Annotated in this window: 140 protein-coding genes, 3 tRNA genes and 2 pseudogenes (2 of these 145 cut by a window edge); 52 read left to right on the top strand and 93 right to left on the bottom strand. The window is 74.5% G+C overall.

What is annotated here, in order from left to right:
- Positions 1-661, top strand: the 3' portion of a protein-coding gene (locus AC0HI0_RS09620) for an S-(hydroxymethyl)mycothiol dehydrogenase (RefSeq protein WP_480931942.1). The gene continues 425 nt to the left of window position 1, outside the view; 661 of the gene's 1,086 nt are visible here — the last part of the coding sequence; the start codon falls outside the window, past its left edge; its stop codon occupies positions 659-661.
- Positions 661-1,287, top strand: a complete 627-nt coding sequence (locus tag AC0HI0_RS09615; RefSeq protein ID WP_480931941.1) for an MBL fold metallo-hydrolase — start codon at positions 661-663, stop codon at positions 1,285-1,287. The genes AC0HI0_RS09620 and AC0HI0_RS09615 overlap by 1 nt, the downstream gene beginning before the upstream one ends.
- A gap of 49 nt (positions 1,288-1,336) precedes the next feature.
- On the opposite strand, the gene AC0HI0_RS09610 is transcribed toward AC0HI0_RS09615, so the two are convergent.
- The 11 genes from AC0HI0_RS09610 to AC0HI0_RS09560 form a co-directional block, all read right to left on the bottom strand.
- Positions 1,337-2,779 (bottom strand): FAD-dependent monooxygenase, encoded by a 1,443-nt coding sequence (locus tag AC0HI0_RS09610; protein ID WP_480931940.1) that lies wholly within the window; start codon positions 2,777-2,779, stop codon positions 1,337-1,339.
- Positions 2,764-4,266 (bottom strand): FAD-dependent monooxygenase, encoded by a 1,503-nt coding sequence (locus AC0HI0_RS09605; RefSeq protein ID WP_480931939.1) that lies wholly within the window; start codon positions 4,264-4,266, stop codon positions 2,764-2,766. Before AC0HI0_RS09605 ends, AC0HI0_RS09610 begins: the two co-directional genes overlap by 16 nt.
- Before the next feature lie 2 nt (positions 4,267-4,268).
- Positions 4,269-5,210 carry an aromatase/cyclase gene (locus tag AC0HI0_RS09600; protein WP_480931938.1) on the bottom strand — a complete coding sequence of 314 codons (942 nt, stop codon included), beginning with the start codon at positions 5,208-5,210 and terminating at the stop codon, positions 4,269-4,271.
- A gap of 31 nt (positions 5,211-5,241) precedes the next feature.
- Positions 5,242-6,024, bottom strand: coding sequence for a 3-oxoacyl-ACP reductase FabG (gene fabG / locus AC0HI0_RS09595; protein ID WP_480931937.1), 783 nt, complete (start codon positions 6,022-6,024; stop codon positions 5,242-5,244).
- 17 nt (positions 6,025-6,041) lie between these two features.
- On the bottom strand, positions 6,042-6,293 hold the full coding sequence (locus AC0HI0_RS09590) for an acyl carrier protein (protein WP_480931936.1): 252 nt from the start codon (positions 6,291-6,293) through the stop codon (positions 6,042-6,044).
- Complete coding sequence (locus tag AC0HI0_RS09585; RefSeq protein WP_480931935.1) at positions 6,290-7,537, bottom strand: ketosynthase chain-length factor; 1,248 nt, start codon at positions 7,535-7,537, stop codon at positions 6,290-6,292. Before AC0HI0_RS09585 ends, AC0HI0_RS09590 begins: the two co-directional genes overlap by 4 nt.
- Positions 7,534-8,805: a beta-ketoacyl-[acyl-carrier-protein] synthase family protein gene (locus tag AC0HI0_RS09580; protein ID WP_480931934.1), complete on the bottom strand. Its 1,272-nt coding sequence runs from the start codon at positions 8,803-8,805 to the stop codon at positions 7,534-7,536. The genes AC0HI0_RS09585 and AC0HI0_RS09580 overlap by 4 nt, the downstream gene beginning before the upstream one ends.
- Complete coding sequence (locus tag AC0HI0_RS09575) at positions 8,802-9,146, bottom strand: TcmI family type II polyketide cyclase (RefSeq protein WP_480931933.1); 345 nt, start codon at positions 9,144-9,146, stop codon at positions 8,802-8,804. Before AC0HI0_RS09575 ends, AC0HI0_RS09580 begins: the two co-directional genes overlap by 4 nt.
- A gap of 405 nt (positions 9,147-9,551) precedes the next feature.
- Positions 9,552-10,277 (bottom strand): response regulator transcription factor, encoded by a 726-nt coding sequence (locus AC0HI0_RS09570; RefSeq protein ID WP_480931932.1) that lies wholly within the window; start codon positions 10,275-10,277, stop codon positions 9,552-9,554.
- 301 nt (positions 10,278-10,578) lie between these two features.
- A complete protein-coding gene (locus tag AC0HI0_RS09565) occupies positions 10,579-10,980 on the bottom strand; it encodes a pyridoxamine 5'-phosphate oxidase family protein (RefSeq protein WP_480931931.1) in 402 nt (133 codons plus the stop codon).
- Complete coding sequence (locus AC0HI0_RS09560; RefSeq protein ID WP_480931930.1) at positions 10,981-12,444, bottom strand: MFS transporter; 1,464 nt, start codon at positions 12,442-12,444, stop codon at positions 10,981-10,983.
- Positions 12,445-12,590: 146 nt separating this feature from the next.
- Between AC0HI0_RS09560 and AC0HI0_RS09555 the strand changes: the two genes are divergently transcribed.
- The gene (locus AC0HI0_RS09555) at positions 12,591-13,001 is read left to right on the top strand and encodes a winged helix-turn-helix transcriptional regulator (RefSeq protein WP_480931929.1); all 411 of its coding nucleotides are present in this window, start codon (positions 12,591-12,593) and stop codon (positions 12,999-13,001) included.
- Between the two features lie 9 nt (positions 13,002-13,010).
- Here AC0HI0_RS09555 and AC0HI0_RS09550 read toward each other — a convergent pair whose 3' ends face one another.
- Both AC0HI0_RS09550 and AC0HI0_RS09545 read right to left on the bottom strand, forming a co-directional pair.
- Entirely contained in the window at positions 13,011-14,879 is a 1,869-nt protein-coding gene (locus tag AC0HI0_RS09550) for a cation:proton antiporter domain-containing protein (protein ID WP_480931928.1), read from the bottom strand.
- Positions 14,876-15,307 (bottom strand): nuclear transport factor 2 family protein, encoded by a 432-nt coding sequence (locus tag AC0HI0_RS09545; protein WP_480931927.1) that lies wholly within the window; start codon positions 15,305-15,307, stop codon positions 14,876-14,878. Before AC0HI0_RS09545 ends, AC0HI0_RS09550 begins: the two co-directional genes overlap by 4 nt.
- 245 nt (positions 15,308-15,552) lie before the next feature.
- Between AC0HI0_RS09545 and AC0HI0_RS09540 the strand changes: the two genes are divergently transcribed.
- The 5 genes and pseudogenes from AC0HI0_RS09540 to AC0HI0_RS09520 form a co-directional block, all read left to right on the top strand.
- Complete coding sequence (locus tag AC0HI0_RS09540) at positions 15,553-17,055, top strand: FAD-dependent monooxygenase (protein WP_480931926.1); 1,503 nt, start codon at positions 15,553-15,555, stop codon at positions 17,053-17,055.
- Positions 17,052-18,743 (top strand): NAD(P)/FAD-dependent oxidoreductase, encoded by a 1,692-nt coding sequence (locus tag AC0HI0_RS09535; RefSeq protein ID WP_480931925.1) that lies wholly within the window; start codon positions 17,052-17,054, stop codon positions 18,741-18,743. The genes AC0HI0_RS09540 and AC0HI0_RS09535 overlap by 4 nt, the downstream gene beginning before the upstream one ends.
- Positions 18,744-18,836: 93 nt before the next feature.
- The gene (locus tag AC0HI0_RS09530) at positions 18,837-19,532 is read left to right on the top strand and encodes an antibiotic biosynthesis monooxygenase family protein (protein ID WP_480931924.1); all 696 of its coding nucleotides are present in this window, start codon (positions 18,837-18,839) and stop codon (positions 19,530-19,532) included.
- Between the two features lie 4 nt (positions 19,533-19,536).
- The gene (locus tag AC0HI0_RS09525; protein WP_480931923.1) at positions 19,537-19,854 is read left to right on the top strand and encodes an antibiotic biosynthesis monooxygenase family protein; all 318 of its coding nucleotides are present in this window, start codon (positions 19,537-19,539) and stop codon (positions 19,852-19,854) included.
- A 171-nt stretch (positions 19,855-20,025) separates the two neighbouring features.
- Positions 20,026-20,306, top strand: a pseudogene (locus AC0HI0_RS09520) (hypothetical protein); the annotation flags it as partial.
- Between the two features lie 35 nt (positions 20,307-20,341).
- Here AC0HI0_RS09520 and ligA read toward each other — a convergent pair.
- Together ligA and AC0HI0_RS09510 are read right to left on the bottom strand one after the other, a co-directional pair.
- Complete coding sequence (ligA, locus tag AC0HI0_RS09515; protein ID WP_480931922.1) at positions 20,342-22,333, bottom strand: NAD-dependent DNA ligase LigA; 1,992 nt, start codon at positions 22,331-22,333, stop codon at positions 20,342-20,344.
- A 111-nt stretch (positions 22,334-22,444) separates the two neighbouring features.
- A pseudogene (locus tag AC0HI0_RS09510) lies at positions 22,445-22,891 on the bottom strand (acetoacetate decarboxylase family protein); the annotation flags it as partial.
- A gap of 57 nt (positions 22,892-22,948) precedes the next feature.
- Between AC0HI0_RS09510 and AC0HI0_RS09505 the strand changes: the two are divergent.
- Together AC0HI0_RS09505 and AC0HI0_RS09500 are read left to right on the top strand one after the other, a co-directional pair.
- Entirely contained in the window at positions 22,949-23,674 is a 726-nt protein-coding gene (locus AC0HI0_RS09505) for a 3-hydroxyacyl-CoA dehydrogenase family protein (protein ID WP_480931921.1), read from the top strand.
- 11 nt (positions 23,675-23,685) lie between these two features.
- Positions 23,686-24,285 (top strand): TetR/AcrR family transcriptional regulator, encoded by a 600-nt coding sequence (locus AC0HI0_RS09500; RefSeq protein WP_480931920.1) that lies wholly within the window; start codon positions 23,686-23,688, stop codon positions 24,283-24,285.
- Positions 24,286-24,407: 122 nt separating this feature from the next.
- Here AC0HI0_RS09500 and AC0HI0_RS09495 read toward each other — a convergent pair whose 3' ends face one another.
- Positions 24,408-25,430, bottom strand: coding sequence for a GNAT family N-acetyltransferase (locus AC0HI0_RS09495; protein ID WP_480931919.1), 1,023 nt, complete (start codon positions 25,428-25,430; stop codon positions 24,408-24,410).
- A 189-nt stretch (positions 25,431-25,619) separates the two neighbouring features.
- Complete coding sequence (locus AC0HI0_RS09490) at positions 25,620-26,237, bottom strand: hypothetical protein (protein WP_480931918.1); 618 nt, start codon at positions 26,235-26,237, stop codon at positions 25,620-25,622.
- A gap of 313 nt (positions 26,238-26,550) precedes the next feature.
- On the opposite strand from AC0HI0_RS09490, the gene AC0HI0_RS09485 reads away from it, so the two are divergent.
- The 3 genes from AC0HI0_RS09485 (at position 26,551) to katG (ending at position 32,528) form a co-directional block, all read left to right on the top strand.
- Positions 26,551-29,643 carry an ATP-binding protein gene (locus AC0HI0_RS09485; RefSeq protein WP_480931917.1) on the top strand — a complete coding sequence of 1,031 codons (3,093 nt, stop codon included), beginning with the start codon at positions 26,551-26,553 and terminating at the stop codon, positions 29,641-29,643.
- A gap of 193 nt (positions 29,644-29,836) precedes the next feature.
- Positions 29,837-30,265, top strand: a complete 429-nt coding sequence (locus AC0HI0_RS09480) for a Fur family transcriptional regulator (protein WP_480931916.1) — start codon at positions 29,837-29,839, stop codon at positions 30,263-30,265.
- A gap of 28 nt (positions 30,266-30,293) precedes the next feature.
- A complete protein-coding gene (gene katG / locus AC0HI0_RS09475; RefSeq protein ID WP_480931915.1) occupies positions 30,294-32,528 on the top strand; it encodes a catalase/peroxidase HPI in 2,235 nt (744 codons plus the stop codon).
- On the opposite strand, the gene AC0HI0_RS09470 is transcribed toward katG, so the two are convergent.
- From AC0HI0_RS09470 to AC0HI0_RS09410, 13 genes are all read right to left on the bottom strand, one after another.
- Positions 32,497-33,612 (bottom strand): DUF2330 domain-containing protein, encoded by a 1,116-nt coding sequence (locus AC0HI0_RS09470; RefSeq protein ID WP_480931914.1) that lies wholly within the window; start codon positions 33,610-33,612, stop codon positions 32,497-32,499. The two genes, katG and AC0HI0_RS09470, sit on opposite strands and share 32 nt — an antisense overlap.
- Positions 33,613-33,697: 85 nt before the next feature.
- Complete coding sequence (locus tag AC0HI0_RS09465) at positions 33,698-34,198, bottom strand: hypothetical protein (protein WP_480931913.1); 501 nt, start codon at positions 34,196-34,198, stop codon at positions 33,698-33,700.
- A gap of 98 nt (positions 34,199-34,296) precedes the next feature.
- On the bottom strand, positions 34,297-35,304 hold the full coding sequence (locus tag AC0HI0_RS09460; protein WP_480931912.1) for an ABC transporter substrate-binding protein: 1,008 nt from the start codon (positions 35,302-35,304) through the stop codon (positions 34,297-34,299).
- A 73-nt stretch (positions 35,305-35,377) separates the two neighbouring features.
- Positions 35,378-44,182 (bottom strand): amino acid adenylation domain-containing protein, encoded by an 8,805-nt coding sequence (locus tag AC0HI0_RS09455; RefSeq protein ID WP_480931911.1) that lies wholly within the window; start codon positions 44,180-44,182, stop codon positions 35,378-35,380.
- On the bottom strand, positions 44,179-57,483 hold the full coding sequence (locus AC0HI0_RS09450) for a non-ribosomal peptide synthetase (protein WP_480931910.1): 13,305 nt from the start codon (positions 57,481-57,483) through the stop codon (positions 44,179-44,181). Before AC0HI0_RS09450 ends, AC0HI0_RS09455 begins: the two co-directional genes overlap by 4 nt.
- Entirely contained in the window at positions 57,480-73,337 is a 15,858-nt protein-coding gene (locus AC0HI0_RS09445) for an amino acid adenylation domain-containing protein (RefSeq protein ID WP_480931909.1), read from the bottom strand. Before AC0HI0_RS09445 ends, AC0HI0_RS09450 begins: the two co-directional genes overlap by 4 nt.
- A 102-nt stretch (positions 73,338-73,439) precedes the next feature.
- On the bottom strand, positions 73,440-75,419 hold the full coding sequence (locus AC0HI0_RS09440) for a multicopper oxidase family protein (RefSeq protein ID WP_480931908.1): 1,980 nt from the start codon (positions 75,417-75,419) through the stop codon (positions 73,440-73,442).
- A gap of 113 nt (positions 75,420-75,532) precedes the next feature.
- On the bottom strand, positions 75,533-75,757 hold the full coding sequence (locus AC0HI0_RS09435) for an MbtH family protein (protein ID WP_480931907.1): 225 nt from the start codon (positions 75,755-75,757) through the stop codon (positions 75,533-75,535).
- 89 nt (positions 75,758-75,846) lie between these two features.
- Positions 75,847-76,881 carry a FecCD family ABC transporter permease gene (locus AC0HI0_RS09430; RefSeq protein ID WP_480931906.1) on the bottom strand — a complete coding sequence of 345 codons (1,035 nt, stop codon included), beginning with the start codon at positions 76,879-76,881 and terminating at the stop codon, positions 75,847-75,849.
- Between the two features lie 20 nt (positions 76,882-76,901).
- A complete protein-coding gene (locus AC0HI0_RS09425; RefSeq protein WP_480931905.1) occupies positions 76,902-77,924 on the bottom strand; it encodes a FecCD family ABC transporter permease in 1,023 nt (340 codons plus the stop codon).
- Positions 77,924-79,606, bottom strand: coding sequence for an ABC transporter ATP-binding protein (locus AC0HI0_RS09420; protein WP_480931904.1), 1,683 nt, complete (start codon positions 79,604-79,606; stop codon positions 77,924-77,926). The genes AC0HI0_RS09425 and AC0HI0_RS09420 overlap by 1 nt, the downstream gene beginning before the upstream one ends.
- The gene (locus tag AC0HI0_RS09415) at positions 79,599-81,212 is read right to left on the bottom strand and encodes an ABC transporter ATP-binding protein (RefSeq protein ID WP_480931903.1); all 1,614 of its coding nucleotides are present in this window, start codon (positions 81,210-81,212) and stop codon (positions 79,599-79,601) included. Before AC0HI0_RS09415 ends, AC0HI0_RS09420 begins: the two co-directional genes overlap by 8 nt.
- Positions 81,213-81,326: 114 nt before the next feature.
- On the bottom strand, positions 81,327-82,175 hold the full coding sequence (locus tag AC0HI0_RS09410) for a siderophore-interacting protein (protein WP_480931902.1): 849 nt from the start codon (positions 82,173-82,175) through the stop codon (positions 81,327-81,329).
- 301 nt (positions 82,176-82,476) lie between these two features.
- On the opposite strand from AC0HI0_RS09410, the gene AC0HI0_RS09405 reads away from it, so the two are divergent.
- Positions 82,477-83,844 carry an oxygenase MpaB family protein gene (locus tag AC0HI0_RS09405; protein WP_480931901.1) on the top strand — a complete coding sequence of 456 codons (1,368 nt, stop codon included), beginning with the start codon at positions 82,477-82,479 and terminating at the stop codon, positions 83,842-83,844.
- A 61-nt stretch (positions 83,845-83,905) separates the two neighbouring features.
- Here AC0HI0_RS09405 and AC0HI0_RS09400 read toward each other — a convergent pair whose 3' ends face one another.
- Positions 83,906-85,186 carry a SufS family cysteine desulfurase gene (locus AC0HI0_RS09400; protein ID WP_480931900.1) on the bottom strand — a complete coding sequence of 427 codons (1,281 nt, stop codon included), beginning with the start codon at positions 85,184-85,186 and terminating at the stop codon, positions 83,906-83,908.
- Positions 85,173-86,552: a family 2B encapsulin nanocompartment shell protein gene (locus AC0HI0_RS09395; RefSeq protein WP_480931899.1), complete on the bottom strand. Its 1,380-nt coding sequence runs from the start codon at positions 86,550-86,552 to the stop codon at positions 85,173-85,175. The genes AC0HI0_RS09400 and AC0HI0_RS09395 overlap by 14 nt, the downstream gene beginning before the upstream one ends.
- Positions 86,553-86,962: 410 nt before the next feature.
- Here AC0HI0_RS09395 and AC0HI0_RS09390 point away from each other — a divergent pair, with 410 nt between their 5' ends.
- The gene (locus AC0HI0_RS09390; RefSeq protein WP_480931898.1) at positions 86,963-88,117 is read left to right on the top strand and encodes a hypothetical protein; all 1,155 of its coding nucleotides are present in this window, start codon (positions 86,963-86,965) and stop codon (positions 88,115-88,117) included.
- A gap of 6 nt (positions 88,118-88,123) precedes the next feature.
- On the opposite strand, the gene AC0HI0_RS09385 is transcribed toward AC0HI0_RS09390, so the two are convergent.
- Positions 88,124-88,516 (bottom strand): hypothetical protein, encoded by a 393-nt coding sequence (locus tag AC0HI0_RS09385; protein WP_480931897.1) that lies wholly within the window; start codon positions 88,514-88,516, stop codon positions 88,124-88,126.
- A gap of 149 nt (positions 88,517-88,665) precedes the next feature.
- Between AC0HI0_RS09385 and AC0HI0_RS09380 the strand changes: the two genes are divergently transcribed.
- Together AC0HI0_RS09380 and AC0HI0_RS09375 are read left to right on the top strand one after the other, a co-directional pair.
- Positions 88,666-91,392, top strand: a complete 2,727-nt coding sequence (locus tag AC0HI0_RS09380; protein WP_480931896.1) for a tetratricopeptide repeat protein — start codon at positions 88,666-88,668, stop codon at positions 91,390-91,392.
- Positions 91,393-91,401: 9 nt separating this feature from the next.
- On the top strand, positions 91,402-91,791 hold the full coding sequence (locus tag AC0HI0_RS09375; RefSeq protein ID WP_480931895.1) for a hypothetical protein: 390 nt from the start codon (positions 91,402-91,404) through the stop codon (positions 91,789-91,791).
- A 27-nt stretch (positions 91,792-91,818) separates the two neighbouring features.
- Here the strand turns inward: AC0HI0_RS09375 and AC0HI0_RS09370 are convergent, their stop codons facing one another.
- From AC0HI0_RS09370 to AC0HI0_RS09360, 3 genes are all read right to left on the bottom strand, one after another.
- On the bottom strand, positions 91,819-92,811 hold the full coding sequence (locus AC0HI0_RS09370; RefSeq protein ID WP_480934273.1) for a glutathione S-transferase family protein: 993 nt from the start codon (positions 92,809-92,811) through the stop codon (positions 91,819-91,821).
- A 174-nt stretch (positions 92,812-92,985) separates the two neighbouring features.
- The gene (locus AC0HI0_RS09365; protein WP_480931894.1) at positions 92,986-93,366 is read right to left on the bottom strand and encodes a hypothetical protein; all 381 of its coding nucleotides are present in this window, start codon (positions 93,364-93,366) and stop codon (positions 92,986-92,988) included.
- An 86-nt stretch (positions 93,367-93,452) separates the two neighbouring features.
- Positions 93,453-93,827, bottom strand: a complete 375-nt coding sequence (locus AC0HI0_RS09360) for a hypothetical protein (RefSeq protein ID WP_480931893.1) — start codon at positions 93,825-93,827, stop codon at positions 93,453-93,455.
- A gap of 889 nt (positions 93,828-94,716) precedes the next feature.
- On the opposite strand from AC0HI0_RS09360, the gene AC0HI0_RS09355 reads away from it, so the two are divergent.
- Both AC0HI0_RS09355 and AC0HI0_RS09350 read left to right on the top strand, forming a co-directional pair.
- On the top strand, positions 94,717-95,106 hold the full coding sequence (locus AC0HI0_RS09355) for a tyrosinase family oxidase copper chaperone (protein ID WP_480931892.1): 390 nt from the start codon (positions 94,717-94,719) through the stop codon (positions 95,104-95,106).
- Positions 95,107-95,131: 25 nt separating this feature from the next.
- Entirely contained in the window at positions 95,132-95,950 is an 819-nt protein-coding gene (locus AC0HI0_RS09350) for a tyrosinase family protein (protein ID WP_480931891.1), read from the top strand.
- An 85-nt stretch (positions 95,951-96,035) separates the two neighbouring features.
- Here AC0HI0_RS09350 and AC0HI0_RS09345 read toward each other — a convergent pair whose 3' ends face one another.
- Together AC0HI0_RS09345 and AC0HI0_RS09340 are read right to left on the bottom strand one after the other, a co-directional pair.
- A complete protein-coding gene (locus tag AC0HI0_RS09345) occupies positions 96,036-97,646 on the bottom strand; it encodes a S8 family serine peptidase (RefSeq protein WP_480931890.1) in 1,611 nt (536 codons plus the stop codon).
- A 297-nt stretch (positions 97,647-97,943) separates the two neighbouring features.
- Positions 97,944-99,212, bottom strand: a complete 1,269-nt coding sequence (locus AC0HI0_RS09340; protein WP_480931889.1) for a cytochrome P450 — start codon at positions 99,210-99,212, stop codon at positions 97,944-97,946.
- A 165-nt stretch (positions 99,213-99,377) separates the two neighbouring features.
- On the opposite strand from AC0HI0_RS09340, the gene AC0HI0_RS09335 reads away from it, so the two are divergent.
- Positions 99,378-100,031: a DUF3800 domain-containing protein gene (locus tag AC0HI0_RS09335; RefSeq protein WP_480931888.1), complete on the top strand. Its 654-nt coding sequence runs from the start codon at positions 99,378-99,380 to the stop codon at positions 100,029-100,031.
- A 28-nt stretch (positions 100,032-100,059) separates the two neighbouring features.
- Here AC0HI0_RS09335 and AC0HI0_RS09330 read toward each other — a convergent pair whose 3' ends face one another.
- The 7 genes from AC0HI0_RS09330 to AC0HI0_RS09300 all read right to left on the bottom strand — a co-directional run bounded on the left by AC0HI0_RS09330 (position 100,060) and on the right by AC0HI0_RS09300 (position 107,108).
- Positions 100,060-100,716, bottom strand: a complete 657-nt coding sequence (locus AC0HI0_RS09330) for a hypothetical protein (protein ID WP_480931887.1) — start codon at positions 100,714-100,716, stop codon at positions 100,060-100,062.
- A gap of 31 nt (positions 100,717-100,747) precedes the next feature.
- Complete coding sequence (locus AC0HI0_RS09325) at positions 100,748-102,121, bottom strand: permease prefix domain 1-containing protein (RefSeq protein WP_480931886.1); 1,374 nt, start codon at positions 102,119-102,121, stop codon at positions 100,748-100,750.
- Positions 102,118-102,492, bottom strand: a complete 375-nt coding sequence (locus AC0HI0_RS09320) for a PadR family transcriptional regulator (RefSeq protein WP_480931885.1) — start codon at positions 102,490-102,492, stop codon at positions 102,118-102,120. The genes AC0HI0_RS09325 and AC0HI0_RS09320 overlap by 4 nt, the downstream gene beginning before the upstream one ends.
- Before the next feature lie 193 nt (positions 102,493-102,685).
- Complete coding sequence (locus AC0HI0_RS09315) at positions 102,686-104,278, bottom strand: hypothetical protein (protein WP_480931884.1); 1,593 nt, start codon at positions 104,276-104,278, stop codon at positions 102,686-102,688.
- Positions 104,279-104,438: 160 nt separating this feature from the next.
- Positions 104,439-105,314, bottom strand: a complete 876-nt coding sequence (locus tag AC0HI0_RS09310; protein WP_480931883.1) for an XRE family transcriptional regulator — start codon at positions 105,312-105,314, stop codon at positions 104,439-104,441.
- A 98-nt stretch (positions 105,315-105,412) separates the two neighbouring features.
- Positions 105,413-106,279, bottom strand: coding sequence for a Vgb family protein (locus tag AC0HI0_RS09305; protein WP_480931882.1), 867 nt, complete (start codon positions 106,277-106,279; stop codon positions 105,413-105,415).
- Positions 106,280-106,367: 88 nt separating this feature from the next.
- Positions 106,368-107,108 carry an SDR family oxidoreductase gene (locus tag AC0HI0_RS09300; RefSeq protein ID WP_480931881.1) on the bottom strand — a complete coding sequence of 247 codons (741 nt, stop codon included), beginning with the start codon at positions 107,106-107,108 and terminating at the stop codon, positions 106,368-106,370.
- Positions 107,109-107,255: 147 nt separating this feature from the next.
- On the opposite strand from AC0HI0_RS09300, the gene AC0HI0_RS09295 reads away from it, so the two are divergent.
- Positions 107,256-107,687 (top strand): cupin domain-containing protein, encoded by a 432-nt coding sequence (locus AC0HI0_RS09295; protein WP_480931880.1) that lies wholly within the window; start codon positions 107,256-107,258, stop codon positions 107,685-107,687.
- A gap of 58 nt (positions 107,688-107,745) precedes the next feature.
- Positions 107,746-108,666: an RNA polymerase sigma-70 factor gene (locus tag AC0HI0_RS09290; protein WP_480931879.1), complete on the top strand. Its 921-nt coding sequence runs from the start codon at positions 107,746-107,748 to the stop codon at positions 108,664-108,666.
- On the opposite strand, the gene AC0HI0_RS09285 is transcribed toward AC0HI0_RS09290, so the two are convergent.
- Positions 108,581-109,237 (bottom strand): ABC transporter substrate-binding protein, encoded by a 657-nt coding sequence (locus AC0HI0_RS09285; protein WP_480931878.1) that lies wholly within the window; start codon positions 109,235-109,237, stop codon positions 108,581-108,583. The two genes, AC0HI0_RS09290 and AC0HI0_RS09285, sit on opposite strands and share 86 nt — an antisense overlap.
- 114 nt (positions 109,238-109,351) lie before the next feature.
- Here AC0HI0_RS09285 and AC0HI0_RS09280 point away from each other — a divergent pair, with 114 nt between their 5' ends.
- On the top strand, positions 109,352-109,816 hold the full coding sequence (locus AC0HI0_RS09280) for a cupin domain-containing protein (RefSeq protein WP_480931877.1): 465 nt from the start codon (positions 109,352-109,354) through the stop codon (positions 109,814-109,816).
- Positions 109,817-109,870: 54 nt separating this feature from the next.
- Here AC0HI0_RS09280 and AC0HI0_RS09275 read toward each other — a convergent pair whose 3' ends face one another.
- From AC0HI0_RS09275 to AC0HI0_RS09260, 4 genes are all read right to left on the bottom strand, one after another.
- Positions 109,871-110,881: a LacI family DNA-binding transcriptional regulator gene (locus AC0HI0_RS09275; protein ID WP_480931876.1), complete on the bottom strand. Its 1,011-nt coding sequence runs from the start codon at positions 110,879-110,881 to the stop codon at positions 109,871-109,873.
- Positions 110,882-110,996: 115 nt separating this feature from the next.
- The gene (locus tag AC0HI0_RS09270; protein WP_480931875.1) at positions 110,997-111,581 is read right to left on the bottom strand and encodes an isochorismatase family protein; all 585 of its coding nucleotides are present in this window, start codon (positions 111,579-111,581) and stop codon (positions 110,997-110,999) included.
- A gap of 328 nt (positions 111,582-111,909) precedes the next feature.
- Positions 111,910-112,179 (bottom strand): hypothetical protein, encoded by a 270-nt coding sequence (locus AC0HI0_RS09265; RefSeq protein ID WP_480931874.1) that lies wholly within the window; start codon positions 112,177-112,179, stop codon positions 111,910-111,912.
- A 264-nt stretch (positions 112,180-112,443) separates the two neighbouring features.
- Complete coding sequence (locus AC0HI0_RS09260; protein ID WP_480931873.1) at positions 112,444-113,094, bottom strand: HAD hydrolase-like protein; 651 nt, start codon at positions 113,092-113,094, stop codon at positions 112,444-112,446.
- A 501-nt stretch (positions 113,095-113,595) separates the two neighbouring features.
- Here AC0HI0_RS09260 and AC0HI0_RS09255 point away from each other — a divergent pair.
- Complete coding sequence (locus AC0HI0_RS09255) at positions 113,596-115,452, top strand: M6 family metalloprotease domain-containing protein (RefSeq protein ID WP_480934272.1); 1,857 nt, start codon at positions 113,596-113,598, stop codon at positions 115,450-115,452.
- Between the two features lie 302 nt (positions 115,453-115,754).
- Here AC0HI0_RS09255 and AC0HI0_RS09250 read toward each other — a convergent pair whose 3' ends face one another.
- The 4 genes from AC0HI0_RS09250 to AC0HI0_RS09235 form a co-directional block, all read right to left on the bottom strand.
- A complete protein-coding gene (locus AC0HI0_RS09250; RefSeq protein WP_480931872.1) occupies positions 115,755-117,401 on the bottom strand; it encodes an amidohydrolase in 1,647 nt (548 codons plus the stop codon).
- A gap of 133 nt (positions 117,402-117,534) precedes the next feature.
- Positions 117,535-117,607, bottom strand: a tRNA-Arg gene (locus AC0HI0_RS09245).
- Between the two features lie 18 nt (positions 117,608-117,625).
- Positions 117,626-117,697 (bottom strand) — tRNA-Gln (locus AC0HI0_RS09240).
- 168 nt (positions 117,698-117,865) lie between these two features.
- Positions 117,866-117,941, bottom strand: a tRNA-Gly gene (locus tag AC0HI0_RS09235).
- A 598-nt stretch (positions 117,942-118,539) separates the two neighbouring features.
- Here AC0HI0_RS09235 and AC0HI0_RS09230 point away from each other — a divergent pair.
- A complete protein-coding gene (locus AC0HI0_RS09230) occupies positions 118,540-119,214 on the top strand; it encodes a DUF2306 domain-containing protein (RefSeq protein WP_480931871.1) in 675 nt (224 codons plus the stop codon).
- 197 nt (positions 119,215-119,411) lie between these two features.
- Positions 119,412-120,938 (top strand): spherulation-specific family 4 protein, encoded by a 1,527-nt coding sequence (locus tag AC0HI0_RS09225; protein WP_480931870.1) that lies wholly within the window; start codon positions 119,412-119,414, stop codon positions 120,936-120,938.
- A gap of 23 nt (positions 120,939-120,961) precedes the next feature.
- Here the strand turns inward: AC0HI0_RS09225 and AC0HI0_RS09220 are convergent, their stop codons facing one another.
- The 5 genes from AC0HI0_RS09220 to AC0HI0_RS09200 are packed head-to-tail and all read right to left on the bottom strand — an operon-like array spanning position 120,962 to position 125,695.
- Positions 120,962-121,738: an ABC transporter ATP-binding protein gene (locus AC0HI0_RS09220; RefSeq protein WP_480931869.1), complete on the bottom strand. Its 777-nt coding sequence runs from the start codon at positions 121,736-121,738 to the stop codon at positions 120,962-120,964.
- Complete coding sequence (locus AC0HI0_RS09215) at positions 121,735-122,721, bottom strand: FecCD family ABC transporter permease (RefSeq protein WP_480934271.1); 987 nt, start codon at positions 122,719-122,721, stop codon at positions 121,735-121,737. The genes AC0HI0_RS09220 and AC0HI0_RS09215 overlap by 4 nt, the downstream gene beginning before the upstream one ends.
- A gap of 59 nt (positions 122,722-122,780) precedes the next feature.
- Positions 122,781-123,779: a FecCD family ABC transporter permease gene (locus tag AC0HI0_RS09210; RefSeq protein WP_480931868.1), complete on the bottom strand. Its 999-nt coding sequence runs from the start codon at positions 123,777-123,779 to the stop codon at positions 122,781-122,783.
- A complete protein-coding gene (locus tag AC0HI0_RS09205; protein WP_480931867.1) occupies positions 123,776-124,777 on the bottom strand; it encodes an ABC transporter substrate-binding protein in 1,002 nt (333 codons plus the stop codon). Before AC0HI0_RS09205 ends, AC0HI0_RS09210 begins: the two co-directional genes overlap by 4 nt.
- Positions 124,778-124,813: 36 nt before the next feature.
- Entirely contained in the window at positions 124,814-125,695 is an 882-nt protein-coding gene (locus AC0HI0_RS09200; RefSeq protein ID WP_480931866.1) for a siderophore-interacting protein, read from the bottom strand.
- Positions 125,696-126,316: 621 nt separating this feature from the next.
- On the opposite strand from AC0HI0_RS09200, the gene AC0HI0_RS09195 reads away from it, so the two are divergent.
- Both AC0HI0_RS09195 and AC0HI0_RS09190 read left to right on the top strand, forming a co-directional pair.
- Complete coding sequence (locus tag AC0HI0_RS09195; protein WP_480931865.1) at positions 126,317-126,952, top strand: DsbA family oxidoreductase; 636 nt, start codon at positions 126,317-126,319, stop codon at positions 126,950-126,952.
- Between the two features lie 151 nt (positions 126,953-127,103).
- On the top strand, positions 127,104-127,970 hold the full coding sequence (locus AC0HI0_RS09190; protein WP_480931864.1) for a phytanoyl-CoA dioxygenase family protein: 867 nt from the start codon (positions 127,104-127,106) through the stop codon (positions 127,968-127,970).
- A 21-nt stretch (positions 127,971-127,991) separates the two neighbouring features.
- Here the strand turns inward: AC0HI0_RS09190 and AC0HI0_RS09185 are convergent, their stop codons facing one another.
- Genes AC0HI0_RS09185 through AC0HI0_RS09170 form a run of 4 tightly spaced genes read right to left on the bottom strand, consistent with a single transcriptional unit; the run spans position 127,992 to position 131,885 of the window.
- Entirely contained in the window at positions 127,992-128,666 is a 675-nt protein-coding gene (locus AC0HI0_RS09185; RefSeq protein WP_480931863.1) for a maleylpyruvate isomerase N-terminal domain-containing protein, read from the bottom strand.
- Positions 128,663-129,496, bottom strand: a complete 834-nt coding sequence (locus tag AC0HI0_RS09180) for a fumarylacetoacetate hydrolase family protein (protein WP_480931862.1) — start codon at positions 129,494-129,496, stop codon at positions 128,663-128,665. Before AC0HI0_RS09180 ends, AC0HI0_RS09185 begins: the two co-directional genes overlap by 4 nt.
- Positions 129,493-130,599, bottom strand: a complete 1,107-nt coding sequence (locus tag AC0HI0_RS09175; protein ID WP_480931861.1) for a cupin domain-containing protein — start codon at positions 130,597-130,599, stop codon at positions 129,493-129,495. Before AC0HI0_RS09175 ends, AC0HI0_RS09180 begins: the two co-directional genes overlap by 4 nt.
- Complete coding sequence (locus tag AC0HI0_RS09170; RefSeq protein ID WP_480931860.1) at positions 130,596-131,885, bottom strand: MFS transporter; 1,290 nt, start codon at positions 131,883-131,885, stop codon at positions 130,596-130,598. The genes AC0HI0_RS09175 and AC0HI0_RS09170 overlap by 4 nt, the downstream gene beginning before the upstream one ends.
- 48 nt (positions 131,886-131,933) lie before the next feature.
- Between AC0HI0_RS09170 and AC0HI0_RS09165 the strand changes: the two genes are divergently transcribed.
- Together AC0HI0_RS09165 and AC0HI0_RS09160 are read left to right on the top strand one after the other, a co-directional pair.
- Entirely contained in the window at positions 131,934-132,710 is a 777-nt protein-coding gene (locus tag AC0HI0_RS09165; RefSeq protein WP_480931859.1) for an IclR family transcriptional regulator, read from the top strand.
- A gap of 24 nt (positions 132,711-132,734) precedes the next feature.
- A complete protein-coding gene (locus tag AC0HI0_RS09160; protein WP_480931858.1) occupies positions 132,735-133,286 on the top strand; it encodes an isochorismatase family protein in 552 nt (183 codons plus the stop codon).
- A 6-nt stretch (positions 133,287-133,292) separates the two neighbouring features.
- Here the strand turns inward: AC0HI0_RS09160 and AC0HI0_RS09155 are convergent, their stop codons facing one another.
- The 5 genes from AC0HI0_RS09155 to AC0HI0_RS09135 all read right to left on the bottom strand — a co-directional run bounded on the left by AC0HI0_RS09155 (position 133,293) and on the right by AC0HI0_RS09135 (position 137,826).
- A complete protein-coding gene (locus AC0HI0_RS09155) occupies positions 133,293-133,895 on the bottom strand; it encodes a hypothetical protein (protein ID WP_480931857.1) in 603 nt (200 codons plus the stop codon).
- Positions 133,892-134,632 (bottom strand): hypothetical protein, encoded by a 741-nt coding sequence (locus AC0HI0_RS09150; protein ID WP_480931856.1) that lies wholly within the window; start codon positions 134,630-134,632, stop codon positions 133,892-133,894. Before AC0HI0_RS09150 ends, AC0HI0_RS09155 begins: the two co-directional genes overlap by 4 nt.
- A 3-nt stretch (positions 134,633-134,635) precedes the next feature.
- Positions 134,636-136,144, bottom strand: coding sequence for a WXG100 family type VII secretion target (locus AC0HI0_RS09145; protein ID WP_480931855.1), 1,509 nt, complete (start codon positions 136,142-136,144; stop codon positions 134,636-134,638).
- Positions 136,145-136,154: 10 nt separating this feature from the next.
- Positions 136,155-136,730 carry a YbaB/EbfC family nucleoid-associated protein gene (locus tag AC0HI0_RS09140; protein ID WP_480931854.1) on the bottom strand — a complete coding sequence of 192 codons (576 nt, stop codon included), beginning with the start codon at positions 136,728-136,730 and terminating at the stop codon, positions 136,155-136,157.
- A 199-nt stretch (positions 136,731-136,929) separates the two neighbouring features.
- The gene (locus AC0HI0_RS09135; protein ID WP_480931853.1) at positions 136,930-137,826 is read right to left on the bottom strand and encodes a LysR family transcriptional regulator; all 897 of its coding nucleotides are present in this window, start codon (positions 137,824-137,826) and stop codon (positions 136,930-136,932) included.
- A 159-nt stretch (positions 137,827-137,985) separates the two neighbouring features.
- Between AC0HI0_RS09135 and AC0HI0_RS09130 the strand changes: the two genes are divergently transcribed.
- On the top strand, positions 137,986-139,419 hold the full coding sequence (locus AC0HI0_RS09130) for an MFS transporter (RefSeq protein WP_480934270.1): 1,434 nt from the start codon (positions 137,986-137,988) through the stop codon (positions 139,417-139,419).
- Positions 139,420-139,683: 264 nt separating this feature from the next.
- Positions 139,684-141,861: an NACHT domain-containing protein gene (locus tag AC0HI0_RS09125; RefSeq protein ID WP_480931852.1), complete on the top strand. Its 2,178-nt coding sequence runs from the start codon at positions 139,684-139,686 to the stop codon at positions 141,859-141,861.
- Here AC0HI0_RS09125 and AC0HI0_RS09120 read toward each other — a convergent pair.
- A complete protein-coding gene (locus AC0HI0_RS09120; protein WP_480931851.1) occupies positions 141,846-143,084 on the bottom strand; it encodes an MFS transporter in 1,239 nt (412 codons plus the stop codon). The two genes, AC0HI0_RS09125 and AC0HI0_RS09120, sit on opposite strands and share 16 nt — an antisense overlap.
- Positions 143,081-143,434: a ClpX C4-type zinc finger protein gene (locus tag AC0HI0_RS09115; protein WP_480931850.1), complete on the bottom strand. Its 354-nt coding sequence runs from the start codon at positions 143,432-143,434 to the stop codon at positions 143,081-143,083. Before AC0HI0_RS09115 ends, AC0HI0_RS09120 begins: the two co-directional genes overlap by 4 nt.
- Before the next feature lie 1,030 nt (positions 143,435-144,464).
- On the opposite strand from AC0HI0_RS09115, the gene AC0HI0_RS09110 reads away from it, so the two are divergent.
- From AC0HI0_RS09110 to AC0HI0_RS09085, 6 genes are read left to right on the top strand one after another with little or no spacing between them, the layout of a single operon-like run.
- A complete protein-coding gene (locus AC0HI0_RS09110; RefSeq protein ID WP_480931849.1) occupies positions 144,465-151,133 on the top strand; it encodes an SDR family NAD(P)-dependent oxidoreductase in 6,669 nt (2,222 codons plus the stop codon).
- A complete protein-coding gene (locus AC0HI0_RS09105; protein WP_480931848.1) occupies positions 151,130-155,302 on the top strand; it encodes a beta-ketoacyl synthase N-terminal-like domain-containing protein in 4,173 nt (1,390 codons plus the stop codon). The genes AC0HI0_RS09110 and AC0HI0_RS09105 overlap by 4 nt, the downstream gene beginning before the upstream one ends.
- Complete coding sequence (locus AC0HI0_RS09100) at positions 155,299-155,601, top strand: acyl carrier protein (RefSeq protein ID WP_480931847.1); 303 nt, start codon at positions 155,299-155,301, stop codon at positions 155,599-155,601. The genes AC0HI0_RS09105 and AC0HI0_RS09100 overlap by 4 nt, the downstream gene beginning before the upstream one ends.
- A complete protein-coding gene (locus tag AC0HI0_RS09095; protein WP_480931846.1) occupies positions 155,601-156,398 on the top strand; it encodes an alpha/beta fold hydrolase in 798 nt (265 codons plus the stop codon). Before AC0HI0_RS09100 ends, AC0HI0_RS09095 begins: the two co-directional genes overlap by 1 nt.
- The gene (locus AC0HI0_RS09090; protein ID WP_480931845.1) at positions 156,395-157,564 is read left to right on the top strand and encodes a glycosyltransferase; all 1,170 of its coding nucleotides are present in this window, start codon (positions 156,395-156,397) and stop codon (positions 157,562-157,564) included. The genes AC0HI0_RS09095 and AC0HI0_RS09090 overlap by 4 nt, the downstream gene beginning before the upstream one ends.
- A gap of 25 nt (positions 157,565-157,589) precedes the next feature.
- Entirely contained in the window at positions 157,590-159,332 is a 1,743-nt protein-coding gene (locus tag AC0HI0_RS09085) for an ABC transporter ATP-binding protein (protein WP_480931844.1), read from the top strand.
- Between the two features lie 64 nt (positions 159,333-159,396).
- Here AC0HI0_RS09085 and AC0HI0_RS09080 read toward each other — a convergent pair whose 3' ends face one another.
- The 14 genes from AC0HI0_RS09080 to fabD (AC0HI0_RS09015) all read right to left on the bottom strand — a co-directional run bounded on the left by AC0HI0_RS09080 (position 159,397) and on the right by fabD (AC0HI0_RS09015) (position 177,443).
- Positions 159,397-160,215 carry an SGNH/GDSL hydrolase family protein gene (locus AC0HI0_RS09080; RefSeq protein ID WP_480931843.1) on the bottom strand — a complete coding sequence of 273 codons (819 nt, stop codon included), beginning with the start codon at positions 160,213-160,215 and terminating at the stop codon, positions 159,397-159,399.
- 609 nt (positions 160,216-160,824) lie between these two features.
- The gene (locus tag AC0HI0_RS09075; RefSeq protein ID WP_480931842.1) at positions 160,825-162,753 is read right to left on the bottom strand and encodes a KedN5 family methylcobalamin-dependent radical SAM C-methyltransferase; all 1,929 of its coding nucleotides are present in this window, start codon (positions 162,751-162,753) and stop codon (positions 160,825-160,827) included.
- 24 nt (positions 162,754-162,777) lie between these two features.
- The gene (locus tag AC0HI0_RS09070) at positions 162,778-163,518 is read right to left on the bottom strand and encodes a class I SAM-dependent DNA methyltransferase (RefSeq protein WP_480931841.1); all 741 of its coding nucleotides are present in this window, start codon (positions 163,516-163,518) and stop codon (positions 162,778-162,780) included.
- Between the two features lie 235 nt (positions 163,519-163,753).
- Positions 163,754-165,304: an ABC transporter ATP-binding protein gene (locus AC0HI0_RS09065; protein WP_480931840.1), complete on the bottom strand. Its 1,551-nt coding sequence runs from the start codon at positions 165,302-165,304 to the stop codon at positions 163,754-163,756.
- Complete coding sequence (locus tag AC0HI0_RS09060; protein WP_480931839.1) at positions 165,301-166,092, bottom strand: ABC transporter permease; 792 nt, start codon at positions 166,090-166,092, stop codon at positions 165,301-165,303. Before AC0HI0_RS09060 ends, AC0HI0_RS09065 begins: the two co-directional genes overlap by 4 nt.
- Positions 166,089-167,045 (bottom strand): ABC transporter permease, encoded by a 957-nt coding sequence (locus AC0HI0_RS09055; RefSeq protein WP_480931838.1) that lies wholly within the window; start codon positions 167,043-167,045, stop codon positions 166,089-166,091. The genes AC0HI0_RS09060 and AC0HI0_RS09055 overlap by 4 nt, the downstream gene beginning before the upstream one ends.
- Complete coding sequence (locus AC0HI0_RS09050) at positions 167,042-168,532, bottom strand: ABC transporter substrate-binding protein (RefSeq protein ID WP_480931837.1); 1,491 nt, start codon at positions 168,530-168,532, stop codon at positions 167,042-167,044. Before AC0HI0_RS09050 ends, AC0HI0_RS09055 begins: the two co-directional genes overlap by 4 nt.
- Before the next feature lie 168 nt (positions 168,533-168,700).
- A complete protein-coding gene (locus tag AC0HI0_RS09045) occupies positions 168,701-169,900 on the bottom strand; it encodes an NAD(P)/FAD-dependent oxidoreductase (RefSeq protein ID WP_480931836.1) in 1,200 nt (399 codons plus the stop codon).
- 6 nt (positions 169,901-169,906) lie between these two features.
- Positions 169,907-171,136: a beta-ketoacyl synthase N-terminal-like domain-containing protein gene (locus tag AC0HI0_RS09040; protein WP_480931835.1), complete on the bottom strand. Its 1,230-nt coding sequence runs from the start codon at positions 171,134-171,136 to the stop codon at positions 169,907-169,909.
- The gene (locus tag AC0HI0_RS09035; RefSeq protein WP_480931834.1) at positions 171,133-171,363 is read right to left on the bottom strand and encodes a phosphopantetheine-binding protein; all 231 of its coding nucleotides are present in this window, start codon (positions 171,361-171,363) and stop codon (positions 171,133-171,135) included. The genes AC0HI0_RS09040 and AC0HI0_RS09035 overlap by 4 nt, the downstream gene beginning before the upstream one ends.
- Complete coding sequence (locus AC0HI0_RS09030) at positions 171,360-172,301, bottom strand: chlorinating enzyme (protein ID WP_480931833.1); 942 nt, start codon at positions 172,299-172,301, stop codon at positions 171,360-171,362. The genes AC0HI0_RS09035 and AC0HI0_RS09030 overlap by 4 nt, the downstream gene beginning before the upstream one ends.
- 1 nt (position 172,302) lies before the next feature.
- Positions 172,303-174,147, bottom strand: a complete 1,845-nt coding sequence (locus AC0HI0_RS09025) for a non-ribosomal peptide synthetase (protein WP_480931832.1) — start codon at positions 174,145-174,147, stop codon at positions 172,303-172,305.
- A 3-nt stretch (positions 174,148-174,150) separates the two neighbouring features.
- The gene (locus AC0HI0_RS09020) at positions 174,151-175,092 is read right to left on the bottom strand and encodes a DUF6039 family protein (protein ID WP_480931831.1); all 942 of its coding nucleotides are present in this window, start codon (positions 175,090-175,092) and stop codon (positions 174,151-174,153) included.
- Positions 175,093-175,139: 47 nt separating this feature from the next.
- On the bottom strand, positions 175,140-177,443 hold the full coding sequence (fabD, locus tag AC0HI0_RS09015) for an ACP S-malonyltransferase (RefSeq protein WP_480931830.1): 2,304 nt from the start codon (positions 177,441-177,443) through the stop codon (positions 175,140-175,142).
- Positions 177,444-177,557: 114 nt separating this feature from the next.
- On the opposite strand from fabD (AC0HI0_RS09015), the gene AC0HI0_RS09010 reads away from it, so the two are divergent.
- Positions 177,558-184,142, top strand: coding sequence for an amino acid adenylation domain-containing protein (locus AC0HI0_RS09010; protein WP_480931829.1), 6,585 nt, complete (start codon positions 177,558-177,560; stop codon positions 184,140-184,142).
- Positions 184,139-184,870 (top strand): thioesterase II family protein, encoded by a 732-nt coding sequence (locus AC0HI0_RS09005; RefSeq protein WP_480931828.1) that lies wholly within the window; start codon positions 184,139-184,141, stop codon positions 184,868-184,870. Before AC0HI0_RS09010 ends, AC0HI0_RS09005 begins: the two co-directional genes overlap by 4 nt.
- A gap of 122 nt (positions 184,871-184,992) precedes the next feature.
- On the opposite strand, the gene bioA is transcribed toward AC0HI0_RS09005, so the two are convergent.
- Positions 184,993-186,345, bottom strand: a complete 1,353-nt coding sequence (gene bioA / locus AC0HI0_RS09000) for an adenosylmethionine--8-amino-7-oxononanoate transaminase (RefSeq protein WP_480931827.1) — start codon at positions 186,343-186,345, stop codon at positions 184,993-184,995.
- A 307-nt stretch (positions 186,346-186,652) separates the two neighbouring features.
- Here bioA and AC0HI0_RS08995 point away from each other — a divergent pair, with 307 nt between their 5' ends.
- The 4 genes from AC0HI0_RS08995 (at position 186,653) to AC0HI0_RS08980 (ending at position 190,588) form a co-directional block, all read left to right on the top strand.
- Positions 186,653-187,891, top strand: coding sequence for a cytochrome P450 family protein (locus AC0HI0_RS08995; RefSeq protein WP_480931826.1), 1,239 nt, complete (start codon positions 186,653-186,655; stop codon positions 187,889-187,891).
- 91 nt (positions 187,892-187,982) lie between these two features.
- Entirely contained in the window at positions 187,983-188,933 is a 951-nt protein-coding gene (locus tag AC0HI0_RS08990; protein ID WP_480931825.1) for an ATP-binding cassette domain-containing protein, read from the top strand.
- On the top strand, positions 188,930-189,733 hold the full coding sequence (locus AC0HI0_RS08985; RefSeq protein ID WP_480931824.1) for an ABC transporter permease: 804 nt from the start codon (positions 188,930-188,932) through the stop codon (positions 189,731-189,733). The genes AC0HI0_RS08990 and AC0HI0_RS08985 overlap by 4 nt, the downstream gene beginning before the upstream one ends.
- Before the next feature lie 267 nt (positions 189,734-190,000).
- Positions 190,001-190,588, top strand: coding sequence for a hypothetical protein (locus AC0HI0_RS08980; RefSeq protein WP_480931823.1), 588 nt, complete (start codon positions 190,001-190,003; stop codon positions 190,586-190,588).
- Positions 190,589-190,597: 9 nt separating this feature from the next.
- Here AC0HI0_RS08980 and AC0HI0_RS08975 read toward each other — a convergent pair whose 3' ends face one another.
- The 7 genes from AC0HI0_RS08975 to AC0HI0_RS08945 form a co-directional block, all read right to left on the bottom strand.
- Positions 190,598-191,848 carry a hypothetical protein gene (locus AC0HI0_RS08975; protein WP_480931822.1) on the bottom strand — a complete coding sequence of 417 codons (1,251 nt, stop codon included), beginning with the start codon at positions 191,846-191,848 and terminating at the stop codon, positions 190,598-190,600.
- A 165-nt stretch (positions 191,849-192,013) separates the two neighbouring features.
- Positions 192,014-193,192 carry an alpha/beta fold hydrolase gene (locus AC0HI0_RS08970; RefSeq protein WP_480931821.1) on the bottom strand — a complete coding sequence of 393 codons (1,179 nt, stop codon included), beginning with the start codon at positions 193,190-193,192 and terminating at the stop codon, positions 192,014-192,016.
- Positions 193,189-194,427: a hydroxymethylglutaryl-CoA synthase family protein gene (locus tag AC0HI0_RS08965; protein ID WP_480931820.1), complete on the bottom strand. Its 1,239-nt coding sequence runs from the start codon at positions 194,425-194,427 to the stop codon at positions 193,189-193,191. The genes AC0HI0_RS08970 and AC0HI0_RS08965 overlap by 4 nt, the downstream gene beginning before the upstream one ends.
- Positions 194,424-194,672 carry a phosphopantetheine-binding protein gene (locus AC0HI0_RS08960; RefSeq protein ID WP_480931819.1) on the bottom strand — a complete coding sequence of 83 codons (249 nt, stop codon included), beginning with the start codon at positions 194,670-194,672 and terminating at the stop codon, positions 194,424-194,426. The genes AC0HI0_RS08965 and AC0HI0_RS08960 overlap by 4 nt, the downstream gene beginning before the upstream one ends.
- A 23-nt stretch (positions 194,673-194,695) precedes the next feature.
- Entirely contained in the window at positions 194,696-195,634 is a 939-nt protein-coding gene (locus AC0HI0_RS08955) for an LnmK family bifunctional acyltransferase/decarboxylase (protein WP_480931818.1), read from the bottom strand.
- The gene (locus tag AC0HI0_RS08950) at positions 195,631-215,637 is read right to left on the bottom strand and encodes an SDR family NAD(P)-dependent oxidoreductase (RefSeq protein WP_480931817.1); all 20,007 of its coding nucleotides are present in this window, start codon (positions 215,635-215,637) and stop codon (positions 195,631-195,633) included. Before AC0HI0_RS08950 ends, AC0HI0_RS08955 begins: the two co-directional genes overlap by 4 nt.
- 28 nt (positions 215,638-215,665) lie before the next feature.
- Positions 215,666-221,407, bottom strand: a complete 5,742-nt coding sequence (locus AC0HI0_RS08945) for an SDR family NAD(P)-dependent oxidoreductase (protein WP_480931816.1) — start codon at positions 221,405-221,407, stop codon at positions 215,666-215,668.
- A 199-nt stretch (positions 221,408-221,606) separates the two neighbouring features.
- On the opposite strand from AC0HI0_RS08945, the gene AC0HI0_RS08940 reads away from it, so the two are divergent.
- From AC0HI0_RS08940 to fabD (AC0HI0_RS08925), 4 genes are read left to right on the top strand one after another with little or no spacing between them, the layout of a single operon-like run.
- Positions 221,607-222,494 carry a DUF6039 family protein gene (locus tag AC0HI0_RS08940; RefSeq protein WP_480931815.1) on the top strand — a complete coding sequence of 296 codons (888 nt, stop codon included), beginning with the start codon at positions 221,607-221,609 and terminating at the stop codon, positions 222,492-222,494.
- A complete protein-coding gene (locus tag AC0HI0_RS08935; protein WP_480931814.1) occupies positions 222,487-223,725 on the top strand; it encodes a hydroxymethylglutaryl-CoA synthase family protein in 1,239 nt (412 codons plus the stop codon). The genes AC0HI0_RS08940 and AC0HI0_RS08935 overlap by 8 nt, the downstream gene beginning before the upstream one ends.
- On the top strand, positions 223,725-224,480 hold the full coding sequence (locus tag AC0HI0_RS08930; protein ID WP_480931813.1) for an enoyl-CoA hydratase-related protein: 756 nt from the start codon (positions 223,725-223,727) through the stop codon (positions 224,478-224,480). The genes AC0HI0_RS08935 and AC0HI0_RS08930 overlap by 1 nt, the downstream gene beginning before the upstream one ends.
- A 1-nt stretch (position 224,481) precedes the next feature.
- Entirely contained in the window at positions 224,482-226,680 is a 2,199-nt protein-coding gene (gene fabD / locus AC0HI0_RS08925) for an ACP S-malonyltransferase (protein ID WP_480931812.1), read from the top strand.
- On the opposite strand, the gene AC0HI0_RS08920 is transcribed toward fabD (AC0HI0_RS08925), so the two are convergent.
- Complete coding sequence (locus tag AC0HI0_RS08920) at positions 226,677-227,216, bottom strand: DUF1697 domain-containing protein (RefSeq protein WP_480931811.1); 540 nt, start codon at positions 227,214-227,216, stop codon at positions 226,677-226,679. The two genes, fabD (AC0HI0_RS08925) and AC0HI0_RS08920, sit on opposite strands and share 4 nt — an antisense overlap.
- Before the next feature lie 236 nt (positions 227,217-227,452).
- Here AC0HI0_RS08920 and AC0HI0_RS08915 point away from each other — a divergent pair, with 236 nt between their 5' ends.
- The 4 genes from AC0HI0_RS08915 to AC0HI0_RS08900 all read left to right on the top strand — a co-directional run.
- Positions 227,453-228,955, top strand: a complete 1,503-nt coding sequence (locus AC0HI0_RS08915; protein WP_480931810.1) for a class I adenylate-forming enzyme family protein — start codon at positions 227,453-227,455, stop codon at positions 228,953-228,955.
- Positions 228,956-229,088: 133 nt separating this feature from the next.
- Positions 229,089-229,901, top strand: coding sequence for a Crp/Fnr family transcriptional regulator (locus AC0HI0_RS08910; protein WP_480931809.1), 813 nt, complete (start codon positions 229,089-229,091; stop codon positions 229,899-229,901).
- 73 nt (positions 229,902-229,974) lie between these two features.
- Positions 229,975-230,340 (top strand): VOC family protein, encoded by a 366-nt coding sequence (locus AC0HI0_RS08905; protein ID WP_480931808.1) that lies wholly within the window; start codon positions 229,975-229,977, stop codon positions 230,338-230,340.
- Positions 230,341-230,377: 37 nt separating this feature from the next.
- On the top strand, positions 230,378-230,686 hold the 5' portion of the coding sequence (locus AC0HI0_RS08900; RefSeq protein ID WP_480931807.1) for a DUF3224 domain-containing protein. 102 nt of this gene lie beyond the right edge of the window; the window shows 309 of its 411 coding nt (coding positions 1-309); its start codon is at positions 230,378-230,380; its stop codon lies off the right edge, out of view.

The raw sequence follows: 230,686 nt of genomic DNA, 5'->3' as shown, positions 1-230,686 counted from the left end.
CGGGCAGTGCACGAAGGTCGACCCGAAGGCGTCGCCGACGGTGGCCGGGCTGCTCGGCTGCGGCGTGATGGCCGGGTTCGGCGCGGCGGTCAACACCGGCAACGTCGGGCGCGGCGACAGCGTCGCGGTGATCGGCTGCGGCGGGGTCGGCAACGCGGCGGTGGCCGGTGCGCGGCTCGCCGGTGCCACCACGGTCGTCGCGGTGGACATCGACCCGCGCAAGCTGGAGTGGGCGCGCGGCCTGGGCGCGACGCACACCGTGGACGCCTCGTCCGAGGACGCCGTGGCCCGGGTCCAGGAGCTGACCGGCGGGTTCGGCGCGGACGTGGTGATCGACGCGGTGGGCCGGCCGGAGACCTGGCGGCAGGCGTTCTACGCCCGCGACCTGGCCGGGACGGTGGTCCTGGTGGGCGTGCCGACGCCGGACATGCGGATCGACCTGCCGCTGATCGACTTCTTCTCGCGCGGCGGGTCGCTCAAGTCGTCCTGGTACGGAGACTGCCTGCCCTCGCGCGACTTCCCGTACATGATCGACCTGTACCTCCAGGGCCGGCTCGACCTCGACGCGTTCGTCAGCGAGACGATCGCGCTGGACCAGGTCGAGGCGGCGTTCACCAAGATGCACCACGGCGACGTGCTGCGCTCGGTGGTGGTGTTCTGATGACCCGCGTCGACCACGGCGTCACGCGCGGCACGTTCAGCCTCGACGGCCAGACCTTCGACGTGGACAACAACGTGTGGGTGATCGGCGACGACCGGGAGTGCGTGGTCGTCGACGCGCCGCACGACGTGGACAAGATCCTCCACGTCGTGGGCGGTCGCGAGGTCAAGGCGATCCTGGCCACCCACGCCCACGACGACCACGTCCGGGTCGCGCCGGCCCTCGCCGCGGCGACCGGCGCGCCGGTCCTGCTGCACCCGGCCGACCGGGTGCTCTGGGACCTGGTGCACCCGGGCACCACCCCGGACGGCGACCTCGCCGACGGTCAGGTGGTGGAGGTCGCGGGCACCGCCCTGCGCGTACTGCACACCCCGGGCCACGCGCCCGGCGCGTGCTGCTTCCACGCCCCGGAGCTGGGTGCGGTGTTCACCGGCGACACCCTGTTCCACGGCGGTCCGGGCGCGACCGGCCGGTCCTACTCGGACTTCGACACGATCATCGAGTCGATCACCAAGCGGCTGCTGGTGCTCCCGGAGGACACCGTCGTGCACACCGGGCACGGCGACGACACCACGATCGGCGCCGAGGCCCCGCACCTCGGCGACTGGATCACCCGCGCCGGCTGACCCGGCGGTGTTCCCGGCGGTGCGGTCGCCCGCGCCGCCGGGAACACCGTCACGGAGCGCCGAACCAGCGGTGCAGGGCGGCCGTCAGGTCGGCCGGGTCGCCGTCGACCCACGCGACGTAGCCGTCCGGCCGCACCAGCACCGCCGACGACGCGCCCAGCGCCTCGGGGTCGAGCGCCGCCGCGGTCGTGGTGACCACCCGGTCGTGCCAGTCGGCCGCCGCCGCGCGGGTGCGCGGGTCGTCCGCGAGGTCGAGCAGCACGCCCTTTCCCCGGTGCAGCAGGCACATCGTGTCGATCCCGCCGTGCAGCGGGCGGGGTGGGAGCCTGCGGCCGAGCAGCGGGTGGTCGCCGGGGCCGACGTCGTAGCGCACGTCCAAGCCGCTGACGATCCCGGCCAGGTGGCGTTTGACGTCGTCGTGCGCGATCAGCTCGGCGAACAGCTCGCGCAGCGGCTCGGCCTCGTCGCCGCCGAGGAACACCGCGCCCTGCGCCCTGGTGTTCATCAGCAGGCGCGCGCCGACCGGGTGCCGTTCGCCGTGGTAGGTGTCCAGCAGGTCGGTGCCCGCGCTGCCGCGCACGACGGCGGCGAGCTTCCAGCCCAGGTTCGCCGCGTCCTGCACCCCGGTGCTCAGGCCCTGGCCCGCCGCCGGGAGGTGGATGTGCGCGGCGTCCCCGGCCAGCAGCACCCGGCCGCGCCGGTACTCGCTCGCCTGCCGGGTGGCGTCGGTGAACGAGCTGACCCAGTCCGCGCCGCCGCCGTGGATCGACTCGCCGGTGAGCCGCTGCCACGCGTCGGCCACCTCGGCGAAGGTGGTCGGCCCGCCGCGCCCGGCGGGCGTGCCGTGCTCGCAGATGATGACCCGGTCGACGCCGGGGCCGAGCGGGGCGGCCATCACCATGCCGCCGGGCAGCCGCTCCCCCAGCGGCCGGGGCCGCAGGTCGCAGCCGACCACGTCGGCCAGGTACATCCCCCGGGTCGCCGACGTGCCCGGGAAGTCGAACCCGCCCAGACCACGCACCACGCTGCGCCCACCGTCACAACCGACCAGGTACGCCGCACGCAGCCGACGCACCCCTTCCGGAGCAGCGGCGGTGACCGTCACCCCGTCCCCGTCGTCCGCGAAGTCCACCACTTCCCAACCCCGACGCACGTCCGCGCCGAGTTCCCCGGCCCACTTCGCCAGCACGGCCTCGGTCCGCGACTGCGGAATGCCCCGCGCGCCGAAATGCCCGTCGGGCAACACGCCGTAGTCGAACTGCACACCGCCGAAGTGGCCCAGCCGGCTGGTCTCCACCTCGCCGAACCACGGCAGCAGCCCGCGCTGCCCGAAGGTCTCCACCGCCCGCGCGGTGAAACCGAGCCCCCGCGACTGCCCGGTGGGCTGAGCCAGCTGTTCCAGCAGCACCACCCGGGCACCGCCCAGGCACAGCTCACCCGCCAGCATCAGCCCGGTCGGCCCCGCGCCGACGACGATCACGTCCGTGTCCACGACACTCCCCTCCAGTCCCTAGTCGGTGCCGGGTGCGGCGGGCCGAACCAGCGCCGCAGCGCGGCGACCGCGCCCGCCTGGTCGCCGCCGGTCCACGCCAGGTGGCCGTCCGGCCGGACCAGCGCCGCCGCAACGCCCGCGAGCGGGCCGGTGCGCGGGCGGTCGGCCGGCACGACCGCGATCCGGTCCGCCCACGGCAGCGCGGCCCACGACAGCGGCGCGGCCCGGTCGCCGGTGCAGTCCACGAACAGGCCGCGCCCGGCGCGCAGCAGGACCGCCGTCGTGGTCGGTCCGTCCGAAGTGGACAGCTCGGTCGCCGGCAGCCGCGCGCCGAGCAGCGGGTGGTCGCCGGGGCCGACGTCGTAGCGCACGTCCAGGCCGCTGATCGCCCCGGCCAGCCGGGCCCGGACCGGTTCGGTGCCGATCAGCTCGCCGAGCAGCGCGCGGACCGGTTCGACCTCCGGGCCGCCGAACAGCAGGGCGGCCTGCGCCCGGATGCCGCCCAGGGTCCGGGCCCCGGCCGCGTGCCGTTCGTCGTGGTAGCTGTCGAGCAACCCCGGCACCGGCTCGCGCACCGCCAGGGCCAGCTTCCAGCCCAGGTTGGCGGCGTCCTGGAGCCCGAGGTTGAGCGCCTGGCCGCCGATCGGCGGCTGCCGGTGCGCGGCGTCGCCGGCGAACAGCACCCGGCCCCGCCGGTACCGGTCGACCTGCCGGCAGGCGTCGCCGAAAGCGTTGACCCACAACGGTTCCCCGCCGCCGATGTCATCACCGGCGACCCGCTTCCAGGCGTCGACCACCCGGGCGAAGTCCGGTTCGCCGGCGGCCGGCGCGGTGCCGGACTCGTGCACCATCACCCGGGTCACGCCGTCCGGGCCGCGCCGCGCGATCGCCAGGCCGTGCGGCAGGCGTTCGAAGCGGCGGTCCCGGATCGCGATGCCCGCCACGTCCGCGCGCAGCATCTCGCGGCGGGCGTCGTGGCCGGGGAACGGCACCCCGGTCAGCGCCCGCACCGTGCTGTCCTCGCCGTCGCAGCCGACCAGGTACGCGGCGCGCAGCCGCCGGGTGCCCTGCGGTGTCGCCGCCACGACCCGCACGCCGTCCTCGTCCTCGGCGAGGTCGAGCAGCTCCCAGCCGCGCCGGACGTCCGCGCCGAGCCCCACCGCCCACCGTTCGAGCACGTCCGAGGTCGTGGCCTGGGGCACCTTCCACTGGCCCGGGTAGGGGCCGGACGTGGCCAGGTCCAGCGGGATGCCCGCGAAGTGGCCGCGCGGCTCGCACGGCGGGCCGCCGAGCACGTCGAGCAGGCCGCGCTGGTCGAGGACCTCCATCGTGCGCGCGTGCAGGGTGGAGGCCCGCGACTCGGTCGTGCGGGAGGTCAGCCGTTCCAGCACGACCACGTCCGCCCCGCCCAGCCGCAGCTCGCCGGCCAGCAGCAGCCCGACCGGCCCGGCCCCGACGACCACGACCTCGGTGGTGTCCCCGGCCACGGTCAGCCGGCCTTCTCGGCGTAGTCCTTGGCGTGCGCCAAGGTGGCCCGGCTGTTGGCGCTCAACGCCTTCTCGACGTAGGCGCGGGCGTCGGCCACCGAGGCGTCCGCGCCCAGCACCGCCGCGATGTTCGCGGTGTTGAGCATGACGGCGTGCTGCGACGACGCCGCCACCCCGCGCTCGTTCTCGACCAGCGTCCAGCACCCGGTGTGGACGGTCATCAGCGCGGGCAGGGTGACCTGCTTGTAGGCGATCCGGTGGTGCGGGAAGGTCACCCGGTAGGACTTGGTGACGTGCGTGGAGCCGTCCGTCGCGCGGGTCTGCATCTCCAGCGACTGCAGGCCCGGCGCGGGTTCGGCGAGGTCGACCGCGGCCACGTGCGGCAGCCGCCGCGACCACAGGTGCGCGTCGTTGAGGAAGTCGTAGACGTCCCGCGCCGACCCGTCGACCTGGACGGTGTCCTCGAAGGTGAAGGCGAGCCCCTCGGCGGAGTGCGCGAGTTCGGCGTTGGCCTTCAACGCGGCCAGTTCGGACCGCGAGTTGCGGTCGACCGCCTCGGCGATCCAGTCCAGGGCGCCCGGTTCGTCGTCGACGGCCCGGTAGTCGTGCAGCAGGCGCACCCTGGACCGGCCGCTGGGCAGCGGTTCCACCACCCACGTGCCGCCCATCGAGGCGACGGGCGCGGCGGAGACCTCCTGGCGGAACCCGATCCGGAGGTGCTCGGGGTCCAGCACGCGGCGCGAGGTCCAGCTCTTGGGTTCGCCGTTGGCGGTGGCCCAGATCCGGATGCGCTCCTCGTTGCCCCGTCTCTCCAGCACGTCGACGTAGATCGTGGGCGGGAAGACCCTCGGCCAGTTCTCCACCTCGGAGATCAGCCGGTAGAGCCCGGCGGCCGGTGCCGAGACCACGATCTCGTGCTCGACGGACCGCTGCGGGTGCGTCATGTCACCACTTCCTCGGGTTGGGTGGGGCGGGTCAGAAGTTGCCCAGGCCGCCGCAGACGTTGAGCGCCTGCGCGGTGATCGAACCGGCGACGTCGGAGACCAGGTAGCCGACCAGGCCGGCGACCTCGTCGGGCGTGGAGTAGCGGCCGAGCGGGATCTTCGCCTGGAACTTCTCCAGGATCGCGTCCTCGGTGGTGTCGTAGGCCGCCGCGTACCCCTGCCGGACCCGCTGCGCCATCGGCGTTTCCACATAACCCGGGCACACCGCGTTCACCGTGATCCCGGTCGGCGCCAGCTCGTTGCCCAACGCCTTGGTGAACCCCACGACACCGTGCTTCGACGCCGAGTACGGCGCACCCAGCACCACACCCTGCTTGCCCGCCGTCGACGCGATGTTGACGATCCGGCCCCACTTCCGGTCACGCAGGCCGCCTGCGGTCAGGACTTCACGGGTGGTGCGGAAGACGCTGGTGAGGTTGGTGTCCATGACGTCCTGCCACAGGTCGTCGGCGATGTCGGCGGTGACCCCGCCACCGCTGCGGCCCGCGTTGTTGACCAGCACGTCCACCCGGCCGAACCGGTCCACGGCGGCCCGCACGAAGTCCCGGGTGGACTCCCCGGACCGCACGTCGAGCGCTGCGCCGGCGACGTCGAACCCGTCCTCGCGCAACCGCGCGACCGTCGAGTCCACGTTCGCGGCGGTGCGCGCGCCGATGAACACCCGGTGGCCCTGCCCGGCCAGCGTCCGGGCGACGGCCAGGCCGATCCCGCTGGTGGCCCCGGTGACCAGGGCGACCCGTTGTTGGTGCGACATTCGTCCCCCAGGGGTGGTCAGGTGGTGAGGTGGGCGTTGACCGCGTCGATCAGCTCGCGCGGGGTCTCCGCGTCGGCCAGCGAGTCGTCCAGGGAAGTGCTGTACTCGCGCTCGATGCGGCCCAGCGCCTCCAGCAGGGCCAGCGACTCGTAGCCGAGGTCCTCGAAGCGCTTGTCCAGCGCGTTGCCGTCGAAGTCGACGTCCTCCGCGGCCCCGGCGCAGTCCAGCAGGATGCGGGCCAGGTCGTCCAAGGTGAACGAGTCGGTCATGTCAGGTCGTCCTTCCGCAGTCGGGGCGCGGACTCGCAGCGGCGGACGAGCATCGCGGAGTTGAACCCGCCCTCGCCCCTCGCGAGCACCAGCGCGGTGCACAGCTGGGCGGCCCGGGGTGCCGAGCCGACCAGGTCCAATTCGTAGGCCGCGGACACCTCGACGTTCACCGTCGGCGGGATCAGGCCCTCGGCCATGGCCAGGAACGCGGCGGCCAGGTCGAGGGGTGCCGCGCCGGAGCACAGCCGGCCGGTCATGGTCTTGGGCGCGGTGACCGGGACGCCGCCGGGCCCGAACACGTCGGTGATCGCCCGGGCCTCCGCCCGGTCGAGGTCGGGCACGGCCGCCGCGTCGGCGAACACCACGTCCACCTGATCGGCGGTCAGCCCGGCGTCCGCGATGGCGATCTCCATCGCCTTGCGCAGCCCCGGCCCCCGGTCGCGGCCGGGTTCCGGGTCGAACGTCGCGCCGTAGCCCGCGATCTCGCCGTACACCTCGGCCCCGCGCGCCTCGGCCGCCTCGGCGGACTCCACGACCATGATCGCGCCGCCCTCGCCCGGCACGTGGCCGCGCGCGGCCCGGTCGAACGGCAGGTAGGCGCGGGCCGGGTCGTCGGACGTGCTCAGCCGCCCGCTCGCGAGCTGCGCGACCCAGCCCCACGGGCAGATCGACGCGTCGACCGCGCCGGACACCACCAGGTTCGTGCCCTTGCGGACCAGCCGGCGGGCCTGCGCCACCGCGTCGAGCCCGCCCGCCTGGTCGCTGACCACGACCCCGCTGGGCCCCTTCATCCCGTTGCGGATGGAGATCTGCCCGCTGTTGACCGCGTAGAACCAGGCGAAGGACTGGTAGGCGCTGACGTGCTTGCTGCCCTGGCTCCACAGCTTGCGCAGCTCGCCCTGGCCGAACTCGAACCCGCCCGACGAACTCGCCGTCACCACGCCCATGTCGAACGCGCCGACCTCCTCCGGCCGCACGTCCGCGTCGCCCAGCGCCCACTCGGCGGCCACCAGCGCCAGCCTGGTCATCCGGTCGGTCTGCGGCAGCAGCCGGCCCGGCAGGTGGTCCTCGGCCACGAACCCGCTCACCTCGCCGGCCAGCCGCGCCGGGTACCCGGACGGGTCGAAGCGGGTGATCCGGCCGATGCCGCTGTGGCCGACGCGGGTGGCCCGCCAGTAGTCGCCGACGCCCAGGCCGTTCGGCGAGACCACGCCGAGCCCGGTCACCACCACCCGGCCGGTCACGGTTCCCGCCGATCCGGCCGGGCCAGCACCATCGCGCTCTGGAACCCGCCGAACCCGCTGCCGACGGTGAGCACGGCGTCGGTCCGGTGGTCGCGGGCCTCCAGCGGCACGTAGTCCAGGTCGCACTCCGGGTCGGGGGTGTGCAGGTTGGCCGTCGGCGGCACCACGTCGTGCTCCATGGCCAGCGCGGACGCGGCGATCTCGATGGAGCCGATGGCACCGAGCGAGTGGCCGACCATGGACTTGATCGAGCTGACCGGCACGCGGTAGGCGTGCTCGCCCAGTGCGCGCTTGAACGCGGCGGTCTCGTGGCGGTCGTTCTGCTTGGTGCCCGAGCCGTGCGCGTTGACGTAGTCGACCTGGTCCGGGTTGAGCCGGGCCTCGGCCAGCGCCAGCCGGATCGCCTCGGCCATCTCCAGGCCGTCCGGGCGCAGGCCGGTCATGTGGTAGGCGTTGCTGCGCGTCGCGTAGCCCGCGATCTCGGCGTAGACGTGCGCGCCGCGCCGGCGGGCGCTCTCCAGCTCCTCCAGCACGAACACCGCCGCGCCCTCGCCGAGCACGAACCCGTTGCGGGTCCCGTCGAACGGGCGGGACGCGCTCGCCGGGTCGTCGTGGCGCGGGGTGGTGGCCTTGATGGCGTCGAAGCAGGCCAGCGTGATCGGCGAGATCGGGGCGTCGGACGACCCGGCGACCATCACGTCGGCCGAGCCCTCGCGGATCAGCTCGGCGGCGTAGCCCACCGAGTCGATGCCGGAGGTGCACCCGGTGGAGACCAGGGTGGCCGGACCGCGCGCGCCGACCGCCGTCGCCACCTCGGCGACGAACGAGCTGGGCACCAGGTAGCCGTAGAGGTGCGGCACCGCGTACTCGTGGTCGACCAGGTGCAGCCGGCCGCCGTCGCTGACCACCCGGTACTCCTGGTCGAGCCCCATGGTCGCGCCGACCGCGCTGCCGATCGTGACCCCGAACCGGTAGGGGTCCAGGCCCGCCGGCTCCACGCCGCTGTCCGCGACCGCGCCGCGCGCGGTGACCACCGCGAACTGGGCGGCCCGGTCCATCCGCCGGATCTCCTGCGGGGTCAGGCCGTGCGCCTCGGCGTCGAAGTCGACCTCCGCCGCGACCCGGGACCGGAACGGCGACGGGTCGAAGGTGCTGATCATCCGGGTGGCGGTGCGCCCCTCGTCGAGCAGGCTCCAGAACTCCTTGGTGCCCACGCCGCCCGGCGCCAGCACCTCGATGCCGGTGATGACCACGCGTCGCCCGGTCATTCGGCCGCGTCCCAGTGGTAGAACCGGGTCGCCATCGCGTCGGCGGGCGAGCGCCAGGTCCGCGGGTCGTAGGCGTCGATGAACGGCTTGAGGTCCTGGCTGATCGCGACGAACCGCGGATCGGTCTTGGCCTCCTCGATCAGCTCGCCGCCGTTGTCCCCGTCGAAGTCCTGCAGGTGGAAGTACAGGCCCCGGTAGGAGAAGAGCTGCCGCCGGCGGGTGCCCATCCGGTGCGGCATCGGGGTGGCGTCGAAGTCGCCGAAGATCCCGGCGACCGAGGCGCCGGACGCGGCGTCCATCCGCGCCACGATCAACGTGCTGTGCGTGCGTCCCACTGTCACTGTCCACTCCTGATCTCGCCGAGCGCGGTCGCCGGAGGCGTCCACTCGGAACTGGGTGAGCGCGCGGGTGCCGGGCCGGGCGGGCCGGTGGGCCGCCGTCGAGGTGGCGCGATCGGTGATCGGCTTTGTCCGCACGTACCCGTCCCCCGACTCCTCCGGCGACGCGCGGGAATGTCCTCCGAACGCGTCTGCGATCCCGAATCCATGATTGGCGAGCCGGCCGGGGGTATTCAATACGACCGGTTGCAGGGTTCGGTCACGTTTTCCAGGCGACCGGCACCGGATGCGCGGGACTGCCACGGATACGTCAGATCCCGGTCAAATACCCGGGCCCGCCCGGGGGGTGCGGACACGCAAAAGGGCGGCCCCCGAAACGGGGACCGCCCGGTGCCGGACGTGTTCTCCTCACCCACCGCCCAGGCGGAAACCGACGCCGCGCACGGTGATGATCCAGTCGCTGCCGCCGAGTTTGTTGCGGAGACTGCTGACGTGGGTGTCGACGGTGCGCCGGGACCACGAGTCGCCCCAGATCTGGCGCATTATCCGCTGCCGCGACACCACCGTGCCGGGGTGCGAGGCGAGCAGGAACAGGAGGTCGAACTCCTTGCGCGTGACGTCGACCGGCCTGCCGTGCAGGCGCACCTCGCGGGAGCCGGGGTCGACGCACAGCGGCCCGCAGGACACGATCCGGGCCTCCGGCGGACGCGGTCGGGCCCGCCGCATGATCGCGTCCATGCGCGCCATGAGTTCCCGGAAGCCGTAGGGTTTGACCACGTAGTCGTCGGCGCCGGCCTGCAGGCCGAGCACCCGTTCCAGCTCCGCGCCGCGCGCGGCGACCGCGATCACCGGCACGTCGCAGCTCGACCGGATCTCGCGGCAGACCTCCAGCCCGTCCAGGTCCGCCAGCTCCAGGTCGAGCAGGACGATGTCCGCGTCGCCGTAGCACCGCAACGCCTCGCCGCCGGTCTCCGCGCCGCGCACCTCGTGGCCGTGCCGGCGCAGCCCTTTGGCGAGGACTTCCAGCGCCTGCGCGTTGTGCTCCACCACGAGCACCCGCCACGCGGTCGACGACGTGGCCGCCACCGCTCCGGCTAATCGCGTCTCCGGCGAATTGATCAAAGGCTGGCTCATCGGCTTCCCCCCGGATGCCACGTGAGATACGTGCATAACCCCGAGGTGGACAGTACAGAGCCTCACACAATCTGTCAAAGATTAGTGCCGTGCACCACTTGTCCGGATTCGTGCAAACCAATCCATATCAGACCGTAATCAACTGTGCGCGATGCGGCACGGGCACCGCGCGGAATCCTTCAATAGACGAAGTATTTAGCCCCGCCGGTATCCCCGGACCCGCCCGGTGCGGCACCGCGCCGAACAACGCCCGGCACCGGGCGGAGGTGTCGGAATGCGCCCGACACCTCCGCACCCGTGCTCAGAGCACGCCCAGCGCGCGGTCCACCCGGACTTCGACCACCACGAGACCCGGCGGGTTCGGCGGGGCCTGGCCGTAGCGGTGGAAGTAGCGGCGGACCCCCTCGGCCACCCGGGCCGGGTCGTCCGACACCACCGCCGTGCCCTCCAGCGTCACCCAGCGGTAGCCGACCATCTGGCACAGCGACGCGCGCGCCGCCGGGTCGGCCACGATGTTGCGCACCTTGCGACGGGTGACCACCGTCATCACCCTGGCCAGCCCCGACTCCGGGTCCCAGGTGAACCGGACCGGGGCCACGTGGGGCGACCCGTCGGGCCGGCAGGTGGTCAGCGCGCACAGGGCGTCCTGGGCGAGGAACTGCTCGGCGGCCTCGGACAACTTCAACGACACGCTGCCGCTCATCTAGGCCACCGGCGTCGGCTGGTGCTCCGACGCCCTCATCATCGGCAGCGTCAGCGCGACCAGCACGGCCGCGACCGCGAAGCCCGCCCCGACCAGGAACGCCTCGTGGAACACCGTGGCCCGGCCCTCGTCGAGCCGCGCGGGGTCGTCGCCCGCCCACGCGGTCAGCTCCGGGATCAGCGCGAAGGCGAGGTTGGCCGCGACCGCCACGCCCAGCGCGCCGCCCGCCTCCTGGCTGGTGTTGATCAGGCCCGCGGCCAGGCCCGAGTCCTTCTTCTCGACCCTGGCGAACGCCGCGACCTGGAGCGGCACGAACGCCAGCCCCATGCCGAACCCGGTGATCAGGAACGCGGGCAGGATGTGCACGACGTAGGTCGCGTCCACCGGCAGCCGCCACAGCAGCACCATCCCGGTGAACGCCATGAGCAGCCCGGCCAGCAGGACCGGCTTGGCCGCGACCTTGCTGACCAGGCCCTGCGACACCCCCGCGCCGACCGACACGATGGCGGCGATCGGGATGTAGGCCAGGCCGGTGGTCATCGGCGAGTAGTCCAGCACCTGCTGCATGAACAGGCTGGCGAAGAAGAACAGCGTCACCAGCGTGCCCATCATGAACACGGCGGTGATGTTCGCGGTGGTCATCACCCGGTTGCGGAAGATCGACAGCGGGATCAGCGGTTCGGCGGACCGGCGCTCGATCACCAGGAAGGCGAGCAGCAGGACGGCCGAGGCGGTCAGGCAGCCGATGGTCTTGATCGACCCCCACGTCCAGTCCACGGTCTGGCCCAGCGTGTAGATGAACAGCACCAGACCCGCGGTGAGCGTGACGGCACCGGCCACGTCGAACTTGCGCCGCCGCTCCGAACCACGGCTCTCGGACACGATCATCGGCGCGACCACGGCCGCCGCGATGCCGATGGGCACGTTGATGAAGAAGATCCACCGCCAGCCCGGCCCCTCGGTCAACACGCCGCCCAGGACGACGCCGACCACGGAGGCGATACCGCTGACGCCGCCCCACACGCCGAGCGCGCGGGCACGGGCGGGGCCTTCGGCGAACGTGCTGGTGAGCAGGCTCAGCGCGGCCGGGGCGATGAGCGCCGACCCGAGCCCCTGCAGCCCTCGGGCGGAGATCAGCATGAACGGCCCCTGCGCGACGCCCGCGATCAGCGACGCGACCGCGAACACGACCAGGCCGGTCTGGAGCAGCCGGCGGCGGCCGAAGGTGTCCGCCAGCCGCCCGCCGAGCAGCAGGAACCCGCCGAGCACGGTGCCGTAGGCGGTGACGACGTACTGGAGGAAGGTCTCCTCGATGTGCAGTTCGTGCTCGATCGTCGGCAGGGAGACGTTGACGATCGACACGTCGAGGAAGGTCATGAACCCGGCGATGCACAGGAACGCCAGGACCAATCCGGGACTCCGGACCCGACCGGGGTCGCTGGTGGTCGATTCTGAAACGGACATGCGGCTGCGCTCCTCAGAGCTCGGGTGGGCCACCGCGAAGTGGCGGGTTCGGTCCATCGGTGTGCGTTGTCGCCGCGACCGGGCCACGCTAACAGCGCGGGTATAGTAGGTACCTAGAGGAAAGTGACTTCCCGGAGGAGGACACCGTGGTGGAGACCGCGAGCGCGGCGGCCGGGGCGCCGGTGAGCCCCGACCACGCCTGCCCGATCGGCCCGGTGGTGGACCTGGTCTTCAGCCGGTGGACCACGCCGATCCTGTGGTCGCTCAACGAGTTCGGGAAGCTCCGGTTCGTGGAGCTGGAGCGGGCGATCGGCACGATCACGCCCAAGGTGCTCACCCAGCGGCTGCGCCAACTGGAGCGCGACGGGCTCGTGGTGCGCACCTACCACCCGGAGGTCCCGCCCCGGGTGGAGTACGAGATCAGCGAACTCGGCCGCAGCCTCGCGCCGCTGTTCGCCACCCTGGCCACGTGGACCTCGCACAACATGCCCAAGGTCGAGCAGGCGCGCGGCGACTTCGACGCCGCGGCCGAGCGGCAGGCCGCCCGCCGGTCCTGACCGGTCGGCTCAGTGCGGGAACGGCTCGACCAGCGCGTGGTCCAGCGACCGCATCGCGCCCCGGTAGAAGATCAGCGGGTCCTCCTGCAGGTGCGCCGAGCCCAGTTCCACCACCTCGCCGAGGAAGATCCGGTGGTCGCCGCCGTCGTACTCGGCGATCAGCCGGCACGCCAGGAACGCCAGCGCGCCGCCGATGACCGGCAGCCCGGCCGCCGTCCGGCGGTGCGCCACGTCCTCGACCTGCGCCGAGTCGCGCCCGGCGAACGCGGTGGCCAGCGGTTCCTGGCGGCGGGTCAGGAAGTTGACCACGAACCCGCCCGACGCCCGCACCACCGGCCGCAGCCGGGACTCGCGGTGCAGGCAGAACAGCACCTGCGGCGGGTCGAGCGAGACCGACGTGAACGAGTTGACGGTGGTGCCCGCCGACGTGCCCGGCGTGCCGGCGGTGACCACCGTGACGCCGGTCGCGAAGTGCGCGCACACCCGGCGCAACGCGGTCGCGTCCACCGGTTCGGCGTGCTGTCCTGCGGCGTGCTGCGGCTCGGTCATCGGAGTCCTTTCCAGGTGGGGTCCGACCTCGCCCGGTCGGTCCGGAACGGCCGGGCGCGCCCCGTCGGGAGGCGCGGCCGGGACGGGTTCGGCCGGGACCGGTGCCCGGCGGGACAGCAGCGGGCCGGCCAGGGCGGTCGTGACCAGCGCCATGACCACCAACATGGTGAACATCCGGCCGTCCAGCACGCCCAGGCCCACGGCGGCGTTGAGGATGATCAGCTCGGTCAGGCCCCGGGTGTTCATCAGCAGCCCGAGGTCCCGCGACTCGCGCCAGGACAGGCCGGACAGCCGCGCGGGCACGATCGCGCCCACCAGCTTCCCGGTGCAGGCGACCGCGATGATCAGCACCAGCGCGACGTAGTCGCCGCCGGACAGCGCGCCCAGGTCGACGCCCAGGCCGGTGACGATGAAGAACACCGGCAGCAGCACGAGGGTGATCCGCTCCAGCGGTTCGCGCACGTGCGCGACCAGGTCGCGGGTGTGCTCGCGCGGCATGACGAAGCCGAACAGGAACGCGCCGAAGATCGCGTGGATGCCGATCACCGAGGTCAGGAACGACGACAGGAACACCCCCGCGCACAGCACGACCAGCAGCGAGGACCACCGCCCGGCGGCCACCCAGCGCCGGACCAGGCGGGCCAGCAGCGGCCGGACCACGCCGAACATCACCGCCACGTACCCGGCGCCGGCCACGCCGATCAGCACCAGGTCGGTGTAGTCGCCGTCCGCGCGGACCATCGCGGACACGCAGGCCAGCAGGCTCCACGCGATCACGTCGTCCACGGCGGCGGCGGCCAGCGCCAGCGCGCCCACCCGCGTGCCGGCCAGCTTGTTGTCGGAGATGATCCGGGCCAGCACCGGGAACGCGGTGACCGCCATGGCCACGCCCAGGAACAGCGCGAACGCCGGGAACGGGATCTCCCGGCCGGCGACCACCAGGTGGTGCGGGTGCAGCACGGTCGCCAGCAGCACGCCCAACCCGAAGGCCAGCACCACCGACCCGAGCGACACCCCGGCGGCCAGCCGCGCGTGCGGCCGGATCAGCCGCCGCTCGAACTCCCACCCCACGACGAACATGAACAGCACCAGCCCGACCTGGGAGACCGCCGAGAGCAGCGGCCGGGCCTCGGTCGGGAACAGCACGTGCGGCAGGTCGCCGGGCAGCCGGCCGAGCACGCTGGGCCCGAGCAGGATCCCGGCGGTGATCTCGCCGATCACCGCGGGCTGGCGCAGCCGGGGCGCGACCCGGCCGAGCAGCGCACCGGTGAGCAGCACGACCGCGATCCCGGCCAGGACCATGGCCAGTGGCCACTCGCCCGCGGTCACCGCGCGGCCCCGGGCGGGCGGCCGGTCGTCCAGACGACGCGGAAGGCCAGCGCGGTCAGCCGCCAGCCGTCCGGGGTCCGGCGGGCCCGCCCGGTGACCAGCGTGCCGCTGGTGAACAGCGGTTCGCCGGCGGTGTGGTGGGCCTGCGTGGAGATCAGGTTGGCGCGCAGCACGGCCTCGTCCTCGCCGACCGGGTCGACCACCGCGGGCGAGTTCAGGTGCTGGGTGCGGGCGAACTTCGCGAGCGCCGCGCGGTGGTGTTCGGCGAGCCCGTCCAGACCGGCGTGCCGACTCATCGGGAATTCGACGACGGCGTCCTCGGTGAACAGCCGGGCGGCCCATTCGTCGTCGAGTTCCTCATCGTCCAGGGTGATCAGGTAGCGGTCCAGGAGCGCGCCCGCATCGGCGGATGAATGGCGTGTGCACATCGCCCGAGCATGAGCCGCCGACCGGCCCGCACCCAGCCACTTGGCACAAATTTGACCTGGCCGGGAACAACCCGGACACCCCTCTCCACCAGGCCGTGGACCTGCGACGACCAGCCGTTACGCGCTGCCGGGAGGTATTCCCTGTCGGAGATTTGACGTAGTTGTCGCAGCCCTGTAGCAGCAGCCGTTTACGTCGATAGGGGCCCTCTGGATACTCGGTGGAAACGCCCGTCGAAAGAGGATGCATGAATGACTTCGATTCGGATGTGATCGTGGTGGGGGCGGGTCCGACCGGACTCATGCTGGCCGCCGAACTGCACCTGGCCGGGGTGTCCGCGATCGTCCTGGACCGGCTCGCCGAACCCATTCGGCAGTCCCGGGCGCTGGGCTTCTCGGCCCGGACCATCGAGGAATTCGGCCAGCGCGGCCTGCTGCCGCGCTTCGGCCGGATGGACACCATCCCGATCGGCCACTTCGGCGGGATGACCATGGACTTCACCCTGGTCGACGGCGGCCACTTCGGCGTGCGCGGGATTCCCCAGTCCTACACCGAATCGGTCCTCGCCGACTGGGCGGGCGGGCTGGGCGCGCGGATCCTGCGGGGCCACGACGTCATCGGGCTGGCCACCACCGAGGACGCCGCCGAGGTGGCGGTGACCGACGCCGACGGCACCCGGCGGCTGCGCGCCCGCTACGTGGTGGGCTGCGACGGCAGCCGCAGCACCGTCCGCCGGCTGACCGGCATCGACTTCCCCGGCAGCGACGCGACCATCGAGATGATGACCGCGGACTTCGCCGGACTGCCGCTGCGGCTGCGCCCGGTGGGCGAGGTCGGCCCGGCGGGCATGGCGATGGTCCTGCCGCTCGGGCCGGAGGCGGTCCGCATCGCCGTGTACGAGCGCGGCACGCCGGTCCGCCGGCGGGCCGAGCCGCCCGCGTTCGAGGAGGTCGCGGCGGCGTTCCAGCGGGTCACCGGCGAGGACGTGACCGCCGGGAAACCGTTGTGGACCAGCTACTTCACCGACTCCAGCCGGCAGGCCGCGCAGTACCGACGGGGCCGGGTGTTCCTGGCCGGCGACGCCGCGCACGTGCACCTGCCGATCGGCGCGCAGGGCATCAGCGCGGGCCTGGGCGACGCGGTGAACCTGGGCTGGAAGCTCGCCGCGGTGCTCAAGGGCCAGGCGTCGGACGACCTGCTCGACACCTACCACTCCGAGCGGCACCCGGTCGCCACCCGGATCATCGCCAACACGCTGGCGCAGCGCTCGCTCTACCTCGGCGGCGCGGACGTGCAGCCGATGCGCGACGTGTTCGCCGAACTGCTCACGCACGAGGAGGTCCGGCGGCACCTGATCGGCATGTGCACCGGCCTGGACATCCGCTACGACGTCGGCGGCGGCCACCCGCTGCTCGGCCGCCGCCTGCCCGACCAGGACCTGCTCGTCGGCGACGAGAAGACCAGCACCTACGCGCTGCTGCACGCGGGCCGGGGCGTGCTGCTCGACCTGCACGACTCGGCCGGCCTGCGCGACACCGCCGGGCCGTGGGCCGACCGCGTCACCGCGGTCACCGCGACCCGGCCCGATCCCGACGCGCCGGCCGCGAGCGTGCTCGTGCGCCCGGACGGCTACATCGCGTGGCTGTCGCCCGGCGGCTCGGCCGACGGGCTCGCCGACGCCCTGACCCGCTGGTTCGGCGCGCCCGCGCACCCCGGACAGCACACCCACCAGGAAGGAGTGCGGTCGTGACCTCCAAGGACGCACCGGCACCGACGCCCACCGCCGCCGGCCAGGCGCACAACTGCGACGTGATGATCCTGGGCTCCGGCCTGGGCGGCTCGATCACCGCGTCGTGCCTGGCGCGGCAGGGCGCGAAGGTCGTGCTCGTCGACGCCGGCCAGCACCCGCGCTTCGCGGTCGGCGAGTCGATGATCCCCAACCTGATCGAGTGGCTGCACGTGCTGTCGCTGCGCTACGACGTGCCCGAGATCCGGCACCTGCTCGACATCAAGGCCATCACCAAGCACATCGGCCCGCACCACGGCCGCAAGCGGCACTTCGGCTTCATCAGGCACGGCGTCGGCCAGGAGCCGGACCCCGACGAGGCCGCCATCTTCGCCTCGCCCAAGTCGCTGACCGAGGCCGGCCACCTGTTCCGCCAGGACACCGACTCGTACTACTTCAACGTCGCCGCCAAGTACGGCTGCACGCTGCGGCAGAACTGGCGCGCGACGGGCATCGACTTCGACGACGACGGCGTGACCGTCACCGGCCACAACGGCGAGGTGTTCCGGGCCCGGTTCCTCATCGACGCGAGCGGCTACCGCTCGCCGCTGGCGGAGAAGTTCGACCTGCGGGAGAACCCGCCGCGCTTCAAGCACCACGCGCGTTCGCTGTTCACCCACTTCATCGGGATCAAGCCCTACGACGACGTGTGCTTCTACCCCCAGGAGAGCCGCCCGCCGGTGCCCTACCACAACGGGACGCTGCACCACATGATCGACCGGGGCTGGTTCTGGATCATCCCGTTCGACAACTACGAGGACTCCAAGAACCCGGTCGTCAGCGTCGGCCTGACCATCGACGAGCGGATGTACCCGAAGCCGAAGGACCTGACGCCCGAGGAGGAGTTCCAGTCCTTCCTGGACCGCTACCCGGCGGTGAAGCGGCAGTTCGCCGGCGCGCGGCGGGTGCGCGAGTGGGTGTCGACCGACCGGTTGCAGTACTCCTCCAAGCAGACCGTCGGGCACCGCTGGGCGTTGATGTCGCACGCGGCCGGGTTCATCGACCCGCTGTACTCGCGCGGCCTGGCCAACACCTTCGAGGTGGTCGACGCGCTGGTCTGCCGGGTCCTGGACTCGTTGCGGGACGACGATTTCTCGGTCGAGCGCTACGAGTACGTCGAGCGGCTGGAGCGCGGTCTGCTCAGCTACAACGACGACATCGTCAACTGCTCCTACATCGCCTTCTCGCACTTCCGGTTGTGGAGCGGGGTGTTCCGGGTCTGGGCGAGCTTCACCACGCCCTCGTCGATGCGGCTGGTGCGCGCCCGGCAGCACTTCCTGGACGACGGGAACCTCCAGCACTTCAAGGACCTGGAGAAGTCGCCCTACACCGGCCTGTGGTGGCCGGACAGCACGAGCTTCAAGCGCCTGTTCGACACCATGGTCGAGCTGTGCGAGAAGTACGAGGTCGGCGAACTCACCGGCGACCAGGCCGCGGACCAGCTGTTCCAGGCGATCGCGGACTGCGACGTCGTCAACACCCCGTTCGGCTGGAAGGAGGAGGCCAACCGCTTCTTCCTGCCCACCTCGCGGCAGATGATGAACTTCATGTACTGGGCCAACGTCCAGGCCCCGCCGGAGATCAAGGTGCTGGGGCGGGCGATGCTCTCGGCGATGGTCAAGTCCGCGGTGCGCGGCCGCAAGGTCAGCTAGCACCCCGTGCCCGGTCCGGCCGGCCCCGCGACGCCCGGCGAGGGGCCGCCGGACCGGGACCCGACACCCACGCACTTCGACAGGAGCACCGCAATGCCCAGAATCTCCGTGGAAGACCAGCACCTGACCGTCCTCAACGTGTTCACCACCGACGCGTCCGAGCGCCAGGACCGACTGCTCGGCGCGATGCGCGGGATCGTGGACACCGCGGCGTTCCAGGGGTGGATCTCCAGCACCGTCCACAGCGGGGTGAAGCGGTTCGGCACCGCGAACCTCATCCAGTGGCGCAGGGGCGAGGACCTCGAACTGCGGTACGCGGGCGAGGAGTTCCGGCACCGCACCATGCCGCTGTTCACCGAGATCACCACGTCGATCCGGCTGTTGCAGTTGCGGCCGGAGTTCGCCCGGCACCGCCCCGACCAGGACGACGCCGTCCAGGTCTCCCCGGACCGCGACGACTACACGGTCATCGACATCTACACGGTGGCCGAGCAGGCGCTGGACGACCTGGTCGACGCGCTCGGCGAGGGCCGGGACTGGCTGCTCGACGTGCCGGGCTACCGCTCGCACGTGGTGCTGCGCGGGCTGGCCGCGCGCGGTCTCGACGCGTCGTTCGCGGTCTGCTACTCGCAGTGGGACGACGAGGCGTCGCACGCGGCGTTCGACGCGCTGCCCGCCGCCGACCGGCCGGCGGCCCGGCAGAAGTCGGACCTCCGGTTGGAATCGCTGGTGCTTTCGCATGACTGGAACGCGTACCGCGTCGTGCACACGCGATCGGCGGGACAGTAGCCGCATGGCAGCCGACGAACCGATCACGTTGATCAACATCTTCGAGGTGCCCGCGGCGGGGGCCGACGACTTCGTCGAGTCGTGGCGGCAGCGGGCGGAGATCATGAGCCGGGCACCGGGGTTCCGCGACACCCGGCTGCACCGGGCACTGTCGTCGGACACGCGGTTCCAGTTCGTCAACGTCGCCCACTGGGACAGCCACGCGGCGTGGCAGGCGGCCACGTCGCGGCCCGAGTTCCTGGCCCACGTCCGCGCGCTCGACCCCGACGTGCGTGCCGGCGCGAACCCGGCGGCCTACCAGGTCGTCGTCGAATTCGGGTAGTGGAGGAAAGCGGCCGTGGGCGTACCGCAACCCCCACGCCCACGGCCGCCTCTCCACCAACCGTCGCGGGTGCCTGCGGCATCGTGGGCGCACCAAGTCCGCCCGGCCCACGCCCTACCGCAGCGAAACCGGGCGACGAGCCACGATCGCCGCTCGGCTGGGAGGATCCGGTCGATCGCCGACGGGCGGCCCGGTCGGCAGTCGCGACTCGACCTGGCCGACCGCACCGCGTGCACCAGGTCGCGACCGTTGACCGCACCCTCGTACCGACCCGCGACTCCGGCATCGCCGACGCACCCGGCGGCCGCCCGGCCATGCCAGACGGCAGCCACCAAGGCAACCGCGCCGTGATCCCGCCCCACCGCGAACCCCGCGACGGCCCCACGTCGACCGACTCGCAGGACGACCTCGACACCACCCACCGCCGCATCCGCGCCTGCCCGGAACAGACCCGCCACAATCCACTGGATCAGCTACGGGACAACCCTCAGGCGATGCCGGCCGCGATGAGCAGCGGCCAGATCTCGCCCTGGTCCACGACCGCGACTTCGAGCTTCTCGGCCTTGGTGAGCTTGCTCGCGCCGACGTCCGCGCCGGTGATCAGCATGTCGGTGTTCGCCGACACCGAGGACGCGGTGGTGGCGCCGGCCTTCTCGCACATCCGCTGGAACGTCGGGCGCGGGATCTTCTCGCCCGAGCGCGGGTCGCTGATCGAGCCGGTGATCACCACCGTCTTGCCGGCCAGCGGCGCGTCGGAGGCGACGACCGGCGGCAGGTCCTCCTCGCGCACGTCGAGCGAGACGCCGTGCTCCCGCAACCGCTCCAGCTCCGGCCGCAGCCGGGTCAGGTGCTCGGTCAGCGAGGCGGCGACCTTCGGGCCGATGTCCTCGACCGCCACCAGGCGCTCCTCGCCGGCGTCGGCGACCTCCTCCAGCGAGCCGAAGCCCGCGCGGCACAGCCGGGCCGCGGTGCCCTCGGACGCCATCGGGATCGCCAGGCCGATCAGCGCGCGGCGCAGGCCTACGGCGCGGCTGGTCGCGATGGAGTCGACCATGCGCTGGGCGGAGGTCTCGCCGATCCGGTCGAACTCCAGCAGCTGCTCCTTGGTCAGCGTGTAGAAGTCCGACGGGCGCTCCAGGATCCCGGCCTCGGCCAGCCGCTCGATCCACACCGGACCGACCGCCTCGATGTCCGCCGCCGGGCGCGACGCCCAGTGGATCAGCCTGCGCACGGTCTGCGCCGGGCAGGCCACGTTGGTGCAGAACAGCTCCCGGCTATTGCCCTGCTCGACCACCGCCTGCCCGCACGACGGGCACGCGACCGGCGGCACGATCTCCTGCTCCGCGCCGGTGCGCGCGGCCGGGTCGAGCACGCCCGCGACGAACGGGATCACGTCGCCCGCGCGGCGGATGAGCACCGTGTCGCCGATCATCACGTCCCGGGCGCGGATCACCTCCTGGTTGGCCAAGGTCGCCTTGGTCACCGTCGTGCCGCCGACGAACACCGGCTCCAGGTGCGCGACCGGGACGATCTTGCCGGTCTTGCCGACGTCCCAGACGACGTCGGCCAGCAGGGTCGTCTTCTCCTCGGCGGCGAACTTGAACGCCAGCGCGCCGCGCGGCGAGTTCGACCGGGTGCCGGCGGCGGCGAACGCGTCCCGGTCGGCCAGCCGCAGCACCGCGCCGTCCAGGTCGTAGTCGAGGTCGTTGCGGCGGGCCTCGATCTCGCCGATCACGGCCTGCGCGGACGCCGCGTCGTCGCAGTGGCGCATGTCGGCCACGTCGAACCCGAGCGCCCGCAGCCCGTGCTCCAGGTCGGCCGCCGCGCCGCCCTCGGAGGTGTCGAGGTCGAACGCGAAGTACTGCATGCGCCGCCCGGCCACCGTCGCCGGGTCCTTCGCGCGCAGCGTGCCGGCGGCGGCGTTGCGCGGGTTGATCAGGGGCTTGTCGACGTGGGCGGCGTTGTACGCGGCGAACGTCGAGCGCAGCATGACCGCCTCGCCCCGCACCTCGACCCGGCCGGGCAGCTCCACCCGGTCGGGCACGCCGTCGACCATGGCGCGCACCAGCGGTGTCACGTCGTCGCCGGTGGTCCCGTCACCCCGGGTGACCGCGCGGGCCAGCCGGCCGTTCTCGTAGACCACGGCCAGCGACAGCCCGTCCAGCTTGGGCATGACCACCACGGACTGGCCGGGGAAGCGGTCGAAGAAGGCGGCGACCTGCTCGGGTTTGGTCGCCTTCTCCAGCGACAGCATCGGCCGCGAGTGCCGGACCGGCGCGTGCAGCACGGCGGGCGCGCCCACCTGCTCCAGCGGGTTCGGATCGGGCACGAGTTCCGGGTTGGCCTCGACCAGCCCCCGCAACTCGTCCTCGATGACGTCGTACTCGGCGTCCGCGACCAGCGGCGCGCCCTGGTAGTACGCCTCGCGCAGCGCCACGATCCGGTCGGCGAGTTCTTGGATCCGTTCCCGAGCGTTCACGGCGTACAAGTTACCCGCGACCACCGACAATCCACCGCGCAACACCCGGGTGAAGCCACCGAACGCGCAGGTCCGAGCCCCGCCCGAGCGGTACCCGAGGGTCGTTCGTGATCATCCGCGCAGGTAGTCGTGGACCGACGCGGCGGGGGCCGGGGTGAGGTCGGTGAGCACGTGAGAGGCGGACACGACCTCCAGCACCGGCAGGTCGGCCGGCGGTGCCATGACGTGGGCGAGCAGTTGCAGGCGCGCCGGGCCGCGCCACGCCTGCTTGACGGTGACGTCGGTGATCCGGGTGCGGACCAGGTCGCACACCCGCAGGCCGCCGGAGTAGTCGGGGACGGTCTTGACCGCGAACGTCGGCACCGCGATCCGGGCGCGCGCCTCGTCGTGGTCCATCGGCTGGTGCTTGTAGGCCATGGTGGCGGTCGCGATCCGCCGGCTGCCGTGGTCGAGCGTGCCGTCCTCGCCGGCGAAGCGGACCGCGATGGCCTGACCGGCCTCGGTGTACGGGCCGTAGCCGTCGACGTCACCCATCCGCATGACCTCGAACCGGACCACCGAGCAGCTGGTCGGGGCGCATGCCGACTCCAAAAGAGTACAGTATGTATCGGATACATGTCGTACTCGTTCCGGGGCGCGCCGCGCCGCGACGTGGCCGCCCGCATCCCGGACGGCAGACCCGGCGCGGTGACCGCCACCGGCGACCTCGCCGAGGCGGTCGCGGACGCGTGGCTCGTCGTGGAGGCCGTGCCCGAGCGGCTGGAGCTGAAGACGGAGGTCTTCGGGCAGCTCGACGAACTCGCCCCGGCCGACGCGGTGCCGGCCGGCAACTCCTCGTCCTACGCCGGCCGGTTGTTCCTGGACCGCGTCCGGCACCCCGAGCGGGTGCTCAACGTGCACTTCTACATGCCGCCCACGCAGAACGCGGTCGACGTGATGTCCAGCGGGCGCACCGACCGGGACGTGCTCGACTTCGTGATGGCGACGCTGCCGGAGTACGGCGTGCGGCCCTTCGAGGCGCGCGTGGAGAGCACCGGGTTCATCTTCAACCGGGTGTGGGCGGCCATCAAGCGGGAGTGCCTCGAACTCGTCGCCGAGGGCGTGTCCACGCCGGCGGACGTCGACGGCATGTTCCAGGTCAACACCGGCATGAAAGGCGGTCCGTTCCGGATGATGGACCAGGTCGGGCCGGACGTGGTGCTCGACATCGAGGAGCACTACGCCGCCGAGCACCCGGAGTACCCGGAAGGCCCCAGGGTGCTGCTGCGCGACTACATTGAGCGCGGACGCCTCGGTGTCAAGAGCGGCGCCGGGTTCTACGACGACTACCCCACGCCCTGACAGGAAGCCGGATGCCGAAGTCCCCCACCAAGACCCGCCCGAAGACCGTGACGGCGTTGATGAACAGCGCCCGCGCGCTGTTCGTGGAACACGGCTTCCACGCCACCTCGATCAGCGACATCTGCGGGCACGCGGGCCTGACCCGGGGTGCCTTCTACTCCAACTACCGCAGCAAGGAACAGCTCTTCCTGGCCCTGTACGACGTCGAGGCCGACCGGGTGCTGGCCGACGTCGCACAGGCCGTGGACACCGTCGCCCCCGGCACCGACCCGGTGCGCCACATCGTCGACCGCGTCGGCGCGCACCGCCGGGAGAACCAGCGCTGGTTCCTGGTGTCCATGGAGTTCACCCTGCACGCCGCCCGCACGCCCGACCTGGCCGCCGAACTCGCGCCGCACGAGGACCGGCTGACCACCGGCATGGCGGACCTCCTGGTGCGCTCGCTGCCCGCGCTGACCCACGACCGCGCCGAGGACGTCGCCCGCCTGCTGACCGCGTTGCACGAGGGCACCACGGCGCAGGAGCTGATCCACGGCACCACCGCGACCGGGTTCCGCGACCGGCTGCTGTCCGAACTCGTGGAGACGCTGGTCTCCGGCGACACGACCTGACGCCGCCGTGCCGGGCGTCCGCGCCCGACCGCCGACAGTGTCCACAATGGACTGGAAGGTCGTGGTGCGCGGCCGGTCCGTGCCGACCACGTGGACGGAGAACGTGTCCCGTCAGCGTCGGTTCAGGGCCGGTTCAGGGCCGATTCGAGCGCCGCGACGTCGCGGTTGACCACGAGCATGGTCCGGACCGTGGTGAACCCGAGCGCGTGGTTGACCCGGCTCATGTGCACGTTCTCGCTGCCGGTCGCGGTGTCGATGCCCGCGAACGCCGGGAGGTCGGCCACCAGCCAGCGGATCATGTGGGCCTTGATCCACCGCCCGATGCCCCGGCCGCGGTGGGCGGCCAGCACCGCCGTGTCGCGCTGGAACGGCATGGTGCGGCGGTGCGGGTGGATTTCGAGTTCGCTCACGCCCACGACCGCGCCCGTCTCCTCGTGGACCGCCAGCACGCCGCGCAGCTCGATGTCCTTGCTGCGCAACGACTCCTCGTGCTGCCGCACCCGGCGGGCGGTCCAGCGCGGCGGGAGGATGCCCAGGTCGCCCACCGGGGCGTCGTGGATCGCCGCCCGCGCCTCGACGTAGGAGGGCAGGAGGTCCTCCGGGGACGCACCGGTCCACTGCTCCAGCCGGTAGCCCTCGGGCCGCTCGACCTCCCAGCGGGCCGGGTCGACGTCGGCGACGACCAGCGACTGCCACAGCACCTCCTGCGCGGTCCGGAAGCCCAGCGCCCCGGCCCACCGGTCGCCGTCGCCGCCCCGCACCACCTGCCAGCCCTCGACCAGGGTCCGGTGCTCGGCCCGGAGATCGGGCAGCAGGGTCCGCAGGATCGCGGTGCCGACGCCCCGGCGGCGCGCTCGCGGGTGCACCGCGATGTCGGTCAGCGCGATGTGGCTGTTCTCCGCTTCGGTGAGGTACACGGTGGCCAGCCCGACCAGTTCGCCGTCGAGGCGCGCGACCCAGTGCCGCACCGGCCCGAACCCCGGCACCGGGGTCTTCAGCCGGCCCACGCAACTCTCGTAGGTCAACGGGGGTTCGTCCGGGCGGTCGGTCCGCTGACGTGCGCGCATCACCCGGTGGAAGCCCCGGAGGTCGGCCTCGCCGGCCCCGGCCACCTCGAACCTGGTGATCTCCGCCCGTGCGGTCATCCTGCCCCCTCCGGCAAAGCGCGACGTCCCCGACGCCATGGTGCCCGACGGTCCGCCCGCACGCCCGCGGTATTCGTCCGGGTCGCCACGATCGGCCCCACCCCGGCCGGGCACGGACGTGGCCCGTCCCGGGGCGGGACGGGCCACGTCCGTGCGGGTGCGTCCGCGCAGACGCCCCGCAGGTCCGGCTCAGCCCGGGATGATCCGCTGCTGCGACAACTCGGTGTACGCCTCCTCGAACCGGGCCTCGGCGCGGGCCCGGAGCACCGGCGAGCCGCCGTACGCGCCGCCGAAGGACTGCTTCATCAGCGCGATCCCGTCGGCCAGGTCCGCGCCCGCCGCGACGGCCCACGTCAGGTCCGCGCGAGGCGTGAACGAGCCCTGGACGGGGTTGCCCGCCCCGACCGACCGCAACGACGTCCGGGCGCCGCCGCCGGCGCGCGCGGCGTTGGCGAAGGTCTCCATGGCCTGGGCCCGGTACCCGTTGCGGACGGCGGGATCGGTGGCCTTCGCGGCGTTGCCGAGCAGTCTCAGGCCGCCGATCACCAGTTCGTTGACGCGGTTGCCGGCCTCCTCGCGGATCGCCGGGTCGTGCCGCCACAGGAAGGCGAGGCCGCACGGCGGGCAGCCCAGGTCCGGGAATCTGATCGCCAACTGGAGGTCGACGCACTCCACCAGCGGCCGGGTGGGTTGCAGCCGCTCCCAGCACCCCCGGCCGTCGGGCCCCGCGCTCGCCGGCAGCGGCGCGGCCGACAGCACGAGCGCCAGCGCGGCGACCACCGACAACCACCATTTCTTACCGGACATGGCTTTCCCGCCTCCATTCGCAGTGGAACCCGGACACCCCTCGGACCCTGGTCGGGACACCCCTCCCGCAGCGCCCCTCCTGCGGCGCTGCTCGGCGGACACCGCCCGGCGGGCGGCGCGGTCGTCCCGGTCGCCGGAGCCCTGCACTCCGCGCCGGGCCGACCGCGCTCCCCCCTCGCGCCGGCCTCGGGTCCGTGAGGTAGTGCCGAAGCGTGATCGGTGCGCGGCGGGGTGCGCCGGCGGCGTCGAAGAACCGAACGGATTGCGCGTCGCGCTAGCCTGATCGGGCGGCTGGTCCGGTGCGGAGGCGGGCGTGTCCCAGGCAGATCCCGACGACCACGTCCGGCGGCAGTTGCGCACCCTCCAACGGGTCGTGGGCGCTCCGTCGGACGGCGTACTGGCGCGCCGCAGCGGGGTCTCCCCCGCGACGTTCTCCGAGGTGATGTCGGGCAAACGGCGGCCGAGGGAGGAGTTCGTCGCCAAGGTCGTCGGCGGGTGCCTGGTGTCGGCGCGGGCGAGCGGGCACGCGCCGCTGGACGTGCGCCGCGTCCTGCACGCCCTGCGGCTGCCCGGCCACACCGCCGCCGATGCGGGCATCCTGGAGCGCGACGACGACCTGAGCCGCTGTTCGGCGGTGCTGGACGCGGTGCGGGCACGGGCCGGCGCGACCGTCGTGGTCGAGGGGCCGGCGGGGATCGGCAAGTCCGAGCTGGTGGCGCAGGTATGCGCGGAGGCCGCCGTGCGCGGGCTGGTGCCGTTGGCGGTGCGCGGCAACCAGCGGGACCAGACGTTGGCGTTCGGCGCGGCCCGGACCTTGTTGACCCGCTGGGTGACCGGGCGGACCGCGCGGGAGCGGCAGGCGCTGTTCGCCGGGGCCGCCGAGTTCGCCCGCGTGCCGCTGGGCGTGCCGCGCCCGGGGCGGCACGGGCCCGACTGGATGATCGGGCTCACCGAGGCGCTGTACTGGCTGGTGGTCAACGCGACGGCGCTGGTCGGCGTCGACCGGGCCGAGCAGGGACTGCTGCTGGCGGTCGACGACGCGCACTGGATCGACGAGGAATCGCTGGCGTGGCTGGAATTCCTCGGCGACCGGCTGACCGGGCTGCCGGTCGTGCTGCTGCTGGCCTGCCGGCCACACGAGCGGCAGGCGGCGGCCCTGGAACGGATCGCGCTGCGCGCCGACGAGGTGGTGCGCCCGCGTCCGCTCGGGCCCGACGCGGTGCGGACGATCATCGGCCGCGGCCTGCCCTCGCGGCACGCGCCGGACGAGCGGTTCTGCGCGGCGTTCCTGGAACGCAGCGGCGGCAACCCGTTCTACCTGCGGTGGATGTTGGACGTGGCGCGGGAACGCGGCCTGACCCCCACCGCGTCCGACGTCGAGGCGGTCGCCACGCTCACGCCGCGCAACGTCGTGCTGCACCTGAAGGAGCGGCTCGGCGGCCTCGGCCCGGACGCCCGCCGGCTCGCCCAGGCCATCGCCGTGCTCGGCCCCGGCAGCCCGCTCGGGCACGCGGCCGGGCTCGCGCGGCTGACCGCCGAGCAGGCCAAGACCCGGTACGACCGGCTGTGCGACGCGGCGATCCTCGCGCCCGGCCCGACGTTGGACTTCCGGCACCCGATCATCCGCAGCGCGGTCTACGACGACATGGACCCGTCGCGGCGCGGCGACGTCCACCGGGAAGCCGCCCGGCTGCTGCACGGCCAGGACGCCGCGTCCGACACCGTCGCCGCGCACCTGCTCGACGTCCACGCCTCCGGCGACCCGTGGGTCGTCGAGCGGTTGGAGGTGGCCGCGACCGAGGCGTGGGCGTCCGGCCTGTCCACCACGGCGGCCCGCTACCTCAAGCGCGCGGTGGACGAACCGCCCCCGCCCGACCGGCGGTGCCGCGTCCGGCTGCGCTACGGCCAGGCCCTGGCGCTCGGGCAGCTCGCCGCCGCGCTGCCCGAACTGCTGGCCGCCTACCACCAGGCCCCCGACGACGGCCTGCGCACCGAGGCCGCCATCGCGCTGGCCAAGACGCACGGGTACGCCGACCAGCTCGGCCAGAGCGTCCGGCTGCTCGACACCGCGATCGCGGTGTGCGGGGACGAGGGGTTGCGCCGGCAGGCGTTGGCCGAACAGCTCCTGTGGGCCGCGTGGTGGGCCGACGACCCGCTGCGGGCCGACCGGGTGCGGCAGCTCGACCGGATCGCGCCGGCGCTGGCCGGTGACAGCGTCGTGGAACGGCTGCTGATCACCCTGCACGCGTGGAGTCTCGTGCTGCGCGGCCGGCCACGCGCCGAGGCGCTGGCGGCCGGCCGGCGCGTCGTGCGGCGCGGGGTCGTGTTCGCCGACGTCGACGCGGGCATGGAGATCGCCACCATCACCGCGTTCACGCACCTGTACGCGGGGGAGGCCGACGTGGCAGATTCCCTGCTGGGGCAGGCGATCGAGGAGTTCGAGCGCGACGGCTGGCGTGGCACCCACCTCGCGTTCGCCTACGCCAACCGGGGACGCGCGGCGCTGCGGCACGGCCGGATCCCCGATGCCGCGGCGGACGCCGACATCGCGCTGCGGCTGGCCCGGCGCAGCGGCGAGGGCACCCCCGCCGAGTGGTTCGCCACCGGCACCATGGTCGAGGCGCTGCTGGCGCGCGGCGAGGTCGGCCGGGCGGCGGCCGTGGCGGGCCCCGGCTACCGCGAACACCGGCCGGACGCGGTGGTCCTGCCGGTGCCCGGGATCGTGCTCGGCACGTTGCTGTCCGCGCGAGGCCACCACGGCCAGGCCGCGGCGGTGCTGCGCGAGGCGGGCCGCCGGCTCGACGCCGCGCCGCTGACCAACCCGGCGGTGTTCCCGTGGCGGTTCGAACTCGCCCACGTCCTGCGCCACTCGGCACCGGGCGAGGCTCGTGGGATCGCGGCCGAGGCGCAGGCCCGGGCCGACCGGTTCGGGGACCCGTCCACCCGCGGGCGGGCGCTGCGGGTGATGGCCGGTTTCGGTACGGGGGTTGAACAACTGGAGGAATCCGCGCGTCTGCTCCGCGACGCGCCGGACCGCTTGCAGTACCTGCGCACGCTGGCCGACCTCGGCCGGGCGCTGGTCAAGGCCGGGCACGCGGCCGACGCGCGCGCCGCGCTGGTCGAAGCGCTCGCGGTGGCCGACGAGTGCGGTGCGCTCTCGGCGCGGGAGGAGATCGCCCGCCAGGTGGCCGCGCTCGGGGTGGTGCCCGAGCGCGCGCGTCGGGTCAACGCCTTGTCGCCCAGGGCGAAGCGGGTCGCCGACCTGGCCGCCGACGGGCTCTCCGAGGCCGAGATCGCGCACAAGGTCCTGTTGAGCCTGGAAGTCGTGCGGTCCCTGGTCCACGAGGCCCACACCGCGATGGGCACCTCGTCGCGTGCCGAACTCCGCCGGGCGCTGGGTCGGTGATCCGCCGCGACCCGGCGTGGCACGTTGTCCCGCAACGTGAAAGGGTGGTCACGCAGCGGCACCGGCCGATCCGGACAGTCGGTCGTGACGAAGCCCGACAGCTTCGCGGCCCGGGATCGGCCGCGTCAACTGTGTCCTTCGTCTAACCCGCAAAGACTTGATTGACTCCATAATTTGAACCACACTGCCCCGCGTGCCCACGGCCTCCGACTTCGAGCAGATGTTGCGCGGAGCCTCGCTGCGCGTGACAAGCCCTCGAATGGCCGTGCTCGCCGCGGTCCACGACCACCCGCACGCCGACACCGACTCGATCACCGTTGTCGTGCGCGAAAAACTCGGCGCGGTGTCCCACCAGGCCGTGTACGACGTGCTGCGCGCGCTGACCGCGGCGAAGCTCCTGCGGCGCATCGAACCCCCGGGTTCGGTCGCGCGCTACGAGGCACGTGTCGGGGACAACCACCACCACGTCGTCTGCCGGTCCTGCGGCGCCATCGCCGACGTCGACTGCGCGGTCGGATCCGCTCCGTGCCTGACCGCCTCCGACCACCACGGCTTCACGATCGACGAAGCCGAAGTCGTGTACCGGGGCCTGTGCCCCGAATGCTCCGCAGCAACCAGTTGACGAGCATCCCTCATCCGGAAGGATTCCCGTGTCCGACAGTCCGAACGCCGTCGTTGGAGAGATGAACGAGGAGGCCGCGGGCGGCTGCCCGGTCTCGACAGGGCGCATCAGCCACCCCACCGAGGGCGGCGGCAACCGCGACTGGTGGCCGAACCAGCTCAACCTGAAGATCCTGCGCAAGCACCCCGCCGTGGCCAACCCCATGGGCGAGGAGTTCGACTACGCGGCCGAGTTCCGGACGGTCGACCTCGACGAGCTGGCCGCGGACGTGGACGCGGTGCTGACCACGTCCCAGGACTGGTGGCCCGCCGACTTCGGCCACTACGGCCCGCTGATGATCCGGATGGCGTGGCACAGCGCCGGCACCTACCGGATCCAGGACGGCCGCGGTGGCGCGGGTGCCGGGATGCAGCGCTTCGCGCCGCTCAACAGCTGGCCGGACAACGGCAACCTGGACAAGGCGCGGCGTCTGCTGTGGCCGGTCAAGAAGAAGTACGGCCGCAAGGTCTCCTGGGCCGACCTGATGATCTTCACCGGCAACCGCGCGCTGGAGACCATGGGCTTCAAGACCTTCGGCTTCGCCGGCGGTCGCGCCGACGTGTGGGAGCCCGACGAGGACGTCTACTGGGGCCCGGAGCGCACCTGGCTGGGCGACGAGCGCTACAGCGGCGATCGCGACCTGGCCAACCCGCTGGCCGCCGTCCAGATGGGCCTCATCTACGTCAACCCCGAGGGCCCCAACGGCAACCCGGACCCGCTGGCCTCCGCCCGCGACATCCGCGACACGTTCGGCCGGATGGCGATGAACGACGAGGAGACCGTCGCGCTCATCGCGGGCGGCCACACCTTCGGCAAGGCGCACGGCGCGGCCGACCCCGACGGCCACGTGGGCGCGGAGCCCGAGGGCGCGCCGCTGGAGGAGCAGGGCCTGGGCTGGCGCAACAGCTTCGGCAGCGGCAAGGGCCGGGACGCGATCACCAGCGGCCTGGAGGTCACCTGGACCTCCACCCCGGCGCAGTGGAGCCACAGCTTCTTCCAGAACCTGTTCGGCTACGAGTGGGAGCTGACCAAGAGCCCGGCCGGCGCGCACCAGTGGCAGCCCAAGGACGGCGCGGGCGCCAACACCGTGCCGGACCCGGAGGACGGCTCGCTGTCGCGCCCGCCGACGATGCTGACCACCGACCTGGCGCTGCGGTTCGACCCGGTCTACGAGCCGATCTCGCGGCGCTTCCTGGAGAACCCGGACCAGTTCGCGGACGCGTTCGCCCGCGCCTGGTTCAAGCTCACCCACCGCGACATGGGCCCGATCCAGCGCTACCTCGGCCCGCTGGTGCCGCAGGAGGAGCTGCTCTGGCAGGACCGCGTGCCCGCCGTCGACCACGAGCTGGTCGACGCCGAGGACGTCGCCGCCCTCAAGCGCGACATCCTCGACTCCGGCCTGACGGTCGCGCAGCTGGTGTCCACGGCGTGGGCGTCGGCCTCGACGTTCCGCGGCAGTGACAAGCGCGGCGGTGCCAACGGCGCGCGCATCCGCCTGGAGCCGCAGCGCAACTGGGAGATCAACGAGCCCGAGGTGCTGGCGCAGGTGCTGCGCGCGCTGGAAGGCGTGCAGGAGCGCTTCAACAGCGCGCAGACCGGCGGCAAGAAGGTGTCGCTGGCCGACCTCGTCGTGCTCGGCGGCGTCGCCGCGGTCGAGCAGGCCGCCAAGAACGCGGGCCACGAGGTCGCGGTGCCGTTCACGCCCGGCCGCACGGACGCCTCCCAGGAGCAGACCGACGCGGAGTCGTTCGCGCCGCTGGAGCCGACCGCCGACGGGTTCCGCAACCACCTGGGCAAGGGCCACCGCCTGCCGGCCGAGTTCCTTCTGGTCGACCGGGCGAACCTGCTCACGCTCAGCGCGCCGGAGCTGACCGTGCTGATCGGCGGCCTGCGGGTGCTGGGCGCGAACCACCGGCAGTCGCCGCTGGGCGTCCTCACCACCACGCCGGGGTCGCTGACCAACGACTTCTTCGTCAACCTGCTCGACCTGGACGTCGAGTGGAAGCCGACGTCGCGGGAGGCGGAGACCTTCGAGGGCCGCGACCGCGCCACCGGCGAGGTCAAGTGGACCGGCAGCCGCGCCGACCTGGTCTTCGGCTCGAACTCCGAGCTGCGGGCGGTCGCCGAGGTCTACGCGAGCGACGACTCGCGCGCGAAGTTCGTCCAGGACTTCGTGGCCGCGTGGGACAAGGTCATGAACCTCGACCGGTTCGACGTCGCGTGATCACCGCCGCCCGGGTCGGCCGCCCCTCGGCCGACCCGGGCGGCTTTTCGTCCGCCGTGGACCGTCGGGTCCCGTTCGCGGTGGACGTCCGGGCGGCCTTACCGCTCCGCCACCGCAGCAACAGCACCGCCCCGACCAGCAGCGCGGCACCGGCGGCGACCAGCACGACCGGTGCCGGCCACCGCGACCGCACGTACTCGGTGACCACGACGACCGCGCGGTAGGGCTCGTCGGTCGACGCGCGGGTGATGCGGACGTCGTCGGTGATGTGCTCCGGCCGGAACTGCCCGTCGTAGCGGGTGAGGAAGCGCGGGGTGGTCAGCAGCGCGGACAGCTCCGGGTACTCGGCGTCGGGCTTCACCTCGCCCGCGAACGTGAGTTCCGGCGGGTCGCCCCGCGGCGCGGGGTTGCCGACGTCGACGCGGTGGTCGGCCAGGACGTACAGGCGCAGCGGCTGGACGTGCTCGGCCGTCTTCGACAGCCGCATCGGGTAGACCGGGGTGTCCGCCTCGAACGTCAGCCGCATCGGCGGCAGACCGCCGGCGAGGCTGCCGGACGCGGGTGACAACCGCACGGCGACCACCAACCAGCCCTCCGCCAGGTACGGCCCGAGCGCACCGCCCAGCGCGTCGGGGAGGGTGAAGCCGTTGTCCCCCAACCACTCCGTGACGGCGGACACGTCGGTCCCGCTGAGCTGGGCCACGTCGTAGGGGCCGACGTCGACCCGGTCCACGACCGTCGCGCCACGCCCCGGCGGCGCGCCGCCGACGCCGTCACCGCGCACGACGACCTCGCGCACCTCGACCCGGGGGCGGCTGACCCGGTCCAGTTCCGCGAACAGGTCGCCGTCCGCGACCTCGAACCGGGCGCGCGCGGGCACCGGCATCAGGAACGCGGCCCGCTCGGCCGCCGACCGGGCCCGCACCGACAGGGTGATCGACTCCGTGCGCCCGTCCAGCTCGACCAGCGCGGTCTCCTGCTGGGTGCGCAGCTTGTCGTTCGCGACGAACGCGCCGCACGCGCACGCCCCGGACACGGCCGGGTCGAACACCACCAACGCGGCGGCGACCGCCACCACCGCCACGAGCCGAGCCGCTGTCCGACCTTGAGCCACGCGACGTCGGACGCCGCGCACCGCCTCCGGGTTCCGGGTCCGGGCGCGGGTGCGGCTATCGCGGGACCAGGAACGGGTGCGCCGCCCCGTTGAGCAGGTCGACGGTGGGGGCCAACTGGTCGTCGCGCGGGACGAGCGGGTAGGACCCGCCCTTCGGCTCGTCGGCTCCCCTGGGCCGCCTGATCGGTGTTTTGTGCAGGTCGCCGGACTGCCGCACGAGGAAGACGGTCACGTGCTCCACCATGTTGTCCCGGTTCCACACCGCGCGGGTCTCGAATCGCGCGACTTCGTCCCACGGCACGACCTCGGCGGCCCGGTGCAAGCGGTAGATCCGCACACCGCGCGGGCCCATGTAGATCCCCGCCTTCGCCCAACGCCACGCCACGAACCCGAGGAACCCCAGGAACAGGAAGGCGATCACCATGCCGCTGATCGCCGTTTTCCGCGTGATGACGAAGTACCCGGCCAATCCCGATGCGAACAGTCCGACCGCGGGCAGGGCTATCGTGCTCAGCGAACGCCGCCCGTCCGGTACGACCCGGAGCCATTCCCCCATCCCGGCAGCATCTGCCACCGGTCCGATCGGGGCAATAGGCCGAAAGTGCGGTGTGCGACGACGGTCGCGCACCGCACCCGGGCCCGTGGACGGGGTGGTCAGAAGCCCTGGAGGATCTTCTCGACCTCGTCCTGGAACGCCATGGCCGCCTTGTAGTGCAGGGCGTAGAAGTTGCCGGTGCCGATGGACTTCCCGGCCTTCACCGCCGGCAGGTCCCGGTACGCGGGCAGGTCGAGGATCTGCTGCGTGTCCGGACCGGCCTTGCCCTGGTAGTCGGACTGGAAGAGGATCACGCTCGCCTCGGCGAGCTTGTCGAGGTTCTCGATGGAGAACTCCGGGGTGTTGTTCTTCGGGTCGGTCACCCCGCCCCGCACGAACTGCACGCCCATGTCCTTGAGGATGGTCCCGCCCCACGACTCGTCGAGGTTGAGGAACCACTTGCCGCCGTAGCCGTTGATGAGCGCGAACTTCAGGGTGCCGAGCTTGTCGGCGTACTTGGTGCGGATCTCCTGGGCGCGATCGTCGTAGCGCTTCTTCAACGCCTCCGCGTCGCCCTTCCGGCCCACCGCGTCCGCCGCCTGGACGACCCACTGCGGCCACGCCACGCCGGGTTCACCCGGTGCGCCGCCGAGGATCACCGTGGGGCCGATCTTCTGGTAGTCCTCCAGCTTGTGCTTCTCCAGGCTGAGGAACTTGTTGCCCAGCACCAGGTCCGGGGCCTGCACGCCGACCTGCTCGATGTCGATCTCCAGCGCGCCGCCGACCTTGGCGGCCTTCTCGTACGCGGCGGCGTACTCGGGGAAGATCGCGAAGCTGTCGGTGTAGCCGGACGCGGTGGCCTTCGGCGTCACGCCGACGTCGAGCAGGCCGAAGTAGCTGTACTGGTCGAGGGCCACGATCGACTTCGGGTCGGTCGGGATCCGCACCTGACCGCTGGGGGTGTCGAACGCGCGGGTGCCCTCGCCGGTGTTCGCCTCCTCGCCGGTCGACCCGCAGCCGGCCGCGGTCAGCGCCAGCGCCGCGACGGACAGGACCGCCGTCACGCGACGGCGGAGACCACCACGACCACCCGGGACCCGGCGGGACCGCTGGAACTGCGTCGACACGACGCGCCCTCCTCGGTTTTCGTTCGTTCGGGGGAAGTACATCGGTCGCCTATTCAGGCAAGGCTATCCTAACTCACCGGTTCTCCCGGTTCGTCACCAGTCGATCAAGATTGCGCACCCATTCGCGCGCCACCCGCCGCACCACCGAGGTCGGCAGCAGTTCGGGCTGGTAGGACCACTGAGCGGTGAGCACGTCCCCGCTCACCGACGCGTTGATCGTGAGCGCGTGCGTCGCGGGCGCGTCCGGGTCGACGTCGCCGCCGAACGCGTTGTCACCCTGGACGGGCAGCCAGTCCCCGTCCCGGCCGGCCGGCTGCCGGGCGTCGCCGACGTCGACCCGCCCGACGTAGTTGACCAGCACCTCCCCCGACGGCAGCGGCTCGCCCGCCCGGTACCGCAACAGCCCGTAGCCGATGCCGTTGTCCGGCAACGACTTCCGGGCCGCGCCGACCCGGCGGGCGGTCCGCGCGACCCCGCCGGCGACCTCGACCCTGGTCGGGTGCAGCGACGTGAACCACCCGACCGTGCGGGACAGGTCCAGCCCGTCCACCAGGCGCTCCTCGCGGCCGTGGCCCTCCACGTCGACCAGCAACACCCGCCCGCCGCGCGCCCGCGCGACCGCCGACGCCAGCGCGGCGACCAGCACGTCCTGCACGCCGCACCCCAGCGCCGCCGGGATCTCGCCGAGCAGCGCGGCCGTCGTCGCCGGCCCGACCGCGACGGTGTCGTTGCGGCCCCGGCGGATCGTGTCGCGCGACGGGTCCAGCGGCCGGTCCGCGAGGCGGATGTCCGCGTCGCGCACCACGTCCCGCCAGTAGGGCAGTTCGGCGCGCTTGTCCGCCACCGCCGCGTCGAGCCGCAGCGCCCACTCCCGGAACGACACCTCGACCTCCGGGGTCTCCGGCGCGCGCCCCTCGGCCACGCACCGCCCGGCCAGCGCGAGGTCTTCGGCCAACGGCCGCCACGACACCGCGTCGACCACCAGGTGGTGCACCATCAGCAGCAGCCGGCCCGGCCGCTCCGGGCCGGCGTCGAACCAGACCGCGCGCAGCACGTCACCGGTGAACGGGTCGAGTTCCCGCACGGTCCGCTCGAACTCGGCGAACTCGGTGGTGAACAGGTCGGCGAAGTGCCCGTCCGGGCGGGCGGACAGGTCCACCCGGCGCACCAGCCGGCCGACGTCCACCGCGCCGCGCGCGGCCACCACGACCGACCAGTCCGCGTCGAGCCGGGCGCGCAGCACGTCGTGCCGGTCCAGCACCGCCGACAGCACGGCCACCAGCCGCCGCTCCCCCACCGCCGGCGGCACCCGCAGCACCGCGAACTGGCTGAGCCGGCCCAGCGGACCGCCGCGCTCGCGCTGGGCGAGCATGATCGGCGTGGCCGGGAACCGCCCGGTCGCCGGCACCTCGGCCCGGACCCGGCCGGCGTCCGGCGCGGCGACTGCCGCCAGGGCCGCCACCGTGCGCCCCTCGAACACCTGGCGCGGGGTCAGCCGCAGGCCGGCCTTCCGGGCCCGGCCGACCACCTGCATCGACAGGATGCTGTCGCCGCCCAGGGCGAAGAAGTCGTCCTCCACGCCCACGGACGGCAGACCCAGCACCTCGGCGACGATCGCGGCCAGCGCCGCCTCGTCGGGGGTGCGCGGCCCGACGCCGCCGGCGAGCCCGGCGAAGTCCGGCGCGGCCCACCGCGCCGCCGCCAGCGCCGCCCGGTCGACCTTGCCGTTCGGCGTCACCGGCAACGCGTCCAGCACGACGACCGCCGCCGGCACCAGGTAGTCCGGCAGGGTCAGCGCGACGTGCGCGCGCAGCGCCGGGCCGTCCACCCGGTCCGGGTCGGCCACCACGTACCCGACCAACCGCACCGGGCCGTCGTCCGCGCGGGGCAGCACCACCGCGTCGGTCACGTCCGGGTGCGCGGTCAGCCGGGCCTCGACCTCGCCCGGCTCGACCCGGTGGCCGCGCACCTTCACCTGGTCGTCCACCCGGCCCAGGAACTCCACGTGCCCGTCCGGCGTGCGGCGCGCCAGGTCGCCGGTGCGGTACATGCGGGTGCCGGGCGGGCCGAACGGGTCGGCCACGAACCGGGACGCGGTGAGGCCGGGCGCGCCGAGGTAGCCGCGCGCCAGTTGCGGCCCGGCCAGGTACAGCTCGCCCGCGACCCCGTCCGCGACCGGCATCAGCGCGTCGTCCAGCACGCGGGTCGAGGTGTTCGCGACCGGCCGGCCGATCACCGGGTGTTCGGCGTCGGCCATCCGCGCCACCAGCGCGTCCACGGTCCCCTCGGTGGGGCCGTAGAAGTTGAACCCCTCGACGTCCGGCGAGTCCCGGAACCCCGCCCACAGCGCGGGCGGCACGGCCTCGCCGCCCACCCCGAGCACGCCCGGCGGGCGGCGGTCGCCGGCGGTCAGCCCGGCGGCGACCAGCTGCCGCAGGTGCGACGGGGTCAGCTCGACGAAGTCGATCCCCCGGTCGAGCAGGAACGCCACCAGCGCGTCGGCGTCCACCCGCTCGTCGTCCTCGGTGACGTGCAGCTCGTGCCCGCCGAGCAGGGCGAGGGTCGGCTGCCAGGACGCGTCGAAGGCGAACGACCAGTTGTGCCCGACCCGCAACGGCCGGCCCGCCCGCGCCGCGGCGGGCCGCAGCACGTCCCGGTCGTGGTTGTGGAACAGGTTCACCACGCCCCGGTGCGGCACGACCACGCCCTTCGGCCGGCCGGTCGACCCCGAGGTGTAGATGACGTGCACCGGGTGGTCGGGCCGCAGCGGCGCGATCCGGTCCGCGTCGGTCGGCGGGGTGTCCGGGAACGCCTCGGACTCCGCGAACTCCGGGCACCCCTCGGTCAGCACGACGACGGGCCGGGCGTCGGCGAGCATCTCGGCGGTCCGGCCGTCCGGCTGGTCCGGGTCCAGCGGCAGGTAGGCGGCACCGGACTTGAGCACCGCGAGCAGCGCGACGAAGAACCGCTCCGAGCGGCGCAACCGCAGTGCCACAACGCGTTCCGGGCCCGCGCCGCGCGACACCAGCAGGCGGGCCAGGCGGTTCGCGCGGGCGTCGAGCGCCCGGTAGCGCAGGACGCGGTCGCCGCACGCCACGGCCACGGCGTCGGGCGTGCGGCGGACGTGCCGCTCGAACAGGCCGACGACGGTGGTCTCCGGTACCTCCAGCGGCACGCCGTCCCAGCCGTCGCGGGACGCGGGTTCGACGTCCACCCGGCCGGCCGGGGTGTCGGCCACGTCCGGCACCGACGCGAGCAGGTCGGCGAACGCGCGGGCCAGCGCCTCGGCCTGCGGCCCGGTGAACACGTCGGTCCGGTACTCGACGATCAGCTCCAGCGTCGGACCGGGCGAGACGACCAGCGTCATCGGGTAGTGGGTGGCGTCCTCGCCGCTCACACCGGTGATCCGGACGCCCGCGCCCCGCTGGCTCTCGCCCAGCGCCCGCGCGTCGACCGGGTAGCTCTGGAACACCACGAGCGTGTCGAACAGCTCGCCGTGCCCGGCCTGCCGCTGCACCTCCGCCAGGCTCACGTGCTGGTGGTCGAGCAGTTCGGCCTGCTCGCCCTGCACGCGGGCGAGCAGCGCGCGCAGCGGCTCGGCGGCCCGCACCCGGACGCGCACCGGCAGGGTGTTGATGAACAGCCCGATCATCCGGTCCGCGCCGGGCAGGTCGGCGGGTCGGCCGGACACGGTCGCGCCGAACACCACGTCCCGGCGTCCGGTCCGCCTGCCCAGCAGCAGCGCCCACGCGCCCTGCACGACGGTGTTCAGGGTGAGCCCGGCCGAGCGCGCCCACGCGGTGAGCCGCCGGGTGTCGGGTTCGGACAGCCCGGCGGTGCTCTTGCCGGGCAGCGACCGGGGCGCGCCGATCCCCGGCGGCGCGAGCAGCGTCGGGCCGTCGAGCCCGGCGAACGCGGTCCCCCACGCCCGCGCCGACGCCGTCCGGTCGCGGTCGCGCAGCCAGCGCAGGTAGTCGCGGTAGGGCCGGGCGGGCGGCGGGGCGGCGGACCGGTAGAGGTCCAGCAGTTCCTGCGCGAGCAGGGGCGCGGACCAGCCGTCCAGCACGACGTGGTGGCTGGTGATCAGCAGCCGGCACCCCGACGGGCCGACCCCCAGCACGAACCGGACCAGGGGCGGCTCGGCGAGGTCGAACGGCGTCGACCGCTCGACCGCGACGGCCCGCTCCACCTGGTCGCCGGGCACCACCCGCCAGGACAGCCCGACCGCGCGCGGCACGACCTGCACCGGGCGGCCGGTGGACAGGTAGCGGAAACCCGCGCGCAGGTTCGGGTGGCGTTCCAGCAGGGCGTGGGCCGCCGCGCGCAGCCGGTCCGGGTCGACCTCGCTCAGGTCGAGCACCTGCTGGGTGGTGTAGACGTCGAGGGCGTCGCCGTCGAACGACGCCAGGAACAGCATGCCCTCCTGCAACGGCGAGAGCGGCCACAGGTCGGCCACCTCGGGACCGGCGACCTCGTCCACGTCGTCCTGGGTGAGGTCGAGCAGCGGGAAGTCGGCGGCGGACGGGCCGCCGACGCCGGGCCGCGCGAGGTGCGCGGCCAGGCCGACGAGCGCGCGGACCCACTCCGCGCCGATCGCCCGGACCTGTTCGGCGGTGAACGCGCCGGGCGCGTGGTGCAGCGACGCGCGCAGCCCGTCCGGGCCGATCGAGCAGTTCACCTCCAGGGCGTGCGAGACGCGGGCCGCCGGGTCGAGGTCGCCGCCCAGCCCGGCGTGCCGGGGACCGGGTTTCCAGTCCGCCTCCGCGCCGCCGGCGTCCACGCCGAACCGGCCGAGGTAGTTGAACAGCACCTCGGGGTGGCCGGTGCCGGCGAGGTCGTCGGTGAGGTGGCGCAGCAGCGGGTAGCCGGCGGGTGCGCGCAGCCGGGTGTCCTTGACGTGCTTGAGCAGGCGGCCCGGGTCGGCGTGCGGGGTGATCCGCATCGGGGTCGTGGTGGTCAGCCAGCCGACCGTGCGGGACAGGTCCAGGACGTCGTCGCGGCCGTGCCCCTCGGTCTCGACCAGGACCGACTCGACGCCGCGCACCGCGCCGAACGCGGCGGTGAACGTGCCGAGCAGGGCGTCCTGGGCGTTGGCGCGCAACAGCGCGGGGACCGCCGCCAGCACCGGGTCGGTGACGGCGGCGGGCACCGAGACCGAGGTCTCGACCGCGTCGGCGACGGTGTCGGTCGGCCGTCCGGTCGGCGGGCCGAGCACGGCGCGCCAGTGCGGCAGTTCGGCGCGGTGCGCGGCGACCCGTTCGGCCAGGCTCGCCGCCCAGGCGCGCAACGACGTCGGCACGGCGGGGATGCCGCCGCCGGCCGCGTGCGCCAGGTCCTCGAAGATCACCCGCCAGGACACGCCGTCGACCACCAGGTGGTGCACCACCAGCAGCAGCCGGCCCGGCTCGGCCGGCACGTCGAACCACACCGCGCGCAGCACCACGCCGGCGGCGGGGTCGAGTTCGCGCTCGGCGCGGGTCGCCTCCCGGCCGATCGCGGTGTCGTCCGGGTCGACCGGCACCGCGACCCGGCGCAGCGCGGTCGACGCGGCGACCGCGCCGGCGGGCGGGATGCGCAGCGCGGTGTCGAAGGTGGCGCGCAGCGCGTCGTGCCGGTCCAGCAACGCCTGCAGCACGGCGGTGAGCCCGGCCTCGTCCAGCCCGGCGGGGGTGCGCACCACGGCGGACTGGCTGAACCGCCGGGGCACGCCGCCCCGGTCGAGCAGCGCGGCGATCATCGGGGTCGGCGCGACCTCGCCGACGGCCGCGACCACGGGCCGGCCGCCGGCCTCGACCGGCACCGCGACCTCGGCCAGGGCGGCGACCGTGCGCGCCTCGAACACCTGGCGGGGCGTGATCCGCAGCCCGGCGGCCCGCGCGCGGGCGACCACCTGGAGCGACAGGATGCTGTCGCCGCCGAACCCGAAGAAATCGTCCTCCACGCCGGTCGACGCCAGCCCGAGCACCGCCGCGAACGCGTCGGCGAGCACCTGCTCGGCCGGGGTGCGCGGGGTGGTGCGGCCGGTCAGCCCGCTCAGGTCGGGCGCGAACCGCGAGGACGTGGCGAGCGCGCCCCGGTCGACTTTCGCGTTGACCGTCAGCGGGAGCCGGTCGAGCACCACGACGGCGGAGGGCACCGAGTAGTCCGGCAGCACGGCGGCCAGCGCCGCGCGCAGGGCGACCGGCGACGGCTCCGCGCCGGGTCCGGCCGTCACGAAGGCGACCATGCGCCGCACGCCCGGCTGGTCCTCGCGGATCACCGCGACCGCCTCGGCCACGCCCGCGCGCCCGGTCAGGTTCGCCTCGACCTCGCCGAGTTCGACCCGGAACCCGCGGATCTTGACCTGGTGGTCGGCCCGGCCCAGGAAGTCGATCTCGCCGTCCGCCGTCCACCGCACCAGGTCGCCGGTGCGGTACATCCGCCCGCCCGGCGGGCCGAACGGGTCGGCGACGAACCGGGTCGAGGTCAGGCCGGGCAGCCGGTGGTAGCCGCGGGCCAGGCCGCCCGCGACGTACAGCTCGCCCGCCACGCCCGGCGGCACCGGCCGCAGGTCGGCGTCGAGCACGTAGCCGCGCTTGTTCGGGTCGGGCGCTCCGATGACCACCGGCCGGTCCGGCCGGCAGCGCCACAGCGTCGAGTTGACCGTGGCCTCGGTGGGGCCGTAGGCGTTGAACATCCGGTGTTCGCGGCTCCACCGGTCGACCAGCTCGGCGGTGAGCGCGTCGGTGCCCGCGATGATCGTGCGGCCCGGCGGCAGGCCGCCGGCGGACAGCGTGGCCAGCGCGGAGGGCGGCAGGAACAGGTGGGTGAGCCGCTGTTCGGCGACGAACGCGGCCAGCGGGTCGCCGAGGCGCTGGTCCTCGGGCACCACCACGGCCGTCGCGCCGACCAGCAGCTGCGTGGACAGCTCGGCCAGCGACACGTCGAAGCTGGGCGAGGCGAACAGCAGCACGCGGCTGCCGGGGCCGCTGCGCACCGCGTCGGCGAACATCGCCACCAGGTCCGGCACGCCCCGGTGCGGCACCAGCACGCCCTTGGGGCGCCCGGTGGACCCGGAGGTGTAGATCAGGTACGCGGCGCTGTCCGGGTGCGGCGGCGGCAACTCCCCCGCCTCGTCCGGGACGTCGTCGGCGAGGTCGGCGGCGAGGTCGGCGGCGAGCAGCAGGGGCACGTCGTGACCGCGCAGGCGCTCGGCGCTCGCGGCGTCGGTGACGACCAGGACCGGGGACGCGTCGGAGAGCATGTGGGCCAGGCGTTCGGCCGGGTACTCGGGGTCCAGCGGGAGGTGCGCGCCGCCCGCCAGGTGCACGCCCAGCATCGCGGTCAGGAAATCCAGGCCGCGCCGGAGCGCGACGCCGACCACCCGTTCCGGTCCGACCCCGCGCGCGATCAGCGCCCGCGCCAGCCGGGTCGCCCGCGCGTGCACCTGCGCGTAGGTGACGACCTGGTCGCCGTCCTCGACCGCGACGGCGTCCGGGCGGGCCTCGACCTGCGCGGTGAACAGCTCCACCAGGGACTCGCCCGCGCGCGGCAGGGTGGCGGCGTTCCACTTCTCCAGCACGGTCTCGCGCTCGGCGGCGGTGGTCAGGTCGACCGCGCCGATCCGCCGGTCCGGCCGCTCCGGCAGGGTGCCGAGCAGGTCGGCGAGCAGCTCGCCGAGCCGGCGCACCAGGTCGGCGGGCACCAGGTCGGGGCGGTGCACCAGGACCAGCGACAGCTCCGCGCCGGGCACGGCCACCAGGGTCAGCGGGTAGTGGGTGACGCTGCGGACGGCGACCGGTTCGACCGCGAGCCCGGCGGCCTCGTCGGCGCGGCGCAGCGCGGCCTCGTCGGCGGGCGCGCTCTGGAACACCACCAGCGTGTCGAACAGCTCGTCGTGGCCGCTGTCGCGCTGGATCGCGGCCAGCCCCACGTGGTGGTGGTCCATCATCGCCGCCTGCCCGGCCTGCACGTCGACCGCGAGCGCGGCCAGGGTCCGCGCCGGGTCGAGCCGGACGCGCACCGGCAGGGTGTTGATGAACAGGCCGACCATCCGGTCCGCGCCGGGCACCTCGGCGGGCCGGCCGGACACCGTCGTGCCGAACACCACGTCCCGGCGGGCGGTGAGCTTGCCCAGCACCACCGCCCACGCGCCCTGCACGACGCTGTTGAGCGTCACGCGGTTGGCCCGCGCCCAATGCGCCAGCCGCGCGGTCGGCCCGGCGGGCAGCGTGAACACCTTCTCGTGCGGGAATCCCGCTGCGGCACGGGTTCCGGGCGCGAGCAGCGTCGGCTCCGCCAGGTCGGCCAGGTGGTCGCGCCACGCCGCGCGCGCCGCGTCCTGGTCCCGTCCACGCAGCCACGCCAGGTAGTCGCGGTAGGCGGGCGCGGGCGGCAGCACGGCCGGGTCGCCGCCGGAGCCGTAGAGGGTGAACAGCTCCTCGCCCAGCAGCGGCCCGGACCACCCGTCGACCAGCAGGTGGTGCGCGGTGATCACCAGCCGGTGCCGCTGCGGGCCCAGGCGCAGCAGCCGGAACCGGATCAGCGGCGGGGACGCCGGGTCGAACCGGCGGGCGCGGTCGGCCTCCAGCACGGCGGGCAGGTCGGCCTCGGCCACGTCGTCGACCTCGAACGGCACGGTCACCGAGCGCGGCACGACCTGCACCGTCTCGCCGCTGCGCCGGGCCCGGAACGCGGCCCGCAGGTTCGGGTGCCGCTCCAGCAGCGCCCGCGCCGCCGCGCGCACCCGGTCGGCGTCGACCGGGCCGCGCAGGTCGTACTCCTGCTGGACGGTGTAGACGTCGGTGGCCTCGTCGTCCCAGGTGGACAGCAGGAGCAGCCCTTCCTGGAGGGGCGTGAGGGGCAGGACGTCCTGGACGCCGTGCGCGGCGGTGCTCAAGAAACGCTCCAATCACCGGAGAACTCGGCGAACTCGTCGTCGGTCAGGTCGACCAGGGGTGCGTCGTCGGCGGGCGCGGGCTCGGTCCCCGCGCCCAGCGGTGCGGCGACTTCGGCCAACGCGGCGACCGTGCGCAGGTCGAACACCTGGCGCGGGGTGAGCAGCCAGCCCTCGGTGCGGGCGCGGCCGACCAGGTGCAGCGACCGGATGCTGTCGCCGCCCAGCTCGAAGAAGTCGTCCAGCACGCCGACCCGGGGCAGGTCCAGCACGTCCGCCGCGCACGCGGCGAGCACCCGTTCCCGGTCGGTGCGCGGCTCGACGCGGCCGGTCTCCCGGTCCGGGACGGGCAGGGCGGCGCGGTCGAGCTTGCCGTTGGCGGTGAGCGGGAACTCCGCCAGCCAGCCGAACGCGGCGGGCACCAGCGCCTCGGGCAGGGTCTCGCGCAGCGCGGCCCGGAGGTCGGCGGCCGGGCGCGGTTGGCCGGTCAGGTAGCCGATCAGGCCGACCTCGCCCGCCACGACCTCCGCGCCGGTCACCCCGGGCAGCGCGGCCAGCGCGGCGGCCACCTCGCCCGGCTCCACCCGGACGCCGCGGACCTTGACCTGCTGGTCGGTGCGGCCCAGGTACTCCAGCACGCCGTCGGCGCGACGCCGGCCCAGGTCGCCGGTGCGGTAGCGGCGGGTGCCGTCGGGTCCGGCCACGAACCGGGCCGCGGTCAGGCCGGGCCGGCGGTGGTAGCCGTGCGCGAGCTGGACGCCGGACAGGTACAGCTCGCCGACCGCGCCGGGCGGCACCGGCCGCAGCGCCGCGTCCAGCACGTGCACGCCGGTGTTCCAGACCGGCCGGCCCAGCGGGGTGGGCCGGTCCGGGTCGTCGCCGGTCGTGTCGTGGAAGGTCACGTCCACGGTCGCCTCGGTGGGGCCGTAGAGGTTGTGCACCACGGCGTCCGGCAGGACGTCGCGGGCCTTGGCCACCAGGTCGCCGGTCAGCGCCTCGCCGCTGCACACGACCGTGCGCAGGCCGAGGCCGGCGGCGCTCGGCTCGGCCAGGAACGGGCGCAGCAGCGACGGCACGAAGTGCGCGGTGTCCACCCGCTGCGCCCGGATCAGCTCCGCCAGGTACGCCGGGTCGCGGTGCCCGTCCGGAGCCGCGACGACGAGCGTGCCGCCGGTGGTCAACGGCAGGAACAGCTCCCACACCGAGACGTCGAACGACACCGGGGTCTTGAGCAGGGTGCGCCGGCCGGGGCCGAACCCGTACTCGGCGGCCATCCACGACAGCCGGTTCACCACCGCGCCGTGCGGCACCACCACGCCCTTGGGCAGCCCGGTCGACCCGGACGTGTAGAGCACGTACGCGGGCGCGTCGGGCGACACGCCGACCGGTGCGAGGGCAACGTCCGCGACGGTCAGCGACTCCGGTGTGACGACCAGCGCGGGCGAGGCGTCGGCGGCCAGGTACTCGCGGCGCGCGGCGGGGTGGTCCGGGTCGATCGGCACGTACGCCGCGCCCCTGCGGTGCACCGCGTACAGCACCGCGACCAGTTCGGCCGAGCGCGGCAGCGACACCCCGACCAGGTCGCCGGGCCGCACCGGGAGACCGGCGGCGAGCCGGCCCACCAGGTCGTCGAACTGCGCGTAGGTCCACGTCCGGTCGCCGTCGACCACCGCCGGCGCGTCGGGCGTGGCCCGCACCTGCGCGGCGAACAGCTCCGGCAGGGTCGCGGCGGGCACCTCGACGGTGTCCCCGAACGGCTCCTCGGGCACGTGGGCCGGGATCCGCCCGACCGGCACGCCCGGGTCCTCGGCGACGGTCCCGAGCAGGTCCGCCAGGCGCTCCAGCACGGCGTGCGGGTCGGTCACGCCGGGCCGGTGGTCCAGCCCCAGCGACAGCCGCTCGCCCGGCACGACCACCAGCGTCAGCGGGTAGTGCGTGGCGTCCGAGCCGGTCACCGCGTCGACGGTCAGGCCCGCCGCGGCTTCCGCGCCGGCCAGCGCGGCGCGGTCGACCGGGTAGCTCTCGAACACCACGAGGGTGTCGAACAGCGGCCCGGTGCCCGCCCAGCGCAGGATGTCGGCCGGCCCGGCGTGCTGGTGGTCCAGCAGCGCGATCCGCTCCCGCTCGACCCGGCGCGCCAGGTCGGCGAACGACTCGCCGTGGTCGATCCGGACCCGCACCGGCACGGTGTTGATGAACAGGCCGATCATCCGGTCCGCGCCGTCGAGGTCGGCGGGCCGGCCGTGCACGGTGACGCCGAAGACGACGTCCGTGCGGCCGGTCAGCGGGCCGAGCACCAGCGCCCACGCGACGTTCACCAGCGTGCTGGTGGTCACGCCGAGCCGGGTGGCGAGGGCTTCGACGCGGGTGCCGTCCAGCTCGACGGCCGCGCGTTCGGGGCGCACGGCGTCGCGTAGGTCCGGGGCGACCAGCGTCGGTCCGTCCACATCGGACAGCGCGGCGCGCCAGGCGGTCGCGGCGGCGTCGCGGTCGCGGCCCGCCAGCCACGCCAGGTGGTCGGCGAAGGGCCGGGCGGGCGGCGGTGGGGTGCCCGCGTACCGGGCGAACAGCTCCTCCGCGATCAGCGGGCCGGACCAGCCGTCGGCCAGCACGTGGTGGTGCGCCACCAGCAGCCGGGACCGGTCGGGGCCGGTGCGGACCAGCGCCACCCGCAGCGCCGGGCCGTGTTCCAGGTCGAACCCGCGGGTGGTGAACCCGGCGGTGAACGCGTCCGGGTCGCCGACCTCGACCTCCTGCCACGGCAGGGTCGCGGACGTCGGCACGACCTGCACCGGAGCGCCGGAGCGCAACCGCCGGAACGACGCGCGCAGGTTGCCGTGCCGGTCCAGCAGGGCCTGCCCCGCCGCGCGCAGCCGGTCCGCGTCCACCGGGCCGGACAGGTCGTAGGCGTAGCCCACGGTGTACACGTCGTGGGTGTCGAACTCGGCCTGGAAGAGGATCCCCTCCTGCAACGGCGAGAGCGGCAGCACGTCGGCCACCTCGCCCAGACCGTCCACATCGGACTGGTCCAGCGCGACCAGCGGGAAGTCCGAGGGCGTGTGGAACGGTGCGCGCACCGCGTCCGCGAGGTCGGCGAGCGCGGCCCGCCAGTGCTCGGCGAGGTCGCGGACGTCGTCGCCGGACAGCACGTCGCGGACGTGCGCGAACTCGCCGTGCAGCCGCAGCCCGTCGTCGTGCCGCACGGCGACCGCGTTGATCTCCAGCGGGTGGCTGACCGGGGTCGTGGTGTCGACCGAGCCGTCGAGCAGCCGGCCTTCCGGCGCGGGCGACCAGTCGGCCGCGCCGGCGGGCCCGCCGAGCCTGCCCAGGTAGTTGAACAGCACCGTCCGCCGGACACCCGCCGGGCGGAACCCGGTGGGCTCGGGCAGGCCGCGCAACTGCTCCTTCACCGCCTTGAGCCAGGCGACCGGGTCGCCGTGCACCCCGCCGATCCGGACCGGGTAGACGGTGGTGAACCAGCCGACCGTGCGGGACAGGTCCGCGCCGGGCACCAGGTGCTCGTCGCGGCCGTGGCCCTCCAAGTCGAGCACCAGCCCGTCGTCGGGCAGGCCGCGCGCGGCGCGCCACCGGGCCACGGCCAGGGCCAGGGCGGCGAGCAGCACGTCCTGGGCGTTGGCGTGGGCGGCGGCGGGCAGGTCGGTGAGCACCCGGTCGCCGGCCAGGTCCACGGTGACGGTGTCCACGGCGGACCTCGGGTGGGTGGTGGCGTCCGGTTCGCCGCCCAGGCGCGGGTTGCCCGCCGACACCCGCGCCCAGCGCTCGTCGTCGGCGCGGTCGAGGTCGCCCAGCGCCCGCGCCCAGTCGATGACGGAGGTGGCGGCGGGCGCGAGCACCGGGCGGCGGCCGGCGCGCAGGTCGGCCCAGCCGTGCGCGAGGTCGTCCAGCAGGATCCGCCACGAGACGCCGTCGACCACGAGGTGGTGCGCCACCAGCAGAAGCCGGCCGGGTTCGGCGCCGGCGTCGAACCACACCGCGCGCAGCACGTGGCCGCGTTCGGGGTCGAGTCCGGCGACGGCGTCGGCGAACGCCTCGCGGACCAGGGGTTCGGTGACGCCGTCGACGCGACGCAGTACGTCGGCGGCGGTCACCTCACCCACCGGGAGCACGCGGTGCGTCCACCCGGGGTCCAGTCGGGACCTCAGCACGTCGTGGGCGGCCAGCACGGCGTCCAGGATCGCGGCGAGGTCGGGCGGGGTCAGGCCGGCGGGGGTCGTGACGATCATCGACTGGCTGAACCGCCGGGTGTCGCCGCCCAGCCCGCGCAGCGCCGCCACCACCGGCAGCGGCGGCACGACGCCGACCCGGACGCCCGTGCCGGTCGCCCCGGTCGGCTGGGCGACGCGGGCCAGCGCGGCGGGCGTGCGGTGCTCGAACACCTCGCGCGGCGTGACCCGGTGGCCGGCGCGGCGCAGCCGGGCGATGAGCTGTAGCGACGAGATGCTGTCGCCGCCGAGCCGGAAGAAGTCCGCGTGCGCCCCGACGTCCGCGACGCCGAGCACCGCGGCGAAGGCGTCCGCCGCGGCCGTCTCGACCGGGCCGTCCGGCCGCTGCCCGACCTCGGTCCGGTCGGGGGCCGGCAGCGCCCTGCGGTCCAGCTTGCCGCTGGGGGTGGCGGGCAGCGCGGCCAGCACCACCACGTCGGCGGGCACGATCCCGGCGGGCAGGTGCCCGGCGACCTCGCGCAGCACCCGCACCGGGTCGACCTCGCCGGTCACGTACCCGACGAGGTGCGTGCCGCCGTGCACGGCCGCCGCCGACGCGGTGACGCCCGCGACCTGCCGCAGCGCGTGCTCCACCTCGCCCAGCTCGACGCGTTGGCCGCGCAGCTTCACCTGGAGGTCGGCCCGGCCCAGGTAGACCAGCTCGCCGCCGTCCCGGCGCACCAGGTCCCCGGTGCGGTAGAGGCGCTGCCCGGCGGCGAACGGGTCGGCGACGAACCGGGCGGCGGTCAGGCCGGGCCGCCGCAGGTAGCCGCGCGCGACCTGGACGCCCGCGAGGTACAGCTCGCCCGTGACACCGGGCGGGACCGGCCGCAGCGCGGCGTCCAGCACGTAGGCGCGGGTGTTCCACACCGGGCGGCCGATCGGCACCGGACGGGTGCCGTCCTCCGCCGAGGTGTCCCACGCGGTGACGTCGACCGTCGCCTCCGTGGGGCCGTACAGGTTGTGCACGACGGCGTCCGGCAGCACCTCGCGGGCGCGGAGCACGAGCCCGGCGGGCAGCTCCTCGCCGCTGCACACCACGCGGCGCAGGCCGAGGCCGGCGACGGCGGGTTCGGCGAGGAAGGCCGCCAACATCGACGGGACGAAGTGCACCGTGTCGACCTGGTGGGACCGCAGGAGTTCCGCCAGGTGGGCCGGGTCGCGGTGGCCGTCCGGCGAGGCGACCACGAGCGTGCCGCCGGTGACGAACGGCAGGAACAGCTCCCAGACCGACACGTCGAACGACGCCGGGGTCTTGAGCGCGACCCGGTCGCCGGGGCCGAACCCGTACTCGTCGGCCATCCACCACAACCGGTTCACCACCGCGCCGTGCGGCACCACCACGCCCTTGGGCAGGCCCGTCGACCCGGACGTGTAGAGCACGTAGGCCGCGCCCGCCGGGTCGAGCGGGCGCGCGTCGAGGTGGCCGGAGGTGTCCGCGCCGGCGAGCCACTGCCCCGTCACGACCAGGACCGGCCGGGCGTCCTCGACCAGGTACCCGATCCGGCCGGCCGGCAGGTCGGGGTCGATCGGCAGGTACGCCCCGCCGCACCGCTGCACGGCGTGCAGCACCGCCACCAGGTCGGCCGACCGGGGCAGCGCCACGCCGACCACGTCCTCCGCGCCGACGCCGGCGGCCCGCAACGCGAACGCCAGCCGGCCCACCCGGTCCTCGAACTCGCGGTAGGTCCACCGCACGTCCCCCGCGACCAGCGCGATCGCGTCCGGGGTGCGCGCGGCCTGCGCGGCGACCAGCTCGGGCACGGTCGTGGCGGGCAGGTCGTGGGCGGTGTCGTTGCCCGCCCGCACGGCCGCGTCGCGTTCGGCGGCGGTGAGCAGGTCGAGCCGGCCGACCGGGGTGGCCGGGGCCTCGACCAGCAGGCGGGCCACCGCGCGCACCCGGTCGGCGAGCCGGCCGGCGTCGCGCCGGGCCCGCAGGGTGAGCCGCCCGCCCGGCGCGACCAGGACGGTCACCGGGTAGTGCGTCTCGTCCCGCTCGACCAGGCCGGTGACCGCGAGCCCGGCCCGGCGTTCCGCCTCGGCCAGCGCCTCGGTGTCGACCGGGTAGCTCTCCACCACCAGCAGGGTGTCGAACAGCTCGCCCGCGCCCGCCCAGCGCTGGACGTCGGCCAAACCCACGTGCTGGTGGTCCAGCAGGCGGTTCTGCTCGGACCGGACGCGGGCCAGCAGGTCGGCGGCGGTCTCCTCGGGGCGCAGCCGGACCCGCACCGGCACGGTGTTGACGAACAGGCCGATCATCCGCTCCGCGCCGGGCAGCTCGCCCGGCCGGCCGTGCACGGTCGCCCCGAACACCACGTCCGAGCGGCCGGTCTCGGCCGCCAGGACCAGCGCCCACAGCACCTGCAGGGCGGTGTTCTCCGTGACGCCGTGCGCGCGGGCCACGTCGGCGAAGCCCGCCGGCAGGTCCACCACGTGCTCGCGCACCGGCCCGTCGCCGCCCAGCGCCGTCGCACCGTCCACATCGGACAGCGCGGCGCGCCAGACCCGTTCGCCCTCGGCCGGGTCGCGGTCGGCCAGCCACCGCAGGTAGTCGCGGTAGTCGGCGGCCGGCGGCAGCGCGCCCGGGTCGCCGCCCGCGCCGTACAGCTCGAACAGCTCCCGGCCGAACAGCGGGCCGGACCAGCCGTCCATCAGGATGTGGTGGTGGGTGAGCAGGAGCCGGTGCGAACCGTCGGCCACCCGCACGGCGGTGGCCCGCAGCAGCGGCGGCGCGGCGAGGTCGAAGCCCTCCGCGCGGTCCTGCTCGACCAGGCGCGCGAACGCGTCCTCGGTCAGTTCCAGCTCGCGCCACGGCAGCACGGCGGTGTCCGGCACGAACTGCACCGGCCGGGTGTCCGCGCCGTCCCGGAACCCGGCGCGCAGGTTCGGGTGCCGGTGCAGCAGGGCCTGCAGGCAGCGGCGCAGCAGGGCCGCGTCGAGGTCGCCGGCGAGGGTGAACACCTGCTGCACCAGGTAGCCGCGCGGGTCGAGGCCGTGCAGGTACAGCAGACCTTCCTGGAGCGGGGCCAGCGGCCACCGCGCGCCGTCCGGGTCGGCCGCGCGCACGGCCGGGGCCGGTGCGGCGGGCGTCAGCACGGCGGCGAGTTCGGCGACGGTCTGGTGCTCGAACACCTGGCGGGCGCTCGCCCGCCAGCCGGCCGCGCGCAGCCGGGACACGACCTGGATGGAGGAGATGCTGTCACCGCCGAGCGCGAAGAACCCGGCGTCCGCGTCGATCCCGTCGAGGCCGAGCACCCCGCCGAACACCTCGGCGACGGCCCGTTCGGCGGCGGTCCGCGGCGCGCGGCCGGGCGTGCCGGGCGCGGCCCACGGCGCGGCGGCCAGCGCGCGGCGGTCGAGCTTGCCGCTGTTGTCCACCGGCAGGGCGGTCAGCGCCACCACCGCCGAGGGCACCAGGTAGTCCGGCAGCACCGCGCCCAGCCGGCGGCGCAGCGCACCGCCGTCGACGGTCCGGCCCTCCGCCGCGACGACGTACCCGACCAGCCGCAGCGGCCCGTCGTCCGCGCGGGCCACCACGGCGGCCAGCGCCACCTCCGGGAACGCGGTGAGCGCGGCCTCCACCTCGGCGGGCTCCACCCGGAAGCCCCGGATCTGCACCTGCGCGTCCACCCGGCCCAGGAACTCCAGCCCGTCGGCGGTCCGGCGGACCCGGTCGCCGGTCCGGTACAGCCGCCCGCCGCCGAACGGGTCCGCCACGAACCGCTCGGCGGTGGCGGCGGGCGCGTCCCAGTAGCCCAGCGCCAGGGTGTGGCCGCCGACGTACAGCTCGCCGGGCACCCCGACCGGGCACGGCCGCAGCCGGTCGTCCAGCACGTGCAGCGTCCGGCCGGTGTCCGGGCCGCCGATCAGCACCCGGCCGTCGAACACCGGCGGGACCCGCCACAGCGACGCGTTGACCGTGGTCTCGGTGGGGCCGTACGCGTTGACCAGCAGCCGGCCCGGCGACCAGCGGGCGACCAGGTCGGCGGGCACCCGGTCGGAGCCGACCACCACCGAGGTGCCGGCGGGCAGGCTCCCGGCGGGCAGCGACTCCAGCGCGGCGGGCGGCAGGTCGACGTGCGTCAGGTCGTGCGCGCGGGCGAACGCGGCCAGCGGCGCGCCGAGCCGTTCGCCCTCGCCCGGCACGTGCAGCGTGCCGCCGGAGAACACGGACATCGCCAGCTCTTCCAGGTAGACGTCGAACGCGGGCGAGGTGAACTGGAGCACCCGCGCGCCCGGACCCGCGCCGTAGACCCGCACGGCGGTGTCCACGAGCGCCTCCACGCCCGCGTCGGACACCAGCACGCCCTTGGGTTTCCCGGTCGAGCCCGAGGTGTGGATCAGGTACGCGGCCACCGGCCCGTCCGCCGGGTCGTCCAGGCCCGCCACGCCCCGCGCGGTCACCTCGGCGCACGGGCGGGTGGCGGCGACGATCTCCGCCCGCCGGACGGCGGGCGCGGCGGGCGAGAGCGGCAGGTAGGTCGCGCCCGTGGCGGCCACCGCGAGGAACGCGGTCACCGCGTCCGCGCCCCGTGCCAGGCTCACCAGCACGCTCCGGCCGGGTGCCGCGCCGTGCTCGCGCAATCGGCCGGCGAGGACGTCCACGGCGGCCGAGAGTTCCTGGTAGGTGAGGGATCGAGGCCCGTCGACCACCGCGAGCGCGGCCGGGTCGCGGGCCAGCGCCGCCGCGAACAGCCCGGAAATGCCGCGCCGGCCCGATTCCGGCGCCCCGGTGGCGGCCGGGGCGGGCTCCTCGGTGACCATCAGGTCCACCGCGTCGACCGGGAGGTCCGGGTTCGCGGCCAGTTCGGTGAGCACGAGCACCAGCCACCGGGCGAGTCGTTCGGCGGTCTGCGGGGTGAACAGGTCGGTGCGGTGCACGACCGCGCCGTGCAGCGCGTCGCCCACCTCGGCGAACTCGAAGTCGAGGTCGAACTTGGCGACCGGCAGGTGCGCGCGGTGCGGCCGCACGGTCAGGCCGCCGAACGGCTCGGGCGCGAGGTCCACGTGCTGGTAGGCGATCCCGACCTGGAACAGCGGGTGGTGCGCGCGGGAGCGGTGCGGCCGGACCCGGTCCACCACGCGGTCGAACGGCACGTCCTGGTGCGCGAACGCGGCCAGGTCGGCGGCCCGCACCCGCTCCGCCAGGGCGCGGAACGTCGGCCGGCCGGCGAGGTCTGCGCGCAGCACGACGGTGTTGGCGAAGAACCCGACGACCTCGTCCAGCACCGGGTCGACGCGGCCGGTGACCTGCGTGCCCAGCGGGATGTCGGGGCCCGCGCCCAGCCGGTGCAGCAGCGCCGCGACGGCGACCTGGGCGAGCATGAACCGGGTGACGCCGAGCCCGGCGGCCAGGTCCCGCAGCCGGGCCACGACGTGTGGCGGCACCTCGAAGCCGACCGTGCCGCCGGCCCCGCCCGCGACCGGCGGCCGAGGCCGGTCGGCGGGCAGCTCCAGCAGCTCGGGCAGGCCCGCCAGGTGCCGCGCCCAGTAGTCGTCGGCGACCGGGTTCTCCTCCTGCCACAGCGCGAAGTCCGCGTACTGCACGGGCAGCGCCGGCAGGTCCGGTTCCGCACCGCGCGACCGGGCGTCGTAGGCGGTGAACAGGTCGCGGCGCAGCGGTCCCGCCGACCACTCGTCGCCCGCGATGTGGTGCAGCAGCAGGAGGAGTACGTGGTCGTCCTCGGAGAGGCGGAACACCGTGGCGCGCAGCGGGGGTTCGTCCTCCAGCGCGAACAGGTGCCCGCACGCGGCCGTGACGGCGGCGTCCAGCGCCTGCCCCTCGACGTCCACCACCGGGCAGTCGACCGCTGACGGCGGCCCGACGTGCTGGTGCGGCACGCCGTCGTGCTCGGGGAACGTGGTGCGCAGGACCTCGTGGCGGGCGGTCACGTCGGCGAGCGCCGCGCGCAGGGTGGCCGGGTCGAGCGGCCCGCGCACCCGCCACACCAGCGGCAGGTTGTAGGTGGCGTTCGGCCCGTCCAGGCGGTGCAGGAACCACAACTGGCGCTGCGCGGCGGACAGCGGCACGAACTCCGGCCGCGGGCGCGGCGCGGGCGCGGGCCGGGGCGGCGGGGCGTCCGCCGCGACGACGGCGAGCGCCGCCGGGGTCGGGTGGTCGAAGACCTCGCGCGGCGAGAGGTCCGCGCCCAGGGCCGTGCGCAGCGCGTTGACCAGTTTGACCACCAGCAGCGAATGCCCGCCCAGCGCGAAGAAGTCGTCGTCGGCGAAGACCTCCGGCAGGCCCAGGGTGGTCGCGAACAGCTCCGCCACCAGGTGCTCCACGCCCGCGCGCGGCACCCGGCCGGCGGCGGCCCGGCCCGGTGCGGGCAGCGCGGACCGGTCGAGCTTGCCGTTGGGCGTCGACGGGAGTCCGTCCAGCGCGACCAGCGCGGAGGGCACCAGGTGCGCGGGCAGCACGGCGGCGACGGCCCGCCGGACGGCGGCCACGTCCACGCCGGCGGGCGCGAGGTAGCCGATCAGCGCGTCGTCGCGGGCGATCACGGCGGCGGCGTCGACCCCCGGCACGGCGAGCAGGGCGTGCTCCACCTCGCCCGGCTCGACCCGCACGCCGCGCACCTTGACCTGCTGGTCGGTGCGGCCCAGGTAGGTGAGCGCGCCGTCGTCCCACCGGGCGAGGTCGCCGGTGCGGTACAGCCGCGCGCCGGGCGGGCCGGCCGGGTCGGCCACGAACCGGGCCGAGGTCAGGCCGGGCCGGCGCAGGTAGCCGTCCGCGAGCTGGCCGCCGGACAGGTACAGCTCCCCCGGTTCGCCGGGGGCGACCGGGCGCAGCGCGGCGTCGAGCACGTGCGCGCGGGTGTTCCACACCGGGCGGCCGATCGGCACCGCGCGGGTCCCGTCCTCGCCGGAGGTGTCCCACCAGGTCACGTCGACCGCGGCCTCGGTCGGGCCGTAGAGGTTCCACAGCCGGGCGGTGGGCAGCACCTCGCGCAGCCGGGTGACGTGCCCGGCGGGCAGCGCCTCGCCGCTGCACAGCACGGTGCGCAGGGTCCGGGCCCGGCCGGCGGTCGGCTCGGCGAGGAACGCACCGAGCACGGACGGCACGAAGTGCAGCACCGTCACCGCCTCCCGCTCGACCAGGGCGGCCAGCGCGGCGGGGTCGCGGTGGTCGTCCGGCTCGGCCACCACGAGCGGCAGACCGGTGTAGGCGGGCCAGAACAGCTCCGGCACGGACACGTCGAACGAGATCGGGGTCTTGAGCGCGAACCGGTCGTCGGCGGCCGGGTCGAGGGTGTCGCGGAACCACCGCAGCCGGTTGGCGATCGCGCCGTGCGACACGACGACGCCCTTGGGCGTGCCGGTCGAACCGGAGGTGTAGATCACGTAGGCGGGGTGGCCGGGCCCGACGTCCACCGGTCCGGGCAGCGCGGGAGCGTCGGCGGCGAGCAGTTCGGCCAGCACCTCCCCGGTGACCACCAGGGCGGGCCGGGCGTCCTCGATCACCAGGGCGACGCGGGCCGCCGGGTAGTCCGGGTCGACCGGCAGGTAGGCCGCGCCCGCCCGGTGCACCGCGTACAGCACGGCGACCAGCCACGCCGAGCGCGGCAGCGCGACCGCGACCAGGTCGCCGGGCACGACCCCGCGAGCGACCAGCGCACCGGCCAGGCGGGCGATGCGCCCGGCCAGGTCGGCGAACGTCCACCGCTCGCCGGCTGCGAGCACGGCCGGCGCGTCCGGGGTGCGCCGGGCCTGCTCGGCGAACAGCGCGGGCAGGGTCGCGGCGGGCACCTCGCGGGCGGTGTCGTTGCGGCCGAGCGCCGGGTCCTCGGCGGGGGCCAGCGGCAGCCGGCCCACCGGGAGGTCGCCGGTCAACGCGGCCAGCGCCCGCGCGACGCCGTCCAGCAGGCGTCCGGCGACCGCGCCCGGCACGAGTTCGGGCCGGTGCGCGACGGTCAGCTCCAGGCGCGGGCCGGGCGCGACGACCAGGCTCACCGGGTAGTGCACGGCGTCGCGGGTGGTCACCGACCGCACGTCCAGGCCGGCTTCGCGCTGCCCCCGGGCCAGCGCCTCCCGGTCCACCGGGTAGCTCTCGACCACGACGAGCGTGTCGAACAGCTCGCCGCCGGCCAGGCGCTGGATCTCGGCCAGGCCGAGGTGCTGGTGGTCCAGCAGCCGGGCCTGCTCGTCCTGCACCCGGCGCAGCAGCCCCTCGGCGGACTCCGCCGGCCGGAGCCCGACCCGCACCGGGACGGTGTTGATGAACAGGCCGAGCATCTCGTGCGCGCCGCGCAGGTCGGCGGGCCGGCCGTGCACGGTCGAGCCGAACACCACGTCGCTGCGGCCGGTCGCCCGGCCCAGGACCAGCGCCCACGCGGCCTGCACCAGCGTGTTGAGCGTGACGCCGCGCGCGCGGGCGGACGCGACCAGCCGCGCGGTGTCCTCTTCGGACAGTTCCCGGCGCAGCCGCACGCCCGCGCCCGGACTCGCGCCCACGCCGTCCGGCGCGATCAGCGTCGGACCGTCCACATCGGACAGTGCGGCCCGCCACGCGGTCGCGGCGGCCCCGGTGTCCCGGGCCCGCAGCCACGCCAGGAACTCCCGGTACGGGCGCACGCGCGGCAGCCCCGAGGTCTCGCCCCGGCTGCCGTAGAGCGCGAACAGGTCGCGGCCCAGCAGCGGGCCCGACCAGCCGTCCATCAGCAGGTGGTGGTGCGTCACCAGCAGGTGGTGCACGTCGTCGCCGACGTGCACCAGGGCGAACCGGATCAGCGGCGGCGTGGCCAGGTCGAACCGGGTGCGCCGGTCCTCGTCGGCGATCCGGTCCGCGTCCGCCGCGTCGACCGCGTCGACCTCGGTGAACGGCACCTCGACGTGCCGCAGCACGAGCTGCACGGGCCGTTCCAGGCCCTCCGAGGTGACGCCGACGCGCAGGTTGGCGTGCCGGTCCAGCAGCGCCTGCGCGGCGGCCCGCAACGCCACCGCGTCCACCCGTCCGGCCAGTTCGAAGCGCAACTGGACGGTGTAGACGTCCGGTGCCGCGCGGTCGAACGAGGACAGGTAGTACATGCCCTCCTGCAACGGCGTGAGCGGGAGGACGTCCTCCAGCCCGGTGCGAGTCATGCCCTGCCCCATTTCGCTTCCAGCGCATCGATCTGTTGTTGGCTCAACGACACGAGGTCGAGGTCGGACGGCGTGTGGCCGCCCGCGCCCGGACCGGCGGCGTGCTCGGTGACGGCGTCCAGCGCGTCCAGCCACGCGTCGGCCAGCGCCGCCACGTCCCGCTCGGCGACCGCGCCCGGCGCGTAGGTCCAGTCCGCCGTCAGCACCGGTTCACCGTCCCGGTCGCCGACCGCGACGGTGATCTCCACCGGGTGCGCCATCGGCAGGTCCGGTTCGGTCGCCCCGTCCACGCCCACCCACTCCGCGGCGGGCCGCCACGGGCCCTCCCCGGCGGTGAACCGGCCCAGGTAGTTGAACGCGAGCGCGGGCGTGCCGAGCGCGGCCAGTTCCGGCCCGGCGGCGGGGTCGAGGTAGCGCAGCACCCCGTACCCGATGCCCTGCTCGCCAGGTGTGGCGCGGATCTGCTCCTTGACGGCCTTGACCGCGCGCCCCACCGCGTCGCCGCCGCGCAGCGCCTCGGCCACGTCCACGCCCGCCAGCCGCAGCCGCACCGGGTAGGCGCTGGTGAACCAGCCGACCGTGGTGGACAGGTCCGCGCCGGGCACCAGGTCGGTACGGCCGTGCCCCTCGACCTGGACGAGCAGGTCGCGCGGTCCGCGCCGGGCCACCGCCAGGGCGAGCGCGGCGAGCAGCACGTCCTGGGTGTTCGCGCCGAACGCGGTGGGCACGTCGGCCAGCAGCGGCGCGGTGTCGGCCGGCGAGAGCACCCGGCGCAGCCGGCGGGCCGCGCCGACCAGGTCCCGCGCCGGGTCGAGCCCGCCGACGCCCGGCAGCGCCGCCGGCCGGTCCAGCACGGCCCGCCAGTGCGGCAGCTCGGCGGCGAACTCACCGGCGTCGCCGGCTCGCGCGAGCCGCAGCGCCCACGCCCGGAACGGCAGCCCGCCCGCGCGTCCGACGCCCGCCAGCTCGTCGGAGATCACCCGCCAGCTGACCCCGTCGACCACCAGGTGGTGGGCCACGACCAGCAGCCGCCGGCTGTCCTCGTGCCAGGCGAACCGGAGCTGGACGCCGGCGTCCGGGTCGAGCGCGGCGGCCACCGCCGCCACGTCCACCGGCCACGTCCCGACGACCTCCACCAGGTCCTCGGCGGCCACCGAGCCCGGCGGCGGCACCCGCAGCACCCACGGCCCGGTCCGGTCCAGCCGGGCGCGCAGCAGGTCGTGCCGGTCCAGCAGGCCGCGCACGGCGGCGACCAGCCCGTCCCGGGTCAGCTCCGGCGGGGTGACGAGCACCTGCGCCTGGCTGAACCGGTCGATCGGGCCGCCCAGCGCGCGCAGCCACCGCATCACCGGGGTGGTCGGCACGTCGCCGACCGCGTCCACCACGTCGACCGGGGCGACCGCCGGCGCGCGGGACGCGACCAGCGCGGCGAGCCCGGCCACGGTCTTGCGCTCGAAGATGTCGCGCGGCGCGAGGTCGAGGCCCGCCGCACGGGCCCGGCCGGCGACCTGGATGGCCTGGATGCTGTCCCCGCCCAGCGCGAAGTAGTCGTCGTCGAGCCCCACCCCGGGCACGCCCAGCGCGTCGGCGACGATCGCGGCCAGCGCCCGTTCGCCGTCGGTCGCCCCGGTCAGGTCGCCGGACGCGGCCGCGGCGGGCGGCGCGGGCAGGTTGCGGCGGTCGACCTTGCCCTGCGCGGTCAGCGGCAACGCGTCGAGCACCACGAACACCGCCGGGACCATGTGGTCGGGCAACGTCCGGGAGGCCGCCGCGCGCAGCGCCTCCACCTCCGGCGGGCCGTCCCGGCCGACCACGTAGGCGACCAGCCGGTTGCCGCCCCGCCCGTCCGGCGCGGCGACCACGGTCACCGCGGCCACGTCCGGGTGCGCCGCCACGACGGACTCCACCTCGCCGGGCTCGATCCGGAACCCGCGCACCTTCACCTGGTGGTCGGCGCGGCCGACGTAGACCAGCGCGCCGTCCGGGCGGCGGCGGGCCAGGTCGCCGGTCCGGTAGAGCCGCCCGCCGGGCGGCCCGAACGGGTCGGCCACGAACCGGGACGCGGTCAGGCCGGGCAGCCCGAGGTAGCCCCGGGCCAGACCGCTGCCGGCCGCGTACAGCTCGCCGACCGCGCCCGGCGGCACCGGGCGCAGGCGGTGGTCGAGGAGGTGCACCGCCGTGTTGTGCACCGGCCCGCCGATCGGCACGGCGGTCAGGCCCGGTTCGGCGGCGCACTCCCACAGCGTGATGTCCACGGTGGTCTCGGTCGGCCCGTAGGAGTTGAACATCCGCCGCACCGGGGCCCACCGGGCGACCAGGGCGGGGGTGCACGCCTCGCCCGCGGCGATCACCACGAGGTCCTCGGGCGTCTGCTCCGGGCCGATCGACGCGAGCGCGGCGGGCGGCAACGTGACGTGGGTGATCCGCTGCTCCCGCAGGAACTCCGCGAGCGGGTCGCCCGCGCGCCGGTCGTCCGGGACGATCACCAGCGCCGCCCCGGTCAGCACGCCCATGCACAGCTCCCACACCGAGGTGTCGAAGCTGATCGACGCGAACTGGGCGACCCGGCTGCCCGGACCCACCCCGAACGCGGTCACCAGCGTGTGCACCAGGCTCGGCACGCCCCGGTGGGTGAGCAGCGTGCCCTTGGGACGCCCGGTCGAGCCGGAGGTGTGGATCACGTACGCGCCGCCGGCGGTCGACCCGGGCGGGCGCGGCTCGGCGCCCCTCGGGCCGGGTTCGGCGTCGGTGAGGGTGAGCACCGGGCGCGCGGTGTCGAGCATCGCCGCGATCCGCTCGGCCGGGTAGTCCGGGTCGACCGGCAGGTAGACCCCGCCCGCCCGCTGCACCGCGAGCAGCGCCACGACCAGGTCGGCCGAGCGCGGCATGGCCACCGCGACGACGTCCTCCGGCCCGACGCCCCGGGCCGCCAGGTCGCGGGCCAGCGCGGCGGAGCGCCGGTCGAGTTCGGCGTAGCCGAGCACGGTGTCCCCGTCCACCACGGCCGGCTCGTCCGGGTGCGCCCGCGCGACCCGGTCGAACAGCCCGGCGATGGTCAGGTCCGGCACCGGGTGGGCGGTGTCGACGGCCGACAGGGCGCGCCGCTCGGCCGGGGAGAGCACGTCCACGCCGCCGGCGGTCACGCCCGGCTGCCCGACCAGCGCGCGGCAGACCCGCTCGAACCGCTCGCCGAGCGCCGCGACGGTGCCGGCGTCGAGCAGGTCGGCCGCGTACTTCCAGGTGATCCGCAGTTCCTCGCCCGGCTCGACCACCAGCGCCAGCGGGTAGTGCGTGTCGTCGGAGGCGGACACCGCGCGCAGGTCGAGGTCCCCGGCGGCGGCCCGCACGGCGGCTCCGTCGAGCGGGTAGTTCTGCACCACGACCAGCGTGTCGAACAGCTCGCCCAGGCCGGTGCCGCGCTGGATCTCGGCCAGGCCGACGTGCTGGTGCTCCAGCAGGTCCGCGCGGGCGGCCCGCAGCCGGACCGCCACCTCGCCCAGCGGTTCGTCGTGGCCCGGGGTCACCCGGACCGGGACGGTGTTGGCGAACATGCCGACGATGCCGTCCGCGCCGTCCAGGTCGGCGGGCCGACCGGACACCACGGACCCGAACACGACGTCCTCGCGGCCGGTGAGCCTGCCCAGCAGCACGCCCCACACGGCGTGCACCGCGTTGGTGAGGGTCACGCCTCGGTCGTGCAGCCACCGGGTCAGCGCGGCGGTCAGCGGCGCGGGCAGCGAACTCACGTGCCGCGCGGCGATCCGCCCGCCGCCCGGCGCGCCCGGTGCCAGCAGGGTGGGTTCGGCGACCCCGTCGAGCGCCGCGCGCCACGCCCGGTCGGCCGCCGCGCGGTCCCGGCCGGCCAGCCACACCAGGTGGTCGCGGAACGGGCGCGACTCCCGGGCCGGCGGGCCGGCGCGGTGGTAGGCGCCGAGCAGGTCGCCGACCACGAGCGGGCCGGACCACCCGTCGTAGAGCAGGTGGTGCGCGGTGACCAGGAGCGTGTCGCCCCCGTGCCGCCCGGGTCCGGGGTGCACGAGGGTGAGCCGCAGCAGCGGCGGGTCGGCCGGGTCGAACCGGTCGGCGAGGTCGGCGGCGGCCACCGCGTCGACGTCGTCGGTGGTGCGCTCGGCCCAGCGGGGTTCGAGCGCGTGCGGCACGAACGCCACCGGCGCGCCGGCCGCCGTGTGCCGGAAACCCGACCGCAGCACGGGATGGCGGGCGAGCAGCGCGGCGGCGGCCCGGCGCATCCGGTCGCCGGCCACCCGCCCGCCGAACTCCAGCCGCAGCTGCATCAGGTACGGGTCCGGCCCGTCGCCGAACCCGCTCAGGAACAGCAGGCCGTTCTGCAACGGGGTGGCGGGCAGCACGTCCGCCACGTCGCCCAGTCCGTCCACGTCGGACTGCTCCAGGCGGGCGAGCGGGAAGTCCGACGGGGTGCGCAGCGGCCCGGTCACCCGGTCCACCAGCTCGGCCAGCGCGTCGCGCCAGCGGTCGGCGAGCGCCCGCACCCGGTCGGTCGGCAGGAGGTCGGTGGCGTAGGCCCACGACACCCGCACGGTGTCGCCGTCCACCGCAGCGGTCACGTCCAGCGCGCACGCGACCGCCGTGCGCGGGTCCGCGCCGCCGCCCATCGTGCCGACCGGCGTCCAGTCGCCGTCGCCGCCGGTGAACCGGCCCAGGTAGTTGAACCCGATCTCGGCCTCGGGCAGGCCCGGCACCCGGTCGAGGTGGCGCAGCCGGCCGTACTGGAGGCCCGCGAGGTCGCCGCCGGGCAGGCCGCGCACCGCCTCCTTGACCAGCCGCAGCGTGGTCGCCGGGTGCCCGCCCGGTTCGAGCGGCACCGGGTGGCGGGTGGTGAACCAGCCGACCGTGCGCGAGACGTCCAGCCCGAGGTCGACCCGGCCGTGCCCTTCCACCGCGACCAGCGCGGGCTGCCCGATCGCGGTGGCCAGCGCGGCCAGCAGCACGTCCTGGACGGTCCCGTTGACGTGGGCGGCGACCTCGGACAGGCCCGCCCACGGCACCTCGGAGCCGATCCGGGCGGCGGTGGACACCGCGTCCCGGGCCGGGTCGACGGGCCGGCGGGCGAACGCCGGGCGCGGCCGGTCCAGCACCGCCCGCCACGCGTCCACGTCCGCCTCGACCCGCGCGGCGGCGGTGGCGAACCGGGCGAAGCCGACGCTCGGCGCGGCGGGCCGGTCGGCCAGGTCGTCCAGCAGGACGCGCCACGAGACTCCGTCCACCACCAGGTGGTTGGCGACCAGCAGCAGTCGGGCGTCCTGCCGGTGCCACACCGCCCGCAGCATGGTGCCGGCGTGGACGTCCAGTTCGGCGACGGCCCGTTCGCGTTCGCCGGACAGGTCGGCCACGACCCGCACGTCCGGCGGTCCGGCGTGGCCGGGTTCCAGCGTGCCGGCGGCGGTCAGCCGGGCCCCGAGTTCCGGGTGCCGCTCGTAGAGCACCGCGAGCCGGTGGCGCAGGCCGTCCTCGGTGAGGCCCGCCGGGGTCCGCACGGTCAGCCACTGCGCGAACCGGTTCACGTCGCCGCCGCGCTCGGCCAGCCACGCCATGATCGGCGTGCGCGGGATCCCGACGGGCTCCGCCGTAGCCTCGGTGCCGTCGTCCCCGGCCGGGCGCGCGGCGCGGGCCAGCCGCTCGGCCAGCGCGCGCGGCGTGCCCAGTTCGACCACGTCCCGGGCGCGCAGGTCGAGGCCGGCGGCGCGGGCGCGGCCGACCACCCGCAGCGACAGGATGCTGTCGCCGCCCAGCCGGAAGAAGTCGTCCCGCTCCCCCGCCGAGGCCAGGTCGAGCACCTCGGCGAAGATCCCGGCGAGCAGCGCGGCCACCGGGTCGTCCCCGGCGGGCCCACCGGCGGTGGTCGAGGTGTCCGGCGCGGGCAGCGCGGCGCGGTCGAGCTTGCCGCTGGGCGTGCTCGGGAACGCGTCGAGCCGCACGACGGCGACCGGGACCATGTAGTCCGGCAGGTGGTCGCGGCAGTGCGCCAGCACGGCGTCGCGGTCGAACCCGTCGGCCAGCACGTAGCCGACCAGCCCGCCGCCGTGCGCGGCGACGGCGGCCGAGGTGACGCCGGGCGCGCCGGCCAGCACGTGCTCGACCTCGCCCAGCTCGATCCGGAACCCGCGCACCTTGACCTGCTGGTCGACCCGGCCCAGGTAGTCCAGCTCGCCCCCCGGCGTCCACCGGGCCAGGTCGCCGGTCCGGTACAGCCGGTCCCCGCCCGCGCCGAACGGGTCGGCGACGAACCGCTGCGCGGTCAGGCCCGGCCGCCCCAGGTAGCCCAGGGCCAGGCCGCCCGCCAGGTACAGCTCGCCCACCACGCCCGGCGGCACCGGGTTGAGGTGGGCGTCGAGCACGTGGCAGCGGCGGCCCGGCAGCGGCGCGCCGATCAGCACCCGGTCCCGGTCGGCGACCGGCCACGCGGTGGCGTAGACGGTGGCCTCGGTCGGGCCGTAGACGTTGAGCAGCCGGGCGCCGGGCGCGGCGGCCCGGATGCGGGCCGCGAGCGCGGGCGAGAGCGCCTCGCCGGCCAGCGCGAACGCGCCGACGTCCCACCCCCGCGGGACCGCCTCGACCACGCCCGCGACCGCCGAGGGCACCGCGCACACCAGGGTCGGCGGCGCGCCGTCGCGCGGGTCGGCCAGCGCGAGCACGTCGTCCACCACGTCCAGCCGGCCGCCGCAGGACAGCGGCGCGAAGATCTCGAACACCGACACGTCGAAGGTCAGCGGTGTCGCGGCGGTGACCCGGGCCAGCCCCTCGGTGCCGAAGGTGGCGTGGCCCCACGCGAGCAGCTCCACCACGCTGCGGTGCGCGACGACGACCCCCTTCGGGCGGCCGGTGGAGCCCGAGGTGTGGATGACGTAGGCCGGGTCGTCCGGCCGCACCGGCACCTCGGGTCCGTCGTCCACCGGGTCGTCCGGGGTGGTCACCAGGTGGTCGACCCCGGCGACCCCGCCGCCGGCGAACTCTCCGCCTCCGGTGAGGACCAGCACGGGCCGCGCGTCGGCCAGCACCGCCGCCGTGCGCGCGGGCGGGTGGCCCGGGTCGAGCGGCACGTACGCGGCCCCCGCCTTGTGCACCGCGAGCACCGCCGTGATCAGGTGCGCCGTCCGGGGCAGCGCGATCGCCACCAGCGAGCCCGGTCGGACGCCCCGGCGGACCAGCCGGCCGGCCAGCGACCGCGCGGCGGCGTCCAGCTCGGCGTAGGTCAGGGCGGTGTCGCGGTCGGTGACCGCGATCGCGTCGGGGGTGCGGCGGACCTGCGCGCGCAACGCGTCGGCGAGCGTCGGCCACGGCGCGGCGACCGGTTCGGGGCGCGGCACGTCGACGTCGTCGCCGATGCCCAGCGCGCCGACCGGGGTGTCCGGCGCGAGCGCGACCCGGAGCAGCAGCCCGGCGAACCGGTCCAGCAGGTCGCGGGCGCGGTCCGCGCCGAAGTCCGGGTGGAACTTGACGCCCAGGTGCAGGCGCTCGCCCGGCGCGACCACGGCGGTGACCGGGTAGTGGGTGGCGTCGACCGGCGGGCCGCCGGTGACGGTGACGCCGGGGCCCGCGTCCCAGCCGTCGTCGGCCGGGTAGTTCTCCACCACCAGCAACGTGTCGAACAGCTCGGCCAACCCGGTGTCGCGGCGGACGTCGGCCAGGCCGACGTGGTGGTGGTCCAGCAGCGCGGCCTGCTCGGCCAGCACGCGGCGGAACAGGGCAGCGGCGGTCTCGCCGGGCCGCAGCACGACCCGCACCGGCACGGTGTTGACGAACAGCCCGGCCATGTCGGCGACCCCGTCGAGGTCGGCCGGGCGGCCGGACACGGTGGTGCCGAACAGGACGTCCGTGCGGCCGGTGAGCCGGCCCAGCAGCAGCCCCCACACCGCCTGCGCGACCACGCCCACCGTCACGCCGGCCGCGCGCGCCGCGCGGGCCAGCCGGGCGGTCTGCGCGCGCCCGAGTTCGCGCGCGACCTCGCCGGGCCAGCGGGCGTCGGTGAGGTCGGGGGCGAGCAGGGTCGGCTCGTCCACGCCCGCCAGCGCCGCGCGCCACGCCGCCCGGCCGCCGGCGCGGTCCGCACCGGCCAGCTCGCGCAGGTGGTCGCGGTAGGGCCGGCGCACCGGGAGCCGGTCGCCCCGGTAGTCGGCGAACAGCTCGTGCGCCAGGGACAGCGACGACCAGCCGTCCAGCAGGACGTGGTGGTGGCAGACCAGCAGCCGCCGGCGGCCGTCGTCGCCGCGCAGCAGCGCGAACCGGATCAGCGGCGGGACGGCCAGGTCGAACCGGGCGCGCCGGAACTCCTCGACCGCCTGCCCGGTCAGCTCTCCTTCCTGCCACAGGGGTCGCGGGTCGTGCGCCACGACCTGGACCGGGTCGCCGGCGGCCCGCAGCCGCAGCGACGCGCGCAGCACCGGGTGCCGGCGCACCAGCCGCAGCGCGCACTCCCGCAGCCGGGGCACGTCGACCTCGCCGGTCAGGTCGAACGCGAGCTGCACCGTGTAGACGTCGGTGGCCGCTTCCGCCGCGACGTTCTGGAACAGCAGTCCCGCCTGGAGCGGGGCCAGCGGCAGCACGTCGTCGACCTCGCCCAGCTCGTCCACCTCGGACTGGGTGAGCGTGACGAGCGGGAAGTCCGAGGGGGTGTGCCCGCCCTCGGCGGCGGTCAGCTCGGCGAGCGCGGCCCGCCACGCGTCGACCAGGGCGTCGAGGTCGACCCCGGGCAGCGCGGACCAGCGGGCCTTGAGCACGCCGTCGGCCACGGCGGTGACCACTTCCACGGCGTGCGACGCGGTGAGCCCGTCGTCCGCGCCGCCGGGCAGGAAGCCCAGCCCGGCCACCGGCGCGAAGTCCGCGCCGTCGTCGGGCGCGAGCCGGCCCAGGTGGTTGAACAGGATCGGGCGGGCCGCGCCGGGCACGTCGGGCAGCAGCCCGAAACCGGTGCCGTCGCCGGGTACCGCGCGCAGGGTTTCCTTGACCTGCTTGAGGATCCCGGCCGGGTCGCCGGACAGCCCCACGCGCACCGGGTGCAGGCCGGTGAACCAGCCGACGGCGGTGTCCGCGTCGGGCACCGCGTCCCGGCCGTGGCCTTCCAGGTCGACGCGCAGTTCGGGGTCGCCCCACGCGGCGCGCACGGCCAGGCCCAGCGCGGCCAGCAGCACCTCGCGGGTCCCGGTGTGGAACGCGCGGGGTGCGTCCCCGGTGACCAGCCGGGTCAGGCCGGCGGACAGCTGGACGGTGCGGTGCCGCAGCTCGCCCACGGTCCCGGTGCGGACGGGCGGCCCGTCACCGCCCGCCATGAGCTGCCAGAACCCCCGCTCGTCTTCGTCCGCCGCAAGGGATTCGGCCCACGCGTGCGCCCGGAACCCGGACGGCCGGGCGGACCCGGCCCAGTCGGCGGCGAGGTCGGAGCCGATGACGCCCCACGACACCGCGTCCACGACGAGGTGGTGGGCGACCAGCAGCAGCCGCCCGCCCGCGCCGCCGGACGCCGGCAGGTGCACGGCCCGCAGCACCACGCCGGCCCGGGGGTCGAGCGCGTCGAGTTCGCGGTCCAGCTCGACGCGCGGGTCGGCGTCCGGCCGGGCCACCCGCACCGACGGGCCGGTGCCCGGTGCGTCGACGTGCAGCAGGTCGCCGACCAGCCGGGCGCGCAGGAAGTCGTGCCGGGCCACCAGGCCGGCCACCAGCCGCCCCAGGTCGGCCGACGTCGCGGCGGCGGGCACGCGCAGCAGCGCGGCCTGGCCGAACCGGTCGACCGGACCGCCGCGCGCCAGCAGCCAGCGCTGCATCGGGGTCGGGGCGACCGGTCCGGTGCGCCGGGCCGCGGGCGGCGCGGTCCCCTGCTCCCGCCGGGCGCGTTCGGCGAGCGCGGCGACCGTGCCCGCCTCCAGCACGTCGCGCGGCGTGACCCGCAGCCCGGACCGGCGCAGCGCCGCGACCAGGTGGATGGCCAGGATGCTGTCGCCGCCGCGGGCCAGGAACGCGGAGTCCGCGCCGACCTCGGCCAGGCCGAGCACCTCGGCGAACGCCGCCGCCACGGCCTCCTCGCGGACACCGCGCGGCGCGATCCGCGCGGCCACCTCGGCGGACGGCTCGGGCAGCGCGTCGCGGTCCAGCTTCCCGTTGCGCCCCACCGGGAACGCGGGCAGCGCGACCAGCGCCGACGGCACCATCACGGCGGGCAGCACGGCCGCCAGCCGCAGCAGCGCGGCGGCCGTGTCGGCGGTCTCCGGCACGCAGTAGGCGACCAGCCGGTCACCCCGTCGCACGACCACCGCCCGGTCCACGTCCGGCGCTTCGACCAGCCGCGCCTCGATCTCGCCCGGCTCGATCCGCTGGCCCCGGATCTTCACCTGGTGGTCGACCCGCCCCAGGAACTCCAGCTCGCCGCCACGCCGCCGGCGCACCAGGTCGCCGGTCCGGTAGAGCCGCTGCCCGACCGCGAACGGGTCGGCCACGAACCGCTGCGCGGTCAACCCGGGCCGGTCCCGGTAGCCCCGGGCGAGCTGCGCGCCCGCCAGGTACAGCTCACCGGCCACGCCCGGCGGCACCGGCCGCAGACCGGCGTCCAGCACGTGCAGCCGGGTGTTCCACACCGGCACGCCGATCGGCACCGACCCGCGTCGGTCCTGCCCGGCGGTGTCCCACTCGGTGACGTCGACCGCCGCCTCCGTGGGCCCGTAGAGGTTCTGCGGCGCGACGCCGAAGAACTCCCGCCCGGCCACCGCCAGGTCGGCCGGCAGCGCCTCGCCGCTGCACACCAGCAGCCGCACCGACCCGAGGTCGTGCTCCGGCGCGGCGGCCACGAACGCGGCCAGCATCGACGGCACGAAGTGCAGCGCGGTCACCCGCCGCGCGGCGACCAGCGCGGCCAGTCGGTCGGGCTCCCGGTGGTCGCCGGGCTCGGCCACCACCAGCGTCGCGCCGCTGATCAGCGGCAGGAAGAACTCCCACACCGAGACGTCGAAGGTGGCCGGGGTCTTCTGCAGCACCCGGTCGGCGGGCCCGATCCGGTACCGCTCGCGCATCCACAGCAGCCGGTTGACGATCGCCGCGTGCTCCACCAGCACGCCCTTGGGCCGCCCGGTCGAACCGGAGGTGTAGATCAGGTAGGCCGCGTCGCGCGGCCCCACCCCGGCGGCCGGCGGCTCGCCGACCTCGGCCACGGTCTCCCGGGTCAGCACGGTGGCGGGACGCGCGTCGGCCAGCACGGCGTCGATCCGCTCGGCCGGGTGCTCGGGGTCGACGGGCAGGTACGCGCCGCCCGCGCGGAGCACCGCGACCAGCGCCACCACCAGTTCCACCGAGCGCGGCAGCACGACGGCCACCACCGACCCCGGCCCGACGCCCCGCGCGCGCAGCGCCCCGGCCAGCCGCGCGGTGCGCTCGCCCAGTTCGCGGTAGGTCAGCGTGGTGTCGCGGAAGACGACCGCCTCGGCGTCCGGGTGGGCGGCCAGGGCCTGCTCGATCAACGCGACCAGGGTGGTGTCGGGCACCGGGTGCGCCGTGTCCGGCGCGGTCCGCTCCTCGGGGAGCAGGACGTCCAGCGCCGCCACGGGTTCGTCCGGCCCGGCGAGCGCCGCGCCGAGGAACGCGGTGAACCGGCGGGCGAGAGCGGCCGCCTCCTCGTCGTCGAACAGGTCCCGGGCGAACTCCAGGAACCCGTCCAGCCCGGTGTCGGACTCGGTGGCGTTGAGGGTGAGGTCGAACTTCGCGGTGCCGGTGGTGACCAGGTCGACGTGCGCCCGCAGCCCGGCGAACCCGGTCCGGTCGCCGGTGGTGTTGCGGTAGGCCAGCAGCACCTGGAACAGCGGGTTGCGGTTGCGCGCGCGGGGCGGGTCGACCCGGTCCACGACCTGCTCGAACGGCACCCCGTCGTGCGCCAGGGCGGCCAGGTCGGCCCGCCGGACGCGGCCGAGCAGCTCGCGGAACGTGGGGCGGCCCGCGAACCCGACCCGGGTCACCACGGTGTTGACGAAGAACCCGACGAGCCGCTCCAGGTCCTGGTCGGGCCGGCCCGCGACCGGCACGCCGATCGGCACGTCGGGCCCCGCGCCGCAGCGCGACAGGACGGCCGCGAAAGCCGCGTGCAGCACCATGAACACGCTGGTGCCGGTCTCGGCGGCGAGCGCCCGGACCCGGTCGTGCACCTCGCCCGCGAGGTCGAGCGGCACCACGAGCCCCTCCCCGCTCGGCGTCGCCGGACGGGTGCGGCCGGTCGGCGGCACCAGGTCGTCGGGCAGCCCGGCCAGTTCGCCCGCCCAGAAGTCCAGGTCGTCGCCGAAGGCCAGTTCTCGTTGCCACAGCGCGTAATCGGCGTACTGGACGGGCAGCGGGGCCCAGTCCGGCGCGGTGCCGGCGGCCCGGGCCAGGTAGGCGGTCTCCAGGTCGGCGAGCAGCGGGCGCAGCGACCACTCGTCGGTGGCGATGTGGTGCGTGGTGAGCAGCAGGACGTGCCGGTCGGGCGCGAGCACGAACAGCGTGGCGCGGACCGGCGGTTCCACCGAGGTGTCGAACGGCCGCCGCGCGGCCGCCCGCACCAGGTCGGGGAGTTCGTCGTCGGTGGCGGGCACGACCTCGCGCGGCACGGACGCGTCCGGCAGCACGTGCTGCCACGGCTCGCCGCCGTCGTGCGGGTAGGTGGTGCGCAGGACTTCGTGCCGGGCGGCCACGTCGTCCAGGGCGGCGAGCAGCGCGTCCCGGTCGAGCGCGCCGGTCAGCCGCAGGCCCAGCGGCAGGTTGTAGGTGGCGGACGGGCCGGCCACGGCCTCCAGCAGCCACAGCCGGCGCTGGCCCGCCGACAGCGGCACCCGGTGCGGGCGCGGCGCGGGCGCGACGGCCGGCCGGGGCGGGGCGAGCCCGTCGAGGCGGGCGGCCAGGGCGCGCGGGGTCGGCGCGTCGAAGATCGCCCCGACCGGCGGTTCGACGCCGAGTTCCGCGCCGATCCGGGCGCTGAGCCGCACCGCGCGCAGCGAGTGGCCGCCGAACCGGAAGAAGTCGTCCTGCGGGCCGAACCCGGGCACCCCGAGCACGTCGCCGAACAGCGCGCACAGCCGGGCTTCGCGCGGGTCGCGGACCTCGCCGCCGGAGCCGGTGTGCGTCCGGGCGGCCAGCGCGGCGCGGTCGACCTTGCCGTTCGGCGTGGTCGGCAGCGCGGGCAGCGGCACGAGCAGCGCGGGCACCATGTAGTCGGGCAGCACGCGGGCGAGGTGCCCGCGCGGGTCCACCGGCTCCCCGGTGGGCACGTAGTAGCCGGCCAGCCCCGCGCCGACCGGGACGACCGCGCACGCACCGACCCCGGGCACCCGGCCGAGGGCGGTCTCCACCTCGCCGAGTTCGACCCGGAACCCGCGCACCTTCACCTGGTGGTCGGTGCGGCCCAGGCAGTCCAGCTCCCCCGACGCGGTCCACCGCGCCAGGTCGCCGGTCCGGTACATCCGCGTCCCCGGCGCGCCGAACGGGTCGGCCACGAACCGGGACGCGGTCAGCCCGCCCTGCCCGAGGTAGCCGAGCGTGACGCCCGCCCCGGCCAGGTACAGCTCGCCGACCGCGCCCGGCGGCACCGGCCGCAGCGCGGCGTCGAGCACGTGCGCGGCGGTGTTGTGCAGCGGACGCCCGATCAGCGGCCGGGTGCCGGCGGTGATCCGGTGCGCGGTCGACCAGATCGTGGTCTCGGTGGGGCCGTAGAGGTTGTGCACCTCCGGGCTCGCGGCGGTCAGCGCGCGGGCCAGCGACGCGGGCAGCGCCTCGCCGCCGACCAGCACCCGCACGCCGGCGAGCGCGGCGGCGTCGGTCTCGACCAGGGCGCGCCACAGCGACGGGGTGGCCTGCGCGGCGGTGATCCGCTCGGCGCGGAGCAGACCGGCCAGCCTGGCCGGGTCGCGGACGTCGTCCGCCCCGGCCAGGACGACCGTCGCGCCGTCGAGCAGCGGCAGGAACAGCTCCAGCGCGGCGATGTCGAAGGCGACCGTGGTCACCGCGAGGAACCGGTCGCGCGGCCCGAACGCGAACCGCTCGCGCAGCGACGCCAGCAGGTTCGCCAGGTTGCGCCGGGTCACCACGACGCCCTTGGGGCGACCGGTCGACCCGGAGGTGTGCAGCACGTAGGCGGGCGCGTCGGCCGGGACGTCGACGGCCGGGACCGGCGCGGTCGACGCGGCCAGCTCCGCGAGCAGCGCTGCGTCCAGCACGACGGCGGGCCGCGCGTCGGCGAGCACCTGGGCGACGCGCCCGGCCGGGAAACCCGGGTCGACCGGCACGTACCCGGCCCCGGTCTTCAGCACGGCGACCAGCGCGGCCACCAGGTCGACCGAGCGCGGCAGCACGACGGCGACCAGCGCGCCCGGCCCCGCGCCCAGCGCGGCGAGCCCGGCGGCGATCCGGTCCGACCGCTCGGCCAGGCCCGCGTAGGTGAGGGTGGCGTCCCCGCGCAGCGCGACCGCGTCCGGTGCGCCGGCGGCGATCGCGGCGAGCACGTCGAGCCGGTCGTGGCCGGTCGGCGTGCTCGCGCCGAACCGGGCCACCTCGGCGCGTTCGGCGGCGGTGGCCACGTCGAAGCGCCCGATCGGCCGGGCCGGGTCGTCCAGTTCGCGCAGCAGGGCCACGAACCGCGCGGTGTGCGCCCGCAGCGCGGTGCGGTCGTACGCGGCCGGGTTGGCGTCCACGTCCAGCACCAGACCGGTGTCGGACGGCCCGCCCTGCACGGTGAAGGTCAGGTCGTCCACCGGCCCGGCGGCCAGGTACCGGGTGACGCCGGGCAGCCCGGCGAAGTCCAGCGCGGGGTCGAACGGCTTGAGGTTGACCCACGGTCCGACCAGCCGCCGGCCCGCGCCGAGCAGGCCGAGGTCGCGGCGCAGATCCTCGCCCCGGTAGCGGTGGTGCGGCCGGGTGGCCTTGATCTCCGAGGCGACGGCGGCGGCGAGGTCCGCGACGGTCGCGGCGGGGTCGACCCGCAGCCGCAGCGGCACCACGTTGACCGCGACGGTCGGGATGCGCACGGCGGCCGAGCCCAGCCGGCCCATCACCGGCAGGCCCAGCACGACCTCCGCCGCGCCGGTGGCCCGCCCCAGGTACAGGGCGACCGCGGTGGTGACGGTCTCCGCCCAGCCCAGGCCGGTGCGCGCGCCGAACGCGCGCAACGCCGCCACGGTGTCCGGGCCGGGTTCGACGTGCTCGCGCAGCGAGGTGTGCGCGGCGGGCTTCGGGTCGGCGAGCGACACCACGTCGGGCAGCCCGGCCAGCCGGTCGCGCCAGAACGCGCGGTCGCGCTCGTGCTTCGGCGACGCGAGGTAGGCGTCCTGCTCGGCGAGCAGGCGCTCGACCGGGTGGAACGGGTTGTCCGGCACCGGCTGCCCGGCGACCAGCGCGGTGTAGACCTCGGCGACCCGGCGGGCCACCAGGGCGTAGCCGTAGGCGTCGAGCAGGATGTGGTGGCACAGCCGGAACCACAGGTGCCGGTCCTCGGCCACCCGGTACAGCGCCTGGTGCGCCAGGGGTCCGGTGGCCAGGTCGCGCGGCACGGCGAGTTCGGCGCGCATCGCGGCCAGCGCCGCCGCGTCCGGGTCGGGTTCGCCGGTCAGGTCGACGTGCACCAGGTCCGCCGGGGCGCCGGGGCGCTGCCAGGTGCCGGACTCGTCGTGTCCGAAAAGGACGGTCAGCGCCGGCGCGTCGGCCCCCGTCCGGCGCACCGCCGCGGTGAACGCGGCGACGTCGAGCGGTCCGGAGATCTCGACGTACTCGGCGGTGTTGTAGGCCGGGCTGGTCTCGTCCAGGCGCTGCCCGAACCAGATCCCCTGCTGCGCGGTCGACAGCGGCAGGCGGTCGCCCCCATGCGACACCGGTGACACGGCTGTTCCTCTCCCCGACTGGCTGGTGGTCGTGACGGCGCGCTCCCCGCGCGCCGCCCCCGGCGTTCGCGGACCCCGGACCCGGGGCCCGCGAACGGTCTTTCAGTGGCCGCCGTGCGGCAGGTCGTGCTCCATCGCCGCCGCGATCGCGGTGACCTGGTCGGGCTGCACGAGGAACGGGCGCATCATCGTCATGTCCTCGTGCTCCAGCATGTGGCAGTGGTAGACGAACTTGCCGGTGACCTTGGCGAACCGGGCGACCACGTCGACCGACTCGCCCGCCGCCACGTCGACCACGTCCTTCCAGCCCTGCTGCGCCGGGGCGACCGGCTCGGCTCTGTCGAAGAACACCGGGGTGCGGGTGCCACCGCCGATGCCGCCGCCGGGCAGGTCGAAGAACTCGAAGCCGTCGACGTTGTAGAACCCGCGCCGCACCACCTGGAACGCGCACACGTGGATGTGCGTGGGGTGCGGCCAGCCCGACCAGTCGAGGTTGACGAACCGCCAGCGCTCCCAGCTGTCCGGGGCGACCACGAACCCCGCCGGGTCGGTCCACCGGTAGGCGGTGCGCTGCCAGGTGGTCACCGCCCCGTCCGCCTCGCGGATCTGCACGATCCCGTCGATCGGCAGCGGTCCGGGCGGCGCGTCGACCTTGCGCATCTCCCACTGCCGCGAGTGCGAGACGCCGACCGGGGTCAGCAGCACCATCCGCTCGGCGGACACCCGTTCGGCCCCGGTGACCCGGGTGAACGACTTCGCGAGCTTGGCGGGCAGCCGGAACCCGGAGCGCCCGCCGTGCCGGGACACGTGGAACCGGAGGAAGTCCGGCCACGGCCCCGGGTCGTAGTCCACGTTGCGCAGCAACACCTTCCGCCCGGCCAGCTTGGAGAAGTCGATCAGCACGTCGGCCCGCTCGGAGGCGGAGAGCCCGAACCCGTCGCGCACGTCGACCGGCGCGTCGAGCAGGCCGCCGTCGGTGCCGATCTGGAAGATCGTGCCGGCGGGCAGCGGCTCGCCCTTCTCGTCCACCAGCCGCACCCGGTAGGGCCGGGTGTTCGAGGCGTTGGCGAACCGGAACCGGTACCAGTCGGGCTCGACCTCGCGGTGCGGCCAGATGACGCCGTTGACCAGGGTGTAGGGCCCGGCGAACGAGCGGACCTGCCGGTAGGGCTGGTCGCGCATCACGGTCGTCTTGTGCAGCATCGCGCCGGTGAGCCGCTCCTGGCCGTCGGTGTCCAGGTTGCGGTCGCAGATGATCAGCGGGATCTCGCGGTCGCCGGACGGCAGCCGCAGCGCCTGCTCCTCGTCGTCGCGCAGCAGGTACACGCCGAGCAGGCCGGACATCACGTTCCAGCGGGTGATGTGCATGGCGTGGTCGTGGTACCAGAGCGCGGTGGCGGGCTGGTCGTTGCGGTACTCCACGAGCTGGCTGTGGCCGGCGAGCACCGCGTCCTCCGCCCAGCCGTCCGCGATCCCGTCGCTGAACTGGCCGTGCAGGTGCACCGAGGTCCAGCCGGGCAGGGCGGCGACGTCCGCGCGCGGCGCGACGCCCTCGCGTCCGGGCACGTCCCACTGGTAGGGCGAGGCGTTCTCGTCGAACGGGACCTCGACCACGGGCAGCGGGTACGGGCCGGTCAGCTCGTTGGTCCAGGTGATCCGCAGCGGCCGGCCGCGCCGGGCCTCGATCACCGGGCCGGGGAACGTCCCGTCGTAGCCCCAGATCCGGGTCGGCGGCAGCTGCGAGTGCAGGCGCACCGTGCCGGGCCTCATCCGGACGGTCAACTGCCGCACACCGTCCACAGTGGACCCGCGCAGGGTGCGCGGCACGGGCAGCGGGTCGCGGAACGGCTCCAGCTCGGTGACCGTGCCGCGACCGGGCCGGGCGGGGCCGGGCGCGCGCGCCGCCGCCGCCACGACCCGGTCGCCCTGGGCGCGCGGGCCGCTGCGGTAGAGCGCGGCCAGACCGCGCGGCCCGGCGGCGACCTGCTCGTCGGCGGCGGAGTCGAGCAGCACGAACGCGGGGGTGGCCGCCGTGCCGACGCCCACGGCCAGCATCCCGGTCGCGGCGGCCCCGCGCAGCACGGTCCGCCGGTCGGGCCCCAGTCGGTCGGGCCCCAGTCGGTCGGGCCCCAGTCGGTCGGGCCCCAGTCGATCGGGCCCCAGTCGATCGGGCCCCGGGCGGTTCTCCTGACCGCTCAACGGTTGTCGGCCTGGTCCGCGCCCGCCCGCAGCAGGCTCGCCGGCCGCAGGTCGGTCCAGTTCTGCTCGATGTAGTCCAGGCACTCCCGCCGGGAGGACTCGGTCTTCACGACGGTCCAGCCGGCGGGCACCTCGGCGAAGGCCGGCCACAGGGAGTGCTGGTTCTCGTCGTTCACCAGCACCAGGAAAGTGCCGTTCTCGTCGTCGAACGGGTTGGTCATCAGGGCCCCTCCGTAGCTCTTAGGCGAGGCTAACCTAACCAACCGGTTGAGCCTATGGACCGAACAAGTGACGGAGGACGCACTACCAACTACGCCGGGTTACCCCGTCGGGCCTCGCCCACCAGCAGCCACCCCAGGTAGAGCCCGCCGATCACCAACGTCGTCACGCCCACCGGCACCTGCGTGCCCGGGATCAGCCGCTGCGCCACCAGGTCCGCCGCGACCAGCAGGCACCCGCCGGTCAGCGCCGAGACGACCAGCGACGGCCCGGCCGAGCCCGCCAGCCGCTTCGCGATCTGCGGCGCGGCCAGCGCCACGAACGAGATCGGGCCCGCCGTCACGATCGCCACCGCGCTGAGCAGCACCGCCAGCACGATCGCCCAGCGGCGCACCGCGTCCACCGGGACGCCCAGCGCGGACGCCGTCTCCGGACCCAGCTCCAAGGTCAGCAGCGGCCCGCTCAGGGCGAACGACGCGGGCAGCACGAGGGCCAGCACCACGACCAGCGTCCAGACGTGCTCCCAGTCCCGGCCGTTGAGGCTGCCCACCATCCACACCTGGGCGTTCTGCGAATCGGTCAGCTCGGCCCGGCTGAGCAGGTAGGCGATGCCCGCGCCGAGCAGCGCGTTGACCCCCACCCCCACCAGGATCAGCCGGTAGCCGCGCACGCCGTCCTTGTACGCCAGCACGTAGACCAGCACCGCCACCAGCGCGCCGCCGCCGACCGCGCCGGTCGCCGTCGCCACCAGGCCGCTGTCCTTGAGCAGCAGCATGAACACCAGCGCGCCGGCCGCCGCGCCCGAGTTGAACCCGATGATGTCCGGGCTGCCCAACGGGTTGCCGGTCAGGCTCTGGAAGATCGCGCCGCCGACCCCCAGTGCCGCGCCCACCAGCAGCGCCACCAGCACCCGGGGCAACCGCACGTCGTTGACGAAGTACCGCTGCTGCAACGTCCCGCTGCCGCCGAGCGCGCGGAAGACCTCCCCCACCGAGATCGGGAACTGGCCGGCGAGCAGGCCCAGCAGCGCGACCCCCAGGCACAGCAGCACGAGCGCCGCCACCACGAGCAGGGTCCGCCGGCGCACCCGCAGGGCGATCCGCCCGCCGCCGGCCCTCAGGTTCACCGTCGACGCGGTCCGTGGTGTCACAGCTTCGCCAATCGCTTTCCGCGCACGAGGTGGATGAACAGCGGAGCGCCGACGACGGCGGTCACCACGCCGGCCTCCAGCTCGCCGGTCGGCAGCACCACCCGGCCGAGCACGTCGGAGCCCAGCAGCAGCACCGGTGCCACCAGCATCGAGTACGGGGCCACCCAGCGGTAGTCGACGCCGATCAGCGCGCGCACCGCGTGCGGCACGGCCAGCCCGACGAACGCGATCGGCCCGGCCGCCGCCGTCGCGCCGCCGCACAGCAGCACGATCGCCAGCGCGGTGGTCAGCCGGACCCGGTTGGCGTTCGCGCCCAGCGCCCGGCCCACCTCGTCGCCCAGGGTCAGCGCGTTGAGCGCGCCGGTCACCGACAGCGCGAGCAGCACGCCGATGGTCAGGAACGGCAGCACCTCCCACACGACGTCGTAGCCGCGGTTGACCAGCGAGCCGATCGTCCAGAACCGCATGAGCTGCCAGGTCTTGGCGTTGGTGGTGGTGAACGCGGTGATCACGCCGGTCAGCACGGCGGTCACCACCGTGCCCGCCAGGGCCAGCCGGATCGGGGTCGCCTCGCTGCGCCCGGCCGAGCCCAGCGCGTAGACGATGAAGCTCGCCCCCGCCGCCCCGATCAGCGCGAACCACACGTAGCCGTAGAGGGAGGTGATGCCGAACGCCGCCACGGCCACCACGACCGCGACCGACGCGCCCGCGTTCACGCCGAGCAACCCGGGGTCGGCCAACGGGTTGCGGGTCAACGCCTGCATCAGGGTGCCCGCCAGGCCGAGCCCGGCGCCCACCACCACACCCAGCAGGGTGCGCGGCATCCGCTGGTCCCACACCAGGTTCGCGTCGTAGGAGCCGTCGTAGCCGAACAGCGCGTCCCACACCACGTCGATCGGCACGTGCTTGGAGCCGACCGCGACGCTGAGCAGCACCGTGCCCAGCAGCACCGCGAGCACGGCCACCAGACCGCCGGCCCGCGCCGGGAGCCTCGTCCGCACCGGGGCGACCTCGGCCATCACACCCCCTCGGCGACGCGACCGGCGGACAGCCGGACCACGCGCGGCAACCGGTCGATGGTCGACCGGCGGTGCGCGATCACGATCAGCGTCCGGCCTTCGTGCAGGCGGTCCAGCGCGCGTTCCACCCGGTCGCCGGTCACCGGGTCGACGTCGGCGGTCACCTCGTCGAGCACCAGCACCGCCGGGTCCACCAGCGCCGCCCGGACCAGGCCGACCAGCTGCCGGCCGCCGGCCGACAGCGTGTCCCGGCCGTCGCCGACCTCGGTGTCCAGGCCGGCGGGCAGGCCGCGCACCCAGTCCCGCAGGCCCAGGTCGGACAGCGCCCGGTCGATCCGCTCGTCGTCGGGCGGGTCCGGCACCAGCCGCAGGTTGTCCCGCAGCGTGCCGGTCACCAGGTGGACCCGTTGCGGGATCAGCACGATCCGCGCGCGCAGGTCGTCCGGGTGGAGCCGCGCGAGCGGCACCCCGGCGAACCGGACCGCGCCCCGGTCGACCGGGTAGAGCCCGCACAGCACCTTCGCGAGGGTCGTCTTGCCGGACCCGGTCGGGCCGACCAGCCCGGTCCGCGAGCCCGGCGGGAACGCGCACGACACGTCCGAGAGCACGGGAACCCCGTCCACGTAGGAGAAGCCGACCCCGGAGACCTCCAGGCCGCCGTGCCGGGGCACCGCGACCCGCCCCGGCGGCACGGCCGGCGGCGCGCTGCGGTCCAGCAGGTCCAGCAGCCGGGCCAGGCCCACCCGCGAGGTCTGCAGGCCGCTGATCAGCGTGGTCAGCTGGTTGGTCGACTCGAACAGCTGGCGCATCGCCAGCACGAACACCGCCACCGTGCTCAGCGGGAGGTCCAGGGCGAACAGCACGCCGCCGCCCAGCACCAGGACCGTCGCGTCGGCCACGCCCTGCGCCAACGTCACGCCGCTGGTCCGCAGCACCACGAACTCCGAGCGCAGCGTGGTCCGGCGCAGCCGCGCGGCGTCCCGGTCGAACCGCGCCCGCCACTCGGCTTCCGCGCCACGCGCGGCGATCAGCTCACGGGCCTGCACGCCTTCCTTGTACAGCGCGGCGATCGCCGACTTGGCCGCCGCCTCGTCCGCGAACGCCACCCGCGCACCGCGCTGGAACCAGCGCATCACCAGCACGGCCAGCGGCAGGAACACCAGCACCAGCACCAGGGTGAGCTGCCACGAGTAGTACAGCAGCACGGCCGTGGCGAACACGAGGTAGGCGGAGACCGCGAGCAGGTCGGGCAGGTCGGCGCGGACGAACGTGGCCAGCTCGGCGATCTCGGTGGTGCTGCGCCGCAGCAGGTCGCCGGACCGCTGGGCCTCCAGGAACCGCAACGGCGCGACGGCGATCCGGTGCGCGGCCAGGTCGCGCAACGACGCGATCACCCGCTCCCCCGCGCGGGCCAACCGGACCTCGGCGGTCCGCAGCAGCACCACGCGGGCGACGACCAGCAGCGCGAACACACCCGCCGCCCGGTAGAGCCCCTCGGCGTCGCGGGCCACGACCCGCTCCACGGCCCACCCGACGACCGGCGGGAACGCCGTCACCACCAGGGTCGCCGCGAACGACAGCAGCACGGCCGCCGCGAGCTGCCGGCGGTGCGGTCGCAGGTGGGGCCACGCGCGGCGCAGCACCCGCGACTGCGCCGGGCGGTCGGCCAGCGGCTCAGCCACCGGACACCACCGTCCGGTCGGCCGCGCCGAGCGGGGCGGGCAGTTCCACGACCCGGTCCGCCGCGTCGGCGACCGCCGCGCGGTGCCCGGCGAACACGATCGACCGCGTGCCGCCGCCGGCCGCCAGCCAGGCGCGCAGCCCGGCCACCACACGGCGTTCGGTGTCCTGGTCCATCGCCGAGGTCACGTCGTCCAGCGCGAGCACGTCCGCGCCGTGCAGCAGGGCGCGGGCCAGCGCGAGCCGCTGCACCTGGCCGCCGGACAGCGTCGCGCCGCCCTCGCCGACCGGGGTCCGGTAGCCCTCCGGCAGTCCCGCGACGTGCTCGTCCAGCGCGACCGCCGCGCACGCCGCGCGCAGGTCGTCGGCGGTCAGCTCCGGCCGGCCCAGGCGCAGGTTGTCGGCGATCGTGCCGGAGAGCAGGTCGGGCCGCTGCGGCACGAGCACCAGCCGGCGGCGCACGACGGCCGTCGCGGCGTGCCGCAGGTCGACCCCGCCGAGCCGCACCGCGCCCACGTCCGGGTCGTCCTGGCGGGTCAGCAGGCGGAGCAGGGTCGACTTGCCCGAGCCCAGCGGCCCGGTCACCGCGACGAACTCGCCGGGCGCCACCACCAGGTCGACCGGGCCGACCGCGCCGCGCACCTCGACGCCCACGGCGGTCAGCTCGGCCCGCTCGGGCGGCACGACCGGGTGCGCGGGTTCGGGCAGGGCGGGCTCGGCGGCCAGCACCTCGTCGATCCGGCGGGCCGCCACCAGCGCCTCGCCGAGCTGGGAGAACCGCTGGGTGATCACGCCCACCCAGGTGCCCAGCATGGTCATCCAGCCGGTGAACGCGACCAGCCCGCCGACCGTCAGCGACCCGGCGATCACCGCCTGGCCGCCCGCGAACAGGCCCACCGCGGTCGCCGCGCCGGGCACGAACGGCCCGCTCGCCGCCCAGGTGGCGGCCACCTTCGCGGTGGCGGCGGTCTCGCCGGTCACCGCCGCGCTGTGCCCGGCGTGCCGGTCCAGCAGCGGCCCGGCCGCGCCGACGCCCCGGATCGCGAGCCCGGAGCCGATCAGCTCCTCGACGGTGTCCGCGCGGCGGCCGTGCGCGGCGGACAGCCGGCCGTTGGCGCGGGCGAACCGCACCGGGAGCACCAGGTTGAGCACCACCAGCAGCGGCACGGTGGCCAGGCCGATCACCGCCAGCAGGCCGTCCTGCACGCCGACCAGCACCAGGATCACCACGAACCCGACCACGCCGGTCGCCATCGAGGAGACGCCGGCCAGCCAGTCGTGCACGAACTCGACGTCCCGCGTGCCGCGCGCGGCCAGGTCGCCCCGGCCGAAGCGGTCCAGGGTGCGGCGGTCCAGCCGGGCGGTCCGGTCGACCAGCGCGCCGCGCAGGTCGTTCGCGGCGGTCACCGCGGCGAGCGTGATCTGCCACTGCATCAGGGCGAGGCCGGCGACCAGCACGGCCGAGGTGACCACGACGACCAGCGCCCACGTCGCCGTCGCCGCGTGGTCGCCGGGGACGATGCCCCGGTCGATGGTGAGCTGCACCCACCAGGGGAAGGCGACCGACGCGAGCTGGAACACCAGCCCGCCCGCCGTCGCGGCGGCCACCCGCCTCCACTGCCCGCATAAGCAGGCGGCCAACAGCCCCGTCGCCCCGCGACCGCGTCGAGTCCACGGCTGCGCCATCGTCCCCCCTGTACTCGGTCGTGCCGTACCCGGCGGTCAGTCCTCGACCGGCTCGTCCGGGGCGTCCTCGGACTTGCCCCGCCGCCAGTAGCCGCCGAAGTAGACCCGCTTGCGGTCCAGCCCCCGGTCGCCGACGAAGTGCCGGCGCAGGTCGCGGACCAGGCTCGACTCGCCGGCCAGCCAGGCGTAGCCGGGACCGTCCGGGAGCACCGCCGCGCGCACGGCCTCGGCGAGCGCGGGCACGCCGGCCGCGCCGCGCACCAGCCAGGTCACCGAGACCCCGGCGGGCAGCGCCCAGTCCACCCGGTCGCCCTCGGCGGGCACCTCCAGGAACACCTGCGCGAAGGCGTCGGCGGGCAGCGCCTCGACGATGCCCGAGATCGCCGGCAGCGCGGTCTCGTCACCGACGACGACCTGCCACCGCGCGTCGGCCGGCGGCGCGTAGTCCGCGCCGATCCGCTCGCCGTCCCGGTAGCCGGCGTAGCGCCGGTCGGGGGCCAGCAGGATCGCCCGGTCGCCCGGGGTCACGACGCCGGCCCAGCGCGTGGCGGGCCCGACGTCGCCGTGCCGGACGAAGTCCACGTCCACCTCGCCGTCGCGGGCCGCGCGGATCGTGTAGGTCCGCATGACCGGCCGCTCGGCCTGGGACAGCTCGCGGTAGCGGGCGTACCAGTCCGGGCCGGTGGGCACGTCCGGGACGACCTCGCCCGCGCGCGGCAGGAACACCTTGATCCGCTGGTCGGGGCCGCTGGTCGTGATGTCGCGCAGCCCCTCCCCGCCGAACGTGACCCGCACCAGGCTGGCGCCGACCGGCCGGACCGCCAGCACTTCGGCGTCGAAGTGCCGGAACGGTTCGACCTCCGCCTCGGTCGTGGTGACAGACATCCGCACTACCCGCCTCTCCTCGGTCACGGGCGTCGCACGACGCGTCACACCCGATCATGAAGGGTAGCCTAACCTTCATGTCCCGTTTCGCGGCACACCGAAGTGGCCGCGACCACCCCCCGGACCACCCGGACGACCACCGCCGGCCTCCGCGCACCGTCCGTCCACTGTGGACGAGCGCCGGCCGGAGTCGCTGTGCGTGACGGTGGTGTACGCGGTCGGGGCCTTGCCGCTCACTCCGGCCGGCCCCGATCATGCGCACAGCCCGATCCCCGACCGGCCCTTCCGGAGGTACCCCCGCATGACCGCCCAGGACGTGCTCGGACCGGGCTCCGCCACCTGGGACCGCCTCGGCCAGTGGCGGTTCCTGCTGGTGACCCACCGCACGCTGGTGCTCCAGGCCGCGCACCCGCAGATCGGCGCGGCGGTGAGCCAGTTCTCGGTCTACGCGGCCCGGCCGTGGCGGCGCTACCTGCGCACGCTGGAGAGCCTCCAGACCTACGTCTACGGCACCGCCGCGGAGCGCCGCCGCGAACTCGCCCGGCTGGAGCGGCTGCACCGCCGGATGCGCGGCTCGGACCCGCACGGCCGCCCGTTCACCGCGACCGACACCGCCGCCCGCGCGTGGGTGCACCTGACCTTGTTCGAGGCCGTGCTCACCCTGCACGAACTGGGCGGCGACGCGCTCGACGCGCAGGAGAGCCGGCGGTTCTACGCCGAGTGGTGCGCGCTGGGCCGGCTGTTCGGGCTGTCCGAGACCGACCAGCCCGCCACGCTGGAGGAGTTCCGCGGCTACTTCGACCGGATGGTCGCCGAGGTGCTGGAGGACAACGGCACCGTGCGGGACCTGCTGTCGGGCAGCATCTTCCGGATCCCCGTCCCGGGCGGGCTGCCGCTGCCGGACCTGGTGTGGCACCCGCTGCGCCACCTCGTGGTCTCCGCCGCCGTCCAGGCCACCCAGGCGACGCTGCCCGAGGTGTACCGGCACCGGCTGCGGTTGACGACGCCGCCCGGCGCCGGTCTGGTCGTCTCCGGCGTGCACCGCGCCGTCCGGACGGTGATGGACCTGGTGCCCAAGCCGTGGCGCTACCTGCCCTACGCGTCGGCCGCGATCCGGGCCACCGGCGAGGTCCGCGCCCGCCCGGAGACCTCGCCCGAGGAGTTCTTCACCACCATCCTCGACCAGAGCGGCGACGGCGTGCTGCGGTGGCCGGACCTGCTCGGCATGGCCCGCGAGCTGAGCACCCACCTCGACCTCGACGAGCACGACGAGGACGCCGTGCACGACGCCTTCGGGTCGTGGTGGGGCCAACTGCTCGCGGCCACCGGCACCCCGGAGGACGGCTCGGTGTCCGCCACCGCCTACCGCGCCGCGCTGGCCGACGGCCGCTACCCCGGCCCGCCGGACCCGGCCACCGGCTACGGCCGGGTCGCCGACGTCGTCTGCCTGCTGATCGACCGCAACGGGGACGGCCAGGTCGGCGCGGCCGAGTACGCCCGCCTGCTCGCCGAGAGCCCGCGCCGGCACGAACTCGTCGCCGCCCTCGGCGAACTCGACCGCGACGGCGACGGCACGCTGCGCACCGAGGAGTTCCGCGCCGCCCTCGCCGACTTCCTGACCGGCCGCGACGACCTGCCCGCCGCCCGCCTGCTGTTCGGCCGCGTCTGACCCGGCCGGCCCGTCCGGGCGGCCGGGCCGAACACGATCACCACCGCCCGGACCCGGGCGCTCAGGTCCCGGCCACGAACTCCTCGATGGCCGCGACCAGCGCGTCCACCTCGTCGGTGGTGTTGTAGAAGGCCAGGGACGCGCGCAAGGTCACCGCCTCCCCCAGCGCGGCCAGCGTGGGCTGGGCGCAGTGGTGGCCCACCCGGACCGCGATCCCACGCCCGTCCAGGTGCCTGGCCAGGGCCGCCGGGTCGGTGCCGTCGACCAGGAACGAGTGCACCGCGATCCGGTCCGGCGCACCGCCGAACCGGCGCAGCCCCGGCACCCGCGCGAGCGCCCGGTCCGCGTACCAGGCCAGGTGCCGCTCGTAGTCCTCGACCCGCGCGCGGCCGAGCCCGCCCAGGTAGTCCACGGCCGCCCCGAGGCCCACCGCCCCGGCGATGTCGGCGGTGCCGGCCTCCATCCGGTGGGGCTGGCCGGCGAAGGTCGACCGGTCGAACGTGACGCGGTCGATCATGTTCCCCCCGGTCTGCCACGGCCGCATGGACGCCAGGACGTCCCGCTTGGCGTACAACACCCCGATCCCGGTGGGCGCGAACACCTTGTGCCCGGACAGCACGTAGAAGTCGGCGTCGAGGTCCCGGACGTCCACCGGGAAGTGCCCGACCGCCTGCGCGCCGTCCACCAGCACGCGCGCGCCGTGCCGGTGGGCCAGCGCGGTCATCTCCCGCACCGGCGGGACGGTGCCCAGCACGTTGGACGCGTGGGTCACCGCCACGAGCGCGGTGCGCTGGCTGAGCAGCGCGCGGTACGCGTCGAGGTCCAGCGCGCCGGTCGCGTCGATCGGCACCACCTTCAGCGTCGCCCGCCGGCGCTTCGCGAGTTGTTGCCACGGCACGATGTTCGCGTGGTGCTCCAGCTCGGTGAGGACGATCTCGTCGCCCGCCCGGACCTCCGCCTCGCCCCAGCTCCCGGCGACGAGGTTGACCGCCTCCGTCGTGCCGCGCACGAACACGATCTCCTCCGGGCCGCCCGCGCCGAGGAACGACGCGACCTTCGCCCGCGCGTCCTCGTAGCGCCCGGTCGCCCGGCGGGCCAGCGCGTGCGCGCCCCGGTGCACGTTGGAGTTGTGGTTGAGGTAGTAGTCCACAAGGGACTCCACGACCGCGAGCGGCTTCTGGGTGGTGGCCGCGTTGTCCAACCACACCAGCGGTTTCCCGTCGACCTCCCGGTGCAGGATCGGGAAGTCCCGCCGGGTGGCCGTGACCGGGAAGTCCGGGGTGCCCCGGGCGGGCGGCGCGCCGGCCGCCGGCCGCGCCAGCCAGTACCTAGCGGTAGTCATGGTAGTTGCCGACCTCGACGTTCTCCAGCACGGCGATCGCGTCGTCCACCAGGACCGCCGCGGAGAAGTAGGACGACACCAGGAACGACTTGATGCCCCGCCCGTCCACCCCCATCGGCTCGACCGTGACGCCGGGCTCGCGCTCGTTGTCCAGGTGCGCGGGCCGCAGGCCCACCACCCCCTGGTGCTCCTCGCCGACGCGCATCAGCAGGATGCTGGTCGTGCCGCCCGCCGTGCCGCCGAGCGGGATCTTGTCGGTGGGCAGCAGCGGGACGCCGCGCCAGGTGATCATGGGGCAGCCGAACAGGTCCAGCACGGGCGGCGGGACCCCGCGCCGGGTGCACTCGCGGCCGAACGCGGCGATCGCCGCCGGGTGCGCCAGGAAGAACGCGGGTTTCTTCCAGACCAGCTTGAGCAGCTCGTCCAGGTCGTCGGGGGTCGGCGGGCCGCCGCGGGTGTGCACGCGCTGCGCGGGCGTGACGTTGTGCAGCAGGCCGAAGTCCCGGTTGGTCAGCATCTCGGCTTCCTGGGCCTCGCGCGCGGCCTCGACGGTCAACCGGATCTGCTGCTCGTACTGGTTCATCGGGGCGTTGTAGAGGTCGCCCACCCGGCTGTGCACCTGGAGCACGGTCTGCGCCACGCTCAACTCGTACTCGCGCGGGTCGTCGGTGTACTGGACGAAGGTGCGCGGCAGCAGCGGTTGCCCGTCGTGGCCCGCCGCCAGGTCCACCTTCGCCTCGCCGGGCTGCTCGGGTTCCCCGGGCCCGGACCGCAGTCGCGCGTCGAGCCGGGCGTCCCGGGAGGCGAACTCCGCCAGCCGGGAGCGTTCCAGCACCAGCAGGTGGCACGGCGTCGCGGTGCGGGCCTCGACGGTCCACGGGCCGCACACCGCGAAGGCGTCGGCGTCGAAGAAGTCCCCGGTGCCGGCCACGCCGGTCAGCGCGTCCTGCCCGGACGCCGAGGTCCCGTGGTACTCGACCCGGCCGCTGACCACGACGTGCAGCCGGGAGGCCGCGGTTCCGCCGGTGAGCACCGTGCCCGGCGGGACCGTCTCGGAGGTGAACGCCGCAGCGAGGGCTTCCAGTTGCGCGGGCGGGCAGTCCCGCAGGAACCACAGCTCCCGCAGGTCTTCGGGGACCGGGCGCGGGCGGTCGCCGGGTGTGGTGCTGATCCGGCCGTCACCGATGCGGTAGTTGACGAGTTGGTTGACCCGGTAGGCACCGGCTTCGAGATCGACCCACGGCAGCGCCCGCAGCAGGTAGCGCGGCGAGATGGCGCGCATCTGCGGGACGCTCTTGGTCGTTGTGGCGAGTGTCCGCGCCGCGCGGGTCGACAGGCTCAACCGCGGTTCGACCGTACTCGTCAAGGGATGCTCCGTCTTTCGTGCGTCCGGGTACCGTTTCCGACCAGTGGTCGGGGCGGCACACAGCATCGGGCCGATCCACCGCCGCAGCAACTCGTCCGCCGGCCCCGACCGTCCACAAGCGACAGATGCTCGGAGAATCCGGTGCCCGGTGGGCGTCCCCGGGCGGACCGCGACCCGACCCGCGCGCCCGGACTCATCCGATAGGCGGTGGCCCAGCTCGCACATCTCACCCGTCGTGGGAGAGTCCGGGCCGCGCCCACCCGCCCGGGTGAACAATCGCCGCGGGCCGATCCCGTCCCACTGGCCGGAACAACCCGTCCACCGCCACCGGGCGTGTCCGGGGCGCGACACCGGGCCACCGGTCCGCGCCGGATTACCCCTCGCGGGCGCGCGCGTTGGATGATCGGCCCATGCCGTCGACCTCGAACCGCACCCGGACCCGCGCCGCCGAGCACTGGTTCGTGCGCGCCGGCACGCCGACGATGATCGAGGGCTACGGCTTCGACAGCCACGTGCTGCCCCGGATGCTGCCCGCCCTCGGCCTGGTGACGCTGGCGAGCCTCGCGTGGCTGGTGCCGCTCAAGTCGGCCGGTGCCCAGCGCTGGTACCTGCTGGCCGTCGTGCTCGCGGCGACCGTGGCCACGTGGGTCGCGCTGCGCCTGTTCGTCCGCCGGCTGCCCCGGTTCTCCCGGCCCGCGCGGGTGGCGGTCCTCGTGGGCTACGCGGTGATGCCGGTCGCCGTCCCGCTGCTGCAACTCGTCGTGGACGACACGGTGACGCCGCCGGTCGGCAGCGCGGTGGGCCTGCTCGGGTTCGTGATCTTCTTCGCCGCGGTCTTCGCGGGCACCCTGCTCGCCACCACCTACGGGCTGGGCCGGCTGCTGCGCCGCGCGGTCCGGCACACCGCGTACGACCTGCGCAACAGCGTGCAGCTGCTGGGCCGCGCGCTGCCCGCGATGCTGTTCGTCACCCTCTTCCTGTTCTTCACCGGCGAGCTGTGGCAGGCCATGAACAACTTCGCCTGGTGGCGGCTCACCCTCGTGGTGGTGCTGTTCGGCGCGATCACCGTGCTGGCCGCCGCCGCGCGGCTGCGCGACGAGATCGGCCGGGTGGAGCAGGACCTGAGCCCCGACCGGCTCGGCGCCGCCTGCGCGGGCACCCCGCTGGCGGGCGTCGCGATCGCCGGACCGCTGCGCGCCACCCCGCTCAACGGCCGGCAGAACCGCAACCTGCTGCTCATGCTCGCCACCCGGCAACTCGTGCAGGCGGCCCTGGTCGGGCTCGCGCTGTTCGCGTTCTTCCTGGTGCTGGGCCTGCTGGTGGTGACGCCGGAGACCGCGGAGCAGTGGATCGGCGCGCCGCCGAACTACTCGACCCTGCTCCCGGCCATCCCGACCGCCATGCTGCGCAACGCGACGCTGTTCGCCGCGTTCGGCAGCATGTACTTCGCGATCACCTCGATGAGCGACGCCGACCACCGGCAGCAGTTCTTCGCCCCGATCATCGACGAGGTGGAGCGCACCCTGGCCGTCCGCGCGGTCTACCTGTCGGTCCGCCAGGGGTGACCCCGGTCAGAACCGGTGGATCGGCAGGTTGCCCTCGCCGAGCAGCGCCACCGCCAGCCCGTGCTTCTCGCCCAGCGCCAGCCACAGGTCGACGGCCTGCTTCTCCTGGCCGTGCGAGTGCTCGCCGTAGACGATCCGGGGGCTGAAGGTGAAGATCGCCTCCATCGGGTCGGTGTCCACCAGCTCGTCGAACTCCTCGCTGGTGTCGCCGTCCTCCGGCCGGTCGGCGGCGGCGACGGTCACCGCCAGCTCCCGGTAGAACGCCTGGAGCCGGGGCGAGGTCACCGAGCTGTCGGCCTCGGGGTGCTCGTCGAAGTAGTCGTGCTGGTCGGCGTACCAGGCGTCCCACCCGTCGTCGTCGGTGTCGGCCGACTCGAACACGGCGATGTCGTAGGTCATGGACCTCGGACCCCGGCCGCGCCGGACCCGTTCCCGGCATCCGGGGGATTCCGGCGGGCTCCCCCGGGCCCTCACCGCCGCAGCGGATGGTCAGCGCCCTCCCGGGCGCGGTACGGTGACGCGAATCACCCCTGTCGCGGGAGATCCCGATGGCGTTCGAGACGGGGAACCCGGTGCCCGCCGCGGCCGTGCACCGCACCGTGCTCGTCGTGGACGTGGAGGGGTTCTCCCGGCGGTCCCGCACCACGCCGCACCAGGTCGCCGTCCGCGACGGGCTGTACCGGGCGTTGCGCGGCGCGCTGGAGCGGACCGGAGTGGTGTGGTCCGAGTGCCACCACGAGGACCGGGGCGACGGTGTCGTCGTGCTGCTGCCCGCGTCGGTCGCGAAAGCCCCGCTGGTGGCGCGCCTGCCGCTGCTGCTGGTCGACGCGATCCGCGAGCACAACCGGGGTCGGGTCGCGCCCGAGCGGTTCCGGCTACGGCTGGCGCTGCACGCGGGCGAGGTCGCCTTCGACCGGCACGGCGTGACGTCGGCGGCGGTCACCTCGACGTTCCGCCTGGTCGACGCGCCGGCGCTGCGGGAGGCCCTCGCCGCGTCGCCGGGCGTGCTCGCCCTGATCACCTCCGACTGGTTCTTCGAGGAGGTGGTCCGGCACAGCCCGGACGCCCGCCCGGCGACCTTCCGGCCGACCCGCGTGTCGGTCAAGGAGACCTCGGCGGTCGGCTGGCTCGCCCTGCCCGACCACCCGTACCCGCCCGACACCGCACCGCCCGACACCGCACCCCCCGACACCGGGCGGCGGACCGGAGTGCCGGTGCCGCACCAACTCCCCGGCGACCCGCGCTGGTTCACCGGCCGGACGCGCGAACTCGACCTGCTCACCGCCGAGGTGGACCGCGCGGCTGCCGACCCCGCCCCGGTCACCACCGTCGTGCACGGCACCGGCGGGATCGGCAAGACCTGGCTGGTCCTGCGCTGGTGCCACCGCCACCTCGACCGGTTCCCGGACGGCCGGCTGTTCGTGGACCTGCGCGGCTTCTCGCCGACCGGGGACGAGCTGACCGCGGTGGGCGTGCTCCGGTGCTTCCTCGACGCGCTGGGCGTGCCGCCGCAGTCGATCCCGGTCGCGTTCGAGGCGCAGCAGGGGCTGTACCGGACGCTGGTCGCGGGCCGGCGGATGGTGATCGTGCTGGACAACGTGCGCGACACCGACCAGGTCGCCCCGGTGCTGCCCGGCACGCCCACCTGCGTGGTGCTGGTGACCAGCCGCAACCGGCTGGACGGCCTGGTCACCGGCCACGGCGCCACCCTCGTGCCGCTGGACGTGCTCGCCGACCCGGAGGACCGCGCCCTGCTCACCGCCCGGCTCGGCGGGCCGCGCCTGGCGGCCGAACCCGCCGCCACCGCCGAACTCCTGGCCCGCTGCGGCGGGTTCCCGCTCGCGCTGAGCATCGTCGGGGCGCGGGCGGCGGCCCACCCGGGGTTCCCGCTCGCCGACCTGGCCGGCGAACTGCGCGACACCACCACCCGGCTGGGCGTGCTGGACGACGACGAGCCGGTGTCCAGCCTGCCCGCCGTGCTGTCCTGGTCGTGCCGCGCGCTGACCGACGAGCAGGTGACCGCGTTCCGGCTGATCGCCGTCGCGCCCGGCGAGGACGTCGGCGTGGCCACCGCCGCCGCGCTGCTGGGCGTGCCGGTCGGGCGCGCGGCGGCGGCCCTGCGCGCGCTGGAGCGGATCTCCCTGGTGCAGCAGCACGTTCCGCGCCGCTGGCGGATGCACGACCTGGTGCGCCTCTACGCGGCGGACCAGGAGCGGCGGTCCGTCCGCGCCGAGGCCGCGCTGCGCCGCGTCGTCGACTTCTTCCGGCACACCGCCCGGCACGCCGACCGCGTGCTGTTCCCGTCCGGCCCGTCCTACCCGGTCGAGCCGCCGGGACCGGACTGGCACCCCGTCCGGCCCGCCGACCGCTCCGCCGCGATGGCCTGGTTCGGCGCCGAGCACGAGTGCCTGATCGCGGCGCAGCAGGCGGCGGTCGACCGGGAGTGGCACCCGGCGGTCTGGCAGCTCGCCTGGTCGATGCACACCTTCCACTGGTGGCAGGGCCACTTCCGGGACCACGTGGCGGTGTGGCGGGCGGGGCTGGCCGCCGCCGACCGGGTGGCCGGGCGATCGGTCCGGGCGACCGCGAACCTCATGTACGGCGACGCGCTGACCAAGGTCGGCCGGGTGGCCGAGGCGCTGGACCACCTCGACCGCGGCCTGGCGCTCGCGGTGGGCGCGGGCGACGTGGCGGGTCAGGCCCGCGCGCACTTCGTGCTGGTCTGGACCTGGGAGCACCTCGACCGCCGGCGGGCGCTGGAGCACGCGCGCCGGTCCCTGGCCCAGTTCCGCACCGCCGGCGAACCGGTCTGGACGGCGCTGGCGCTCAACGCCGTGGGCTGGTTCGAGACCCTCCTGGACGATCACGCCGCCGCCCGCGCGCACTGCGTGCAGGCGCTGGAACTGTTCCGCGAGCACCACGACCGCAACGGCGAGGCCACCGCGCTGCACAGCCTCGGCTGCATCGCGCAGCGCACCGGCCTCCTCGCCGACGCGGCGGCGCACTACGCGACGGCCTTGCGGCTCTACCAGGAACTGGACAACGCCTACTGCGAGGCGTCCACCCTGGAACGCCTGGCCGAAACTCACCTCGCGGGCGGAGACGTGGAACTGGCGGCCGTCACCTGGCACCGTGCCCACGACCTCTACCGGACCCAGCACCGCACCGCCGACCACGACCGGCTCAGCGCCGTGCTGCGCGCGCTCGCCTCCGGGCGCGACCCGGCGGCGGTCCCGGCCGGGGCACCGGGACGGCCCGGCGAGATCGTCTTTTAGGCTGACCGCATGATTTTCTACACCGATGCCGAGAGCCGGACCCTGCGCAAGGCCGTGTTCGGCGTGATGGTGCTGGTGTCGCACGCCGACCCCGGCCCCGTGATCGAGGAGCGCTACGCGGGCCTGCGCGCCCTGACGAACCTCTCGCCGGAGTTGCGCGGCACGCTGCACGCGGCCCGCCCGGACCTCTCGGCGGTCTCCGACGCCGAGCTGGAGGAGCAGGTCCTGGAGGCGCTGCCGGCGGCGCTGAAGATCCTGACCGCGAAGTCGCCCGCCGACGCCGCCGGCTTCCCCGGCGCCGTCGAGGCGATCTGCCACGAGGTGGCCGCGGCGGACGGTCAGGTGGCCGAGGTCGAGGCCGAGGTGATCGCGAAGGTGCGCGCGGCGCTCAACGGCTGACCCGCCACCGCGCCCCCGCCCTTCCGGTCAGCGCGGCCCGTGGGCGGGGTCCACGCGCTCGCCCTCGCGGACCGGTCCCGGCGGGGTGCCGTCGCCGAAGGGCCGCCCGCCCAGCGCCTCGCGGCCGTGCGGCGTCACCCACCCCGACAGGTCCGGGCCCTTGGGCACGATCCGGGTCGGGTTGATGTCGGTGTGCACCACGTAGTAGTGCTCCTTGATCTGGGCGAAGTCGACCGTGTCGCCGAAGCCCGGGGTCTGGAACAGGTCGCGGGCGTAGGCCCACAGGTTCGGCAGCTCGGTCAGCTTGTTCCGGTTGCACTTGAAGTGCCCGTGGTAGACCGGGTCGAAGCGGACCAGCGTGGTGAACAGCCGGACGTCCGCCTCGGTGATCGTGTCGCCGACCAGGTAGCGGCGGTCGGCCAGGCGCTCCTCCAGCCAGTCCAGGGCGGTCCACAGCCGGTCGTACGCCTCGTCGTAGGACTCCTGGCTGCCCGCGAAGCCGCACCGGTAGACGCCGTTGTTGACCTCGGTGAAGACCCGGCGGTTCACCTCGTCGATCTCGTCGCGGTGCGCGGCGGGCAGCAGGTCCGGCGCACCCTCGCGGTGCCACGCCCGCCACTGGGTGGACAGGTCGAGGGTGATCTGCGCGAAGTCGTTGGTGACCACCGCGCCGGTCGTGGTGTCCACGATCGCGGGCACGGTGATGCCGCGCGGGTACTCCGGGTCGCGCTTGAAGTACGCCTCCTGGAGCCGCTCGATGCCCAGCACCGGGTCGCGGCCGCCCGGGTCGAGGTCGAAGGTCCACGACCGCGCGTCGTGCGTCGGGCCCGGCAGGCCGAGCGACAGCGCGTCCTCCAGGCCCAGCAGCCTGCGCACGATGATCGCCCGGTTCGCCCACGGGCACGCCCGCGCCGCGACCAGCCGGTACCGGCCGGGCTCGACCGGGAAGCCGTCCCGCCCGTCCTCGGTGATCCTGGTGGTGATGTAGCGGGAGTCGCGGGTGAACTCCTTGCCCTTCACCGAATACGTGCCGCCTGTGTTGTGCTCCGGGTGCTCGCTCACACCCCGAGCCTACGAGGTTCCGCGCGGGCCGCAGTCCGACCGGGCGGTCCGGTGCACGCGGGAGCCGCCCGCGACCGACGTGGTCGGGCGGGCGGCCGGTGCCGGCGGCGGATCGCCGCGGCGGTCAGCAGGTCAGTTGCTGACCAGCAGCAGGTAGCCGCTGAACGTGCCGACGACGCACTGGTAATCGCTCCAGACGCCGCCGGTCACCCCGTTGTCGCCCGCGGCCTCGCACTTCGGCTCGTCGGCGAACGTGGCGATGTACACGTTGTCGAACGAGCCGTAGGTGGGCTCCACGAACAGGCCGTAGTCGACGAAGAGGGGGTTGCACGCGTAGTCGGCGAACACCCCGCCGGTCACGCCGTTGCCGCCGGCGGTCTCGCAGGGGCCCTGCGGGGCGGAGAACAGGAAGGTGTCCGGGTCGGGGGTGGCCTGGGCGGTTCCGACGGAGACCGTGAAAACGGCCGCGAACGCCGCGAGCAGGGTCGCGAGAAGGCGCACTCGTCTGTTCATGTCAATTCCTCCGGAAGTTGTTCGGGGTTCGGCCTGGGATGGCGGCGGGAGGGGTGGCGATCCGGGCACGCGGACCGCCACCGGTCTCACCAGCGGTCGACCAGCAGGGTCCAGCCGACGATGCCCAACTGGCACCCGTAGGCGCTCCACGCGCCGTTGTTCTTGCCGTTGAGCCCGACCGTCTCGCAGACGGCCTCGGCGTCGGTGAACACGGGCTGCCCGATCAGCATGCTGTTGCTCGGGTCGACCAGCGTGCTGTAGCCGCCGAAGCCGCTCTTGCACTCGTAGGTGTCGAACACGCCGTTGGCCACGCCGCCGTCGCCGATTTTCTGGCAGAGCGCCTCGGTGCCGGTGTAGAGGTGGACCGTGTTGGGGGTGGCCTGCGCGACACCCCCGGAGAGCGCGAGGGTGGCCGCACTCGCGGTCACCACCGCGCCCAGCACGCGCGCGAGCTTTGTCATGTCGACTCTCCCAAATGTCGGATTCGACCGGACCGGTACCGCGGGGCGGCACCTGAACCGACGTTAACAGCGGATTACCGGAGTTAGGCGGACCATTTCCGTCGACTGTGAAAGAAGCGCTGCGGAATTAACTGCGAAACCATCGGAAAGCGCTGGCCACAGTCCCCGCGATGGGGCATATGTGAGCTGCGTCACGCACGGCGGTAACAGTTTAGCCGGGCACAACCGGAGTATTTCCGAAAAGCTTTCGCAGTACTCGTTGCGCCCTTCGTCGCACCGACCACGCTCGGCCGGACGGCCGCCACGCCGCAGCAGTTGCGATAACCGCAGTTCAGAGGCCCGAGAACCGGCCCGATCGCACCACCGGCCGGGGTCCGCACGGCCGGCCGCCCCGGTCTGGACCACGCCCGTGCGACACCGGTTCGACACCGCCGGAAAGCGCCGCGCGGCACCGGGCGAGAACCGGCTCGGCCCGATGCCGCTAGCCGAAAGGACAGGGTTTCGGAAAACCTTCAAACGGTCCGTGCGCGTTTCCGAACTCACCGGTTCCGCAGCCGTCGGACAGCGGTGGGCATTCTACCGGAGCCCACGCGCGGACGTCGGCGGACGCGAACCCGATACCGGCAGAAAACACGCTCGTCAGCCGTGCGGAACTGCCGGTGAATAACGATTCGGGCCGACCCGCCGGGCTTTACCCGCAGGTCCCGACGACGGCAAGGTGACGGCTGCCACCTGTTTCACACTTTACCGTTGGCAGGTCGCCTGTTTGGCGGCTCTTTCACAGAAATGTCCGCTGATAACGTCGGCACCGCGGCGCTTCCGGGGGGAGGTGAAGGCCGCCCTTCGGATTGTTCGCGCCGCGTTCACCACACAGACAGGTGGTACGGACATGCATGTCGAAAAAGACCGGGCCGAACCGGTCGTCGGCCGGCGGAGATTCATCGTCGGCGGGCTGGTCGGCGGTGGCGTCGCGGTGGCCGCGGGTGCCGGGCTGATCGGGTTCGGTTCCAGCGCGCAGGCCGTGGCCCTGGAGGAGTTCGACGAGGTCTACCAGGGACGACGGATCAAGGGGTGGGCCGTCAAGAACGCGGAGGACCCGCGCAGCGAGGCCTCCGTGGACGGCGACGCGCTGCACGTGATGCGCAACGGCGACGGCACGTTCACGTCGTCGGTGAACCACTACGAGTCATTCGATTCCCTCCGGGCCGCCACCCGGCGCGCCGTGGACACCCTCGGCGACCTGCGGCCGGAATCCCAACTGGCCCACCACGGCCGTTGATCCGGGAATCGAACAGGGGGACATCATGGGTATCCGGAAGAACCAGCAGAACCTGACCGCGACCGAGCGGTCGAATTTCGTCAACGCGTTGCTCGCGCTCAAGCAGAGCGGGCGCTACGACCTTTTCGTGCGGCTGCACATCGACCGGGCCAACGGGGACAGCGACTGGGCGTTGCGGATCGGGCACCGGTCGCCGTCGTTCCTGCCGTGGCACCGCCGGTACCTGATCGAGTTCGAGCAGGCGCTCCAGGAGGTCGACCCGACGGTCACCATCCCGTACTGGGACTGGACGACCGCCGGCAGCACCTCCACCCTGTGGGCCAACGACTTCATGGGCCCGAACGGGACCTCCGCCGGCAACTGGCGGGTCAACGCCGGCCCGTTCGCCCAGTCGACCGGCCAGTGGACGCTGACCGTGCGCAGCGACTCGGCCAACTACCTGCGCCGCAACTTCGGCTCCGGCGGGCTGCAACTGCCCTCGGCGAGTGAGGTGACGTCCGTCCTGGGGCTCGCGACCTACGACACCTCGCCGTGGAACAGCACGTCGACCAACAGCTTCCGGAACTACCTGGAGGGCTTCCGCGGCCCGAACCTGCACAACCGGGTGCACAACTGGGTCAGCGGCACGATGGCCGGCTTCGGCTCGCCGAACGACCCGGTGTTCTGGCTGCACCACTGCAACGTCGACCGCCTGTGGTCGCAGTGGCAGGCCCAGCACCCCGGCGGCACCTACCTGCCCGGCTCGGGGACGGCCAACGTGGTGGACCTCAACGAGGCGATGGACCCGTGGACCACCACGCCGAACGACATGCTCAACCACAGCGCCGTCTACCAGTACCAGTGACCGCCGCGCTCCCGCCCGGGAGCGGCCGCCGCTGAACCCGATGACCTCGCGGTCGCCACGACCGCGAGGTCATCGGGCCGACCGGCTAGGAGACGGTCCAGGTGAACGTCGTCGAACCCGGCACGGTGTAGCCGTCGCTGGCGTACACGGTGGCCGTGTAGGTGCCGGCGGTGGTCGGGGTGCCCGACACCACGCCGGTCGCCGGCGCGATGGCCAGCCCCGGCGGCAGGCCGGTCGCCCAGTAGGTCAGCGGGTCGTCGTCGCCGTCCCACGCCTGGATCGCGAAGCTGGTCGGCACGCCCCGGGTGGCCTGGCGCGGACCCGGGTAGGCGACCCGCTCCGGGAAGTTCACGTTCGCCAGGTAGTTGCCGACGGCGGTCAGCAGGTTCGGCAGCGGCCCGATGTGCTGGGTGCCGCTCTGCGCGGTGCCGGTGGCGATCAGGATCTCCCGGGCCTCGGCGGGCGAGAGCGTCTCGCCGTTCGCCTCGGCCACGCTGAGCAGCGACGCCAGCGCGGACGCCACGACCGGCGAGGCGCTGGACGTGCCCGAGAAGTACGCCGTGTACTTGTCGTTCGCGCCGGTCCCGTGCAGGTCGCCGTAGCCGGTGGTGGTGACGCACTCGCCCCAGCCCTGGAGGTCGACCCTGGTGCCGTAGTTGGAGAAGCCCAGCTTCGAACGCGGCGTGCCGGTGCAGCCCGGGGCCGCGCCCGCGCCGACGATGATCGCGCCCGAGTCCGGCTTGTCGGCCGGGAACCGCGCGCCGAAGCACGGGTCGTTCAGGTTCTGGTTGCCGTTGCCGCCGGCCTCCACGACGTGCCGCCCGGACTGGACCACGGTGACGATCGCGTCGTACACCGAGTCCCACACCTCCATCGGCGCCCAGTCCGCGCAGTAGGTCACGTGCTGCTCGATCAGCAGGACGTCGCCCACGCCGACGGTCGCGCCGGCGGTGAGGATCGCGTTGGCGAGGTCGTAGCCGTTCTCCTGGCTGACCACGTTGGTGTAGTGCAGGCCCGCCTCGGGGACCAGCCCGCTGACGCCGAACCCGTTGGCGTCCGCGCCGATCACGCCGGTCACCGCCGAGCCGTGGTCGATGCTCGACGGGGTGAAGTCCGGCGTGCCGTTGGCGATCAGCGCCCCCGGCAGGCGCAGCTTGGACAGGTCTTCGTGCTGGGTGTTCCAGTTCCGCTCCAGGTCGACGACCTTGACGTTGCCGCCCTTGCCGCCGGTGACGGTGTGGGCGTAGTCGGCGTCGATGCCGCCGCTGCCCACCGGGTCGGCGTAGACCTGCTGCGCGGAGAAGTTCGGCGTGACGGTGTCGCTGCCCTCCGGCTGCGGGTAGGCGACCTCGACGCCACCGGACCGGGTCAGCTCCCGCGCGGCGGCCGTGGCGTCCACGCCGGGCGCGAGCCGCACGCGCTGCCAGCGCTCCAGGCCCGGTGCCGCCTGGGCACCGACCTGCCGCAGCGCGGCCAGGCGTTCGCCGAGCCGGGTGAACAGCGGCTGCACCGACGCGATCCGCCGGTCGGCCAGCACCTGGCGCACGGTGGCGACACCGGCCCCGGCGGCCAGTTTCACCTCCAGCACCGCGCCCGGCCCGGCCGGTGCCGCGACGGCGGCGGGCGCGGACAGCGCCGCGCTCCCGGCGCCCAGCACGAGCGCGACGGTCAACAGCGACAACGACTTCTTCCTCACAGAGCTGCCCCCTCCTCGATCACCACTGGTGAGGACGGGGGAACCGCTCGGGAGACCGGCGCGGACGCGCGCCGAACCACACCGCCCGGCGAGCGGTGCGCGAACCTCGTCCCCCGTGGTAATCCCCCGGTAAAGCCCCAGTGCTCCCACTTCAGCGCAGATCGGCTTCGATGTCCAGCACCAGGTGTCCACGACGTCGTGCGCAGCGGGAATCCGGGCTGCGCGTTACCGAACTCCGGGGGTCGGTGTCGCGGTTTTCGTTGCGGTGGCGGGCAACCGCGCCGGCGGCGGGACCGCTCAGGTGGTGATCGTGGCGGTGATCGGGCCGTCCGGGCGCACCGTGACGCCGAACGCCGGCGCGGGTGCGGTGCGCGGGACGACGGTGAAGGCGGGCAGGAGGGTTTCCAGCAGCAGGGTCATCTCGCGCAGGCCGAACTGGATGCCCAGGCACGTCCGGGGGCCCAGGCCGAACGGGTAGAACGCGCCGGGCGCCGGGCGGGGCGCGTTCTCGGCGAAGCGCTCCGGGCGGAAGCGGTCCGGCTCGGGCCACGCGCCGGCGTCCCGGTGGGTCAGGTACGGGCTGGTGAGGATCGCGGTGTCGGCGTCGATCCGGTGCCCGGCCAGGACGTCGTCCTCGACGGCGTAGCGCGGCATGATCCACGCCGCCGGGTAGAGCCGCAGCGTCTCGTTGACCAGCGCGCGGATCGCGGCGGTGCGCTCCGCCGAGCCGGGCGGGCGGGCCAGGACCCGGTCGCGTTCGGCGGGGTGCCCGTGCAGCAGCAGGAACAGCCAGCTCAACGTCGTGGCGGTGGTCTCGTAGCCGGCCGCGAGCAGGGTGACCAGTTCGTCGCGGACCAGGCGCCCGGTGTACTCGGGGTGCTCCTCGGCCGCCGCGAGCAGGACGTGCAGCAGGCTCGGGCCGGGCCACCGGCGCGCGGCGGCGATCGCCCGGGCGGCCACCGCGTCGACCTGGGCGAGTTCGGCGGTGAGGTCGGGCGCGGCCTCGCCGGTGGCGGGCGCGAACGCGGGCAGCGCCGCGACGATCCGCCCGGCGGCCAGGAACTCCCGGTGGGTGGTCTCGTCCAGCGGCCGGCCGGTCATCGACCGCCAGATCACGTCGAGCGAGAAGTGCCGCATGTCGGCGGCGACGTCGCGGGGCTCGCCGGTCCGCGCGGCCCGCGCCCACCGCGCGGCGATCTCCGCGACGGCCTCGCGCATCAGCCCGTCGTACCGGCGCACGCCCTGGCCGGTGAACTGGGCCTGCATCACCCGCCGCTGGGTGCGCCACCGCTCGCCGCTCGCCGCGATCATCCCGTCGCCGAGCACGGCCTTGAGCCGGTGTGACCGCTTGACGTACCGGTCCGGGTGCAGGGCGAGCACGTGGTGCACCGCCTCGGGCGCGGTGACCAGGACCATCCGCCGGCCGCCCAGCCGGAACCCGCTGACCCCGCCGAGCCCGCGCGCGGCGGTCAGCAGGTCGACCAGGCCGCCGCCGCTCTCCTGCCAGCGCGCGACGACCGCGGGGTCGAGTTCGGGGACGGCGGTGCCGGGCGGTGCGGTGTCCAAGGCGGTCTCCAGCTTCGGTCCGGGACACCGGACTATAACGCACGGTAGTCAGCCGATCACACCTGCCCCGCGCGGGCCCGACGCGCCGCCGGAGGCGTTCCACTGGGGACGGTGGGCCGGGAATCGCCTGGCCACACCGGTCCGCGCGGGCTAGCTTGACCGGGGATGACGGTGGAGATCGCGTGCGACGAGTCCGGCTCCGAAGGCGAGAAGCTCGTCGGCGGCGTCACGACCGTGTTCGCCCACGCGTCGGTCCGCATCGACCGCGCCGCCGCCGAGGCGTGCGTGGCCGAGCTGCGCGACCGGATCCGCTCGCCGGCGCTGGAGTACAAGGCCAACCACCTGCTGCGGCCCAAGCACCGGTCGACCCTGCTGTGGCTGCTCGGCCCGGACGGTCCGGTGCTCGGCCACGCCTACGTGCAGCTGGTCGACAAGCGCGCGTTCCTGTTGCGCCGCCTGGGCCACACGCCGTCCGGCCCGTTGGAGCCCTACAACGACGCGCTGCGCGCACGCGGCCCGCACGGGAGCCTCGACCCGCTGTTCCCGGCGATCGTGCGGGCCGTGCACCACTGGGGCGACGACGTGACGGTCCGCCACGACTTCCACCCGACGTTGACGACCTCGCGCATCGCCGGGCTGCGCCGCGCGGCACCGGGGCTGCGCGAGCTGACCCTGGTCGACTCGCGCACCGACCACCGCGTGCAGGTGGCGGACTTCGTCGCGGGCGTCGCCCGCCGGGTCGCGGAGGACGAGTCCCGCGGCCGCCCGGACCCCGAGGTCGCCCGCCTGCTGCGCCCGTACGTGCTGGGCGTGCGGTGAGCGCGTTCTCCGGGCGCCGCAACGAGAACTACGCGTACTCCAGGACGAGCGCCGCGCCGGCCGCGAGGGCCGCCTCCGAGGCGGCCAGGAGTGCGCGCACGCCGGGGGCGCGGTCGTCGTCCGGGCCGATGTCGAGCACCTCGGCGAGGTGGCGCACCTCGGCGACCAGCCGGGGCAGCGAGGGCACGAGCCCGCCGGGCGCGCGGTTGTCCTCGACCACCGGGGCGAAGTCGGCGGGCGAGTAGACCACCGGTTCCCCGGTGTGGTGCAGGAAGTGGTCGAACGCGCCGAGCCGCGCGGTGCCGGCGAGCCTCGGCGGGGCGCCGAGCCGGCCGCGCGCGGCGGTGTGCTCGGGACCGCGCTCCCAGACCGCGCCGATCACCGGGTCGGTGAACAGCCGGTCCACGTCGGCCAGGGCGTCGCCCGGGGCCTCGCCGCCGGCCAGGCGCGCGGCGGCCAGGCGCAGGCCGGCGATCACCGGTCCGTCCACGCGCCCGACGTGCGCGGGTGCGTCGTCGGGTTCCACCCAGGCCGCGAACGGGAAGTCCGCCGCCACCGCGTGACTGCCCGCCACGACGTCCTCGTAGTGCTCGGCCGCCTCGGCGGAGTCCGGGAAGCCGTCGTCGGGCCACGTCGTGACGCCGTCCCGCAGCCGCGCGGGCCCGACCAGCAGCCGCAGGTGCATGGTCGGAGCCTACGCGGCGGGCGGGACCCGGTCAGAGGTAACCGAAGACCGGCGGGAAGACCAGCACCACGACCCACGCCCAGACCGAGAACACCGGCAGGTAGTTGACCTGCCACCGCTCCAGCGTCGCGAACGGCGCGCGCCTGCGGACCAGGCGCACCAGCAACCAGGCCGACCAGGCCAGGTTGGCCAGCAGCAGGACGTTCTCCCCCAGCGCCGCCGCCTTGTTCGGCGTGGTGCCGAACTCGGTGATCCGGCCCAGGATCTCCAGCAGCACCAGCACGTCGATGGCCAGCGCGCTGACCACCAGGGCGAGTTGCAGCTTGTCGAACAGCACGGGCGGGCCGAGCGGGTCGCGCGCGGACAGCGAGTAGAGCAGCAGCGCCAGCACCACGACCAGCAGCACGTCGAACAGGATCAACGCCTCCCGCTCGACGTCGATGCCGCCGCCGGCCAGGCCGAAGGTGACCAGGAAGGCCAGCAGCACGGCGGTGAACAGCGGCGTGAACAGCCGGGTGAGCACCGGGGCGATGTTCTCCACCACGCTCTGCTTGGCCTCCACCAGCCACCCGGCGACCACCGCGGCCGCCGCGCCCCCGCAGGGGACCAGCCACTGCGACGCCAACGTCTCCGGCGAGATCCCGATCGCCGTGAACGTCCCGAAGGTGAGGGCGACCAGCACACCGCCACCGAGCGCGATCAGCACGTAGTAGACGAACCACTCGCCGGTGAAGCGGACGAAGTCCATGCGGCGGCGCGGAGAGCGCAGGTCGTCGGACACGTAGGCCAGCCCCACCGCGAACCACAGCGCGATGGGCAGGTGGATGCCGGTCAGCACGACCGATTGCGAGCCGCTCGCGAGCGGGTAGGCGTTGGCCGCCACCGCCCCGACCGCGAACAGCGCGACCAGCGCGCCGACCACCGCGCGCGGCGCGCGCCGTCGCCAGGCCAGGAACCCCGCCAGCCACGGCAGCACGAACAGGGCGATGTTGGGCCCGTAGAACGACGGGTCGTCGTGGAGGGTCAGGCCGAACAGCTGCGGCACCTTGATCGACACCGCCGCGCCCGCCGCGCAGCCCACCATCGTGACCAGGTTGCGGCGCGACCGGGAGGCCGCCGCCGGGTTGTCGGTGTCGCCGGTCAGCACCAGCTGCTTCCACAGCCGTTCGGAGTGCTCGCGGGCGAACTCGCGGGACAGCTCGTCCAGGCTGCCCATCCGCTTGACCGCCACCAGGAACGCCTCGTCGGCGTGCAGGCCGGCGGCGACGAGTTCGTCCACCGAGCCGCGCAGGTGGTCTTCGAGCTCGTCGGCGTCGGAGCCGGTCAGCTCCGGCCGGCGCTTGACGTAGAGCCGCCACTGGGCGAACTGGTCCTCCAGCCCGTCGTGCCCGTCCCGCGCGGTCATGCCAGACCTCCCCAGGGGAACGCGGTCAGCGGCCGGACGTCGCCGGAGCCGGGCCAGATCTCCTTGAGCGCGCCGATGACGGTCTCCCACTGGCGGCGCTGCTCGGCCAGCTCGGCCAGGCCGTCGGGGGTGATCCGGTAGTACTTGCGCCGCCGCTCGCCGGCCGCGGACCGCCAGCTCGACTCGACGTGCCCGAGGCGTTCGAGCCGGTGCAGCAACGGGTACAGCAACCCCTCGGTCCAGTCCAGCTCGCCGCCGGACAGCTCGTTGATCCGCCTGAGGATGGCGTAGCCGTAGCTGTCGCCCTCGGTCAGGATGCCCAGCACCATCGGCGTCGCCGAGGCGGCCACCAGATCTTTCGTGACCTTCACTGCCTCCCTCTCCACTTGATACCTAGAAGCGTGAGGCATAGTAGTTCTAGGTATCTCCGCGGAGCAAGCAGCCCCCTCCGGCACCGCGGGCCGACCACGCCCGCCGGCCGACCGCGCGGGGCCCGGTCCGCACCGCCACGGCGGGCAGCCCGGTGGACGGACCGCGCGGTCCGTCCACCGGGCTGCCGTGCGGTCAGCGGTAGTCGATCGTGTGGACGCGGACGAGGTCGCGAGTCTTCGCGGACACGTCCAGCCCGGCCGCCGGGCGGGCGACGGTGAACCACTCGCGGAAGGTGTTCGAGCGCGTCCGGGCCATGCTGTCGAAACTCGGCCGCGCGCCGCCGTCGACCTTGCGCCACAACGTGATCAGCGCACCCGCCACCCGGGCCTCGACCTGGTCGCCGTCCTGGAGGTTGGTGCCCGAGTTCGGCAGGCCCGGGTCGAACGGCCTGGTGTTCATCAGGTCCACGGTGGTGCCGTCGACGAACACGTAGTTGCCGTCGCCCATCGCGTAGCCCGCCACGGCGTTCGCGAAGCCCTCGGTCCACGCGCAGGTCACGCCGGTCCGGCGGTTGATCAGGTGCGGGCTGGGGCAGTCGCTGTCCGGCCACTCGCCCTGGTGGAGCATGTCCATCAGGCCGTGCGCGGACTCGTGGATCACCAGGTGCTCCGAGTTCGGGTCGGCGTCGGCGAGTTCGACGTGCCGGTCCGGGATCGCGACCTGGTTGTCCCAGTGCGCGCCGACGTCGTGGCCGGCTTCCCACCAGAGGGAGAGCTTGCGGCAGCCTGCGGTCTGGTTCGACGTCCAGCACGCGCCGGACCCCTTCACGCCCCACATCCGGGTGACGGTGTCGAACGCGTGCCAGCCGCGCATGTGGATGTCGGCCGGGGCGACGTACCCGAAGTCGACCGTGGAGCCGGACGCCACCGACGTCCGCACGCCCGTCGTGGTGGTGTACGCGCCCGTGGTGCGGAACGGCCGGACCTGCCACAGGCCCGAGTCGGCGGTGAAGCGGACCCAGACCTGGGCCGTGGTCGTGGGGCGGTCGAAGCACAGCGCGTAGGAGCCGTCGGCGGCACTGGTCAGGCCCGTGGCGAAGGTGGCCACCGCGCTGGTGGCGGTGGCGCGGCCCTGGAGGTCGACCCGCGCGTTGCGGACCGCCGACCAGGTGCCGTTCTCGTCGGTGTGCGTGAACACGCCCTTCGCGCAGACCCGGCCGGCGGCGGCCCCCGCCACGGCCGGCTGCCCGGTCCGCGCGACGGCGGCGGAGTCCTCCCCCGCCACGCCGGACCGCGTGCTGCCGGGCCGGTCGCCCACGGTCAGGGTCCCGGCGGCCCGCGCGGGGCGTCCGTCGTGGACCGAGGGGGTGACCGTGGCCTCGATCTGGGCGGGGCCGGCCGCGACCGCGGTGACCCCGAAGGTGAACGTGCGGCCCGCCACGGGCAGCGCGAACCGCCGCCCGGCCTGCTCGGCCAGGCCCACGCGGCGCGGCGCGGACAGGCCGTTGCGGTCGGTGAGCCGCAAGCCGGGCGGGACCCGGACGGCCAGGTCCGCGGCGGCCACGGCGACCCGGGAGCGCACGGTGACGGTGACCGTGGCGGATTCGCCCACGGCCGGGAGGTGGTCGAGGGCGACGGTCGTGTCGACGCACGACGGGCGGTCGGCCCGCGGTTCGGCGGAGCCGAGGGCGCAGTCCGGGGCGGCCGAGGCCGGGGAGTGCGCGGACAGGACCGTCGCGGACGCGACGGCGGCGGCGAAGACGGTCGATTTCCAGCGGGGAATCATGCAGGGAGGCCTTTCGCGGAAGTGCCACGGCGCTGTGGCGACGAAAGGATGAACCGCGCGGACGGCCCGGCACAACATGCCCGGCGGGCGTCGGTCCATTGTGTGAAAACGGTCCGCGTGCTCCGGCCGGGCCGGGTCCAATCCTGTGAAAAACCCGGTCTCACCAGCGCCAGCGGGTGCCGACGACACCGGGCCGCTCGTCGAACGCGACCAGGCAGGTGGTGCCCGACGGGCCGACGTCGACCGGTGCCAGGTCGTGCTCGGGCGCGGCGAAATCGGTTTTCCGGAATGTGCCGCACCACTTCGGCGGCGGGCCTTCGAAGCGCACGATCTGGCTGTACTCGGCGAGCGTGCCGGACAGCCGCCGGTAGTACACGTCCACCGCCGGCCCGGCCGGTGCGCTCATCTCGTACTCGACCACCGTGTGCCGCCCGGCCGTCAGCGGCCGGTCGAACAGCAGTTCCGCGACGACGAGCCCGCTGTCCCGGTCGCCCACCACCCGGCCGACCCGGCAGAAGTGCGCGGCGAGCAGCGCGGGCACGGTGCCCGGGTCGTCCGCCTGGTAGCGCACCAGGTACCGGCCGACCCGCCCGCGCAGGCCGCGCAGCACCAACCGCGACCGCACCCCGCGCTCGCTGCGGTCGGCGGCGACGGTGAACACGTCGTGCGCCGACACCACCGCGCACCGGCCCTCGTCCGGGTCGTCCAGCAGCCGCGCGAGTTCCGCGACCTGCGGGGTCTCCGGGCGGACCAGCCACCGCCCGCGCGGCCGGGGCGGGCCCAGCAGCGTGATCAGCGAGGCCGGCGGCAGCCTGAGCACCCGTTCCAGCGCCTGGACCGCCCGCAGCGAGGCCGGGCCCTCCGGTCGGCGCAGGTCGCGCCGCCAGTAGCTGAGCGTGGCGTTGCTGACGTCCACGCCCTGCTCGGCCAGTCGGTGCCGGACCCGGTCCAAGGTCAGGCCGCGGGCGGCGATCGCCCCGTCCAGGGCCTCGGCGAACCCGCCGCGCCCGCGCCGCCCGGACACGTCGTCCGCCATCGCCGCCCTCCGCCCCACGTCGGTCCCGGGGATCGTGCCCCGCCGCGCGCCGCGCGGGCCACCGACGAGTTGCGGGTGAACGGTGGTGAACCCGCCGGTCAGCCGGTGACGCGGGCGACCGCGCCGGACTCCAGCGCGACCCACACGACCCCGTCCGGGCCGACCGCGACCCCGTGCGGCTCCGCGCCGGGCAGGGCGTGGGTCTCGACCGCCCCGTCCGGGGTGATCCGGCCGAGCCGGCCCGCCGCCCACTCGGTGAACCAGCACGAGCCGTCGGGCGCGGCGGCGATCGCGTGCGGGCGGGCGGCCCGGTCCGGGAGGGGGAACTCGGTGATCCGGCCGTCCGGCGTGACGCGGCCGACCTGCCCCGCGCCGATCTCCACGAACCACACCGCGTCGGCCGTCGCGGCGACGCCCACCGGGGCCGCGCCGGCGGTCGGCAGCGGGTGGGTGGTGACCTCGCCGGAGGTCGTGACCCGGCCGATCGCGTCCGCCTGGTTGAGCGCGAACCACAGCGCGCCGTCCGGCCCGGCGGTGATCATGGCCGGGAACCCGCCGCCGGGCACGTCGAACCGCGCCACCTCGCCGGAGGTGGTGACCCGGCCGACCCGGCCGGTGTTCATCGCGGTGAACCACAGCGCGCCGTCCGGCCCGGCGGTCAGCCCGAACGGCCCCGCGCCCGGCACCTCGACGGACGTGATCGCGCCGTCGGCGTCCACCCGCCCGATCCGGTCCCCAGCGGTCTCGGTGAACCACACCGCCCCGTCCGGCCCGACGACCGGCACCGACGGCCGCCCCGCCGGGTCCGGCAGGGCGAACGCGGTGTAGTCGCCCTCCGGCGACAGCCGCCCGATCCGCCCGTGGTGCACCTCGGTGACCCACACCGCGCCATCAGTCGCGACCACGACCCCGTAAGGCCCCGCACCCGGCTCGCCCACCCGGAACTCCACAACGGACAGAGCCACCGCTTCCCCCGATCCCGACGATCTTCGTCCGGAGCCTACGGGACGCGCCGCTCCCGCTACCGGGTCCGGGCGGGTCGGCCGGGCCGGGTCACCCGGCCAGCCAGTCCGCCAGCCGGGTCTCGCCGATCAGCGCGTCGGGGCCCGGCACCAGGGTCCGGGCGTCCAGCCGGGTGCCGAAGTAGCGGGCGTCCGGGTCGGTGACGACCTCGCGCCGGTCGTCGCGCGCCGCCAGCACCGTGCGGATCCAGCCGTCCATGCCGAACACCTCGGGGCCGCCGATCTCCACCACGCCGTCGAGCGGCGTGCCGACCGACGTCCGGGCCACGGTCGCGGCCACGTCGGCGGCGGCCACCGGCTGCACGCCGCCGTCCGGCAGGGTCACCACGCCGTCGACCGTGGCCGAGTCGGCGATCCCGCCCGCGAACTCGAAGAACTGCGTGGCGTGCACCAGCGAGTAGCGCAGCCCGGACGCGCGGATCAGCTCCTCCTGGGCGACCTTCGCCCGCAGGTAACCCGACTCCGGCGCGCGGTCGGCACCGACCACGGACAGCGCGACGTAGTGGCCGACCCCGGCGCCGCGCGCCGCCCCGACCAGGTTGGTGGTGGCGGTGCGGAAGAACGCCAGCACGTCGGCGTCCGCGAACGACGGCGAGTTCGACACGTCGATCAGCACGTCCGCGCCCGTCACGACCTCCTTCAGCCCCTCCCCGGTGATGGTGTCCACCCCGGTCGAGGGGGCCGCCGCCACCGCCTCGTGCCCGTGTTCACCTAGCCGGGTGACGACGTTCGACCCGATCAGGCCGGTTCCGCCGATCACGACGACCTTCATGGTGACTCCTCTCCACCGGCGCCCGGCCGTTCCGGACGCCCCTTCGCCAACGAGGACAAGGCGGCGGTCCGGTTCGTGACAGCGGCCGGTGCGTCACAAACCGCGCCGCCGCCTTGTCCTCGTTGGAGGACCGACCGAGGAGGAACCTTGAGCAGCGAACACCTGCTGGACGACCCCGACGCACCCGACTCCGCCCCGCGGTTCGAGGTGGTGGCGACGGTGCCCGACGCGCCGCGCAACCCGGACGGGGCCGAGGCGATGACGATCCAGGTCACCCTGCCGCCGGGCTCCCCCGGCACGCCGCCGCACCGGCACTCCGGCCCCGCCTACGGCTACGTCGTGCAGGGCGCGATCGTCTTCGAGCTGGAGGGCGAGGCGCCCCGGGTGGTGCGGGCCGGCGAGGCGTTCTGGGAGCCCGGCGGCGACGTCATCCACTACCAGGACGGCAACCACCTGGCCGACGCCGAGTCCCGGTTCGTGGTGACCATGTTCTGCGCGCCCGGCCGGCCGATGCTCACCGAGGTCGACGCCGAGGAGCTGCTCGAACGGCGGCACCTGAGGGTGCGCCCGACCCGGTGACCAGCGGCCGGGTGATCACCGGCCCGGCCGCGTCCGCCGCTACTGTCGGAGGGGGATCGTGACGAGTCGGGCGGCGCTGGAGGACTTCGCGAGCATGGTGGGCACCGCGGACGAGGATCTCGACCGGGCCGGCGCGGTGTTCGCCGAGGTCCGGCCCCGGCTGTTCGGCATCGCCTACCGGATGCTGGGCAGCGTCGCGGACGCCGAGGACCTCGTGCAGGACGTGTGGCTGCGCTGGCAGGCCGCCGACCGGTCCGCCGTGCACAACCCGCCGGCCTACCTGGCCACCGCCACCACCCGGCTGGCCATCAACGCGGGCCGGACCGCGCGGGCGCGGCACGAGGTGTACGTCGGCCCGTGGCTGCCCGAACCGGTCGACACCTCGGCCGACCCGCAGCTGGGCGCCGAGCGGGAGGCCGCGCTGGAGGTGGCCGTGCTGGTGCTGCTGGAGCGGCTCACCCCGACCCAGCGGGCGGCCTACGTGCTGCGCGAGGCGTTCGACTACTCCTACGCCGAGATCGCCGAGATCGTCCAGGCGAGCGAGGCTTCGGCGCGGCAGCTGGTCAGCCGGGCGCGGCGGCAGCTCGCCGAGGGCAGGCGCGCCCCGGTCAACGGTCCCGAGCAGCGCCGGCTGCTGACCGCGTTCGTGGCGGCGGCGCGGGAGGGCGACCTGGCCGCGCTGGAGGAACTGCTGGCCGCCGACGTGGTGAGCTACTCCGACGGCGGCGGGGTGGTGCGGGCCTCGCGCATCCCGGTGGCCGGCGCGGGCACCGTGGCGAAGTACGTCCGCGCGTTCGCCGGCCACTTCTGGACGGGCGTGGAGATCTCCTGGGCGACCGTCAACGGCGACACCGCCGCGCTGCTGCGCCGGGACGGCGTCGTGTTCACCGTGCTCACGGTGGCGGTGTCGGACAACGGCATCGACCGGATCTTCTGGATGATGAACCCGGACAAGCTGACGGCGGTCGGCCGCGCCTGACGGGCGCGGCCGGCCGCCGTCGACTCCGCGAAGGACAGCCCGCAGCGGCTCGCTGCCCGCGAGCAGTTTCCTGGCCTGCTCGACGTCCTGCGCGCGCTGGGGGATCTCCGGCGCGGGGCACTGCGGCGTGCCGGCCTCGTGGCGCACGTCGTCGAACGACGCGACGGTCGTGTTCAGACCGATCCGCAGGGTGTGGTCGCCCTTGCTGTCGAGCAGTTCGATGCCGTCCTTGTCCCCCACCGACTTCGCGATGGTCGGGGTGGCGCCCGAGGCGATGTCGACCTGGTCGGACAGCAGGGCGTTCGCCCAGATCTCCTTGAACGGCCCGAAGGTGCTCGCTCAACCTGACCCGGACGGTCAGCGGGTCGACGGCGGTCACGGCGGCCGGGTCGATCCGCTCAATGAACGTCAGGCCCTGGCGGCGTGCCCAGGGTCGCGCAGGTACCCCGATGCTCGCCACCACGTCGGCGGCGGTGAAGTCGGTCCCGTCGGTGAACTTGACGCCCCGGCGGAGTTCGACCGTCCACTCGGTATCGAGTTCCGTCGACCGACCCTGGAAGAGCTGGGCCACGCAGTACGTCCGCCGTCGATGCCAGGGAAGGGGAGTTGAGTGACTTTTCTAATCGATTAGAGCCTTGCTAGCGTCGAACTCGACCGCTGCACACCACCCCGGAGGACGAGCGACATGACCAGCCCGTACGAGCGCCTGTTCGTCAGGAAGATGCCGAACTGCCTCGCCGACCTCGTCAACGAGGGGTCCGACAACGGCGTCCCGGATCCGGACAACGTGGGCGAGGCGCTCGCCCTCATGCGGTCCCAGGAGGTCCCGGAGAGCAAGGTCCACCTGACCTACACGTGGATCAACCCGAGCGACGAGCCCGCGCTGTGGGTCAAGGAGCACGTGCACGACTACGACGAAGTCCTGATCTGGCACGGGAACGACCCCGAGAACGTGGACGACCTCGGCGCGGAGATCTACTTCGACATCGAGGGCATCCGGCACACCGTCACCACCAGCGGCTCGGTGTACATCCCGGCGGGCGTCCGCCACTGCCCGCTCGGCTTCACCCGCGTCGACCGCCCGTTCCGGTTCAGCGCGCTGTCGCTGAGCCCGAACTACGGCTCCGAGGTGGACGCGCCCAAGCCGTAAGGCCCGCCCGGCACGCCTCAGCCCCGCCGTCCGCCCTCGGCGGGGCTCACCGCGTCACGCGGTCGGGTCGCACCCGCACGTCACGCCGATGCTCAGCGCGCCGTCCAGCACCACCGGCACGGCGTTCCCGCCTTCGTACGCCGTCTCGTCCAGGGCGTCGAACGCGCGGACCGCGAACCGCTCGAACGGCAGGCTGACGGTGGTGAGCGGGAAGCTGCCCAGCCGCGCCTCGCGGACGCCGTCGAACCCCACGACCGCCAGGTCCTCGGGCACCCGCAAGCCCAGGCTCGTCGCCGTGCGGATGGTGACGAGGGCCTGCTCGTCGGTCGTGGCGTAGATGGCCCGGGGCCGGTCCGGGCTCTCGATGACCCGCCGCACCACCCGCCCCGCCTCGACCCGGTCGAACGGGGCCCGCACCAGCCGGCCCCCGGTGGGCAGCCCGGCGTCCCGCATCGCCTGCCGCCAGCCGCCCTCGCGGCCCCGCGCCGGTCCGGCCTCGATCTCGCCGGCGATGCACACGACGTCGTCGTAGCCGTGCCCCAGCAGGTGCTCCACGACCAGCTTCGCGCCCTGGAAGTCGTTGAACGTGACGCTGGGCGAGGTGGTGTCGGGGGCGGCCCACTGGAGGTAGACGCGCGGGGTCTCGTCGTTGTGGCGCGGCGGTTCTCCGGTGGTCACGAAGATCCCGCGCGGGCGCAGCTCCGAGAACGCCTCGCCGTACTCGTCGCCGAGCGAGGACCCGTAGCCGGTGTTGCCGAGCAGCGTCAGCAGCCCCCGGCGACGCCCCTCCGCCTCGACGCAGCGGGAGAGTTCGCCGTAGAAGGCGTTCGCGGTGTCCGGCACGAGCAGGCCGATGAGGTTGGACCGGCCGCCGCTCAACGCGCCGGCCAGCGGGTTGCGCCGGTAGCCGAGCATCCGGATGGCTTCCTCGACCTTGATCCGGGTCTTGTCCGAGACCGGCCGGGGCCCGCCGTTGAGCACGTAGCTCACGACGGCGGTCGACGTCCCGGCCAGGCGTCCGACGTCGAGGAGGGTGGGCCTGCGCGACGACTTCCTGCCTCCCACGCTCCGCTCCCCGTCCCGGCCGCCTGCGACGTGGCCACGCCGCTACTTTAGAGCAACCGCACCGGGCCGCGAGACGATCGCGGGACGGGGGCGGAGGGTCGCGACCCGACGGGCGTCAGGTCGGGATGAGGTCGGCCACGATCGGCTGGAGCTTGCGGCCCGCCGGCGACGTCCAGTGGCGGGCCAGGGTCGTCAGGATCAGGTTGGTGGTGGTGATCGCCGCCCCCGCCGCCGCCATCCGGCGCAGGGCGATGTCGTCGGCCTGCGCGGTGGTCGAGCCGCCCGCGTCCGCGACGACCTCCACCCGGTAGCCGGCGTCGAGCGCCGTCAGCGTCGGGTGGACGGTGCACACGTCGTTGGTGACCCCCGCGACGATCAGGTCACGTCGACCCGTCGCCGCCACGGCCGCCGCGAACTCCGGGTCCTCCATGGCGTCGACCGCTCCCGAACGCCGGATCCGGGCGGCGTACTCCTCCGGCGCGACCGCCTCGAACTCCGCCGCCAACGGTCCCTGGACCTGGTCCTCCAGCGACGTGGTCAGCACCAGCGGCAGGTCGAGCGCCTTGGCCGCCTTCGCGAGCGCCAGCGCGTTCGCCTTGAGCAGCGCCAGGTCCGTCGAGCCGACCCAGCCCATCGTGCCGACCTGGTGGTCGATGAGCACGACGGCACTGCTCCCGGGCGTGAACAACCGGACAGCCACGACTCCCCCTTCGTTAGGCGACGTCCCCGACGCTACGAGCACGGCGGCACGGGCGCATCGGCCCGATTGCCGTGAACGTGTCCCTTTTCCGCGCCCACCCCTGTCGGACCCGGAACGCGCTGGACGCGACCCCGGTCTCCCCGGCGAACGCCGTCGAGAACTGCGCGGCGCGGCCGCACGCCGGTCGAGGTGTCCGACATGAACTCGATCGCCTGCCGCACACGGAAGTCCTCCGCGCCGACGCGCTCCGGGACCACGCCGCCGCCGTAGTGGCTGAGCAGTAGTGGCTGAGCAGGTGCGCCGACAGGAACGCGGTGGAACTCTGCGCCTACAACTCGTCCACGCCCGTCGCCGGCGCGTGGACCAACCCGTCGAGAACGACCCGCACCACCCGGTCCTCGCACAGCACCGGCTCGCTCCACGTGACCGGCCGGCGGCGGCGCAACTCGTCGGCCACCCGCCCGAACTCGGCCGCAGGCAGGGCCACCAGCACCATCTCCCGGATCCCGTGGCCGGCTCCGGCCCAGTCGTGGCCCAGCGACGCGCCCGCCGGCACCGGCCACACCTCCCCCGGCGCGAGCTGCGCGGACCGCCGCACCGGACCGCCGCACCGGGCCGTCGGGCCGGCGCACCGCGAGGTTTCCCCGCGACACCAGCATGATGCGGGGGTGCGGCACGGCGTCGAGGTCCACCCGGCCGGCCGGGTCACGCCGCCGGCCGACCCGGACCAGCACCGATTCCCAGCCCGCGTCCCGGGCGCTGCACCGCCGGGGCGCGCACCGCCCGTCGCGGTCGGCACGGCGGTCCGGCTCCGCCGCGACGAAGGGCTGCGGCCCCGAGGTCGGCCGATCGGACATCGGGCTCAGTTCCTCGCGGGTGCGGACAGCGCGGCGAACCACGGGTTCCGCGCGGTGGCCGGGTCGGCTTCCGGGGCGACCGGCACCGGGCGGTGGCGGAGGACCTCGATCCCGGCGGCGCGTGCGGCGGCGAGGTCGGCGTCCGTGCCGCCGACGAACGCGCACGACGACGCCGGCACGGCCCGCTCGTGCACCGCCAGGGTGATCAGGTCCGGGGCAGGCGGCAGACCGGCCGGGTCCGGCCCGGCCCGGCCGACCACGTGGTGGATCTGGTCGACCAACCCGTGCAGCACCAGGAACGCCCGGACGGCCTCGGCGTCCAGCGACGTCACCGCGGTCACCCGGGTCCCCGCCGCGACGATCGCGGTCAGCGCCCGCGCGACGCCGGGCGCGACCCGGGCGAAGGCCACCTGCCCGTACTCGATCCGGCACAGCTGCGCGTACACCGCGCGGGCCGTCGCCGGGCCGATCGTCGCCGCGTGGGCCAGCACCACGAACGGGTCGTCGGTCCGGGCGACCGCGCGCGGTAACGCACCGTCCTCCACCATCACCCGCAGCCGTCGGCCGACCCCCTCCGCCGACGGCAGTACCGCGATCGGCCCGTCGAACCCCACCAGCACGTGATCCCGTTCCACCAGCAGCTTCTCGGCTCGCACAACGCCACCTCCCGGTTGTCGCCACCACCCAGGATGCCCGTGCGCCGCGCGCCCCGTCGTCACCCGGTGTCGCGAGCCCGCCGGGCCGGCGCGCCACCCCGTGACCGGCCCTCGACCATCCGGCGGAACCGGTCCCGAGGGCTCGGCGCGGGCGGCCGACACAGCCGTCAACTGACAACGGGTTCGCAAGCCGTGCTGGGCGTTTGACGGCAGTTAGCGTGTGTGGATCAACACTTCGGAGGTGGCATGTATCACACACGGGTTCGTCGTAGGCACAGGCGCACTGTGCTCGTGGTGGCCGCGCTGTTCTCGGTCACCGCGCTGACCGCGGGCAACGCGGGCGCGCTCGCCGCCCCTCCGGACACGCCGGAGCACCCCTGGCAGTACGACCACTGGCCCCAGCAGCAGCCGTGGCAGCAGACCCGGGACACCGCGCGCGTGGCGGCGCAGGCCGGGTTCCCGGGCCCGATCGACCCGCAGGACTGGGTCAACCCCGACCACATGACGTGGGAGCGGGACTACAAGAAGATCCCCGGCACCAACTGGGCGGACCCGTCGGCCAAGGGATCGGTCCGCACGTTCAAGGGCGCGCTGGTGCTGTTGGACTACCCGAACCAGCCGTTCGTGGTGACGCAGCCCCGGGCGTCGACCGTGTTCGGCAACCCCAGCGCCGAAGCCCACGACATCCCGCGCGACCAGGTGGCGTCGTTCTACCGGGACTTCCTCAACAAGCCGGGCACGCTCAACCACGGGCACACCGTGCACGAGTACTGGATGGAGGACTCCGGCGGGCGCTACGGCGTCGACCTGGCCTCGTTCGGCCCGTACACCATGCCGGGCAAGGACCACGAGTACGCGATGGAGTTCCAGGGGCCGGCGGACTGCCCGTCCGGCGACCGGTGCGACCGCGACATCCGCACCGACGGCCGGGCGGCGTGGGTCGCCGACGTCGGCGCGCAGGTCCCCGCCGGGTTCGACTTCGTCTACTTCCTGTCCGCCGGCCAGGACGAGTCGGGCACGTGGCAGGAGTTCGGGATGATGAAGTTCCCGACCAAGGAGGACGTGCCCGACGCGTTCGGCCCGCCCGACCCGAACCTGCCGAACTGGTCGCGCACCCGGTACGTCGACTGGACGTCGTGGGCGGCGGGCTCCAGCATCTGGCCCAACGCCGGCGGCGGGTCGTCGACCCAGGCGGAGAGTTCCGGCCAGGGCGTGTACGCGCACGAACTGAGCCACCTGCTGGGCATCGGCGACAACTACAACAACCCGTACTCCAACCCGCCGCGCCGCGACTACAGCGGGATCTGGGACATGCTCTCGCGCGGTTCGTTCAACGGCCCCGGCGGGCCGCACTCGCGCTGGACGATCCCGGCCACGGCGGGCGCGTCGATGGGCGCGCAGCACGTGCTGCGCAACAAGATCAAGCTCGGCATCGTCGACGAGCGCAACGTGCTGCGGCTGTCCCGCGAAGCGCTGGACGACTCCGGCCTGGTCGTCGCCAAGGTGACCGCGCGGACCGTCCAACCCGGACCCAAGGGGCTCACCGGCGTCAACGTCGCGCTCGGCACCGGCGACCTGGCCCCCGCGTGCGACATCCGCACGAACCCGTTCTGCGACGGGGGCGGCTACCAGAACTACACGGTCGAGGTCGTGGACCGGATGGGCGTGGACTCGTTCACGCCGGACGCGGGCGTGCTGCTGTCCAAGACCAAGAACGAGGACCGCGCGCCGTTCGTGTGGGTGGTCGACGCCAACCCGCAGGACATCGGGATGACCGACTACGTCCTGCCGGACGGCCGCAAGGTGCCCATCACGGTCGGCGACTACCGGCAGCTGTCGGACGCCCTGTTCCACGCCGGCACGAACTCGGGCAGCGAGTACGAGTACGTCGACCAGGCCAACCGGCTGCACTTCTACGTGCTGGACGTGAAGCGCGACGGCCAGGGCGTCCTGTCCTACACGGTCGCGATCCGGTCGCTGGACGGCGCGGGCCCGCAGCGGCGTGGCGTGCAGGTGCTGCCCACCGCCGGGCGCACCGGCCGCGACGGCGTGGCGACGTGCGAGTTCCCGCTGTTCAACACCGGACGCGGGAAGGCCCCGGCCGGGCAGCACCCGGAGGACGTCGCCCAGTACCTCGACAGCGACGTCTACCGGCTCTCCGCTGCGGCGGAGGGCGCGGGCTGGTCGGTCTCGGTGCCCAACGCGCTGGCCACGGCCAAGTTCGGCCGCCAGGTGCAGGTGCCGGTGCACGCCAAGCGGGACGGCGGGCCGCTGCTGACCAAGGTGACCCTCAAGGCCACCTCGGAAAGCGACCCGTCCAAGACGGCGACCGGCACCTGCGTGGTGCTCGGCCGCTGACCGTCGTTCGAGCAGAACGCTGTCCGAGGGGCCCGACCGGTGTTGTGCGGTCGGGCCCCTCGCCCGTTCGAAGGACGCCACGGCGGAACCGACGTGCCCCGGGAGGGCCGGGGCGACCCCGCCCAGGTACGGCCGTCCGCACCCGAGCGGGCTGGGATCGAAGTCGGACGACAGGAGTCGTCGCCCACCCACTCGGCGTGGCCGTTGCCGGACAACGACGACACCGGGACGGACGGCGCGCTCAAGGTCGGGATCGCCGGCTGTTCCGGTGGTCGGGACGGTGCCATGGTCGTTCCACGAGGTCAGCGCGCGGACCAGACTTGTTCGCCGCCTACCCAGGTGGCCAGGACGGGGATGGCGGCGATGGTGTGCGGGTCGACGGTGAGCGGGTCGTTGCCGAGCACGGTGAAGTCGGCCAGGTAGCCGGGTGCCAGCCGGCCCTTCACCGCGGCTTCGTCGGCTGCTTCGGCGGCGCCGACCGTGTAGAGGTGTAGTGCTTCGCGTGCGGAGATCCGCTGGTTCGCGCCGAGCACCTCTCCCTCGGTGGTGGTCCGGGTGACGCAGCTCTGGATGCCGAGCAGCGGATCGGGTGGGGCGCACGGGTAGTCCGACGACCCCGCCACGGTGATGCCGGCGTCGAGCAGCCAGCGGTGGGCGAACATGCGGTCCAGCCGGTGTTCGCCGTACCAGCCGGGGAGCTTGTCGCCGTGGAACGCGATGTAGCTGCCGAACGGCACCACGATGGCGTCCGCTCGTTTGATGCGCCGGACGATGTCCTCGGTCACGACCGTGCAGTGCTCGATGCGGTGCCGCAGGTGTGGTCGCGGGTCTTCGGCCTGGGCCTGCTCGAAGGCGTCCAGCAGCAGGGAGATGGCCCGGTCGCCGTTGGCGTGGACGGCGATGCGGGTGTCGGCCGCGTGCACGGCGCGGACCGCCTCGGTCAGCTCCGGGGCGCTGACGACCTGCTGGCCGTGGTCGTGCGGGCGGCCTTCGTAGGGGTGGTCCAGCAGGGCCGTGCCACCGCCGATCGCACCGTCCACGAACGCCTTCACGCCGTTGATCCGCAGCCGGGTGCCGCCGAACCCGCTGCGCACCCCGAGGTTGCGCAGCGCGTCGAAGTGGGGGTGGGCGACCATCAGGTTGATCCGCACCGGCAACGGCCCGGACTCCTCGGCCCGCTGGTAGAGCCGGATGTCGTCCGGGCCGGCGAGCAGGTCGCCCGCCGAGGTGATTCCGACGGCGTTGAGCGAGGTCAGCACGTGGTCGAGCGAGCGCTGTCGCTCGTCGGGGCTGCCCGGCGGGATGATGGACTGCCCCCCACGTGCCATCGACGCGACGGCGTAGTCGAACAGCACCTGCTCGTACAGGATCCCGTTGAGGTGTCCGGCGGCATCACGGCCCAGGCCGCCACCGGGCGGGTCGACGGAGTCGTCGGTGAGGCCACCGGCGGCCAGGGCCGCCGAGTTGGCCACCGCCCAGTGGGCGGCGATGTGGATGACCAGCACCGGGTGGTCGGGGCAGATCCGGTCCAGGTCGTGGCGGTCGAGGACGTGCCCGCCGGTGGTCTTGGCGTGGTCGTAGCGGGACGCGCGGATCCAGCCGCCTGCGGGCGTGCGGGCCGCCTGCGCGCGCAGCGCGGCGGTCAGCGCTTCACTCGTGGCGACCTTGTCCGGCGACAGGTCGAGGTGCAGGGCGTCCTCGGCGACCATGGACGGGTGCATGTGGGCGTCGTGGAGGCCGGGGACGACCACCGCGTCGCCGAGGTCGACGTGGACGGCGTCGGGGAACCGCGCGGCCAACTCGTCCCGCCCGCCCACGGCGACGATCCGGTCGCCCAGGCACACCAGGGCCTGCGTCCGGTCGCCGGGGTGGTCGGCGGCGGTCATCGTGACCAGCCGGCGGGCGGTGATCAGCCGAAGCGGGTGCTCGATGTGCGCTTCCTGAGCCATGAGGGCCTTCCGTCGGGGTTCGCGGGTCGGCGTTGCGTTCCCCTCGGATCCTGCCTCGACCCGGCCGGTCCTGCCGCGATCTCGCCCGGCACCACCGGAATTGCCGCTTCGTGCGCCGCCGGTGCGGCGTGCGTGCCCTCGGCGGGAGTCGAACCCGCATCTCCGCCTTCGGAGGACGGTGTCGTGTTCCGTTGGACCACGAGGGCTCGGCCGGTGTCGTGCTGCTCCCGGTCCAGGGCTCGAACCTGGCCGAACGGATCCAAAGTCCGCCGTGCTGCCGACTACACCAACCGGGATCGTGCGCGTCGTGGATCGACGTGCGGGCTGCCGGACCTGCCCGGTGCCCCTGTCGGATGCCCGCGAGTCGAACGCGGTGACTCCTGATCCCGAATCAGGTGGGGTCGCCATGCCCCTCGCACCCGGAACCGCCCGCGTGGGGCGGACCGTGCCCGCGAAGGGCACGGTGGAGCGGCCGGCGGGCATCGAACCCGCTTCTCCGGTGTGGCACACCGACGTGTCCGCCCAGTTCACCACGGCCGCACAACGCCGCCGCCCGCAGCCGGGCGGTCGGCGGGTGCCCGGCGGTCAGCCGACCGGCCGGGCACAGCACGAAAAATCTGTTCCGCTGTGGAGTTGTCGAAAAGCACGCCGGCACCGCCGGGCCTGGCCGACGCCGGAACGGAATACCGGTGAACAATTCCCGGGTGCGTTCCGGAAATACGAGAAGCCGCCCGGGTCGGGTGTTCCGACGGGCGGCTCCGGATCGTTGCGACCTGACCTGGATCAGGGCGAGGCAACCACCTGGAGCAGCGGGTTCGCGGGCCGGAACGCCGCCGGCGCGGGCCGGGTACCGAGCGGACCGGCGGTCGCGTGTTGCCGCGATTGCCGTGCGCCTCGCCTACCTTCGACCGCCATGACCCGCACCTTTCGTTCCGCGTTGTGATTGAAGTATGCGCACCACCCGCGCGGCCCGCAATCCTTTATCGAACCGTCTTCACCGGTCGGGGCGGACGTCCCCCGGATAGGCGACTTGTGCCGACGCGAGCGTCGGCCGCGCACCTCGACGATCGGTCCGTGCGGGCCTCGCGTCGACGCGGGGCGGGCTCCACCGCCGACGTCGCAGAGAGGACCCGTCACCATGACGTCCCCCGCCACCGGCCGGCCACGACCGCGCCCGCGACTCCTCTGGGCGCTGATGGCGCTGCCCGCTGCGGCCGTCGCCGTCGTCGTGGCGATCCCCTACCTGACCGGTGACACGGCGGGCAGCCGGATTCCGCTCGACCCGGACATCGCGTTGCACTACCTGGTCGTCGCGAGCCACGCGGTCCCCGGTTGCGCGGTGCTGCTGATCGGCCCGTTCCAGTTCGCCGCCCGGCTGCGGGCGCGCCGTCCGGACCTGCACCGCCTGTTCGGCCGCATCTACCTGGTCGGCGTGCTGTTCGCCGCGGTGACGGCGGTACTGGCTGCGACGTTCTCGGTCAGCGGCTTCTCGGCGCGGGTCGGGTTCTACGTGATCTCCGCCGCCTGGGTGTACACGCTGGTCAAGGCGTACCTGGCGATCCGCCGGCACGAGGTCGGGCTGCACCGGCTCTGGATGGTCCGGAACTTCGCGCTCACGTTCGGGGCGGTCGCGCTGCGGGTGCTGCTGGCACTCGGACTGCTGTTGCGGCAGCAGTTCCCGTCGATCTCGTTCGAGGCCGTGTACGACACGAGCGTGTGGGGCGGGGTGCTGTTGTGCACCCTCGTGGCGGAGTACTTCATCAGCCACCGGATCGTCGAGAAGGCCGTGGCCCGGCGCGGGTCGGCGACGTGAACGCGGCGCACGCTCCACAGTGGACGTGAAAGTCGCACGGGTTCTTGGCCGTACATCACCGGATCGTGCGATGGCGGCTGCGCCGGTCGAGTGACAGTTGGGCTCGCTGCCCGCACCGGGTGCCCTCGACCGGCCCAGCGGCACCCCCGGCTTCCGCGTGATTGCCCGCCGGGGGGCGGTGGCCAACACTGGCCACCATGGCTTGCCCGAGTTCCGCTCTGGCCCGAGTCGGCGTCGTGGTCGCGACGATGTCCCTGCTGACCCCCGTCCCCGCTTCGGCGGCGACTCCCCAGCAGGCCGCGGTCCCCGCCTACTGGAGCCCCGCCGACCCCGACGGACTGACCACGTTCCGCCGCCTGGCGCAGAACCGGCCCACCACCGGCCTGGTGGTCCTCAACGGCAGCCTGAGCAGACCGCAGGCGCCGTTCTCGCCGGAGTGGGCCGAGGCGATCGAGGCGGTGCACGACTCGGGCGCGCGGGTGCTGGTCTACGTCGACACCGGGTACTTCGGCTTCGACCTGGGCCAGGGCGCGCACCCGACCCGCGGCGGCGAGACCTCGGCCGAGGCGTGGGACGCGCAGATCCGGCGCGACATCGACGAGTGGTACGCGCTCTACGCCGGGTACGGTGTGGACGGCGTTTTCCTCGACCAGGTCCTGCACGTCTGCGGCCCGGACGACGAGTACGTCGCCCGCTACGCCGCGATCCGCGACCACCTCCACGCCACGCACCCGCACGCCCGCGTCGCGATCAACCCCGGCACGGGCACCGACCAGTGCTACGACGCGGTGGCCGACACCATCCTGTCGTTCGAGGGCGACCAGGCGTCGTACCTGGCGTACGTGCCACCCGCGTGGGAATCGGCGCACCCCGGCCGGGAGAAGTTCTGGCACCTGGTCTACAACGTGCCCACCGCCTCGGACATGGCCACCGTCGTGGCCCGCAGCAAGGCCGGCGGCGCGGACTACGTCTACGTCACCGACCGCCCGTTCAGTCCGTCCACCTGGGACTTCCTCACCTCCTACTGGGACGAAGAACTCGGCGCGATCGCCGGTGTGGTGGACACGACGCCGCCGGCCGCCCCGCGCGGGCTCACCGCCGCGGCCACCTCCGGCCAGGTCGTGCTGCGCTGGCGGCCCGCGTCGGACAACGTGGCGGTGGCCGACTACGAGGTGCTGCGCGACGGCGAGCCGGCGGGCACCACCTACGACAACGCCTTCACCGCCGCCGACCTCCAGCCGGGCACCACCTACTCGTTCACCGTCCGCGCGCGTGACGTGGCCGGGAACGCGTCCGCGCCCAGCGCACCGGTCACCGCCACCACGCCGGCGGCGGCCGTGCTGGAGCCGAGCGCGTGCCTGGGGCCGACGACCGCGCGGTACCGGGCGAGCTTCACCCGGGACTTCCCGCACCGCCGGGTGTTCATCGACGCCGACGACGACCCGTCGACCGGCTGGGCGCTGCCGCCGGGGCTGCCCTCCGGGGCGGATCACCTGATCGAGAACGACGTGCTGTTCCGCTACACCGGTCCGGGCTGGGCGTGGGAGCCGGTCGCCGACGTCGTGCCGGAGCAGGACGGGTCGGTGGTCACCTGGCGGGTGCCCACCGCCGCGTTCGGCGTTTCGCCGGCGAGCACGCAGGTCCTGGTGTTCAACGGCAACGACGGGCAGGACGAGTTCAGCGCCGTGGTCACCGCGCACCTCGGTGCGGAGGAGTGCGCCTGAGCCGCCGGTCCCGGCGGTGCGGCTCAGAGCGTCGGCACCACCATGGGCGTGCCGGTGACGGGGTCGGGGACGACGAGGCTGGGCAGGTCGAAGACCTCCTTCATCAGCCCGCTGTCCACGACCTCGGACGGCGCGCCCTCGGCGACGACCCGGCCGTCCTTCATCGCGACCAGGTGGTCGGCGTAGCGGGACGCCTGGTTGATGTCGTGCAGCACGGCGACCACCGTGCGCCCCTCGTCGCGCAGCCCGGCCAGCAGCGACAGCAGCTGGTACTGGTGGGTGATGTCGAGGAACGACGTCGGCTCGTCCAGCAGCAGGTGGGAGGTGTCCTGGGCGAGCACCATGGCCACCCACACCCGCTGCCGCTGTCCCCCGGACAGCTCCCGCACCGGCCGGTCGGCCAGGTCGGCGACGCCCGCGACGCGCATCGCCCCGGACACCGCCGCCGCGTCCTCGGGCGACCACGACGACAGCAGCGACTGGTGCGGGAACCGGCCGCGCGCCACCAGCTGCCGCACCCGGATGTCCTCGGGCGCGACGGGTTCCTGCGGCAGGAAGCCCAGCCGGCGGGCGAGCGCCTTGCTCAGGTAGGAACCGATTTCGCGGTCGTCGAAGACCACCGAGCCCGCGGTGGGGCGCAGCAGCCGGACGAACGCGCGCAGCAGCGTCGACTTGCCGCAGGCGTTCGGGCCGACGATGGCGGTGAAGGCACCGTCCGGGATGTCGACGGCGAGCCGCGTGGACACCACGCGGTCGCCGTAGCGCAACGTCACGTCCCGGGCGGACAAGAGCGCGGTCACCTGCGTCGGACCTCCTTGGCGAGCAGCCACATCAGGTAGCAGCCGCCGATCGCGGTGCTGATCACACCGACCGGGAGCGCGACCGGCGCGAGCAGCACCTGCGCGACCAGGTCGGCGCCCGGCAACAGGACCGCGCCGGTGAGCGCGGCGGGGAGCAGGGGGGTGCCGGGCGCGCCGGCGAGCCGGCGGCCGATCTGCGGCGCGGCGAGCGCGATGAACGCGATCGGCCCGGCCACGGCGGTCACCGTCGCCGTGCAGCCGACGCCGATGAGCACCAGCCGCAGCCGCAGGGGTTCCAGCCGGACGCCGGTGGTCACCGCGACGTCCGGGCCGAGCGCCGCCTGCTGCCCGGCCCGCGACTGGACGGCCAGCAGCGCCAGCAGCACGGCGATGATCGCGAACGGGATGGTCACGTCCGCCCAGTCCACGCCGTTGAGCGAGCCCGCGCTCCACCCGACGGCCGCGATCGCGACCTCCAGTTCGGCGCGCAGCACGATCCACGAGTTGAGGGCGGTGAGCGTGGCGTTGACGGCGATGCCGATCACCACCAGTCGCAACCCGGACACCCCGCCGCCCAGCGACAGCAGGTACACCGCGGCTGCGGTGAGCACGCCGCCCAGCACGGAGCTGAACGCGAGTTGCGCGGGCGAGCCGGACAGCACCGTGATCGCGATCAGCGCGCCGGTGTAGGCGCCCGCGTCGAGCCCGATCACGTCGGGGCTGCCCATCGGGTTGCGGGTGATGTTCTGGAAGACCGCGCCCGCCGCGCCGAGGGCCGCGCCGAACACCACGGCGGCGGCGACGCGCGGCAGCCGCCACTCGCGGATCACCACGTTCGAGCCGCCGCGCGCGCCGGTCAGCGCGTCGAACACCTTCGCCGGGCTCGCCCACGTCGGGCCGTAGCACAGCCCGACCAGCCCGAGGCCGACGACCACCAGCGCCAGCACCGCCACCAGGACCAGCGTCCGGCGCTCGACCAGCATCGACACCCGGCCCGCGCGCAAGACCAGCGCGGCCGGCCCGGAGGCTCGCTCGGAAGTCTTCACAGGGCCGCCGCCCCGTACCGCCGCACGGCCCACACCAGCACCGGGCCGCCCAGGAACGCGGTCACGATCGCCACCGGCACCTCGCCGGTCGGCAGCAGGACCCGCGACCCGATGTCGGACACCAGCAGCAGCACCGGCCCGAGCACGACGGCGAACGCCATCGCCCACGGCACGGACGCCCCGGCCAGCCGCCGCGCCACGTGCGGCACCATCAGGCCGACGAACAGGATGGGCCCGGCGATCGCCGTCGCGGTGCCGGCCAGCACGGTGATCAGCACCAGCGCGGCGACCCGCACCCGGTCGACGTTCGCGCCGAGCCCGTGCGCGGTGCTCTCGCCCAGCGCGATCACGTCCAACTGCCGGCTCAGCAGCAACGCGCCGAGCACCGCGCCGGCGATCACCAGCAGCGGCAGCGCGTCGAGCGACTGCTCGCGGCCGGCCAGCGAACCGACCGCCCAGAAACGGTACTTGTCGAACACCTCGGGGATCATCAGGCGCAGCCCCAGGGCCACGCCCGCCAGCACCGAGCTGAGCGCCACGCCGGTCAGCACCAGGCGCAGCGGGGAACCCCGGCCGACCGAGTACACCAGCAGCGTCGCGACGACCGCGCCGAGCACGGCCACCACCAGCTCGGCCGGCGCCGACGCGGTCACGCCCAGCGCCGAGCCGAGGGTGATCGCGAAGCCCGAGCCCGCCGTCACGCCCAGCACGCCCGGCTCGGCCAGCGGGTTGCGGGACAGCACCTGCACCAGCACGCCCGCCGCGGCGAGCGCGGCGCCCGCGCCGAGGGCCAGGACGGCACGCGGCACCCGGATGTCGCGGACCACGACGTGGTCGCTCGACCCGTCGAAGGCGAACAGCGCCCGGACGACGTCGGCGGGTGGGATCGCGTGCGCGCCGACGCCGACGCTGACCACCGCCACGACGGCCAGCACGGCCAGGGCGGTGATCAGCACGGCGGTCAGCGCGCCCGGTCCTCGGCGCGCGGCCGTCACTTCGCCAGCAACGGCGCGAACGCCACGTCCGCCGCGTCGAGGGTCTTCATCGCCGACCGGTAGGTGGCGGCCTCGGTGTAGCGCAGCGGGAACACCTTGCCCGCCTTCACCGCCGGCAGGTCCTTCCACAGCGGCGAGTCGAGCACGTACTGGACCGGCGGCGGCACCGAGCCGTCCGGCTTGACCGAGTAGGTGATCGCGGTCGCCTCGGCGAAGGCGGTCGGCAGTTCCTCGATCGACGGGTACTCGCTGACCGCGGCCGAGCCGTTGCCCTTGACCTTCACCTGGCCGTAGTACTCCGCGCCCAGGTCCTCGGCGATGTTGGTGCCCCAGGAGCCGTTGAACTCGCGCTGGAAGTTGCCCTTGGCGACCTCGCCGTACGCGCCCACGTGGGCCAGCTTCAGGCCGGGCAGCACGGCGGCGTACTTCTCGGTCAGCTTGGCGGACTTGGCCTGGTACTCGTCGCGGACGGCGTCGAACTGCTTGAGCGTCCCGGCGGCGTCGGCCTGCTTGCGCGACAGCTCGCGCCACATCGACGGCACCGACGGGCCGATCGCCACCACCGGGGCGATGTCCTGCAACCGCTTGAGGTCGATGTCGGCCAGCACCGGCTTGGGCACGCCGATGATGATCAGGTCGGGGTCGGCCTGCGCGATCGCCTCGTAGTTCGTCTCGGCGGCGGTCTCGCCCGCGATCTTCGGCGTCTCGTCGTAGCGCTTGCGGTCCTCGTCGCTCATCAGGGGGACGCCGCGCTGCCAGGTCGAGATCCCGACCAGCGGCGCGTCCGCCTCCAGCATCGCGGGCACGGCGTAGCCGGTGGCCACGACGCGCTTGGGCGAGACCGGGATGGTGACCTCGCCGTTGTCGGCGGCGAACACCCGGGTCTGCGCCTCGGCCGCGGGGGCGCTGTCGGTGCCGGCGGAGGAGCCGCAGCCGGTCGCGACGGCGAGGGAGAGCACGAGCGCGCCGACGAGTCGGGGGGATCTGGCGATGGACATGCGTGTTTCCTTGCTGTTGCGGTGCTTTCGGGGGGTCTAGTGGTCGGCGTGGTCGTGGTCGCCGTGGTCGTCGTCGTCGAAGTCCTCGACACCGCGCTTCCAGTAGCCGGTGATGTCGTGGTCCTTCCTGCCCAGACCGAGGTCGTCGCGGACCCAGCGGCGCAGCGGCTTGATCGAGCCCGCCTCGCCCGCGACCCAGACGTAGAGCCGGATCCCCTCGGGGACGGCCACCTCGCGCACGGCGTCGGCCAGGGCGGTGGTCGTGCCGGGCGGGACGTCGCCCCGGTGCAGCCAGCGCACCTCGACGTGCTCCGGCGCGTCCAGCGGGATCTCCTCGTCGGGGCCCGCGACCTCGATGAACGCCCACCCGGCCGCGTCGCGCGGCAGCTCCTCCAGCCACCGGGCGAGCGCGGGCAGCGCGGTGATGTCGCCCGCGAGCAGGTAGCGGTCGTAGTTGTGCGGCACGATCAGCCCGCCGGGCGGGCCCGCGACGTGCACGGTGTCGCCGGGCCGGGCGGCGTTCGCCCACTCCGAGCCGAGGCCGCCGGCGTGCAGCGCGACGTCGATGTCCAGTTCGCCGGTCGCCGGGTCGTAGCGGCGCACGGTGTACTCGCGGGAGACCGGCAGGGGCTTGGGCCAGCGCAGCATCAGGCCGTCGCGCTCGGGCAGGCGCAGCACGCCTTCCTCGTCCGGGAACAGGAGCTTCACGTGCTCGTCGGGCGCGTGGGCCTGGAAGTCCTCGGTGCCGGGGCGGCCGAGCGTGACGCGCAGCAGCCCGGAGCCGACCGTCGCGGTGCGCACGACGGTGGCTTCGCGCACGTGGATCGGGTAGCCGACCTTCTCCGCGACGTCCCCGGCGCGCACCTCGGCGATGCGCTCCAGGTGCCGGTCGCGGTGGTCGGTGCGCGGGGCCGTCACGCCGACTCCCGGGCGGTCCGGGCGCGGTCGGTGGTGGACATGCTCAACTCGGTGCTCCTGTGCGCATCGGGGAGGGCGTGGTGGTGACTTCGCCGCGCCACGGCACGACACCCGCCGACCCGAGGTCGGCACCGGTGATCAGCACTGGCCGGAACAACCCGAAGTTCCCTTTCCACACCAAGGAAAACGCTGCCACGCGGTCGACGGGCACCCGCGGGTGCGACAACGCGACACCCGGACGCCGACGACCGAATACTTAGCTGAAGCTAACCTAAGTGTCCGGTTCGGGTCCAGCACCACGCTGCCCGATTTCGTGACATAACCCACCCGTCGGCGGTGATCAACCGGAAGCGGGCCGTGACGGCACGGACCTCGCCGTCCACTTCGGACTCCCCCGCCGCCCGGCGACCGACCGGCGACCGCACCCCGGACCCCGGCGGGGTGCGCCGCCGCCGGCCCGCGATCGCGTTCGCCGAACCCGTTCGGCGGAGCAGCGCCGAATTGTCCGCCCGGAATGGGGCCGGACGGGCGGGCTACGCTGGCGGGGCGGCCCATTTTGCCTCCTTTTCGGCGGCAGCCGGCCATTTCCGGTTCACGGCCGCACGGCGACGGGAAAACGCCATGAAAAACCTCGGCCCGACACGTTCGGTCTCGATCGTCCTCGACCCGGCCTGCGGGTGGTCGTTCATCGGCTACACCCGGTTCGCCCGCGCCGCCGCCCGCCGCCGCAGCGAGGGCGGCGCGGTGGCGGTGACCTTCCGCCCCTACCAGATCGACCCCGACGCGCCGGCGGTGGGCGAGCCGCTGCTCGACGTGCTGCGGCGCCGGTTCGGGCCGGGCGCGGCCCTGGACACGAAGGAGTTCACCGCCCTCGCGGCACGGGAAGGCGTGGTCCTGGACTACGCCCGCGCGGTGCACAGCAACACGTTCGAGGCGCACCGGCTCATCGCCACGGCCGCGCGCCAGGGCCTCGCCGAACGCGTGGTCGACCGGCTGTTCCACGCGCACTACAGCCACGGGCTGGACATCGGCGACCCCGGCACGCTGGCCGACCTCGCCGCCGGCTGCGGGGTCGGCACCGGCAACCAGGCCACCGCCTCGGAAATCCGCACGGCGCTCACCCACGTCCGGGCCAGCGGCGTGCGCAGCGTCCCGGTGTTCCGCTTCGAGGGCGGCCCGGAACTCGTCGGCGCGCAGCAGCAGGGGACGCTGCTCACCGCGTTGCGCGCGCAGACCCGACCGGTCGGCCGCCCGTGAGCGGGCCCGCCGGGCGGCGCGGGGAACGCCCCGCCGGAGGAAATCCCGGTGCTTTTCGCGGCGGATTCGACCGGGCGTCCGCGAACTCCTCCCGGAGTTTACCGCAATGGCCCAGTGGTTCGCCCGGTCGCGGCACTACGCTCGAATTCTGATGAGCGAGCTGAACCAGGCGGTCCCGGCGCGTTTTCCGCGACCGTACGACATCGCCGGAATCGACGAGACCGTCCACACCCGGGGTGCCGCGATCCTGGTGGACGCCTTCCCCGAGGATCTGCGCGCCCGCGCGGACGCGGAGATCGAGCGGTGGCTGGCCGAGCGCACCGACCCCGGCGCCGGGATCTCCCGGGGTCCCGGCGCGCTGCGCCTGCAGGCGCTGGTCAGCAAGCTCGGCTGCGCGCCGGAGTTGATCACCCAGCCGGACGTGCTGGCGTGGGCCCGGCGGATGCTGGCACCGCGCTGCACGCGGGTGCTGCTCAACTCCGCGGAGTACCTCGAACGCGAGCCCGAGCCGCCCAACGACCAGGAGATGTGGGGCAGCCACCGGGGCACCGACATGTGGCCGCCGGCCGCGCCTGCGCCGCACCCCGTGGCGGTGCACGCGATCGTCGCGCTGGTCCCGTTCACCAGGGGCAACGGCGGCGTCTGGTTCGCCGCGGACAGCCACCGGCTGCCCGTGGGCGAACGCCCCGACCCGCGTTCGCTGGTGCGCGCGGTCATGGGCGCGGGCGACGTGCTCCTGCTCCGGTCCGACGTGATCCACGGCGCGGGCACCAACGGCAGCACGCTGCGCCGGCGCGCGTTGTCCATCGGCTACCAGGTCGACTGGCTGCGCCCGGCGGAGAACAACACCCTCAACGTGCCGCCCGCGTACGCCGCCGGCCTGCCGGACGAGGTCCAGGAACTGCTCGGCTACGGCAACGACCCCGTGCTGGGCCGCTACGAGGAGGGGCCCGCGCGGACCGCGTTCGCCGGGATCCACGCGGACGCCCGGCCCGACGTCGGGGTGCCGGCCGGGTAGTCGGTGCGGCGGGGCGGGTCGCTACAGCCAGGCGGGCAGGGTCGGCAGGTCGGGGCGGTCGGCCCGGCCGGTCAGCCAGGCGGCGGCGACGTCCACCGGCAGGTCGACCCGGCGGGGCGTGCCGCGCCCCGCGATCTCGTGGGCGCCCTCGGGCGTCGCCACGACCAGGGCCGGGCCGTCGGCGCGGCCACCGCGCAGACCGGCGGCGTCCTCGACCAGCGCCCGGCAGAACGCGACGGGCAGGTCCGCGAACGTCACGCCGGTCCCCAGGTCGACGGCGTGCACGCACACCTCGCGGGCCCGCAGCCACGGCACCTCCCGCGCCCGCACCCCCCGACCGGTCGCGGTGACCACCGGTACCGCCCACGCCGCCTCGGGCAGCGCCGCCACGGCCGCCGCGAACTCCCGCGCGGTGCGCCGGACCCGGCCGCGCAACTCCGCCGCCGGACGGGCCGCGCCGGCGTCGATGTCCCCGGCGCGCTGCCCCGGCGAGGCGTACATCCGGCACTCGACCCCGGTGCGGGCCCAGGAGAGCAGCCTGCCCAGCGCCTCGGCGTTGGACGCCACGTGCGCGAGCAGGTGCCGCCTGGTCCAGCCGGGCAGGCCGCAGCGCTCGTCGAGTTCCGCGTCGGCCAGCCCGTCCACTGCGTCGAGCAGCAGCCCGGTGCCCTCCTCGACCCACGTCCCGGCGGTCACCCGGCGACCCGGCGGGCGGTGTTGGTCAGCCGGCCCAGCCCGTCGATCTCGGTCACCAGCACCGAGCCGTCCGCCAGGTAGCGCGGTGGCGTGCGGGCGTGGCCGACGCCGCCGGGCGTGCCGGTGGCGATCAGGTCGCCGGGGTTGAGCGTGATGATCCGGCTCAGGTAGCCGACCAGCGCGACCGGGTCGAAGACGAGGTCGGCGGTGTTCGCGGCCTGGACGGTCTCGCCGTCGACCGCGCAGCGCAGGTCCAGCGCCGGGCGCACCCCGCCGGGCAGCTCCTCCGGGGTGACCAGGTCCGGGCCCAGCGGTGTGGTGGCCTCGAAGGTCTTGCCCTGCAACCACTGCGGGGAGCGGTACTGCCAGTCCCGCATGGTCACGTCGTTGAGCACGGTGAACCCGGCGATCGCCGCCTCGGCGTCGGCCGGGCCGGCGCGGCGCGCGGTCGTGCCGATCACCACGGCGAGTTCGGCCTCCCAGTCGACCGCGCCGGACCCCTGGTCCAGGTCGATCGGGTCGGTCGGGCCGACCAGCGCCTCCGGGAACTTGGCGAACAGCGTCGGGTGCTCGGGCGGTTCGCGGCCCATCTCCAGGATGTGGCTGCGGTAGTTGAGGCCGACGCAGAAGATCTTGCCGGGGCGCGGCACCAGCGGCGCGCGGTCGGCGGTGGCCGCGTCGTGCCGGGGGCCGTCGGCCCGCGCGCGGTCGCGCCACCGGGGATCGGCGAGCAGCGCGCCGACGTCCGGCGCGTCGAGTTCGACGGCGGCGCCGTCCTCGACGCGGGCGGCGCGGGTGCCGTCCGGGGTGCGCAGGGTCGTGAGCCTCATGCGGGGTTCCCTTCCACCGCGACGCGGTCGGCGTGCAGCAGTTCGAAGATGGGGGTGTCGGCGAAGCGGAACAGGTCCAGCGCGGACTCGGCGGTGAAGCTCAGCGGGGCCCAGGAGGGCACCGCGACGAGGTCGCCCCGGCCCACCGGCCAACTCCGGTCGCCGACCCGGACCACCCCGGTGCCGTCGAAGACCTGCCACACCGCCGAACCGACCTCGCGGCGGGGCGCGGTGCGGGTGCCGGGCACCAGCCGGTGCACCTCGGCCCGGATGGTGGGCAGCACGTCGCCGCCGGTCGTCGGGTTGGTGAAGCGGACCGCGGCGTGCCCGGGTTCGACCACGCCGGGGTGCCCCTCCCGTTCCAGGGCGAGCTGGTCGGCCAGCGCGGCGTCGGTGTGCTCCCACCGGTAGGCCGCGATCGGCGAGCTGACCGCCGGGCCGGGCCGCGAGACGGGGCGCAGGCCGGGGTGCGCCCAGAGGCGTTCGGCGCGCGAGGTGGCCGGGGTGGCGCGGTCGGCCACCGTGTCCGGGCCGAACTCGAAGAACGCCGACCCGGTGTGGTGGACGAACGGGATGTCCAGGCCGTCCAGCCACGCCATCGGAGTGTCGCTGCGGTTGTGGTGGCCGTGGAAGTGCCAGCCGGGGGTGAGCAGGAAGTCCCCTCGGCGCATGGCGACCGGGTCGCCGTCGACCACGGTCCACACCCCCTCCCCCTCCACCACGAACCGGAACGCGTGCTGGGTGTGCCGGTGCACGGGCGCGTCCTCGCCGGGGTTGAGGTACTGGATCGCGGCCCACAGCGTCGGCGTCGCGTAGGGCGCGCCGCCCAGACCGGGATTGGCCAGCGCGATCGCGCGGCGCTCGCCGCCGCGACCGACCGGCACGAGCGCGCCGGAGCGCTCGGCGAGGGCGAACAGGTCCGGCCAGCGCCAGACGTGCCCGGTCGCGGCCGGGGTGGGGGTCGCCGGCATCAGGTCGCCGATCTCGGTCCACAGCGGGACCAGCGATTCCCGCTCGAACCCCCGGTACAGCTCGGCGAGTTCCGGTGACGGGGTCGGTTGGCCGGGGCCGTCGACGGCCTCGACGCGGACGGGGGTGGTCATGCGGTGGCTCCTTCGTGGTGGGCGGGGGCGGGTCCGCCGCGCGCGACGGCGAGCAGCACCAGGCCGGCGATCGCGGCGGCGATCGCGAAGACGAGGAAGTTCGCGTCGACGCCGCGGCCCGCGCCGAGCAGCAGCCCGCCGACCTGCGGTGCGGCCACCGCGCCGATCCGGCCGACGCCCAGCGCGGTGCCCAGGGCGCGACCGCGCAGCGCGGCCGGGAAGTGCGTGGTGACGGCGGCGATGATCAGGCACTGGGTGCCGTGCGTGCCGGCGCCCGCGAGCACCATGACCAGGTAGGCCACCCCCGTGCTCGGACCGGTGAGCAGCAGCAGGAGGGCTGCGGCTGCGGTGGCGCAGGCGCACACGGCGGTGCGCACGGGTCCGAAGTGGACACCGGCCCACGCGCCCGTCAGCGAGCCGAGCACGGCACCGAGGTTCAACGCCAGCAGGAAGGCCAGCGCGGGACCGAGGTCGAACCCGGCGGTCCGCATCAGTTGCGGGAGCCAGGTGCCCAGGCCGTACCAGGCGAACAGCGTGGCCAGGGTGGCGAGCGTGAACAGGAGCACCGGGCGCAGGTGGGGCGGCCGGAACGCGGAGGCGGTGCCCGCCGGTCCGTCGTCGACGCCCCGGGCGAGCCCGAACCTCCGCTCGACCCGCTCCGCCTCGGCGTGCCTGCCGCGCGAGCGCAGCCAGGACGCCGACTCCGGCAGCCGGACCAGGCACACCGGCAGCACCACGACCAGGGCGGGCACCGCGAACAGGAACATCGTCCGCCACCCGTGGCCGGGCAGCACGGCGGTGCCGATCAGCGCCGCGAGCACGCCGCCGATCGGCACGCCGGACATCATCAGGGTGGCGACCACCGACCGGTGCCGGGCGGCCACGAACTCGGCCCCGAGCGCACTCGCCGCGGGCACCAGCCCGCCCAGGCCGATCCCGGCGAGCAGCCGGAACCCGCCCAGCGCGGCCGGTCCGCCGGCGAGCGCGCACAGCGCGGTGAACACCGAGAACCAGGCCGTGCACAGCAGCACGGTGCGCCGCCGGCCGAGCCGGTCGGACAGGTGCCCGGCGAGCAGCGCGCCGAGCAGCATCCCGACGAACGCGAGACTGCCCAGCAGCCCGGCGGTCGCGGGGGTGAGCCCCCAGCCGGGCTCGGCCAGCAGCGCGGGCAGCACCGTGCCGTAGACGATCAGGTCGTACCCGTCGAACACGACGAGCACCCAGCACAACGCGGTGACCGCGATCGCGGCCCTGCGGCCCGCCGTCGGCGTCCTTGCTCCGGTCATGGCCGGAACGCTACGAGCGTTCTGCTCAGCGGACGTTAGTATTCTGTTGTGAAGAACAAGCCCGCGTACGGCATCGACTCCGTCGACCACGCGCTGCACCTGGCAGTCCTGTTGCAGCAGGAAGGTCCGCTGCGGGTGACCGACGCGGCCGAGCGGCTGGGCGTGGCCCGGTCCACCGCGCACCGGTTGCTCGCCATGCTGGTCTACCGCGACTTCGCCGAGCGGGACGCGGACCGCCGCTACGTCGCCGGGCCGGTGCTGCGCCGTCCGGCGGCGGCCGAGCCGTCGGTGGACCTGCGCCGCACCGCGCTGCCCCACCTGCACGCGCTGGTCCAGCGGGTCGGCGAGACGGTGAACGTGCAGACCGTGGTCGGCGACCAGGCGCGCTTCGTGGTGTCCGTGGAGTGCGACCAGGTGCTGCGGGTCGGCAACCGCGAAGGGCGGATGGTCGCCGCGCACCTGGCCTCCGGCGGGCGCGCCGTGCTGGCCACCTGGTCCGACGAGGAGGTCACCGCGCGGTACTCGACGCCCGGCGCCCCGGTGGCGGACCTGCCCGCGCTGCTGCGCGACCTGTGCCGGATCCGCCGGCAGGGCTTCGCCGTCAACGACCAGGCGACCGAGACCGGCGTGACGGCGGTGGGCCGCGCGGTGCGCGGGGCCGACGGCGTCGCGGTGGCGGCGGTCGCGATCGCCATGCCCACCGTGCGCTACCGCAAGGACCGCCTGGCCGAGTGGGTGCGGACCCTGACCGCCACCACGAACCGCATCGAGCACGACCTCGCCTCGGCCGGGGAAGGCGGTCCCGCGACCGAACGCGCGCGGTAGCCGCTGTGGATAGGCTGTGGCGGTATGACTGCCGCGCTGGTGATCGTCGACATGCAGGAACTGCTGATCCCGTTGGTCTGGCGGGGCGGGGAACTGGTCGAGCGGATCGCCGGGCTGGCCCGCGCGGCCCGGCGGAGCGGTGCGTCGGTGGTCGCGATGCAGCAGATCGGGGCCCCGGGCACGACCTTCGACCCCGGCTCACCCGGCACCAGGCTGAGCCCGCGCCTGGGCCTGGACCAGCTCGACGCGGTGATCCGCAAGACCGCGACGGACGCGTTCTACCGCACGGACCTCGGGCCGTGGCTGGCCCGGCGGAACGTGGACACGATCGTGCTGACCGGCGTCGCCACTGATTACTGCGTGGACGCGACCGCGCGGGCCGCCCTGAGCCACGGCCTGGACGTCGTGCTGGTGGCCGACGGCCACGCCCCGGCCGCCGGCGGGGACCCCGAGGCGGGCCTGACCGCCGAGCAGGTCATCGCCCACCACAACCGGGTCCTCGGCCAAGCCGTCCACCCGGGCGGCACGCTCGGCGTGCGCCCGGCGGCGGAGGTCGCGTTCCCCCGTCGGGGCTGACCGCCCTCAGCGACCCGCCGCGCGGTCGTGGGCGCGCTGGACCCGTTGCGCGGCCAGCGAATCCCGCAGGTGCAGGACGGAGGCGTCGGCGAAGGTCAGCCGCACGACCGGCGGCACGCCCAGGCTGTGGCCGACGTAGACCGCCGCCAGCGCGGTCAGCCGGTCCGCGGGCAGTTCGGCGTGCGTGGTGAACACCGAGCGCGGTTCCTTCTCCCACAGCGCGGTCGGGTAGACCACGGCCACCCGGCGGTCGCTCACCACCAGGCGGGCCCGCCCCCGGCTGTGCGCGAAGTGGTCGGCCAGCCGGATCGCGTCGTCCGAGGGCTGCCGCGCCACCGCGAAGTACCCCAGCGTCCGGTCGTCGGTCCAGTCGACGTCCGGGTCGGCCGTGACGTGCCCGGTCGGCAGCGGCCAGTGCTCCTTGCCCAGGTCGAGCGCCGGCACGTCGCCCAGCGGGCGGTGCGGCACGTGCACGTCCGGGCCGATCCGGGCCGCCGCGTACGCCTCGATCGGCGGCAGGCCCAGCAGCAGGCGTTCGCCGGGGGCCAGCCAGAACCGGGCCAGCTCCCGCTCGACGGTCTGGTCCTCCGCGTCCAGCGGCTTGCTCATCGCGCACCGTTCGTCAGGTCGAGCGCCCGGCGGGCCGTTGGCTCGTCCGGGAACAGGAAGTCCACGCCCGAACCGTCCACGAAGGACACCCGCAGGCACGGGCGGGACTCGCGGGCGAACGGCGTGATGGACCCGATCAGCTCACGCGGGAACTCGTGCCGCACGGAGACCTCCGGCAGCGGCACCGGTTGCCCGGAGGTGTTGCGGCCGTAGTCGTGGTAGCTGCCCGCGATGATCTTCGCGGCGTCCACGCCGAAGTCCACCACGCCCTTGCCGAAGCTCATCGCCTTGCCCAGCAACGACTTCTCCGGCTCGGCCGGTGGCTCGGGGTCCGCCGCGCGGGCGACCAGCAGCCGCTGCGCGGTCAGCACCCACAGCGCGACCCCGCGCTTGCCCGGCGCGACCGGGATCGCCGGGACGGCCTGGTGCGCCAGGCACCCCGGCCCCGGGCCGAACACCAGGTGGTCGGGGGCCGGGGGTTTGTCCGACCCGCCCGCGTCGGCCCCGCCGAGCAGGGCCGCGCCGACGAAGTCGAGCGTGAACCCGCCCACGCCCCGCCCCACCGCGCGGACCCCGCGCCCGAGCAGGCTCTTGCGCGGGTTGCCGACCGCGTCCAGACCGTCCACGTCGAGGTAGAACGTCGCCCGGTTGGTCGCCCACAGCAGCTGCTCGCCGGGGCGGCAGACGCGGAGCCGGGCGACCAGCCCCGGCCCGGGTGGCGAGTCGAAGTTGCCCATGGCCTACTCGTACTCGAAACCGCGGTTCATGGCGTCCTTCCGCTCCTCGTCCGAGGACGGGTCCTGCCCCTTGTTGTAGCCGTACTTGATGCCCTGCTCGACGGCCAGGCCGGGCGCGTTCTCCATGATGCCGTTGGTGACCGCGGTCGGCACGTGCGAGGTGCCGCTGAGCCCGGCCGCGCGCAGGCCCGCCTCGGCCAGGTTGGTGGTCAGCGCGTTGGCGCCCTCGCCGTCGACGCCGTAGCGCGCCGCGAACCGGTTGCCGGTCTTGGACGCCATGGTCGCGGCCTCCTCGACACCGTTGACCACCCGGCGCTCCGCGTTGGCCTTGGTGACGATCTTGGCCAGCGGGCTGCCGTCGATCTGGCGGGCCACCCACTTCTGCGCCATGTTGCCGTCGCGCAGGCCCTCGGCCCGTTCCACCAGGTTCTTCAGCGGGCCCTTGCGCAGCTTCTGGAGCATCTCCTCCAGCCGCTTGATCAGCGGCATCAGCTTGCGCAGCAGCTGGCTGGCCTTCAGGCCCAGCCGACCACCCGCGATGGAGACCTGCGCGGTCGTCGCGGCACCGGCCGCGCCGAGCGAGCCGCCGGCGGTGATCCACGACGCCGCGATGGCCGCCAGCCACTCGATGATGAGGCCCATCACGAGTTCCTGGAGGATGTCGATGCAGATCTCCACGAACGCGTCGAACAGGTCCGCCGCCATCTCCAGGATCTGCTGCAGGCCGCGGACCTCGTCGGCGAACGCCTTCGAGCCGTCCGCGAACTCGCCCATCTGCTGCCGGAACTTGTCGCCGGCCGCGCCCTGCCACGCCTCGGCGGTGGCCTGCGCCCGGTTGTTCTCGTGGTCGCCCGCCTGGTCCAGCCACTCCGCGACCTTCGACCAGCCCTGCGCGGTGCTGCGCATCTGCTCCGGGTCGCCGATCACCGGTTCCAGCACGAACTCCACGATCGGGCTGACCACGATCCCGATCAGGAAGCCCAGGCCGTTGTCGATGAACGACTGGCCGGGGCTCATCACCAGCTGGAGCTGCTCCATCCGGGCGTTCACCGCGGCGATCGCCACGTCCGGCGGGCTGCTCGCGCGGGCCACGTCGCCCGACGTGCTGACCCACGAGCTGCCGTAGCCGGCGTGCTGCTCCAGGAAGCTCTTGCGCTGACCGTCGCCCGCGCCGTTGAGGTCGCCGAGCCCGCCGGGACCGCCCAGGCCGTTGCCCAGGTCGGTGAACGCCGACCGGATCAGGTCCTCGGCCTCCAGGTAGGTCTGCGCGGTCTGGTCGGCGCGCTCGGAGACGCCCTCCATGAAGGACTTGGCCTTGTCGGCCATGTCCTGGCACTCCTGGAGGCTGTCGAAGTACGCGAACGCCATCAGCTCGCCCAGCGGGCCGAAGCAGTCGTCGGACACCCGCGCCTGCTCCAGCAGCGTGGCCAGCCGGCCGAAGTTGCCCGCCGCCTCCCGCGAGCCCTTGCTGTGCGCGAGCAGCGCGGCGCTGTCCACGTCGTAGCCGGTCACTGGTCCCCCATCACCTCAGGATCGAGCCGAAGCCCTCGTCGTCGTCTCCGACCAGCGGAGCGGCCGGGCGGTTCCGCGTGACCGGCGGCACACCCGGCCGGTTCTGCTGCCACGCGGGCTGCGGCGGCCCGGCCGGCGGCGCGGCGGGCGGGGTCGCGGGACCCGGCCGGCCGGGCTGCGGACCGCCCTGCTGGGGGCCGCCGGGCGGCGGGGTGCCGGGCACCGGCTCCGGGCCGAGCGGCTGGATCGGCGAGTGCGCGTTGAACGCCTCGCTGAACTGCGCGGCCCGGTCGCCGAGCACCGGGCCGACGGTGTCCTGCAACGCCTGCGCGGCGTGCTGCGTGGCCTGCCTGATGGTCGACAGGATCTCCTGCTGGAGCTGCGTGTGGCTCTGCCGCATGGCGTTGGGCCCCAGTTGCAGCCCGAGCACCGCGCCGGACGGCGCGACGGTCACCACGACCGACCCGTCCGCGTTGCGCGCCTGCCCCCGCAGGTCCGCGAGTTTGTCCTTGATCTGGGCGACCTTGCCCGCCTGCTCCTGGAACGAGCGGATGGCGTCGTCCAGCCGTGCCCTGCGATCCGGCACCTGTCTTTCCCCCTAGTCACCACAGGCGCTTACTCCATCGGGGCCAACCGTAGCAATCCCGGCCGCGCGAGGAAGCGGAACGGGGGTTGTTCGCCACCACCGGTCCGCGGAATCGGCTGTTTCGGACACACCGCCCGGGTCGGCCGCGCGATGACGATCACCGGGCCGCCGGGATCGGCGACGGCGGCACGGGCGGTGCTCAGCGGTGCGCTTCGCGGATGGTGTCGCGCAGCCAGCGCTGGGCCGGGTCGGCGTCGAGGCGGGCGTGCCAGAGCAGGCGGACCTCCAGCGCCGGCAGGTCCACCGGGAGCGGGAACCAGCGGATGCCGAGCGCGGCACCGTGCTGTTCGGCCAGCCGTTCGGGGACCAGGCCGACGTACGGGCTCGACGCCACCAGCAGCGCGGCCACGGCGAAGGTCGGCACGACGGCGGCCACCTGCCGCCGGCGGCCCTCGGCGGCGAGCGCGTGGTCCAGCGGCCCGTGGGCGCGGCCGCGACGCGACGTCGAGACGTGGGGGTGGCGGCACAGCTGCGCCGAGGTCGGCCGGCGGGTGCGGCCCAGCGGGCTGTCCGCGCGGACGACGCCGACCATGCGATCGCGGTAGAGCAGGGCGGTGCGGATGTCGGGCGCCACGTCGTCGCCCACGCCGATGTCGAGGTCGACCGAGCCGTCCCGCAGGGCTTCGGCGCTCTCGCTGCCCTCCGCCACGAAGCGCAGGACCACGCCCGGCGCGACCGCCGCCGTGGCCTCGACCGCCGAGGTCACCAGGGTCGCCGCGACGCCGTCGTTGATCCGGATCGTGAAGGTGCGTTCCAGCTCCCCGATCGACAGCTCGCGGTCGGCGTCGACCAGGGCCGACGCCTCCTCCAGCAGGGATCGCACGCGGGGCGCGACGCGGAGCGCGAACGGCGTGGGGGCCATCCCCCGGCCCGCGCGGACCAGGATCGGGTCGCCCATCGCCCGCCGCAGCCGGCCCAGCGCCCGGCTGGTGGCCGGGATGGACAGGTGGAGGCGTTCGGACGCCGCCGTGACGCCGCCGTCCTGGAGCAGCGCGTCGAACACGCGCAGGAGGTTCAGGTCGAGCAGGTCGGTCATAGTTGCATCCTACGCAAGTCTGTTTGACCGAAGTTGCGTGGCGAGGCGTGGTCCGATCGCCCTAGCGTCGTGGCCATGGAATCGAAAGTCCTGATCCCCGGCCGTTCCCCGACACCGCGCCGACCGGCCCCGGTCTCGCAGCGCGGCCTGCTGGTCGCCATGTGCGCCTGCGTGGTGCTCGTCGTCGGCGTGGTCGCCGCGATCAACCTCGCCGTCCCGATGCTCGCCGCGAGCGCGCTGCACCCCTCCGCGTCCGCGCTGGTCTGGATCGTGGACGTCTACGTGATCTTCTTCGCCTGCCTGGTGATCCCCGGCGGTGCGGCGGGCGACCGGTTCGGGCGCAAGGGGGTCGTGCTGGCCGGTCTGGGGCTGTTCGCGGCGGGCTCGCTGATCTCGGCGGCGGCGCCGGACGTGGTCGTGCTGCTCGTCGGCCGGGCCGTCACCGGCGTCGGGGCCGCCGCCGTGCTGCCCAACACGCTCGCGGTGCTGCTGCACGCCGTTCCCGTCGGGCGCAGGGGCGCGACCATCGCGACGTGGGCGTCGATGACCGGGATCGGCGGGGTCGTCGGCAACGTGGGCGGCGGGGCGGTCCTGTCGGGCGGCTCGTGGCGCTGGCTGTTCATCGCCGCCGTGCCGGTCTCGCTGGCCCTGCTCGCGGCGGTGGCGCGGTTCGCGCCCGTCTCGGCGCGGCACGACCGCCGCCTGGACCCGCTGGGGACGGTGCTGCTCGTCGGCGCGTCGGTGGCGTTGCTGGTGGGCATCGTGCAAGGTCCGGAGGCGGGGTGGGGCAGTCCGCTCGTCGTCGGCGGGTTCGCCTGCGCCGCGCTGCTGTTCGTGGTGTGGACGGTGGTCGAGCTGAAGGTCGAGCACCCGCTGTTCGATCCCCGGCTGTTCCGGCTCACCGGCCTGCGCAGCGCGTGCCTCGGCATGACGACGGTCTTCTTCGGCATGTTCGCCCTGTTCTACGTCAACGCGTCGTTCCTCCAGTACGGCAAGGGGTTCAGCGTCCTGCTGACCGGCCTGGGGATCATCCCGCTGACGGTCCCGATCGTCCTGGGCGGACGCCACGTCGGCCGCCTGTCGCACCGCATCGGCGTCGACACCACCACCGCGCTCGCGTTCGTGTTCGTCGGCGGCGGGCTGCTCGGGCTGTCCACCAGCGACGCCGACACCCCGTACGCCGGTTACGCGGCGTGGCTCGTGGCGACCGGGATCGGCGTGACGCTGGCACTTCCGACCCTCTCCGGGGTCATCGCGGGCTCGCTGCCACCGGACCGCGCGGGGGTCGGCACCGGGTTGCAGGCCACCACCCGCGAGTTCGGCAGCGCCCTCGGGGTCGCCGTCATCGGCACGGTGCTCACCGCGCGGTTCGTCGCCGCGCTGCCCCCGGACGTCCGCGCCGACCACGACCCGCGGACCGTGGCCCAGGCACTGGCCGCGACCTCCGCCGACCGCCACCACGAGATCGTCACGGCGTTCGTCTCCGCCGCCGGCAGCGGACTGCGGGTGGTCGGGGTCGCCGTGCTCGTGCTCGGCGCGCTCGTGGTGCTCCAGTCGCTGCTGTCCCGGCCTCGCCATCGACTGTCGCGTTAGGACGATCGACCGGAGACCGCAGTTCTCGGGCCCGCGTCGGACGTCCGGCGCGGCGGTGCCGACAAACGGGTGACAACGGGGCACCTGGCGAAACACCTGCGGTATCACTGTCGATGACCCGGGTGGCACCGGTGGGCGGATGGTGGCGGATGGGCGGCGGGGCGGCCAGCACGGACGACGCGGCGGTGCCGTGCGCCGGCGCGCTCCCGCTCCCCGCCGGATCGCCTTCGGTTCGTCCGGGACACGGTGGTGGAGGCACAGCGGGTGCGCGATTCCGTCCGGTCGGTGCGCAGGTTCGGCGTCGTCACCCTGCTGGTGACCGGCGGGTCGATCGTGCTCGCCTGGCCCGTGGCGGAATACCTGGGGCTGGGCGCGGCGACCACCGTGACAGTCGGCCTCGCGGCCCCCATGCTCTACCTGACGTGGCAGCGGTTCGCTGACAGCCGGACGGACGCACAGGAGACCGACTTGGCCACCATCGCCGACCACCTCGCGGTCGCCGTCCAGCACCAGTTGGACACCGAGGGCACGCGCTACCGGCGCAACGACCGCCTGCCGATGCGCCTGTCGTGGCGCGCGGCCCCGGCGGACCTGGTGAGCGACTGGTCGTCGACCACGGCGATGGCCGTGCGGACCTCGGGCGGCCGCTCGGCCGGGTGGGCGGCCGGCGCGAGCGGGCTGGCCGGCGGGCACGGCGACCTCGCCCGGACCTTCGCCGCGGTGCCGACCGGCCGGCTGGTCGTGCTGGGCAAGGAGGGCTCGGGCAAGTCGACGCTGCTCGCCGAGCTGCACTGGACGCTGCTGCACCGCAGGCCGCGCGGCACGGCGGTCCCGGTGATGTTCTCGCTGACCACGTGGAAGCCGGCCGAGACCGACCTGCGGTCGTGGCTGCTGGCGCGGCTCACGTTCGAGTACCCGATGCTGCGCGAGCAGGCCCCCAGCTCGTCCGGCCGGGCGGCGGTCAGCCGCGCCGAATCGCTGCTGGCGGCGGAACTGGTGCTGCCGATCCTCGACGGCTTCGACGAGATCCCGGAGACCCACCGGCCGGCCGCGCTGGAGCGGATCGACGCCTTCCTGCACCGCGGCGGGCGCCTCGTGCTCGCCTCCCGCACCGAGGACTACCGGCGGGCGGTGCGCCCACCGGACCGCACGCCCGCGGTCCTCACCGGCACCCCCGGGATCGAGCTGCTGGACCTGCCGCGCGCGGTGGCCGAGGACTACCTGCTCACCACCGCCCACGACGGTCCCGCGCAGCGGCCCTGGACCCGGGTGTTCGCCGCGCTGGACGAGAACCCCCAGGTCGCCGAGGTGATGCGGACGCCGCTGATGGTCGACCTGGCGCGGGCGGTCTACAACCCGCGCCCCAGCGAGGACCAGGACGCCCCGCGCAGCCCCGACGAGCTGCTGCGGACGGGTGACTACCCGACCGCCGCCCGGATCAGGCGGCACCTGTTCACCCGCTTCCTGCGGGCGTGCTACCCGCCGCGCGACCGGGGGTGGTCGGAGGAGGCGGCGACCCGGTACCTGCGCAGCCTCGCCCGCTACCTGGACGAGCACCAGGAGGGCAGCACGGGGTTCGCGTGGTGGCAGTTGGGCGGCTGGCACGCGCTGCCCACCCGACGACCGCACTGGTCGTTCGCCAAGGCGTCCGAGCGGCTGCCCGACGTGCTGGTCTTCGGGCTGGTCGCCGGGCTCGGCTTCGGGGTGGCGTTCGGCCTGCTGTTCGGTGCCGGGTTCGGGGTGCTGATGGGGGTGCTCAGCGGGGTGCTGTGCGGCATCGGCGCCGGGCTCGTCACCGCGCTGGTGCCGATGTCGGCCGACCTGCACCGGGTCACCGACCCGCACGACCTGCTCACCCGGGACCGGGCCGCGTTCCTGAGCTACGCCCTGGCCGTCGGGCCGCTGTCCGGTGTCGCGCTCGGCCTGGTGTTCCGCCTGGTCATCCAGCCCGACGTGCAGATGATCCAGGCCCCGGCCCAGGGGTGGCTCGCCCCGGCGGGCGCGATGGGCCTGGTGATCGCGCTGGTGTTCAAGTTCGGCACCGGGATCGTGCGGCGGGCGCTGATCGGCGGGTGCTCCGCGATCGTCATCTGGGTGGCGGGCGTGGTGCTCAACCCGGTGCTGCTCGGGTTCTACGACCGGGTGGTCGCCCTCGCTACCGGGCAGCCGCACCTGGGCGTCGCCACCGGGTTGACCGTGGGCACGGTGCTCGGCACGGCGGCGGGCGTCGCGCTGGCGTGGTCGCGTTCGGCGTGGGGTTCGTTCGCCGCCACCCGGCTCGTGCTCGCCGTGCGCAAGAAGTTCCCGTTGCGGCTGATGGCGTTCCTCAAGGACGCGCACCGGCGCGGCGTGCTGCGCCGGGTCGGCGCGTACTACCACTTCCGCAACCTGGAACTCCAGCAGGCGCTGGTCGCGGAGCCGCCCGGTCAACCGACCGGCTGACCGTCCACATCGGACCGACCGAGCGCGCGCAGGCGACCGGTCCACGTCGCCGCGACGGCCAGCGCCACCACCCAGGCCGCGAAGACCAGCGACGTCGCGCGCGGCGGGCAGAGGTCCAGCAGCACGCCGACCGCCGCGCCGCCGACCGGGGTGGCGGCCCAGATCAGCAGCCGCAGCGCGGTGCCGACCCGGCCTTGCAGCCCGTCCGGGGTGACCTCCAGCTGGAAGCTGAGCGCGGCGATCCCGAAGCACGGCATGGACAGCGAGAACAACGCCAGCACCACCCCGACCACGACCGTCTCGGTGGCGAACGCCATCAGCACCCACAGCGCGCCTTGCAGCCACAGCACCGACAACAGCAGCCCGCCGAGCCCGAGCCGTTGCTTGAGCCGGGGTGCGAGCAGCGCGCCGACCACACCGCCGATCCCGAGCGCGGAGAACAGGACGCCGATCGTGGCCGACGACGCGCCCGCGTCGCGCACCACCACGATCGCCACCAGCGCGATGCCGGAGATGGCCACCTGGAGCCCGGCGGCGACCAGCGCGATCAGCCGCAGCGCCGGGTGGTTCCACAGCCACCGCAACCCTTCCACGACCTCGGAGCGCAGCGATCCGCGCGTTTTCGGCTCCTCGCTCCGGAAATCGCCGCGCACGAACACCAGGCAGAGCGCGGAAGCGAGGAACGACAACGCGTCCACCACGAACGGCAGGCCGCGCGAGAGCTGGAGCAGCGCGCCGCCGATCGGCCCGGCCACCACCCCGCACGCCGACTGCGCGGTCCCCTGCGCCGAGACGGCGGCCGTCAACTGGTCCCGGCGCACGACGTTCGGCAGGCACGCGCCTTCGGCCGCGCTGAAGAACACGTAGAGCACTCCCCCGACGAAACCCGCGACGAACACGTGCGCCGGGGTAAGCGCGTCGAGCGCCAGCGCCACCGGGATGCCCGCCATGTTCACCGCCCGCAGCAGGTCGCAGACGATCATGGTGCGCTTGCGGTTCCAGCGATCCGCCAACGCGCCGGCGACCAGCCCGAACACCAGGTAGGGCAACGCGCGCACGGCGGCGAGCGCGCCGGCCGCCGTCGGCGACCCGGTGATCGCGAGCATCAGCAACGGGTAGGCCAGTTGCGAGACGCCGTTGCCGAACTCCGAGAACGCCTGCCCCGTCCACACCAACCGGAAATCCCGGTTGCGCCACAGCGACCCGGTCGCATCCGTCGTCACCGCGCGAACCTCTCCCACGCCGACTGCCGGGTCATGCCCAGCGCCGTGCCGATGTCCGCCCACGTCACGCCGCGCGCCCGCAGCTCGGCGACCCGTTCCCGCAGCCCCACCTCGATCCGGGACGCGGTCGCGGCGATCTTCGGCAGGTGGGCGAGCAGTTGTTCGTCGGTCATCACCGACCACTCGGGCACGCCCGCCTCGACCTCCCGCCGGTCGGTGTCGAGGATCTCGACGCATTTGGCCACGCATTCGTCGCAGATGTAGATGCCGGGCCCGGCGATCATCCGCCGGACCTCCGGCGCGGGTTTGCCGCAGAACGAACACCACGGCGTGAACACCGCTTCGGCCATGTCGATCCCTTCGATTGGGTCCGCTGTTCTCCGGACAGGCGAAGCCCGGTTCGGCGGTCGGGTGCTAAAACGATCGCGGGCGCGGCCGGAACAGGAACCGGACGAGTCGGCCGCCGTGGAAGACGGATATCGAGGAAGAGCCCCGCCTTCACGTCACGGGCGCGCACGGCGACCACCGATTCGTCCTCCAGCAGCCACTCCGCGAGCAGGCTCGGCAACGAGAAGCAAGGGGGCCAGCACCTCTTCGAGCACGTGACCGCGCTGTGCCTCGAACCCCACCACTGGACCACTCCCCCGGGACATCGCCGACGACGGTTCGCACCCTCGGCCCTTCGACCACGACCCGGCCGCGATCGGACGAGCCGTTGTCAGGCGCTCCCTGACAACGGCGGATAGTAGGGCCGGCGGTCCACCCTCCACAACCCCGGCTGATCCGGAGACTGCGCGATCGCACCCACTACCGAACAGGACCGGCGAGGTCGGGCGGCGGAGGGGACCACGTGCCCGCCCGGTCCGCTCCCCGCACCGCCCACGACGGCCTCCACCCTGGTCGCCGAGCCGAGGCGCGAGGGCTCAACTTCGTTACAGGGAACGGCGTCGTAGGTTCGGTAGGGGCCCGGCATGGGAACCGTGACGAAGACCGCCGGCGAGGGGCCACGACGGGCGGGGCGTCTCGCCGGATACCGGCGGGCGCGAGGCGTGTCCACCCCCCGAAGGCAGCGGGCCCGTCCGGGGGGTGCGGAGAACGGGCGAACGGGGCAACGGTCCGACCGCCGATCGTGTGTGCCCTCCGTCATAGTTCCGGAGTTCCGCGTGATAGTTCGATGTCGGGGCTGTGAAGCGGTTGTGACCGCCCGGCGGCGAGCGCGCGTGCCATCCGGCAAATGCGCTGCTGGGCGCGGTCACGTGGAAACTCCGCGGGCCGCTTTCACACCCCGCGCCACGAAGGTTCGGGGCGTTGACGCGACGCACCGCGCTGCCTTGACTACCCGATGTCATCGGCCGGCTCGTGTCGATTTGGGAGTGGCGGATGCGGACGAACCCCGGCGAGCTGGTCATCGCGGTCAACCCGGTGCACCACCCGGCACCGCGACTGACCGCTGCCGCAACGCGTGCGGGCGGGCTCGGCGTTGTGGAGCTGCCCACGGCCGACCCGCGCGCCGCCGCCGACGCGCTGGACCGCGCCGCGCGCTGGACCACCGGCCGCTTCGGCGTGCGGGTGCGGCCCGGCTGCGCGGTGCCCGACCTGCCCGACGCGGCCGACACCGTGCTGCTCGCGGACCCGGCGCGCACCGCCGCCGACTTCCCCGGCCGGCGGGTGCTGGTGGAGGTGGTCGACCTCGCCGAGGCGCGCGCCGCCGTGCGCTCCGGCGCGGCGGGGCTGGTCGTGCGCGGTCGGGAGGCCGGCGGCCGGGTCGGCGAGCTGAGCACGTTCGTGCTGCTGCAACAGGTTCTCGCCGCCGTGTCCGTCCCGGTGTGGGCGGCGGGCGGCATCGGACCGCACACCGCGGCGGCGGCGGTCGCGGGCGGCGCCGCCGGGGTCGTGCTGGACACCCAGCTCGCGCTGTTCCCCGACGCCGGGCTGCCGGCCGGGCTGACCGCCGCGCTGGAGGGGCTGGACGGCTCGGAAACCGCAGTGCACCAAGGGTATCGCGTGCTGCGACGGCGTGGGCCGGGCGTGCCGGCGCTGCCCGCCGACGGGATCGCCGACCGGCTCGGGCCCGACCTGCGCACCCAGTTCCCGCCGGTCGGCCAGGACGTGGCGCTCGCCTCCGCGTTCGCCCGGCGCTGGCGCGACGCGGGCGCGGCCGTGCGAGGCGTGCGGGACGCGGTGCTCGCCGCGCTCTCCGACGACACGGCCGTGCGCGTGCTGGGCGCGGGTTCGACCGGCGCGCGCCACCTGGGCACGGAGCTGCCCGTCGTGCAGGGACCGATGACCAGGGTCAGCGACCGGCCCGAGTTCGCCGCGGCGGTCGCCGACGGTGGCGCGCTGCCGTTCCTCGCGCTGGCGCTGTCCGGGCCGGAGCAGACCCGCGAACTGCTGACCCGCACCCGTGACGTGCTGGGCGACCGGCCGTGGGGCGTGGGTGTGCTCGGGTTCGCCGCCGAGGACGTGCGCGCCGCCCAGCTCGCCGTGGTCAAGCAGGTGCGGCCCAGCCACGCGATCATCGCGGGCGGGCGGCCCGCGCAGGCCGCCGAGCTGGAGGCGGCGGGCGTGGCGGCGTTCCTGCACGTGCCCTCGCCCGGTCTGCTGCGCCAGTTCCTCGCGGCGGGCGCGCGCAAGTTCGTGTTCGAGGGCGCGGAGTGCGGCGGCCACGTCGGGCCTCGGCACAGCTTCCCGCTGTGGGAGTCCCAGGTCGACGTGCTGCTCGACCACCTCGCCGGCGGCTCGGCCGGCGAGGTGACCGTGCTGTTCGCCGGCGGCGTGCACGACGAGCGGTCGGCCGCGATGGTCGCCGCGCTCGCCGCGCCGCTGGCGCGTGCCGGGGTGGGTGTCGGCGTGCTGATGGGCACCGCCTACCTGTTCACCGACGAGGCGGTGCGCACGGGGGCGATCGGCCCGGTGTTCCAGCGCCACGTCGTCGCCGCCGACCGCACCGACCTGCTGGAGACCGCGCCCGGCCACGCGACCCGGTGCGTGCGCAGCGGGTTCACCGAGGACTTCACCGCGCTGCGCGACGACCTGCGCGGCGCGGGCGTGCCCGAGCGTGACGCGTGGGACCGGCTGGAACGCTTCAACGTCGGCCGGTTGCGCGTGGCCAGCAAGGGCGTCGAGCGCGTCGGCGACGAGCTGCGGCCGGTGTCGGAGGACCGGCAGGCCGCCGAAGGCATGTTCATGGCCGGTGACGTGAGCGTGCTGCGCGACGCCGTCACCACGATCGCCGGGCTGCACGACTCGGTGGGCGCGGCGGCGGGGCGGTGGCTGGCCGACCGGTTCGCCGCGTTGCGCGCCGACCTGGTCGAGCCCGCGCCCGAGCCGGAGCCCGCGCCGCTGCGGGTCGCGGTCATCGGGATGGCGTGCGCGTTCCCCGGTGCGAGCGGTGTGGATTCGTTCTGGGCCAACGTCTTGTCCGGGACCGACAGCGTCACCGAGGTCCCGGCGGAGCGCTGGGACGCGGCGCTGTACTACGACCCGGACGGCACCGGCGAGCGCACCCCGTCGCGCTGGGGCGGTTTCCTGCCGCGCATCCCGTTCGACCCGCTCGCCTACGGCATCCCGCCCGCGTCCCTGGGCGCGATCGAACCCGTGCAGCTGCTGGCGTTGGAGATCTCCCGCCGTGCGCTGGAGGACGCGGGCTACCCGCACACGGCCGCCGACCACCGCCGCACGTCGGTGGTGTTCGGCGCGGAGGCGGGCAGCGACCTGTCCAACGCGACCACGCTGCGCACCGTGCTGCCCTCCTACACCGGCGCGCTCCCGCCGGCGCTGGACGCCCAGCTCCCCCGGCTCACCGAGGACTCGTTCCCCGGGATGCTGGCCAACGTCATCGCGGGCCGGGTCGCCAACCGGCTCGACCTCGGCGGCGCGAACTACACCGTCGACGCGGCCTGCGCGTCGTCGTTGACCGCCGTGGACGTGGCGTGCAAGGAACTGGTCACCGGGACCAGCGACCTGGTGGTGTGCGGCGGGGCGGACCTGCACAACGGGATCAACGACTACCTGCTCTTCTCGTCCGTGCACGCGCTGTCGCCCAGCGGGCGCTCGGCGACGTTCGACCGCTCGGCCGACGGCATCGCGCTCGGCGAGGGCGTGGCGTGCGTGGTGCTCAAGCGGCTGGACGACGCGGTGCGCGACGGCGACCGGGTGTACGCGGTGATCGACGGTGTGGGCAGCGCGAGCGACGGCCGCGCGCTCGGCCTGACCGCGCCCCGTCCCGAGGGCCAGCGCGCGGCGCTCGACCGCGCCTACGCGATGGCCGGCGTGTCGCCCGCGCGGGTGGGCCTGGTCGAGGCGCACGGCACCGGCACGGTGGTCGGCGACCGGACCGAGCTGCGCACGCTGACCGAGGTGTTCACCGAGGCGGGCGCGGAGGTCGGGTCGTGCGCGCTGGGCTCGGTGAAGTCCCAGATCGGGCACACCAAGTGCGCGGCGGGGCTGGCCGGGCTGATCAAGGCGGCGCTGGCCGTGCACCACGGCGTGCGCCCGCCGACGCTGCACCTGCGCGAGCCCAACCCGGAGTGGGCGCCCGAGCGCAGCCCGTTCGGCTTCCACACCGCCGCCCGGCCGTGGGCCGCGCCGCCCGCCGAGCGGATCGCCGGGGTGAGCGCGTTCGGGTTCGGCGGCACCAACTTCCACGTGGTGCTGCGCGCCCACGACCAGGCACCCGCCGCGCACGCGCTGGACGAGTGGCCCGCCGAGCTGTTCCTGTTCCGGGGCACCGATCCGGCCGCCGCCGCACGGGCCGCCGCCGCGCTGCTCGACCAGGTCGAGGCCACGCCCGCCGCCCGGCTGCGGGACTTCGCGCGCGGCGCGGCGACCAAGGCCGACGTGGCCGCGCTGCGCGGCGACCGGGTGTGGCTCGCGGTGGTCGCCGCCGACGTGGCCCAACTGCGGGAGCGGTTGCGGCTCGCCGCATCCGGCGTCGGCGAGGGCGTGTTCGCCGCCGACGTCGAGGAGACCGGTCCGGTCGCGTTCCTCTACCCCGGCCAGGGCAGCCAGCGGCCCGGGATGCTGGCCGAGCTGCTGGTGGCCTTCCCGGAACTGCACCGCTACCTGGAGCTGGGCCGGCCGTGGGCCGACGCGCTCTACCCGCCCGCCGCGTTCGACCAGGCCGCCGAAGCCGCGCAGCGGGCCCGGCTCACCGACACGGCCGTGGCCCAGCCCGCGCTCGGCGTGGTCGAACTGGCCGCCACGGACCTGCTCGCGTCGGTCGGCGTGCGGCCGGACGCGGTGGCCGGGCACAGCTACGGCGAACTCGTCGCGCTGGCCGCCGCCGGCGTGTTCGACCCGGCCGACCTGCTCGCCGCCAGCGCCGCCCGCGCCCAGGCGATCCTCGGCGAGGTGCGCGACGGCGACCCCGGCGCGATGGCGGCGGTGTCCGCGCCGGCCGAGCAGGTGGAAGCGGTCCTGCGGGAGGCGGACCTGCCCGTCGTGGCGGCCAACCGGAACTCGCCCGCGCAGACCGTGGTGTCCGGCGCGACGGTCGCGGTGGCCTCGGCGGTCGAGGTGCTGCGCGCCGCCGGGTGGTCGGTCAAGCACATCCCGGTGGCGTGCGCGTTCCACAGCCCGCTGGTGGCGGGCGCGGGCGAGGTGTTCCGGCGGGTGCTCGACGGGCTGCCGCTGCGCGCGCCGGAACTGCCGGTGTGGGCCAACCACACCGGCGCGCCCTACCCGGCCTCCGCCGACGCGGTGCGCGACGGGCTCGCCGCCCAGATCGGCGCGCCGGTCCGGTTCGCCGAGCAGGTCGAGGCCATGCACGCGGCCGGCGCGCGGGTGTTCGTCGAGGTCGGGCCCGGCCGCGTGCTCAGCGGCCTGGTGTCGGCGGTGCTCGGCGACCGGCCGCACCGGGTGGTGCACCTCGGCGCGGGCCTGCCCGGTTTTCTCACCGCCCTGGCCCGGCTCGCGGTCGCCGGGGTGGACGTGCGGACCGGGCCGCTGGTGCGCGGCCGGGACGCCGCGGACCCGTCCGCCGTGCCGGCGCCGCCCGGGTGGACCGTCGACGGCCACCTGGTGCGGCGCGCGGACGGTGCCATCCAGCCCGGCGCGCTGCGCCCCGCCCAACGGATCACGGAGCCGATCGTGCCCGAACACCAGCCCACCCCCGTGTCCTCCGATGCGCTGGTCGCCGATTTCCTGCGGACCAGCCGCGAGATGATCGCCGCGCAGCGCGACGTGCTGATGACCTACTTCGGGGCGACCGGCGTGCCGGCCGCACCCGCCGTGCGGGCGCTCGAACCGGTGACGGTCGCGCACGCGGTCGCGCACACCGTCGTCGAGGCCGTCGCCCCGGTGGCGGCTCCCGGGCCCGCGTCGCCGGCGGCGGGTCCGGTGGACGTGCTGCGGACCGTGGTGGAGGTGGTGGCCGAGCGCACCGGCTACCCGGTGGAGATGGTCGAGCCCGGCCTGGACCTGGAGGCCGACCTCAGCGTCGACTCGATCAAGCGGGCCGAGATCGCCGGCGAGATCGCCACCCGGCTGGGGCTCGACGCGGGCGCGGGCGAAGCGCTCGAAGCGCTCAGCGCCGCCCGGACCGCCGCCGCCATCGCCGACCTGATCGAGCAGCGCCGCGCCGACGCCTCACCCGCTCCGGCGGGTCCCGACGTGGCCGGTGCGCTGCCGGCGGGCACGACCGGGGGTGCCGCCGGGCCGCTGGTGATCGCGCCGCAGCGACTGGTGTTCGAGGAGCACGAACTCGCGGTGTCCGCGCCCGACGTGCGTGGCGCGCGGGTCGTGGTGGTCGGCGCGCGGGACGACTCCGTGGCCGAAGCGCTGCGGGCGGCCGGCGTCGAGACCGGCGGTGAGGTGGCGGGCGCGGTCGTGGTGCACCTGGGCGCGCTCGACGCCGACGAATCGCTGCTGCCCGAGGAGTTCCCGCGCCTGCAGGCGCTGCTGGCGGCCGGGCCGCGCGGGCTGCTGGCGGTGGACCGGCGCGAGGTCGGTGCCGCGACCGGGCTGCGCGGGTTCTTCCGCACGGTGGCCCGCGAGTACCCGGACCTGACCGCCACCCTGGTCGAGGTGCCGGCGCAGGCCGGGCCGGACGCGGTGGCCGCCGCGCTGCTCGCCGAACTGGCCGCCGACGACCGCGAACCCGTGGTGCTCGCCGGACCCGGCACGCGGCGCGGCCTGCGGCTGACGGTGACCGACCTCGGTCCGGTGGCCGCCGCCGGGGCCGGTCCGGCGGGTGACGGCGCGGCCGAGGCCGAGGCGGCCGGGCTGGACCGCGACGCCGTGGTGCTGCTGGCGGGCGGTGCGCGCGGGATCACCGCGCGGTTCGCCCGGACGCTGGCGGCGGCCGGCCGGTGCCGGCTGGAGCTGCTCGGCCGCACGCCCGCGCCGACCGGCCCGGAGGACGCCGACCTCGCCGGCGCGGCCGACCGGGCCGCGCTGCGCGCCGCGTTCCTGGGCCGGGGCCTGGCCTCGCCGGCCGAGGTCGAGCGGGCGGTGGCCGGCGCGGTGGCCGAGCGGGAGGTCCGCGCCACCCTCGCCGACCTGGGCGAGCGGGCCCGCTACCACTCGGTGGACGTGCTGGACGCCGAAGCGGTGCGCGCCACCGTCAAGCGGCTGCACGACGAGCACGGCCGGCTGGACGCGGTGGTCTACGCGGCGGGCGTGATCGAGGACAAGCTGGTCGCGGACAAGTCCGTCGAGTCGTTCCGGCGGGTGTTCCAGACCAAGGTGGACGGGGCGCGCACGCTGCTCGACGCGGTCGACGCGCTGCCCGACGGCCCCCGGTACGCGGTGCTGTTCGGCAGCATCGCCGCCGCGCTGGGCAACCGGGGCCAGTGCGACTACGCCGCGGCCAACGACGCGCTGGAGGAGCTGGGCCGGCGCTGGTCGCGACCCGGCCGCCGGGGCTTGACCGTCCACTGGGGACCGTGGGCGGGCGGCGGCATGGTCTCGCCGGAGCTGGCCCGCTCCTACGCCGCGCGCGGCGTCGCCCTGATCGACCCCGAGGAGGGGCCGCTGAGCCTGCTGCGGGAACTGGCCTGGGGCCCGGCCGACGTGCACGCCGTCGTCAGCTCCGCGTCCGGCTGGTGACCTCGGTGACCCCGGTCGCGATAGTCGGGATGGCCGTCCTGTTCCCGGGCGCGCCCGACCTGGACTCCTACTGGCGCAACATCTCCGGCGGGGTGGACGCGATCACCGACGTGCCCGCCGACCGCTGGGACGCGGGTTTCCACGACCCGGCCGAGCGGCGCGCGGACCGCGTCTACACCCGTCGCGGCGGGTTCGTCGAGGCCGTGGTGGACGTGGCCGCGTTCGGCGTGATGCCCGCCTCGGTGCCCGGCACCGAACCCGACCAGCTGATCGCGTTGCAGGTGGCGGCGGACGCGGTGGCCGACGCGGGCGGCGAGCGCGCGCTGCCCGGCGACCGGCGGCGGGTCGGGGTGATCCTCGGCCGGGGCGGCTACCTCACGCCCGGCCTGGTGCGCTTGGACCAGCGGGTGCGCAGCGCCAACCAGGTGGTGCGCACGCTGCGCGAACTCGTGCCCGAGCTGGACGAGCAGCGGCTGGCGCGGGTGCGGGCGGCGTTCGCCGAGCAGCTCGGCCCCGAGGCCCCGGAGTCGGCCATCGGCCTGGTGCCCAACCTCGCCGCGTCCCGGGTCGCCAACCGGCTCGACCTGCGCGGCCCCGCGTACACGGTGGACGCGGCGTGCGCGTCGTCGCTGGTGGCCGTGGACCACGCGGTGCGCGAGCTGGACAGCGGCCGGTGCGACGTGGTGCTGGCCGGCGGCGTGCACCACTGCCACGACATCACGCTGTGGAGCGTGTTCAGCCAGCTCGGGGCGTTGTCCCGGAGCGGGCGGATCCGGCCGTTCCACCGGGACGCGGACGGCGTGCTGATCGGCGAGGGCAGCGGGATCGTGGTGCTCAAGCGGCTGGCCGACGCCGAGCGCGACGGCGACCGGGTCTACGCGGTCGTCGCCGGGACCGGCGTGGCCTCCGACGGCCGCTCGGCGAGCCTGCTCAACCCCGACCCCGGCGGCCAGGCGCGCGCGGTGCGGCAGGCGTGGGAGGCGGCGGGGCTGGACCCGCGCGCCCCCGACGCGCTGGGCCTGCTGGAGGCCCACGGCACCGCGACACCGGCCGGCGACGCGGCCGAGCTGCGGACGCTGGCCGACGTGTTCGGCCCGGCGACCGGCGAGCGCGCCGCGCTGGGCTCGGTGAAGTCGATGATCGGCCACACCATGCCGGCCGCCGGCGTGGCCGGGCTGGTCAAGGCGGCGCTCGCGCTGCACCACGGCGTCCTGCCGCCGACCCTGCACTGCGACGACCCGCACCCGGCGCTCGCCGGCACCCGCTTCGCCACGCCGGACCGCGCCCGGCCGTGGGAGCGGCCGGCGGGCGGCGGGCCCCGGCGGGCCGGGGTCAACGCGTTCGGGTTCGGCGGCATCAACGCCCACGTCGTGCTGCACGAACCGGCCACCCGCAGCGCGCCCGTCGCGGTGCGCGAGCCGACCTCGGTGCTGCGGCTGGCCGCGCGCACGCCGGAGGAGCTGCTCGCGGCGCTGGCCGACGACCGGCCCGCCGGGCTGGACGAGCGGGACGACGCGGCCGGGCCGGCGCGGCTGGGGATCGTCGACCCGACACCGCGCAAGCTCGCCCTGGCGCGCAAGGCCGTGGCCAAGGGCGTGCCGTGGCGCGGGCGCGGGGACGTGTGGTTCAGCCCGGCCCCGCTGGGCGGGCGCACCGCGTTCCTGTTCCCCGGGCTGGAGGCCGAGTTCGAGCCCGAGGTGGCCGACGTCGCGCGCCGGTTCGGGCTGTCCTGGACCGGCGGCGGGGTGCGGGTCGGCGACGTCGGGCGGCACGGCGCGGCGGTGTTCCAGGTCGGGCGGCTGCTGGACGCGGCGCTGCGCCGGCTGGGCGTGGTGCCGGACGCGGTCGCCGGGCACAGCGTCGGCGAGTGGACCGCGATGGCGGCGGGCGGCATCCACGCCGCCGACGAGGTGGACGCGTTCCTCGCCGCGTTCGACCCCGAGGCCCTGCGCGTCCCCGGGCTGGCGTTCGCGGTGATCGGCGCGTCCGCGCGACGGGTGGTCGCGGTGCTCGCCGACCACCCGGAAGTCGTGCTGTCCCACGACAACGCGCCCAACCAGGCGATGGTGTGCGGGCCCGAGGCGGACGTGGACGCCGTGGTGCGCCGGTTCCGGGCGGACGCGGTGCTCGGCCGCGTGCTGCCGTTCCGGTCCGGGTTCCACACGCCGATGCTCGCGCCCTACCTGGAACCGATCCGCGACGCCGCCCAGCGCTACCGCCTCAACCCGCCGACCACGCCGGTGTGGTCGGCGACCACCGCCGCGCCGTTCCCGGACGACCCGGCGGGCGTGCGCGAGCTGTTCGTGCGGCACCTGCTGGAACCGGTCCGGTTCCGGCCGCTGGTGCTGGCCCTGCACGCGGCCGGGTTCCGCACGTTCGTGCAGCTCGGCGCGGGCCAGCTGGGGTCGCTGGTGGGCGACACCCTGGCCGCCGAGGAGCACCTGGTGATCTCCGCGCACGGCGGCCTGGCGCAACTGCGCCGGGTGGTGACCGCCCTGTGGGTGCACGGCCGCCCCGCCGACGCCGGTCCCCTGCTGCCGCCCCGCCGCGGCGCCCGCACCCGCCTGGACCTCGGCAGCGCCCTGGTGTCGCTGCCCGCCGCCGAGCGGATCGTGCTCGCCCCGGCACCGGACGCGCCGGCCGGACCGGCCGACCCGGTCGCGGCGGAGCTGTCGGCCCTGCTGCGCGACACGGCGGGCCTGGCCGCCGACCTCGTCGCCGTCCGGGCCGCGCCCGCCCGCCCGCGACCGCCGGGACCCGCTCCCCGCGACGAACGCCCCGTGCTGCGGGTCGGCCTGGCGGAGATGCCGTACCTGCGGGACCACTGCTTCTTCCGGCAGCGCCCCGGTTGGCCGGACGAGGCGGACCGGTGGCCGGTGGTCCCCGCCACGACCGTCATCACGCACCTGACCGCGATCGCCGAACGCACGTCGCCCGGCACGCACGCCACCGCCGTGCACGACGTCCGCCTGTCCAAGTGGATCACCGCGACGCCCGGCGCGGACCTCCCGGTCACCACGAACCGCCGCTCCCCCACCGAGGTCGAGGTCGGCCTGACCGGCTACTCGCAGGCCGTGGTCACGCTCGCCGGGCACTACCCGCCGGCACCGCCCGCCTGGCCCGTCGACGCGCCCGAGCGCACCCCGGACCTGCTCGCCCGGCAGCTCTACGACCAGCGGTGGATGTTCCACGGGCCGCTGTTCCAGGGCGTCACCGAGCTGATCGCGATCGGCGACCGGCACGTCCGGGGCACCCTGGCCGCCCTGCCCACCCCGGGCGCGCTGCTGGACAACGTCGGCCAGCTGCTGGGCTACTGGGTGATGGCCGTCCTGCCGGACCGCACCACCGTGTTCCCGGTCCGGCTGGACCGGATCACCTTCCACGGTCCGCAGCCGGCGCCGCGGCACGAACTGCACTGCCACGTGCGGATCACCGCCGTCACCGGCACGACGGTCACCGCCGACGTCCAGCTCCGGCAGGGCGACCGGGTGTGGGCGGAGATCACCGGCTGGACCGACCGCCGCTTCGACACCGACGCCGGCATCCGGGCCGTGGACCGCTTCCCGGGCGCGAACACCCTGTCCACGCCCCACGAGGAGGGCTGGGCCGTGGTGCACGAGCGCTGGCCCGACCTGGCGACCCGCGAACTGGTCATGCGCAACGTCCTGGGCGGCGCCGAGCGCACCGCCTACGAGACCAGCCCGCCGAACGTGAAGCGCCGCTGGCTGCTCGGCCGCATCGCCGCCAAGGACGCCGCCCGCGCGTTGCTGTGGCGCGAGGGCGTGGGCGAGGTCTACCCGGCGGAGATCGCCGTGGAGGACGACCCGCCGCGCCTGCGCGGGGTGCACGGGCGGGACGTGTCCGGCATCCACGTCGACCTCGCGCACTGCGCCGAGGTCGGCGTCGCCGTCGCCCGCCGCGAGCGGTGCGCGGTCGACGTGCGCGAGGCCGCGCCGCACGCCAGGCACGAGGCCGCCCTGGCGGCGGTCGCCAAGCTCGCCGGCGCGCCCGGCCGGGTGGTGGCCGACGACGGCGACCGGGTGCGCGTCGCGGCCGGCGGCCGGGAGCACACCGCGGGCGTGCGCGCGCTCGCCAACCCGCCCGGCCTGCCCGCCCGGGAGTACGTGGTCGCGTGGGCACCAGCGGAGGAACCAGGAGAGGGATCATGAGCACCGACACGACCGCAGCCGACCAGGCCACCGTGCTGTCCGACATCACGGGGATGCTCCGCGACCTGCTGGAGGAGCACGGTCTGCCGGACGCCGACATCACCCGCGACTCCACCTTCCACGGCGACCTGGAGCTGGAGAGCATCGACCTGGTGACGCTGTCGGCGTCGCTGCGCGAGCACTACGGCGACCGGGTCAACTTCGCCGAGTTCGTCGCGGACCTGGAGCTGGACGAGATCATCGGCCTCACCGTCGGCGAGCTGGTCGACCACGTGGTCACCTCGTTGCGGGGCGCGTGATGGCCAAGGTCCGCACCGGCGAGATCACCACGCACGTGCAGCAGTTGCGCGCGGCGGGCGGCGACCCCTCGGCGCCGCTGGTGGTGTTCGTGCACGGGCTGCTCACCGACAGCCTCGCCAGCTACTACTTCACCATCGGCCCGCAGATCGCGGCGGCCGGCGTGGACGTGCTGATGTACGACCTGCGCGGGCACGGCCGCAGCGAGCGCCCGGCCACCGGCTACCGGCTGGAGCACTTCGTCGCGGACCTGGCGAACCTGCTCGACGCGCTCGGCGAGACCCGGCCCGTGCACGTGGTGGGCAACTCGTTCGGCGGCACGGTCGCGACCGGCCTGGCCGCCTGGCACCCCGAGCTGGTCGCCACGGTCACCATGATCGAGGGCGAACCCCCGGTGACGGGCTGGACCGAGCGCATGGCCGATGCCCTCACCAGGGCCAAGGACCGCATGGTGCGCGACGAGGTGCTGGACTGGATCGAGGACACCTACGGGTGGCACACCGCGAAGCTGGCCCGGGGCGCGAGCCGCATCCTCAAGAGCACCACCGTCGCCGAGGACGTGCCGCGCAGCCGGGTGATCGACGACGACCTGAGCGCGCTGACCCGCCCGCTGCTCGCGCTGTTCGGCGACGTGTCCGGGCTGTGCGAGCAGGTCCCGGGGCTGGAGGCGGCGCTCGACGACTGCCGCACCGTGGTGCTGCGCGACCAGGACCACTCGGTGCTGGTGGAACGGCCGCACGAGACGCGCGACCTGCTGCTGGACTGGGTGCGCGCGCACCACGTGGTGGCCTCGCGGTGAGCCGGTTCCTGTTCGTGGTGCCGCCGCTGGTCGGCCACGTCAACCCGCTCGCGGCGGTGGCGGCGGAGCTGGCCGGGCGCGGCCACGAGGTGGCCTGGGCCGGGCACGCCGACCTGCTGCGCCGCCTGGTCGGGCCGGACGCCGCCGTGCACGACTGCGCGCTGCCCGACACCGACCTGCTGCACCGGCCGCCGGAGCTGACCGGCCCGGCCGCGTTCCGGTTCCTGTGGCGGGACTTCTTCGTGCCGCTGGCCGACGCGATGGCGCCCGGCGTGGCCGCCGCGATCGGGCGGGTGCGGCCGGACCTCGTGGTGGCCGACCAGCACGCGGTGGCCGGGTCGCTGGTGGCCGAACGGCTGGGCGTGCCGTGCGCCACGTCGGCCAGCACCTCCGCCGAGCTGGTCGACCCGCTGGCCGGGCTGCCCAAGGTCGCCGCGTGGCTGGCGGACCTGCTGGCCGACCTGCGCCGCCGGGTGGGCGACCCGGCCGCGGTGCACGACCCGCGCCGGCCGCCCGCCGGCGTGGTCGCGTTCACCACCGCCGACCTGCTGGGCGACGGGCCGCTGCCGGTCGGGGTGCGGCTGGTCGGCCCGGCGATCGCCGCCCGGCCCGCGTCCGGGTTCCCGTGGGAGCGCCTCGACCCGGACCGGCGGACGGTGCTGGTCAGCCTCGGCACCGCGAACGTGGACGCGGGCGAGCGGTTCCTGCGGGTGGCGCTGACGACGTTGGCCGCGCGCCCGCACGTGCAAGGTGTCGTGGTGGACCCCGGTGGCGTGCTGGGCGACGTGCCGGACGCGGTCGTGGTGCCGCACGTGCCGCAGGTCGAGTTGCTGGCCCGGTGCGCGGCGGTGGTGTGCCACGCCGGGCACAACACCGTGTGCGAATCGCTGTGGCACGGCGTGCCGCTCGTGCTCGCGCCGATCCGCGACGACCAGCCCGTGGTCGCGGCCCAGGTGGTCGCGGCGGGCGCGGGGGTGCGGGTGCGGTTCGGCCGCGCCACCGCCGAGGCGCTGGGCACCGCGCTGGACACCGTGCTGTCGCCCGCGTCCGGTCACCGCGACGCGGCCCGCGCGATCGGCCGGTCGTTCCGCGCGGCCGGCGGCGCACCCGCCGCCGCCGAGCACCTGGCCGCGCTCGCGGCGCGCTCTCCCGTCCGCTCCGCCTGAGCCACCCCGTACCCGGGAGAACACGATGACGAGTCCGTTCCGCGTGCTGCTCGGCCACACCCGCCCGCACCGCGCCGTGCTGGCGGGCAGTCTGCTGCTGGTGCTCGCGGCGGGCGCCTCCGGGCTGGTGCAACCCCTGGTGGCGCGGGACGTGCTGGAGGCCCTGGCGACCGGCGGGTCGGTGCTGGAGCCGGTGCTGCTGCTGGCCGGGCTGGTGGTGCTGGGCGCGGCGCTGACCGGCGTGCAGTCGTGGTGGCAGCAGCGCACCGCCGAGCACGTGGTCCGGCAGGTCCGGCGCGACCTGGTGTTCCGGCTGGTCCGGCTGCGGGTGCCGGAGCTGGACAGCCGCGCGCCCGGCGACCTGACCGCCCGCGTGACCTCGGACAGCACCCTGTTGCAGAACGCCGCCACCGAGGGGCTGGTGCTGGTCGCCAACGGCCTGCTGACCACGCTCGGCGCGGTGGTGATGATGGGCGTGGTGCACGTCGGCCTGCTCGGCGTCACCGCCGGGGTGATCGTCGCGGTCGCGCTCCTGCTGCTGGTCGTGCTGCCGCGCATCCGGCTCGCGGTGGCGCGGGCGCAGGAGTCGCTGGGCGCGGTCGGCGCGGCGCTGGACCGGGCGCTGGGCGCGTCCCGCACGGTGAAGGCCAACGGGGCCGAGGCGCGGGAGACCGCGCTGGCCGGGGCCGCCGTGGACGCCGCGCACGCCGCCGGGCTGGTCGGCGCGCGGTACGTGGCGGTGGTCAAGGTGCTGACCGGGGTGGCGATCCAGGGCGCGTTCCTGGCCGTGCTCGGGGTCGGCGGCGCGCTGGTCGCGGCCGGGTCGATGACCGCGCCGGAGCTGATCGCGTTCCTGCTCTACGTGTTCTACCTGGCGTCGCCGATCGGGTCGCTCGCGGCCGGGCTCGGGATGCTCCAGCAGGGGCTGGGCGCGGTCGGCCGGATCGAGGAGGTGCGGCGGATGCCCGTGGAGGAGGACGTCGACCTCGACGTGCCCGCGCCGCAGGGCCCGCCGCCCGCCGTCGAGTTCGACGACGTCGAGTTCGCCTACCCCGGGCGGGGTCCGGCGCTGCGCGGCGTCTCGTGGACCGCCCGGCCCGGCGCGCGCACCGCCCTGGTGGGCCTGTCCGGCGCGGGCAAGACGACGATGTTCGCGCTCCTGCAACGGTTCTACGAGCCGACCGGGGGCGTGGTCCGGGTCGGCGGGGTCGACATCGCCACCATGCCGCGCGCGCAACTGCGCCGGCTCATCGCGTACGTGGAGCAGGATTCGCCGGTCATGGCGGGCACCCTGCGCGAGAACCTGCTCTACGCCAACCCGGCCGCGACCGCCGCCGAGATCACCGAGGCGTTGCGGGTGACCCGGCTGATCGGGTTCGTGGAGCGGCTGGAGGCGGGCCTGGACACCGAGGTCGGCACGCGCGGCGTGACGCTGTCGGGCGGGGAGCGCCAGCGGTTGGCCATCGCGCGGGCCCTGCTGCGCAAGCCCCGCGTGCTGCTGCTGGACGAGGCCACCGCCCAGCTCGACGCCCGCAACGAGAACGCGCTGCGCGAGGCGGTCGACCAGGTGGCGCGGGACTGCACGGTCATCCTGATCGCGCACCGGCTGTCCACGGTGACCGACGCGGACCGGATCGTCGTGCTGGAGCACGGCGCGGTGCGGGCGCAGGGCACCCACGCCGAACTGGTGCGGCGCGACGAGCTGTACCGGGAACTGGCCGCGACCCAACTGCTCGTCCCGGCCGAGGCCACGGCGCACGGTGGCTGAGCACCGGGCTTGCGAGGACATGGCGGAGCGGGGCGCCCGCGAGGTGCGGACGCCCCGCCCGGGGTCACGCCCGCTTGCTCGTGGCGAGCGAGTTGAGCGCGGCGTAGTAGCCGTCGCGGTGGCCCGCCGCGTTCGGGTGGTAGGACTCGTTGATCTTGTCCCACTCCAGGCTGGTCACCCACTTGGTGCCGCTGGTGCACAGGGCGTGCGGGTCGAAGATCGGCCGGGCGTCGAGGAAGGTGAAGCCCGCCTCGACCGCGCGCTGCTGCATGATCGAGGCCAGGGTGTCGGCGGCCGAGTTCAGCGCGCTGCGCTCGGTGTCGCTGAGCCCGAAGATGCCGCAGTTGCCGCCGATCTTGTACAGGCGCGGGTAGCCGACCACGATCACCCGGGCCGACGGGGCCTTGGCCCGCACCAGTCCGTACACCTGGGCCAGGCCCGGCGAGAGGTAGGCGACCGCGGCCTGCTTGGCCAGTTCCACGCCCTTGATGCAGTCCTTGTCGTCGATGGTCAGGATGCAGTTGGTGAGCACGTCGACGAAGCGGACGTCGTTGCCGCCGACCTGGATGGTGACCAGGGTGGTGTCCGGGGTCAGCAGCGGGATCTGGTTGTTGACGACCTCGGTCGTGGTGGCGCCGGAGCAGGCGGCTTCCACGAACTGCACCGAGGGGTGCGACGCGGCCCACAGGCGCGGGTAGGTCAGCGGCCCGCGCCGGCAGGGGTCGTTGGGGTTGTCGTAGGTGCGGGTGCCGGGGGCGGTGGTGTACGAGTCGCCGATCGCGACGTACTTGCCCGCCAGGGGCGCGGCCTGGGCCGGGGTGGCCAGGACCGCCGTGGCGATCAGTGCCAGCAGGGCGGGGATCAGGGCCCGTGGTGCTCGCATGGGGATCTCGTCTCCGTGGAGTCGGGGTTGGAGCGGACTCCCTCATGCGTAACAGTTGATATTGTGGGATAATACCCCACAATTGCTACTAATTAGTGAATTCTTCACACTACTTCGGACTTCGGCCCCGGAAGGCTCACCGGCCGCTCACCTCAGTGGCCCAACCGCCGGGCCGGACGCGCTTTTCCACCGCACACCGCCGAATGCGCGCCACTGGCGCGAAGCCGATCCACTGCCGCTTCCGCCCGGCGGTGGTGTCAGCGCGGTGACGGGACCGTGGCGGCGCACCGGTCGACCGTGGCCGTCGTGAACGATTCATCGATCGCGGCCCGGAGTCGCACGGCAAGCGCGCGAACAGCGGTAACGGCGGGATCCGGATGTCGCGGAACCCCCGGCGGGCCTGTGGCGCGGACGCGCGCGGATTCGGCGTCCTGCGGCGGACAGGCCGTGCACTGAGACGTGCCCGGTGGGGAAAACGTGCCGGACCGGGCGGGGGACGATGCCCGCCCGGTCCGGACGTACCGGGTCGGCCACGCCATTCCTACCGCCGACCCGGCGGTCGTGCACCGCGCGGAAACCCGCACGGCAGGTCCACTGCGGACCGAGGAGTCAGGACGCCTCGGCGCACAGGTCGAACGGCGCGCCGGCCGGGCGCGGTTCGCCCATGAAGTGCATGATCTCCTCGTGGTTGGTCGACATCACCGCGTTCAACGCGCTGGTGCGGTAGTAGATGTCGAGGTTCGTCGGGCACGGCGAGAGGTCCGGCCGCCCGTCGGTGCGCAGCAGCGCCAGCGCGGCCGGCACGTTGTGGTCGAACCCGACGGACTCGCGCACGTAGTACCCCACCCCGTCGATCTCCACCATCGGCAGGTCGGTCGGCTCGCACACCGGGTGGGTCATCAGGTCGTAGCGGTAGACCGAGGACAGGAACGGGCGCAGCTCGGCCGGCAGGTTCGGCAGCACCGCCTGCTCCCACCAGAGTTCCAGCGCCCGCAGGCCCTCCGCCGTGGTGAACAGGTAGCCGATCGCCTTGGCGTACGCGGGCGCGCCGCCGCCGTGGCCACGCGCCGCCGCCTCGCGCAGCGGCAGCGCCTCCGGGCAGGACGTGCTGTCCGCCCAGTCCGCCAGGCTGTTGAGCACCTGCGACTGCTTCCAGCCGGCCAGCTCGCGCAGCGGCAGCCAGCAGTGCCGCAGCACCGCGTTCTCCGCGATCACCCTGGCCCAGAACAGGAAGCGCTGCATCCGGGCGTTGTCCGCGAAGGTCATCGTCCGGTGGGCCAGCACGTACTCGAAGTCGTCGTGGTCGCCGCGCAGCGCGATGATCCCGTGCAGCTCCTTGTTGGAGGAGTACTCCGTGTTCGGCAGCAGCATGATCGGGTACACCGCGATCCGCGACACGTGCCGGGCCAGTTCGTCGTAGCCCTCCAGGAACGACTCGACGGTCTCGCCGGGTGCGCCCCAGATCAGCTCGGCGTAGCAGTCCATGCCCTCCTGGTTGAGCCACTCCACCAGGTCGCGCCAGTCGTTGACCTTCATGTTGCGCCGCCGCATGGCGGTCAGCGCGTCGGCGTTGAGCGACTGGAGCGCCAGGGTGAACGAGCTGCGCAGCCCGGCCTCCTTCATCCGCCGCACGATGTCGTAGAACACCTTGGACTTGTTCTTGGCCCACGAACTCTCGAACGCGCGCGGGAAGCCGTGCTGCCGCTTGATCTCGATGAGGTCGTCGACGAGTTCGACGTCGATGGGCAGCATCCCGAAGTTGGCGTCGCACGCGACGATCGTGTGCACGCCGAGCTTCGCGAACAGCTCCAGCTCCGCCTTGAGCCGTTCCCGGGAGAACGCCCGCACCCGCTGCCCGACCGCGCCGCCCCAGTAGCAGAACGAGCACTTGTAGGGGCAGCCCCGGTTGGTCTCGATCAGCGCCACGTCGTAGAGGAACTCGCCGTTGGCGTCGACCAGGTCGATCGCCCCGGTGAGGAACGGCGACGGGATCGTGTCGAGGTCGTCGATGCGGGGCCGTTCGGCGTTGGTCACGACCTCGCCCGCCGGGCCCCGCCACGACACGCCGAGCACGTCGGACAGGTCGGCGGTGCCGGCCAGGCGGGCGCGCAGCAGGTCGACGAACGTCAGCTCGCCCTCGCCGTTGACCACCACGTCCACGCCCGGGAACAACCGGAACACCCGGTCGGCCTGGTCGCTGACGTGCGTGCCGCCGAACAGCACCCACCCGTCCGGGTTGAGCTGCTTGAAGGTGGCGGCCAGCGCGCCGAACGCCCGCTGGTTCCAGCCGAACACCGAGAACGCGAGCACGTCCGGCGGGTCCTGCGCGAACAGCCGGTTGGCCATCTCGCCGTGGGTGACCTGGCCCCGGAAGTTGCAGATCTCGATGGACACCCGGTCGCGCAGCACCGGGTCGGCGAGGGCGATCGCCTTGAGGTAGCCCGATGCCAGCGGCATCGACTCCAGGGGCATGTCCCAGACGCCTTGTTGGACCAGGACAACCCTGAGCTGAGGAGCGGACACGCCCACCTCCGGCATTGGGGGAAGCGTCGGGATCGGGGGTCAGGCCTTGCGGTAGATCGAGATGTGGCGCTCGTGCGAGTCCCGCAGCGGCGCACCGGACCAGTCCGACCACCGCGACTCCAGGGTCATCCCGGCCAGCCGCGCCATCAGGTCCTGTTCGGACGGCATGATGGTGCGGATGTGCATGGGGAAGAACCGCACGCCCTGCTCGCCGAGGATCGCGAACTGGATGGACGAGCGCTGCGTCATCCGCTCGCGCCGGGTGAAGGTGAGGACCACGTGGTCCTTCTCCACCCGCACGGTCTGGGTGCGCTGGTTGCGGTCGTAGCGCGAGGGGTCCGGGATCGAGCACTGCGTGACGAACCGGCCGCCGGGCTTGAGCACCGAGGCGACCCGCTCGAAGCAGCGGATCTGGTGCTCCTGGTCGGTGATGAACGGCAGGGTGTCGAACACCGCGTAGGCCAGGGAGTAGGTGTGCGGCACGTCGAAGTCGGTGAAGTCCTGGACGAACAGCTTGACCTTGTCGCCGCCGGGCTTGGCCCGAAGCTGGTCGAGCATGCCCTCCGACATGTCGATGCCGTGGACCTCGATCCCCTTCTGCGCCAAGGGGACCGCGACCCGCCCGGTACCGACGCCCAGCTCCAGCAGGGGTCCTTCGCCCGCGTTGTCGGCGAGCCACTGGATGGTCTCGTCGGTGTCGCCCGGGTCGCCGGCCCAGCCGGTCTCGTCGAACAGCCCGGCGATCGCGTCGCCGTAGGTCGAGAGGTCGAAGCCTTCCACGGTGTTTCTCCTTCCCCCGTCCGGAAACGGGTTGTCGCTCGGAATCCTCGGGGACGGAGGCGGTCCGGTACTGCCCCGTTGTGAGCACCGGCGGTGCGGAACTGCGGTACCGCCGGCCGCGAGGTCGCGGTCGAAACGGGCATCGCGCCCGAAGACGCCCGAGCCGAGCACGCCCGGCCCGCCGCGACCGGACCCGCCGCCGGCCGATCTCGTCGCCCTGCCCGGAGGACGGGGCCTACCGCGCCGGTGACGCGATCGCGCCGGCCGCGTCGACCAGCGCCCGGGTGGCGGCGTGCACGGGGTGGCCGAGCACTTCGGCGACCGGGCCCTCCTCCACCACGCGCCCCTGGTCCAGCACGAGCACGCGGTCCGCGTTGCGGGCGATCACGCCCAGGTCGTGCGTCACGGTCAGCACGGCCAGGCCCAGCTCCACGCGCAGCGAGTCCAGCAGTTCCAACACCGACGCGGCGACGTGCACGTCCAGGTTGGACGTCACCTCGTCGCAGATCAGCACGTCCGCGCCGGCCGCCAGCGCGCGGGCGATGGCGACCCGCTGCCGCTGCCCGCCGGAGAGCTGCCGGGGCAGCCGGTCGGCCAGGTCGGCGGACAGCCCGACCAGGTCCAGCAGCCGCACGGTCTCCGCGCGCACCGCGTCGGCGGGCCGCGCCCGGTCCAGCCGGACCACCCGGCCGATCGCCGCGCCGACCGTGCGGCGCGGGTTGAGCGAGCCGGTGGCGTCCTGCGGGATGAGCTGGATGCGCCGGCGCTGGCCGACGGGTCGGCCGCGCAGCACGGGTTTGAGGACCTCGCCAGCCAACGACACCGCGCCCGCCTGGGGTTTGAGGATGCCGGCGACGCACTGGGCCAGCGTCGTCTTGCCGCAGCCCGAGGAACCCAGCAGCGCCAGCGATTCGCCCCGGTGCAGGGTCAGCGACACACCGTCCAGCACGACCTTGCGGCCGCGCGCGGCGACCAGGCCGGAGACCTCCAGCACCGCCGGGCCCGGTTCCCGGGCCGGTGGCCGGCGCGCGACCTCCACCCTCGGGTCCGGCACCGCGGCGAGCAGTTCCCTGGTGTACGGCGCGGAAGGCCGGCCGAGCACGTCCTGCGTGGCGGCGTGCTCGACCACCTCGCCGCCGCGCAGCACCACCAGCCGGTCGGTCATCCGGGCGGCGGCGGCCAAGTCGTGGGTGATGAACACGATCGCCAGCCCGCGCCGCCGCGCGAGGTCGGCGAGCTGGTCCAGCACGAGCTTGCGCATCGGCCCGTCCAGGCCGGTGGTGGGTTCGTCCAGGATCAGGCCGCGCGGGTCGCCGGCGGTGAACCGGGCGAGCGCCAGTCGCTGCTGCTGGCCGCCGGAGAGCTGGTGCGGGTAGCGGCGCAGGAACTCGACGTCGCCGGGCAGCCCGACCTCGACCAGCCGCCGGGAGACCGCCGCCGCCGAGCGGTCGGCGGCGGGTTCGCGCAGCTGCCGGGCGATCCGCATGGTCGGGGTGAGCGCGGACGGCGGGTCCTGCGGCAGGTAGGACAGCACGCGGCGGCGCAGCTCGCGGCGTTGGGCAGGGGTCGCGGTGAGCACGTCGCGGCCGTCCACCCGGACCTCGCCGCGCACCACGCGCAGCCCCGGCCGGACCGCGCCCACCAGCGCCAGCGCGAGGGTCGTCTTGCCCGCGCCGGACTCGCCGACGATGCCGACCCGCTCCCCCGCGCCCACCGCGAGGGTGAGCCCGGCCAGCACCGGGTGGCCCTCGGCGTTCTCCACCCGCAGGTCGTCGATCTCGATCACCGCAGCACCTTCCCGACCAGGCGGTCCAGCCCGAGGTTCGCGGCGACCGTCAGCACGCCCAAGAGCACGGCGGGCACCGCGACGCCCCACGGCGTCAACCGGATGCCCTCGACGTTCTCGCTGATCATGGCCCCCCAGTTCGGGCCGCCCGAGCCGAAGCCGAGGAAGCCGACGGCGGCGGTCAGGGTGACCGCGATGGCCAGCCGGGTGCCGAAGTCGGCCAGCACCGGGCGGGCGATGTTCGGCAGGATCTCGCGCACGATCACCGAGAAGTGCGAGTCCCCGGTGGCGTACGCGGCCACGACGTAGCCGTCCTCCACGGCGTGCAGCGTCTCGGCCCTGGTCACCCGGGAGACGAACGGCGTGCCGGTCAGCACGACGGCCGCGGTGATCGTCGTCGCGCTGTAGCCCCAGCCGTTGAGCAGCACCAGCAGGATCAGCACCGGCGGCAGCCCCAGCAGCAGGTGGTCCAGCCGGGACACCACCGCGTCGACCACCCCGCCGAAGTAGCCCCCGGCCAGGCCCAGCACCAGCCCGAGGGCGGTCGCCAGCACGGTCGCCACCACCGGCACGGTCACCAGCGCCTGCCCGCCCGCCAGCACGCGCGCCAGGACGTCGCGGCCGGTGCTGTCGGTGCCCAGCGGGCTGTCGGCCGTCGGGGCCGTGTAGGGCAGGCCGATGATCCGCTCCGGGTCGTCCGCCAGCGCGGGCCCGAACACCGCGATCCCCAGCACCAGCGCGACGCCCAGCACCGCGAGCACGGCGAGCGCCCACCGCACGGCCCTCACCGGGCCGCCACCCTCAGCCGGGGGTCGGCCAGCAGCACCAGCAGGTCGGCCAGCACGAACGACACGATGATGATCGCCGCGAGCAGCAGCCCGACGCCCTCCAGCACGGCCGTGTCGTGGTTGCGCACCGCGGCCACCAGGGTCTGCGACAGACCGGGGTAGTTGAACACGATCTCGACCACGGCCGTGCCGCCGAACAGCCCGCTGAGCAGCCACGCGAACGCGTGCGCGCACGGCGGCACGGTCGCGGGCAGCAGGTGCCGCCACACCACGACCCGTTCCGGCAGGCCCGCCAGCCGGGCCGCTTCCACGTGCGGCAGCCCGTCCGCGTCGATCACCGCCGCCCGCACGATCCGGCCCGCCCAGGCCGCGCCGAACAGCGTCAGCGCCACCACCGGCAGCACCAGGATGTCCGGCTTGTCCAGCGGTGAGCCGCCCAGCGGCGGCAGCGAGATCGCGGGCAGCACCGGCACCAGGTCGGCCAGCAGCAGCACCAGCAGCCCGGCGGTGACGAACTGCGGGATCGACACCGCGACCACCGACACCGCGGACAGCGCCCGGTCGGCCCGCCCGCCCCGGCGCAGGCCGGACACCAGGCCGATCGCCATGGCCAGCGGGACGGTCACCGCCGCGGTGATGCCCACCAGCAGCCCGGTCGCGCCCAGCGGTTCGGCGACGATCCTGGTGACCGGCTCGCCGGACATCACGCTGCTGCCCAGGTCCAGCCGGACCGCGCCGGCCAGCCAGTCCAGGAACCGGACCGGCCACGGCCGGTCCAGCCCCAGTTCCAGCCGGCGCGCGACGACGTCCTCCGCCGTGGCGTCGAGCCCGAGCGACGACGCGGCGGCGTCGCCGGGCAGCACCTCCGAGGCCGCGAACAGCACCACCGCGACGGCGAGGAGCGTCGCGGTGGTGGCCGCCACCCTGCGGGCGAGGAAGAGCAGCGCGGTCACGCCGGTCCGGTCGCCCGGTCGAACAGCTGGACCGACTGCTCGATCCGCACGCCGCCGATGCCCGCGCGGCTCGCGTCCAACTGCTCCTGGAAGCCCCACAGGACGTCGCCGCCCTCTTCGTAGAACTCCTTCTGGAGGTCGGCGAACGCCTTGCCGCGCGCGGCGTCGTCCGGTGTCGCCTGGGCCTTGGCGAGCTTGGCCTGGTAGTCCGCCGACGTGCCGGTGACGTTGAACGGCGCCTTGCCGTGCGTCACCGCGGACAGGTGCACCGCGGCGGGCCGGTTGACGTAGTAGAACGCCTGGAACGGGTGCGTCGCCAGGGTGGTGATGTCGGCGTAGAACGCGTCCACCGACAGCTCCTCCAAGGTCAGCTCGACACCGGCCTCCTTGAGCTGCTGGACGAGCAGCTTGCTGGCGTTCATCATGCCCGGCACCAGTTCGCCGGTGCGCAGCGCCAGCTTCGTGACACCGGCTTCGGCGAACAGCTTGCGGGCCTGGTCGACGTCGCGCTTGCGCTCGGCCAGGTCGGCGTAACCGGGCAGGTTCTTGCCCACCACGTCGTCGGCGGTGGAACCCTGGCCGAGCAACGCGTTGTCCACCAGCGCCTTGCGGTCCACGGCCAGCCGCACGGCCTTGCGCACCTTGGGGTTGTCGAACGGCGCGAGCTTCTGGTTCATCGCGAACGACAGCGCGTTCGAGTTCGCCGCACCACCCCGGATGACGGTGACCGCCGTGTTGGTCGCCTCGGTCTTCGCGCCGGTCGCGCTGACGCCGATCGCGTAGTCCACCTGGCCCGCCTTGAGCGCGGACAGCCGCGCGGCGGCGTCCGCGACGCCGACGATCCGCAGCTCGCCCACGGTCGGCTTGCCGCCCCAGTACTGGTCGTTGGCGACCAGCTTGGTGGTGGTCCCGTTGCGCTCGGCCAGCTTGTACGGGCCGGAGCCGATCGGCTTGGAGAACTCGGTCATGCCCTCCGGGAACACCGGGGAGAACACGATCAGCACCGATTCCTTGAAGTCGCCGCGCGGCACCAGCAGCGGCACCTTGACCGTCAGCTCGTCCACGGCGGTGACCCCGGGCAGGTTCACCATGGCGTACACCGAGGCGCGGTTGCTCGGCTTGGTGCCCACGGTGCGCAGGCTGTGCACCACGTCGGCGGCCCGCACCGGCTTGCCGTCGTGGAACTTCACCCCCGAACGGATCTTGATCGTCCACTCCGAAGCGTCCGCGTTGGGCGTCACCGACTCGGCGAGCTGGTACTTGTACTCGCCCTTGTCCAGCACCATCAGCGAGTCGTAGACGTGCCGCATCACGATCAGCGTCGCACCGATGCTGGTGGCGAGCGGGTTGCCCGCCTCGCTGTCGGTCACCGCGTGCGGCGCGCTGACCGAGAGCGTGGCGAGCGGCTTGCCCGCCTGGGTGGACTGCCCGGCGGCGGGCGTCTGCGCACCGCCGTCGCCGCAGGCGGACAGCAGTGGCGCACCCACTGCGGTCGCTCCGGCGAGAAGGCTCAGGCGGAGCAGCGCACGACGGTCGAATCCCTGGCCTTGAACCACTGTTCCTCCAAGTTCACGAGCACGCGGCGCGGTAGGGGGCGCCACGCCCCGAACGCTCGCTGAACGCGACCCCGGTGTCTGCTCAAAAAGCGGCAGTGGTCAGCTCGACGCCCCGGCGCCGGCCATGAGCGCCATCAACTCCGGCGTGTACAGCTCGCGCACCGAAACGATTCCCGCCACCGCGTCGAAGTACCGGGTGGTGAACTCGGGGCTGGTGCCGATCGCGCCGAGCAGCGCGCGCCGCTTGGGCCGCGCCTCCTCCTGGGCGATCAGCAGGGTGGCCGCGTAGTTCTCCGACAGCCGCTCCACGCGCAGCCGGTCGTACTCGGCGGTCGCCGCGTCCTGGCGCGCCCGGTCGCCCAGCGCGTCGCCGACGGTGTCCACGAGCAGTTCGGCCTGCATCAGGGCGTCGGCGATGCCCCGGGCGGTCAGCGAGTCCTTGTGGTGCCCGGCGTCGCCGACCAGCGCCCAGCCGGGGCCGTGCGCGACCCGGAAGAAGTTCTGCTGGTCGCCGGTGCCGTGCAGCTTGCCGACCTGCTCGGCGTCCTCGACCTGTGCCCAGAGCTTGGGCGCGTTGACCCGGACCAGCTCCCGGTAGGACGCGAAGGCGTCCCGCCGGATCTCGTCGAACCGGTGCTGCGGCGCGTAGGCGGCGACCAGGACTGCGTCGTCGTTGGTGGGCACGGCCGACACCCAGCCGGTGTCGCCCTCGTACATCTCGAAGTGCGTCTTGGGCCCGCGCCAGAACGTGTAGTAGGCGCACGTGAGCGGCGGGTGTTCGGTGGTCTTCGGCGCGCCGACCAGCTCGGCCACCGCCGAGCGCATCCCGTCCGCGCCGACGACCAGCGCGGCGTCCTCGCGGGACGAGCCGCGCGCGCTCTCGCACCGCACGCCCACCACGCGGTCGCCGTCGCGGTACAGCTCGGTGACCCGGCAGTCGTCGCGGAACTCCACGCCCGCCGCCACGGCCGCGTCGACCAGGATCCGGTCCAGGACGTCCCGGCGCGGTGCGTAGGCGGCCCGCTGGCCGTCCACGCCGCTGCAACAGCCCTCCACGCGGGCGTCGCCGAGTTCGTAGACGACGTGGTCCAGCGGCGGGCAGCCGGACGCCTTGACCGCGTCCAGGACACCCCACTTGGCCAGCCGCGCCACGCCCGGCTGCTGGATGTAGAGGGTCGACAGCTTGTCGGACGGGAACTTGGCGCGGTCCACCAGCAGGACCCGCCGGCCCGCGCGGGCGAACAGCAATGCGGTCGGCGCGCCCGCGCAGCGCGCGCCGACCACGATCACGTCGTACATGGGTCCTCAGCCTCCATCGGGGACACCGGCGAAGACCACGGCGGAGTTGATGCCGCCGAAGCCGAAGCCGTTGGACAGCGCCCACCCGAGCCGGGCGGGTTCGGCGTCGCCGCCGACGAACCGGACGCGGTCGTCCAGCGGTCGGCTCAGGTTCGCGTTGGGGTGGACGAACCCGCCGGTGAGCTGGGCGACCGTCGCCACCGCCTCCACCACGCCCGCCGAGGCGAGGCAGTGGCCGGTCAACCCCTTGGTGGAGTTGACCCACGGCCGGGCGACCGCGTCGCCCAGGGCCGCGTGCAGCGCGGCGATCTCGGTCTCGTCGCCGAGCCGCGACGCCGTGCCGTGGGCGTTGACGTAGTCCAACTCCCCCGGCCCGATGCCGGCCGCGCGCAGTGCGGCGCGGATGACCCGCGCCTCGCCGGCCGCGTCCGGGTCGGCCAGCCGGTTGCCGTCGAGCCCGAGCGCGACGCCCGCCACCAGCGCCCGCGCGGGCACCCCGCGCCGGGCCGCCGACGCCGCGGACTCCAGCACCAGCGCCGCCGCGGCCTCGCCGGGCACGAAACCGCGCCGGTCGGCGTCGAACGGCCGGCACGCCCGGTCCGCGTCGCCGTCCGCCGCGAGCGCGCCGAGCGTGGCGAAACCCCTGCGGTGCAAGGGGGTCAGCTCGACCAGCGGGCCGACCACCACGCAGCAGTCCACCACGCCGGCGGAGACCAGCCGCGCGCCGTGCACGATCCCGACGTTGCCGCTGGCCGACGCGCCGCCCACGGTGTAGCCCTCGCCGGTGGCGGCGAGCACCTCGCTGACCGTGCCGACGTGGTCGGTGTCCAGCGAGTGCAGCGCGAACCGCGCGGGCAGGTAGTCGAGCCGGTCCGCGTAGGACTCGCGCACGTCGTAGGTGTAGCGGTCGGTCAGGTTGTGCCCGGCCACGACCACGCCGACCCGGTCGCCCGGCACGTCCGGCAGCCCGGCCGACACCCACGCCTGCACCACCGCCGCGACCGCCGCGGCCACCGGCCGGGGCGACCGGCCCGCCGCGCGCAACGCCCTGCCGCGCAGCGGTTCCGGCACCCCGTCCAGCGCGTCCCGGAACGACCAGTCGACCAGCGGCGCGCACAGCCCGTGCCCGCTGTCGGTGATCCCGCCGCGCCCCTCGCGCAGCGCGGCGGTGAACCCCGGGACGTCCGCGGCGGTGGAGCAGACGATCCCGGTGCCCACCACCGCGGGTGGGCTCACAGATGCTTCCCCAGCAGCGCGACGATCGTGTCGATGTCGTTGACGTCCTGGAACTCCGCGATCGGCACGACCACGCCGAGCCGCTCCATGGCCAGCGTCACCACCTCGGCCCGGTCGATGCTGGTGCAGCCGAGGTCGAGCAGCGTCCGGCCGGGCCGGACCGCCGCCGGGTCGGTCTCCGGCACGACCTCCAGCAGGCTGTCGCGGACCGCCTCGAAGACGGTCACGCCCGGACCCGCGTGGTGAACGGGTGCCCCTGCGTGGTCTCGGTGGCGACCCGGTTGTGCGGGTTGTCGTTGTCGCCGGCCACGATCACCGTGCCCCAGCGCTCCAGCGACACCGAGCCGCCGTACTCCTCGATCTCGTCGGTGTCCGGGTAGACGTTGACCGACGTCGGCACGTACCGGCCGGCGAAGCCCAGCCGCATCTCCTCGGTGCGCCCGGCGTGCGGCAGCGAGGCGTGCATCAGGGTGGACCAGAACATGATGGCCTGGCCCGGCCGCATCACCATCGAGACGGCCTGGTCCTCGGCGGGCTTCCAGTCCGGGTCGATCTGGAGTTCGCGGTAGTCGTAGCCGAAGAAGCCCCGGCGGACGCCCTCCTTCTCCATCGAGTTGATGTTGTCCGGGTCGTAGTGCATCTTCTTGGTCTCGTCGTAGAACATCGTCTGGTGCGTGCCGGGGATGAACTGGAGGCAGCCGGTCTCCTCGTTCGCCTCGGTGAACGCGGTCCACACGGTGAGCGTGCCGCCGAAGTCCTCCGCGTCGCCGGGCCAGACGATCTGCGGCTTGCCCGAGGCGTTGGCGAAGGTGTCCGCCTGGTGCCAGTCGGTGCCCTCGTCGCCGGGGTACTTGGGGAAGAACTCCGAGCGCCAGCACTGCACCTTCGGGCCGAGCACGCTGGCCACCCGGTCGACGATGCGCGGGTTGCAGATGTGGTCGGCCAGGAACGCGTTGTCCAGGTGCCGGTCGTAGTTGGAGATGTTGGTGTTGCCCGACTCGGCCGCACCGTCCCGGTAGGCCGCGTGCGCGCGGTCCAGCAGCCGCAGGCGTTCCCGCCGCCACCGGGCCTTCATCTCCTCGATCTCGTAGACGTCGAACGGGCCGAAGTACCCGTTGCGGTGGAAGTCCTTCAGCTCCTGCTCACTGAGCGAGAAGTCACCCATGTCAGCCTCCCACTTCCTGTAGTGCGCCCGGACGGCGCGTTGACCCGACCACGTCGGCAAGGCAGGCGATGGTGGGCTCCTCCAGCTCCGCGCCGGTCAGCGCGATGTCGAACCTGTTGTTGACCATCGCGATGACGCGCGCCAGCGACAGCGAGGTGGCCCCGTGGTCGAACAGGTCCCCGTCCTCGGGCACGTCCCGCACGAGCACCTCGTCCACGATCGCCTTGACCGCCGCGGTGGTCGGGTCGCCACCGGCCTGGTCGGCACCGGTCTGGTCGGCATTGGTCTGGTCGGCATTGGTCTGGTCTGGGACGGTCGGCTGCGGCTCGGTGAGCGCCACCAGCGCGGCCAGGTCGGCCTTGCCCTGCGCGGTGACCGGGATGTCGTCCACCACGTGGTAGCGCGACGGCCGCAGGTAGCCGGGCAGGTCGGCGACCGTCGCGGCCAGCTCCGCCTCGGTCGGCGCGACCGGGTCGGCGGCCGGCGGCGGCGCGACGTAGGCGACCAGGCGGACGTCGCCGTCGCCGAAGTCGCGGGCGGTGACCAGCGCGGTGCCGACCCGGTCGCAGGCCAGCAGCCGCGCCTCGACCTCGCCGGGCTCGACGCGGTAGCCGCGCACCTTGAGCTGGCGGTCGACCCGGCCGAGGTAGACCAGCTCGCCGGCCACCAGCGCGGCGCTGTCGCCGGAGCGGTACCAGCGCTCGCCGTCGAGCACCACGAACCGCTCGGCGGTCAGCTCCGGCCGGTTGAGGTAGCCGCGCGCCACCCCGGTGCCGGACACGAACAGCTCGCCGGGCTCGCCGTCGGGCACGGGCAGGCCGTCGGCGGTGCGCGGCTCGACCCGCAGGCCGGGCAGCGCCACGCCGATCGGGCTGACCGACGGGTTGGCCAGGTCGGCGGCGGTGATCCGGCGGTGCGTGGCGTGCACCGTGATCTCGGTGATGCCGTACATGTTGACCAGCACGGGCGAGGAGTCGCCGCGCCGGCCGATCCACGGCGCGAGCGCGGCCACGTCCAGCCGCTCGCCGCCGAAGACCACCAGCCGCAACGACAGCTCGGCGGGCGGGCCGGCCGCCGCGTCGGCCGCGACCAGGCCGCGGAACGCCGACGGGGTCTGGCTGAGCACGGTCACGCGCTCGCGGCGCAGCAGGTCGAGCATCAGCGCGGGCGTGCGGGTCACCTGCGCCGGCACCACGACGAGCTTGCAGCCGAACAGCAGCGCGCCCCACATCTCCCACACCGAGAAGTCGAAGCCGACCGAGTGGAACATGGTCCACACGTCGAGTTCGTCGAACTCGTACAGCTCGCCGGCGCGCTCCAGCAGCGCGACGGCCGAGCGGTGCTCGACCTCGACGCCCTTGGGCGTGCCGGTGGAGCCGGAGGTGTAGATGACGTAGGCGACGTCGGAGGGCTCGGCGGCCTCGGAGGGCGCTTCCGCCGCGGTCGGGTCGTCGCTCTCGTCGGCGTCGCTCCACAGCACCGGGCCCGGCCAGTCGGCCAGCGCGTCGGCGGTCCGGATCGCCGCGACGGTGAGCGCCACCTCGCTGTCGGACAGCACGAACGCCACCCGGCCCGCCGGGTGGTCCGGGTCGACCGGGACGTACGCGGCACCGGCCTTGACCACCGCCAGCACCGTGACGACCAGGCAGATGGACCGGTCGACGCACACGCCGACCCGGCTGCCCCGGCCCACGCCGCACCGCCGCAGCCGCTCGGCCAGCACGGTCGAGCGCGCGTCCAGCTCGGCGTAGGTGATCTGCTCGGTCCCGCAGCTCACCGCGACCCGCCGGGGCGAGTGCGCCGCGCGGCGGGCGAATGCCTCGTGCAGGCAGTCCGTGGAGGCCATCGGTCACTCCTCCGTCTTGGTGGCGTACATGCCCCAGTGCTGGGGGGTGAGCGCCAGGTCGGTCAGGCTGCTCTGGACGAACATCCGGTCCCAGCCGCCGCCGCCCTTCTCCTCCGCGATCCACTGGCGGGTGAAGACCTCGCGGGTCTCCGGGTCGCTCATCGCCCGCACGCCCATCAGCGTGTAGTAGGAGCTGAGCGACTTGAGGTGGATGAAGTGGTGGATGCGGTCGGACTGGCCGAACGCCTCCTCGTACAGGTAGATCGTGGCGTGGCCGGCCAGGACCTTGTTCCAGCTCTCGCACAGCGCGCGGGAGAACGCCCGGCCCTCCGCGCGGTACTCGTACTTGAGTTCGCCGACGCGGTGCATGATGATGCCGCAGTTGCCGGAGTTGAGCTGCTCCTCGAACGGCACCGAGGTCTGCGACCGGGCGACCGGGACCACGAAGGTGGCCGCGCCGTCGGCGTCGCTGGACACCGAGTCCGGAGTGGACTCCGAAGTGCCGTACATGCCGAACGCGGACGGGATGAGCACGGTCTCCTGGAGCGGGCCGTCGAACAGGCGGTCCCACCCGCCGCCGCCGCGCTCGTCCGGGACCCGTTGGCGCATCACGATGTCGCGCCAGCCGACGTCCTGGGTGCCCATCTGGACCAGGGTTTCGTAGGCGTAGAGCGACTTGATGTGCAGCAGCCAGTGCAGCCGGTCCTTGGTGCCGAAGGTCTCCTCGTAGACGAAGACCGTGACGATCCCGGCGTAGTTGGTGTTCAGGTACTCCGACAGCTCCCGGGCGAACAGCCGGCCCTCGGAGCGGAACTCCGGCCGCAGCTGGCCGACGCGCTCGACGACGACACCGGCGTTGCCCGAGTGCAGGATCGCGTCACGGGCGATCGACGTCTGGTCCTGTGCCGTCGGCAGGACGAACGGCGGGCTCGATGTTGTCGTCATCGAAGGCTCCTCGGCTGGTGTTGGGTGCGGCTGACGCCTCAGCCACGCTAATCACGGGGTCCCGCCGGGCTCTGCTCACTACTGGTCACCGGCCCACCGGTCACCGCCCCGGCGGTCGCCACGCGGCCCAGGACCTCCGCCGCGCCGCGCATCAACAGCCCGGCGACCGCGTCCACGTGCCGGTTGCGCCAGTCCGCCAGCCCGGTGCCCCGCACCAGCCGGTTGAACGCGCCGATCGCCGGTCCGGTGTGGACCTGGAAGCCCGCGCGCTCCTCGACGTCGCCGCGCAGCGCGGCGGCGGAGGTGTGCGCGAAGTACCAGCGGAACGCGAGCGCCGTGCGGCGGCGGGGGTCGGCGGTGGCCACCACGTCGGCGCGGCCGGTGTCCCGGTAGTGCCGTTCGGTCTCCCGCCAGACCTCGGCGAAGGTGCGGCGGAACGTGGTGCGCTCGACGCTGTCGCGGATCCGCTGCGGGATCTCGTCCCAGCACCCGTGCCGTTGGTAGAGCTGGAAGAGCTGGTTCGCCCGGGCGGCGAACATCGTGCCCCGGCGCAGCACCTGCACGCGCGCGCCCGTCTCGAACATGTCGCCGGCGGGCGCGTACGCGGTGTCCTGCACACCGGCCGCCGCGAGCAGGTCCTTGACCAGGTCGGACGTCCCGGCTTCGGGCGTCGCCTGGTTGACCGACCCGGTGACGACGAAATCCGCGCCGAGCACGAACGCGGCGGCCACGGCAGTGGGCGTGCCCAGTCCCCCGGCGGCCCCGACCCGGACGCGTTTGGCGTAGCCGCGGTCGACCATCGCGCGGTCGCGCAACAGGACCAGGTCGGGCACGACGGTGAGCGCGGGCCGGGCGTCGGTGTGCCCGGCGGAGTCGGCTTCGGCGCACAGGTCCCCGGCGACCGGGAGCCGTTGCGCGGCGTGCGCCTCCTCACGGGTGAGCGCGCCGGAGCGGACCAGGGCGTCGAGCACGGCGGGCGGCGGCGGGTCCAGGAACGCTTCGGCCACTTCGGGGCGGGACACCTTGGCCAGCAGGGTGCGCACCGCGACGGGCGTGCCGTCCGGGGTGGTGTGCGCGCCCGCGAACCGGAAGCGCACCAGCGGCGCGGTGACGCCGGTGAACCCGGCCGCCTCGACGTGCCGCACGTCCTCGCGCACGTACAGGTCGGCCAGCCGCCGTTCCAGCGCCGGGTTGTCGGGCATCGCCAACAGGTTCATCCCGAACCGGCCGGGTCCGGGCGACGCGGTCAGCTCGCGCAGCGCGTGCGCCACCTCGTCGTGGTCGAGCCCGCCCGCGCCGAAGAAGCCGAGCAGGCCCGCCTCGCCCATCCGCCGCACCAGCCCGACCGAGGCGATGCCCCGGAACATCGAGCCGGACAGGTAGGACCAGCGGACGCCGTAGTCGGCGCGGAATGCGGCGTCGCCCAGGGTTTCCGGGCCGGGCGGCAACGCCTCGGTGGGCGTGGTCGGCGGCAACGCCTCGGTGGGCGTGGTCGGCGGCAACGCCTCGGCTACGCCCCGCCAGAGGTCGGTGAGCACCCGGCCGGGCCCGAGTTCGCGGACCGCCCGAACCCCGGCGGCAGCCAGGCGGTCCATGGTCTCGCGCCACCGGACCGGGCTGCGCACCTGGAGCGCAAGCAGGTCGCCGATCAACGTCGGGTCGTGCGGCCGGGCGGTCACGTTGGAGAACACCGGCACCGACGGCGGCGCGAACCGCACACCCGCCAGCACCTCCTCGAACTCCCGGGCGGCGGCACGCATGTAGCGCGAGTGGAACGCGGCGGTGACGGCCAACGGCACGCAACGCCCGGCCTTCGCGGCACGGACCGCTGCCGTCGCGGCGGCCAGCGACTCGGCCGGGCCGGACAGCACCACCTGCGTGGCGGAGTTGTCGTTGGCCACGTCCACGTCGTCCACGCCCGCGTCGGCGAGCAGCCCGCGCAGCCGGTCCGGGCTCGCGCCCACCACGGCCACCATGCCGCCCCCGGACGCCCGCGACATCACCTCGCCACGCCGGCGCACCAGGGTCAGCGCGGTCTCGAAGTCCAGGCAGCCGGCGGCGAACAGCGCGTTGTACTCGCCGAGGCTGTGCCCGGCCAGGAAGTCCGGCGGCCCCTCGTCGCGCACGGCGAGGTAGCTCAGGGCGTTCACCACGAACAGCGCGGGCTGCGCGTACCGCGTGTCCCGCAGGAGGTTGTCGGGGTCCTCCAGGCACAGGCGCGCGACCGGCGTGCCGAGGACCCGGTCGGCGGTGGCGCGGTGCTCGGGGAAGCGGTCGAACAGCTCGCCGCCCATCCCCTTGCGCTGCGCGCCCTGCCCCGGGAACACCCAGGCGGACTTCGGCGTGGACACGCTTGGACTGTCCAGGCTCGTCACGCGCGCCGGCTGCCCAAGGTTGAGCAGCACCGGCGCGCGGGGCGCGCTTAGCGTGGGTCGACACCGTCCGACGTCGGAGCGGGGAGCCACATGGACGACCAGGCCGGCGTCGCCGACGCCACCACGACCATCCTCGGGGTGCTCGCGCGCGTGCTGCCGCCGGGGACCCCGGTCGAGGCCGACACCCCGCTGGTGACGCTCGGGCTCGGCTCGCTCGCCGCCGCGCGGGTGCTGCTGGAGGCGGGCTCCGCACTGGGCGCGGAGCTGCCGATGGACGCCACCCGCACGTGCCGCGACGCGCGTGAGCTGGCCGCGCTCGCGGTCGGCTCGCGCAACCACGGCGGGCTGCGCCCGCAGGTGCGGGCCACGCCGTCCGAGCGCGGGCAGCCGTTCCCGCTGACCCCGTTGCAGGAGGCCTACCTGCTGGGCAAGAGCCTGGGCGCGGACGGCGTCGGCTGCCACGTCTACCGCGAGTTCCCGGTGCCGGACCTCGACGTCGAGCGGCTGCGCGCGGCGTGGGGCCGGCTGGTCGGGCACCACGACGCGCTGCGCCTGGCGATGACCCCGGACGGCCGCCAGCGGGTCGAGCCGGACTCGCCGCCGTGGTCGATGCCGGTGCACGACGACGTCCTGGCCGTGCGGAACCGGCTGTCACACCGGGCGTACCGCGCCGACGAGAGTCCACTGTGGAGCGTCGAGGTCAGCCGCGCCCCGGACGGCTCGGGCGTGCTGCACCTGAGCGTGGACGCGCTCGTCACCGACGGCGCGGGCCTGGAACTGCTCGTCGACCAGCTGCGCGCGTGCTACGACGACCCGGCGTACGTGCTGCCCGGCGGTGGTTTCGGGGTTCGGGACCTCGTAGTCGCGCTCGACGCGCACCAGTCCGGCGACACGTGCCGGGCGAGCCTGGGCTACTGGATGGACCGGCTGCGCGACCTGCCGCCCGGACCCGCGCTGCCCGCCGCCACGACACCGCCGGACGACACCCGCGTGCCGCACACCGCCGAGCTGACCCCGCGCGAGTGGGCGGCGGTGCGGGACCTGGCGGCCGAGGCCGGCGTCTCGGCGACCTCGTTGGTGCTGACCGTGTTCACCGAGGCGCTGCAACGGGTGTGCGACGAACCGGCGTTCTCCCTCGTGCTCACCACCAGCAGCAGGCTCGTGCTGCCCGCCGCGGCGGACACCGTCGTCGGACCGTTCACCTCGACCGCGATCTTCGTCGCCGAGCCCACGACCGGGCTGCCGCTGACCGAGGCCGCGAAGCGCGTGCACGCCAGGCTGCGCCGCGACCTGGACCACGCGGCCGTGCCGGGCGTCGCCGTGCTGCGGGCGATGCGCGCGCAGCGGCTGCCGGTACCCGACGCCCTGCCGGTGGTGTTCACCAGCCTGATCGGTGTCGGCGGCGGTGGCGCGGAAGGCTCCTACGCGGTCAGCCAGACCACCGGGGTCACGCTGGACGCGCAGGTGTCGGAGCGCGACGGCGGGCTCGTGATCCGCTGGGACGTGGTGGACAGCGCGTTCCGGCCCGGCGTGGTCGAGGGTGTGTTCGGGTGGTTCGTGAACGCGCTGCGCTGGCCGTGGCCCGGCACGGCGACCGCGCCCCGACCGCTCAACGACCTGCAGCAGGCGTACTTCGTGGCCCGGTCGACCGAGGGCGTCGGCCCGTGGTCGGGATGCCAGGTGTGCCACGGCTTCCGCGTCGAGGGGCTCGACCTGCCCCGGCTGGAGGCCGCCTGGCTGGGCCTGCTGGCCGATCACGAGGTGCTGCGGACGGTCGTCACGCACGACGGGGCCCTGACCGTGCACGACACCGTGCCGGACCGCTGGCACATCCCGGTGTCGGCCGGCGAAGTGCAGCAGGACATGGTGAGCCGCGCCTACCCGCTGGGCCGCCTGCCGCAGGGCGAACTGCGGGTCACCCACGACGACGACGGCACGACCGTCCACCTGGCACTGGACCTCCTGGTGGCCGACGGCCGCAGCATCCACCTGCTGATGCGCGAGCTGATGCGGCGCTACTGCGATCCCACGACACCGGTGCTGCGGGCCGCGCCCCACGACGAATTCGTCGCTGTGCAGAAAGAACTCCGGTCCGGGCCGGCGCACGAACCCGCCAAGCGGCACTGGCGCGACCGGCTCGCCGCACTCCCGCCCGGCCCCCCGCTGGCCGCGCTGTCCGGCCCGCGCACCAGGCTGACCGCGACCGTGCCCGGCTGGTCGCGCTGCCGGGAACGCGCGCGGGCCCGGGGGCTGAGCCTGGACGCCGTCGTGATCACCGCCCTCACCGAGGCGTTGGCCACCCACTTCACCGCCGACTTCGCCGTGCCGCTGGTGCGCTGGGCGCAGGCCGTGGAACGGTTCCGGCCCGCCGAGGTGACCGCGCTGAGCTGGGTGCCGCGCGCCGAACCCGGCCTGCCGTTCGAGCGGGCCGCGCGGCTGGCCGACGAGCTGATCACCGCCGACACCGCCGCCGACGCGGCGTCCGGGCTGGCCGCGCTGCGCACCGTCGTGCTGCGCCGGCGGCGGACGGAGGAGTTCGGCTACCCCGTGGTGTGCACGGGACTGCTCGAACTGGCCGACGCGCCGCTGCCGTCGGGCATCGAGCCCGGCCCGTGGCTGACCTGCACGCCGGACGTCGGGTTGGACTGCATCGCCGTGGACGAGGGCGGCGACGAGCTGAAGCTGTTCTGGGACGCCGTGCGCGGCGCGCTGCCCGACGACGTGCTGGCCGCGATCTTCGCCGCCTACCAGGAGATCCTGCGCCGGCTGGGCGCGGACGACGACGCGTGGACGGCGGACCGCGGCCTCGGCGCGGAACAGGAACTCGTGCTGCGCACCTGGAACGACACCGCGCGGGACTTCCCGCACGACGGCCCGGTGCACCTGCTGTTCGAGGAGCAGGCCCGGATCCGCCCGGACGCGGTGGCCGTCCGCTGGCGCGGCGGCACGACCACCTACGGGGAGCTGAACGCCACCGCCAACCGGATCGCGGCCCGCCTGCGCCCGGCCGGCATCGGCCCGGAGTCGGTGGTCGGCATCTGCCTGGCCCGGGGCCCGCTCATGGTCGCGGCGGTGTTCGGCGTGCTCAAGGCGGGCGGCGCGTACCTGCCGGTGGAACCGTCGCTGCCGGCCGCCCGCGCGGCGACCATGCTGTCCGACGCGGGCGCGGTCGCCCTGGTCACGACCTCCGACCTGGACGCGCCCGACGGCTCGGCGGCACAGGCCCGGCCCGTCGTGCACGCGGACCGGCTCGGCGACGCCGTCGAACCCGATCCCGCGCCGGTCGCGGACGAGAACGCGACCGCGTACGTCATCTTCACCTCGGGCAGCACCGGGCGGCCCAAGGGCGTCGCGGTGAACCACCGGGCCGTGCACAACCTGCTGCACTGGACGCGGCGCACGTTCGGCTTCGGCCCCGCCGACGTCGGCCTGTGCGTGACCTCGCTCGGCTTCGACCTCTCGGTGTTCGACCTGCTGGGGCTGCTCGGGTTCGGCGCGTCGGTGTACGTCGCCGACGCCGAGCAGCAGCGCGACCCGGCGCTGCTGCTGGACGTGCTGCTCGACGAGCCGATCACCTTCTGGAACTCCGCGCCCACCACGCTCGCCCACGTCGCACCGCTGATGGCCGCGCACCGGGGCGACCCGCGAACCCGCGACCTGCGGCTGGTGTACCTCAGCGGCGACCACACCCCGCTCGGCCTGCCCGCCGAGCTGCGCGCGTGCTTCACCGGCGCGGACGTGATCAGCCTGGGCGGCGCGACCGAGGCCACGGTGTGGTCCAACTGGTTCCGGATCGGCGAGATCGACCCGGAGTGGCGCTCCATCCCGTACGGCAGGCCGATCGACAACGCCCGCTACTACGTCCTGGACGCGGAACTGCGGCCGTGCCGGATCGGCGAGGAGGGCGACCTGTACATCGCGGGCGAGGTGCTCAGCCTCGGCTACCGCAACCGGCCGGAGCTGACCCGGGAGCGGTTCGTGCCGTGCCCGTTCGAACCGGCCGGCGCGCTGATGTACCGGACCGGGGACCGGGCGAGCTTCTTCCCCGACGGCAACATCCGGTTCCTGGGCCGGGCCGACCACCAGGTGAAGATCCGGGGTTTCCGGGTCGAGCCGGGCGAGATCGAACACCGCCTGCGCACGCACGCGGGCGTGAAGGACGCGGTGGTCGTGCCCCGGGACGAGAACGGCGAGCGCAAGCTGGTCGCCTACGTCGTGCCGATGCCCGGCACCACCCCGGCCGCGAAGGAGCTGCGCGCCCACACGGCCGAAACCCTGCCGGACTACATGGTCCCCAACCACATCGCCCTGCTGGACCGCCTCCCCGCCACGGCGAACGGCAAGCTCGACCGCGACGCCCTCCCGTGGCCCCTGCTCCCCGCGGCGCCCTCCCCGGAACCCGCGACGCCGGAGCCGGCGGGCGAGGCCCTGCGGCAGATGCTCATCGGGCTCATCGGCGAACTGGTCGGGGAGGCGGTGGACCCGGCGGCGGACCTGTGGGACCAGGGCGCGACCTCGTTCACCATGGTCCAGGTGTCCACCCGCCTCCAGGAGCGGTTCGGCACCCGCGTGCCGGTCGCGGTGCTGCTGGACAACCCCACGGTCGACGGCATCGCGGCCCACGTCGCCGCCGTCGTCGACCCGCCGGCGCCCCCGACCGCCCCGCAACCCGCTCCCCCACCGGCACTCGCGCCCGCTGCCCGGACCGCACCCGACCAAGCGCCCGAACCGGCACCCGAGCCACCGCCCGGACCGACCACCGAGCCCGTGGTGGACGTCCTGTCCCCCACCGACCGGGCCGCGTTCGCGACGGCGCGCTGGGACCTGCGGGACGAGGGCACCTCGCTGCCGCTGCCCGACGACCGCCCCGACGAGCACCTCTACCGGTGGCGGGCGAGCCGGCGCGACTTCCGGCCCGGACCGGTGCCCTTCGCCGCGCTGGTGTCGCTGCTGGCCCTGCTGCGCCCGCTGCCCGACGGCGACCGGCGTCGACGCCTCTACCCCTCCGCCGGCGACACCTACGGCGTCCAGGTCTACGTGCGGGTGCTCGACGGCCGAGTGTCCGATGTGGAGGGTGGGGTGTACTACTACCACCCCGACGAGCACGCGCTCCGCCGGATCTCCGACGGCTCCGAACTCGACCGGTCCGCGCACTTCGTCTACAACCGCCCGGTGTACGACCTGGCCGCGTTCGAGATCTTCCTGGTGGGCCAGGCGAAGGCCGTGCGCCCCCTGTACGGCGAGGAGTCCGACCGGTTCCTGGCGCTCGAAGCGGGCTACCTGGGCCAGTTGCTGATGGCCGGGCAGGCCGCGAACGGGCTGGGGCTGTGCCCGGTCGGCGCGGTGGCCGTCGCGCCGGTGCGCCGGGCGCTGCGGCTGGACCCGGACCACGTGTTCCTCCAGTCGTTCCTCGGCGGCGCGGTCGACCACGTCGCCGAACCGGCGGGCACCGGCTCCGCCGAGGTGGCGGTGGTCGGTGTGGCGGGCCGGTACCCGGGCGCCGACGACCTCGACGCGCTGTGGCGCAACCTGCTCGACGGCCGGTGCTCGATCGCCGCGCCCCCCGCCGCGCGCGGCGACGGTCCGGCCGGCGGCTACCTGCGGGACGTGGAGTCGTTCGACAGCGCGGTGTTCGGCATCGCGCCGGCCGAGGCCGCGACGCTCGACCCCCAGTCGCGGCTGCTGCTGGAGGTGGTGTGGGCGTGCCTGGAGGACGCGGGCCACACGTCCGCCTCGCTGGGCCAGGTCGGCGTGTTCGTCGGCCTGATGTGGCACGACCACCGGCTGGTCGGCAACGACCGGTGGCGGGCGGACGGGTCGGCGCGGATCTCCGGCACCGGGTCGGAGGTGGCCAACCGGGTGTCGCACGTGTTCGACTTCCGCGGTCCGAGCCTGGCCGTGGACACCTCGTGCTCGTCGTCGCTCACCGCGCTCCAACTGGCCGTGGAGAGCCTGCGGCGCGGCGACTGCGACGCGGCGGTGGTCGGCGCGGCGAACCTGCTGCTGCACCCGTACCACGCGTCGGTGTTGCGCGGGCTGGACCTGGTCGCCGAGACCCCGGGCCGGGCGCTGGACGCCGAGGCGGCCGGCTGGTCGCCCGGTGAGGCGGTCGGCGCGGTGCTGCTGCGCAGGCTGTCCGACGCGCGGTCCGACGGCGACGCGGTGCACGGCGTCGTGGAGAGCGCGTGGGTCGGGCACACCGGCGGCACCGGGCGGTTCGGCACGCCGGACGTGGCGACGCTGACCGCGTCGCTGGGTCGCGTCCTCGACCAGGCGGGCCTGTGCCCCGACGACATCGGCTACGTGGAGTGCGCGGCGTCCGGGGCGGCGCTGGCCGACGCCGCCGAGGTGGAGGCCGTCGGGCGGCTGTTCGGCGGACGCACCCCGGTGCCGGTGGGCACGCTCAAGCCCAACCTCGGGCACGCGGAGGCCGCGTCCGGCCTGGCGCAGCTCACCAAGGTCCTGCTGCAACTGCGGCACGGCGCGCTCGCGCCGACGCTGCTGTCCGACCGCCCGACCGCGCTGGTCGACCTCGACGGCCTGCCGGTGCGGTTCGTGACCGAGCCGACGCCGTGGACCGGGACGCCGCTGCGCGCCCTGGTCAACGCGGTCGGCGCGACCGGGTCGGTCGGCCACGTCGTGCTCCGCGCGCCGAAACCGGAAGAGGGCCGATGACCTGGATCAAACCGCCGACCGCGCCGGACACCCCGGTGCTGCTGTACTGCGTCGCGCACGCGGGCGGCGGCGCCGGGTTCTTCCGGACGTGGCCGCAGGCGCTGGCACCGGACGTCGGGGTGTACGCGGTGGTGCTGCCGGGCCGGGAGACCCGGCTGCGGGAGACGCCGTTGACGACCGTCGCCGACATCGCCGTGCCGCTGGCGGACGCCATCCGAGCGCACGCGGACCGGCCTTACGCGTTGTTCGGGCACAGCATGGGCTCGGTGGTGGCCTACGAGGTGGCACGACGACTGACCACCGCACCACGCCCGCCGCTGCGGCTGTTCGTGTCCGGCCGGCGCGCGCCGCACCTGCCGGCACGTCGTGCGCCGCTGCACCCGTTGCGGCACGACGAGTTCGTGCACGCGGTGGCGGAGATGGGCGGCACACCGCGTGAACTGCTGGACCAGCACGACCTGATGCGGATGTTCCTGCCCGGCCTGCGCGCGGACTTCACCGTCAACGAGACCTACGCGCCGCTGCCCGGCCCGGTGCTGGACTGCCCGGTGTCGGCGCTGACCGGCGATGCCGACCCGGAGGTCACCGTGCCGGAGATGCGCGCCTGGGCGGAGGCCACCGTGGGCCCGTTCAGCCTGCGCGTGTTCCCCGGCGGCCACTTCTACCACTCGGGTCTCCCCGACGCCCTGGCCGACGCGCTCCGCGCCGACCTCACCGTCCGCCCCTGACCCGTTCCCCGCCGGCGACCCGGTGCCGCGCGCACCCGCAACCGCGCCGAACGCCCGGCACGGCGAGAAGCCCCGGCCCGCCACCTCCTGCGGTGGCGGGCCGGGGTTCTCCGGCGGTCGGGTCAGGACGTGGACAGCGAGGCCACCACCTCGGCGGTGGCCTGGTGCAGGATCCCCATCATCTGGCGGATGTGGTCCTCGGTCATCGCCAGCGGCGGCACGATGACGATCGTGTCGCTGGGCGCCGAGTGGATGATCATGCCGAGTTCGCGGCAGCGCTCGGTGATCCGGGTCGCCACGCCCAGGTCCCACGGGAACGGCTCGCGCGTCTCCTCGTTCTCCACCAGCTCGATCGCGGCCAGCATGCCGCACTGGCGGATGTCGCCGACGTGCGGGATCTCCCGGAACTTGGCCAGCTCGTCGGCGAGCACCACGGCCAGCTCGCGGCCGTGCGCGATCACGTCGTCCTTCTCGAACAGGTCCAGGCTGGCCAGCGCGACCGCGACGGCCATCGGGTTGCCCGAGTAGGTGTGGCCGGACAGCAGCATCTTGCCGTCGCCGCGGAAGGCGTCGAACACGTCACCGGTCGCCATCGTCGCGGCCAGCGGCATGTAGCCGCCGGTGAGGCCCTTGCCCACGCACAGGATGTCCGGCTTCACGCCGTCCGCCTCGCAGGCGAACATCGGGCCGGTGCGGCCGAAGCCGGTGCCCAGTTCGTCGGCGATCAGCAGCACGCCGTGCTTGCGGGCGATCTCGGCGACCCGCGCGAGGTGCCCGTCACGGGCCACGACCATGCCGCTGACGTTCTGCACGCGCGGCTCGACCAGCACGGCGGCGACCTCGTCGCCCTCGCGCTCCAGCACCTCTTCCAACGTGTCGGCGCAGGCGAGCGAGCAGTTGTTGTTGCACAGCCCGCAGCGGTAGGCGTAGGGCTGGGCGAAGGCGCTCGTCTCCCGCAGCAGCGGCTGGTAGAAGTTCTTCAGGATGGTCATCTGGCCGACCGAGAGCGCGCCGACCGTGTCGCCGTGGAACGCGCCGGTCATGGAGACGAACTTGTTGCGCTTCGGCTCGCCCTTGAACACCCAGTACGAGTAGGCCATCTTCATGGCCGTCTCGACCGCGCTGGACCCGCTCTCCAGGAACAGCACCCGCTCGATGCCCTCCGGCGCGAGCCGCACCAGGCGCGCCGCCAGCTCGGCCGCGCCGGGGTGGGTCATGCCGTACAGCGTGGTGTGGGCGATCTTGGTGGCCTGCGCGATGATCGCGTCGTTGAGTTCGCGGCGCTGGTGCCCGTGGATGTTCACGCCCAGCGACGACCCGGCGTCCAGGTAGCGGTTCCCGTCGGAGTCGACCAGGTAGACGCCCTCGCCGTGGTCGATGACCAGCGGCGTCGCCTTGAGGTAGTCGTCGGTCGGTGTGTAGGGGTGCCAGACGTGCTGCTGGTCCAGCGTCCGCAGGCGTTCGGTCTCGGTCATGTCCTTGTCCATGCGTCGCGCTCCGATGGTGGGATCGAGTTCGAGGCTCGGGCAATACCAACGGTTTTCGTGCGGATTCGTCTGCGCAGTACTGCGCAGCAGCGTCCCGGCGCACCCGCGAAGCCCCCGGAGCCGCGCGGCGCGCGCCCGGACCCGCCGACGAACGGCCGGCCACCCGGACGGGTGTCCGGAAGCCCGGAGACGCCGAGTGCTCAATGGTGAGCAGAGGACGAAGAGGACGTATCGCGATGCTCTTGGCGCGGTCGGGACGCCCTGCCGCTGCTCTCGACGGAGAAGGGGACGCCCCGTGACGACCTCCGAACACCTCGACCTCGTCTCGCCGCAGTCCCGGGCGAACGCCTACGCGACCTACGCGGGGCTGCGTGCGGAGGCACCGATCTCCAAGGTCCGGATGCCCACCGGGCAGGACGTCTGGATGATCACCCGCTACCAGGAGTGCGTGGACTTCCTGGGCGACTACCACCGCTTCAAGACCAGCCCGACCGTGATGCCCGAGGGCATGGAGATGCCGGCCCTCCCGGAGGCCGTCATGCGGCTGCTGGGCGGCAGCATGGGCGCCATCGACCCGCCGGAGCACACCCGGCAGCGCCGGCTCGTGCAGGCGGCGTTCACGCCCCAGTACGTCGAGCGGCTGCGGCCCGCCGTGCAGGCCATCGCGGACGGCCTGCTGGACGGGCTGCTCGCGTCCGGCGAACGGACCTTCGACCTGGTCGAGCAGTTCGCGATCCCGCTGCCGCTGACCGTCATGTCCGACATGCTCGGCATCCCCCGCGAGGACCGCGACCGGTTCCGGCTGTGGTCGGAGCTGCTGCTCTCGCTCGACCCGACCTCCGCGCAGTCCGCGCCGCAGGGCATGAGCCCGGCCGAGGTGATGGCCGAGATCGAGGAGTTCGTCCGCTACCTCGACGCGCTGATCCAGGGCAAGCGGACCGACCCCGGTGACGACCTGATCTCCGGCATGACGGTCGCCGAGGCCGACGGCGAGAAGATGACCGACGACGAGCTGCTCAAGATGGTGGCGCTGCTCGTGGTCGGCGGCCTGGGCACCACCCAGCACCTGATCGGCAACATGCTGCTCGCCCTGTTCCGCAGCCCCGACCAGCTCGCGCTGCTCAAGGAGCAGCCCGAACTGGCCGCCTCCGCCGTGGAGGAGATGCTGCGCTACCACGGTTCGATCGAGATCAGCTTCCCGCGCTTCGCCGCCGAGGACACCGAGATCGCCGGCACGCCGATCCGGCGCGGCGAGATGGTGATCGCCGTGCTGGCCGCCGCGGACCGCGACCCCGAGCGGTTCCCGCAGCCCGACAAGCTCGACATCACCCGCCCGCAGAACCGCCACCTGGCCTTCGGCCGGGGTGCGCACATGTGCCTGGGCGCGCCGCTGGCCCGGGTGGAGGGGCAGGTCGCGCTGAACACGCTGCTGGCCCGGATGCCCGACCTGCGCCCCGCGGTCGACCTGGACGACGTGGCGTGGCGGCCCGGCCTCACCCTGCGCGGCGTGGTCGACCTGCCGGTCACGTACTGACGCCCACCGGGAACGTCCGGCCGATCGGGACTCGCCAGGGGTGTTCGGTCGGCCCGTCACCGGTCGAACACCCCCCGAGAAAGGAAGTTCCGTGACCGACGCGATCGTCGCCGAGGGCCTGCGCAAGCGGTTCGACAAGGTGACCGCGCTCGACGGGCTGGACATGGTGGTGCCCGAGGGCACCATCACCGGACTGCTCGGACCCAACGGCGCGGGCAAGAGCACGACCGTGCGCTTGCTGACGACGCTGATGACACCGGACGAGGGCCGCGCGGAGGTGGCCGGGCTCGACGTCGTCACGCGGGCCGCCGAGGTGCGCCAGGTGATCAGCCTGTCCGGTCAGCACACCGCCGTGGACGCCAACCTGACCGGCTTCGAGAACCTGGAGATGCTCGGCGAGCTGCTGCACCTCGGGCGTCGCGGCGCGCGCGAGCGGGCCGACGAGCTGCTGGCCCGGTTCGGCCTGGTGGAGGCGGCCGGGCGGCGGGCCAAGGAGTACTCGGGCGGGATGCGCCGCCGGCTGGACCTGGCCGCGTCGCTGATCCGCACGCCCAAGGTGCTCTTCCTCGACGAGCCGACCACCGGCCTGGACACCCGCAGCCGGATGGGCCTGTGGGACACCATCGGCGAGCTGGTGGCGGGCGGCACGACGCTGCTGCTGACCACCCAGTACCTGGAGGAGGCCGACCGGCTGGCCGACCAGATCGTGGTGGTCGACGGCGGCCGGGTGGTGGCCCGGGGCACGCCGCACGAGCTGAAGCGCCGGGTGTCCGGCGAGCGGCTGGAGATCACCCTCGCGCCGGGCGCGGACGCGGCGGCGGCCAAGTCGGCGCTGTCGGGCGTCGGCACCGGCGCGGTGGTGGTGGACGACCTGGGCCGGCTGCTCAGCGTCCCCGTGGACGACGGCATGGAGGCCCTGCTGTCCGGTGCGCAGGCGCTGCGCGCGGCCGGGGTCGCGGTGGTCGACGCGGCCGTGCGCACGCCGACGCTGGACGACGTCTTCCTCGCCCTCACCGACAAAGAGAAAGAGCACAGCGAATGAGCACCCTGGGCGTGGCGTTCCACGAGGGCGCCGTGGTGGCCAAGCGCAACCTGCGGATGATCCTGCGGGTCCCCGAGCTGCTGGTGAACGCCGCCGTCGCGCCGATCATGATGACCCTGCTGTTCGGCTTCATCATCGGCGGCGCGATCGACCTGGACGGCGCGTCGTACCGGGAGTACCTGATGGACGGCATCTTCGTGCAGGCCGTCCTGTTCTCGGCGGTGAACACCGGCACGGTGATCGCCTCCGACATCACCACCGGCATCGTGGACCGCCTGCGGTCGATGCCGATCTCGCGCTCCGCCGTGCTGTTCGGCCGGACGTCCAGCGACGTGGTCAACAACCTGGTGGTGGTCGTGGTGACCGCCGTGCTCGGCCTGATCATCGGCTGGCGGGTGCGCACGTCCCTGGTGGACGCGCTGCTCGGCTTCGTCGTCCTGCTGGTGTTCGCCTACGCGCTGTCGTGGCTGATGGCCGTGGTGGGCCTGGCGATGCGCGCGCCGGAGGCGGTCAGCAGCGTCGGCTTCACCATCGCGATCCCGCTGGGCTTCCTGTCCAACGCGTACGTGCCGATCCACACCATGCCGGGCGTGATCCAGCCCATCGCGGAGTGGAACCCGATCTCCGCGGTGGTGCAGGCGTTGCGCGACCTGTTCGGCAACATGCCGGCGAGCGCTCCGCGCCCGGACGCGTGGCCCATGCAGAACCCGGTGACGGCGTCGCTGCTGTGGATCGCGGTCCTGCTGGCGCTGTTCATCCCGCTGGCCATCCGCCAGTACTGGAAGGCCGTCGCCCGCTAGGCGCTTCCTCCGTAGTTCCCGATCAAGGCCCGGTGGTCGCCGGGTCCGGGATGACCGCGTCCCCCGGTCGACAGCATGGTCCGGGGGACGCCGTCACCGGACCCGGCGACCTCGCGCGACCACCGTCCGACAGCGAACCGGGCCCGCGGGCTCGGTTCGACGCGTCCGCCGCGCGGGTCGCTGCCGGAGGGCCGGTCTCGCCGGCGGCACGTCCCGGGCAGAATCGACGCGCCCCACTCGCCGCCGATCACCGAGGATGAGCGCGCAATGTCCCAATCTGTCACGGTCGCCGCAGCGATCACCATCGCGGCACCGCGCCTGCGGTCCTACCTGCGCGCGCCGGTCGTGCGGGCGTCCACGTGGTCGGAGCACGACTGGGCCGGTGTCTGCGAGCCCTGGGACGACGCCACCCGGCGCGAGTACCGCGCGGAACTGGCCGGTGCGATCGCCGAGTGCGACCGCTGGCTGGACGGCGACCACGCGGACCTGTTGCGCGGCCTGGCCGACGACGGCGACCTGACCATCGGCTACGACGAGGAGACCGGCGCGCTCACCGTCGACCTCGATGCCCGCGTCGACTTCCGGCTGCCGTCGCTGGTGTGGGCGTGCACGGTCCTGCGCGGCCTGGGCACCTTCCTCGCCGACGGCGATTCCGGGCTCGTCACGGTCACCGTCGACTGGGCGGGCGAGGCGGTGCTGATGCACCTGTCGCCGGGCGGTTCGGCGTTCCTCGGCCAGGACGGCCCGGCCTTGGCGCGGGCCCGGAACGCGGAGTTCGACGTGCGGTGCGCGCTCTCCGACGCCGACCCGGACGAGTCGGCGTCGGAGGTCGTCGACCGCGTGCTGCGGTCGTGACCGCCGGGCTCACTCCACCAGCACCCGGTCGGGGGCACGGCGGCGCGCGCGGGACGAGCGGATCAGCGAGCGCACCCACATCACGATCCCGCCGAAGTCGAGCAGGAACGTCAGCAGCGCGAAGGCCAGGATGTCGGCCCAGGTGAACGTGCCGGTGACCTCCTCGCCGCGGAAGAACGCGACCACCCGGCCGCCGTAGAACAGCAGCAGCGGGACGGTGAGGCCGAACAGGGTGGCCAGCGACATGATCCGGCCCAGCACCCACACCACCGAGAAGATCCGGATCGCGCGCATCTCCCGCCGTTCGATGCCGGTCTGGTCGATCGACGGCCGGCGGCGCACGCGGCGGACCAGGTTGCGCAGGTACACGCCGGTGTCGGCCATCAGGCTGCGGGTGCCCAGCGCGGTCGCGATCACGTAGTACAGGTCGGTGCGCAGGAACACGAACGTCTGCCACAGCAACCGGATGAAGTAGGTGAACAGCACGCCGGCCAGCACCGTGCGCACCGGCCCGGCCAGGGTGATCGCCCCGGCCCGGTCCAGCCACACCACGATGAACAGCAGCGCCGCGCCGACGACGTCCACGATCATCCCGGCGAGCAGCGCGAGGTAGCGGGCGCGCTTGGGCGCGAGCCAGATGCCGGACATGTCGGTCTGCGCGACGATGGCGTACATCTGGTTGCCGATCGTCATCCGGGCCGAGACGCCCGCGGCGCGGGCCGCGACGACGTGGGCCAGTTCGTGCACCACCACGCCGATCGTGGCGATGCCGATCACGCCCCACAGGTAGGCCCAGAAGTGGGTGTGGAACATCAGGCTCGACGAGCCGGGCAGCGCTTGCGGGTCGAGGAACGCCAGCACGACGGCGACCAGCACGACCAGTCCGGCCGCGACCGCGACGGGTGCGGAGAACCAGCGCCGGGCGGCCCGCTGCGACAGCCCGTCGAGGTTCCAGACCCGCTTGCGGCGGCTGTCGTGCGCGTGGGCCAGCTCCGCGTCCGGGGGCGCGACGAAGCCCTCCCCCGCCAACTCCTCCAGGAAGTCCTCCACGTCGGGGCTCTCGCCGTGGCGGGCCTCGTAGCGGCGGACGGCCTCGGCCACGGGGAGCCCGTCGCGCAGCCACTCCAGCAGGTCGAGGCCCTCGGTCGGGATGGACAGGTAGACCTGGCGCTGGTCGTCGCCGATGACGGCGTGGTCGGCCTCGCGCCGGGAGGAGAACGGCCGCACCTTGACCGACGCCTCCAGTGGGAACCGGGACACCGGGACACCTCCTCACGGGGGAGGTGCGCGGGTGGGAGGCCCGAGACCTCCCACCCGCGCACGCGGATCAAGCTCAGACCGGCTGGTTCCCGCACGCCACGGAGGCGCTGGCCTTGACGGACTCCAGCTTGCGGACGACGAGCTTCTTCTTGGTGGTGGTCTTGTTCATGACGTACTTCCTTCCTGTTGGGGGTGTTCCGCCGCCGGCGAGGTGCCGGGGGTTCGGGGGTCCGCGCCGTGCGCCGTGGCGAGGAACCTCAGCGCGAGGTCCACCACGTGCGGTTCGGCGCGGAACAGCGACAGGTGGTCGCCGTGGGGCAGGACGGTCAAGGTCGCGCCCGCGAGCCGGCCCGCGACCACGCGCGAGCCCTCCGGGTGCGCGGTCGCGTCGTCCTCGCTGGTGACCACGAGGGCGCGGTGGCCGATGCCCAGGTGCGGGCGGAGGTCGGCGGCCATGATGTGCCCGTTGAGCACGCAGTACCGGTGCAGCAGGTCCGGCCGCGCGTACGGGTACACCACGAGGTGGGCCAGCAGCGGCGGCGCGACGCCGAGCATCGTGTGGGCCAGCACGGCGTGCACGGACGCGGCCTGCTTCTCGCTGTCGGCGGCCATCGCCATGAGCGCCTGGAGGTTGCGCTGGTGGTCGGTCTTGGGGCTGTCGTCGCCGAGGTCGAAATCGCCGTGCCACAGGCTCAGCGAGGACACCCGGGCGGGCGCGCGGTCGGCGGCGACGACGGAGAGCACCGCGCCGCCGCACAGGCCGAGCAGGTGGGCCTGGGGGATCCCGAGGTGGTCCATGACCGCGAACAGGTCGTCGACCTGGGTGGCCACGTCCGCCGGGCCGGCCGGGCCGCCGGTGAACAGCTCGCGGGTCTCGGACACGACGACGAAGTGCTCCCGCGCCAACGGCCGCACCCAGCCCTCGACCAGCCGCGCGGGCATCCCGCACGCGGAGACGACCACCACGGCGGGCCGGGTCGGGTCGCCCGCGGTGTAGGTGGGCAGGACCGCGCCGCCGGCCGCCGGGACGTCCACCCGCTTGGTCCAGCCGGTGAAGTCGGCGGCCCGCGCGGCGGCCACCTCGGCCCCGAGGTCCGGGGTGGTCGCGGCGGGCCGGTCGGCCAGGTCGAGGAACGCGCTGAGCACCCGTTCGAACGGGCCGAGCCCGTGCGCGTCGGCGACCGGCGTCAGCGCCGGCAGGTCCAGCCGGCGCACCAGGTCGGCGAGCAGGTCGGCGGTGCCGGGGTCGGCGCAGTGCACCCGCACCGGCGGCGGCAGCACCGACAGCAGCGGTTCGGCGGCGAGCAGCGCGCCGGTCAGCCGTCCGGGAGCGACTTCGTTCACGCGGCACCCACTCCGATCCAGTCGTAACGGCGGTGGTGGCCCCGCACACCCGTGCAGGCCAGCAGAGTGCGCGGCAGCCCGACCCGGTCGAGCAGGACCTTGTGCCGGTGCGGGTCGATGTCCCGGTCGGCCACCGGGACCAGGCAGTCGGCGTTGTCCGCGAGCAGTTCCCGGTACTCGGGGAAGGTCAGCCGGCAGCGCGCGGCCAAGTGGTCGCCGATGCGCATCCGCCCGACGGCGGCGACCGAGGTCGCGTCCACCACGCCGCTGTAGAACTCCGAGGCGCAGCCCGAGCCGTAGGAGTACAGGCCGACCCGGACGGGCTCGGCGGGGCGCAGGTGGTCGATCAGGCTGGCCAGCGCCAGGTACACCGAGCCGGAGCACAGGTTGCCGACCAGCCTCGGGTACTCCAGCGCGGGCGCGACCCGGCGGGCGAAGTCCTCGGCGATGTCCGCGATCCCGTTCTCCCGGGCCAGTTTGCGGTGCGCGGCGCGGACGATCCCGGCGAACGGCGTGTGCATCGCGAGCCCGGCAAACGTGGACCCGAAGTCCGCGCCGGACACCTTCGCCGAGTAGTCGGCGAAGCAGCTGGTCAGGCAGTCCAGGTAGGCGAACAGCGACTTGTCGGCGTCGGCGATGTCGAAGGTCGGCGCGGGGCGGGCCGAGTCGAGGGTCTCGTAGCTGTGCACGCCGAACGCGCCGAGGTCGACGTCGAGCACGTGCGGCCGGTCGCCGAGCAGCACGGCCGCCGCGCCGGTGCCCATCGCGGGCTCGGTGTAGTGCGACCCCTCGTCCACCAGGGACACGTCGGTGGCGATCACCAGCGCCTTCGCCCCCGGCGACAGGCCGGCCGCCAGGTAGCCGCAGGCGAGCTGGAGCGCGGCGGTCGCGGCGTAGCACGCCTGCTTGACCTCCAGCACCCGGCACCGCCGGCTCAGCCCCAGGTGCTCGTGCACGTAGGAGGCGACCGACTTGCTGTAGTCCAGGCCGGACTCGGTGGAGGTGACCACCAGTTCGATCCGGTCGCGGTCGGCCGGGTCGAGGGCGTCCACGATCGGCTTGGCGGCGTTGACCGCGTGCGTCACCGGGTCCTCGAACGGCAGCGCCACGGACTTGGCGCTCATCATCAGGTTGTCCAGCCGCTCCGGGTCCAGGCCGCGACCCGCGAACAGGGCGGGCACCGGGATCGCCGCGACCCCGCAGTAGACGTTGAGCGCCTCGATGCCGACGTTCACCGCTCGCCCACCTCGCACAGGAAGGCGACCAGGTGGTCGAGGTCGCGGATGTCGCCGAAGCTCGCCAGCGGCTCGGACACCCGCAGCCGCGCGCAGACGCCCATGATGATCTCGACCCGTTCGATCGAGTCCGCGCCGAGGTCGCGCAGGTGCCGGTCGCCGCCGAGCCGGCCCGGGTCCAGCGCGGGCAGGATCTCCGCGATCACCTCGTGCAGCACCCGCCGGACGCCCGCTTCGTCGGCCATCGTCCCCTCCGTTCCGCGCGCCATCACGCCACCGCCCCCGTCCTGACCTGCTGCTCGGCCACCGCGATCGGTCGGCCGGTGTCCCGGTCGGCGAGCACCGCGCGGACCGTCTCGTCGGCGCCCGGCACGTCGCCGCCGGGCACCCTGCTCAGCCGGATCCGCAGCACCGCGCCCGCGTCGGCGTTGCCCAGGTAGGCGATGCGCTGGTCGAGCACGACCCGGCCGAGGAAGCCCGCGTCGCTGCCGCCCCGGTGCCGCCACAGGCGCACCAACGCCCAGTCCACGATGGAGAAGTAGGCCGCGAAGTACAGCAGCCCCACGCCGTTGAGGTCGCGGCTGACGTCGATCGGGTAGTCCACGACGAGTCGGGAGCGCTCGTCCGCGGGCGGTTCGGCGGTCATCAGCGCGCGCAGTTCCGCGTGCGCGCGGCGCGGCGAGTACGCCGGCGGCAGGGCCGGCAGGTGGTCGTGCCGGAAGTCGACCGGCGAGGCGCTGCGCAGGTCCTCGTTGCCGCCGGACGCGCCGCGCACCACCCAGCGGTTGAAGTTCTGCGCGTACAGGCAATCCGGCTCGTCGAACGCGAAGAACGCGTCCGGGTCGACCTCCTGCGGCGCGCCCGTGCCCCGGCGGATCCGGTGCAGCGTCAGCACGGACTCGCTGCCGAACCCGAACACCCGCGAGTCGACGCGCAGCAGGTCGCCGAAGGTGAGGCCGCGCACGTGCATCGACTCGCTGCCGCGCACGTGGAAGTAGTGGAACGCCAGGTACGTCGGCGCGCCGGCACCGTCGCGCGCGGTGTAGGCGTTGGTGCCGCACGCGGAACTGACCGTGTCCCACGTCCAGTCGCCGATCTGGCCGACGAACAGCGAGCCGGACCCGCACATGCCGGGCCGGATCACGGTCGTGCGCGTGGTCGCGTCCGGCCCGGTGGGCACCAGTTCCGGGGTGAGCTGCGCGGTCATGCCCGCACCTCCGAGACGGCGTGCTCGGCGACGAACGCCGCGAGCACCCGGTTGCACCGCGACGGGCTTGTCACGTAGGGGAAGTGGCCGGCGTCGGAGATCTCGGTGTACCGCGCGCCGGGGATCGCGCCGTGCAGCAGGTGCGCGGTCTTGAGCGGGATCACCGTGTCGTGCCTGCCCTGCACGACCAGCGTCGGCACGGACACCTCGTCCAGGCGGGACAGCAGGTCGGGTCGCGCGGCGAACACGTCGAGGTAGCGCAGGCCGATCTGCGGGTTCATGCTCTCGCAGCGCAGCAGCATCTTCTCCACGGCCGCCCGCTCGCGCTTGAGCCGGCTCGACCCGCCGCCCTCGATGGTCCGGTCCAGGTCCTCGGCCGCCACCACCGCCAGCCGGTTGATCTCGCCGACCCGGTTGCCGATCTTGTAGGAGCTGCCGAGCAGCGACAGGGTCGCCGTGTCGGCCGGGAACTCCAGCGCGTAGGTGAGCGCGACCAGGCCGCCGAAGGACGCGCCGACCACGTGCACCGGTCCGGTGATCCCCAGTTCCCGCAGCGCTTCCCGTTCGAGGGCGGCGAGTCCGGGCAGGGTGATGTCCGGGGCGGCCGACGTGCCGCCGACGCCCGGGTGGTGGACGCTGACGACGAGGTTGGTCCGCGCCAGACCGGCGAACTGGTGGGCGAACACGCCCGCGCCGATGTTGAACGGGTGCATGAGCAGCACCGGGTCGCCCTCGCCGGCCGTGAACACCTCGACGTCGGCACCCGCGACCGACACCACCGACCGCCGCACACCCGGGCAGTGCTCGCGGAGCACGGCTTCGTTGTCGTCACTGGGCTTCTGCTCGTCGCGCAACGCGTGCCGGACGTCGTCGGGGACGCGTTCGGCGGGCTGGTAGACCGCGCGGGCGGCGTCGGCGGGCGTGCGCAGCCCCCCGGTGAGCAGTTCCGGCACGGAGTCCGTGCGCAGGCCCGCGATCCGGTCCACGACCGGTGCCACGTCCTGCGGCCCGAACCCGACCGGCACGGCGAGCCGCACCGCCGCGCCGCCCGCGACCAGGTGCGGCGCGCCCCGCACGCCCGCGCCCTGGTAGAGCCAGGCGAGGAAGGACATCACGGCGTGCTCCTGCGCGGCGAACGCCGGCATCCGGGCCACGTCGACCAGCACGCAGTGCCCGCCGACCGGTTCGACCACCGGCACCCCGGCGGCGCGCAGGCCGTGCCAGAGCGCTTCGACGGCGGCCATCCGCCGGCGGACCATCGCGACCACGCCGTCCCGGTCGGCCACCGCGGCGGCGATCTGGGTGCGGGCGGACAGGTCGACGTCCCAGCCGCGCCGGCGCACGTCCTCGTGCAGGCGGGCGGCCAGTTCCGGGTCGTTCGTGGCGATCAGGCCGCCCGCCGCGACGCCGAAGTCCTTGGAGAGGCTGAAGGTCGCGGTGTCGACGAGCGCGAGCAGGTCCCGCACCGCCGACCACGGGTCGTCCGGCGCGAGGAACACCGCGTTCTCCACGATCCGGCTGGCGTCGAGCACCAGCGGGACGCCGCGCTCACGGGTGATCCGGCGCACCTCGCCCAGCTCGGCCAGGCCGATCGGGTGCCCGCCGCCCGCGTTGTTGGAGGTCTCCACGACGACGAACGAGGTCCGGCCGTCGATCGCGGCGGCCACCGCGCCCGGGTCGAGCCGCCGCCCGTCGCCGACCGCCTTCGGCTCGAAGCCCACGTCGGTCAGCGAGAGCAGCCAGGTCGGGAACGCCCCGGTGTGCGGCACGGTCCCGCGCGGGCCGGGAAAACCCCGGCACAGCATGGCTTCCGCCGACCGGCCGGACCGGGTGGGCAGCACGTCGGTGAACGGCAGCCAGTCGTGCGAGGTCAGGTCCGGGCCGGGCAGTCCGGCGAGCAGCCGGGCGCGCTCGGCCACGAACGCGTCGGCGCGCTCGGCCCACGAGTCGGTCAGCAGGTCGACCGGCACCAGCCCGGTGGGGATGGTGAGCGCGTTGTGCCCGTGCGCCGCCAGCACGGCGGCCCGCCCGGCTTCGCTCGCGGTGCCCGCGCCGGCCGCCGTCGCGCGCGCCGGCGCGACAGCGGTGCGGGCAGGGGCGGTACGGCCCGTCTCGGCCGGGGTGGTGCGGGCCGGGGCCGGCCGGTCGGGTTCGGTCGGCGGCTGGGCAGCCGGTGGGACCGAGCCGTTCGAGGCGGTCAGCTCCGGGTTCGCGATCATCAGGATGACGTCGGTCACCGAGGTGCGGTCGCCGGTCGCCGGGCTGCACAGGTAGATCGGCGTGTTGGTGGTCCGGAACTTGTTCTTGAACTGGAAGTTGCCGGAGCCGAAGACGCCGACCGAGTGCAGTTCCTCGATCGCCTCGGACACCTGCGGGTCGGCGTTGGGCGATTCGGTGATCGCCACGCCGAAGCTCGCGCCGAAGCTGAACGACGTGCAACCCTCGGCCGCCGTCTTGGCGATGATCTCGACGATCGCGTGCTCCAGCCCGCCCGCCGGCATGGAATCCGGGTAGAACTCCAGGTCCAGCAGGTAGCCCTGCTCGGACGGGATGCGCGTGACGATGATCGCGTTCACCAGCTCGTCGTCCACGGACGTGAGGAACATCCGGTGCCGGGGGTCGAGCCGGCCGGTGCGGATCTCCTCCCGCACCACGCCGACGTAGGGGTTGACCATCTGCTTGTGGTCGCCCCACGAGTCCATCAGCGCGACGATCCGCCCGTCGGTCGCCGGGTCGTCACCCACCCGGTACTCCGCGGTGCGCACCGCGCCCGCCCGCTCGAACCTGCCGAGCAGGTACCGCAGCCGGCTCATCCGGCCGCCCGACGTGGTGAACGTCGACAGGTCGTCCAGCCGCTGCACCGCGCCGAACGGCGTCGCGGTCACCGGCTCCCCCGCCACCTCCGTCAGGTGCGCCAGCGACAGGAAGTTCGGCCGCAGGCCGGTGCGCCGGGCCCACGCCATCCAGTCGGCCACCAGGTCGTGGAAGTGGTCCATGGCACCGACGAAGCTCCACGCGAACAGGTCGTCGCCGCGCACCGAGAAGTTGACGTAACCCTCGCGGACCGTGTCGAGGAACGCGTACGGGGCGATGTCGCGCCCGGCCAGGCCGCCTTCCTTGGCGTACCGGCGATCGAGGTCCGCGACCAGCTCGCCCAGCCCGCCCAGGCCAGGCAGGTTCCGCTTGAGGTACACCACCGGTTCGCCGTCGACCACCGCCGGCGACTCGATGCTCCGCTCGCCGCGCCGCGCCGGCTGTTCGGCGCGCGAGGTCCGGCCCGCCAGGAACTCGGCGAGTTCGCCCATCGTGGGCCGGTCGAACAGCAACGTCTTGGGCAGCGCGCCGTACCGGCTCTCCAGCGCGGCGACCGCCCGGAGCATGTCGAACGACGTCAACCCGTTGTCCGCGAACGACAAGCTCCCGTCGAGCGGCCGTTCCAGCGCCTCCTCCACGATCGCCGCCACGCTCGGCCGCGCCGCGGCCGCTTCAGGCTCGACCACTTCGGGCTCGGCCGGCGCAGGCGCAACCGGCTCGGGCGCGACGACCACGGGTTCCGGCTCGACGGGCTCGGGCATCGCAGGCTCGGGGGTGGTGGGCGCAGCGGGCTCGGCACCTTCGATCAACGCGGCCAAGGCGTCCACGGTGTCGTGCTCGTAGAGCTGGGCCGCCGTCAGCTCGACGTCGAACGCGGCCATGAGGGACCGGGCCAGCTCCATCCGGAAGATCGAGTCCAGCCCGAGGTCGGAGAACGCCGTGTCGGCGGCGATCTCGTCCACCTCGGTACCCAGCACGGCCGCCACGCTCTCCCGGATCACCCGCGCCACCGTTCCGTCCACAGTGGACTTGACGGGTTCCGGGACGGGAGGCGCGACGGCGGCGGGAGCCGGGGTCTCCGGCACGAAGTCCACCAGGTTGGGCAACACTACGGCCGCCGGCGCGGACCCGTTGGCGGCATCGGTCCCGTTCGCCGCGGCCGGAACCGAACCGTTGGGGCGCAGGGACGCGGGGTCGCGCAGCACGAGCTTGCGGTCCGCACGCGCGATCTGGTCGAACCAGAACGGGGTCGCGGCGAACGGCGGCACGGGAGCCGAGACCAGGCGCGGCCGGACCGCCCAGCGCGCGGACCAGTCCACCTCGGCACCCGCGAGCCACGCCGACACCTCCTCGTCCAGCCGGGCGGGCGCGGTCCCGGTCAGCACGGCGACCGCCTCCGCCCGGTCCGCGACGACCGCCGCGAACCGGTGCCCGAAGACCTCGCGCCCGGTCGCCAAGGTGTGGCACAGCCGGTCCAGGTCACGGTCTTCGGCCAGGAACCGGGCGACCCGGTCCCGGTACTCGGCGAGCGCCTCGGCCGAGTCCGCCGACAGCACCAGCGGCCACGGGCCGACGCCGACCGGTGTGGCGGGCTCGACGGCGGACTGCACGACCACGTGCGCGTTGGTGCCGCCGAACCCGAACGAGCTGACGCCGGCCACCCGGTCACCGGTCCACGGCGTGCGCTCCGCGACGACCCGGAACGGCGTGCCGTCCAGGCGCACGTACGGGTTGGGCGTCTCCTGGTGCAGGGTCGGCGGCAGTTCGCCGTGCCGCATCGCCAGCAGCACCTTGAGCAGGCCGGCGATCCCGGCCGCCGCCTCCAGGTGGCCGATGTTGGTCTTCACCGCGCCCAGGCCGATCTGCCCCGTCACCCCGGCGAACGCCTTCTTCAGACCCTCGACCTCGATCGGGTCGCCGAGCCTGGTCCCGGTGCCGTGCGCCTCGACGTAGGAGACCCGGGCCGGGTCGACGCCCGCCGCCCGGTACGCCCGGGTGATCACCCGGGCCTGCGCCTCCGGGTTCGGCGCGGTCAGCGACGGCCCGCGCCCGGCGTGGTTGACCGCGCTGCCCCGGACGACCGCGATGACCTGGTCGCCGTCGGCGAGCGCGGCCCGCAGCGGCTTGAGCACCACCACACCGCAGCCCTCGCCGCGCCCGTAACCGGCGGCGGCGTCGTCGAACGTGCGGCACCGGCCGTCCTCGCTGAGCATCCCGGAGGACTGGAAGGCGACGAACAGCCCCGGGCTGAGCAGCACGTTCACCCCGCCCGCCAGCGCCACGTCGCACTCCCCCGAGCGCAGCGCCCGCACCGCGTGGTGGACCGCGACCAGCGAGCTGGAGCACGCGGTGTCGATCGCCTCGCTGGGGCCGCGCAGGTCGAGCAGGTAGGACACCCGGTTGGCGAGGATGCAGTCGGCCAGGCCGCTGGCGGTGTGCGCTTCGACCGGCACGCCGTGCGCGTGCAGCAGGTCGTCGTAGTCGCACGCGGAGACGCCGACGAACAGCCCGGTGTCGGTGCCGGCCAGGCGTCGCGGGTGGTAGCCCGCGTCCGCGACGGCCTGCCACGCGGTGTGCAGGAACAGCCGCTGCTGCGGGTCCATCAGCGCCGCCTCGCGCGGCGAGATCCCGAAGCGCCGGGCGTCGAAGGTCCGCACGTCGTCCAGGAACCCGGCCGAGACACCGGCCACCGCGGGATCGCGGCGCAGGTCGGTGCGGTCCTCGGGCACCGGCCGCACCAGGTCGTCGCCGGCGACGAGGTGCCGCCAGAACGCGTCCAGGTCGGGCGAGCCGGGCAGCACCCCGGCCATGCCGATCACGGCGATCACGTCGTCCTCCGGCTCGGCGGCGGGTTCCGGCGCGAGCGCGGGTTCCGGCGCGACGACGGGCTGCGACCGGACTGCGGGCACCGACCGGACTGCGGGCTCCGGTTGGACCGGGGGCTGCGGCTCGACGGCACCGGTCGCGGTGAACCCGTCGAGGCCGCGCAGGTAGTCGGCGAAGGCGGACAGGGTCGGGCACTCGTAGAGCACGGTGGGCAGCAGGTCCAGCCCGAACCGCTCGTTGACCTCGTTGACCAGGCCGGTCAACGAGATCGAGTCGAACCCCAGGTCGAGCAGCGCGAGGTCGGGCTCGATCTCCTCCGGCTCCACCAGCAGGAACCCGGCCGCGAGCGCGCGCAGCGCGGCGTCCAGGTCGACCGGCGCGCGCCGCACGGCGGCGACCGGCTCCCCCGCCACCGGACGCACCACGGCCACGATCGGCTCCGGGCCGGACACCACCCGGTCGAAGGCGCGCAGCGCGTCGGCGGTGCCGAGCGGTTCGCTGCCCCAGCGGCGGGCGAACAGGCGGCGGGTCTGGTCGTCCACGGCCATCCCGCCGTCCGCCCACAGCGGCCAGCACACCGACACCAGGCCGGGCGTCGCGGCGGCGAACTCGTCCAGGAACGCGTTGGCGTAGGCGTAGTCGACCTGGCCGAGGTTGCCGGTGCGCGCCGCGACCGACGAGAACAGGGCGAAGAACTCCAGCGGCTCGTCGCCGAGCGCGGCCACCAGGTTCCGCACGCCGCGCACCTTCGGCGCGAGCACCGCGTCCACCCGCTCGGCCGACTTGGCCAGCGCCCGCGCGTCGTCGTGCACCCCGGCGGCGTGCACCACGCCGTCGACGCGCCCGTACCGGGCCTTCACGTCGGCCACCAGCCGCCGCACGTCCTCGGCCACCGCCACGTCCGCGACGGCCCGGCCCGCGACCACCACGGCCTGCGGCGCACGGGTCGCGCGCAGGTGCTCGGCGACGTGCCGGCCGATCGCGCCGGTCCCGCCGACCACCAGGTAGACACCGCCGGTGCGCGGTGCGGGCCGTGCCGCCGGGCGGAACCCGACCATCCGGCGGACCTGCCGCACCCCGTCGACGTACCGGACCTCGCTCACCCGGGCTTCGGGCGCGCCGGTCACGTGCCGCAGTTCGCCGGGTTGTGGTTCGCCGTGCACGACGACCCCGGAGAAACCGCTGTGCTCCAACGCGAGCGTGCGCAGCGCGGCGGCCACCGCCGTGTACGCGGGCCGTTCGTCGGGGCACACCACGACGATCCGCAGCGACGCGGCCGGGTCCCGGGACAGGCCGGCCGAAGCCGCGCGCAGCACGGTGTGCAGCGACTGGCCGATCTCGTCCACGAGCCCCTCGGCGTCGGCGGGCAGCCGCACGACGACCGGTTCCGGAGAGTCGGAACCGTTGGCGGGCAACGCTTCGGCCACCCATTCCGGGCGCAGGTAGGTGCACGGGTCGTCGTCCGCGACCGCCACGACCCGCAGGCCGTCCACGGCGAGCAGCACGCGCCCGTCGTCGTCGGCCACGCGCAGGTCGAATCGGCGTTCCCCGGCGGGCGCGGCGATCTCCACGGCGTGCACCCAGGTCTGCGCGGGCAGCGGCCCGGCGCAGGTGAGCGCGGCGAACCCGACCGGGAGCTGGGTCCGGTCCGGGCCCGGCAGGGCGGCGAGCGCCTGGAAAGCCCCGTCCAGCACCAGGATCCGGTGGCCGGCCTCGATGCGGGCGAGCACGTCGCCGTCGCCGACGCGCACGTCCCGCAGGACGCGCATCGGCTCGCCGTGATCGAGACCTCCGGCGCGGAGGGCGGCGTACAGGTCGGCCGGTTCCACGGCTGTGCCACAACGATTCCGCAGTGCCGCGAGGTCCAGCACGTCCTCCAGCGGACGCGCGGCCGTGCAGCGACCGGCGGCGACGGTGATCGCACCGGAGGTCACGGTGAACGCGCCGTCCTCGACGCGCGCACGCGGTTCGGGCTGTGCGTCGAGGTGCAGCGGCTCGGGCCACCGCACGTCGTGCAGGGTGAACGTCGGGCCGAGGTCGGCGCAGACCGGTTCCAGCGCCGCCGCGCCCGGCAGCACCCGCCGGCCGGCGACCCGGTGCGCGGTCAGCCACGGCCGGTCGTCGGTCTCGGGCAGCCACAGCCGTTGCCGGGTGAACGGGTACGGCGGCAGGGAGACCCGGTCCGGTCGGACCGGCCACGTGCGCCGCCAGTCCACCGGCACGCCGTGGACCCACAGCTGCGCCAGCCGGTCGAGGTCGCGCCGGGTCAGCAGGTCGGCCAACGGGTCGCCGTCCCCGGTGAACAGGTCACGGCCCGGGAAGTCGTCGCCCGCGGTGCCGCGCCGCACGTCGCCGGCGCTCAGGCGCTCCGCCAGCTCGGCCGGGTCGGACACGACGACGGCCAGCCGGTGCGGCAGCTCGGCCCGGCCGACCTGCGTGGTCCACGCCAGGGACGCGAGCGCGGGAACGTGCCGCCGCACGTGCTCCGCGACCGCCGACGCCAGCGCGGTCAGCTCGTCCGGGGTGCGCGCGGACAGCAGGACGGCGTGCCGCCCGGTGCCGGCGGGCTCCGGACGGGCCGGGGCCTCGTGGCCGGAGAGCACCAGGTGGGCGTTCGCCCCGCCCGCGCCGAACGAGCTGACCCCGGCGCGGCGCGGCGCGGGCCACGGGGTGGCCTCGGTCGGCAGCGAGAACCCGGCGGGCAGGTCGATGCGCGGGTTGACGGTCTCCAGGGCCGCGCAGGGCGCGATGGTCCCGTGTTCGAGCTGGAGCACCACCTTGGTCAGGCCCGCGATGCCCGCCGCGCCCTCCAGGTGGCCGATGTTGGCCTTGACCGAGCCGACCGCGCAGCGCCCGTCGTCGCCGAGCGCCTTCGCCAGCCCGGTGATCTCGATCGGGTCGCCCAGCGCGGTGCCGGTGCCGTGGGCCTCGACGTACCCGACGGTGCCGGGTTCGGCCCCGGCGGCTCGCAGCGCCCGCACGACGAGTTCCGCCTGTGCGGCCGGGTTGGGCACGGTGTAGCCGGCGGTCTTGCCGCCCGCGTTGACCGCGCCGCCCTCGATGACGGCCCGGATCCGGTCGCCGTCGCGCAGCGCGGCGGACAGCGGCTTGAGCAGCACCGCGCCGACGCCCTCGCCGGGCACGAACCCGTCCGCGCGCTCGTCGAACACCTTGCACGCGCCGTCGCGGGCCAGCATCGTCATGGAGGACAGGGCGATCAGGTGCGCGGGGTGCAGCACGAGGTTCACGCCGCCGGCGATCGCCATCGCGCACTCGCCGCGCCGGATGCTCTCGCACGCCAGGTGCACGGCCGTGAGCGAGGACGAGCACGCCGAGTCGACCGCGAAGCTGGGCCCGGTGAGGTCCAGCGCGTAGGAGACCCGGTTCGCGATCGACCAGTACGCGGAGTGGCCGTCGGTGAAACGCCCGCGCGGCCAGCCGGTGGCGGCGGCGATGCGGCCGTAGGAGCCGTACATCGTGCCGACGAACACGCCGGTCTCGCGGACCTTCTCCCCGCCCAGGTACCCGGCGTCCTCCAGCAGCAGCCAGGAGGTCTCCAGGAACAGGCGCTCCTGCGGGTCCATCGCGGCGGCGTCCTTGGGGAGGATGCCGAAGAACGCCGGGTCGAACCGGTCGACGTCGGTCAGGAACCCGCCCCAGCGCCCGTAGGTGTGCTGCGGCTTGCCCTTGCGGGGGTCGAAGTGCTCCCGCCAGTCCCAGCGGTCGGCGGGCACCTCGGTGATGGAGCTGGTGCCCGCGACCAGGTTGCGCCAGAACTCGTCCAGGTCACGGGCGCCGGGGTAGCGGCCCGCCAGCCCGACCACGGCGATCCGGTCGTCCTCGCGCACCGCGTCCGCGCGCACCGCCACGTCCTGCGCCACCGCCTGGGCGGTGACCGGCGGGCGAGCCGATCCGGTTGCGGCGGCGGCGAAAGCGGCCGGGGCCGACGGGGTGAGGAGCGCGGCGAGCGCCGGGGCGTGGGCGGCGGCCAGGTGGGCGGCCAGGTGCTCGATGGTCAGGTGTTCGAACAGCAGGGTGGCGGGCAGGTCGCCGAGGTCCGCCTCGAACCGGCGGACGATCCGCTGGCTCACCAACGAGTCGACCCCGAAGTTCTCGAACGTCAGGGTGTCGTCCAGGTCGGCCTGCCGGAACTTCAGGACCTCGGCGAACACCCGGCGCACGTAGTCGCGGACCGCCGCGCCGGACGCCGCCGCGCCGGCCGTCGCGACCAGCACGCACTGCTCCTGCTCGTCGTCGGCGCAGCCGGGCATGCCCAGCACCCGGACCGCCAGCCCGGCTTCGGCGAGTGCCGACCGCCAGCCCGCCGGCGAGAGCAGCGGGGAGTGCGGCAGCCGGCGGTGCGCGTCGGCGAACCGCCACCAGCCGGGCAGCAGCCCGAAGGTCGCGGTGAGGAAGTCCGACGTGCGGGTGACCTCGTTGACCAGCAGCACGCCGCCGGGGCGCAGCAGGGCGCGGGCGTGCCGCAGGACCTCGACCACGTCCGTGGTGGCGTGCAGGACGTTGGTGGCCAGCACGACGTCGTACGTGCCGGGCGTGAAGCCCTGCGCGGCCGGGTCCCGCTCGATGTCGAGCACCCGGAAGGCGGTGTTCGGGAACCGCGCGCCGAACTCCTCCTCGCCCGAGCGCAGGAACGCCGTGGACACGTCGGTGTAGTCGTAGTGAGCGCCGCCCGCCGCGGGCAGCGCGAACGCCGTCCCCGCTCCCGTGCCCGCACCGATCTCCAGCACGCGCGGGGCGTCGGTGCGGCCCACGGCACGCGCGAGTTCGTCGGCCATCAGCCGGTGGTAGAAGTCCGCCGCGCGCTGGCCCTGGTAGACGGCGCCGACCAGGTCGGTGGAGCCGCCGGGGAACAGAACCTCGGTCGGCGGGGTCCGCCCGTCGAGGACGCCGGGCAGCCCGGCCGCGCAGCGGTGCAGCAGCTCCACGTGCGGGGCCAGGTCGGGGTGCAGGGCCAGCACGTCCCGCGCGGTCGGCCCGGCGGCCGGGGTCGCCGACGCGGCGGCCACGGCGCGGTGCAGGGGCGTGTCGCCGGGCGGCACGTCCGCGCCGCGCAGCAGGTCGCGGGCCAGGCCGTCGAGCGCGGCGAACGCGGCCCGCGACCGGGCCAGGTCGTCCTGCGGTCCGCCGTCGCCGGGCTCGGGCCGCGCGGCCTCCGGTGCCCGCACGCCGAGCCGGGCCAGGCCGTCCGGGGTGCCCTTGAGCACGGCCACCTGCGGGTGCCCGCCCGCCAGGACGTGCTCCAGCGCGGCGACGCCCTCGGCCGGGTCGATCGACTCGATGCCGAGCGCGGCGAACCGCGCGACGTAGTCGGGGCGCGCCACGATCCCGACCGTGCCCCAGAATCCCCAGTTGACCAGCTTCACCGGCACGCCGGCGCGGTGCAGGGCGAGAGCGTAGGAGTCCTCGAACGCCGTGGCGGCGGCGTAGTTGCCCTGGCCGGGCGCGGGCACGAACGCCATCGCCGACGAGAAGACGGCCAGGAAGTCCAGCGGCTCGTCCCGCAACGCCGCCGCGAACGCCGCCAGACCCGAGGTCTTGGGCCGCAGCACGTCCGCCAGGTCGTCCTCGGTCATCGTCGCGAGCGACCGGTCCCGCAGGGTGATCGCCGAGTGGAACGCCCCGTTCACCGGGCCGAACACCCGCCGCACGTCCTCGACCGCGCGGCGCACCGCCCGCACGTCGCCCGCGTCGGCGGTGAAGTAGCGGACGCGGTCGCCGAACTCGGCGGCCAGCGCGCGGATCCGGGTGTCCTCGGCGGACCGGCCCAGCCACGCCACCCGGGCGTCGCGGGTCCGGACCAGGTGCCGGGTGACCTCGACGCCGATCCCGCCCGCGCCGCCCAGCAGCACGTAGACGCCGCCGTCGCGCAGCGCCGAACCGGCCGGTTCGGCGACCGGTTCGAGCACGCGGACCAGCCGGCGGTCGCCGCGCAGCGCCACGAGCCGGTCGCCGCCGTGCTCGCGGCGGACGGCGTCCGCGTAGGAGGCCGGGTCGCCCGCGCCGAGGTCCACGCAGGTGACCGACCACTCCGGGTACTCGGCGGCGATCGCGCCCGCCAGACCGGCCAGGCCGGCGGCGTGCGGGTGCACCGGTTCGTCGTCGACGGCCTGGGTGCCGGACACCACGAACGTCAACGTCAGCGGGCCGCGACCGGCACCGGTCTCGACCAGGTGCCGCACCAGGCGGAACGCGTGCAGCACGGACGGGTCGTCCTCGGCGGGGCTCGCCGGGTCGTCGGGGCGGGCCAGCACGTACACGGCGTCGAACCGGCCCAGGGGGAGTTCGCCGAGCGGCACGGCCACGTCGGGCCGCAGCGCGGTGGCGAGCGCGGCGTCGGCGGCGGTGTGCACGACCGCGACCCGACCGACCGGGTGCGTGAGCGGTGCTGCGGCCGGTCGCCACGCGGGGACGTGCAGCAGCCCGGTGCGTTCGGCGGCGGGGCGCAGCGCCACCCCGTCGAGCCGGGCGCGGACCACGCCGGACTCGTCGGTCAGCACGACGTCGAACCGGTGCGCGGAGCGGCGCGTGACGTGCACCCGCGCGGAGGTGGGCAGGTCGTGGTCGACGTGCGCGGAGTCGACGGCGAACGGGAGCAGCGGCCGGCGTTCCTCGGTCAGCAGGGCGGCGATCGCCTGCATCGCGCCGTCGAGCACCTGCACGTCGTCGCCCGCGCGGGCGCGCAGGGTGGCGAGCGCTTCGCCGTCCCCGACCGCGACGCCGGTCAGCACCCGGAACGTCGGCCCGTAGCGCAGGCCCGCCCGGTCGAACGCCGCGTACAGCGCGTCGCCGGACAGCCGGCGCGGGCAGCGGGCGGCGACGGCGGCGAGGTCCAGCGCCGGTTCGGCGGCGGGCGCCGGACGGGGTTCCGCGACGGCGTGCACCTGCGCGCCCGAGGTCAGCTCGATGCGGCCGGTCGTGGCCAGGCCGAGCACCACCGGGCCGGTCACGGGCACGGGCTTGAGCCAGGTCAGGCCCGCGACGCCCGGCGCGGCTCCGGTCGCCAGCCGCAGGAACAGCGCGCCGGGCAGCGTCGGGACGCCGTCCACGACGTGGTCGGCGACGACCGGGTCACCGGGCTCGACCCGGACGTCCCCGACCCAGAACCGGTCGCGGGCGAACGGGTAGGTGGGCAGCGGGACGCGGCGGCCCCGGCTCACCGACGCCCAGTCGACGTCCTCGCCGGCCGCCCAGCGGCGGGCCAGGTCGTGCCCGGCGGTGGTGCCGGCGGTCGCGCCGTGCTCCAGCTGCCGCACCAGGTCGGCGAGGTCGTCGGCGACGAACGCGGCCCGTGCGGCGAGGTGCGCGCGGCCCAGCGCGAGGGTCGTGGCGACGTCGTGCAGGGCGACGTCGGCGGCCGTGAGGTGGGTGGCGAGCTGGTCGAGCCGGGCGCGCAGCGCGGTCGCGGTGCGCGCGGACACCGGCACGACCGCTTGGCCCCGGGCGTCGCCGGCCGGCCGGGTCGGCGCTTCGCCGACCACGACGTGGCAGTTCGTGCCGCTGAACCCGAACGAGCTGATGCCCGCCGCCAGGTGCTCGCCGGACCACGGCGTCAGCTCGCGGACCACCGGCAGGCCGGGGATCGGGTGGCGCACGCCCGGCGTCGGCGGGAGCTGCCGGTGGCGCAGCGCGAGCAGCACCTTGAGCAGGCCCGCGATGCCCGCGCTCATCGTGGTGTGGCCGATGTTCGCCTTCACCGAGCCGAGGGCGCAGTCCGCCGGCACGACCTGGCGCAGCGCCTTGACCTCGATCGGGTCGCCGAGGTGGGTGCCGGTGCCGTGCGCTTCGACGTAGGACACCGCCGCGCCGGCCCGGTCGTGGACCTCGCGCAGCAGGGCGGCCTGGGACGCCGCGCTCGGCGCGGTGATGCCGTTCGTGCGGCCGTCGCCGTTGAGCCCGCTCGCCAGGATCACGCCGTGCACGTGGTCGCCGTCGGCGAGCGCCCGGTCCAGCCGCTTGAGCAGCACCGCGCCGACGCCCTCGCCGAGCACGATCCCGTCGGCCGACTCGTCGAACGGCAGGCACCGGCCCGCCGGCGACAGCATGCCGGTCTGGCTGGTCCACACCTGCATCCGGGGCGTGCACATCACCGCGACGCCGCCCGCCAGCGCGGTGTCGCAGTCGCCGGACCGGATGCTCTCGCAGGCGAGGTGCACGGCGGTCAGCGACGACGAGCACGCGGTGTCGATCGCCATCGTCGGGCCGGTCAGGTCGAGCAGGTAGGCGATGCGGGCGGGCAGGATCGAGCTGGACGTGCCCAGGAACGCCTCGCTGGAGGTGCCCACGCCGGCGGCGTCGAGCAGGCGGGGGTAGTCGCCCGCCGCGCACCCGACGAACACCCCGCAGCGCATCGGCCGCCCGGCGTGCCCGGCGTCCTCCAGCGCGGCCCACGCCTGCTCCAGGAACAGGCGTTGCTGCGGGTCCATCGCCTCGGCTTCCAGCGGTGAGATCCGGAACAGCGCGGCGTCGAACGCGTCCACGTCGTCCAGCAGCGCCGCCCACCGGCTGCGCGTGGTGTCGGTGCGGGTCGGGTCGGGGTCGTAGAGCGAGGTCAGGTCCCACCGCGCGGGCGACACCTCGCGGATGGACGACACCCCGGCGGCGAGGTTGCGCCAGAACGCGTCGAGGTCGGGGGCGTCCGGGAACCGGCCCGCCATCCCGATCACCGCGATCGGCGCGGAGTCCCGCCCACCCGTCACGGACACCCGCTCGGCAGGGGTCGGCATCGGCGGCTGCGCGGCCACGGGAGTAGCGCTGATCACGAGGTCCGGCGGTCCGGAACGCTCGGCGGGCACCGGGGCGTGCACAGTCGGCACGGTCAGCGTCAACGGCGAAGGGGCAGGGCGGGCCGCCGGCGGTGGGTCGGCGGGCGCGGTGGGCTCCACGGGCGCGGGTGGCACCGCGGGTTCGGTTCGCGGACCGGTCGCCTGCGCGCGCAGCGCGGCCTTCTCCCCCGCTGCCGCCAGGACCGCGCCGACCAGGTCGGGCAACGTCGGGTGGTCGTAGACCGCGACGGAGTCGAGTTCGGTGCCGAAGCGGCGGTTCAGGTCGCGGACCAGCTCCACCGCGCCGATCGAGTCCAGCCCGAGGTCGGAGAAGCTGCGCGTGGGCCCGATCTCGTCCGGCTCCAGGTACAGCAGGGCACCCAGGATCTCCCGGATCGCCGCGGCGACCCCGGATCCCTCCACAGTGGACTCGACGGCCGGCGGCTCACGATCCGGCGGGAGGTCCGCGGTGGCGGGCTCGCCGCCCGCGCGGAAGCCGTCGACCTTGGCGAAGTGCTCCCGGACCATCGCGGCCGACTCGTCGCCGAGCACCTGGCGGTGCATCCGCACCTCGCTGGCGATGATCTCCGGCAGGTCGCGCAACACCCGGCCCGCCAACTCGTCCTTCAACACCCGGATCACCGCCGGCGGCCGGTCCGCCATCGACCGGGCCAGGTCCAGTGCGGCGGGCAGCACTTCCGCGCGCGGCAGCACCGTGACGTTCACGCCGCGCCGGAGCAGTTCGCCGCCGGTCAGGGAACGCCCGGTGAGCAGCATCTCCTTGGCCAGCGCGGCACCGAAGCGCTGTTCCAGCACGTAGGTCGCGCCCATGCCGGGCGTGAAGCCGTACTTCGCGAAGTTCGCGCTGTAGACGGACTCCTCCCCGAACACCACGACATCGCCGTAGCACGCGAACGCCAGCCCGCCGCCGGACGCGTGCCCGGACGCGGCCACCACGACCGGTCGCGTGCACTTCAGCATCCCGTCGTAGATGAACGACGCGTCGGTGAACGTGCCCGCGCCCTCGGCGAGCGTCCGCAGCGCCTCGGGCGTGCCGCCCATGCTGAACACCGTGCCGCTGCCCGTGACCACCACCGCGCGCACGTCGTCGCGCTGCTCTATCTCGCCGAACACCGCCTTGAGCCCGTCGAGCAGGCCGGGGGTGAACATCGGGGACCGCATCGCCACCAGGGCGATCCCGTGTTCCAGGAACCGGAACTCCAACTCCGCACCATCATCCACAGTGGACTCGACCGGGATCTCCGGCATGTCCACCACCGGCGGCACCGGGACCGGCGGGACGGCTGCCGGCCGTGCGGCCCGGCTCGCCGCCCACCCGCCGATCCAGCAACGCTCCTCCACCAGCGGGTAGCCGGGCAGGGGCACCCGCCGGGGGCGGTCGCCCCGGTGGCAGGCGGCCCACGACACGGCACCTCCACCGACCCAGTGCCGGGCCACGTCCCGCAGCCGGCCCGCGCGGAACAGGGCGACCGGGTCGCCGTCCGCGAGCACGCCGCCCACCACGACGTCCGGGCTCTCCTCACCTCGCCCGAACCGCTCCAGCGCGCGCCGCAGAGCCGTCGAACCGGACGCCACCACGGCCATCCGCACCGGCATCGCGGTGCGGCCGACCTGGGTGGTGTAGGCGATGTCGGCGACCGGGCCGTCCACCGGCAGCGCGGACACCGGCACGTCGTCGGCGATGCCCGCCAGGGCGTCCGCGCCCACCAGCTCCACGAGGTCCGACAGGTCCAGGCCGAGATCGCCCAGTGACGCCGATCCGTCCACTTCGGACACCGGCACGCCGAGCAGCGCGGCCACCGCGTCGACCGCCGACGACGACGGCAGACCGGCCGCCAGCGCGGTCGCGTACGCGCGGAGTTCGTCGGCGTTGCGCGCCGACAGCACGACGAGCGCGGGCCCCTGACGAACCGGCGCGGGCTCGGGCACGAACTCCTCCACCAGGACGTGCGCGTTGGTTCCGCCCGCGCCGAACGCGCTCACCCCGGCCCGCAAGGTGTTGCCGTGCCACGGTTCCAGCGCGCGCTGCACCCGGAACGGCGTGGCCGCGAAGTCGATGTGCGGGTTGGTCTCCTCGGCGTGCAGCGACGGCACGAGCGCGCGGTTGCGCAACTGGAGCAACACCTTCGTCAAGCCCGCGACGCCCGCCGCGCCTTCCAGGTGCCCCACGGACGACTTGACCGACCCGATCGCGCACGACCCGGCGGGCAGCGGCGTGCCGTCGAACGCCTGCCGCAAGCCCTCCACCTCGATCGGGTCGCCGAGCGACGTGCCGGTGCCGTGCGCCTCGACGTAGCCCACCGTCGACGGGTCCCAGCCCGCCGTCTCCAGCGCCCGGCGGATCAGCGCGGCCTGCGAACCCGGGCTGGGCACGGTCGCGCCGGCCGTGCGCCCGGTGTGGTTGAGCGCGGTCGCGCGGATCACGCCGTGCACGTGGTCGCCGTCCGCCAACGCCCGGTCCAGCCGCTTGAGCAGCACCGCGCCGACGCCCTCGCCGGGCACGTACCCGGTGCCGTCGCGCCCGAACGCGCGGCACCGGCCGTCGACCGACAGCCACTGCCCCTGGGCCAGCTGGAGGTACTTCTGCGGGTGCACGGTGACGTTCACGCCGCCCGCGAGCGCCATCGTGCACTCACCGCGCCGGATGCTCTCCACCGCGAGGTGCACGGCGGTGAGCGACGACGAGCACGCGGTGTCGACCGCCATGCTCGGCCCGGTCAGGTCGAACGTGTGGGACACCCGGTTCGCGATGGAGCAGTGCATCGCGTGCGGGGCGACGCCGTCCTCCGCGCCCTGCACGAGCTGGTAGTGGTTCCACATCACGCCCGCGTAGACGCCGACGACCTCGCCGGCCAGCGAGTCCGGCGGGTGGCCCGCGTTCTCCAGCGTGCGCAGGCAGGTGGTGAGGAACAGGCGTTCCTGCGGGTCCATCCGCTCGGCGTCGCGGCGCGAGATCCCGAAGAACTCGGGCGCGAACAGGTCCACGCCGTCGAGGAACCCGCCCCACTTGCCGTAGGTCCGGCCGGGAACGCCCTTGGCCGGGTCGAACAGCGCGTCGTGGTCCCACCGGTCGGCGGGGACCTCGGTGACGCAGTCCCGCCCGGCCGCGAGGTTGCGCCAGAACTCCTCGACGTCGCGCGCGCCGGGGTAGCGGCCGGCCAACCCGATGACGGCGATGGCGTCCGTCGAACCGGAATCCTCCGGCACCGCAACGACCTCGCGCACCGGCGCGGGGGCGGCCGGAACGCCGGGCAGGGGCTCCGGCGCGGCGGGCAGGAGCGCGCGGATGCGGTCGGGTTCGCCGTGCAGCACCACCAGCGACCGGTGCGGGGCGGCGAGCACGGCGGGCAGGACGGCGAGCCCCTCGTTGGTGGGCAACGGGATCCGGCCGCTCGACTCCCGCGACCGCCGCACCACGTCGTCGGTGACGGCCATGCCGCCGTCCGCCCACAGCGGCCACCCGATGACGACGGTCCGGCCGGTCCGCTCGACGTGCTCGGTGCACGCGTTGGCGTAGGCGTAGGCGGCCTGCCCCAGGTTCGCGATCGACGCCGACGCGGAGGAGAACACCGCGAGGAAGTCCAGGTCGTCCCCGGCCGTGGCGGCGTCGAGGTGGCGCAGCCCGTCGACCTTGGGCGCGGCGACGGTCGCGAGGTCGGCCGGGGTGCCCCGGAAGAACAGGCCGTCCCGGCGGACGCCCGCGCAGTGGAACACGCCGTCGATCCGGCCGAACCGGGCGCGGAGGTCGTCCACGGCGCGGCGGACCTGGTCGGCGTCGGTCACGTCGGCCGTGGCCACGTGGAGTTCGCCGCCCGCGCGGGAGAGGGCGTCGACCAGCGCGGGGTCGGGCGCCGTGCGTGACAGCAGGCCGATGCGGGCGCGGTACCGGTGCGTGAGGTGCTCGGCGAGCAGGCGGGCCAAGCCGCCGGAACCGCCGGTGATCAGGTAGACGCCCTCGTCGCGCAACGGGCGTGCCGTGCGGTCGAGCGCGACCTCGCGCCAACGCCGCACGTGCCGCGTTCCCGCGCGGTAGCGGACCTCGGGCTCGACGTCGCAGGAGAGTTCGGCGCGCACCGCGAACGCGATGTCCTCGGCCCGGTCGACGTGCACGAACCGGCAGCGCAGTCCCGGCACCTCGGCGGAGACGGTCCGGGCCAGCGCCCCGGTGCCCGCGCGTTCGGGGGTGAGCGGGGCGGCGGTCACCACGACCAGGTCGCGCGGCCCGGCGTCGACCAGCGCGGACGCGGCAGACCACAGCGCGGCGGCCGGGTCGTCGGACACCACCACGACCGCCCCCGGGATCTGCGGGAGGTCCCGGAGTCCGGCCACCGACGTCACGGCCGTGCCCAGCGCGGGCATCGGGGTGTCGGCGACGACCGCGACCTCGCCGACGTGACTCCCGCCGCCCGCCAGCGGAACCCATTCGTCCACAAAGGACGCTGTGGTGCCCTCGGCGCGCTGGATCACGTGGTTGGCGGACAGGTGGGCGGCGAGCGCGTCGATCGTGCTGTGCTCGAACAGCAGCGTCGGGTAGAGCTGCTCGCCGACCAGCTCCTCCAGCCGGCCGGTGAGCCCCAGCAGCGCCACGGAGTCCAGGCCAAGGTCGTAGAAGCCGGTGCCGGTGGCGACCTGGTCGACCGGACGGCCCAGCACGTCCGCGACGAGCGCGCGCAGCTCGCCGGTGAGGTCGGCGGCGGGCGCGGCGGCGGGCCGGGCCACCCCCTCCAGCAACCGGTGCACCAGGCCCGGCTCCCGGATGCGCTTGCAGGTCAAGCCGGTGAACGAGGCCAGGAACCGGCCGTCGACGTCGTGCACGGTGTAGTCGGTGGTGACGACGTCGCCGGAGGGGGCGAGCCGTTCCGGCGTGGCCACGTGCACCAGGCAGGACTCGGGCAGCGGCTCGGGCGCGCGCAGCTCGCGGACGAACATCGGCACGAACGGGTCGTCGGTGGGCATCGCGAGCTGGCCGAAACCGGCCAGCGTGGTCGCGTCCAGCGACGCCGGGTGCAGGTGGAAGGCGTGCGCCGGATCGCTGACCTCGCGGGTCAGCTCGGCCAGCAGCCGACCGCCGCCCAGGTGCAGCGCACCCCGGCACTTCATCGGGGCCCCGTGCTCGATGCCCTCCCGGACGGCCCGCAGGTACAGCGAGCCCACGTCCTCGCGGGCGGTGGCGGCGGCGCGCACCGCCGCCGGGTCGATCGAGGCGGGCAGCGGTTCGTCGGTGAGGCACACCAGGCCGTGCGCGTTGTCGTGCCAGCCCGAGACCGGCTCGCCGGCGCGCAACCAGCGGCTGCGCACGGTGAACGGCCGCCCCGCCGGGCCCTCGTCGCCGACGGTCAGCAGGATCTCGCGGTCGTGGCCCTCGGTCGTGACGATCGCCTCGGCCAGCACGGTGTCGCGCACGCACAGCCGGCGGCGGTCCCAGCCGGCCGCCGCCGCGGCCCGGTAGACCAGGTCGAAGAACACCACCCCGGGCATGACGGACACGCCGTGCAACCGGTGGTTCTCCATGACGAAATCGCCGTGGGTCAACACCATGCGGCATTCGAAGCCTGCCATCGCGTCCTCCTTCCGGGTCGGCGGGTGATCAGTCACGGGTCACGAGGTCGAACCGCATCAGCGAAGCCACCAACGGCGGGTCCGCGGGCTCCGGCGGCCCGGGTCGTCCGACATCGGGCGATTCCGGCCGGGCGGCCGGCGCGGCGTCGAGCCACAGCCGCTTGCGGTGGAACACCGGCCTGGCCAGCGCGACGCGGGCCGGCGTGTGCGGCGGGGCGGCGCTGGCGACCAGGTGGGCGTTGGTGCCGCCCAACCCGAACGAGCTGACCCCGGCGACCCGCTCCCGCCCGGCGGGCCAGTCGACCGGTCCGGTGGTCGGGCGCAGCGGCGAGCGCGCGAAGTCGAAGCGCGGGTTCGGCGTGTCGCAGTGCAGGGTCGCCGGAATCCGGCCGTGTTCGAGCGCGAGCACCACCTTGAACAGCCCCGCCATGCCCGCCGCGCTGAGCAGGTGGCCCAGGTTCGACTTGACGCTGCCGATCTCGATCGGGCCGGGCACGCCGCCGAACACCTCGTTGAGCGCGCGCAACTCGATCGGGTCGCCGATCAGCGTGCCGGTGCCGTGCGCCTCCAGCATGGCGACGTCGGCGGGCGCGCGTCCGGCGACCGCCAGCGCCTGCCGCACGACGTCGGCCTGCGCCACCGGGTTCGGCGTGGTGACGCCCATCGTGCGGCCGTCGTTGTTGACCGCCACCGACTCGATCACCGCGTGCACCCGGTCGCCGTCGGCGAGCGCGGCGGCCAGCGGCTTGAGCAGCAGCACCCCGCACCCCTCGGCGGGCACGAACCCGTCCGCGCGCTGGTCGAACGTCCAGCACCGCCCGGTCGGCGACAACGCGCGCGCCGCGCTCAGGTCGAGGTACGACTCGTGGTCGAGCAGCACCTCCACCCCGGCGACGACGGCGAGTTCCGACTCGCCGGCGAGCAGGCTGCGGCACGCGAGCTGCACCGCCACCAACGACGACGAACAGGCGCTGTCCACGACCAGGTTCGGCCCCCGGAAGTCGAACTGGTGCGCGACCCGGGCCGCGATGAAGTTCTGGTCGGACCGCAGCACGTCGGCCCGCGCGGGCACCCTGCGCCCGTACTCGGACAGCCGCGCGCCCACGACCACCGCGACCCGCCGCCCGCGCACCTCGTCGGTGGTGTGCCCCGACTCGGCCAGGCACTCGGCCGTGCCCTCCAGCACCATCCGGATGGCGGGGTCGAGGCACCTGGCCTCGTCGTCGGCCATGCCGAAGTACCCGGGGTCGAACCACTCGATGTCCTCGACGAACCCGCCCCACTTGCTGATCGAGCGACCCAGGCCGGGCTCGGGCGAGAACCACCGGTCCACGTCCCACCGCGACTTCGGCACCTCGGTGACCGCCGAGCGGCCGCGCGCCAGGTTGTCCCAGAACGTCACGGGATCACCCGCGCCGGGGAACCGGCACGCCATCCCGACCACCGCGACCCGCGCGTCACCGGCCGGCAACGCCCTCGGAGCCGCCACCGCAGGCGCTGGGGCAGGCTCGACGGCGGCCGGGGGCACAGCGGCGGCCGGGGACACGGCCGGGGCAGGCGCAACGGCGGGGGCAGTGGCGGTCAGGTCCAGTCCGAGGTGGTCGGCCAGTCGTGCCAACGTCGGGTGCAGGAGCAGGGTCGCCGGGTCCAGCGGACGCCCCAGGCGGTCCTCGATGCGCACCAGCAGCTCGCCCAGCAGCACCGAGTCGACCCCGAGGTCGCCGAACTCGGCGGTCGGGTCGAGGTCGCGCTCCGGGATCCCCAGTGCTTCGGTGAACAACGCCACCAGCCACCGACCGGGCACCGCCCCGTCCACCACCGCCACCGGCTCGGGCTCGACGACCTCCGGCAGCGCGGACACCGGGACCGCAGGCACCGGCACAGCAGGCGCGGGCACGGCAGGCACCGGCACAGCAGGCGCGGGCTGTCCTGGACGTGCCGACAGCAGGGCGTCGAGGTCGGGCGGCGCGCCCAGCGGCGGGCACGGCAGGAGCACGTCACCCACCGGCAGCACCAACACCCGGTCGACCACGCGCAGACCGGCCGCGTCGTCCAGCGGCCCGATCCCGGCCGGCGCGCACGGGTTGGGCAGCGCGCTGGTCGACCCGGTCTGCGCCCACTGCGGCCAGTCCACCGCGCGGAACTCGGTGCGCCCGGCCCGGACGAGCCCGCGCACCAGCTCGTCCACCGCCATGTTCGCCGCCGCGTAGTCGCTCACCCCGGCTGCCAACGAGGGCACCGTGGAGCACACCGACGAGAACACCAGGAAGAACTCCAGCCGGTCGGCCGCGCACAGCCGGGCCAGCGCCTCGAACCCGTCGAGCTTCGGCGCGAGCGTCGCACGGACGTCCGCGATGTCCTTGTGCACGAACGCCGGAGCGCCTTGTGCCGCCACGCCCGCGCAGTGCACGACTCCGCGCAACGGCCCGAGTTCCGACCGCACCCGGTCCAGGAACTCCGCCACCCCGGCGAACCCGCCGCCGTGCCGCAGCACCCGGACTCCCTTGGCGCGCAACGCGTCGGCCACCTCGTCGGACTCGCGCACGCCGATCAGCGCGATCGCCCGCGCGCCCCGGTCGGCGAGGTGTCCCGCCACCAGCGCGCCCGTGCCCCGCGTGCCGCCGGTCACCAGGTAGGCCCCCGCCGGGTCGCACTGCGGCGCGGACCACGGCGCGGTCACCGCCTCCAACCGAGGCCGGTGGCGGACGCCGTCCCGGTAGCGCACCTCGCCGAACGGATCGGCACTCCCCCACTCGGCGAGGACGTCGTGCCACCCGTCGGTCCGGTCGGTGTCCAGCACCGTGGCGTCGACCCGCGCGTACTCCGCACCGAGCGAGCGCACGAACCCGGCGGTGCGGACGTCGTCACCCGCGACGTGCACGACCCGCAGCGCGGAACGCGGACGTTCGGTCAGCAGGCCGCGCAACACCGCGACCCTGGTCTCCCAACCCGGTCCGCCGGGCAGCGAGACCAGCCCGCTCACCTCGGGAGTCCGCGCCAGCACGGCGGCCAGCTCCGACTCGTCCCGGACGGCCGTGGCACCGAGCGCCGTCACCGCCGCCCGGTCGCCGCCGACGCACAGCACCACACCGGTCCTCGGCACCGGCGAACGCGCCGGTTCGGGCGTCCAGACCTTGCGGTACAACGGGGTTTCCACGGCCGCGCGCTCGGGCAGCCAGCACCGGACGGCGGCGAACGGGTAGGTCGGCAGTTCCACGACGGTCCGTCCGGGGGCGTGCAGCCGCTCCCAGTCCACGAAACCGCCGCCGACCCAGTGCCGGGCGAGTTCGGCGGGCGAGGCGGTGTCCGGCAGGGCGTCCGACGGGTCCACCGACGCGGGCGCGCGGCCGAGCAGCACCCTGGCGTCGGTGCGGTAGGACTCCAGGCACTCGCACAGCGTCGCCACGTCCTCGACGACCACCGCGAGCCGCTGCCGCAAGGGTTCCCGCCCGACCTGGAGGGTGAAGGCGATGTCCGCGAGCGCCGGTCCACCCGCCAGGAGCGCGGCGGCGTGGTCGGCCGCCGACTCGGCGAGGTCGCCGGAGGCGATCCGCCGCAACGCTGCCAGCAGCCGGCCCGGTTCCGGTTCGCGGTCGGCGCGCAGGTGGGCGACGAGTCGGCGGACCACCTCGTCCAGCCGGTCCGCGTCGTAGGCGGAGAGCACGACGACCTGGGGCCCGGCGGGCGCGGGACGGGGCGCGACGGCGGGCGGCGCGGCCACCACGGCGTGCGCGATGGTGCCGCCCGCGCCGAACGAGCTGATCCCGGCGACCCTGGGCCCGGTCCACTCCGCGCGCTCGCGCTGGAGCCGGAACGGGACCTGCGCCCAGTCGATGCCGGGGTTGAGTTCGCCGGCGTGCAGCGACGGGGCGAGCGTGCCGTGCCGCAGTTGCAGCAGCACCTTGGTGAGCCCGGCGAGCCCGGCGGCGGCCTCGGCGTGGCCGATGACCGATTTCACCGAACCGATCGGCACGCTGCCCGCCGGCAGGTCGCCGTACGCCCGGGTGAGCCCGTCGACCTCGACCGGGTCGCCGAGCGCCGTGCCCGCGCCGTGCGCCTCGACGTAGCCGATCTCGGCCGGTCCGGTGCGGGCGTCGCGCAGCGCGCGGCGCACCACGTCGGCCTGCGCGGCGGGGCTGGGCACGATGTAGCCGTTGGTGCGCCCGGCGTGGACGACGGACGTGCCCCGGATGACGGCGTGCACGCGGTCGCCGTCGGCGAGCGCCCGGTCCAGCGGTTTGAGCACGACCACGGCCACGCCCTCGGCCGGCACGAACCCGTCGCCGCCCGCGCCGAAGCTGCGGCAGCGGTGGTCGCCGGAGGTCAGCGACATCCGGTGCTGCTGGATGAACTTGTTGGGGTGCAATGAAAGGCTCACCGCGCCCGCGATCGCCACCTCGGTCTCGCCGCGCCGCAGGCAGCCGACCGCGAGGTCCAGGGCGACCAGGGCGGAGGAGCACATGGTGTCGACGGTCAGGCTGGGGCCGCGCAGGTCGAAGTGGTAGGAGACGCGGTTGGCGATGCCGCCCAGCGTCGCGCCGGAGTCCTGCGGCGGACCCGACAGCGTCCGCTCCGCGCCGAACAGCGGGTACTCGTTCCACATCGCGCCCGCGTAGACCGCGACGGACGAGCGGTGCCGTTCGCGCAGCCGGGTGCGCGGGTAGCCGGCGTGCTCCAGCGCTTCCCAGGCGACTTCGAGGAACTGCCGCTCCTGCGGGTCCATGAGCGCCGCGTCGCGCGGCGTGATGCCGAACAGCAGCGGGTCGAACCGGTCGACGCCGTCGAGGTAGCCGCCCTCCATGAGGTGCACCGGCCAGCCGGGCCGGGCCCGGTCGGCGGGGTGCGGGGTCACGCAGTCCCGCCCGCCTTCGAGGTTCGCCCAGAACTCCCGCAGACCGCGCGATTTCGGGAACCGGCAGGAGATCCCGACCACGGCGATCGGCACGTGCGCCGCCGGCTCCGACCGGTCGCCGACCTCGGTCCGGGGCGCGTGCACCGGCACGCCGGTCGACGGCTCGGCCACGTGCGGCGGCTCGGCGTCGTCACGCACGGCGATTCGCGGCTCGGTCGGCGCGGCGGACGGGCGGGTTTCGTCGGGGGCCGTACGACCGTTGGCGGCCAGGGCGGTCGCGACGGCGGCGAGGGTGGCGTGCTCGAAGAACAGCGTGCGGGAGCGTTCGCCGAGATCACGTTCCAGGCGCGCGTTCACCTTGCTGATCACGAACGACGACAGGCCCTGGTCGGTCAGCGGCACCCGTGCACCGACCGAGGACTCCGCGAGACCGGACTCCTCGGCGTAGGCGCGGACGAGGTAGCGCAACAGCGCCGGCTCCCGCGCCGGTCGGTCCGCCGGGTCGTCCGCCCCGAACGGGTAGGTCGGCAGCGGCACCCGGCGGCCCGGCACCGGCCAGTACCGGCGCCACTGGACGGCACGTCCGGCGACCCACTCGGCCGCCGCGTCCGACTCCGCGGCGGGCTCCGGCCCGGGCGGCACGGCGGCAGCCACGCCGTGCACCACCGCGTCGTCCGCCCGACCCGCCAGGAACGCCGCCAGGCCGTCGAGCAGGCCGCGCAGGTCGTGGCACCGCACGGCCAGCCGGTGCGCCAGCGGCGTCCGACCCACCTGCGAGGTGTAGGCCACGTCGGCCAGCGCGGGCGGCTCGGCGAGCCCGGCGAGGTGGTCGCGCAGGCGCTCGGCGGACCGGCGCAGCCGTTCGTGCCCGGCGGCCGACAGCACGACCGCGCGCGGGTTAGCGGGTGGTTGCGTCACGAACACCTGCCCCGTCTGACGAAAGGCGTCCGGCCGGCGGATCGCGGCCGACGACCACGCTAGGCAGCCCGCGCCCGACCGACCGCTCAACACTGAGCAGCCGCACGCGGATCCTCCGGGGGCTCAGTGTTGAGCAGAAACCCCGAGCGTCCCGCCCGTACAACCAGGGCGTCGCGGACAACCGATGAGGAGAGAGCCGATGACCACCACCCTTGGTCCCCCGCAGGCGCTGCACCAGTCATCGCTGCCGCTGGAACGCGTCCTGCACTCCACCAACTCCGGGTTCATCCTGCACCGGGTGGGTCAGCTCGCCTACGAGTTCGCCGCCGAGGGCCGGCGGTTCAGCGTGGACCTGTTGCGCTACATCAACGAGTCGCAGGAGGGCGTCGCCACGTCGTTCGCGTTCGAGGAGGCGTTCGGCGTCCGGGACCGGCTGCACTGGTTCATCCACCTGAAAACCCCGGCGGACTACGCGATCCTGCTGAACATGGTCGACCACGACCTGGAGTTCCGGCGGATCTCGGACGACGACCGCCTGCCGCACAAGGGCGGCGGCAACTGGGACCGGATGTTCCTGCACCGCAGCCTGCACGAGGACGTCCTGGTGCCGCAGCACGGGATGGACCACGACGACGACGATGACGACCACCACGGCGGCGGTACGTTCGTGCCGCCCGCGTCCTCACAGCTCAGCCAGCCGCCGGAGCTGCGGCTGAACTCCGCCACGGCGGGCGCGATCGTGGTGCGCACCTCGGACGTGAAGTACGAGCTGCGCGAAGAGGGCCGGATGTTCCTCGCGCACTGGCAGCACTACGTCAACGAGAAGCTGGCGGGCAAGGTCACCGCGACCCTCTACGAGCAGACGTGGGGCCAGCAGGACCACCTGTGGCAGCTGATCCACCTCAAGAGCCCCGAGGACTACCACGAACTCCAGGCGCTGGAGCGCAGCCGGGACATGACCGCCGAGATCTTCGAGCGCCAGCGGGTGCACGAGACCAAGGGCGGCGGCGCGTGGGACAAGCTGTTCATCCCCGCCAGCATCAAGGACACCCTGCTGCTGCCGCACGCGCCGAACAGCGATGGCTGAGCCGGTCGGGATCGAGGACGTCAACGTCTACCCGGGCCGCGCCCGGGTGGACGTGCGGGCGCTGTTCGAGGCGGGCGGGCTGGACCTGAGCCGGTTCGCGAACCTGATGATGGAGCACCGCTCGGTCAACCTGCCGTGCGAGGACCAGGTGACCAACGCGGTCAACGCCGCCAAGCCCCTGGTCGACGCCCTCGATCCCGGCCGCCGCGACAGCATCGAACTCGTCGTCGTCGCCACCGAGTCCGGTTTGGACTTCGGCAAACCGCTGAGCACCTACGTGCACCAGCAGCTCGGGCTCGGCCCGGCCTGCCGGTCGTTCGAGGTCAAGCACGCCTGCTACGGCGGGACGGCGGCGTTGCAGACGGCGGCGGCGCTGGTCGCGGCGAGCCCGGTGCCCGACGCGCGGGCGCTGGTCGTCTCGACCGACATCGCCAGCCCGTCCACCGGGGGCAGCTACTGGGAGCCCTCGGAGGGCGCGGGCGCGGTGGCGCTGCTGGTCGGCCGCGACCCGGCGGTGCTGCGGCTCGACGTCGGCGCGAACGGCTACCACACGCAGGAGGTCATGGACACCCTGCGGCCCCGGCCGGACTTCGACATCGTCAACTCGGACCTGTCGCTGCTGGCGTACCTGAACTGCCTGGAGCAGTCGTTCGCCGGGTACCGGCGGCGGGTGGCGGGCGCGGACATCGTGGACACGTTCGACTACCTCGCCTTCCACATCCCGTTCGCGGGCATGGTGAAGGGCGCGCACCGCACGCTGCTGCGGCGCACCAAGGGGTGGGACCGGGCGGCGATCGACGCGGACTTCGACCGGCGGATGGCCCCGTCGCTGCTGCACACCACCAAGGTCGGCAACCTGTACTCGGGATCGCTCTACCTGGCGTTGTGCTCGCTGATCGACCACGCGGACTTCGCCGCCGCGCGCCGGGTCGGCCTGTTCTCCTACGGTTCGGGCTGCGGCTCGGAGTTCTACAGCGGCGTGGTCTCCGAGCGGGCCCGCGACCGGCTGGCCGCCCGACCGATCGGGAAGGCGCTCGCCGACCGGCGGGAGCTGACCGTGGCCGAGTTCCGCGCGCTGGACGGGTTCCTGGGCGACCGGGCGTTCGGCACCCGGGACGCGGTGGTCGACACCACGCCCTACCAATCCATTGTGGACAGTCACTTCGCCGGCCGCGGCCTGCTGCTGCTGGACCGCATCGAGGACTTCCACCGAGTCTACCGGTGGAGCTGATGGCGTTGCGCACGATCACGGTCACCGAGGAGCCCGGCCTGACGCGGATCACCCTGGCCCGGCCGGGCCAGGGCAACGGCATCGACGACGTGGTGATCGGCGAGCTGCACGCGGCGCTGGACGCCGCCGAACGCGACCCCGAACGCCCCGTGGTCGTGCTGTGCGGCCAGGACGGCGTGTTCAGCGACGGCATGAACTTCTCCGCCGCCGCGGACAACGACGCGTCCGACGGCGGGGCGGCGTTCTTCGACCTGTTGCGGCGCTTCACCACCGTGCCGCGCGTGGTCGTCGCGCAGGTGGACGGGAAGGTCGCGGGCGGCGGGGTGGGGCTGGTCGCCGCGTCGGACCTGGTGCACGCCACCGAGCGCAGCACGTTCGCGCTTCCGGAGGCGCTGTGGGGGCTGCTGCCGTGCTGCGTGCTGCCGTTCCTGGTGCGCCGCACGGGGTTCCAGAAGGCGTACGCGGCGACGCTGAGCACTCAGGCCGTACCGGCGCGGGAGGCGCACCGGTTCCACCTCGTGGACGAGCTGACCGAACGGCCGGAGACGGCGTTGCGGCAGCTGGTGTTCCGGCTCACCCGGCTCGACCCGGCCGTGGTCGGCGACGCGAAGCGGTACTTCGGCGGGTTCTCCGGGATCGACGACGGCGCGAAGGAGCGCGCGGTCGGCGAGTTCTCCCGGCTCATGTCGTCATCGGCGGTGCGCGGGCGGATCTCGGCGTTCGTCCACCACGGCCGCTACCCGTGGGAGCGCTGAGATGACGCGTGCGTGGGTGTTCCCCGGACAGGGGTCGCAGAAGCAGGGCATGGGCGCGGAGCTGTTCGACCGGTTCCCGGCCGAGGTCGCGGTGGCGGACCGGGTGATCGGCCTGCCGCTGCGCGAGCTGTGCGCCGACGTGCGCGGCGAGTACCTGGACAAGACCCGGTACGTGCAGCCGGCGGTGTTCGCGGTGACCGCGCTCGCCGGGCGCGCGGCCCTGGCCGACGGCCCGCCGCCCGACCTCGCCGCCGGGCACAGCCTCGGCGAGTACGCCGCGCTGCACCTGGCCGGGTGCCTCGACTTCGAGACCGCGCTGCGGCTGGTGGTGCGGCGCGGCGAGCTGATGGGCGAGGCGGCCGGCGGCGCGATGCTCGCCGTGCTCGGGCTGCCGAGGGCACGCGTCGAGGAGGTGCTGGCCCAGGTCGAGGACGTCGACCTGGCCAACGACAACCTGCCCGACCAGGTCGTGCTGGCGGGCAGCCGCGACGGCGTGCGGGCGGTGATCGAGGCGGTGCGCGTGCTCGGCACCGGGCGCTGCGTCCCGCTCGCGGTGAGCATCGCCGCGCACTCGCGGTTCATGGCCGGCGCGGCGGCCCGGTTCGCCGAGGTGCTGCGCGACGTCCGGTTCGCGGCACCGGCGTTCCCGGTGCTGGCCAACGTGACGGCGCGGGCCCACCGCCCGGAGGCCGTCGCCGACCTCCTGCGCCGCCACTTCACCGAGCCGGTCCGGTGGTGGGACACGCAGTGCCTGCTGGCCCGCGCGGGCGTCGCCGAACCCGTCGAGATCGGCCCCGGCGAGGTGCTCACCAAGATGTGGCGGCGCGCCGCGCCCGTGCTGCCCCCGCCGGACCCCCGCCCGGCGCCGGCCGACCACGCCGTCGGCACCCCGTCGATTCCCGTCGACGGCACATCGGCCCACCTCGCCACGGGCGCGCCGGAGTTCCGGAAATCACCCGATCCCGAAGTGCCGAAATCACCCGATCCCGAAGTGTTCCCGCACCGGGTCACCCACCCCCCGGCGGCCTCCGAGCCGGGTTCGGCGGCCCTGCGCGCCGACTACGACGTCCGGCACGCCTGCCTCGCAGGCTCGCTCGACCACGGCGTCACCTCACCCGCCCTGCTCCGCCGGCTCTCCGAGGCCGGCCTGCTGGGCTTCCACGGCACGCGGGGGCTCGACCTCGACGCCGTCCGCCGGGTCCTGGGCGAGCTGCGGCACGTCGCCCGGTACGGGATGGCGTGGCCGGCCGGTGTGGACGAACCCGCGATCGCCGACCTCTACCTGGCGCACGGCGTCCGGCACGTCGAGGTCGCCGGGACGCACACCGACGTCTCCCCCGACCTCGTCCGGTTCCGGTTCGCCGACGGCCCGCGCCAGGTCCTGGTGCGCGTCGCGGACCCGACCGCCGCCGCCCGCTTCCTCAAGCCCGCCGACCCCGCCGTGCTGCGCGCGCTGGTCGCCGGAGGTCGCCTCACCGCACGGGATGCGGCGGCGGCGGCCGGGCAGCCGGTGGCCACGGACATCGCGGTGGAACGGGACTGGCCGGCCGTCCTGCCCGCCGTGGCCGCGACCGGGGGCGCGCGGTTCGGCGTCGCCGGCGTCGGATCGCCGTCCGCCGTTGCCGCCGCGTTCACCTTGGGCGCGGACTTCGTGCTCACCACGACGGTCAACCAGGCCACGCCGGAAGCCGCCACGTCGGACGCGGCCAAGGACCTGTTGGCGGCGCTGGAGGTCGCCGACACCCGGGACGCGCCGGACCCCGAACTGTTCGAATTGGGCGGTCGCGCCCCGGTCGCGCGCAAGGGCACGCTGTACGCCGCGCGCGCCGAACGCCTCTACCGGCTCTACCTGCGGCACGACCGGATCGAGGACCTGCCCGCCGACAGCCGGGCGGAGCTGGAGCGCACGCACTTCGGGCGTCCGCTGGAGGAGGTCTGGTCCGGGCTGGGCCGCCCGGCCCGCGACGACCGGCACCGCCTGGCGCTGGTGTTCGCGGCCTACTGCCGGGAGGCCACGGCGGCGGCGCTGGCCGGCGTTCCCGGGCAGCGCCTCAACTACCGGGTGCCCAGCGGCACGGACGTGGGCGCGTTCAACGGTTTCGCCGCCGGCACGCCGCTCGCGCACTGGCGGGCGCGGCACCCCGACCTGATCGCCGAGGAGTTGATGTCACGCGCCGCCGGGCCGCCGGGGCGGCGCTAGCCGCCGACGAGTTCGGTCAGCTTGAGCACGGACTTCCAGTTGCGGGTCGTGCTCACCGTGCCGGTTTTCCGCTCCACGAAGGCGTTCTGGAGCTTGGTGCGGCCGTAGCCGCCGGGCACGTGCAGGAAGACCTCGCGACCGAGCACGGTCAGCACGCCGGTCTCGCCGGCGGGCGGCACCAGCAGCGCTTCCTTGCCGTCGAGGGGCAGCGCGTCCAGGAACGTGACGTGCAGCTTGGTCAGGTCGTCCTCGACGTCGAGGTACGGGTTGGCCGCGACGACCGCCTTCATCTCCTCGTGCGAGCGCAGCAGCACCGGCACGTCCTTGCCCCACTTGTCGGCGATGCCGCGCCGGATCCGCGCCACCACCTCGGCCTCGTCGTCGGTGTCCGCGCCGAACACGACGTTGCCGCTCTGGATGTAGGTCTGCACGTCCGAGAACCCGCTGTCGGCGAAGACCTGGCGCAGTTCGACCATCGCCATGGAGCTGCCGCCGCCGATGTTCACGGCCCGGAGGAGTGCGACGAAGCGCGTCATGGCGCAGATCATAGCCACAGGTCCGGCCTCGACCGGGCGGACCCGTGCGGCGCTCAACTCTGAGCAGACCACGCGGTCGGTCCGGACGTAGAAACCGTGTCAGCAGCCAGTTGGCGGCCGAGGGAGGACCTGGTGGCAGCAGTGGCAAGCGGAAGTGGTGCCCGATGTCGGCCGACACCGCGTCCGACGCAACCGTCCTCCCGGTCGCACGTGACTCCCCGGACCGAGGAGACCCCATGAGCGTTCCCACCTCCGCACTCGTCGTGCCCGACCTGCTGCGCCTGCGGGCCGAGCAACTGCCCTTACGCGAAGCCATCAACGTCCGGGGGCTGCGCACGATCACCTACGGGGACTGGGACGCCCGCTCCAACGCCGTGGCGCACGGCCTGCTGGCGCGCATCGGCGGACCGGGCCGCGGCGTGCGCGTCGCCCTGCTCTACAGCGGCGACGACTGGATCGACTACGCGATCGCGTACTACGGCGTGCTCAAAGCCGGGGCGACGGCCATCCACGTGAACGACTCGCTGCCCGTCGAGGAGCTGGAACGCCGGTTCGCGCAGTGCGCGGTCGTCGGCGTGATCCACGGCGGGCCGATCACCTGGGCGGGGACGGCCGACCGCTGGTCGCTGACCGTCGCCGAGCTGGACGGCGGGGACACCTCCGCGCCGCGGGTCGACATCCGGCCCGACGACATCGCCGACATCCTCTACACCTCCGGCACGACCGGGCCCGCGAAGCCGTTCACCAACCCGCACGGCACCCCCACCTACGGGCGGGGCTCGGCGGCGCTGGGCACGTTGGACGACACCGCCCCGCTGCTGGCCCCGATGCCGATGGGCACGACGTCGAGTTCGACGACCGTGGCGGTGCTGGCCACCACCACGCCGTCGCCGCTGATCGTCTGCTCCCCCGACGACCCGGAGGAGCTGGCCCGGCTGGTGGCCGAGCACGGCTGCGGCACGGTCATCCTCACCCCGTGGACGGCGATCCGGTTGATGGCGATCCGCCCGGCCGAGCGCTACGACCTGAGCACCGTCAAGAGCATCGGCAACGCCTCCGCGCCGATGCCGCCGCGGGTCGCCCGCGACCTGCTGCGGGCGATGCCGAACGCGGTCATCAACAGTGCCTATGCCCAATCCGAGGCGGTTCCTGCCATTATGCTCGGCACGGTCGACCCGGACCGGCCGATGTCGGTGGGCCGGGTGGGCCGGGGCACCGAGATGGTGGTGGTGGACGAGCACGGCGATCCCGTGCCCACCGGGCAGCTCGGCGAGATCTGGCTGCGCAGCGAGGCGCCCAAGAGGCTGTACCTCGACCAGGAGCTGAACGAGAAGGTGCACGCCGGTGGCTGGACCCGCACCCGCGACCTGGGGCGGGCCACCGAGGACGGCGAGCTGTTCCTGTTCGACCGCAAGGTGGACGCCATCACGACGTCCGGGCGCCTGGTGTCGTCGCTGGAGGTGGAGGCGGCGGTCTACGAGCACCCGGCGGTCCGCGAGGCGACCGTGATCGGCTTGCCCGACGAGGAACGGGGGCAGGCCGTGACCGCGGTCGTGTCCCTGGACGACTCCGTGGACGACGCGGAGCTGCTGGCGTTCCTCGCCGAACGGCTGGAGCCCCACCAGGTCCCGGTCGCGATCCACCGGATGGAGCAGCTGCCGCGCGGCGGGACGGGCAAGGTGCTGAAGTTCGAGTTGCGCCGGGAGCTGGCGCGCAATACTCCATCCGGCGGGGAATAGGAAAAACAAATGACCCCATAAATAGATGCGGGTCATGGATTTTCGGATCGCAACGCGACAAGCTCCGGGTACGATGAAAATGTTGAACACTCATCGCCGACAGGCTTCGACATCACTGCCTTAGGGGGGCTGGTTGAGCACTTCAACTGGTGTCCACGAATTCTGTAGTCGGCTCAGCACCGCTTTGGCGCAGGAACCGACGCTGGCCAACCGGACGCACGTTCCCAAAGGCGGGACCGTCTACAATTCGGGTGACCGCGACCAGCGCATGTACATCGTCGAGGTCGGTCAGCTCAAGACCATGACCACCGCGGCGGACGGCAAGCAGTGCCTGCTCTCCATCCACACACCTCGTGACACGTTCGGCGAACTCGGTCTTCTCGACGGCCCGCGCCAGGAGACCGCGATCGCGATGAAGCACAGCGTGCTGCGACAGATCAACTACGCGAAGCTACTGGCCATACTGAGCGAAGACGACCTGATGAACCGCCATTTCACGCACTTCCTGATGAGCCGGATGCTCGACCAGCAGCTGACCATCACCCAACTGGTCACCATGGACAGCGAACACCGGCTCGCGGCCACCCTGCTGCGGATCGCGCGCAAGCTCGGCCGGCGGGCGCCCACCGGCGTCTACATCGACATCCGGCTGACCCAGGAGGACCTGTCGAGCATGGTCGGCACGACCCGCTCGCGGGTCGGGCTGTTCCTGAAGAACTTCCGGGAGAACCGGCTCGTCGACCCGCTGCCCGGCGGCTTCATGCTGGTGCGGGAGGAGGCGCTGGCCGCGTACGTGGAGCGCGACCTGGAGGCCAGCCTGACCGCGCCGGCGGTGCCGGAACAGGAGTGCCGGTCCGCGGCGAAACAGCACCAGTACGACCTCCGGCAGCCCGGCCCGCGACCCGCGAGCAGGCTGGGCACATCCACGATCGAGCGCCTTGGCTAGGCTGCGGCGCATTGCTACAATTCGGCCCGGAAATTACATGCTCATCAATGCACCTCACCTCCAAGGGGGATGAATGGCTGTCGGTCGCTGGGCCGCGGTGACCCTCGACTGCGCGAATATCGCGGAGTTGGTGGATTTCTACCGGGACGTCGCCGGACTGGACCCGGTGCACGTCACGGAGAAGGGCGCCTTCCTCGCCAACGGCGAAGGCGTCGCGCTCGCGATGCAGCGGGTGGACGACTACCGGGCTCCCGAGTGGCCGGCGCAGACCGTCCCCCAGCAGCTGCACCTGGACCTGGCCGTCGAGGACCTCGACAAGGCCGAGGCCGAGCTGCTGGCCCTGGGGGCGACGAAGCCCGCGGACCAGCCGGACGGGGCGAAGTGGCGGGTCTACCTCGACCCCGCCGGTCACCCGTTCTGCGCCTCGGTGTGGGACTGAGCACCGGAGTCCGTTCCACGGAAAGAGAAGAGACAACGTGAGCAACACCGCAACGGCATCCTTCACCCTGGACTCGTGGGACGAGGACGAGTGGCAGGAATCCCCTGACGGCATGAAGTTCTCACGCGCGAGCGTGACCAAGACGTTCAGCGGCGAGCTGGAAGGCACCAGCCGGGCGCAGTTCCTCTTCGCGTACGGCCAGGGCGGCGCGGGCTACGTCGGCCACGAGCGGTTGGACGTGGCCGTCAACGGCAACAAGGGCACGTTCGTCCTCCAGCACCAGGCGGTCGGCCTGATCAGCGACGAGGGGGGCGCGGAATGGCACATCGTGCCGGGCACGGGCACC

This window comes from Saccharothrix sp. NBAS 001 (assembly GCF_056640475.1).
The sequence above is the reverse complement of the archived record's forward strand: the minus strand, read 5'-3'. Positions and strand labels throughout refer to the sequence as shown.

Excerpts from the sequence above, each read along its gene's own strand:
- AC0HI0_RS09010 (WP_480931829.1), top strand. The coding sequence starts at position 177,558 with ATGGACGACCAGGCCGGCGTCGCCGACGCCACCACGACCATCCTCGGG.
- AC0HI0_RS09155 (WP_480931857.1), bottom strand. The coding sequence starts at position 133,895 with ATGAGCAAGCCGCTGGACGCGGAGGACCAGACCGTCGAGCGGGAGCTG.
- AC0HI0_RS09450 (WP_480931910.1), bottom strand. The coding sequence starts at position 57,483 with ATGACTCGCACCGGGCTGGAGGACGTCCTCCCGCTCACGCCGTTGCAG.
- AC0HI0_RS09390 (WP_480931898.1), top strand. The coding sequence starts at position 86,963 with ATGCCGTCGACCTCGAACCGCACCCGGACCCGCGCCGCCGAGCACTGG.
- AC0HI0_RS09580 (WP_480931934.1), bottom strand. The coding sequence starts at position 8,805 with ATGACCGGGCGACGCGTGGTCATCACCGGCATCGAGGTGCTGGCGCCG.
- AC0HI0_RS09615 (WP_480931941.1), top strand. The coding sequence starts at position 661 with ATGACCCGCGTCGACCACGGCGTCACGCGCGGCACGTTCAGCCTCGAC.
- AC0HI0_RS09425 (WP_480931905.1), bottom strand. The coding sequence starts at position 77,924 with ATGGCCGAGGTCGCCCCGGTGCGGACGAGGCTCCCGGCGCGGGCCGGC.
- AC0HI0_RS09005 (WP_480931828.1), top strand. The coding sequence starts at position 184,139 with ATGACCTGGATCAAACCGCCGACCGCGCCGGACACCCCGGTGCTGCTG.
- AC0HI0_RS09400 (WP_480931900.1), bottom strand. The coding sequence starts at position 85,186 with ATGACTACCGCTAGGTACTGGCTGGCGCGGCCGGCGGCCGGCGCGCCG.
- AC0HI0_RS09110 (WP_480931849.1), top strand. The coding sequence starts at position 144,465 with ATGCGGACGAACCCCGGCGAGCTGGTCATCGCGGTCAACCCGGTGCAC.
- AC0HI0_RS09195 (WP_480931865.1), top strand. The coding sequence starts at position 126,317 with ATGAAAAACCTCGGCCCGACACGTTCGGTCTCGATCGTCCTCGACCCG.
- AC0HI0_RS09570 (WP_480931932.1), bottom strand. The coding sequence starts at position 10,277 with ATGAGCCAGCCTTTGATCAATTCGCCGGAGACGCGATTAGCCGGAGCG.
- AC0HI0_RS09540 (WP_480931926.1), top strand. The coding sequence starts at position 15,553 with ATGAATGACTTCGATTCGGATGTGATCGTGGTGGGGGCGGGTCCGACC.
- AC0HI0_RS09375 (WP_480931895.1), top strand. The coding sequence starts at position 91,402 with ATGATTTTCTACACCGATGCCGAGAGCCGGACCCTGCGCAAGGCCGTG.
- AC0HI0_RS09205 (WP_480931867.1), bottom strand. The coding sequence starts at position 124,777 with ATGTCCATCGCCAGATCCCCCCGACTCGTCGGCGCGCTCGTGCTCTCC.
- AC0HI0_RS09170 (WP_480931860.1), bottom strand. The coding sequence starts at position 131,885 with ATGACCGGAGCAAGGACGCCGACGGCGGGCCGCAGGGCCGCGATCGCG.
- AC0HI0_RS09350 (WP_480931891.1), top strand. The coding sequence starts at position 95,132 with ATGGGTATCCGGAAGAACCAGCAGAACCTGACCGCGACCGAGCGGTCG.
- fabD (WP_480931812.1), top strand. The coding sequence starts at position 224,482 with ATGACGCGTGCGTGGGTGTTCCCCGGACAGGGGTCGCAGAAGCAGGGC.
- AC0HI0_RS09490 (WP_480931918.1), bottom strand. The coding sequence starts at position 26,237 with ATGTCCGGTAAGAAATGGTGGTTGTCGGTGGTCGCCGCGCTGGCGCTC.
- bioA (WP_480931827.1), bottom strand. The coding sequence starts at position 186,345 with ATGACCGAGACCGAACGCCTGCGGACGCTGGACCAGCAGCACGTCTGG.
- AC0HI0_RS09465 (WP_480931913.1), bottom strand. The coding sequence starts at position 34,198 with ATGGGGGAATGGCTCCGGGTCGTACCGGACGGGCGGCGTTCGCTGAGC.
- AC0HI0_RS09215 (WP_480934271.1), bottom strand. The coding sequence starts at position 122,721 with ATGCTGGTCGAGCGCCGGACGCTGGTCCTGGTGGCGGTGCTGGCGCTG.
- AC0HI0_RS08935 (WP_480931814.1), top strand. The coding sequence starts at position 222,487 with ATGGCTGAGCCGGTCGGGATCGAGGACGTCAACGTCTACCCGGGCCGC.
- AC0HI0_RS09085 (WP_480931844.1), top strand. The coding sequence starts at position 157,590 with ATGACGAGTCCGTTCCGCGTGCTGCTCGGCCACACCCGCCCGCACCGC.
- AC0HI0_RS08985 (WP_480931824.1), top strand. The coding sequence starts at position 188,930 with ATGAGCACCCTGGGCGTGGCGTTCCACGAGGGCGCCGTGGTGGCCAAG.
- AC0HI0_RS08920 (WP_480931811.1), bottom strand. The coding sequence starts at position 227,216 with ATGACGCGCTTCGTCGCACTCCTCCGGGCCGTGAACATCGGCGGCGGC.
- AC0HI0_RS09325 (WP_480931886.1), bottom strand. The coding sequence starts at position 102,121 with ATGACCGCGCGGGACGGGCACGACGGGCTGGAGGACCAGTTCGCCCAG.
- AC0HI0_RS09180 (WP_480931862.1), bottom strand. The coding sequence starts at position 129,496 with ATGAGGCTCACGACCCTGCGCACCCCGGACGGCACCCGCGCCGCCCGC.
- AC0HI0_RS09115 (WP_480931850.1), bottom strand. The coding sequence starts at position 143,434 with ATGGCCGAAGCGGTGTTCACGCCGTGGTGTTCGTTCTGCGGCAAACCC.
- AC0HI0_RS09385 (WP_480931897.1), bottom strand. The coding sequence starts at position 88,516 with ATGACCTACGACATCGCCGTGTTCGAGTCGGCCGACACCGACGACGAC.
- AC0HI0_RS09045 (WP_480931836.1), bottom strand. The coding sequence starts at position 169,900 with ATGTACGACGTGATCGTGGTCGGCGCGCGCTGCGCGGGCGCGCCGACC.
- AC0HI0_RS09330 (WP_480931887.1), bottom strand. The coding sequence starts at position 100,716 with ATGCACCTGCGGCTGCTGGTCGGGCCCGCGCGGCTGCGGGACGGCGTC.
- AC0HI0_RS08950 (WP_480931817.1), bottom strand. The coding sequence starts at position 215,637 with ATGGCAGGCTTCGAATGCCGCATGGTGTTGACCCACGGCGATTTCGTC.
- AC0HI0_RS09230 (WP_480931871.1), top strand. The coding sequence starts at position 118,540 with ATGACGTCCCCCGCCACCGGCCGGCCACGACCGCGCCCGCGACTCCTC.
- AC0HI0_RS09500 (WP_480931920.1), top strand. The coding sequence starts at position 23,686 with ATGCCGAAGTCCCCCACCAAGACCCGCCCGAAGACCGTGACGGCGTTG.
- AC0HI0_RS08940 (WP_480931815.1), top strand. The coding sequence starts at position 221,607 with ATGACCACCACCCTTGGTCCCCCGCAGGCGCTGCACCAGTCATCGCTG.
- AC0HI0_RS09075 (WP_480931842.1), bottom strand. The coding sequence starts at position 162,753 with ATGCCGGAGGTGGGCGTGTCCGCTCCTCAGCTCAGGGTTGTCCTGGTC.
- AC0HI0_RS09545 (WP_480931927.1), bottom strand. The coding sequence starts at position 15,307 with ATGTGCACACGCCATTCATCCGCCGATGCGGGCGCGCTCCTGGACCGC.
- AC0HI0_RS09280 (WP_480931877.1), top strand. The coding sequence starts at position 109,352 with ATGACCAGCCCGTACGAGCGCCTGTTCGTCAGGAAGATGCCGAACTGC.
- AC0HI0_RS09225 (WP_480931870.1), top strand. The coding sequence starts at position 119,412 with ATGGCTTGCCCGAGTTCCGCTCTGGCCCGAGTCGGCGTCGTGGTCGCG.
- AC0HI0_RS09360 (WP_480931893.1), bottom strand. The coding sequence starts at position 93,827 with ATGACAAAGCTCGCGCGCGTGCTGGGCGCGGTGGTGACCGCGAGTGCG.
- AC0HI0_RS08930 (WP_480931813.1), top strand. The coding sequence starts at position 223,725 with ATGGCGTTGCGCACGATCACGGTCACCGAGGAGCCCGGCCTGACGCGG.
- AC0HI0_RS09150 (WP_480931856.1), bottom strand. The coding sequence starts at position 134,632 with ATGGGCAACTTCGACTCGCCACCCGGGCCGGGGCTGGTCGCCCGGCTC.
- AC0HI0_RS09300 (WP_480931881.1), bottom strand. The coding sequence starts at position 107,108 with ATGAAGGTCGTCGTGATCGGCGGAACCGGCCTGATCGGGTCGAACGTC.
- AC0HI0_RS09160 (WP_480931858.1), top strand. The coding sequence starts at position 132,735 with ATGACTGCCGCGCTGGTGATCGTCGACATGCAGGAACTGCTGATCCCG.
- AC0HI0_RS08960 (WP_480931819.1), bottom strand. The coding sequence starts at position 194,672 with ATGGCCGACGAAGCGGGCGTCCGGCGGGTGCTGCACGAGGTGATCGCG.
- AC0HI0_RS09030 (WP_480931833.1), bottom strand. The coding sequence starts at position 172,301 with ATGGGTGACTTCTCGCTCAGTGAGCAGGAGCTGAAGGACTTCCACCGC.
- AC0HI0_RS09315 (WP_480931884.1), bottom strand. The coding sequence starts at position 104,278 with ATGATTCCCCGCTGGAAATCGACCGTCTTCGCCGCCGCCGTCGCGTCC.
- AC0HI0_RS09590 (WP_480931936.1), bottom strand. The coding sequence starts at position 6,293 with ATGACCGACTCGTTCACCTTGGACGACCTGGCCCGCATCCTGCTGGAC.
- AC0HI0_RS09410 (WP_480931902.1), bottom strand. The coding sequence starts at position 82,175 with ATGTCTGTCACCACGACCGAGGCGGAGGTCGAACCGTTCCGGCACTTC.
- AC0HI0_RS09025 (WP_480931832.1), bottom strand. The coding sequence starts at position 174,147 with ATGGCCTCCACGGACTGCCTGCACGAGGCATTCGCCCGCCGCGCGGCG.
- AC0HI0_RS09255 (WP_480934272.1), top strand. The coding sequence starts at position 113,596 with ATGACGTGGGAGCGGGACTACAAGAAGATCCCCGGCACCAACTGGGCG.
- fabG (WP_480931937.1), bottom strand. The coding sequence starts at position 6,024 with ATGTCGCACCAACAACGGGTCGCCCTGGTCACCGGGGCCACCAGCGGG.
- AC0HI0_RS09175 (WP_480931861.1), bottom strand. The coding sequence starts at position 130,599 with ATGACCACCCCCGTCCGCGTCGAGGCCGTCGACGGCCCCGGCCAACCG.
- AC0HI0_RS09130 (WP_480934270.1), top strand. The coding sequence starts at position 137,986 with ATGTGCGCCTGCGTGGTGCTCGTCGTCGGCGTGGTCGCCGCGATCAAC.
- AC0HI0_RS09335 (WP_480931888.1), top strand. The coding sequence starts at position 99,378 with ATGACGGTGGAGATCGCGTGCGACGAGTCCGGCTCCGAAGGCGAGAAG.
- AC0HI0_RS08955 (WP_480931818.1), bottom strand. The coding sequence starts at position 195,634 with ATGACCGCGCAGCTCACCCCGGAACTGGTGCCCACCGGGCCGGACGCG.
- AC0HI0_RS08905 (WP_480931808.1), top strand. The coding sequence starts at position 229,975 with ATGGCTGTCGGTCGCTGGGCCGCGGTGACCCTCGACTGCGCGAATATC.
- AC0HI0_RS09355 (WP_480931892.1), top strand. The coding sequence starts at position 94,717 with ATGCATGTCGAAAAAGACCGGGCCGAACCGGTCGTCGGCCGGCGGAGA.
- AC0HI0_RS09495 (WP_480931919.1), bottom strand. The coding sequence starts at position 25,430 with ATGACCGCACGGGCGGAGATCACCAGGTTCGAGGTGGCCGGGGCCGGC.
- AC0HI0_RS09560 (WP_480931930.1), bottom strand. The coding sequence starts at position 12,444 with ATGTCCGTTTCAGAATCGACCACCAGCGACCCCGGTCGGGTCCGGAGT.
- AC0HI0_RS09505 (WP_480931921.1), top strand. The coding sequence starts at position 22,949 with ATGTCGTACTCGTTCCGGGGCGCGCCGCGCCGCGACGTGGCCGCCCGC.
- AC0HI0_RS09135 (WP_480931853.1), bottom strand. The coding sequence starts at position 137,826 with ATGACCGACCTGCTCGACCTGAACCTCCTGCGCGTGTTCGACGCGCTG.
- AC0HI0_RS09530 (WP_480931924.1), top strand. The coding sequence starts at position 18,837 with ATGCCCAGAATCTCCGTGGAAGACCAGCACCTGACCGTCCTCAACGTG.
- AC0HI0_RS09080 (WP_480931843.1), bottom strand. The coding sequence starts at position 160,215 with ATGCGAGCACCACGGGCCCTGATCCCCGCCCTGCTGGCACTGATCGCC.
- AC0HI0_RS09365 (WP_480931894.1), bottom strand. The coding sequence starts at position 93,366 with ATGAACAGACGAGTGCGCCTTCTCGCGACCCTGCTCGCGGCGTTCGCG.
- AC0HI0_RS09310 (WP_480931883.1), bottom strand. The coding sequence starts at position 105,314 with ATGGCGGACGACGTGTCCGGGCGGCGCGGGCGCGGCGGGTTCGCCGAG.
- AC0HI0_RS09100 (WP_480931847.1), top strand. The coding sequence starts at position 155,299 with ATGAGCACCGACACGACCGCAGCCGACCAGGCCACCGTGCTGTCCGAC.
- AC0HI0_RS08980 (WP_480931823.1), top strand. The coding sequence starts at position 190,001 with ATGTCCCAATCTGTCACGGTCGCCGCAGCGATCACCATCGCGGCACCG.
- AC0HI0_RS09020 (WP_480931831.1), bottom strand. The coding sequence starts at position 175,092 with ATGACGACAACATCGAGCCCGCCGTTCGTCCTGCCGACGGCACAGGAC.
- AC0HI0_RS09095 (WP_480931846.1), top strand. The coding sequence starts at position 155,601 with ATGGCCAAGGTCCGCACCGGCGAGATCACCACGCACGTGCAGCAGTTG.
- AC0HI0_RS09190 (WP_480931864.1), top strand. The coding sequence starts at position 127,104 with ATGAGCGAGCTGAACCAGGCGGTCCCGGCGCGTTTTCCGCGACCGTAC.
- AC0HI0_RS09435 (WP_480931907.1), bottom strand. The coding sequence starts at position 75,757 with ATGACCAACCCGTTCGACGACGAGAACGGCACTTTCCTGGTGCTGGTG.
- AC0HI0_RS08915 (WP_480931810.1), top strand. The coding sequence starts at position 227,453 with ATGAGCGTTCCCACCTCCGCACTCGTCGTGCCCGACCTGCTGCGCCTG.
- AC0HI0_RS09600 (WP_480931938.1), bottom strand. The coding sequence starts at position 5,210 with ATGACGCACCCGCAGCGGTCCGTCGAGCACGAGATCGTGGTCTCGGCA.
- AC0HI0_RS09565 (WP_480931931.1), bottom strand. The coding sequence starts at position 10,980 with ATGAGCGGCAGCGTGTCGTTGAAGTTGTCCGAGGCCGCCGAGCAGTTC.
- AC0HI0_RS09525 (WP_480931923.1), top strand. The coding sequence starts at position 19,537 with ATGGCAGCCGACGAACCGATCACGTTGATCAACATCTTCGAGGTGCCC.
- AC0HI0_RS09250 (WP_480931872.1), bottom strand. The coding sequence starts at position 117,401 with ATGGCTCAGGAAGCGCACATCGAGCACCCGCTTCGGCTGATCACCGCC.
- AC0HI0_RS09380 (WP_480931896.1), top strand. The coding sequence starts at position 88,666 with ATGGCGTTCGAGACGGGGAACCCGGTGCCCGCCGCGGCCGTGCACCGC.
- AC0HI0_RS09405 (WP_480931901.1), top strand. The coding sequence starts at position 82,477 with ATGACCGCCCAGGACGTGCTCGGACCGGGCTCCGCCACCTGGGACCGC.